A 230,686-nucleotide genomic window follows, 5' to 3' on the forward strand; every position below is an offset into this window, starting at 1 on the left:
TTAGCTTTAAAGGTATAATGCCGGGTGAAACCTTTGTTTATAAATTTAAGCTGCAACAAAGCGGCACATATTGGTATCACTCACACAGTGGCTTTCAAGAAATGACAGGTATGTACGGCGCATTAATTATTGAGCCAAGAGAAAAGGATATTATTAGTGCTGACAATGAGCATGTCATCCAATTGTCTGATTGGACTGATGATGACCCAATGGATTTGTTTCGCAAGTTAAAAGTACAGAGCGATGTATTTAACTTTAATCAACCTACTGTTCCAGAGTTTTTTGATGACATTTCAAATAGCAGCGTTTCAAATGCGCTACAACGCCGGGAAATGTGGAATAAAATGAGAATGAACCCTACAGATCTTGCAGACTTATCAGCATCTGCAATGACTTTTTTAATGAATGGTTGTGCGCCTTTGACAAACTGGCGTGGAATGTTTAAAGCTGGCGAAAAGGTTAGGCTTAGATTTATTAACGGTTCTAGCAATACGTTTTTTGATGTAAGAATACCTGAGCTGAAGTTAACAGTTGTACAAGCTGATGGACAAAATGTTGAACCTGTGACAGTAGATGAATTTAGATTTGGTCCCGGTGAAACTTATGATGTACTTGTCGAGCCAAAAAATGATGCATATACGATTTTTGCACAAAGCATGGATCGCTCAGGTTATGCTAAAGGTACTTTATCAATGGCACCTAATATTAATGCACCAGTACCTGCTCTAGATCCCGTTGAATGGTTAACGATGACAGATATGATGGGGAATATGGCCCAAGGTGGTGAGCATTCCGCGATGGCAGGTATGGCAGACATGTCGGGCATGAATTCTAATAAAATGGATCATAGTGCAATGGGTCATGGAGCGATGGCAATGGATCATAGTAAACATGGAATGACTAAAAACCCATTAGCTGTTGCTAGCACTAAAGTGCGTCATGCAAAAACAGAGTATGGAGCTTCTGTTGATATGCGTGTTGATATGCCTAGAACAAACCTTGATGATCCCGGTATAGGTTTACGTAAAAATGGACGCCGTGTTTTAACACTTGCAGATTTACATTCTCTTGAGGGAATTACAAACCAGCAAGAGCCAGAGGCTGAAATTGAATTACATTTAACTGGAAACATGGAGCGTTATAGCTGGTCATTTGATGGCTTGGAATTTGGAAAAAGCACGCCAGTTCACATGAAGCATAATCAACGTTTAAGAGTTATTTTACAAAACGATACAATGATGACACATCCCATGCACCTGCATGGTATGTGGAGCGATTTGGAGAATGAAAAAGGTGATGTACAGGTTCGTCGCCATACTACCCCTGTACAACCAGCGCAAAGAATTAGTTTTTTAACAACACCTCATGACGTAGGTCGCTGGGCATGGCATTGCCATTTATTATTCCACATGGATGCAGGTATGTTTAGAGAGGTAGTTGTATCATGAAAAAATTAATACTAACCAATACGTTAAGACTATTATTAATAGGTTTGCCCCTTATAAGTGTATCTGTATCTGCAAAAGATGAGATGACTGAGATGGGTGATTCTAAAATGCAAGCACAAGGTGGAGATGCACCTAAAGATGCTAGAGACCCCCATGCTTATGCAGCAGGTACAACTTTGACTGAAGGTCCTTATGCACTCAGTAGCGACAAACGACTGACTTTGGCAGATGAGCATTCATTTTACGCGCTACTAGGGGATCGTCTTGAATATAATGAGCAAACAAACGCAGGTGTTTTTGACTTTCAGGCATGGTATGGCACTACTTTTGATAGATTAGTCATCAAAACTGAAGGAGATTTTAGCGAAGGTAATTTAGAGGAGAACCAAACAGATTTTCTATGGGGCCACGCAATATCTGCTTATTGGGATACACAAGTCGGTATTCGACTTGATTACAATAACGAAGGTGAAAACCGCAAATGGCTAGCTTTTGGTTTACAAGGTCTAGCCCCCTACTGGTTTGAAATTGATATGACTGCGTATTTAGGAGAGCAAGGTAATAGTGCATTTTCGATCGAAGCTGAGTATGAGCTGTTACTTACTCAAAAGTTAATTGTTCAACCACGAGCAGAGTTGACGCTTTACGGTAAGGAAGACGTCCAAAATAACCTTGGTAGTGGCTTGTCTAGCAGTGCTATTGGTTTTCGGGTTCGTTATGAGTTTACCCGCCAGTTTGCTCCCTATGTTGGCGTTGAGTGGACAAATAAATTTGGTAATACAGCCGACTTTGCGAAGTTAAATGGGCAAAGTACTCGTGATACTGCTTTTGTTGCAGGTATCAAGTTCTGGCTCTGATATGAAGAAATACTATATTGACTTGATGAGAGCTACCGCAACTATATTGATGGTAGCTTTCGTTTTTTGGGATTTAAACCATTTTAGTTATGTTAGGAAAGGCCTAGCTAATAGTTTTTTTGGAAAGAACTAAGAGCAGTAATAGTAAGCTACTTCTTGTTTTCAATCGGTGCCAGTCTGGTGTATACCTATCAAGGTGGAATATCAGCTAAGAAGTAAAGTTGGCGAATGGTTAAGGTTAAAGAGTCAAGGCAAAAAACATCGCCATTGAAAGACGTACAATAGGCCATTTTATCACTTTTGATGAACGGGAATTGGATGTGCCCGGGATAGAACCGATTGTTGCAAAGTACTGCGCTTAAAGCTGAACAATTGGAAAAATGATCCATTACTCAATACCTAGTTATGAGCGTAGGGTTTTTATTTCTTTTAATGGTGCTCATGCTTGGCTTCAATCTCATGAGTATAAATTAGACACCCCTTTTATACTTGTGAAGTTAAAGCTGTTTAAAAAAGTAAAAAGTAAAAAGTAAAAAGTTTAGGTTTTAGTTCAAAGGTTGATCAAGATCATAAAATTATTTTTATAAAGTGGCTAATATTGTAGGTGCTAAAGAAGGAATGATAATGTTTGGACTTTTCAGGTGGTTTAAAATAGTAATAATAACTGTGTTGCTTACGCAGCATAGTTTTGCTACAGCTAAGCCAATGAATTGTGAAGAACATCAAAATGGATCTTCCGACACGCATATTATGCAACGAAGCAAAAATATTCACCATCAATCAATGAATGACAATAGTCACTATCACACTGTAAACTCGCAAGATTCTAAAAACCGTCATGGTGATGAAGTCTGTGAAAAATGCAAAGCTGGTGATTGTGTTTGTTGTGAAGGCGGTTTTTGTACAAGCTTTCATTTAAATGCCTATCTTGTGGAAGCGCAAGACGAAGGTATTTGCAATATTCATTCTGAGCTAATTCTACAGCGTACACCCCTACCAAAATCTGGTATCCATCTCTTACTTTATCGTCCACCAATTATTGGCTAATCACGGGAACAGTGCGTCTTTTTTTCGCCACTCCCATCAAAATAGAATGATTTTTTCATTGGTTTAAATAACCAATTGTTTTGAACGATTAGTACGATATTTGGAAAGGCATTATGGAAATGCTCAAACTATTGCTATTTACAGTACTTAATGCTGTCGATTTTGACCGAGATTTCTCTTTTACCAAAAAATTAGTTTTTAGCTTATTCACTAGAATTAGTACTTGACCTGTGTCTTAGACACAGGTCTAAGCTGAAGATGAGAGTACAAACTTAGCTAAAAAACTGAGGAGTGAATATGAAAGTTGCGGAGCTGGCAAAAAGCCTTGGAACGACTGCTGATACGGTGCGCTATTACACCAGATTAGGATTGTTAAAACCTGCTAAGTCAGTGAACGGCTACAAGTCATACTCGAATAAAGAAGTATCGAGACTTAAATTCATTTTAAGTGCCAGAAACCTTGGTTTTTCCGTTGCAGATATCAAGGAAATTATTAATGAATCTGAAGATGGTAAAAGTGCGTGCCCATTAGTCAGAAGCCTGATCAAAGAGCGGCTTGAAGAAACAGAAAAGCAGTTTCAAGCAATGTTGGCACTTCGAGGAAAAATGTCTTCTGCGCTTTCTCGATGGGAAGAAATGGAAGACAAAGCACCGACTGCAAACATGGTTTGTCATCTCATCGAAAACTTTGAGCAAATTAAAAAAGCATAGGAGGAAAAAGGGTGGCTACTAACACAAATATAAAAACTGAATCAGGCTGTTGCTGTCAGGCAAAAGCTCAATCCTCTTCGTGTAAAAGTAAGGAGAATACGTTGGAGAAAGTATCACATAACCAACAGCTTATCATTGAAGGTGCTGGGTGTGCTAGCTGTGTAGGCAAAATTGAAGGGGCGTTGAAGGCAACTCTTGGAGTCGTCAGTGCGGAAATGAATTTTGCTGATAGGACAGTAACAGTTTATGGGACAGCTAAAACAAAAGAGTTGATCAAAGCTGTTGAGTCAGTGGGGTATAACGCGAAGCCAATTGATGATAGCTCAGCAACAGATGCGCTTGATGAGAAAGAGGCTGCGGATTTTGCATATTACAAAAAGCTAATGCGCGATACGTTTATTGCCCTTTCACTCGGCGTTCCTTTGATGATCTACAGCATTGTGGTTGGAGAAATGACGGTTGAAACAAACCTTGAGCGCATGTCTTGGCTGGTTGTAGGCATTTTAACTTTTGGTGTTATGTATTTTTCAGGTAAGCATTTTTATGTTGGCGCTTGGAAAAGCTTTAAAAACCACTCCGCTAATATGGACACTCTAATTGCTTTAGGAACAGGCACGGCTTGGTTGTATTCGATGGTTGTCGTGTTTGCACCTGACGCTGTTCCATTGATGGCACGGCATGTTTATTTTGAAGCTACCGCCATGATCATTGGCTTAATTGATTTAGGTTTAGCATTAGAAATCAAAGCCAGAGGTAAAACCTCTGAGGCCATTAAACGTCTTATCGGCTTGCAAGCCAAAACAGCAACCGTGGTTCGTGACAACAAAGAAGTTCAGATAGGTATTGAGCAGGTTTTATTTAACGATATTGTGAAGGTAAAACCGGGTGAAAAAATTCCCGTCGATGGCGTGGTATTGGAAGGACACACCTCTATTGATGAGTCCATGCTGACAGGCGAACCTATGCCTGCTGAAAAAGCTGAAGAAGATGAGGTTGTCGCAGGTACTTTGAACAAATCAGGCATGATTTTATTTAGAGCCACACGCGTTGGTAAAGACACGGCGCTTGCACAGATCATCAATATGGTGAAACGAGCACAAAATTCGAAACCGCCGATTGGCCGTTTGGCCGATGTTATTTCAGCTTTTTTCGTACCTGTCGTGATGATCACCTCTGTGTTAAGTGCGCTAGCATGGCTTAACTTTGGACCTGAGCCAGCCATTGCTTTTGCCATCGTTTCAGCAACTACTGTGCTTATTATTGCCTGCCCGTGTGCTTTAGGCTTGGCAACACCCATGTCTGTCATGGTGGGAGTAGGAAAAGCAGCAGAAGCCGGAGTGCTTATTCGCAACGGTGAGGCACTGCAAACCGCCTCTAAAATCACTGCCATGATTTTAGATAAAACGGGCACTATTACTGAAGGGGCACCTAAGGTAACCGATATTATTTTAGCAAAAGCTACTGACGAAAAAGACGTACTACAGCTTGCAGCAAGTTTAGAAAGCGGCTCAGAGCATCCTTTAGCGCAAGCGATTGTTGAAAGTGCGTTAGATCAGGATATTGAGTTACTAAAAATTGAAGCCTTTAACGCCATTACGGGTTTTGGTGTAGAAGCAAGCTGCAACAACAAAGCCCTGCTTTTCGGAAACGATAAACTAATGAAGTTAAAAGGCGTAGACCTCACAGGCTTTGTTGAACAAGCACAGTCTTTAGCCAAAGAAGCCAAAACACCTATGTACTTTGCTGTAGATGGTGAACTTGCAGCAATCATTGCTGTTGCAGATCCTATCAAGTCAGACTCAATCTCTGCTATCAAACGGCTTCAGGCTAATGGTATACGCGTCATCATGTTAACGGGTGATAACAAGGAAACCGCTGCCGCCGTAGCTAAAAAAGCGGGTATTAGTGAGTTTCTTGCTGAAGTGCTGCCAGAAGATAAAGCCAACAAGGTGAAAGAGCTACAAGAAGGCGGCGAAATTGTTGGTATGACAGGAGATGGCATCAACGATGCTCCTGCGCTAGCGTTAGCCGATGTTGGCTTCGCCATAGGCACAGGGACTGATGTAGCTATCGAAAGTGCTGACATTACCCTAATGCGTGGTTCACTTCATGGCCTTGCTGATGCCATAGCGGTAAGCAAAGCTACTTTACGAAATATCAAACAAAACTTGTTTGGCGCGTTTGTCTATAACGTAGCCGGGATTCCTTTTGCTGCGGGGGTTCTATATCCCTTCTTTGGCATTCTGCTTAGCCCTGTAATTGCAGGTGCTGCAATGGCGTTTTCGTCATTGACTGTAGTGTCAAATGCAAATCGACTTCGCTTTTTTAAAGCAAAAGAGCATTAAGGAGAATCACAATGATGGTTATTAACTTATTAGGCTTAATGTTAATCGCGCTGATTGTTTGGTGGTTTTGGCTATATAAACCCAATAAAACAATCGTTCAAGGTAATGAAGTACTCATTGAAGTGAGGGGTGGTGTGTATTCCCCATCCTCAATTCAGGTGTCTGCTAGCCAACCTGTCACTCTGAAGTTTATGCGCAAAGATCAATCCCCCTGCGCTGAAACAATGCTTATTCCTTCATTGGATATAAGCGAACAGCTTAAATTAAATGAAATTACTCAAATTACCCTATTGAACTTATCACCGGGAGAGCATGAGTTTCACTGTCAGATGCAAATGTATCGCGGTGTCTTAAAAGTCGTTTAGGAGGGCAATATGAAAAATCAACACCCTAATTTTTGGTCAACACCTACAGGCTGGGCTGCACTGGCACTTATTGCCGCAGTGACCTACTTCTTAGTGCTTGAGCATGGTCAACATATGCTGCAATTTCTTCCCTACTTGATTTTATTGCTATGCCCCTTGATGCACGTATTTATGCATGGCAGTCATGGTAAACATGGTCACGATCATTCACATGCGCCTGATGAAAAAAAGGAAGAGAGCTCTTAAGAACTCACGGATAAAAATGCAGCCTATCACGATGGCTACATACAAGGGTTAGAAAAGGCACGTAAGGAATCACATAAAAAGGAGAGCAGTGATGAATGAAACATATGATTATGGCTTATGGTCAATGGTGATACTGAACTCAGCAATTTTTATCTTTTTTGCCTTTAGTTTTGTCAAACCAAAAACATCAACTGATTGGAGAAGTCTAAGCGCGTTCTCTGCCTTTATTGTTGCCCTATTTACTGAAATGTATGGCTTTCCTTTAACTATCTATTTTCTGTCGGGGTGGCTGACGGAGACCTATCCAGAAGTAAATTTCTTTGCGCATGAAAATGGGCATTTATTACATACTTTCTTTGGATTTCAAGGTGATGCCCATTGGGACCCATTTCATATAGTGAGTATGGTGTTTATTGTTGCAGGTTTCTTTATGTTGTCTTCAGCATGGAATGTATTGCATCACGCGCAAAAACATCATCAATTGGCTACAACTGGATGGTATGCAAGGTGTCGCCACCCACAGTATGTAGCTTTCATTCTAATCATGTTCGGCTTTTTATTGCAGTGGCCGACAATCCCAACACTTGCGATGTTTCCGATCTTAGTCGTTGTTTACGTCGAGCTAGCGAAACGCGAAGAAGCACAAGCGATTGCTGAGTTTGGTTCGGAGTACCACAGGTATATGGAATTGTAGTGGTCAACTAATTTTGGCCACAGTTTTAGAATCTTGATATCTAACCTCAGATTCATTCGGCGCTAAACCAGCATTATAATGATGTGGTCTAACATTATTGTAATATCCGTTGATATAATCACTCACACTATATTTAGCATCTTTAAAGTTTTCGTATCCAACCTTTGGCATCCACTCCGTTTTAAAGCTTCTAAAAAATCGCTCCATTGGCGCATTATCCCAACAATTTCCGCGCCTGCTCATACTTTGTGTAATTTTATAGCGCCATAAACGTTGACGATATTTTAAACTTGTATAATGACTACCTTGGTCTGAATGAAACATCAGTCCTGTCGGTTTTCCTCTACTTTCATACGCGAGTTCAAGTGCTTTTAGCGTTAAATTAGTATCTGGCGACAACGACATGGCCCAACCAACGACTTTACGTGCAAATAAATCAATAACAACGGCTAAATAAGCCCAGCGATTACCTACCCAAATATACGTCACATCACCGCACCACACGGTATCTGGCTCAACAACATCAAACTGCCTATCTAGCAAATTTGGGATTTCAAGATGCTCATTACTACCCCTTTTATATTGATGTTGTGGTACTTGGCAGCTCTCTAGTTTTAGTTTAATCATGAGCTTAGCGGCGCGATAACGGCTTAATTCAAAACCGTTATTCGTTGCAATTGCTGCGATTGTCCGTGCCCCAGCTGAGCCACCGCTCATTGCATGTATTGCTTTAACTTCAGCCTCTAGCCTTACTTGCTCTGGCGTCGGCGTTGTATCCCGTATGACCCAGTACTTATAGCTGCTGCGATGCACATTGAATACACTACATAGCACACTAATTGGATAACGCTCTCGTTGATTTAACTTCTCGATTAACGAGAATTGTTCAGGGAGTCGGACATCAAGAGAGCGGTAGCCTTTTTTAATATATCCTTTTCTAATTCAATGCGTTGGATTTGCTTTTTAAGTTCGCGGATTTCAATTTGTTCGGGCGTCATTGGTGAAGCAGATGGTGTCTGGCCATTCCGCTCTTGCTTTAATTGAGTAACCCACTTACTGACGGTTGATTTACCCACCCCCATCGCTTTGGCTGCTTCTTCTTGAGTATAACTTTGGTCAACTACAAGCTGAGCTGTTTCTAACTTGATTGCCGCAGAATACGTTGCGCGTTTTAATTTCGTCATTTTTTCACCCAAATTTGTATGCTTATTAGCATAACATTTCTTTCTTAATGGGTGGCCAAATTAACTATGCCACTACAAATCGACACCAAGTTGGATCCCAAATTTTAATAAAAGTGTAGAAGGTAAAAATCATGAAAACGTTAACTAAATCAATTTTATTTATTAGTTCACTACTGATAACCACTAGCTCATTTGCCCAAAACAATGAGCATAAACATGAAGGTGCGAACAAAGCTGATATGCATCAAGGCATGGCAATACCACATGAGAACATGGGAGAAATGCACAAAAAGATGATGGAAATGAAAAAGGAAGTCCATGCCATTAAAACTGAAAAAGATCCTGAAAAGCAACAGCAGATGATGGTTGAACATCACCGTTCAATGATGAAGATGATGCAATCCATGCACAAAAACATGGAAGAAATGCCAATGCATCAACAAATCAAGATGGCTGAACATCATTTAGAAATGATGGGGAACATGATGCCGCAGATGAACCGTAAAATGGAAGAAATGAAAGATAGCAATCAACAGCATTCACACAAACATTAGGAGAAAAATTATGAGCGATTTAAATCATAGAGTTGGCGTTAAAGAGCAAAATTTAGTTGTTCGAAACCTAAAGCTTAGCAATGTCACAGAAGAAAGCTGTGACGAGTTAGTAAAAGAAATAGATCAGCTTTTTGGTATAGATGAAGTTAGTTACAACATCAAAGAAGGTGAAATACACCTTGCCTATGATGCCGCAAACGTAAGCCTTGATGGGATTGAGGAGGTAATCCGTAAGTATGGCGCAGATGTTCATGATGATTGGTGGACACATACTAAAGAAAGTTACTATAAATTTGTTGATCAGAACATCAAAGATAACTCTGTTCATAAGCCTTGGAGTTGTCATCAAGCACCTTCGGGGGCTGGCCGGAAAAACAAATGAATTCATAAAAAAGTGTATAGATAATTAGTTAGTCAAATGAGGTAACAGTGATGAAAACACCCTATATAAAAGCTCTTTTATTGCTTACATTCGGTTTATATTTAGTGGGTTGTTCCAATACCACTTTTTATCATAAATACATGATGAGAGGTCAGGTAGTAGAAAGTTCTGATAATCGAACTCTAATCTGTATTGGTGCTAAGCATGGCGCAGAGGTTGGGCAAAAATACAGTGTTATTAGATTCCATGAAAGAATAGTATTGAGTGAAGGTGAAGATCCCTACACTATCGAAAAGGTAGGAACGGTACAAATTACTAAAATTGTGAATGATCATTTCGCAACTGTAAAGCTAGTGTCTGGTGACATTGCAGCGAAAGATATGGTGGAACTTGAAAACTAATAAAGTGGTGGCGAAAGCCACCACAAGAGCATAACAATAAAACTTAATGAAAAAACTTTAGTGTTATTTTGTACAACCTTTGAGATTGTTTGCTCAGTTCTGGTTATCTTGATGCCAGTACGACAGAAAAAATGTTACATATGAATTAGAAAGGTATGGGCTGGCATCCTAAATAGCTGTTCCAAATAGTAGATCACCCGAGGAAGGGAACTCAATGCGGTTTGCGCGATCAGATCAGTCGCCAAACATAACCAATCAACAACCGCATTGAGTATGAACAAAATAGCATTTTTATACGGCGCAGAAACCCGCCGCTTGAAGAAAATTGTACATAAAACCCGAGATAAAGACCTGTGCCGCCGGGCAAATGCGGTGTTATTGGTGCTAAAAGGTGAAACCAAGTCGCAAGTAGCCCGTGTTTTGCAAGCAGGCCGTTCATCAGTAAACCGGTGGGTAACCTGGTATGAAGCAGCAGGTATAGATGGCCTTAAAACCAAGGGTGCTGGGCGACCACCAAGTCAGCCCAAAGGCTTTATCTGCGGTGTGTTGGTGAACCATGTACCCAGGACACTGGGTTATCAGCGGTCGCGTTGGAGTAGTGAATTATTCGCACTGCTACTGCATAAGCTTTACCGTATCGTTATTCATAGCTCAACTCTCAGGCGGTGGTTGCCACAAGTCGGCATCGTCTGGCGTCGTGCGGCACCGACGCTGTATATCCAAGACCCAGATAAAGAAGCTAAGTTAGCAGCCATGCGGGAGGCACTTGAAAATTGCAGCGTGGACCATCCGGTGTTTTATCAGGATGAGGTGGATATCCACCTGAATCCGAAGATTGGTGCCGACTGGGGCTTTAAAGGTAAACAGCGTAAGGTAGCTACACCCGGCCAGAATAAGAAACACTATCTGGCGGGGGCACTGCACAGCCAGACAGGACAAATCAGTTATGTTGGTGGTGAGCGCAAGACCAGTGATTTGTTTATTGCGCTGTTGGAGCAACTGAAAGGGCAATACCGGCGAGCGAAAAGTATCACGCTAATTGTGGATAATTACATCATCCATAAGAGCAAAAAAACGCAGAAATGGCTGAATGAGAACCCAAAGTTCAAGCTCTTGTTTTTACCGGTATACAGCCCGTGGCACAACAAAATTGAAAAGCTATGGCATGCGTTGCATGAAACGATAACCCGTAACCATCAGTGTAAGAACATGGATGACTTACTGGAGCAGGTATACCACTTTATGGACACAGCGGCTCCGTTCCCAGGTGGCAAGCATGGCTTGAAGCAGGTGTATCACAATTAGGATCAGTTATTTAGTCAGCAGTAAATCCCTAGCATGGACTTGCATCTGGCACCAAACTCTACGCAGTTCTTTTCCATGTGCCGCGCAAAAACTTTAGCTCAAAACCGTTCAGTATTCGGTAATGCTGAAGTGAACGTTGATGTCCGCTATTCGCTCTTTGCCGAAGTTTGGCTAAGTGCCATGAGCAGTCATTCATGATTAACTCGTTTCTGCCCCATTACGAGTTGAATAGCTATCAACAATGGCTAAAAATGCACTTACTGATCCTATGGTTGATGTATTTAGACATTAAATAAGCAGACAAGGAATTGCGTAAATGGCAATAGGCTATTTAAAGAGGAACAGACCTTTTTATTTTTTTATTCCACGTTATTGAAATGGAATCAGCGGGGCTTTGCTTTTTGTTGCAAATTTAGATATGTTTCTGCAATAAAAGGAAAATCAAGTCAGGAAGCTTCATGTCGCTTATTCGTCACATCTGTATACGTAATTTCAGAGGTATTCAATCTTTGGATTGGTATCCAACTGAAGGTGTTAATTGTATCATTGGTCCGGGCGACTCAGGAAAGTCTTCCATCCTTGATGCAATAGACTTTTGTCTTGGCGCAAGGCGCAATATTAGTTTTACTGATGCTGACTTCCATAACTCCAATGTGGATAACCCAATTGAAATCTATGTCACTTTAGGGTGCTTAAGTAATGAGCTTCTCAGCATTGAGCGCTATGGCAGCTTTCTCCGTTCTTACAATATTACTACTCAGGAATTCTATGATGAGCCTCAAGTAGGCACTGAAACTGTTATTACAGTTAGGTTGGTCGTGGATAAAGGTTTAGATCCAGACTGGGGTTTATATTCAAATCGCGCTGCTTTGGAAGGATTAGAGAAGCGACTTCCTTGGAGTCACAGGGAGCTAATATCACCTACTAGATTAGGAGAAGGGTCTTCGCGCCATTTTACGTGGGGGCGTAATTCACTTCTAAACAAGCTATTAGAAGATAGATTTGATGTAAGTGAAGTACTTGCCGAAGTTTCTCGCAATGCCAGACAATCCTTTGCACAACAAGATGTGGATGGGATTAGCAATGTCCTCGCAAGTGTTCAAGGTGTAGCATCTGCGCTTGGGGTAAATGTAGGTGAGCTTCAAGCTTTACTTGATGTGTCGAGTGTTTCTGTCTCGCATGGCGCAGTGAGCTTACATGATGTTAATGCAACGCCAATTAGGCAAATGGGTACCGGCTCTACTAGATTGCTTTTAGCGGGACTTCAAAAATTGGTTTCCACCTCAAAACTGTTGATAATTGATGAGGTAGAATTTGGCTTAGAACCATTTAGAATTAGTCGCTTATTAAAAGAAATCGGTGCAAAAGAACAGCAACCAACACAGCAAGTATTTATCACAACTCATTCCCCATATGTTCTTCGAGAATTAAAATCGTCACAGATACATATTTTGAGGAAGTCATCAGTAGCGAGGCAACCTCAAATAAGTCACCTGATGTATTCAATGAATGATAGCGACGAGCATCAATCGACTTTGCGAGTATGTGCTGAAGCATTCTTGAGTAATAAAGTAATAGTTTGTGAAGGTAAAACTGAAATAGGACTTCTGAAAGGTGTCGATGCGGTAGAGCAAAGCCAAGGGCGGCACAGTATTGAATCGCTTGGTGTCATGCATGCAGATGGAGGCGGCAGTCATATGTTTAAGCGAGCCAAAGTCTTCAATGAATTGAGCTACTCTGTTTCAATATTCAAAGATTCAGATATTAATGACCAGCAGCAAGCATCTATCACAGAAGCAATGAAACTTGGCATACCTATGTTTGAATGGGGGGATAGCCAAGCTACTGAGCAGGCAATATTTAATAACTGCCACCTTAATCTCATTCCGCAATTGTTAAATATTGCAGTTGAGAGAAAAACTAATGTCGCGGTAAATGCACACATTACCAACGCAACTGAAAATCAGCTGAACCTCACAATTTGTACCCAGACTCCTCAAGATGCTCATCGATCGTATCTTGGTCTATCAGCAAAGAAAAAAGAATGGTACAAAGACATTGAGCCTATGGAAAATGTCGCAGAAACAGTTCTTTGGCCTAACAAACAATGGATTCAACCAGTTTTCACTCAAGTGTTAGATAATCTTCTTGCGTGGGCACGACAATAGGGACTAAAAGTGTCAGCAGAAATCATATTAGAAAATGAAATTGGGGCTATTGAAGCTCCAGCAGGATGCGGAAAAACTCAACTCATAGTTGAAGTTTTAGCGATTCCAACTATTAAGCCATATTTGGTTTTAACCCATACAAATGCTGGCGTTACTGCTCTTCGAAAGAGGCTGACTAGAGCAAGAGTTCCTGCAAAAAATTACGTATTATCGACCATTGATGGCTGGTCTGTGAGAATCGCGAGTAGTTTTAGCCACAATTGTCAAATAGCCTCACCCGTTGAAAACTCTCGAACGTATTACCCTGAATTAAGAAGTGTGGTGAGTCGTTACTTGGCTACTGGAAGTCTGCATGAAGTGATCAGAGCATCATACTCACGTCTGATTGTTGATGAATACCAAGACTGTAACCAAGAACAACACAATATTGTTTGCTCTATTGCACAGTGCATCCCAACTACAGTTTTAGGGGATCCAATGCAGTTGATTTTCAATTTTAGAGGTACGCAGATTCCTAATTGGCAAGGTCAGGTCTTAAATCATTTCCCGCTGCTAACCGAGTTGAATACACCTTGGCGCTGGATAAACGTACAAAACCAAGAGCTAGGTGAGTGGGTGTTGGAATGCCGTAGGAGATTGATAACCGGAAACAGTATTGATTTAAGGCATAGCCCTAACTCGGTATCGCATATTCAACTAAGCCAAAATCATCAAGAAAATATGCGATTGAAGAGTACAGCACAATACCAGCTTAGAAACGCTTATCCGCAAGATTCTCTGTTAGTTATTGGTGATTCAATAAACGCAAACTCAAGACATTTATATGCGAGTCAAAATAACGGGATTAATGTGGTTGAACCCGTTGATTTAAGAGATTTAATTACTTTTGCTGGACAGCTAGATGTTGAACTAGGCGAGCAATTAGCGACTAGCGTAGTCAATATTTTTGGAGCACTGGCTACCGGAATTGGTGCTTCAACTTGGATTCCAAGAATAAGGACAATATTAGCAGGTAGAAACAGAAGCGCACCAAGCCTGACCGAAGCAGCAATAGTCGCATTTATTCAAACGAAAGCAGCGGCTAACTTTTTGGCAATTATGAATGCTGTTGATGCTGACAATAATATTAGAGTCTATCGACGTGCGGCATTCAGGGCATTAAATAGTGCCATTAATAGCGTTGTTTGCGATCCATCCTTGAGCTTCAAGCAGGGTATGGAAAAAGCCAGAGAAATTCTACGTCAACGAGGTGACACCCGTATTCCTAATTTGGCTATAGGTAGTACTCTGTTACTCAAGGGCTTGGAAGCAGATCACAGTTTAATCATTGATGTTACTAACATGAATAGCCAAAATTTATATGTTGCCTTATCAAGAGGTGCTAAAACCATATCTATTGCAAGCTCTACTACAGCACTTCCATAATTGCTTCTTTGCAACTGTTCAGCCAACTCGTTTTTGTCCAAAAACGAGTTTACCCGACCCTCCGCTTTTCGCTCAAATAAGACCCCGAAAAATGGCTCATATAGCTATCTAGGTTAACGCTTTCAAAAAACAGAAGTATATTTCCGATAACTACCTTTGAATTCCTATAAGCGGAAGTTTGCTTCCGAAATATAGCAATATTGGGTTAGAAACCGGAAGTTTACTTCCGTTTTGTACTTTAAGTTTATAAACCGGTGTTTAATGAAAGCTGGGAAGTCTAGAGGTACAAGCAAACATTGGGTTATTAAATTTAATAATTAGCTTTTAGCTAAATTTAGAAAAACTTTAAAGCTGGTAGTTTGATTATTTGAACTGACCTCTATATTTCCACCGTTTGCTTGCGCTAGAGCTTTAACTATTGCAAGCCCTAAACCAGCTCCATCGCTGTGTCGTTGGCGCGATTTATCGGGTCGATAAAAGCGGTCAAATAAATAAGGTAAATGCTCAGAAGGTATTCTCTCCCCAGTATTAATCACTGAAATACATATTTTTTCAGCGGTAAATATTTCACTATTTACTGTGATTGATGAGCCTTTTGGGGCATACCTTATTGCATTGGATAGGAGGTTTGATAATAATTGGCGAAAGTGTAATTTGTCACAATAAAAACAAAGGTTTTGACCTTTTTTCTTAAATGTAATCAATGAGTCTTCAGCCAAAGCATCAAAGTACTCAAATAATGCTTCAATTTCATCATGGCTTTTTAGAGTATTTTGAACGGGTTTAACCAGTCCATTCTGAGTTTTTGCAAGCCAAAGCATATCACTAACCATCTTAGTTAGTCGTTCCAGCTCTTCTAGATTAGAAAACAATAATTCTTGATACTCTAACAACTGTCTTTTTTTAGATAAACCAACCTGTGTTTGAGTGATTATATTTGTTAGTGGAGTACGTAACTCATGCGCAATATCACTAGAGAAATTTGATAAACGAATAAATTCACCTTGGAGCCTGTCGAGCATCGAGTTAAACGACTGCACCATATTAACAAGCTCAATAGGCACTTTATTTTCATCAAGCCTTACATCCATCTTATTAGTTTGGATGTCATGCATTTTCTGACTCAAACCTCGTAAAGGGTTCAATCCTTGATGTATAGCAAACCAAGCCACCAATAAAATGAGTACCGCAGAGCCAAACATAATAGCCCAAAGACTTTGTTGAAATTGATTGAGAAAGTGTAAATGAAAGCTCATGTCTATCGCTGTAGTAATTTTGTATTGCTGTTGCCCAGTACTTAAATTACTCACCAGAGCTCGGTAGGTGTGGGTATCATTTTGCCATGAGGTAATGTTGTTACGGTTAAAGCCAGCTGAAGCATTAGCACTCATTACAAAATCACTAAAATCTCGTTCAGAACTTTGAAAAATGAGCTCTCCTTTTGCGGTATTTACCTGATAGTAAACACCGTGATGACCCGCTACAGCGTTAGATAATTCATTTTTAAGTTTCAGGTTTGATTTATACTGTTGTCTTAAAACTAATTCAATAGATTGATTAATAACATGCAGTTCACTACTATCTTGCTGGAAAAAATGATGTTTTATCGAACTATTTATTAAGGTGGCAACTAAAGTTAAGCACGCAATAACGGTTACAGCGACAAACAACACAACACGCATCGTAAGTGATAAAGGCCGTGACTTAATAGCCATCAGTTTCAACCTCTAATTTATAGCCCATACCACGAACCGTATGAATTAATTTAACAGTAAAGTCATCATCAACTTTTGCTCTTAGCCTACGAATGGCAACATCAATCACATTGGTGTCGCTATCAAAATTCATATCCCATACTTGAGAAGCAATTAACGAACGTGGCAGTACTTCACCTTCGCGCCGTAACAATAGTTCAAGTAAGCTAAACTCTTTATTACTCAATAAAATACGCTTGCCTGCACGTTGTATTTTTCGCTTTGGAATATCCATTTCTAAATCAGCAACTATCAGTATATCGTCAACTGTTTGTACTACACCACGGCGAATAAGAGTGCGTACTCTTGCTAAAACTTCAGCAAAAGCAAAAGGCTTTATTAAATAGTCATCAGCACCAAGTTCGAGCCCCTTTACTCTATCGTCTATACTATCGCGAGCAGATAAAAATAGTACTGGGGTTTTGTTATCTGCTTCACGTAGCGACTGTAAAATTTTCCAACCGGATACGTCAGGTAACATGACATCAAGTATTATTACATCAAATAAGTCGGTCATTGCTAGGTGATGACCGTCAAGTCCATTGCGCGCCAAAGAAACCTGAAAACCAGCTTCACTTAGCCCCTGTTTTAAATAATCTCCTGTCTTTGATTCATCTTCAACAACTAATAAGCGCATACAATTCCTTCATTAAAGTCCTAACAACTACCTCTGCAAATATTATGCAGTATCTGTCACTACAGCAACATGACACCAACATTACAACTTTGTAATGTTCGCGTCATGTTTAAGACAGGTCTATTTTCTATACTCAATACATATTCTGGTATGAAGGAGTAAGGAAATGGGGTTTAAAAAGTCATCACAACAGGTTAGCACACCACGAAGACGATTTGTTCAAGGCTTAATTGCAGGAGGTGTACTTGCTGCTTTTCCGAGTGTATTACATGCTGCATCATCTTTAGTAACAGGAACAATAACAGGCACTGTGCCCGAACTTAGCGGCAAAGTAATTGATCTGGTTATAGATGAATCGCCGGTTAACTTTACTGGCGTAGTACGTATGGCGACAACTATCAATGGCTCTATACCCGCCCCTACCTTGCGCCTCAAAGAAGGCGATGACGTTACTATTAGAGTAACAAATAAGTTATCAGTACCGAGTTCAATTCATTGGCATGGCATTATTTTACCGTATCAAATGGATGGCGTACCTGGTATCAGTTTTAAAGGCATTATGCCTGGCGAAACCTTTGTTTATAAATTTAAATTACAACAAAGCGGTACATATTGGTATCACTCACATAGTGGCTTTCAAGAAATGACTGGCATGTACGGTGCATTAATTATTGAACCGCGAGAAAAAGATATTATTAGTGCAGATAACGAGCATGTTATTCAATTATCTGATTGGACTGATGATGACCCAATGGCGCTGTTCCGCAAATTAAAAATACAGAGTGATGTATTTAACTTCAATCAGCCCACTGTTCCAGAATTTTTTGATGACGTTTCAAATAGCGGTGTTTCGAATGCTTTGCAACGCCGCAAAATGTGGAATCAAATGAGAATGAATCCTACAGATTTAGCTGACTTATCTGCATCAGCAATGACCTTTTTAATGAACGGTAGTACGCCAATGTCAAATTGGCGAGGAATGTTTAAAGTTGGAGAAAAAGTAAGACTTAGGTTTATTAATGGCTCAAGCAATACTTTTTTTGACGTTCGTATTCCAGAACTAAAACTAACAGTTGTACAAGCTGATGGGCAAAACGTTGAACCAGTGACAGTTGATGAATTTAGATTCGGCCCTGGTGAGACCTACGACGTAATTGTTGAGCCTAAAAATGATGCCTATACGATTTTTGCTCAAAGTATGGATCGCTCTGGTTACGCAAAAGGAACTTTATCAAGCTCGCCTAATATTGATGCGCCAGTACCTGCACTTGACCCTGTTGAATGGTTAACGATGACCGATATGATGGGCAATATGACCCACGGCGGTGAGCATTCTGCAATGGCAGGTATGGCTGGCATGTCAGGTATGAACTCTAAAGAAATGGATCATAGCGCTATGGAGCACGGTGCAATGGCGATGGATCATAGCAAACATGGTATGTCTGAAAACCCATTGGCAGTTGCCAGCCCTAAAGTGCGTCATGCCAAAACGGAGTATGGAGCTTCAGTTGATATGCGCGTTGATATGCCTAGAACAAATCTTGATGATCCTGGTATTGGTTTACGTAAAAATGGTCGCCGTGTTTTAACACTTGCAGATTTACACTCACTTGAAGGGGTCACTAACCAGCAAGAGCCAGAAGCTGAAATTGAGTTGCATTTAACCGGAAATATGGAACGTTATAGCTGGTCATTTGATGGCTTAGAATTTGGTAAAAGCACGCCAGTGCATATGAAGCATAACCAACGTTTAAGAGTTATTTTACAAAACGATACCATGATGACGCACCCTATGCATCTGCATGGTATGTGGAGTGATTTAGAAAACGAGCAAGGTGATGTGCAAGTGCGACGTCATACAATACCTGTTCAACCCGCACAAAGAATCAGCTTTTTAACCACCCCTCACGATGTAGGGCGCTGGGCTTGGCATTGCCATTTATTATTCCATATGGATGCCGGCATGTTTAGAGAGGTAGTCGTATCATGAAACAATTAAAACTATCTAAATCATTTAGTTTATTAATGTTAACTGGGGCTTCATTAATTAGTTTCCCTTTATTAGCGCAAAGTGAAATGGCACAAATGAATAGCGCTAAGATGCAACCACAAGGAGGAAGTGCACCTAAAGATGCAAGAGACCCCCATGCTTACTCTGCGGGAACAACTTTAACAGAAGGCCCATATGCGCTTGAGGGCAATGAGCGATTAACACTCGCTGATGAGCATCCATTTTACGCATTACTAGGCGATCGTCTTGAATATAACGAGCAAGCAAACGCAGGTGTATTTGACTTACAAGCATGGTACGGCACTACCTTTGATCGATTGGTAATTAAAACCGAGGGTGATTTCAGCGAAGGAAGTATTGAAGAAAACCAAACCGATATTTTATGGGGTCACGCCGTATCAGCATATTGGGATACTCAAGCAGGTGTTCGTCTTGATTACAATAAAGAAGGTGAAAATCGGCAATGGTTGGCTTTTGGCTTACAAGGTTTAGCCCCTTATTGGTTTGAACTTGATATGACAGCATACGTAGGTGAGCGAGGCAATACCGCATTTACGTTAGAGGCAGAGTACGAACTACTACTCACGCAAAAGCTAATTATACAACCGCGAGCCGAAATTACACTTTATGGCAAAAACGATAAACAAAACGAGCTTGGAAGTGGCCTATCAAGCAGCGCGATTGGCTTTAGGGTTCGTTATGAATTTACACGCCAGTTTGCGCCCTATATTGGCGTTGAATGGGGCAATAAATTTGGCAATACCGCCGACTATGCCACATCAAGTGGACAAAGTAGCAACAACACCGCATTTGTTGCGGGTATTAAATTTTGGTTTTAATCATTTTAAATAAGAGGTAATTATGAAGTTTTTTAACTCTGCAGTAGCCATTTTAGGTTTAGTGCTTACATTTTCCGCATCAGCGCATATATCACTCAAGCAATCAATACCTGCACAAGAAGCCATGTTAATGCAAGGACCAGAGGAACTTTCGTTAATTTTTAGTGGTGAAGTAAGGCTAGCAAAAGTCATCATCAAAGATGAAAAAAATAAAACAATAAACTTTGATTTCAAACCCAGCGCCACCCCAAGCACAGACTTTAATTGGTCATTACCGAGCCTAGCCCAAGGCACTTACACGGTTAAATGGACAGCACTGGGTGGTGATGGACATAAAATGACTGGCACGTTTAGATTTATGGTACATAAAAATGAATCGCATAAGATGATGCAAGAACAATCTAATACCCACAGCAAACATAATCATTAAGTAGCAACATCATGCAATTAAGTGAATGGTCAGTGCTCTTACTATTATTAAAACTAGCAAGCTATATAGCAATTGTAGGGCTTGCGGGCACTTTATTAATGCGCTTTATGTGTGGCAACAGCAATGTTGCAGGGCATCACTTAATTAGCTTTCATCAGTTCTTAAAACGTTGGCAAATTACGTGTGTAGTTACAGGTAGTATTGCTGCACTTTTACAAGTACCTATAGAAGCTGGAGCAATGGCTGAATCAGGCTTTATGGGAATGTTTGACCCCTTTATGCTTGAAATTGTTTGGCAATCAGTCATAGGTGACCAAGCAAGGTTTAGAATACCAGCGCTTATTATTGCTCTAATTAGCGCATGTATGTGGAATGTGGAATCAGATGATAACGTAGCAGGTTATAAAAACGATGCCGTTATACTAATCATGCTTGGGTTTATCGCTTATAGCTTCACTTTTACTGGGCACAGCGCAAACGAAAATGGGTTAGTGAAAAGTATTTTAACCTTTCACCTTATTGCCATTGCGAGCTGGTTAGGGTCATTGTGGCCGCTTTACAAAAGCTGCACTTTACTACCTACCAGTGAAGTAAAGCGGTTAATGCATTACTTTGGTCAACTCGCTATTGTTATTGTATTTGTACTACTTATTTCGGGCTTAACTCTGCTCCTGCAGTACCTAGAGTCATTTTCTGCATTGTTTACATCAGATTATGGGCAACTAATTTTATTAAAGCTGTTACTCGTCAGCGCGATGCTGCTCCTAGGTGCATGGCATAAGCTTTTTTTAGTCCCGCAAATCACTCAACAACACCATATAAGTATATTAAAACGCTCGATTACTGTTGAAATAGTAATTGCCCTGTTTGTACTTATTACAACAAGTGTATTTACCACACTTGTTGGTCCGCCTATTTAACGATTAATAAAAAGGGAAACGTATGTTAATTAAATCCTTTAATTTAAAAATTTTATTGCTACTAATTTTTAGCACTGTTAGTTCTTTTACTGTTAGTGCACATGACGATGAAAAATATTCAAAAAAAGGCAAGGCCTTTGTCAATGTTGATAGCGAGGCTGCAAAAACAGTCAGCCTATTTCATGCATCTCTAAAACAAGGTAATCGCGAAGCTGCACGTAAATTACTGGCCGACGATGTCATCATTTTTGAAGGCGGAAGTGTTGAGCGTTCTGCAGATGAATACGCGAAACATCATATGATAGCGGATATGAAATTCTTAAGTGCTGTTAATAGTGAACTACTAGAGCATCAAGTTTACACAAATGGAGACATAGCTTACTCAATTTCAAGAAGTAAAACTCAAGGAAAGTACAAAGGAAAAGATATTAAGTCTATGGGAATGGAATCAATCACATTAAAAAACACCGATACAGGTTGGAAAATCACTCATATTCATTGGTCAAATTAAGGAGTTAACAATGCGAGTAATCTACATTACCTCAGCGTTATTTTTATCATTAACTATGTCATTTTCGGCGATAAGTATCGAAAAACAACATAAAGCATTAATAACTTATGAGAATTCAGAAAAACCTAAAATTGAGCTTACCGTTTATAAAAGTAAAAATTGTGGATGTTGTAATAAGTGGATTGCTCATTTGAGCGAAAACAATATTCAAACAAAAGCAATTAACGTCAATGACATGGGGACGATTAAATCTCAGTATCAAATAAAATCAAATATGCGGTCATGCCATACAGCCGTTTCAGCCGATGGATTTGTATTTGAAGGTCATGTTCCCGCCAAACATATAAAACAGTTTTTAGCTGAACAACATCCTGAAAAGACGATAGGGCTCTCTGTTCCCGCTATGCCTGCTGGTACGCCAGGTATGGAAATGGGCGATCGCTTTTATAAATATAATATTGAAATGCTTACGCACGATTTACAGCAAAATACTTATAAGCATATTAGCAAATACGCTGAGCAGTTTTAACACTTATGGCACAACTCTTGATGTAATATTAAACATTGATTCAATGATTAAATATATAGTGGGTTTACGCCTAATAACCTGTAAGAATTACCCATTGGTATAAATGATATACAAAGTAAATGATAGAAAGGAGCCATCTAATGTCGCAGTATTTAAAGTTTTTCTTAATGATAGCCACATCAACATTAGTCATGTTTGTACTGATGTATTTGAATACTTATCAGCTAAGTCATGTTTTTTTTAGTGAAACTCGCACTTATATGGCGCTTTATATGGGAGCCATGATGGCAGTGATAATGCTACTTTTCATGCTCAATATGTATAAAGATAAAAAGAAAAATATAACAGTACTCATTGCTAGTGTTACCGTATTTGCGGGAAGTTTATTTTTAGTTCGATCACAAGCGACTGTTGATGATAGCTCATGGATGTCGGCGATGATCCCACATCATTCAATTGCAATACTCACCAGTGAAAGGGCAAAAATCAAAGATAAGCGAGTCCAAGAGCTTGCAACAAATATTATTGAGGCACAGCGTCGTGAGATTAAAGAAATGCAGTGGTTACTAAAGGATATAGAGAAAAATGGCCTAGCAGAAACTCAGGAGCAAGCACAATCTAGGACCGTACCGGATTTTAATGCTAAGTAAAATTTTATACCAATACATAAAAGGGAGCTAAACATGAGTAAATCAGCCCAACTTTTTAGAATGGCCACAGATGAGCATATTTGTCCGTTTGGTTTAAAATCAAAAGACCTACTAGAGCGAGAGGGATATACAGTTGATGATCAGCTATTAACTTCTCGAGAGCAAACAGATGAATTTAAAAAACAACACAGTGTAGAAACTACACCTCAAACATTTATTGATAATAAACGTATAGGTGGCTATGACGACTTACTCGATTACTTTGATAAGCCAAAAGCTGGGCAAGAAGGTACAACTTACACGCCCGTGATTGCGATTTTTTCGGTTAGTTTTTTGCTTAGTGTGGCATTTAGTTTTGCAGCGAATAATAGCTTATTATCAATGCAAACCGCTGAACTGTTTGTAGCCCTAACAATGGCAGTGTTAGCAATACAAAAGCTTCAAGACTTATTTAGCTTTACTAATTCATTTATAACCTATGACTTAGTCGCTATGAAAGTAGTCAGGTACGCCTATGTTTACCCATTTTTAGAAGCATTTGTTGGCATTGGAATGATAGCCGGATTACCAGCCTATATTATTGCCCCTATTTCATTGTTCATAGGTGGGGTTGGTGCTGTTTCAGTGATAAAAGCAGTCTATATAGATAAACGAGAGTTAAAATGTGCGTGTGTAGGCGGTGACAGTAACGTACCACTAGGGTTTATCTCCCTAACAGAAAACCTGTTTATGATCGCTGCCGGTATTTGGATGTTTGTTAAGTAAACAACAGCTTTAATTTAAAAACATGATGATGTACTAGTGTGATTACCAAGGGATTATGTCGCTCTAATTACCGAGCGACTTTGTCGTAAATAGCATATCAGCTGTACTAGCTCATATCAGATCTCACAGTTTAAGTGAATAAGTTTAGACTTCATCAGGCAGACTGCTATGAGCGAAAAGCAGACATTGACCGTTAATCGTTTCAACGACGGCAATTAGCCATACGTTGCATGTTTGCTCCCTTACTGGTTTTACGATATCCAAAACCGACATAACGACCATTAAGCAAATACCAAAGTAAAATAGGTATGTGCTTCAATCATATAGCCAAAGAGGATAAAGCGTTAATAGCACTGCTACAGGCCCTAGAATGCTGAAGACAGCTCTGGTATGGTTTTTATTTTTGTGCCAGTTGTATAAGTTTACCAATAGTTCCAAAGATGCAAAAATAGGTAAAAGCGTATTTACAGCTATTCCTTCGAAGTGAGAGAAGAAGCCTAGTCCTAATGCCGATGCAAGTGACCTTAATGCAGGGAAGCAGGCCGTGCCGCTAGCCAAACGCCACTAGAGCCTACTCTGTCTAATATTTTATTTATCATTTGAAAGTCTATTGGTTGATATTACCATCATTCTAAACTCCGTATATAAGTACGGAGTCAATCATTTTAATGAATCAATTATGGGGCAATGTGTTGGATCTTCGTTTTGCATACAGGTATTTGTCATATCCACAATTACTTTCTCTAAACGTTGAAGGTCATTAATTTTGTCTCGAATGATTGCTAACTTTTGTCGGCTTAATAGCTCAACTTGAGTGCAGTTGCTGTCCATAGACATTAGCGATTTTATTTCTCTTAACGTAAAGCCGAGCGCTTTGGCTTTTGTGATAAACCTAAGTTGTCCTGCTATTGTTTCGTCATATTGTCTATAACCAGATATTGGTTTTTCAGGTTGTGTAATCAGCCCTTCTCGTTCATAAAAACGAATGGTTTCTACATTTAAATTTAATGATTGTGCTAATTTGCCAATGGTTTACATTATTGCCTTTGTGAATACTACTAATCTAAAGTTATATTTAGTTTAGCTATCCAATGATTTGATGATGCCGCACGCTTCAATTGTATTGTCTGAACCACAAGCACTTGCCATCTGTTGTAATTCAGCTTTAAGCGCCCTTAATTCTTTCATACGTTTATTCACTAGTGCAAGTTGCTGATCAATTAATGCATTAACGCTAGAGCAGCTTTCTTCTGGCTTATTTTTTAATTCGATAAGACGTTTAATATCATTGAGTGATATATCTAGGCTGCGACAATGCTTTACGAATTCCAATTGTTTAAGTGCTTTACTATCATACAGCCTGAAATTACCTTCTGAACGGTTTGGATTTAACAGTAATCCTTCTCTTTCATAATATCTAATCGTTTGTATTGAACAGCCCGATTTTTTTGACAATTCGCCTATTTTCATCAATTTCCCCCAGACATTTGACTCTATAGTTACTATAGGATCTATAGTATAGGTATGCAACGAAAGGGATATATAAAAATGACTGAGAAATATTTAAATAATACGAATATCGTTAATTTTGAACACAAAGATATCCAATCCCTGATCGATCAACGAGGGTGGAAAAATTTGGATAATTTCAACAAAATTGGTGCCGCTTATCAGTTTGTAAAAGATGAAATAATGTTTGGCTATAACAAGAGTGATGATATTTCAGCAAGCGATGTGCTAGCAGATGGTTATGGACAATGTAATACTAAGGGTAATCTGTTAATGGCACTATTGCGTGGACTAGGTATCCAGTGTCGTTTCCAAGGTTTTACCATTGATCAGCAACTATAAAAAGGTGCTATCCTAAGCTTGTATTTTGGTTAGCACCTAAATACATCATTCATAGTTGGGTAGAAGTTTACTTTGAAGGGCGTTGGATAAACTTAGAGGGCTTTATATTGGATGAGCAATACTTAAGCTCACTACAGCAGAAATTTAGCCAAGCAAAAGATGAGTTTTGTGGTTATGGTGTTGCAACAAAGTGCTTATCTTCACCCGGTACGGATTGGCGTGGAGAGGATACCTATATTCAAAAAGAAGGTATTCATGACGACTTTGGGCTTTATGATTCACCAGATAAGTTCTATCTCGAGAAAGGTACTAATCTATCAGGTGTAAAACGTTGGTTGTATCAACGAGTGATCCGACATTTGATTAATATGAATGTATCAAAAATAAGAAATAAAAAAGTACTGGAGGTACAAAATGCACAACCATAGTCACAGTCATCAGCATGGTAAAGACGACCGGATTGGTTGGGCATTTTTCCTTAATGTGATATTTACCATTATCGAATTTATAGGTGGTTGGCTCACAAACAGTACGGCGATAATGGCGGATGCCGTTCACGATCTTGGTGATAGTCTTTCAATAGGTTTTGCGTGGATTTTAAGTCGTTTTTCAGATAAAGAAGCATCAGACAAATTCAGCTATGGTTATCGCCGACTTACACTTTTTGGTGCATTGGTAAATAGTATTGTTTTGATTATCGGCTCTATTTGGGTTTTATTTGAAGCAATACCTAAGCTGTCCAATCCTGAAATGCCTGTAGTTGAGGGGATGTTAGGGCTAGCCATACTCGGTGTTGCCGTAAATGGTTATGCGGTATTCAAATTAAAAGCGGGTGAAACACTAAATGAAAAAGTGCTGACATGGCACCTACTTGAAGATGTACTCGGTTGGGTTGCCGTTCTTATAGTCTCTATTGTATTGTTGTTCGTTGAACTGCCGATATTAGATCCTCTATTATCAATAGGGTTTACGCTGTTTATCTTATTTAACGTTTTCAAAAATCTTAAATCAACATTGGTGCTTTTTCTTCAAGCTGCACCCGATAAAGAGACCCAAGAGCGTATTAAGCAGTCATTAATTGAATTTCCTGAAGTAAATGGTATACACCATATGCATTTTTGGTCACTGGATGGTGAAAGTCACGTTTTAACAGCGCACCTTGAGCTGAGTGACAACTTTGACGTTAAAGAATTAATTAAGCTTAAACAAGAGGTTGCAGCTAAATTATCTTCCTATCATTTATCGCATACGACGATAGAGTTTGAGTTTTTAAATGAAAATTGTAGGGATGAAGCAGAGTAAGTTTTATCAATAAAATTTTGGAGCATACAATATAAAAAGCAGCTTAATTAGGCATAACTTAGTAATTAAGCTGCTTTTTTGCTTTTAGATTTCGTCGGATTGCTGTTTGTTACTCTCAGCGCCATGCGCCCATTGATATAAAATAGGCAATACAAACAAAGTTAAAATGGTAGAAGATACAATACCGCCGATAACAACTGTTGCTAGTGGTCGTTGTACTTCTGCACCAATTCCAGTGTTTAACGCCATTGGAATAAAACCTAAACTTGCGACCAGTGCCGTCATTAAAATAGGTCTTAAACGAATGATGGCACCTTCAATGATCGCTACGTATAGGTCGCCTTTTTCATGCCAAAGATCTCGAATAAAAGCCAACATAACCAAGCCATTTAATACTGCGACACCTGACAATGCAATGAAGCCGACACCTGCCGAAATTGATAAGGGCATGTCTCTTAAATAAAGTGAAAATACGCCCCCTGTTAATGCTAAAGGCACGCCACTGAAAATGATTAATGCATCTTTTAATGAACCAAATGCTATAATCAAAATACCTAGGATAACAACCAATGTTATCGGTACAACTAGGCTTAATCGCTTACTTGCTGATTCTAGTTGTTCAAACGTTCCACCATAATCAAGCCAGTATCCTGCTGGAATTTCTCCTTCCTGATTAATTTTAGCTTTAACTTCTTTTACAAAACCGCCTAAATCTCTACCACGAACATTGACGGTAACCACAACTCTTCTTTTTCCGTTCTCTCGGCTAATCTGCGCGGGTAAAGACTCTGATTTAAGCTCTGCAACTTCTTCAATTGGCACATAGTTACCATTCTCAAGTGGAAGCGGCAGATGCTTCAAGCTATCGATATCCGTTCTTATTTGCTCTGGTAGGCGAACAACTAACTCAAACCGTCTGTCACCTTCATAAATGATCCCCGCAGATTCACCGCCAATCGCAGTGGCAACCCAGTCTTGCAATTCGGTAACGTTCAATCCATACCTACCAAGCGCTTCTCGTTTAGGAATTACTGATAAAGATGGAACACCTGTGACCTGTTCCATTCGAGCATCAGCGGCACCATCCACGGTTTTCACAATATTTAGAATATCTTTTGCGGTAAGTAATAACCGATCCAAATCATCACCAAATATTTTGATGCCGACATCAGCTCTAACGCCAGAAATCAATTCATTGAAACGCATTTGAATAGGCTGAGTGAATTCATAGTTGTTGCCTGGAATGTTTTTCAGTACTTTTTCCATTTCTTCAACTAATTCACTTTTTGGTTTTGAAGGTTCGGCCCATTCTTTACGTGGTTTTAAAATAACAAAGATATCAGCAATACTCGGTGGCATTGGGTCGGTTGCTACTTCTGGTGTGCCAATGCGCGAGAATACTTTATCAACTTCAGGAAACGCTTTAATACGTTGCTCAAGTACTTCTTGCATTTCTACTGATTGCTCTAGGCCAGTCGATGGAATTCTTAATGCCTGTAGTGCAATATCACCTTCATTTAATTGAGGAACAAATTCTGTCCCAAGCGTAGTTGCTAACCAAAGGCTATACCCCATTAACAGCGTTGAGAATGAAACAATAATCCAACGAAATTTCATCGCCATTTTTAACAATGGTTCATAAATAGACTTGGTTGAACGAATAACTACACTTTCTTTTTCGCTGATTTTACCTTTCATAAACACAGCTACAGCAGCAGGAACCAGTGTAACTGAAAGGATCATTGCGGAAATTAACGCCATAACGACAGTTGCCGCCATAGGGTGGAACATTTTCCCTTCAACGCCAGTTAGCGTGAAAATGGGGATGTAAACAACAGTGATAATTGCCACACCAAACAAGCTTGGACGTATCACTTCTGAAGTGGCTTCAAAAACGGTATTTAGGCGTTCTCTTAAGTCTTGCCTATGACCGTTGTGTTGGGCCTGTGCTAACCTACGGACAGAGTTTTCAACGATGATTACAGCCCCGTCCACTATCAAGCCAAAGTCCAATGCGCCGAGACTCATTAAATTGGCAGATACTCCTGCTTGCACCATACCTGTGATTGTCATTAACATGGAAATAGGGATAACAGCAGCGGTAATGAGAGCTGCACGTAAATTTCCAAGTAGAATAAATAACACAACAATAACTAAAAGCGCACCTTCAACGAGGTTTTTGGTAACGGTTGCAATCGCTTTATCTACTAACGTTGTTCTGTCGTAAACAGGCTCTGCGGTAATGCCCTTTGGCAGAGATTTTTGTATTTCGCTGAGCTTATGTTCCACTTCTAAAGCAACGGTGCGAGAATTCTCACCAATCAGCATCATGGTTGTACCAAGCACTGTCTCAATGCCATTACGAGTAGCAGCCCCTGTTCTAAGTTCTTTGCCTATAGCAACATTGGCAACATCACTTATTTTTACAGGAATACCATCGTTCTTTTTGATGATGACATTGAGGATTTCATCCATTGTCGCAAGTTGCCCAATGGAGCGCACTAACACTTGTTGTCCGTTTTGCTCAATATAACCCGCGCCACGGTTATCATTATTTTTACGTAATGCATCAGAAACGTCTTCAAAGCTTACCTGATGAAAAAGTAATTTTTCGGGTTTCGGCGTTATATGATACTGCTTGTTATAGCCGCCGATGCTGTTGACCTCAATGACGCCTTTAACTTGAGCCAATTGCGGTTTAATGATCCAGTCTTGTATTTCTCTTAAGGCAATAGCGGTATAAGGCTCTCCATTAGGCATTTTAGCGTCAGGAGAAGCTTGTACGGTATACATAAATATTTCACCAAGCCCTGTGGAAATAGGACCCATCTCTGGCTCTAAGCCAGAGGGAATAACGCCTTTTATCGCAGCTAATCTTGCATTGATTAAGTTGCGTGCGAAATAAATATCGGTTCCCTCTTCAAAGATAACGGTCACCTGGGATAAACCATATCTTGAAAGAGAGCGGGTGTGAGACAGCTTTGGTAGTCCAGCTAATGCGTTTTCTACTGGAAAAGTTACCCTTTGCTCCGCTTCTAAAGGTGAATAACCGGGGGCAGAGGTATTTATTTGTACCTGTACGTTTGTTATATCTGGAACAGCATCAATGGGAAGTTTTTGATAACTCCACATACCAACGCCGATGATTACCATCAGCAAGCTTAATACTAAATAGCGCCTATTTATTGCAAGACGCAAAATTGATTCAATCATATTGCGTCTCCTAATCGTCGTCTTCTACTTCAGATTTCAAGATATCTGCTTTAATCAGATAACTGTTTTTGTTTACATATTCAGCGTCTTTACTGAGGCCATCAATGACCTCGATATAGTTTTTGTCTGAACGACCAAGGACAAGTGGTGCAAACTCGTACTCTTCATCTTCTTTTACAAAGACACCTAATTGTCCACCTAGCTCTTGTATGGCAACTTTCTCGACCGCTAAATCCACCTCAAATTGGTTTATCTTTACGTTGCCTTTTAATAATTGACCTGACGTTAGCTTTAACTCAGTGTTGTTTAATCGTACCCGTGCTAAAACATAAGGCTGATCTTTAGCTGGAATAATATTAGTGATGACTGAACTGAATGCGTGTTCACCTTGCTCAATATCAACATGCTGACCGACTTTGATTTGATTATATTGGCTGGTAAACACCTTAAATTCAGCCCACAAGGTGTCAAATTTGACGATTTCAAACAAGCTAGTGTTTTGCGTGATACCGCCAATATTTCCATTTCGCTGTAAAACAGTCCCAGAAACAGGCGATGTTATTTTATAAGTATTTAAGCTCTCATTAGATTCAATAACGGCTAATAGATCGCCTTTTTTTACCGTATCACCAACAGTGAAGTTTATTGTCTTTATAACGCCGTTATATCTAGCGCCAACTTGAAATAATTGTTCAGCGCCTATCGTCGTAGAGCCGTATACAGGGATAGTTTGGTTCAACGTTTTTGAAGCTAAATAGGCTGTTTCAACACCAACCTTTTTTGCCATGTTATTGTCGATTTTGCTTATGCCTTCTTCGCCTTCATGTTCATCTTCACTAGCGAAAACACTTTGAATGGGTGATAGATACCCAATAAAAATCAATAGTGCGAGTAAATAGTTTTTCATTTTGAATTCCTAAACGATTCAGTTAATCACTGAATCAATAAATTGTTATTAAACTTAAAGTGATGTTTATTTAGAGTGACAGCGCTTCGTTTGTTAGTTTTTCTATCTCTGCGCCATAAATTAGGGCAGCAGATGCCGCATCAATGAGGGTTCGCCGAGCATTTAACAGCTCTTGTCTAGCCGATACATAATCAAGATATCCATATCGACCTTTTTGATAGGCGTCTTGAGTATCTTCCAGTGCATCTTCAAGCATTGGGATAACCGACTGCTTTAATGAATTAGCTGTTAATATGGCTTGTTTTCTATTGGAGTATGCTCGTAGTAAGTGATTTCTAAACCTCAACTTAGTCGCCTCTTTCTCTATGGCAACTTGGTCACGCTCTGCTAGCGCACTAGCGATTGCACCAGAATTTCGCTTTTCAGCAAACAAAGGTAAGCTAAAGCCAGCGACCAGTGCCGTATCATTGGCTTCTTGAGAGCGCCTAACACCAACAGACCATTTGATATTGGCCGTTGACTCTGTTTTAGCTAACTGTATTTCAGCCTCTTTTAGTCGCTGTTCACTTGCATAGATTTGAATAGCAGGGTTCTTCTCTAACTTCGCAAAAAGGCTGTTAAAGTCACTATCATTGCCAAACTGAAACAGATCTCCAGTTACTCTAGAGAATGACACTGATGTTTCTCCCCAGTAAGCTGATAAAGAAAGCTTTAGATATTCCAAGCGCTTTTGTTCAGATTGAAGGGTGAGGTTAGCCTGAGCAATAACTGCTTTTGAACGTTTCACTTCAGCCTCAGGGGTAGCACCTGCGCGGTTACGCTGAGATACAATCTCTAACGTTTCTTGTGCTAACTTCAATGCATTATCTGCCAATATCACTCTTTGTTGGGCAGCAAGTACTTCTACGTACTTCTCAGTGACTTGAGCCATTAAGTTAAGCGCAGAGACTTCTTTCTCAGCATTGAGTAGTACTCTTGATTTTGAAACAAGTCCAATTCGCGCTGAGCGTTTATCTCCCATTTCGATAACCGAAGATAGAGCGACTGTTAATTCAGCACTGTCGAATGCATTAAATTCACCTGAGCCTGCAAAGTTCTCAGCTTCAACTTCTAGTTCATAAGCGGGATTTAAACTTGCTGTTTGTTCTTGTCCTGTTAATGCCGCTTGCTTGAAATCAAATATTTTAAGTTCGGGATTTTGTTTAAGCGTCCACTGAATTGCTTCTTGAAGGTTTAACTGATTTTCAAACGCATAAACATTAAATGTAAAAAGTGACAAAGCGAGAAACGCGATATATTTAAGCCGAGGTGTTACACACCTCAAAATTGCTATCTTGCGATGCTCACAGGTATTAAGTGCCATGTATACTTTCCTATAAATTTATATGTGATATTTAGGTCATTAACATTTGACCTTTCTTAATTTTCTATAAAATTTAGGCGTATTTAGGTGGGCGGAATGGCACCGACATATAGCCTTTTAGCTCAGGAGAAACTAAGGCGTAGGTAAGGAAATATTCTATTGTTTGTAAAATGTTACAAGAATAATCTGCATTTAAAAATAAGTGACAACAGCAACAAAAATTACAATTATCAATTGAAGTGTTGCTATTACTCACCTCAAATATATTGGAGGTTTCTGGAGATTTTAGCGGGGTAATAGACTCAGTTAGTGATGTATTAAAAGAACTTTCAATTAAGTTTACTTCAAGCTCTTCTAGCGAAAAAAACACAGATTGCACCGCGATTAAAATCATTATCACGTATGATATATTTGATTTGATATACGATGAGTGCATTGTTTTCATTTCTCTGCTTAATACTTTAGCTGTAAGATGCGGCGAGCACCGTTTAAAACGACAAGAGCAATTATCAAACCAATCACTAAATCTGGATAACGACTGCTTGTTGCTGTAACTAATAAGCCAGCTAAAATTACACCAACGTTTGCGATAACGTCATTTGCTGAAAAAATCCAACTCGCTTTCATATGAGCGCCGTCTTCTTTGTTGCCAAATATCAAAAACAGACAAGCAACGTTAGCGATTAGTGCTATTCCACCAAATATCATCATTAAAGAAGAGATCGGTTCACTACCGTAAACAAAGCGTCTTACGACTTCGCTCAAAGCACCTAGCGCTAGAATAACTTGAAGCACACCAGATATATGTGCTGCTCTAAGTTTCATGCTAATACTTTTACCTACGGCATAAATAGCTAAACCATACACAGCAGCATCAGCAAACATATCTAATGAGTCTGCAATTAGGCCAGCAGACTGTGCAATAATCCCAGCAATTACTTCTATAAAAAACATGACTCCATTAATGGCTAACAACCATTTTAGGGTTGATGCTTCTTTCATCTCATTTTTTTGGGCTAAGTCTTTTGCTTTTGCAGCTTCTGTACTGCAACTTTGTTTAGTTGACTCTAACTCTGCACCGAGTTTAAGTTGTTGTAACTTTTTTGTTATCTCATCTAAATTTTCATCATGAAAAACTTTGACTAAGCGATTAGGAATATCAAACTGCAATCCAACTGAAGGCTGAATTGAGTCAAGTGCTAATCTGATCAATCTCTCTTCTGAAGGACAGTCCATTTGAGGCACTTTATATGTACTGACAAACGCGCCACTATAGTTATCTAATTGTGTATCAATTTTTACGTCTTCGTTGGTAGGAGATGATTGACACTTACCACTACATTTTTCTGACATATTTAACATTCCGAAACAATATTAAAATAAGTATAAAATCTATAGTGGCTATAGAGTCAAATAAAAAGTTATTTAATTTGAAAAGATTGGGAAGTAACTAAATTGGCTAGTTTAAGTAAATAGTTTCTGCTAGTATTTTAAATACTATATTTAACAGGTAATAACTTTGAACCTTAATGTTGTGCTAAAAATACTATTAGTCGTTTCTATTGTTTTGCAATCGTTAACTGCTGTTGTATCCGCAACATCTGAGAATCACCAGATAGATATAGAGCACCTTCAAACTCAACATGATCATGACGATGATCGAAATGTTTTAAATGATAATACAGATGATGAACAGCACGATGTAAAGGATTGTCATCACTGTGGTCATTGCAGTGGCAGCCACTTATCTTGGATTTTAGTCAGTAATTCAAATGTCGATGGTAAGCTAAATATTATCAATAAAACTCCTTATCAATTTGACCAGACAAAAGCCTTCCTAGAAGCGATACATCGCCCACCTATTTCTTAATTAGATTAATTTTTAATGACCTATTTATTCTTTAACAATGGATAAAGGGTTCGTGTTTATTAATTTTAAAATTAAGAACTTTTATGTATATATATTTAAAAAATGCAGGTTTAGTCCTGTCTTTATGCATGGCTGTGAGTTTTTCAGTTGCCACTTATGGCAAACAGAAAAGTATTTCATGGCTAGATAGTCAAATAAATAAAGATCCCGAAGTTGTTGTGGCAAAAGAGTTACTTAATGCAAGTAATCATAGAGCCAAAAGTTTAACTCAAGCCGTATATAACCCAGAGCTTGAAGCAAACTATGAAAAAGAAGGTGATTTTGATAATTACTCTATTGGTATCAGTCAAACGATAGATTTTTGGGATAAGCAATCAACAAATAAAACCATTGGTGAAATTGATGTTTATGCAAACCAGCAACAATTGTTATCTCTACTCGATTCTAAAAAGGCTAATGCCTTAACTGCATTAGTTAATTGGCAAGCAGCAAAAAAAGCTGCTCAGTTACTTTCAGAAAGAGAAGAGCAATTGCAAACGCTCGTTGGAATTGTTGAAGACAAACGAAAAGCTGGACTTCTAGAGCCACTTGACGCTGAGCTAGTCTATTTAAACTTGTCGCAAATTTTTAGTGAAATATCTGAGTCTCAAATTGCTTTGAAAAATGCAGAGATAAAGGTTCAGGAGTTATTGCCAGATTGGACGCCTAATACCGCCAATTTACCCTCATTTACTTTTGGAGCAACAAGCTATTCATTTGACTCACAGTGGGTTGAGGATCATCCAAAAGTTAAACTCGCAAGAGCGCAATGGAAGGGGCAACAATCTAAAGCTCAACTAACCACTATGGAATCTAAACCTAATCCAACCATTGGAGTTAGCGCAGGTAAAAGTGGAGATGAAGACTTGGTTGGTGTGACTTTCTCAATTCCTTTAAACATCAGAAATAACTATTCAGATACTGTTAAAGCCGCTTATTCAGAAGCAATTGCAGCCGAGGCGAACTTTCGGTCGGTATATCGAAAGCAGTCTTTTGAAGCAAAAGCTAATTATGAATCGCTTAATGTAAGTAAAAAATACTATGAGCAATGGCAAAAACTCACACGAGGCAGATTAGATAGTAGCGCAAATTTATTAAATAGGCGCTGGGAAGCTGGTGACATAAATACTTCTGATTATTTACTCGCATTAAATCAACGTGCGGAAGGGCTTCATGCAGGAATACGTTTGGAAAATCAATTCAAGCTTGCAGAAATATCCTTCGTTTTAAGTATGGGTCAGTTATCCAAATTTGAGATTTGAGCGCTTTGTTTTTTCAGTAGCGAAAAACGAAATCTTAAATTTATTAAAAATATAGGTTACAAAAATGAATACAGTAATTAGTAAAAAATTTTTAGCCGTAGTAATTAGCAGCCTGTTAGTTGGGTTTACTACAAATCATGATGCTTTTGCACAGTCGTCAGATGGAACTGGTTCTGTCAAAAACGTTTCGAAACAAGAAGAAAAAGAACATCAAGATGAGCATGAACACGAAAAGGGACATGAAGAAGATAAAGGTGACCATGACGAGCACGGCCATGAAGGTGGTAATAGAGAGGGAGAAGAAGAACATGAAGAAGGTATCACTATTGATCCAAAGAAGATGTCGCTTGCTAACATTAAAGTGGAAAGTGTTAAGCCTGAATATCAATTTAGCTCCGTATATGCACCTGGCGAAATAAAAGCTAATGGCTATAAAAGTTATGTGGTATCACCACGTACAGAGTCAGTCATTATCAGTCGCCATGCAGCGCTTGGCGAGTATGTAGAAATAGGTCAGAAGTTAGTTACATTATTTAGTGAAGCAATGGCACAAGCACAAGCTGACTATTTAATCGCTTCAACCGAATGGCAACGTGTAAAAAAGCTGGGTAATAAGACGGTGAGTGAAAGTCGATTATTACAAGCTGAAACAACATACAATGCGAGCTATGGCAAGCTCATTGCTTTAGGGTTAACTGAAAAAGCAATAAATGGTATTTCTAACAAAGACATTAAAGCATTTGGACAATATGCATTAACGGCGCACCGTGAAGGTGTCGTGCTTCAAGACGACTTTATCCAAGGGCAACGTGTTGATGCTGGGGATTCAGTCATGTTGTTAGCTGATGAAAAACAACTATGGGTTGAAGCAAAAGTTTCTCCAAATAAAAAGCTAAATTTATCAATTGATTCTCCTGCGGTACTTAAATTAGAAGGCCAGAGTTACAATGCCAAAGTTATCCAAGAAGCCCATACAATTGATCCCGTAACTCGTACAAGAATTATTAGATTGGGGGTACAGAATGCTGATGATAACCTTCATTCAGGTATGTTTGTAAAAGTTTACTTTCAGTTTGCCACAAAGCAGAAAGTGATGGCTGTGCCAGAAGAAGCATTGATCCGCAGAGCAGATGGTGATTGGGCCGTATTTGTCGAAGACCAACCTGGAGAATTTAAAGCTGTAGAAGTAGAACTAGGCCGAGCCTTAGGTGATTTTAGGGAAATCATTGGCCTTGATAGTGGGACGCGAATTGTAACCAAAGGCGCATTTTTTGTTGCTTCTGAAATCGCTAAAGGCGGATTTGATCCGCATAACCACTAAGGAGTAAGACTATGTTTAATAAAATAATAGATTGGTCTGTTAATAATAGACTCCTGATTTTGATTGCGCTGTTTGCCACAATTGTCGGCGCAATTATGGTTATACCAAAACTAAATTTAGATGCCTTTCCTGATGTTACTAATGTTCAAGTTGCTGTAAATACTGAAGCGCCAGGACTAGCTGCTGAAGAAGTTGAACAACTCATTACGTACCCCATTGAAGCGGTCATGTATGCCTTACCTAATGTAGAACAAGTGCGCTCAATTTCTAAAACAGGCTTGTCTGGCGTCACGGTTGTTTTCAAAGAAGGCACCGACATTTACTTTGCAAGACAACTCGTATTTGAGCGTCTTCAAGCCGCAAAAGAACTGATACCAGAAGGTGTCGGCACACCCGAAATGGGGCCAAACACCTCAGGGCTAGGCCAAGTATTTCAGTACCTTCTTATTTCAGATAAAGATGCAGGCTATGATGCTATGGCACTCAGGAGTCTCAATGATTGGGTAGTAAAATTACTCGTTATGCCTGTCGATGGTGTTACTGATGTACTCTCCTTTGGAGGTATTGTTAGGCAGTACCAAGTAAATGTAGATCCATCTAAGCTTCTTTCTTATAACCTAACGCAAGAAGACGTTGTTGGTGCCCTAGATAACAACAATGCCAATGTTGGCGGATGGTATATGAACCGTGGGCAAGAGCAGCTTGTTATTAGAGGTGCAGGTTGGTTTGAAAGTGGTGACGCTGGTATTAGTAATATCAAACAAGTTCCCGTCAAAACAGTTGATGGGACAGTTGTGACGGTTTCGGATATTGCTAAAGTTGAAATGGGCAGTGAAATTCGTCAAGGTGCTGTCACAATGACGCGCAAAACCGAAGACGGTAAAGTCGAAAATTTAGGTGAAGTTGTCTCTGGCATTGTCTTAAAACGCATGGGGTCTAATACTAAAGCCACCATTGATGGTATCAATGCAAGAATCCCATTAATTAATCAAGCATTGCCTAAAGGTGTTCGCTTTGAACCATTTTATGATCAGGCTGATTTGATTGAAAAAGCCGTTGATACAGTAGTTGATGCACTATTACTAGCATTTATTTTCATCTGTATTGTATTAGCACTATTTTTAATGAATATACGTGCAACCTTCCTTGTCCTAATATCTATTCCAATTTCAATTGGTATCGCGTTAATGATCATGGCTTGGTGGGGCATTTCTGCAAACCTTATGTCATTGGGTGGCATTGCCGTAGCCATTGGTATGCTAGTTGATGGTTCAGTCGTGATGGTTGAAAACATGTTTAAGCATTTAAATAGACCAGACTCTACCCATTTAAAAACTGTAAAAGAAAGAGTGCCTAGTGCTGATACTGATCCACATGATGTAGAACAAGATGAGCATGGTATTAAGTTACGTCTTCAAAATGCGGGTAAAGAAGTGGCTCGTCCCGTATTTTTTGCAGCTTCTATTATTTTAGTCGTATTTACGCCTTTATTTAGCTTTGAAGGTGTTGAGGCAAAGTTATTTCAACCTATGGCAATAAGCATCATTTTAGCTGTTATATCTGCTATTGTGGTTGCGTTGTTTGTTGTACCCGCTTTAGCTACTTATTTATTTAAGTCAGGTGTAAAAGAGAGGGAAAGCTTTGTTCTTAGGCCATTAGACAAACTCTACAGAAAAGGGCTTACATTCGCACTAAAACGCACCAAATTAGTCATTTCAGCCGCACTTATATTAGTTTTCTCTGCCTTTGCATTAGTTCCATTAATTGGTACTGAATTTGTACCTGAGTTAGAAGAAGGGACGATAAACTTAAGAGCAACGCTTGCACCTTCTTCCAGTTTAGATACCGCGCTCACTGTGGCACCAATTCTAGAAGAAAAACTAATGGCTTTCCCTGAAGTAACCTATGCATTAAGCCGAATTGGTCGAGCAGAAATAGGTGGAGACCCAGAGCCTGTGAATAACATCGAAATTTACATAGGGTTGAAGCCTGTTTCTGAGTGGACCAGTGCATCTAATCGATATGAACTTCAAGGAAAAATGGAGAGATCTTTAGAAGAATTCCCTGGGTTGCTACTCAACTTTTCTCAACCTATTGCGACTCGTGTCGATGAGCTACTATCTGGTGTTAAGGCTCAGTTGGCGATAAAGTTGTTTGGGCCTGAACTTGAGGTACTGGCGGCTAAAGGTCAAGAAATAGAAACAGCAATTAAAAACATTGAAGGTGCAAGGGATGTTGCATTGGAGCAAATTGCTGGTGAAGCGCAATTGGTGATAAGTCCTAACAGGCAAGAACTATCGCGCTTTGGATTGTCTGTGAGTGACATAATGGAGGTTGTGCGTGATGGTATTGGTGGTGTTGAAGCCGGACAAATAATCAATGGTAATGAACGTTATGATATTTACGTTCGCATAGAGGAAGAGTACCGAAGTAACAAAGAAGCTATTGCTGATATTCGGCTTCAATCACCTACTGGTGCTTGGGTGCGACTGGGTGACGTAGCCTCAGTCTCATTTGAGTCAGGCCCACCACAAGTTAGACGCGATGATGTACAACGAAGAGTCGTTATCCAAGCAAATGTACAAAATCGAGATATGGGAAGCGTGGTTGCCGATATCAGAACGGTAATTGCTGAAAAGGTTGACTTACCTTCAGGTTATTCTGTTTCGATTGGCGGCCAGTTCGAAAGTCAAAAACGTGCTCAAAATAGGTTAGCTATAGTTGTACCTTTATCGTTAGCACTAATCGCACTACTACTTTACTTTGCCTTTGGTTCTGTTGGTCAAGCTATGCTGATATTGGTCAACGTGCCGCTTGCTGTAATTGGCGGAGTTTTCTCCTTATATTTATCTGGACAATACTTGTCTGTACCAAGCTCCGTTGGCTTTATTACCTTATTTGGTGTAGCGGTATTGAATGGGGTCGTTATGGTAGAAAGTATCAACCAACGTATTAAAGACGGTCTAGAAGCATCTAAAGCCGTTTTTGAAGGCGCTACTTCAAGATTAAGACCTGTACTTATGACTGCTATAACATCAGCTTTAGGTTTGATACCGATGTTAATGTCTAATGGTGTTGGTGCAGAAATACAGCGCCCCTTAGCGAGTGTTATTGTTGGCGGCTTGGTAACTGCAACACTGTTAACATTATTTGTTTTACCTGTTTTATATCGCTGGTTTTCAGAGAAAAAAATAAAAGAGCTATCCAGATAAAATGACTGTGAACTCTAACCCCACGCTAAAGTCACGTTTAGCGTGGGGTTATTGAGTAGATGAACGAAAAGAAAGATTAGATTTAACAATAAACTAATAGTCATGACTGCTTTGTCGGAATATTTGTCGTTAAACAGGCCAAAGCTAACTTCCGCTTTCGTATCTTTGCAGTCTTAATCTTTATGTGTCTCAAGGTCGGCTTATGGCACAGACTGTGTGAAAACTCTGATCACCTTTTGGTCTAAGTATCTGCTGCTTATGATCGATTAATCTATACATTTAGTTCACTTAATATACTGATATTTATATAATAAGACTATTGATTCAGTCGAGGGTTGAGGCAATATGTCAAAGTTTATAAGCGGTGAAGATCGTAACCAATCAACGTTATTTCCAGAATCGTTGGAAGACTACGTCAGTGAAGATAATACGGTCAGAGTAATTGATGTTTTCATTGAGGAACTAAATCTAGCTGAATTGGGGTTTAAAGGATTAACCTTAAAGTCCACAGGCCGCCCTAAGTATCATCCAGCCACACTATTAAAGCTTTATCTTTATGGTTACCTCAACCGTATTCAATCATCCCGCCGATTAGAAACCGAATGCCAACGCAATATTGAACTGATGTGGCTACTTGGTAAGTTGGCACCCGACTTTAAAACGATTGCTGATTTTAGAAAAGACAACGGAGGCGGTATAAAAAATGTATGCAAAACGTTTGTTGAAGTCTGTCGTCGCCTGAATATGTTTGAGAAACCCGTTGTTGCCATCGATGGTAGTAAGTTTAAAGCTAGCAACAACAAAGGCAATAATTTTACGCCAAGCAAAGTTAAATTTCACATCGACCGAGTCGAAAAGAACATTGAACGTTATCTTGAATTACTTGATGAAGCCGATAAAGAGCAAGCTAACGTCACAAAAATTAAAGCCACAAAAGAGAGACTAGCTGACTTTCGCAGCCAGTTAAAAAAACTATACGAGATTAAAGAACAAGTTGAAGCTCATCCTGATAAGCAAATATCCACTACTGATCCTGATTCACGTTTAATGAAAACTCAAGGTTTTACAAGAGTTGTGAGTTATAACGTACAAAGTGCGGTTGATACCAAGCATCACCTCATAGTGGCGCATGACGTGACCAACGTGCCAGATAGAGGCCAGCTTGCGTCAATGACGAAACTCGCACAAGAAGCATTGCGCAAGAAAGATATACGGGTATTAGCAGATAAAGGTTACTTCAGTCAGCCTGATATAAAAGACACTATCGATTTGGGTGCAGAGCCAATCATGCCCAAGACGGATACATCGTCCTCTGAAAAGAAAGGGATATTTAACCGCTCACTTTTCAAATACGATGCAAATAAAGATATTTACTTATGCCCCGCTGGTAATGAACTTCAAAATCGAATGCAGGTATTTGAGCAAGGTAAATACCTTGATGTTTACTTCAATCACATTGCTTGTCGAGATTGTAAAATAAGAAGTCAGTGCACTAACTCTAAAAAAGACCCTAGGCGAATAAGGCGGTGGGTGCATGAGATTCTGACAGAAGAAATGCTTCAAAAGCTAAAGAATCAACCTGAATTGATGCTTCATCGAAAGCAAACTGTTGAGCACCCCTTTGGCACAATTAAACTCTGGATGGGAGCTACCCACTTACTAACACGAGGTTTAAAAAGCGTGGGGACAGAAATAAGTCTTCATGTCCTAGCTTACAACTTCAGAAGAATGATAACAATTATGGGAGTTAACGGCCTAAGTAAAGCAATTAGAGTAGCGTTGCCATAGCAGTTTCGCTCGCGCGGAGAAAATTGCGATACTGAGAAAAAATCGATCGCAACCATCTTAAATGGTTTCAAACTAAGAACATACCCAAGACAATTTATTAAAAATTAGTTTTTACACAGTCTGGGCACAGAGCCGTCCTTCGGCTCTAACTCATTTATGTCCATCGACGATTTATCAATATAACTCACCTTTGCCCCAAAACGTGTTGAGGCGAATGCCTCAAAAGAGCGAAAACCAGTCATTGTAGTTCGAGCAATTTTACTTCGTATTGATATACTAATGTCATGATTAAAGTTGATTTTATGGTTGGACGATGAAAACAATAGGCAAGTTGGCTAAAGAACTTGATATAGGCGTAGAAACTATACGGTTTTATGAGCGGGAAGGCTTGATAAAACAGCCTCAAAAACCTCAAAATGGTTATCGTGTCTATGACGACTCAATCACCAAACAATTACAATTCATCTGTAAGGCCAAAGCACTTGGCTTTACTCTAAAAGAAGTGGCTTCATTGATGTCAATGGATGGCGATTGTGCCAAAGTAGAATCCCTAGGCTTGCTGAAATTGAACGTAATTCAAAATAAGATAGCTGACCTTCAACGCTTAGAAGTCGTCATAAAAGAAATGACTAATTCATGCCGCAACAATAACGATCAATCCCACTGCCCAATAATCGATTCGCTAAAATAGTATTGACTCCGTACCTACCTACGGAGTTCATACTCAAATCATTCAAATAATGTTAGACGTTAAAAATGATTAATAAGATTTTAGATAAAGTTAGCTCAGGTGGTGTTTGGCTTGCGGCTCTTAGTTGTACGGGGTGCTTCCCCGCACTCGGCTCGTTAGCATCAGCATTAGGATTAGGCTTTCTCTCTCACTTTGAGGGAATTGCTGTAAATACCTTGTTACCTATATTTGCAACTCTGGCATTGTTGGTAAATTTGTATAACTGGTATAAAAACCAAAATCATGCGAGAGGTATTCTTGGGGTTATTGGCCCTATAGCGGTTTTGTTAACCCTCTATCCACTATGGCAATACGAATGGAGCACTTATTTGTTTTATGTAGGTATTTGTTTGATGATTGTAATGTCCGTATTAGACATTGTTAAACCTTTGAAGGAGCAAACATGCAAAGTATAGAGTTAAATTCTACCATTACTTGCCCTGAGTGTGGCTTCAGTAAAACTGAAGAAATGCCAACCAACGCTTGCCAGTGGTATTATGAATGTGAATCTTGCAAAGTTCTCCTAAAGCCTTTGAAAGGCGATTGTTGCGTATATTGCTCTTATGGAACAGTGAAATGCCCGCCAATTCAAGAAGGTCAAAGTTGTTGCGATAGCTAAATGACAGTCTATTAATGGCAATGAGAAGGCATAAAAAGAAATAGTGAAATGTCAGCAATCGTATCATTGCAGCCTTTATCACTAAGTCACTCAAGGGCTGCTTTTGGCACAAACCAGAAATAGCTTCCAATGAATTCTGTATTTAAATTTTAGTTTTAAGCTGGGCTCTAATTAATAAATCATAATCTAATTGCAACACCTTGCTTAAATTCAAATTATTCTTAGGTTAACGCAAATTTTCAATTTAACTGGTGCTGGCCTAATAAAGGCTCATATGAGAACCAAATAGCCAACTTATTAAATGGAAACTAAAAAATGTGGCTGTTAAAAGGTTTATACTAACTAAAAAGTAACTACTCTTAGCTATGACTCAGTTTTCTCTTTATAGTCACACAAATCCTCGATTATACAGCTTCCACATTTTGGTTTTCTCGCTGTACACGTATAGCGCCCATGTAAAATAAACCAATGATGGAGGTTAAACATAAACTCTTTTTTATTTGGCGTATTTTTAATTATGGCCTGTTCTGTCTGCTCAACAGTTTTACCTTTAGCGTAACCCGAACGGTTTGCAAGACGTTGGATGTGAGTATCTACTGCTAAAAAGTATCTACCTTCATTATCCTTTAGCCAGCCGAAGGCGGTGTTGAGTACCACATTTGCTGTTTTTCGACCTACGCCGGGTAGGGCTTCTAGGGCTTCGCGGTTTTCAGGTACGATGCTGTCATGTTTATCTACCAATATTTGGCACATTTTATAAACGTTGGCAGCTTTAGAATTAAATAAGCCTATGGTTTTTATATAATCACGGAGTTTATCGTGGCCTATATCTAAAATGGCTTGTGGTGTATTAGCAACAGGGAATAGTTTTCGGGTTGCTTTATTAACACCAACATCAGTGGCTTGCGCCGACAATGTAACAGCAACAAGTAACTCGAACGGGCTTGAATATTCAAGCTCCGTTTCTGGGTTTGGGTTGTTATCGCGCAAGCGTGTAAGTATTTGGTAGCGTTTTTCTTTATTCATATAACTTAAACGTAATTACTTAAAAAGCAGTACGTTTCCCCTTAAGTTAAACTGGTAACACGTGCACGAGGGCCTTTTTCGGCTTCTGGCGGTGCAATTTGTTTTGATTTTATTTGTGCATCAATCACATTTTTAGCGGCTATGAGCAACCCAAGCCCTAAAAATGCGCCAGGTGGTAAAATAGCAAGCAAAAACTGATTGTCAAAGCTAAACACTTCAATGCGTAAATTTTGTGCCCACGGACCCAGTAATAAATCGGCGCTATCGAATAACGTACCTTGGCCAATGAGTTCTCGCATTGCACCCAGTACAACGAGTACAAGCATAAATCCAAGTCCCATCATTAATCCGTCAAAGGCAGATAAATGAATTGGATTTTTTGAGGCGTAAGCTTCGGCGCGGCCTATAATGGCGCAGTTAGTTACAATTAGTGGAATAAATATGCCCAGCGATTGATAAAGTCCAAATGTGTAGGCGTTCATCAGTAATTGAACAATGGTTACAAACCCAGCAATGATCATTACAAAAACGGGAATACGTATATCTTTTGGTACCCAGTTTCGTACAATAGATACGCTTACATTTGATCCGATTAATACCAAAAGTGTTGCAAGGCCCAAGCCCAGTGCGTTTGTAACAGTCGATGTCACAGCAAGCAACGGACAAAGCCCTAAAAGTTGAACAAGAGCAGGGTTGTTTACCCACATCCCCTCTTTGTACAGTGTTTTTAATTCACTCATTGGCTTACCTCTTCACACTGGCTATTTGGGGCTTTAAAAATAGTATCAAACTCATTTTGTGCAAATAATACGGCGTTTTTAACTGAATTTACAACTGCACGAGGCGTAATTGTTGCCCCAGTGAACTGATCAAATTGGCCGCCATCCTTTTTCACAGCCCAGCGGTTATCGTCTTCACTGTGAACCGTTAAGCCTTTAAATATGGTGATCCATGATGACTTTTTAATTTCTATCTTGTCGCCTAACCCTGGTGTTTCTTCGTGTTTAGTGGTTCGCACACCCGCTACAGTTCCATCGCGTAATATGGCGGTTAAAAGCTTTATATCGCCACTGTAACCGTTTGGTGTTACGTGCCTAACAACAAGGGCGACTGGTTGGTTATTTTTTCGTGCACGGTAGATAACTTGCGAATTATATGGTCCTAGTCGCTCATCTGTAATAACGATACAGTCTTTCGACAAGTCATTGTCGTAGGTATTAGGGTCAAGTACTTCGTGCAATTGTGATGTTAAGTATAGTTGCTCTTGCTCTGCAATTTTATCCGCCGTTAATGCATCAATAGTTGCCACTAGCCCAGTAGTTACAAGGGCAAACGCAGTTAAAATAGCGCCGTTTTTTGCCATAGATGAAACAATCATTTTACTGCTCCATGGCCATAAGTTCGTGGCTGTGTGTAGTAGTCAATAAGTGGTACTGCAATATTTAGCAATAGTACTGCAAAGGCAACCGCATCAGGAAAGCCACCAAAGGTACGAATTAAATAAACAAATAACCCAATTAGTGCGCCGTAAATCAAGCGACCTTTATTTGTGGTTGAGGCCGAGACTGGGTCGGTTGCAATAAAAAATGCGCCCATCATAGTTGCGCCACTTAGCAAGTGGAATACAGTACCCGGCTCTGTGCCCGGTGCCGCTATGTAACCAATAGCACTGCATAATGCTAAGCTACCAATAAAACTGACAGGAATATGCCAGTTAATTACTTTTTCTTTTAGTAAATACAACCCGCCAGCTAAAAAACCAAGGTTAACCCACATCCAACCTTGGCCTGCCCATTCGTTAAAAATAGGCTTTTGCATGCTTTCGCTCACTGTTAAACCATGAGCTACATCTGTTTTGATAGTGTCTAGTGGCGTTGCCATTGTAGTGCCATCAACACCAGCACGTACTTGATCTAAGCTATAACCAGTAGAGGTAAAGTCCGTAAAAATAAGCCGTAATTGTTCTGTAAAGCCAATAGGGTTACTTGCTAGATCTGTAACAGGTAACCACGCAGTCATTTGCACAGGGAACGATACCAGTAGCAAAACATAAGCTGCCATAGCGGGGTTAAATAGGTTAAAACCTAAGCCACCATAAAGCTGCTTTACAATCACTATGGAAAATAAACAACCAATAATAACAATCCACCACGGTGCAAATGGTGGGATGCTCAAGGCAAGTAACACCGCGGTTAACCATGCACTGCCATCACTTAATGCAGGCCAAACAGGGCGCTTACGTATTAGCATTACTGCTGCTTCAAAAGCTGTGACAGCCACAAAAGCAAGGGCGAGTTGAATAATTACGCCTGTACCAAAAAAGAAAACTTGAGCAATGAGCCCAGGAATACACGCAGCAATAACGGTTAGCATTAATCGTGTTAGCGATTTATGGCTATGATTATGCGGCGAACTGGCCATGGTTAATTTCATGACTGATCATTTCCTTCTTTTTGTAACTTTTTGGCTTTGGCGCGAGCAATAGCGGCGGCCACTGCAGCTTTTTTCTTTTCGGCGGCGGTTTGTTCTGGGGTAGCTTCACTTGGCGTTTCAGGCTCAGTTATCGCCACTTGATCAGTATCTTCATCGCTTTGTGTTTGCTGCGCCTCTTTTGCCGCTTTTTTAGCTTTAGCACGGGCAATAGCAGCCGTTACAGGCGCTTTTTTGTTCTCTGCTGGTGAGTCTGCTTCTGAGCTTTCAGATTTAACATTGTCTGCTTGTTCTATAGTACTGTTCGATTCGTCCAATTGTTCTATTTTATCAGCTTCTTTTGCCGCTTTTTTAGCTTTAGCACGGGCAATAGCAGCCGTTACAGCCGCTTTTTTGTTCTCTGCTGGTGAGTCTGCTTCTGAGCTTTCAGATTTAACATTGTCTGCTTGTTCTACAGTACTGTTCGATTCGTCCAATTGTTCTATTTTATCAGCTTCTTTAGCGGCTTTTTTAGCTTTAGCACGAGCAATTGCAGCGGCTACAGCCGCTTTTTTATCATCAGTAGATGCTGTTGTATCGGCATCACCTATATTAGCTTGAGCACCTTGTGCTTGCGCTGCCTTTTTAGCTTTAGCACGTGCAATTGCGGCGGCTACGGCCGCTTTTTTGTCATCATTAGGCGCTGCTGTATCGGCATCATCTGTATTTGCTTGAGCCCCTTGTGCTTGAGCTGATTTTTTAGCTTTAGCGCGTGCAATCGCGGCGGCTACAGCCGCTTTTTTATCATCAGTAGGCGCTGCTGTATCGGCATCATCTGTATTAGCTTGAGCACCTTGTGCTTGCGCTGCCTTTTTAGCTTTAGCACGAGCAATTGCAGCGGCTACTGCTGATTTTTTATCATCAGCTGGTGCAGTATTGGCATCATCTGTATTAGTTTGAGCACCTTGTGCTTGCGCTGCCTTTTTAGCTTTAGCGCGAGCAATTGCGGCAGCGACTGCGGATTTTTTGTCGTCAGGGGTTGTAGCGTCTTCAGAAAGCTCTTTTTGCTCTTTATATTTGCGAGCTTGCTCTTTGCGCAGTGCACGCTCTTTAGCGACTTCACTATTATCTGGCTCAATCTCTGTATTTTGGCCTTCAAGTTTTTTGGCTTTTGCGCGAGCTATTGCAGCAGCAACGGCTGACTTTTCATTCCCATCGTTCGATTTGTTTTTAACACGGGCAAGGGCATCCGCTACTTTTTGCTTTTCATCATCAGACTTAGTTGGTGCCTTGCGCTTATGACGATTTTTACGCTCTTCTTGTTCACGCTCTAAACGCTCCTTGCGCGCATCAAAGCGTTCTTTAGCTCTATCTGCTTTTATTTTTTCAGCTTGTTGTTCTTTTATTTCAACTTTAGCCACTCGGTAATATTGCACAAGTGGGATTTCGCTTGGGCACACATACGCACAGGCACCACATTCAATACAATCAAACAGGTTATGTTCTTGGAGTTTGTCGTACTCTTTAGATTTTGCAAACCACTGTAATTGTTGCGGTAGTAACGAAGCCGGGCACGCGTCTGCACACGCACTACAGCGTATACAGGCTTTTTCAGGTCCTGGCTCTGCAAGCTCTTTATGATCAGGGGCTAAAATACAGTTAGTTGTTTTAATTACACCAATCCGTACGGTGGGCAATGTAAAGCCCATCATTGGGCCACCCATTACAACACGTTGTTGTGGTACTGGCGAAAACCCTTGGCAGTCGAGCAGGTGTTTGATTTCTGTACCTAATAAAGCCCATACATTACCTGGTTTGTGTATAGTGTTACCCGTTACTGTAACCACTCGCTCTATAAGAGGTTTCCCTTCGTAAACAGCTTGTTGCACGGCATAAAGGGTACCTGTATTGTGCATGAGTACACCAATATCAGCAGGAATTCCCATGCTGGGTACTTCACGATTAGTCAGCAATTTTATTAGTTGTTTTTCGCCACCTGAGGGATAAACTGTTGGCACGGTTTGAACAATAATTTTGTTGTTATGTTCAGCCGCTTTAGTCATTGCAGCAATAGCTTCTGGCTTATTGTCTTCTATGCCCACAATACAAATTGTTGGGTCTAAAAGTTGCTGCATTAATTCGATGCCTTGGATAATTTCAGCAGCGTGCTCACGCATTAGTGTGTCGTCAGCGGTTATATAGGGTTCACATTCCACAGCATTGACAATAAAGAAGTCTATTTTTTGCTGTGTATCGGCCTTGATATAAGTTGGAAAACCAGCGCCACCCATGCCACTGATACCCGCTTGATGAATTATATCAACTAACTCAGTATGGCTTAGTGTTTTTGGCTCACTTATTGGGTTAAGTGTGCACCACTCGTCTTTTCCATCAGGCTCAATAACAACACTTAGCTCTGGCAGTGCAGACGGGTGAGCCGAGGGCTTTGGCGCTATTTCTGTAATAACACCCGAACTAGGAGCATGTACTGGTACAGACCAGTTAGCAACGGGTTTAGTTAGGGCTTGACCTTTAAGTACGCGTTGGCCTTTTTCTACAAGTAATTTACCATTAGCGCCAATGTGTTGTTTTAGCGCAACTACAAGTTTGTCAGGTAGTGGAAGGCGAGCAATATTTGCACCGTTAGAAAGTGATTTTTGCTGTGGAGGATGCACGCCGCCAGGAAATTGCCAAACAGTACCTTTTTGTATTTGTTCAAGTAACTTTTCCACTCAAACCTCTAATCTATTTGTGTAACAGGAATAGCATCTAACTGCCATTTCCAGTTTTGTTTTGTTTCAGCAACCGGTAGCATATCAATACAATCTACAGGGCAGGGCTCAACGCATAAATCACAACCTGTGCATTCGTCTATTAAAACAGTATGCATTTGGCGAGTAGCACCTACAATGGCATCTACAGGGCAGGCTTGAATACATTTGGTACAGCCAATACATTCGTCTTCGCGTATGTATGCAACGGTTTTAATTGGCTCGGCTTGCTCTCCACCGGCAAGGGGTTTCTCATCAACGCCCATCAGGCCAGCAAGCTTTTTCATGGTGGCTTCACCACCAGGCGGGCACTTATTAATTTCATCCCCATTGGCAATTGCTTCTGCATAGGGGCGACAGCCTGGGTAACCACATTGACCACATTGCGTTTGCGGTAAAATGGTATCGATTTGTTCAACAATGGGGTTACTTTCTACGCGAAAGCGTATTGCAGCAAAGCCTAAAATTAACCCAAAAACCAGCGCGAGTGAGCCAAGCGCAATTAAGGCATAAAACAAGGTCATATTAAAATTTCACTAATCCGGTAAAACCCATAAACGCCATAGACATAAGGCCGGCGGTTATCATAGCAATAGAGGCACCTTTAAAAGGCGTTGGAACATCAGCAGCAGCAAGGCGTTCGCGCAGCGCTGCAAATAGTACGAGCACTAATGAAAAGCCAACCGCAGCACCAAAACCATACACTGCTGATTGTAAAAACGAGTGGTCTTCTTTTATATTAAGTAAAGCAACACCTAGTACTGCACAGTTTGTAGTGATAAGTGGTAAAAATATACCCAATAAACGGTAGAGTGTAGGGCTTGTTTTACGTACCACCATTTCTGTAAATTGCACTACAACGGCAATAACTAAAATAAAGCTCATGGTGCGTAAAAATTCTATATCCAAAGGGATTAAAATATACTGATTAACCAAGTAACTAGTTACTGAAGCAAGCGTAAGTACAAAGGTGGTAGCTAAAGACATGCCGATTGCTGTATCAAGTTTTCCTGATACACCCATAAACGGACATAAGCCTAAAAATTGTACTAACACAAAGTTATTAACTAGAACGGTTCCAATCAATAACAATACATATTCAGTCATGCGAGCCTCGCGCTTTTAAAGTCCCGTGTATTATCCTTTTTTCTGCTCTGATTAACAACATGTGCAGTGATTATCATTTAAATAAACATTATTAAATTAACTAACAGTAATAATGATGTAATAGACCTATGAGTTAGACATACTTTTTTCTTTAACATGATGACTTTAATCATACTAATTTGAGGGGGGCAGTGATCACCGTAGCGCTAAATAAAGGGGAAGGGCACAAACAAAAAAAGAGCAACGAGTGCTCTTTTTTAAAATAGGGGGTTAAATATCTTTCGGCTTTTCGATGTAGTAGCCTTGAACGCCATCTAAGCACAAGGTTTCTATTATGTGTTTTTCTTCTTGGCTCTCTACACCTTCGGCAAATACACTCACGCCAATCCTGTGTGCTAGATCTACCATTAGACGCATAAAGTATTGATTATTTTTATCGTCTTCTAAACCGCGAGTGTAACTGGCATCCATTTTTATAAAATCGGGTTTTAAATCACGGAAAAACTTGAATGATGTTAAACCGACACCAAATCGCTCAACGGTAATACGTGCACCTACTCGGTGAATCATATCAATAAAGCGTTTACTGGCTTTAATATTTTGTTGTAAACCAAACTCACTTACTTCGAAAACGAGTTTAGATGCGATATGGGTATCTTTTAATAGGCGACGCTCTAGCCAAATTACAAACTGATCGTTATGTGCACTTGAGGCCGTTACATTTAAGCCAAAGAATTTCTCGGATAAGTTACGGCTTTTCACTTTTTCAAGCGATGAGTCAATAATAAGGCGGTCAATTTCTATTGCCATATCGAGTTTTTCAGCCATGGCTAAAAACGATGCAGTAGGGAGCATTTGGTTATCTTCGGTTTTAAACCTAACCTGTATCTCGGCGTATGCCTTAATGCTTTTACCCAAAGGCATAATATTTTGCATTACTAAATGCACGCGCTTTGATTCAATAACTTCGTTTATTACTTTACGCCAGTTTTGGTTACCAAAGCCTGCGCTTACATTGTTAACTAAATCGGTTTCGCGTTGTACGTGCCATGCGTTAGTTTGCTTAGACTGAGCCATACTCATCGCGTTATCAACCACCGAAAGCAGCTCGCCTAATGGTTTACCTTTTTCGTAACCCACAATGCCGGTATTAGCCACAGAGCTTAATTCTTGGTTTTGTTGATATTGAGTAAAGCGGGACTGTAAGTTTTCACCAAAACGCTCAGCTTCTTTAAGCGGTGTATGCGGTAAAATAACAGCAAAGTCAGAGCTGTTTAGTCTAAACAATTGGCTGCCAGTATAAGTGCCGCTCAAGTGTTTAATTATATCAGCAACACCCCTTACGTACTCGTCACCTTTTTGGTAGCCACGGCTTTGATTAATTGCTTGTAACTCACTACAGCGCACCATAGCTAACGAGCCAAACGTACTTTGCTCGCAGTTCTCGATATGCTTTTCATAATATTCAACAAACATATTTCGGTTACCTAAAGAAGTGATAACGTCTTTATAGGCTTCTTGTTTAATGCTCATTGCTGCATTTTGTATATCTTGACTTTTAGATTTTAAAAAGTGCGATAACCGGTTAAAGCTTGGAACTAAATCTTTCCCCAGCTTTTTGAGACTAGAACCATCGAGTGCAGTTTGTAGATCGTCATCAATTTGGTTTTGGTTAATATATATATCAATGATGTCAGATACCGTAGTGCTGATATTTTTGTTCAGCTGGTAAAAAATTGACTTAAGTAAAATGATAGGAATGATCACCAACACCGCTGATATAAGTATTACTATGAAAAGGGCCGTTTGTAGCTGCGAAGCTAGTTGTTGAATGTTTAGCGTAAATTCTACTTTTACATCTGCTGCATCGTTGACAGCAAATTGAGGACGTATAGAGTTAAATTGAGACTGAATAAACTCGGCGAATGCTGGCAACTCTTCAGACGAACTAACACTAAAAACTTCCGCGCCTTGATAATCTCTAAGCGTGAAGTTTGAAAAGGTATTGCCGTTTGCAATTGATTTTTTTAAATTTTCTGCAGAAATATCGTCTATAGACAGCTCATTTATATACTTACTAACGGTTACTTGAGCACTTTTTTGTGCTTCGCTCACCGCGTTATCAAAGCCCACTGAAATGAAGTAGCTTCCTGCTGCAACACACAATAACCAAGATATTATTTGTATTAAAATAAGTTTTTTAAATCCAGCCATTTTTTCAATCTTTTTGATATTACAGAGGAAAGGAATCAAGTCCTTGATTATTTAACTAAATGCAACATTTATTAGTTTTTTTTCAATGTTTTAGTTCTAGAGTAGAAGGGTAGTGGAAATAGTAGTAAATGTCTATGGAATTGTTGAGAATTGGCTCCCCCTCCCCGACTCGAACGGGGGACCTGCGGATTAACAGTCCGTCGCTCTAACCAACTGAGCTAAGGGGGAACTAAATTTTGACTTGTATGATATTGGCTCCCCCTCCCCGACTCGAACGGGGGACCTGCGGATTAACAGTCCGTCGCTCTAACCAACTGAGCTAAGGGGGAACTACATCATATACATAAACTTGGCTCCCCCTCCCCGACTCGAACGGGGGACCTGCGGATTAACAGTCCGTCGCTCTAACCAACTGAGCTAAGGGGGAATCGTTTATGGTTAAAAAGCTTGGCTCCCCCTCCCCGACTCGAACGGGGGACCTGCGGATTAACAGTCCGTCGCTCTAACCAACTGAGCTAAGGGGGAAGCGTCTTGCCTTTCAACGGGGCGAAATATTAATGACCGCGCTGCAAAGTGTCAACATATAAAAGTCATAAATTAAAAAAAGAGGTTTATTCGTTGTTTTTATGTGCAATCTGCGTGTTTTATAGCTTTATTTGAAACCATTTTATTGGCCTTTCAATAAAACCATCAGTGGTAAACTAGCGCTAAGTGATCGTTTGCTATAGCCAATTGAGTAAATAAAATACGACTTTGAAATGATTTGGTCTGTGTAAAACACAAAATTTAAAAGTACTGACTCTTCGTTTTAGCTATTTATACTCAAAAACCTGACGTTAGGGTATTTTTAATCCTAAGTAATAAAATCTAAAGCGTATGCTTTTTAAACGTTTGTAATTTTAGCACCTAACCATATACGCAAGTAAAAGCAAAGGTGCTCATAAATAATACAATCAATAACTTGCAATTATAAATGCTAAAAACAGGTTAGCTTAATAATCACATTGCAAATAAAATTTACTAACCTGATGAAATAGGTTTGCAAAGGTTATAAACAATATAAAAGCAAATCTCATCACTTTTTAAGTTAGTAGTAAAAATGTATCTCTCTTAAACCCTTTATAAATGCGGGGTGCAATGAGTTATCCACGGTTTCTGTGGATAACTCTGTTTATGAAACTTTAAGAACATCAGCAGCACCAGTAATTTAGAGTGCTACAACGATTTCAAGCTTTTAAATCATTATTTTTATTTCATTTAAAAACAATGACTTAAGGTTTTTGTTTTATTATGTGTGAGACGATGAGTGGAATTTTTCGTTACGATAAATCAAAAAGGAGATTTGTGCAAAAAAGCATCAGGTAACGCGTGTGTTTTGTAATAAAAGTAACAATTATGTGTCTTAATTGTTTTTTGACGCGTTAAGCCGCTGTTTTAACAAAACCGTTTAAAAAGCAATGTTTACTTCCAAGGCGCACTTTAAGCAGTTTTATTGCATTAAATCTATTGATAAATCCGTGGCTTGAATTGCCCTGATGCTTTAAAATAATCAACTCAGTAAAAGAGGCTATTTATTTCATGCGCGTAACACAAAATACCAAGACTCGCCCAGATTTACTAAACGATCCCATCTTGCCCACGTTGAAAACCATGACTGTTCCAATGATTTTTGGCATGATCATGTTAATGATGTTTAATATTGTTGATACCTTTTTTATTAGTTTGTTAGGTACTGAGCCCCTTGCGGCAGTGAGCTTTACATTCCCTGTTACATTTACAGTCATTAGTTTGGCTATAGGGTTAGGAATAGGTACTTCAGCTGTCATTGCAAAAGCATTAGGCAGTAACAAAATAGATGAAGCCCGATTTGACGCCAGCATCTCTATAATGGTGGCTGTTGTATTGGTGCTTGCGTTATCGCTTATTGGTTATCTACTTATTGACCCTGTATTTACATTATTGGGGGCAGGACAGCAGGTGCTTCCGTTAATTCATGACTACATGAATATTTGGTTTATTGGCAGTGTATTTTTGATCACACCAATGATTGGTAACTCCGTATTACGTGCCAGTGGCGATACTAAAACGCCAAGTATTGTAATGGGAGGGGCTGGGCTAATAAATGCATTACTTGACCCAATGCTGATATTTGGTTTTGGCCCTATACCTGCTATGGGTATTCAAGGAGCTGCGATTGCAAGTGTAATAGCTTGGGCTGTAGCAGTTGTGATTATTTTATATATATTAACTGTAAAAAAGCGACTACTTAGCTTAAAAGCGGGCTCACAAACGGTTGTGGGGGCAATCCGAAAAATCTTAAAAATAGGTGTACCTGCTGCAGGTGCTATTATGCTCACGCCTGTTGCAATGGCAGTTATGACTGCACTTGTTGCTAATCATGGCCCTGAGGCTGTTGCCGCGTTTGGTGTTGGTAGCAGAATAGAGTCTATTGCAAGTATTTTAGTGCTTGCCTTATCAATGACACTCCCTCCATTTGTTAGTCAAAATTTTGGGGCTGGAAAGTTATGTAGAGTGAAAGATGCATACATAGGTACCTTGAAGTTCGTCATGGTTTGGCAGTTCATAATTTATATTTTACTGATTATTTTTTCTGGCGTTATAAGTCAGTTATTTGGTAAAGAGCAAGCGGTAATAGATGTAATTAAACTTTTTATTTATATCATTCCACTTAGTTATGGCCTGCAAGGTGTGATCATATTATCGAACTCATCGTTTAATGCTTTGCATAAACCAATGAACGCGCTGTTTTTAAGTATTATTCGGTTGTTTGTTTTCTATGTTCCGTTTGCTTATTTAGGTAGTCATTTTGCAGGGTTAACGGGATTATTTATAGGTGCTGCTGTCGGTAATTTATTTACCGCATTGGTAGCGTATAAATGGTTTATAAAAGAGCTTGAGTCTTTGAGCAGTCAGTCGTTACAGGAGTGCAATAGTTGAGTGATCATTTTCAGTTAAAATCACAGTTTAAACCAGCAGGGGATCAACCCACCGCAATAAAGCAGTTGTGCGAAGGTTTAGAGGCCGGGCTTGCTCATCAAACATTGTTAGGGGCTACAGGTACGGGTAAAACCTTTACCATGGCTAATATTATTAGCGACTTAAATCGCCCAACAATTATTATGGCCCACAATAAAACGTTGGCTGCGCAGCTTTATGGTGAAATGAAAGAGTTTTTTCCTAAAAATGCCGTTGAATATTTTGTTTCTTATTACGACTATTACCAACCAGAGGCCTATGTTGTATCGAGTGATACGTTTATCGAAAAAGATGCTTCAATAAATGAGCACATAGAACAAATGCGTTTAAGTGCTACCAAAGCGCTACTTGAACGCCGGGATACCATTATTGTTGCATCGGTTTCGGCTATTTATGGTTTGGGTGACCCCCAGTCATACATGAAAATGATGTTGCTTTTAAAAGTAGGCGAAAAAGTTGACCAGCGTGACATGCTTCGCCGCTTAGCCGAAATACAATATACCCGTAACGACATAGAGTTTAGCCGAGGTACTTACCGAGTTCGCGGCGAAGTGGTCGACATATTCCCGGCAGAGTCAGAAACATACGCAGTGCGGGTAGAAATGTTTGACGACGAAATAGAGCGCTTGAGTATTTTTGATCCGCTGACAGGTGCTGTTGAAAAACATATTGTGCGTGCCACTATTTATCCTAAAACGCACTATGTAACTCCGCGAGAAAAAATTCTAGGCGCAATCGAAAATATTAAAATAGAACTAAAAGATAGAAGAGCTCAATTACTCAGTGCCAATAAATTGGTAGAAGAGCAGCGTATTGCGCAGCGCACTCAGTACGATATAGAAATGATGACCGAATTGGGTTATTGCTCGGGAATAGAAAACTACAGTCGATATTTATCGGGGCGAACTCCTGGCGATCCGCCACCAACATTACTTGATTACCTGCCTGATGACGCATTAATGATTATTGATGAATCTCATGTAACGGTATCGCAAATTGGTGCCATGTACAAAGGTGACAGAAGCCGTAAAGAAAACCTTGTAGAATATGGTTTTAGAATGCCCTCAGCCATGGATAATCGCCCACTTAGGTTTGAAGAGTTTGAAGCCATTGCTCCGCAAACCATTTATGTATCGGCAACGCCTGGCGACTTTGAAATGGAGCGCAGTGGCGGGGAAGTTGCAGAGCAAATTATTCGTCCAACAGGACTTTTAGACCCGCTTATAGAAGTAAGGCCTGTTGGCGACCAAGTTGATGATTTATTATCAGAAATATACCAATGTGTTGAAAAAGGTGAGCGCGTATTAGTGACTACGCTTACTAAACGTATGTCTGAAGATTTAACCGACTACCTAAGTGAACACGGCGTAAAAGTACGTTATTTGCATTCAGACATAGATACTGTAGAGCGCGTAGAGATAATTCGTGATTTACGCGCAGGGGTGTTTGACGTGCTAGTAGGCATTAACTTACTAAGAGAAGGTTTGGATATGCCTGAAGTGGCGCTGGTTGCGATACTGGATGCCGACAAAGAAGGCTTTTTACGTTCAACGCGCTCGCTTATTCAAACTATTGGTCGTGCCGCGCGTCACTTAGATGGCCGTGCTATTTTATATGGCGATAAAGTGACTAAATCTATGGCAAAAGCGATAGATGAAACAAGCCGCAGGCGCGAGATTCAACATCAATACAATATAGATAACGGCATAGAGCCACGTGCTTTAGCCAAGAAGATTCTTGATGTGATGGATGTAGGTGAAGAAGCTGGCCCTAAAGATAACCTACAACTTATTCGTAAAGAGTCTAAAAAGGTGCTGAGCGCGAAAGAAATTGCAACGCAAATCAAGCAGCTTGAAACTAAAATGCACGCGTATGCGAGTAATTTAGAATTTGAGAAGGCGGGCTCTGTGCGCGACGAAATACACGAACTACAACAACAGTTGATTAATTAAAAAATGACTATAAATTTTACGCCTCTTATCACGGCACTTGAGAGTGCCCCTATTTTAAGTAACGAACTGTGTCGTGTTTTTCACGGGCGAGGCCATAGTATTGAGGCATTAAGCCATTTAAATTTAGATTTTTACCCGCCCAGCTTATTTTTAGTTTCTTACGATGAAATAGACGACAACACGCTTAATCAGCTAACCGAAACACTTTGGCAGTGGGCGCAAGCGCATTACCCAGAGTTAATTACCTCGCTTGTTTATCAGCAGCGCGCAGGTGTACAAAGCCAAAATACCGTTATGTTTGGAGCGCTTCCTAACCCGCATACAGTAACCGAAAACGGAATTCGCTTTTTAGTTGATTTGCAAAGCCGCCAAAACACGGGGATTTTTCCAGATATGCGAAGCGGCCGTGAGTTTGTAATGGCGAATAGTAAGCATGGCAAAGTACTTAATTTATTTTCGTACACGTGCGGCTTTTCGTTAGCAGCAATGCAGGGCGGCGCTGATCACGTAATGAATATGGATATGAGCAAAGGAGTACTCAAAGTAGGTAAGCAAAACCATCAGTTAAATGGCTTTGACAAAGGCGTGAGTTACTTACCTCACGATATTTTAAAGTCGTTTGGTAAATTAAAAAAAGCGGCCCCGTTTGATCTGATTATTGTTGACCCCCCAAGTTTTCAAAAAGGTAGCTTTATTTTAACTAAAGATTACCAAAAAGTGCTTCGTAGGCTCCCTGAGTTACTTAATCAAACAACTAAATTGCTTTTATGCGCAAATAGCCCCGAGCTAACTGAGGATGCATTTAAAGCACTTATTGCTGAGCACACACAAGGTGCGATTGAATTTGTAGAGCGCCTTGCACCTACCGCACGCTTTATTGAAATAGACAGTGATAAAAGTTTAAAAGCGCTTGTCTATAAAATGTCACATTCGCCTGATTAAATGAAGCTCAGTAAACGACTGGCTGCGATTGATGCGCTGATCACTCGCCAGCAAAACACTATTTGGGATTGCTGCTGCGATCATGGCTATTTGGGAATGGCTTTGTTAAAGCGCTCAGCTGCGGATAAAGTCATATTTGTTGATATTTTATCCAATGTCATGGCCGACCTTGAGGCAACGCTTACACGTAACAAAAAATTAAGGACGCCTGGTGATAAAAAGCCTGAATGGCAGGTCTTGTGTCAGGACGTTGGAAGTATAAAGCTTGATGATGTAGCAAATCAGGTAGTGGTTATAGCGGGTATAGGTGGTGAGCTAGCGCTGCGTTTAGTGCAGCAAATAATAGCTAACAACTCGCCAGAGTCTGTAAAGCATGTGCGATTTATTTTATGCCCAATTCACCACACCTATTTACTGCGCAGTGGTTTACACACGCTTAATTTGGGTTTGCATAGTGAGCACATCATAAGCGATAAAAACCGTATATACGAACTCATAGAGGTTAGCTTTAAAAGCAACCAAACGGTAAGTAAAACAGGTGATGCCATGTGGGACTTAAATAATAAACAGCATACGGCTTACATTCAACGACTGTTAAATCATTATAATAAAATGCTCAATAAAGATGAGCTTTATTATCAAAAAGTTATAAGCGACTATCAAAGTCTATACGATAGTTAAAAAAGCCCAATTTTGTCGGGCGGCTGTGATCTAATTACATAACAAAACACGTAATGTAAGCACAGTTAATATCTTGCCCAGTGCGAGTTTATTTGGTTTATTTATGTCAGATAAAAATAGTCACCTAAATACGTTACTCAGTAACGACAAAAAATGGCAACATAGCTACGAGCAGCCAATTCCCTATGCGCCGCTTGTGCAATTAGCTAATAATAATTGGGTCGTTCCACAGCATTTTTTACGTTATAAGCATACACTTGAAAGTGTAAATGAAGTGCTCGAAAGCATAGAGTTTTCGGCGCACTTTAGAGTTCTTGCTGCACAAAAAGGCGATGAAATATACCTACAAGTTGCAGTACTAAGCCCTGACAACTACAAAAAAAGTGGCCATCAAAATGCCGATAAAGCAAAAAAGTTGCTATTTGGTAGACGCTGGATAGTAGAAGAAAACTTACCGACCTCAGAACTTATTCAAACTGCTTTTTTAGCTTTAAAAGTAGCGCGTGAGCACGAAGTGAGAGAGTTGTTTCAGTTAAAACAAAATGGTGCAATTAGCACACCATTTAATAATCACCACGACTTACCTGTCATGGCGCAAAACCCTGAACTAGTCATACAAGCTCGGCATAATGATGACATTAATGATTTAATCAGCCGTATTGTTTTTGCTGACTCGACTGTTGAGCTTACCAGCCATCAAGTTATAAACGAGCAGCAACACTTGTATACAGTAAAGCTTCATTGCGACAACGCTCAGCTTAATGAATTTAATAACAAAACAATAGCGTTTTTAACTACGGGTTCGTCTACTAACCACTTTTTACATGGTTTTATTACAGCCTTAGTTAATACTAGCAACGACTACGTAAATGAGCAGTTTAAGTATCAAGGTTTTGCCCGCTTTAGTAAAAGTGTGGCGGTAGAAAGTATTGGTAAGTTAAGCATTGCAATGCGCTCACCAAATACAGTTGATTTGTGCTCAATGGGTAAGCAAGAAGCTAATCAATTAAACTTCGAAATAGACAGCGGGCGGGCACCTCAGGGGTGTGGACAAGCTATAGGTGGGTTTTTAGCAGCCCATGGAATAGAGCAACCAGAAAATGCCCATTTATACCCAAACTATCTTTAATGGCCTTAGCGAATAAGTAAGCGTTTAACAACGCTTACAGTTTGTTGATTTCTTGCTTAACGTTAAAGCTTGAGTCGGTCACAATGGCTTCGAGTGTTTGTACACGTTCTTTTAGTGCAACCACTTCTGCTTTTGTTTCAGCAAGTTGTTTATGAGCATCGCTATTGTTGTTTTGCATTTTATGTTTAAACTCTAAATGCTTTTTATACATATCGTAAACCACACCCGAACCCACAGATATAAGCACGATAAGTACAATCATCGTAGTACCAGACATAACTATATTCCTTTTATATTTTTATTTTTAAAGTATACGCTTTCTTCAATTTAGATAAAGCTGACAATTGTAACTTTATTTGTAAAGGGCGATGATTTGAAATCAATCAATTAACACTGTGGCTATATACATGTAAATCAGTGCTTTTTGTCTGGTGTTCATACTTTATACAGTAACAGGGTTGTTTAATGTCAAATCAATCGCCATATAGTTACTAACACACTATTTTATAAACTAATTTTATCAGAGAGTTATTATGCTAAATAATAAAATACCTCCCGTTATAGTTGTTCTATTTTTTGCAGGCATTATGGCGCTTATAGCGCATTACAGTGTTATTGACTTTACTGTATTTGTTGCCTACTTGGCGGCAAGTTTAGTTATTATTGGGTGTGCAAGCTGTGTTGCGGGTGTTGTGAGCTTTAAGCTAGCCAAAACCACAGTAAACCCCAATAAACCAGAACAGGCATCAAAATTAGTTACCAGCGGTATTTACCGAATTTCACGTAATCCCATGTATTTAGGATTTGCATTTATTTTAGCTGGGTGGGGTGTGTGGTTAAGCTCTGTTTGGGCAATGTTAGGTGTTATTGGGTTTATTGGCTATTTAACGTTGTTTCAAATAATGCCAGAAGAACGTGCGCTTACTAAATTATTTGGTGATGAATTTACTATCTATAAAGCTCGCGTAAGGCGCTGGCTATAGAGTCTGAAATGCCGTGTAATTAATTTACTATGCAATAAAAAAGGCTATGTAACATAGCCTTTCTTTTTTATTTATGTGTTGCTTATTCGTATTCTAACGGATCTGTAATATTGTTTAGTGCAAATGCTTCTAAACGTTCTTGGCACGCACCACACTTACCACAGGCCTTTTCACGGCCGTTGTAACATGTCCATGTTTGGCTGTAATCTAAACCCATTTTTATCCCGTCAGTTAAAATATCAATCTTGGTGTTATTCAAATACGGGCTAAAAATTTCAACGGCATCATAATTAGCTATACGACACACATCATCCATTTTCTTCACAAACTCAGGGCGGCAGTCGGGGTAAATAGCATGATCCCCAGAATGAGCACCGTAATAAACTTGGCTTGCTTTTAGTGATACGGCATAACCAACAGCCAAAGAAAGTAAAATCATATTTCGATTTGGCACTATTGTGCTTTTCATGCTTTCTTCTTCGTAGTGGCCTTCTGGTACATCAATGTTATCGGTTAATGATGAGCCACCAATAAGCTGATTAATAGCTGAAATATCAACTATTTTGTGTGGCACATTGAGTTTTTCACACACATTCGCTGCAACTTTAAGCTCTTTTACATGACGCTGACCATAGTCAAACGAAAGGGCATATACATCATGGCCTTGTTGCAGGGCTTTATTTAACACGGTGAACGAGTCCATACCGCCGGAATAAATAACAACTACTTTTTGCGTCATATCTGTTTTGCTCTTAGTTTTAATAGAGGTTTATATCAGGGCGCGATATACTACACGGCCGCGGCTTAAATAACAATTTTTGCTCAGCGCTTTTTCGTCTTTAATAGTAGCAATGTTGCTGCTAGGTAGTAAGTGAGATCTCTTTTGTACAAAATTAATGAAGTGTTTGAAACCATTCAAGGTGAAGCAAGCTTTACTGGCACACCCTCAATATTTTTACGCCTGCAAGGTTGCCCTGTAGGGTGTTCGTGGTGCGACACAAAACAAACATGGGATGTAGACAACGTATACAAAGTGTCTCTTGACGAAACCGTAGAGAAAAAAGCCGACTCAGATCATTGGGCCGATGCCAGCGCCGAGCAAGTACTTGAGCTGTTTAAATCACGTGGCTATACCGCAAAGCACGTAGTAATTACTGGTGGCGAGCCATGCATGTTCGATTTAAACCCAGTATGTAACTTATTACATGCACAAGGCTTTACTACACAAATAGAAACCAGCGGCACGTTTGAAATACTTGCCCCTGAGCAAACATGGGTTACTGTATCGCCTAAAATAAACATGCGCGGCGGTTATGAAGTACTTACCAGCGCCATGAAACGCGCCAACGAGATCAAGCACCCAGTAGCGATGCAAAAGCACGTAGAAGAGCTTGAAGAATTATTTTCTAAAACAGGTGTTAACCCAAAGCTTGTTTACTTACAGCCAATTAGCCAAAAAGTATCAGCAACCAAATTAGCAATCGATACCTGTATTGCCAAAAACTGGCGCCTATCAATACAAGTACACAAGTATTTGGGAATTAGTTAATGCGCAAAGGCGGCTTTAAGTGGTTAGCTGTAAGCGATAAGCTGCTCTGCGTTAAGTTATATTCTGTAGATAAAAGGTTGGGTTGAGTGAAACGAAACCCAACACCACAACCCTAATACTAACTCCATCTTCTTTATAGCAACCCCCATAATTGATTAATTAAACACGAAGGGCGGATAAGCGAAGCGCCATCCGACAAGGCTAGTTAATTTCTTCCCCGCAGTGATAGCACTTATTTGTTGGAAGGCGATAGCCTTTAGCCGATTGCATTACTTGGTTTTTCTTACACTTTGGGCAGAAGTAATTAATAACATTAACAATTAGTACGATTGCAAAAATAAAACCGCCAATATAAAACGGGTTTGCATAAAACTGATTACTTGCCGGCGAAAACTGAAACCCAATAATACATGTAATTAAAGCCACTAAATACGCTTTAAATTTAACTGCCTTTTTCAAATTTTAATCCTTATATTTTGTTTTTTATCCAGCCAATACTGAGTATATATCGGTTACCTTTTTCTACCTTTGATACTTGGTGCTTGCTGATATCAGGGCGAAATAACTTGATCCGTTCTGTTTCAAATATGAGGCTAGAGCAAATAAACTCTCCGCCTATATCCGCTTTTTTTAACACAATATTTAGTCTGTAATGCTGACCATCCTTAACAAGATCAGTGTGCGGTGGTATTTCACTTCCTTTTGGGAACTTTAATAAATACACATCAAACTTTATGGGCCAAAATGCACCACAAAGCAGCATTTTATCATAGCCCGATTTTTGCCTGCCTCGTGACCACCGAAATAGCTTTTTTACAAAAGACATACACACTCCTTGATTTAGAGACTTTAAATCGCGCTTTTAACTGTTGCTTAAAGCATTATGCACATTGAATATGAACACTTTAGGGCTTATAAATTACTCAGCACCATCTGTTTTATTTTATGAGCTTTAACGAAGTGATCTAACTGATGAGTTTGAATCCACCAAGTAGCAGCTTCCATTAAAAGTTCAGGATTGTTGTTTTTATTAGCAAAAAAAGCATAGAAAGACAGACCTACATTATCACCTTTACTGGCAATTTTTTTATCACATACTTCAATTATTTTAGTTCTTAATTCTTGTCTCATAAATAAGTAACCTAATAGAGCGTATTGGTGAAAACAAAAAGGAACAAACTTTAACTTTAAATTCAAAACGAGCAGTTGTTTATTTATTTTTCGAAGATGCTTTATTTAACCACGTTATTTAGTAAATAACATAAAAAAGCGCTGCTCTAGGGCAACGCTTTATGTATTTTTTTGGTCGTAGTTAGCGAGCTTATTCTGCCGCCAAATAATCAAGCACCACTTGGTGATGATCTTTGGTCTTAAATTTATCAAATAAGTGTTTAATTGTACCGTCTTGGCCTACTAAAAATGTAAGGCGGTGAATACCGTCGTATTCTTTACCCATGAACTTTTTGTAGCCCCATACACCAAATGCTTCAGCAATGGCGTGATCTTCATCGGCGAGTAAATCAAAGTTAAGCTCTTTTTTAGTTTCAAAGTTTTTAAGGCGCTTAATTGGATCTGGGCTAATGCCTACAACACGGGTGTTTAACTTAGCAAGCTCAGCTTGTTGGTCGCGCAGGTTTTCTGCTTGCACGGTACAACCTGGTGTAGACGCTTTAGGGTAAAAGTACACAAGTACTTGTTGTTCTTTTAACAATTCACTTAATGTGATTGTTTCGTCGTTTTGGTTTTGTAAGCTAAAAGCGGGTGCTGTATCACCAGCTTGTAATGGGCTAATTGTGTTCATGTTATTTCCTTAACGAATGCGTTTAAAAATATAATCTACGTTTAGGGTATGAGAAAGGCTCTCAAAACTAATTTTAAATTTATCTATGTCTACATCTATGGGGATATTAAATTCTACTTCACAGCGCATTTTAGTGTCAGTTTCTTCATTAAACGTATCTGACTTTAAAGAGCAAATGCTGATGTGGTTATCGGCAAAAAAGCGTGTCACTTTGCTTAGCGTACCAGGGGTATCTATACCCGTGTATTCTAATGTGTAACCGGCGCAAAACTCGCTAGGGGTATGGCTGGTTGTGCGTTTCATCATGGTTAACAAGCCAAGTTCCATTGCTTTGGTTGGTAACACATGTTCAATTCGGCTAATGGCCGACATATCGCCCTGCAATAACATTATAAAGGTAAACTCGCAGCCTAAAATGGCAATGCGGCTGTCAATAATATTGCAGTGACAGTCGCTAACTAATTGCGTCAGTTCACTGACAATACCAGGCCTGTCTTCGCCGATAGCAGTTAACACAATTTGATGATTTGAAAATGCAGTCATGGGTTAAAATACCTAAGTTACAAGGGTTATAACAACGCAATGGATAACACTACTAAATACACTCGAGGACTTGCTCGGCGGCGAAGTTTAACACAAAACAGTGTGTAAACTACAATGCGGGCTAATTAAGCGCGTTTAAAGTACGGTGTTTCTTGTTTTTACTAGCACAGGAAAGTACCATAGTTAAAATTTGCTTATTTGCCCTTAGTTTTTTCTAAGTTGAGGTGCTGAACTTTATTGTAATTAAGCAGCCAAATAAAAATGTAAAGTTAATATTGATTTTACACTGAACCAAATCGGCATAACCCACTCATATATTTGTTAAAACAATTAAAGGGTATGCTAAGGAGAATTATCTGTGCAGTATTGGATCCCAAAAGCACTTGCAGTAAGTGTATTGGTAAGTTTATCAGGGTGTAGTGTATTTGTTAACGATGCGCATAATGAACGTAATTACCGCGCGCATGAGCCAGTAAAAGCGCCAGCGTCTTTATCTCAGCCGGCTCAAGATCCAGTTTATAAAATGGAAGTAGGTCAATATAACAATAATCCAGACGCAACCAATTATCGTCCACCAGCTCAAGTACTCACTGTAGCAAAAGGCAGCTGGGTCGAAGAGGCTGATAATTTAGCACGCGTATATTTTGATAAAAACGATGGCATTGTTGATTTAGATGACTTTATTTGGGATTCAATTAAAGCTGTTTTAGCTGAAAATAACACCGCTACAACCAAAGAAGATAAGCTACTTGGTATTATTGAAACCGATTGGTACGCAATTATTAAAACCGAAGAAAGCTGGTTGTGGGGCGATGAAAAAAACGATGACCTGCAACGTTTTAGATTTTCTATTGAAAAAAAATCGCATGAACGTACAGCCTCTTTACGTGCTGAGTTAATCGATTTTAAAGGTGATACAACACTTACAGACTTGCTTAAACAGCAATTAGAAGTGCGTGCACTTAACCAAGTTATTACTGAATTTGATTTCCGCTATCGCCAGCTTGAGGTTGATATGCGCAAGCGCCAAGGTATTATTTCTTTAGAAATGGGCTTTGACAATAAAGGCAATGCAGCGCTGGTTACTGAGCAATCTTACGATGCGGTATTTGATCGTTTTTCAGGCTTTTTAGAGCGTTTGTCGTTTACTATTGTTGAAATAAACCAAGATACAGGTTTAATTACAGCTGACTATAAAGCACCAGAAAGCAGTATGTGGGATTCGATTTGGGGCGACGATGTTGCGCAATTACCAATAGATGAAGGCCAATACCAAATTTTAGTGAGTAAAACCAAGCAAGGTGGCACAAGCTTAACCTGGATGGACGATAAAGGCGAAACGCTAGAGCCAGGTACCATGAATGGTTTACAGCAAGCACTAGAAGCAGCACTTATTAAGCGCGGCATTAAAATATAAATAATAATACGTTTTACCACAAAAAGAGCGCTTAGCTCTTTTTGTGGTTTTTATAGGTTAAAAATATGTCTCAATTATCAACTTCACCTCAGTACGATTGGCGTACTTGGTTTGCGTTCCTTGTGCCTTCGTTAATTGGTGTGTTTTTGTTTATGACGCCGGTGTCGAGCGGTGAAGCAATGACCATTCCTATTGCAATGATGGCCAAAGCCATGCAAGTATTTTTTGCAGATACAGCACAGGCCATTATTACTGCCATAATTTGTATAACGGGTGCGTTTTCACTCATTGTAAGTGTTTTTAAGCCTCAAGTGATTTGTAAAGTACCACTGTTAAACCACTTATTTAATGTTAGTTGGATTTGGTTGCTTACGCGTTTATTCGGTACTGCATTTGTATTAATGACCTTTTTAGGCGTGGGGCCGCATGCGATAACGTCTGAAAATACAGGGGCACTCGTGTTAAACGACTTACTTCCTGTGTTGTTTTCTGTATTTATACTGGCAGGACTTTTACTTCCTTTGTTACTTAACTTTGGGTTGCTTGAGTTGGTAGGTACGTTATTAACTAAAGTAATGCGCCCGTTATTTGGCGTTCCAGGGCGAAGTGCTGTTAACTGTGTGGCATCGTGGTTAGGTGATGGGAGTGTGGGGATATTAATGACTGCGCGCCAGTACGAGGATAAATACTACACACAACGCGAAGCCGCTGTTATCGGTACTACATTTTCTGCTGTTTCAATTACGTTTTGTTTAGTGGTTATTGGCCAAGTAAAGCTTGAGTATTTATTCGCTCCGTTTTATTTAACGGTGTGCTTGGCAGGTATTACTGCTGCTATTATTGTGCCGCGCTTGCCACCGCTTAGGTTTAAAAAAGATTTACTTATTGATGGCTCAGAGCCTGACGCAAACGCAGAGCTGGTGCCTGAAGGTAAATCATTAGTGGGTCATTCTTTAGATATAGCGTTGGCCAAGGCAGATAAATCGCCGGGTATAGTGGGGACATTAAAAGAAGGCGTACACAACGCACTTGATATGGTATTTGCTGTACTACCTGTTGTTATGGCAGTGGGTACATTTGCATTAATCATTGCAGAATACACGCCGCTATTTCAATATTTAGGTATGCCGTTTATTCCATTTTTAGAATTGTTGCAAGTGCCTGAAGCTGAGGCTGCAGCACAAACAATCATGGTTGGTTTTGCCGATATGTTTATCCCTTCAATCCTTGCAGCTGGGACTATTGAGAGTGATGTAACACGCTTTATCATTGCCGCAATGAGTGTGACTCAGCTTATTTATATGTCTGAAGTGGGGGCGCTGCTGTTAGGAAGCAAAATTCCAGTAAACATTGTTGAGCTGTTTGTAATATTTATTCTCAGAACACTTATAACATTGCCGATTATTTCGTTAATGGCACATTGGCTTGTTGGTTAAGCTTATCTTTTAAATTAAAAGCCCTGATTTATCAGGGCTTTTTTGTGTCTTGTTTGTTTTTTAAGTGCGAGTCTGACTTTTTAAATTCCATATTAGCACTGTGTTTTATTAAGGCAATATTTCCTATTACAACACCAAATACCATCACCACAATGAGGATTACTTGCCATGTTTGCATTTTAATTTCTCAGTTTTTGTTTGCTGATTATTTTACGTTTTTAAATAGTAATTACCAGCAAACAAATCAGAGAGTATTAAAATCGCTTGGCAACCGATAAGGTCATAAAATCAAGGCCTGGATTGGGCTTTTGAAACCCCGCATTAGAATAATGAATAATTCGCAAAGCAATGTTTGTATCGCCTAAGTCGGCAACGAGTCCAATACGATCTTCAAATTGATAATGGCTACTTAAATTTTTACCACCAAACTGTGTTTCGTCAATAAGTGAAACACCAATGCCTGCTTCAACATAAAACGGGGTGTTATTAAAACTAAACGCTGGAAACTGCAATACAGGCGATACCGCTAATACCAAGTTGGATTGTGAGTGGTGGCTATGCGCAAATTCCCACAGGTTTACACTGGTTTCGATATAAAAGCGGGTATCTCCAACTAAGTTTTGCATTTTTGGCATATGGTATTGATAAGCTAATTTTATTCCATTTATATTACCCGTGCCTTTAAGTACGTCGACTGCGTAGCCATGGTTTGATTGCGCTAATGCTGTGGTATTAATAAAAAGTGAGGCGATTAATAAAATAAGTATTCTAAAAAAGGATTTCATAGCTGCTCGCTGATAGTTGGTTTATCGAAAAAACAAATGATGAGGGTGGGCAGGTTATAAATTCAAGGCGAGAGAAAATGGGGATGTATACGGTGTGTTAATAGGTTTTATTAACTTATTGAAATTTAATTACTTAATTTATTGGTGCTTTTTGGGCATTAATAAGTTGCTTATTTGTGCCTTTTTTATTGCGTATTAATGACGTAAATTAGCCTTATCTTAATCACACAAACAAAAAATATTATGAAACTTATTAAACTATTTTTAATTGCTACCGCATTTTTAAGCACATCGCTTTATGCACAAGCTCAGCAATCACCAGATATACTTTTAGAGTCTGTAGCAGACACCCTTTTTGCTGATATAGGTAAAGTGAACAGTAAAGGTAATGCCAGTAAAAGTGAAATGTCGGGAATTGTTGAAAAACGTTTAATGCCACATATTGATATTAAGTTTGTGTCTTTTAAACTATTAGGTAAACACATTAAAGGCATTGAGCGCCAACAAGCTGTTGATTTTATTAACGCGGTTGAGCATTACTTAACTGGTACATATGCCGGTGCATTAATGAAATACACAGGCCAAAAAGTGGTTTTTGAACACAATAATGCACAAAGCGATTCAGAATATGCCACGGTTAATACGCAAATTATAGAGCCTAACGCCCCCACAATTGATTTAAGCTTTAAGTTACGCCTAGGTAAAGATAACCAATGGAAGGTGTATGATATTGTAGCCGAGGGTATTTCGCTTTTAAGTGCTAAGCAAAAAGAGATAATTCAGCGCATTTCAGATGTAGGCATTGACCAAGTAATTAGCGAGTTAAAGAATAAATAATTAATCTTTTTGTGTGGAAGAGATTAAGCCCAACTCCAACCTAAAAAGCAGCCATGTAATTACTTACTTGGCTGCTTTTATATTTTTCATTATTCATCTACTTTGTTCTAGCGTGGCGATCTGGGTGTGCTAGAATATCGCCTCTTTGATTAAGCGTGGTGTCAGCTGAAAGCTGTTATAACCTGACCACTTACCCAAGCTACACTGGAGTTGTGTTGTTTTAATGGAAAATGTACTGATTTGGCCAAAGGAATATCCGTTACTCATTAAAGGCCTTGTAGAGCAAAACGGTGCCTTTATTTTAGATGCTTTAGAAGCTTGGCCAGCTTGTCGTTCTACCAATGAAGACGATGGTGTGTGTACCACTGTTTTGCCCCCGATTTATTATTTGGCGTGGTTAACACCGCTTGAACCTTTTGAAGAATGCTATTTTCAACATATTTGTGAATACGACGAAGATGCACAGGCATACGTAGGCGCAATGAAAAGCCACTTTTACGATAACGAATATACTCCAGAGAGCTTAGTGCTATTGTTGTGTCAGCGTTTAGAGAAATACGCAAGTGTTGCCGCACAAAATGCAGTTGAAACACCGCTTTCATTATTTAATTTATTTTTTAGCAAACGCTATTTTACGCTCATTGAACATGCTTTAAATAATGGCAGTAAGCTTAGTGCTGTTGATGCGTTATCGCTATGGAAAGAAGTTGATTTTAGAGATCGCTTAAGTCACTTTATACCTGAGTCAATTGCTGACTTAGAAGTGTTAAGTGGGCTTGCAAGTGACAAAGTAGCAATGGGTAAAGACTATTTTACTTTATTGAAACAAGTATCACCTGATGTTGATTCTGTGGTTTTACTTGAGCAAGCGCTCCTAACACATTTACGTAAAAAAACGGCCAAGCAAACAATGGCTATGCGCTTTATTGAGCAAGGTGCAACAGGCACATTAGCTGATGATAACGGTAAAACGGCATTTATGTGGGCGGCAGAGCGTGGTTTTGTAAACGTTGTGCAAACCTTACTACCTAAGCAAGATAAAAAAGCCCTTGATAGCCTTGGTAATACTGCATTGCATTATGCTGTGCTCTCAAAAAATGAATCGTTAATGGTGATGCTAATAAAAGCAGGCTTTGATTTTAGAGCGCGTAATAACGAGGGCCTGAGTTGCTACCGATTGGCTGTGAGCATTAAAGCGCAAAACCTAGTTAAATGCCTAGAGCGTGATTTTGGAATTAAAGAGCTATCCCCAGAAGGGCAATTTGATCGTATTAAAAAAGTGCATGTTTTACATGCTATTGTGACTTTATTATTGCCATTACAGTTATTTTTCTTTTTTGATGAAGCGCTGACCATAAAAAGTGAACTGACGCTTGGTTTAACTATGGTTACGGTGATTTGCTTTTTCTTTGCTATGAGCTTAAAGCGCTGCGCTTTGTATCCACATATAAAACACCCTTGGGGGTTATTTGTATTGAGGGGCTTTTCGTTATTGAGCTTATTAGCTCAGCTAGGTTTAGCGGGTATAGTGACGTTGGCTGCACTAAGTGAATTGGTTTAAATAGTTAATACGTATTTAAAATGTATAAAAGCGCGTTTACCCAATAGTAAACGCGCTTTTTTATTTTACTTGTTAAGTTCGTTAGCGACTTTTTCGTCGGCTAAATCTTCTTTTAGTTTGCGAATTTTTAAGCCTAATTCTTGCCCGCGGTGTCTTGCATAATAAGTACACCCAATAAACATGAAAGATGCAAACAACAACTCAAGTAACACCCAAATCAGCTCATCAGGTGCAACCCAAAGCATAGTTAAGCCATGAATAAAATAAAGCATGACAACAAAGTTTGCCCAAGCGTAGGTATAAGTACTGTCTTTTATAATACCTCTGAGTGGAAGTAATAGAGGGATTATAGGTACAAACAGCGACGTAACATCGAGCGGGCCCTCTTGAGGCGGCACAAAGTACATCCATAATGGCATTAAAATGAGCAGGCCAATATAGCCAATTAAAGCAATGCGTTGAAATTTTACGGTTATTGGCTTTTTAGCAGGGGGTTGCGCTGTGTTCATTGAAGTTTACTCGCAATTTTTGCCAGGCGTATACCAACGCTTTGGCATATTTTAATTTCGTCTTTACTTAACTGGGCACTATTGTTGCTACCGGCAACGTGCGAAGCGCCATAGGGGGTCCCGCCAGTTTGAGTGCATAATAATTCGGGCACATCGTAAGGTACACCAAGTAGCATCATTCCGTGGTGTAGTAAGGGCAATGATAAATTAAGCAGTGTGGCCTCATTGCCGCCGTGCATACTGCTTGACGATGAAAACACACATGCGGGCTTATCAATTAGTTGGCCTTTGAGCCATAGCTCGCTGGTGGTTTCCCAAAATGCTTTGGCTTGAGAGGCCATCATACCAAATCGGGTAGGTGTACCAAAAGCCAAGCCATCACACTCTATAAGGTCATCTTTACTAATAACAATGTCGTGCGGGTTTTTAGCTACAAACGTTCTCAGTAGGGCTTTTGCGCCTTGTTGCTCTATTGACTCAGCTATTTCATGAGCCATTGCTTCAACGGAGCCATGGCTCGAGTGGTAAAGTACCACGATGGTTGTACTCATTATAAAACGCTTAAAACGTTTTCTGGTGGGCGACCAATTGCGGCTTTACCATTGTGTTCAACAATAGGGCGTTCAATTAATTTTGGATGCTGAACCATGGCGTTTATAAGCGTGGTTTCGTTTGTTTCGTCTTTTAAATTTAGCGTTTTGTACTCGGTTTCTTTTGTACGCATTAAATCACGAGCAGAGCTAAAACCAAGTTGGTCTATAAGTGTAGTAATTTGATCAGATGATAAAGGCGTTTTTAAATACTCAACAACGGTGGGCTCAATTGATTTACTTTGTAAAAGGGCAAGTGTTTCACGCGATTTAGAACAACGCGGATTATGATAAATAGTAACAGACATAAAAGTTTCCATAGTGTGAATTGCCTCTATTTTAGGGCAACAGCTTGCAGACTTAAAGCCTTGCAAGCTCTTTTTGTAAACGGCGGTACTGAGTAAGTAATGCTTTTAATCGCTGCTGTTTTATTAACTCTGTTGATTCTACGAAGTTAAGCGCTTTTTGGATTTCATCAGCGGCTTTCATATAAGCACCGTATTGAGATAGCACGTCAGCGTTTGCCTCGTGATAGGCCGCCAATTTGTCTTGTTTTTTGTACGCGTCAGCCAGTAGCTCTTTACCTAAACTATGCTCTGGTTTTTCTAATAAAAAACCTTTAAGCACGTTTTCAGCAAGTTCATATTGCTTAGCTTCTAATGCTGCATTTGCATAGTTGAGCGTAATTACTTGATTGTTAGGGCGGTAATTATGTAGTTCAGCTAAAAATGAAACGGCTTCGTCTGCTTTTTTTTGCGCTATCAGTAAATCAGTTTGCGTATCAATATAAAATAAATTCTTAGGGTCACTTTTTAATAGCTTGCTTAAAATAGTGTCTGCTTCATCAAGTTTTTCTTGATCAAGTAAACTTAACGCTAAACCGTAATTAAGTGCTGTATTGCTGTAGCTGTTTTCACGAAGAAGTTTTCTAAATAAGGCTTCAGCATTTTCTGGTTTGTTGTCGTAACGCGCAAGTACTCGGCTTTTAGCAAGGTTAAATTCGAGGCTTGCAGGTAAGCGACGCTTTGGGTACTGCTCAGCACGAAGACGTACATCAGACACTCGACTTTCTGGCAGTGGGTGAGTAAGCAAAAATGCAGGTGGTTTATACTTATAACGAATTTGTGCAGCCAGTTTAGTCAAAAAGTCGCTAGATGCACGCGCATCAAATCCTGCATTGTTAAGTGTTTGCATGCCTATTCGATCAGCTTCTTGTTCAGCAGAGCGACTGTGCGTTAATTGGCTAAAGGCAGATTGTGTTTGGCTAGCTGAAATAATGGCAATACCAGCGTCAGGGGCAACAATAGTTGCTAAAATACCGGCAATCATCCCCGCTATAGTCATTGCGCTGTTATCTTGTTGTTGCTGGATTCTGCGTGCTAAATGGCGCTGAGTGACATGAGCGATTTCGTGACCGAGTACAGATGCAAACTGACTTTCGCTATCGGCTTGCGCAATAAGACCTGTATGAACACCAACATGTCCGCCGTAAAAAGCAAAAGCGTTAATGTCAGAGTTATTGATCCAAAAAAATGAAAACGGAAAACGTACATCGTTTGCGTTTGCAACAAGCTTTCTACCAATGGTAGTTAGGTATTCATCTAATACGGGGTCGTTAATAATCGGTGAACCACCACGTATTTGCATCATCATTACTTCCCCAATCGCTTGTTCTTTTTCGAGGGGGAGTACTTGTAATGCAGAAGTTCCCAAATCAGGAAGATTAAAGTTAGTTTGCGCCTTTAATGGCTCACTTACTAGAAGGCTAAATGTAAGTACGGCACTGCATAAAGAGATAAAGGCTGATTTTAGCTGCATCTTATTCCTTGTTTATTGGCTCGCCAATGGCAATTTTGGCTATGTCTATTTCGTCACTGCTTGCACGGCTGTCTTTTTCGCACAACTGGTAGAGTTCTTTTATTGAGACTCCATCTATCTTTATTACGTTCAACTCTCGCTGCAAAAAAGTAATAATTTTATGAACCACTTTGTGTGAGTGCAAAATGAGGGCTTTATCGGCTTTATCACCGCGCTCAAAGTAAAAACCAATAAACTTATGTAATTGATTTAACCTTAATAGTACTTTCATTGAATGCGGATCCCACACTCTAAATTCCATAAAGCGGTTATCTTTTATGTATTGGTCAACAACAATATCTTTTGCATAAGGCAGTGCCCACAGTTCAAAGCCCCTGTCTGTAAATACCTGATGTAATGCAATGCGAGGTTTATGTTTGGTATGGATCTCACCTAAATCGTCCTCAAAGCCGTCGAGTATGTCTAGATTCCAGTTACGTCTATCGATAAGTTGTTTTACGGCGTTATCAAATCCATGCTCTAAAACACCTTCAGACTCGCTAACCGAAGAGGCAACTAAATGATAAAAAGGAGGAAGCTCCCCCCAATTTATTTGCTTTTTATACCAATTAATCTCTTTGAGTGTTGGATTACTTGGTAAATGCGCTTTATTATGCGTGCGAGACATTAACCTGTCCTTACTACTAACTATGTATTACAGAATAAACCATTGCAGGCATTGTTTTAAGAAAAAGTTACATTTGTTGATATTTTACTGGCTACTGATGCACAGCAATGCGACTTATTATTCATTTTAATAAATCGGTAAAGCGAGTATGTTACACCAAGATTTACGAAGTTATAGATGTCCTCAACAGTTTATTCAGTTTAAATTAGGGCTACGTGAAGCATTATCTACTCGGCAAGCCATCACTTTTAGTGTAAATAGTGATGAGAGCATGGATGATATTGAGCGATATTTAAAAAAATATGCTTACAGTTACAACTTAGATAAACAACAAGGTTTATTATTAGTGGAGCCATTACGTGTTTGAATATATAAAAACATGGTACGAAAGAAAATTTTCTGATCCTCATTCGGTCACCTTATTATTTTTACTACTCGTTTCTGTTGCCTTACTGTACTTTTTTGGCTCGTTAATTGTGCCGGTTTTAGTGGCATTAGTTATTGCCTATTTACTTGATTGGCCAGTTGTTCACTTAGAGCGTTTTGGTTTACGCCGTTTTACAGCAACCGTGATCGTAATGCTTATATTTACAGGCATTATGCTTACTTTAATTTTAGTGATTGGTCCTGTTCTTTGGAAACAAACCAGTAACTTAGTGCAAGAAACCCCTCATATGTTAGAGCAAGGTAAGTCGTATTTAGTTGCCTTACCCGAGCAATACCCAAGTTTAATAAATGCCGACCAAGTACAAGGCATTGTTGCTACTGTCGAGGCTAAAGTAATTGAGTTTGGCCAAGTGGTTTTATCGTTTTCATTAACGTCGCTAAAAGATGTTGTAGCGTGGTTAATTTATCTTGTACTTGTGCCGTTGCTGGTGTTTTTTATGCTTAAAGATAAGCTCGAGTTAACGGGTAGTGTGGCTAAATTAATTCCGCAACAGCGCCGTTTAATTTTGCAAGTATGGAATGAAATGAACCAACAAATTATGAATTACATTCGCGGGAAAGTGTTTGAAATTTTAATTGTAGGTGGCGTTTCGTTTATCGCGTTTACATTTTTAGATTTACGCTACGCAGCCTTATTAGGTGTGTTAGTTGGTTTTTCTGTGTTAATTCCGTTTGTGGGTGCTGCGCTGGTGACTATTCCGGTCGCTGCTGTGGCGTTATTTCAATTTGGATTAGAAACTCAATTTTGGACTATTTTGATTATTTACGGGATTATTCAGGCCCTTGATGGCAATGTACTTGTGCCATTGTTATTTTCAGAAGCGGTCGACTTAAATCCTGTATTTATAATTGTCGCAGTTTTGTTTTTTGGTGGTCTTTGGGGCTTTTGGGGGGTATTTTTTGCCATTCCTTTGGCTTCGCTTGTTAAGGCATTGATTACCGCTTGGTCTTCAACGCAAGAAGAACTAAATAATAAACTGACAGAGGGTTAGTTCAAAAAGGCATAGAAAACGCACCGTCAGTACTAATTGATTATTACTCAATACGTCTAAAGTTATGTAATATTGGTAATAAGATATATCTTTTAGTAATAAGGTGCGTTTTTAGATGTCTGACTGTTTATTTAGCTCTGAGCAAATTTACCTCGATGCAAATGCAACAACGCCGGTGTTGCCATGCATTGCTCAGGTGGTTTCTCATACAATGCAAATTTGCTTTGGTAACCCATCAAGCCCACACATTACAGGTATTCAAGCTAAGCATTTGTTAGAGCAAACCCGTGAAAACGCACGAACAGTGATAGGCGCAAAAGAGGGAAATATTTTGTTTACCTCTGGCGCGACTGAAGGCATTCAAACCGCTGTCGTATCCACACTCATTAATGCTAAAACTCATAAAATAGATAATCCAGTGCTATTGTATGGCGCTACTGAGCACAAAGCGGTACCTAATACCTTAAAGCATTGGAATGATGTATTGGGCATTAATGCTAAAATATTGGCAATTCCGGTAGATAGCAATGGTATTCTAGACCTTACTTTTATTGCAGAACACATTCCTAATGCGCTTATGATATGCACAATGGCGGTAAACAATGAAACCGGTGTGTATCAAGATTTAGATGCTATTGAACAAACGATTCGTTTTTTAAACCCTGACGTGTCGTGGATGGTCGATTGTGTTCAGGCATTGGGCAAAAAGCAACTCAATCTAAGCGCGACTACAATAGATTATGCTCCCTTTTCGGGCCATAAACTTTATGCACCCAAAGGCATCGGTTTTTTATATATACGAGCTGGCAGTGCCTATACACCGTTTATAGCAGGGGGCGGGCAAGAGAGCGGTATGCGTTCGGGTACCGAGAACTTACCCGGTATTGCCGGGTTAAATAAACTATTTAGCTTACTGCTAGACAGGTCAGATACAACGTTTAAACCAATCGATGTGCTCAATAGCTACCGCGCGCAAATAAAATGCGCGATTGAAGATACTTTTGGTGATGTTACGTTTAATCATAGTTTTGAGCATTCGGTACCAACAACACTCAACTTTGCGGTAAATGAACTAACAAGCAAAGAAGTGATTGATTTATTTGATGCTGCTGGTATTCGTGTCAGTGGAGGGTCTGCATGTAGCACGGGTTCTTCGACAAGCTTTGTGCTTGATGCTATGGGTGTTAACCAATGGCAGAGTGAAAATGCAATTAGGCTATCGTTTGGTCCCGCAGCTACAGCCGAAGAAATTGCAAATGCGTGTGAATCTATACGTGCATTAAAAGCCATTTTGCAGGCTAACTGTTTAATCGTATCTGATAGCGCAACACCTCACCAAGATGTGTGCGCGCTTGGTTTAACGCAGTTTAGGCACCAAGGAGCCTGTTGCTGGTTATATGTAAGTGAGAATAAACAGGCAATTATTATAGATCCTATTGTAGAGATCATACCGCGTTTAGAAAAAATAGCTAATACACAAAACCTCACTATTAAGGCAGTGCTTAATACACACGCTCACCAAGAGCGCCATTGCGGCGTTACTTTATTACGCAGTGTATTAGGGAGTCGATGCGATGACATTGAAATAGATAAACTGGGGTGGCCAATACATGCAGCGTATATTGACCTTAATAACCAACGATTAGAAAAAATAGCCACACCAGGGCACAGTGAAGATAGCGTAAGTTATGTTCTAAAAAATGAAGATAATCACATCAATTATTGCTTTTGTGGTGACCTAATATTACCCGCAGGCTTGGGGAACACGTCTTTAGCTGGTGGCAGTGCAAAGACCATGGCTCATTCTATTCTAGCGCTTGCTGAGCAGCTAGATAAAACAAGTGTGATTTGCTCAGGACATGATTATTTACAATGTTTTGCGATGAACTGGGAGGCAGAGCAACAACAAACACCTTTATTAAACGGATTAATAAACGGCCAAATGAGTATTGATGAATTTGTTACTAAAAAACAGCTTGATGATCAGGCTAAAGAAAAATCGAGGTCACAATTGTGTGGTTATGTCACCGCGTTGCCCGAATTATCTATTCAGCAATTAAATTTTGATAGTGCAAAGGCAATGCTTACTAAAAACGATGCATATTTGATTGATACTAGAGAGCCATACGAGCATGGTGCTAATAATGTATCGCAATTGTTTCGCACCAAAAAAATAAAAACACTTAATATACCGCTTAGTAGAATGACTCACGCATTGATGGAAGGTCAGCTTAGTAAAAGCGGTAAATATATATTGTTGTGTCGTAGCGGTAACCGATCAAAGCTTGCGGCTGCTAACCTAACGCAACTAGGGTATCAAACAGTATATAACTTAGAGGGTGGTTTGGCATTGAGCCTCTAATTATACGACACTAATAGGATTCAAATTAAATCGGCTCTGGTAGCCGATTTTTTATTTATTCACATAAATGTCATAACTATTAAAAAAGTACTGAACGTTTAGTAAAATTCACGAACATAGCAGCTTAATCGATTAAGCTTTATGGGTGCCTTTGAAATTGCGGGTAAAATAATTTGCAAAATATTTATGATACCGGTGTCAAAAGACAAAAATTGCGTTATCATCTGCGTATAAAATAGTAAAAGCAGCGCTTTTTTCACGTTTTTAACTATACTATCGGCGTTTTATTTTAGTGTGTTTAGCGCGTGTTAAAGACTTTTACATTATAAAAAGAAACTATAAATCAACCGGTTAAAATTTTTAGAGGATATTTAAATGTCGAACCGAACGCAATTAGCAAGTTGGCAAGCCCTTGAACAAAGTGCTGCTAAGATGAAACAAACACATCTTAAAACGTTATTTGCACAAGACGGTACCCGCTTTTCTAAGTTTTCAACTCAGATCCCAGGTGTATTATTCGACTACTCTAAACAATTAATTGATAACGATGTTTTTGCTAATTTAGTGTCGCTTGCTAAAGAGTGCGATATTGCCTCTTGGCGAGACAAAATGTTTAGCGGTGAGAAAATCAACATCACTGAAGAACGCTCTGTACTGCATACTGCATTACGTAATCGTGCACATACTCCATTAATTGTTGATGGAGAAAACGTAACGCAAGCGGTTGATAATGAGCTTGCCAAAATTAAAGTATTTGTTGGAAAAGTGCGAAGCGGCCAATGGCTTGGTTATACGGGTAAAGCGGTGAAAGACGTTGTTAGCATTGGGGTAGGCGGGTCGAATCTAGGTCCTCAAATGGCAACTGAGGCGTTAAAAGCACTCGCAGACAACACGTTAAATGTGCATTACGTGTCAAATGCTGATGGTGTACAAATTGCTTCTGTACTTAAAAATATTGATCCTGAAACAACATTATTTGTTATCTCGTCAAAAACATTTACCACATCAGAAACCATGACGAACGCTAAAACAGCGGTAGATTGGTTTTTAAAAACAACAAAAGATGAAAGCACAATTGCTAAACATTTTGTTGCAGTAAGTACAAATTTAGAAAAAACAGCTGCCTTTGGTATTGCTGATGAAAACGTATTCACTATGTGGGATTGGGTAGGAGGTCGCTTTTCATTATGGAGTGCGATAGGCTTACCAATTGCGCTGTATTTAGGTTATGACGCATTTGAAGAAATACTAACAGGTGCTTTTGAAGTTGATGAACACTTTAAAAATGCGCCGCTTGAGCAGAATATTCCTTTAATAATGGCTTTGTTAAGTGTTTGGAATACCAGCTTTTTAGGGTATACGTCGCAAGCAATTTTACCTTACGACCAATCTCTTCACATGTTACCTGCGTATTTACAACAAGGTGAAATGGAAAGTAACGGTAAGCATGTTAACTTTGCAGGCAAAGTAGTACCGTACACCACGGTACCAATCATTTGGGGTATGACTGGTATTAACGGTCAGCACGCGTTTTATCAATGCCTGCACCAAGGCAACGTGATTGTGCCAGCAGATTTTATTGCCTCTGTTAAACCACAAATTAATGTTGATAAGCATCATGACATTTTATTATCAAACTTTTTTGCTCAAACAGAAGCAATGATGAGTGGCGTTGATGCAGAACAAGTTACAGCCGACTTAACAGCTAAAGGTAAATCGCAGGCGCAGATTGATGAACTACTAAATCACAAAATTCATCAAGGAAACCGTCCAACAACATCAATGTTGCTAGACACTGTTGATGCTAAAACGGTAGGGCGTTTAATTGCGTTATACGAACACAAAATCTTTTGCCAAGGCATAATTTTAGACATTTGTTCATTTGATCAATGGGGTGTTGAGCTGGGTAAAGGCTTGGCATCTAAAATTGAAAGTGAGCTGACAGATGATAGTGTAAATCACGATCACGATAGCTCTACAAGTGGACTGATGGCGTACTATAAGCAACACCGTACGCAGTGACAATTTAACCTACTTAAAAGTAGGTAAACCGAGTACCTTTGAACGGGTAGCGCTGGAGTGCTTAGGGTCTGTATTTTTGTGAGAGGAGATACAGAATCCTAAGGCTCATTTAATAAAGCGTAGATGATAAAAAAATAATAATACATCATCAATTAAGAACAATTCAGCAGGCTTTTAACACATTATAAAAGCTACCATCATCCAAGTTATAAACAGGCATACCCGCGAACTTATTTAGGACGGGGTATCACAACGTAGAGAGTAACTATGCTTAATCCTTTTGATATCATAATTTTTGGGGGCGGTGGTGATCTTGCGTTACGCAAATTACTACCTGCAATGTACAGAGCATATCAAGAAGGGAACCTACCTGAAGGCTCACGCATCCTGCCAACAGTTCGTGAAGAAAGCAAACGTGCCGAATACATTGAAACAGCGCACAAAGCACTGCAAGAGTTTTTAAGTAAAGGTGAATTTAACGCCAAAGATTGGAAAGCATTTTCTACTTACTTAGTGCCAGTGGTGAGTAATGTTACTGAAGCTGACGATAACTGGGATGTGCTTAAAGAGATCTTAGATGAGCACGATAGCACTAAATCTCGCGTGTTTTACTTATCTTTACCACCAGCCGTTTATGGCAAGTGTTGTGAAATTCTTTCTACAAAAGATTTGATTACGCCAACATCGCGTGTAGTAGTAGAAAAACCAATCGGTTACTGTGGTGAATCTGCAGAAGCAATAAATGCTAAAATTGCTGAATTTTTTGAAGAAGACCAAATTTTCCGTATAGACCATTACTTAGGTAAAGAAACAGTACAAAACCTAATGGCACTGCGTTTTTCAAATTCATTATTTGAAAACATGTGGGATGCTAAATCGATTGATAATATTCAAATTAGTCTTTCTGAAACCGTAGGCCTTGAGAGCAGAGCTGGGTTTTACGACAAAGCCGGTGCACTTCGTGATATGGTTCAAAATCACTTATTACAGCTTTTGTGCCTTGTTGCAATGGAAGCACCTAATAAGCTTAATGCTAATAGTATTCGTAACGAAAAACTAAAAGTACTCGAAGCGCTTCGTCCACTTTTTGATTCAGATGTTGATAGCAACATTGTACGCGGTCAATATGTACCGGGCGATTTAAACGGAAAAATAGTTCCTGGCTACCTAGAAGAGCTAAACGAAGGCGCTAGTAAAACAGAAACCTTTGTGGCTATTCGTGCACACATTGATAATTGGCGTTGGGCTGGCGTACCATTTTACCTTCGTACAGGTAAACGCATGGCAAAACGTTGTGCTGAAATAGTGGTTGAGTACAAAAAAGTATCGCACAATATTTATGAAGAAAATGTTGGCAACATTGAACCAAACCGCTTAGTTATTCGCCTTCAACCTGAAGAAACGATTCAGCTAACGCTTATGTCAAAGCGTTTGGATAACCTTGAAATGCAATTAGAGCCGGTAACGATGAACATTGAGTTATCACAAGCTTACAGCAATGGTTTCCATTCTGATGCATACAAACGTTTAATGCTTGATGCGGCTGCAAATAACCCATCGTTGTTTATTCATCGTGATGAAGTTCGTCAAGCATGGAAATGGATTGACCCGATTGTTGAGCGTTGGCAAGATAAAGGTAAGCCTGCACTTTACCGCGCCGGAACGTGGGGGCCTGATGATGCCGATGAGTTATTAGCAGAAAACAACCACTTGTGGTTTAACACAGGTGATAAGGCATAATTATGGCGACTTTAGTTGAAAAATTTTTTGATGATAAAGATGCTCTCACAAAAGAGTTATCGGCAACCTTAGAACAATCATTAATAGATGGTATTAAAGATGATGGCCGCGCGGTACTAATGGTATCAGGCGGGTCATCACCCGCTGCAGCATATAAGCATTTATCAACTCTTGATTTAGATTGGCAGAACGTTGATGTAGCCATGGTTGATGAGCGCTGGGTTGAGCCAAATCACGAGAAAAGTAATGAAGCTTTCATTAAAAGTACGTTGTTGCAAAATTTTGGCAATGCAGCTAACTTTATAACAATGAAAAACGATGCTTCTACTGCACAACAAGGTGCTGAAAAATGTGAAGCCGCGTATAGTGCACTCAAAGCGCCTTATGATGTAACTATTTTAGGTATGGGGCCTGATGGGCACACTGCGTCTTTGTTTCCACACGCAGATGGGTTAGAGCATGGTTTAACCACCACTCAAACGGTTTGTGCGATTAACGCAATACAAAGCGACGTGACGGGGAGTATTACCGAGCGTATGACGCTTACCTTGCATGCAATAGCAAATTCTAAAGTGGTAAAACTACTTATTAGCGGTGAAGAAAAGCTCGCTGTTTATAAGCAAGCTAAAGCAGGGGGCGATGTTAACGATATGCCTCTGCGTGCTGTGCTAAACCATCCTGATATAAATATTGAAGTGTATTGGGCTCCATAATTTAATCAAATTTGCAGTACTCACTCAATTTTATAAAGGCAGCTAAATTAGCTGCCTTTTTGTTTGTTTAAATATTCTCCAATATGAGTAAGTTTATAGGTGAAAATCTGTTAACTATTGTAAATGGGTTGCTTAGTCTTGTATGCAAAATAGCCGCGTAACGCTTTATTTTTAAGCGTATTTTAAAATTATTACGTGTATGTTTTTTGGCAACGTGCAGATTTATTTAAATTTTATTTTTAGATGGCTTATGTCATAAAACTTTCCCTTCCTTTTTCGCCTCAAAAGCATTAGCCTTAGTGCATTAACAATGAAACTTATAAAATTAGAAACGGAGCAGTAACATGGCGGAGCAACAAGTACAGCCTTTACACAATGAAAAACATGCCAACATTAAAATTCAAAACGGCATCAATGTAGAATTTATGAAAACTCAACATTTAGTGCCTGTAGTAGCACATGAGTTTGCGCGTGTAGCAAATGAGTTTCCTATGTCGTTTGTTAAAAATAACGAAGCAGGTACTTTCCAAGCAGTTGCAATGTTTGGCTTAGAGCCAGGCGAAAACTTATTTGTTGAAGGCGACAAATGGACAGCTTCTTTTGCACCAATGGCGTCTACACGTTACCCACTAGGTTTAGTTAAACACCCAGAGCAAGACCAATTTGGTATTGTTATTGATGAAGCAAGCCCACTTGTAAGCGAAACAGACGGTAATGCGTTATTTGAAAACGGTGAAGAAACAGATTACCTAAAACGTCGCAAAGAGTCGCTAGTGTCTTTCATTGAATTTTCTCAAGTAACAGATGCGTTCACTAAATTCCTTGCTGACAAAGAGCTACTGATAGCACAAACGTTAACAGTAGACATCAAAGGCGAGAAAAAAGACATCAACGGTATTTATCTTATCGACGAGAAAAAACTAAATGAGCTAAGCGATGCAGACTTCTTAGAGCTTCGTAAGCGCGGCTATTTAGCACCAATTTACTCTTTCTTAACGTCTACTCACCAAGTAGCACGTTTAGCGCGTTTAAAAGCTAAACAAGCTTAATTTAAACACGTTTACTATAAAAGCGCCTCAAGGCGCTTTTTTTATACCTTTAAACTTACTTTAGTTGAAATTTACGTTTTAACCGTTCACATTGGTTTTAATACTTTTTTGATAAGGGCCAGTCATGAAAAAAATAATCTTATTATCTATTTTAGCCAGTGCGAGCATAGGGTTTAGTCACAGTGTACTAAGTGAAGAATCTCCGCTTGCCATTGCCATTCATGGTGGCGCAGGAACAATAGATAAAGCAAAATTTTCACCTGAGCAAGAAAAAGCCTATCGTGCTAAATTATCCGAAGCTGTTGAAGCAGGTTACAGCGTACTTGAAAAAGGCGGGGAAAGCTTAGATGCGGTGACTGCTGCAATTACAGTATTAGAACAGTCTGAGTTTTTTAATGCAGGGCGCGGTGCAGTATATACATACGACGGTGGGCATGAACTCGACGCATCAATTATGGACGGGCGTAACCGCCAAGCTGGGGCTGTTGCAGGTGTAAAACATGTAGAGAGCCCAATTAAACTTGCTCGTTTAGTTATGGATAACTCAGTGCACGTTATGCTCAGTGGACAAGGTGCTGAGGAATTTGCAAAAGAGCAAGGTATTGAACTTATCGAAAATAATATTTTTGATACTAAACATCGTTACGATGCTCTGCTTAAAGCAAAAGATAAGCTCGATAAAGCCAAAGCAACAACTAAGTCATATCAAGCCGCACACAATGCGCTCCCTAATAACTTTAAAATGGGCACTGTTGGCGCTGTTGCTCTTGATAAAAATGGTAATTTAGCTGCAGGCACATCAACCGGTGGAATGACGGCAAAGCGCTACGGCCGTGTTGGAGATGCTCCTGTTATAGGTGCTGGTACGTTTGCTGAGAATGAGTCATGTGCGGTATCAGCAACCGGCCATGGTGAATATTTTATTCGCTACAACGTGGCAAGTGATATTTGCGCTCGTGTTAAATACCAAGGCAGTACAATCGCCCAAGCCGGTGATGAAGTAATAAACAAGGTATTAAAGCCAATAGGTGGTACAGGCGGTGTTATTATTATCGACACGCAGGGCAATATTAGTTTACCGTTTAACACGTCGGGGATGTATCGCGCGAGTAAATCGAATACGCAAGCAACTTATGTAGGCATTTTTAAAGGCGAATAGGAATACAGGCTGATACATGTGTTTAAATGTCAAACAACTGAGTGTTTAATGATTTGTAGGATTAACCCGAGCCGTTAACTTTGATACAATTATGGCTCTTTTACATATTTTATAAGGTATGCGGGTGGTTAACCTAGGTCAGTTGTTTGGCGAGCTAAAAACGTGCTTAAAAAAAGATCAATTCATATTCAAAAAACGCCTTCATGGTGTTAAAAAAATAGCCGACGAAACTAAACAAGCCAATGCGCTTGAAAAAATAGCCGCAGATATAACCCGCAGCCAACAATCAAAAGAAAAACGATTAGCTAACTTGCCACAGGTAACATACCCTGAGCAGCTGCCTGTAAGTCAAAAAAAACAAGCCATTAAAGACGCAATAGCAAATAACCAAGTTGTTATTATTGCCGGTGAAACGGGCTCGGGGAAAACGACGCAAATACCTAAAATGTGTCTAGAGCTTGGCCGTGGAGTTGATGGGTTTATTGGCCATACACAACCACGTAGGTTAGCCGCACGCACCGTTGCAAACCGTATTGCTGATGAGATGAAGTGTGAACTTGGCCAACAAGTGGGATTTAAAATCCGCTTTAGTGATCAGGTTTCTAACAGCACATACATCAAACTGATGACAGACGGTATTTTACTGGCCGAAATTCAGCAAGATCGCTTTTTAAATCAATACGACACCATAATTATTGATGAAGCCCACGAGCGTAGCCTAAACATTGACTTTATTTTAGGGTACTTAAAAAACTTACTGCCTAAGCGTCCAGATTTAAAAGTTATAATTACCTCAGCAACGATTGACCCTGAGCGTTTTTCTAAGCATTTTAACGATGCGCCAATTATTGAGGTATCAGGTCGTACTTTCCCTGTTGATGTTCGTTACAACCCAATTAGCGATATTAAAAAAGAGGGTATGGAAGCAGAAGGTGACCAGTTACAAGGTATTTTTGATGCCGTTGACGAGCTGTGCGCAGAAGGCCCTGGCGACATACTTATATTTTTAAATGGTGAGCGTGAAATTCGTGACACTGCCGACGCGTTGAGTAAGCGAAATTTAAAACACACTGATGTACTCCCATTGTATTCGCGTTTATCAAATGCAGAGCAAAATCGAATATTTGCGCCGCATTCGCGCCGTCACATTATTTTATCGACTAACGTGGCTGAAACGTCATTGACCGTGCCAGGTATTCGCTATGTTATAGATCCAGGTACTGCGCGCATAAGTCGCTACAGCTACCGTACAAAAGTACAGCGTTTACCAATCGAGCCTATTTCACAAGCAAGTGCTAATCAGCGTATGGGCCGTTGTGGGCGTGTTGAAGCGGGTATTTGTATTCGCTTGTATTCTGAGGATGACTTTTTATCTCGCCCCGAGTTTACTGACCCGGAAATTCTACGTACAAACTTAGCCTCTGTTATTTTACAAATGCTAGCTTTGGGCTTGGGTGACATGGCGCAATTTCCATTTGTGCAAGCGCCAGATAGCAGAAATATCAATGATGGTTTGACTCTGCTTGAGGAGTTACAAGCAGTAAAGTCGTCTAAACGAGATAATAAAACTGCTTTAACGCAATCTGGTAGGGAGCTGAGCCGATTACCCGTTGATCCGCGTTTGGCTAAAATGGTGTTAACAGCGCATAAGTTAGGTGCACTTCGTGAAGTTATTATCATTGTGGCTGCTTTATCTATTCAAGACCCACGTGAACGACCTCAGGAAAAACGCGCAGCAGCGAATGAAAAACACGGCCGCTTTGATGATCCTGATTCAGACTTTATTGCCTTTTTAAATTTGTGGAATTACTTAGAAGAGCAACAAAGCGAACTGACAAACAGTCAGTTTAGAAAATTATGCCAAAAAGACTTCCTAGCCTATATGCGCCTGCGTGAATGGCAAGATATTGTATATCAAATAAGTACTGTGTGTAACGAAATGGGCATGAAGGCAACAAGTGATGTTGCTGATAGTGAAGCCGTACACAAAGCCTTACTAAGCGGTATGCTTAGCCATATTGGTTTTAAGGACGAAAAACAAGCTTACAAAGGTGCGCGTAATAGTCAGTTTCATATTTTTCCGGGGTCAGGTTTATTTAAAAAAGCGCCTAAATGGATTATGTCAGCAGAGCTTGTTGAAACGAGTAAATTGTATGCGCGCACTAATGCAAAAATCGATATCAGTTGGGTTGAACCTTTAGCCCAACATTTGGTAAAACGCAGCTACTCTGAGCCCCACTGGGAGAAAAAACCTGGGGCTGTTATTGCCTTTGAGCAACAAACTTTATATGGGTTGTTAGTTGTTAATAAGCGCCGCTGTGTGTATAGCAATATAGACTCTAAAGTTAGTCGTGAGCTGTTTGTACGCACCGCACTGGTTGAACAAGAGCTAGGTTTAAACGAGCGTTTTTTACAGTTTAACCGTGAGCTAATCGAAGATATACAAGTTCTTGAAAATAAGTCGCGCCGACGTGATATTTTAGTTGATGAACAAACCTTATTTGAGTTTTACGATAAAAAAATACCAAAAGAAATTAATAATCGAGCCGCTTTTTTTAAGTGGTATAAAACTCAAAAACAACAAAATAAACACTATCTACATATGACTCGCGATGAGTTAATGCGCCATGGCGCAAACAGTATTACAGAGTTTGATTACCCAGATACATGGCAGCAAGATAATTTAATATTACCGCTTACGTATCACTTTGATCCAGGTCAAGCGGTTGATGGTGTTGCGGTGCAAATACCCGTTGCCTTATTAAATCAATTGCAAGAAACCGGCTTTGATTGGCATATCCCTGCGTTTAGGCACGAACTTGTTAGTGGCTTGATTAAATCGCTACCAAAATCACTTCGACGTAACTTTGTGCCCGCTCCTAATTATGCCGATGCTGTTATTGCGGCGGTAGAGCCGATGCAAGGCACGTTGCTTGACGCACTTACCACACGTTTGTTGAGAATGACCGGTGTACGCGTTGATCCTGAAGCGTGGGATTTAACATCACTTGCTTCTCATTTACGCTTACATTTTGAAGTACGCGATGAGCACAATAAATTACTGGCTCGCGGTCTAGACCTTGCGAAGCTCAAAGCAGAGCTTCAAGGAGAGGTAACCGAAACACTTTCTAAAGTTGCGGATGACGGTATAGAAAAAGCAGACTTAACACAATGGAACTTTGGTGAACTACCTAAGTCTTACGTTAAAAAGCAAGGCCAGTACGAAATAAAAGCGTATCCAGCGCTGGTGGATAAAAAATCAAGTGCTGCGGTTGAGCTATTTGATAACGAAATAAAGGCACAGATTGCACACCAGCAAGGCCTTCGCCGATTGGTATTATTAAATGTGCCTTCACCTATTAAATATTTACAGCAAAATCTGCCTAATAAGGCTAAGTTGGGATTGTACTTTAATCCTTTTGGAAAAATAGCCGATTTAATTAATGATTGTATTGCCGCGGGTGTTGATAGCTTATTACTCAAATATGGCGATATTAGAACGAGCAGTGAGTTTGAAAGTGTAAAAGAAGAAATACGTGGCGAGCTAGGTGACGCTGTAGTCGATATAGCTATTCACGTTGAACAAGTTCTTAGCATTGCGCATGCGCTACATAAAAAAATGAAAGGGCGGGTTGATTTGACCATGATCACTGCGCATGGCGATATTAAGTCTCAGCTTGAGTCGTTAATTTTTAAAGGGTTTGTTAGTCAACATGGTGCGACTAAGCTGACTGATTTAATTCGTTATTTGAAAGCGATTCAAAAGCGATTAGAAAAGCTCCCTGTTGACCCAAACAGAGACAGAGTGTGTGTACTTGAGCTTGATAAAGTGGCAGCTGAGTATAAAAAGCTGACTAATAAAATACCCAAAGGTATGCCAATACCCAGCGAGATAGAAGCTATATTTTGGATGCAACAAGAGCTAAGAGTTTCATTATTTGCACAAACGCTAGGAACGCCTTACCCTATTTCGTCTAAACGAATTTTAAATGCTATAAAAGAAGTTGAATAATGCTTGCATTTATCAAGAAGGTTAGTACCTTAAAGGTAGGATTTATTTTTGTTTTGAGAAGGAAACGACATAAGCATGTCCTCGGTGATTGAACCTAAAACAAAACGACTATTAGTTGTAGATGATGAGTATTTTAATTACGAAATGCTTAAACCTGCACTAGAGTCTAAATTTGACGTTAGTTATGCTGACTCTGGTCAGAATTGTCTTGCGTCTGCAATTGCCAATCCTCCTGACATTATTTTACTCGATGTATGTATGCCAGGCCTTGATGGCTATGATACATGCAGAATGCTAAAACATACGCCAGAAACTAAAAACATTCCTGTGGTTATGGTGTCAGGCCTTGAGTCTGAGCTTGAGAAGAAAACAGGTTTTGACGCCGGTTGTGATGCTTATGTAGTCAAACCGTTTGCCATAAGTGCACTGTTAGAGCAAATAAACACAATAGTTTAGAGGGAATTATGTTCACAGAAGATAAACGAAACTATAGACGCATGCAGGTGAACGCTACTGCAATGCTTACAACTATCGAGCCGGTTGCCGGCTTAACTTACACTGCTGAATGCGTAGACTTAAGTGCAACGGGATTGTCGCTGCATTTAGATGATTTATTAGAACCAAATACACTTTTGTCTGTTGATATTGCATCAACTCATCCAAGTATTGCCCCTTTAAAAGCGACTGCTAAGGTAATACGTGCCAGCAAAGAAGATGATGGCACGATTACGGCAGGGCTTGAGATAATAGAGTTTAATTAATAAACTTTACAGATAAGCCCTTTTAAGTAAAAGCCTTCAGGGTAGCTGCCCGCAATTGGGTGGTCAGCTGCTTGGTTTAAACGCTCCATTATTAACAAGTCTTTACCCGCGTCTAGTGCTGCGTCTGCAACTACTTTCTGAAATAAGTTTTGTTCCATTAAGCCCGAGCAAGAGAATGTTAATAGTGTGCCGCCTGGCTTTAATATTTGCATAGCTATCATATTGATATCTTTATAGCCCCTGCATGCACCTGTTAACTGTGCCTTGTTGTCGGCAAATTTAGGTGGGTCCATAACAATGGTGTCGAACTGTTTACCTTCGTCTCTGTACTGGCGTAAAAGTTTAAAAACATCTTGCTTAACAAAATCGACTTTATTTAAATCTAATTTATTATGCTCAACATTACGTTTAGCGGTATCGAGTGCTGGTTGTGATACGTCAACGTTGGTAACATGTGTACAGCCACCACGCAGCGCATAAAGTGAGAATGTCCCTGTGTAGCTAAAGCAGTTAAGAACAGTTTTATCTTTTGAAAAACGCTCAAGTGCTGCACGGCTATCGCGTTGATCTAGGTAAAATCCGGTTTTATGACCTTCTAAAATATCTACCTCAAGCTTTAAACCATTTTCTTCAATAAGCACTGGCTGCGTTGGCTCTGAGCCCCAGAGTATCCCTTTAATTGGCTCTAACCCTTCTTTTGTTCGTACGTCCACGTCTGAACGCTCGTAAATACTGCTGCCTGGAAATATAGCCATCAGTGCGCCTACAATTTCACCTTTGTGGCGCTCTGCACCTGCGCTTAGTAGTTGGCATACAAGTACATTATCAAACTTATCGATTGTAACACCCGGTAAGTAATCAGACTCAGCGGCACATAATCGGTAACCAGTTAATCCACCTTCTTCAATTACTTGGCTACGAGCTTCAAGTGCTCGGCGTAAGCGTCTCTCAAAAAAGTGTTGATCTATAATTTCTTTTTCGTCAAAGCTCCAAACACGCGCTCGGATCTGAGAATGCGGGCTATAGGCTGCTGTTGCTAAATATTTACCTTCACTGTCGTGAATAGTTACCGTATCGCCCAGTCCCGGTTTACCTTTGATCTTTTTAATGGCTTTTGAAAATAACCATGGGTGTTTTCTTTTTAATGATTTATCGCGACCAGCTTGGAGATAAACGGCAGATGACATAAGGCTTCTCGGTTGTATTAAATAAGCGCTGTATTTTAGTCAAGGCAGGGGCAACATACAATGAATGTTTTGCATGAAGCCTATAAAGCGCGGTAAAGTATTACTAATTCAATATGTTAATAAATTTTTGGAAACTACCTTGGCAGAAACCACGTTATCTCCCGCATTACAAATACTCTCTGGGCAATGTCGTGACTTTATTAAATCGCTTAAACATGCTGATGTTGCTCATGATATTACCCATATAGAACGTGTGGTTAGAGTGGCAATACAACTTTGTGAAGCTGAAAATGCCAATATGGCGATTGTTTTGCCTGCAGCATGGTTACACGACTGTGTCGCAGTGGCTAAAAATCACCCTGACAGAGCCAAAGCATCGACTATGGCAGCCGATAAAGCGATTGGGTTTTTAAAAGGCTTAGGTTATGACGCAAACTTGTTTGAAGAAATTCATCATGCAATAGCGGCACATAGCTTTAGTGCTAACATTAAAATTAAAACGCTTGAGGCGCAAATAGTACAAGATGCAGATAGAATGGATGCTCTTGGTGCCATTGGTGTTAGCCGTTGCATGAAAGTAGGGGGTTCTATAGGGCGCTTACTTTACAGCCCTGATGATCCTTTTTGTACAACTAGAGAGCCTGACGATAAAAAATTTACTTTAGATCATTTTTTTATAAAACTTTTAAATATTGCTAAGAGTATGAACACGCCGTCAGCTAAAGCTGAAGCGCAAAGACGCACTCATTATATGCATGCATTTTTAGAGCAGTTAAAGTCAGAGATTGGTGAGTAATATGAGCAACAAAACAATGCCTTTATTATCGGGGGTTGATCACTGCCACATAAACGTAAATAATCTTTCGAATGCAGTGACTTGGTATGAAAAAGTACTTGGTTTTAAAGTAGTTGAGGAGCTTGCGTTTTGGGACGAGACAGGCAAAGGGCCTTTAACACTCCAAGACCAAAATACCACAACACGCTTAGCATTGTTTGAAGGTGAAGTTCGCAGCAAAGGAATTGCGTTTGGTGCTACTGGAGAACAATTTATAGCGTGGCTTGCGCACTTCAAATCAATGGACATAAAAACAGTATTAGCCGACCACGGTGTTACGTTCTCAATATATTTTAAAGATGAAAGCGGTAATAGCCATGAAATAACATCTCATGATTATGAACATATCAAGATGTTTTACCCATCTGTTGAGCAGGGCTCGCACAGTGCTAAAAAGAGTTAACGCTCTTGATTGCTTTGCTTGATATTGAGTATTTCGTCTAGTTTATTAACTAATAAATCAATAATAGCTGGGTCAAAGTGGCTACCTGCTTGGTCTTTCATATGAGCAACTGCTTTCTCTACACTCCACGCGTCTTTATATGGGCGTTTAGATGTGAGTGCATCAAATACATCTGCAACAGCAACAATTCTACCTTCGATTGAAATTTCATCGCCTTTTAAACCGTAAGGGTAACCTGTTCCATCCCATTTTTCGTGATGCTCTATTGCCAATGTGTGCGCGAGTTGAAGCAATGGAGAAGATGAATTAGCTAAAATTTTTGCGCCAATTAAGGCATGCTCTTTCATGTGTTCAAATTCTTGCTCTGATAACTTTCCGGGCTTTAATAAAATTGCATCGGGAATACCTATTTTTCCAACATCATGCATAGGCGCTGCCTGATGCAGAAGCTCTGCTTGATTTTCTGACATGCCAATACCTAGCGCAAGAACTTTACTGTACTGGCTCATACGAACTATGTGCTCACCCGTATCGGTATCTTTATACTCTGCGGCACGCCCCAAGCGCTGAACTAAATCTATATGTGCTTGCTTTAATTGCTCGTCTTGTACCAAAGAAAGGTGTGTTTTAACACGCGCTCTTACAATAGCAGGGCTTATTGGCTTGGTTATGTAGTCGACCGCACCTAATTCAAACCCTTTATACTCATCGCTCTCGTCACCAAGGGCTGTGACAAAAATAATGGGGATGTGTGCGGTTTTTGGATTACGTTTAACGTGTTCACATACTTCAAACCCATTCATATGTGGCATCATTATGTCGAGTAAAATGAGTTTGGGTAATTCTTTTTCAAGCAATGTTAAGGCTGCTTCTCCCGATTTTGCAAAGGACAGTCGGTACTGATTGCCCAGTATTTCTCGCATAACCTTAAGGTTCGCAGGCTCATCATCAACAATTAAAACCCGAGGTCTGTGTGTAGCAAAAATCATTTATATACTCATATATCGTTTAGTTTGTTTATCAATGTGTCTAATTTGAGAATCGCATTTTCAAAATCAAATTCATCAAATGCATCAGCTATTGCGGCAATGTCATCTGAAAAGGGTTCACCTGAAAACGTTTGCAGGTTCGTCAATGCATTATCGTTTAATTCAGCGTTTTGTGCTGAGTCATAAAGTGCTTCACACAGCTGTGTTAATTCATCAATTGACACTACATTGTTTTTACTTTCAGGTTTATCAGTTTGATCACATTCTTTTGTCGTTAACAATTGAGAAATAACAGACAGTTCAGCTTTTATTGATTGTAAAATATTATCAACGTCCTCACCTTGTTTAATAGCTTGCTCTAGATTTGTTAAAAGTCTCATTAGTGCAATAAGACCAAGGTTTCCAGCAATCCCTTTTAAAGTGTGTATTAAACTATAGCTATTTTGAGTGTTTAGCTGAGGCTCGTTTATAAGTGTGTCGAAGCGTTTGTCATTGTCTTTAATAAATTTAGTGATTTCAGTCAGCTGTTTACACTTCGATCCCCATAACGCTAATCCTTTTTTAAAATCGATGTGTTTTGCATTTGGATCTGTTTGTGCTATTTCGAGCTTCTCTTCGTACTCTTTACGCTCGGTGATATCAATAAGCACGCCATCTATCCACTGAGCTTCGTCTTTATTATTAAAGTAAAAACTACCTTGGTCTAATAACCATAAAACTTTACCATTTCTATGACGAATTCTATATTCGATAGAATATTGGCGCTTTTCTTTAACTGCTGAAGTTACTGCATCTATTACTGCCTGTTGGTCAGTTTTTAAAATAAGGTCGTTAAACTCTAAGCAATGCTCAGTAAATTCATTTGATTGATAACCTGTTAACTCTAAAATACTTGGGCTTATGAATAACATACTCCAATTATCATCTAGCCTACATCTAAATACAGCACCCGGCATATTGTTTATTAAAGAACGGTATTTTTGCTCTTTTTCAACAAGGCTGCGTTGTAATTCACGTTGTTCGGTTAAATCAGTGATATAACCAACATAAAGTGGGGTTTGTCCTGGCTGGTTAACTTCACCAATGCCTATTCTAATAGGAAAAAGATGGCCTTCTTTGTGTTTTGCAAAAATTTCACGGTTTACACCGAGCACCTTGTTTGAGTTAACATCTTTTGCATTAGAGAGGTATTCATCGTGATGCTTAGCGAGCTTTTCATCCATTAACATTTTTATATTTTTGTTTTTTACTTCATGTTCTTGCCAGCCAAAAATATGTGTGGCTGAGGCATTAAAACTTAAAATATGCCCTCTGTGATCAATCGTTACTATGGCATCGATGGCTGTTTCGAGTATGGCATTCAGGCGAGACTCATCGGCAGACTTTTCTTCTAGCAACATTTTATAACGAACCATTCCGTTAATAACCGCCACGACGCTTGTAATAGCAACCGTTGCTGTAGCAACAGCAATTGCGACAAATGTAAGACCGGCGGATGCGTTAATATCATCGAATAGCAGTGGCGAAGTTGCAACAAAACGGGTTGCTGCCATGCCCATATAGTGCATTCCTGCAACAGCAAGGCCCAAAATAATTGCGCTTATGGTGCGGCTTTGTAGAGGCGTTAATGTAGGGAAAAATTTATCTAAGTTAAATCGACTATAAAGAGCAATAAAAGAAAGTGCTATTGCGACAAATATTGATAAAACAAACATAAGTGGGTCGTAGCGTAATAAAGGAGCCAACTCCATAGCGGCCATGCCGCTATAATGCATTGTGCCAATGCCTGCGCCTAATAATACAGAACATAAACCAAGTATTTTGAAGCTCGCTTTATTGTTAATTAAAATAGAAATTGCAAATAGGCAAGCAAAAAAAGCAGGAAGAAAAGACAATATAGTTATTGTTGGGTCGTATTTAATATTTGTGCAGAGCGAGAAGGCCAGCATACCGATAAAATGCATACTCCAAATACCGGCTGAAAATATAGCAGCGGCAGTAAACTTTGCTAGGCGTTCATAATTATGAAATTTTGTTTCTTTGGCTAAATCAATCAATCGGGTTGTAAAAAAAGAAGCAAATATTGCTATTAAAACAGATATAGATACTAAAAGAGGGTCGTAAACGCCGTTAACTACTAGGCTAGGGTCGTGGTCTGTAATAAAAAATGCAGATAGCATATTGGCTCAAAAATTAGTCTTTAGGTAGCCAGTTTAATATATTCATCATATAAATAAATACTTAATTAACTAGAGCGGTATAAAAAATGAGTTTGATTCAATTTTTTAACGTATAGTTTTCAAGTTATTATTTTTTATATTTATTTTGTCAAACTGATAGAGAAGCATTTTGCTATCATATGAATGACACAGATGATAACCAAAATAGGGTTGCATCAGGTTAGCGCATAAATATTTGTATTGAATACTTAAAATTAGGTCAATGAGAGAAAACAGTGTTTGATTACCAACTAAAAAAAAGTAAACGAAGAAAAACAGTCGCTATAAAGGTTCATGATCAATCTGTCACTGTATATGCCCCCCATTATGTTGCCCAAAAACAAATCGATAGCTGGTTACTTGAAAAGCAACCCTGGATTGAAGCACAATTAAAAAAGCAGCTTAATGCAGTCGATCTTAAGCAGTATCCCCTTATCCATAATAAAATTAAGATATTTTCTGACTGGGTTAAATTAAGTTTTTTAGAAAGCTCATTATCTGATATTCAAGAACACAATAATGTTTTGTTAGTAACACACTCTACTAGAGTAAAAAATTACAATGGTAAATACGAAAGTTTGATTAAACAGTATTTAGAAGAGAAGTTGGCGGCGTATATTGAAATGCGTATCAACTATTATTGCAAAATAATGAAAGAAGAATTGCCTCAAAAATTAAGTATTGCTATATATAAACGCCGTTGGGGGAGTTGCAACAGCAGGCGAGAACTAACTTTTAATTTACACCTAATAGGGGCTCCTCATGCCATGATTGATTATGTAATTGTGCATGAACTTGCTCATTTGCAGTATTTAAACCACAGTAAGGACTTTTGGGCTAGAGTAGAGGCATTTTTTCCTGATCATAAAATTGCATCAGATTGGCTAAAAGCAAACGGAACAAGTTTACAGTGGGTGTTTTAAGCTAATTTGAATATAGGAATATAGGAATATAGGAATATAGGAATATAGGAATATAGGAATATAGGAATATAGGAATATAGGAATATAGGAATATAGGAATATAGGAATATAGGAATATAGGAATATAGGAATATAGGAATATAGGAATATAGGAATATAGGAATATAGGAAAATAGGAAAATAGGAAAATAGGAAAATAGGAATATAGGAATATAGGAATATAGGAATATAGAAGAAGTGGTGGAGGGAGCTGGATTCGAACCAGCGAAGGCTGAGCCGTCAGATTTACAGTCTGATCCCTTTGGCCGCTCGGGAACCCCTCCACACTATTTTTGTTACATTTGGCCCCACTTAACTTAGCGGTAAGAAAAGTGGTGGAGGGAGCTGGATTCGAACCAGCGAAGGCTGAGCCGTCAGATTTACAGTCTGATCCCTTTGGCCGCTCGGGAACCCCTCCAATGCAACGGCGCTGATAATAGCAAAATGTGCCTTTAAGTAAAGAAAAAAGCTAAAGAAAATTTAAATAAAGCCGATAAATATTCATTACTCATTCCAATCGGCTAAAGTCTATGCAAATCGATGATTTGTTAATCACAGAGCAGCAATTAAGTACTCGGTTAAACCAAAGTGTACATGCAGACCGCCGTGGTGAATTTTCATTGCTGTTAGCAATGCTTTCACAAGATGCTTTAGATTTTAGTCAATTTCATTTACCTAAAAGTGAAATTGAAGATAACACAACTCAAGAAGCGCAGTTAAGAGAGCAATTAGGAGCAGGACCAAAGCAGCCATTAGCACCCAGTGAATTTAATATGCTAATTGGGCAGTTTAATGCACAGCGTTTGTCTTCGGTTGGTGAGAATAAAGGCATGGCCGATATAAAGCTAAATCAGTGTTTAAACCCTGAGCCCTTTTCGATTAGAGATGATGTAAACCACATACCCCTACCCATTATAGATAATTGTGAACTTGCTGTGCGCAGGCGTTTACAAAAAGACGAAATAGAAATAGATAATCCAAAAATGGATGTCGCAGGCTTTTATGACGTTCTAACAGACGTAAATCAGCGTGAACCATTACATTTGACGATGGCATAATTTATGATTTCATCAAATAGTGTCTAGTTACACTACCCATCACTGATTAAATTTTACGACTGCACCAAATCCGAATTGACTAAAAATTGATTTAATGTAAAAAAAGCATCCAAAAATTAAATGCAATTGCTATAATGGCTACAAATGGTATGACATGAATGCCGTTATCATTAAACCAAGGTAATTAGGAACGTAATGAAGAAAACATTCACGCTAAATCACGAGAAAATCAAATACCCTCGTATGGTTGATGCTGCAAAGCATGAAGTGAAAAAATATTTGAAAAGAGAGCGCAACAAAACTCTACCAGAAGATGCAGATTATTGGGCATTTGACTGTAAGTTTGGTAAAACGGTTGAAGATGCGCAAGTGGTTCATGTAGCTGAAATCAGCAACTGTATTAGCGATATTGAAAAGCAAGAATTGATGTCTTTTTACTTAGAAATATTGGCAAAACCTGCACAGCGTCAACAGCTAGACCTTGATAACGACGAGTAATAATTAGCGTTTGTGCATATCAAATTATTTAAATGGGCCATTGGCCCATTTTTTATGCCTATAGATTACCTTCAAGCTTTTTTCTTTTGAGCTAGCTCAAAGTATTTTACATCGTTTTAGGGCTTTAACTGTTGAATTGTTATTAACACTACTTTTTCCTTAAATATTAACCACTTAATTAATAGGGGTAGTACTAAACCTAAAAGTTATAGAGGAAGTTGTGTTTAATAAATTTACGAAGCTATGCATTAAATGTGAGTATTTAATTAGCAACGGAGTGAAGTAAATAATGTACTTCACTTAAAAAGAGGGGATTACGCGCTATGGCATTTTTTGTATTTTTTTGCGCTGCCACAAGGGCAATCATCATTCCTGCCAACTTTTATATCAGCGACTGGAAATATAATACCATCGAGATATCGCCACTGGTTTTGCTCTTTTATAAATTGAGAGCGCTCATGTAACACACAATATAGGTTTTGATAAAAATAGGTAGCTTTAAACTCAACGACCCCTTTATTTTCATCGCTGTTTGTTTCAATAACAGATAAGCTTACAAATCGACAACTGGTCGCAAATTCTTTAATTTCATTTACAGGGTTTTCAGCTTGCTTTTCACTTGCATATGTTTGGTATACGTATTTAGCATTTTTTTGTACGTAAGCTGTATACCTAGAGCGCATTAACTGCTCGGGTGTTTCTGCTTGTTTATCACCTAATAGCAGTGGTTCACAGCAATCTTCGTAATTTTTTTGGTTTCCACAAAAACAAGTGTTGTTATTTAAATAATTCATAATTGTTACATAAGATTTAAAACATCATTTTAGCAAGCTTGCTGTATGTAAGGTATATCAAGTACGTCAGAATTTTTAGTAAAACAGTATAACTTTGTTTTTGTGTTACTTAAGTTAAGCGATAAGTTGCTCAATAACTGATTGTTTAACATATCAGTCCATGTAATGACCGCTGCAAAGTTACCATTATGCAGTGCGCTACGCAGTACATATTCTAAATTTACTAAATGTTTTTGCCTAATGACTAATAGTTTACTTGTGTCTATTGAACATGAATCAAGCAAAGCTTTACTAGGAACATGATCTGGTGCGATTAATAAAGTCCAAGCATTTAAACTATTATACTGGTGTAGCACCTTTAACAGCTCAAACGTTGCCGATATATCATCTTCAATTTGAATCACGTTAACACAATCAGATAGTTCGTCTTGTTGATAGCTTTTTACTGTTCTTACGGTTATTGGCTGTAACATATCATCTCGCTCACTGGGTTTATATACAGTACATGCATACAGTAGTTTATACAGTGTTATGGCGCAAGTGTTTTTTTGCTATTTTTTTATACAAATTTATTGTCTATTTTTAAGAATTTTAATTTTAAAGTTTATATCATTGATACTAATCGCTTTTATTTTGATTGGAATATTATTGGGTGAGTGTTGTTTATACAGGTTGAAAAGGTTTGCTTACGTTTTTTATAAATTTAAATTATAGCTCTGTATTGTATACAGTACTTTTACGAGCTAAGTTTCGGGCTTTTACTAAGGGGCAGGGGGGATTAAATGGGCATATTGTAATTGATGAATTTGTTCATATAAACTGGCTGCATAACATTGGGCATCCTTAAAACGCTTTGTTTCTATATATTTTCTTAAATCAGCAAGCGCAACTGTAGCTGGCTCATGACCCTGGCTACTCGATAAGCTAAGCCAAGCAACTCCATGAAATACACTTTGTGGAACACCTTGGCCTTTTACAAAAAACAAGCCTAAATAAAATTGCCCTCGGTGATCACCTGACATTGCCGATAAACGCATCCACTTTGCAGCTAAAGCAGGCTGGTTATTTTTTAAATAATATAGCGCCTTATTCAGCGTACTTTGTTGAGAGTTTTCATTTTCAGGTGACGAATTAGTATCGCCTGGTTGTGTCACAAAAGACAAAATATTGTCTAATTGTTGTTCTAAATCATAACCTGTTGGTGTGGTTTTTATCATATGCTGTCATTCGGTATAGTTAACTACTTCAATAGTTTAGTATATCGCAAGGTAAAATGTCCTGAAAAATATACTTTTTATGATAAAATCTCGCTACTTTTTATTGTTGTAAGTTCATTATGTTAGAAGCTTTATTTAAAATTAACGAAAATGGGTCCACGGTTCGTCGAGAATGCATCGCCGGAATGACTACTTTTATCACAATGGTTTACATTGTATTCGTGAACCCTGCGATGTTAGCAGAAGCGGGAATGGATCAAGGTGCTGCTTTTGTTGCTACTTGTATTGCTGCTGCAATAGGTTGTTTTATCATGGGGTTATGGGCCAATTACCCATTAGCTTTAGCACCTGGCATGGGGTTAAACGCCTTCTTTACGTATGGCGTTGTATTAGGTATGGGATACACCTGGGAAGCTGCGTTGGGCGCAGTATTTATGTCGGGTTGTATATTTTTATTATTAAGTTTATTTAAGGTTAGAGAATGGATAATAAATGCCATTCCATTAGTTTTAAAACGGGCTATTGCGACAGGCATTGGCGCATTTTTAGCCTTAATAGCACTTAAAAATGCAGGCATTATTGTGGCAAGCCCCGCTACATTTGTGCAGTTGGGTGACATAACATCTGCGGGACCGTTACTGGCTATATTTAGCTTTTTTATTATTACGGCATTGTTATATCGTGATTTTAAAAGTGGAGTGTTGATCAGTATTTTATTGGTTACTGCTATCTCACTTGGTTTAGGTTTAGTTGAATACCAGGGAATTATTGCTGCACCGCCTTCAATTTTACCTACTTTTATGCAGTTGGATTTTGCTGCTGCTTTAGAACTTTCAATGCTTAGTGTTATTTTTGCATTTTTGTTTGTCGATTTGTTTGACACGTCAGGTACTCTTGTAGCTGTAACGCAAAAGGCTGGTCTTGCAGATGAAAAAGGAAACATGCCACGCTTAGGACGTGCACTCAGTGCCGATAGCTCAGCTACCATTGCAGGTGCAATGTTAGGTACCTCAACAACCACATCTTATATAGAGTCAGTTGCGGGTGTATCTGTTGGTGGGCGTACAGGTTTAACTGCAGTGGTAGTTGGTTGCTGCTTTTTGCTAATGATGTTCTTTGCACCGTTAGCTAATATGGTACCAGCTTATGCAACAGCGGGCGCAATCTTATATGTTGCTGTACTTATGTTACAAAACCTAAAGTTTGTGGACTGGGACGATATGACAGACGCTATTCCAGTAGCCGTTGTGCTGTTAATGACGCCGCTTACGTTTTCAATTGCGCATGGTATTGCGCTTGGCTTTATTTCATATACGGCGGTTAAGTTGCTTTGTGGTAAACGCAGTGAAATAACAATTAGTGTATGGATATTAACCGTGTTATTTATTGTTAAATTCGCGTTTTTATCATAAATAACAAAGTTTTGTTTTGATATATAACTACCAGCGACGTTATGTGATTTATCCCTGTTGGGGAAGCTAAACTCTCGGTTATAAAATTTAATGCTAAAAAAGCCCATACACAGTATGGGCTTTTTTTATTATTCAGTGGAAAGCTGCTGTTACCATTTCTTTTTTGGAGCAAACAGCACATCTAAATCGTCTTGTTCTTGCTCGTTTTTCTTTTTTAGGGCGCTTGCGTTAGATGCTTTTAGCTCGACGCTAATTTCCTCTAAGTAACGTTCCACTTCTTGACGTTTAGCATTTACATATTCGTCTGAATAAGGCACTGCACTAAGCGTTGCGTAGGCTTTTTCAAAATATTGTCTAGCAGAGCCAACCATACTCGCAGAACGTGCCGAAATACCGCGTTTAATTTGGCTTTCTATATTTATTTTAAGCTGTAATTTCTCAAGCAGTTTGTCTTCGCCTGTAAATACTTGGCTATTAACACGGCCCTTAGTGTGTTCAGAACGTAGGATCACACGTAATTTTTTAATCCCCTGAATTAGCGCAACAAGCTGTTTGTCGTTACTTGGTAATGCTAATGACTCACTACTGGTTCCTTGCACCGGGTTAGAGAGATGCTGTTTCATTTCTTCTAAACGACCCTTTAGCGCTTTTGAGGTTGGCGAATGCGTAACCATTGTTTTGAGTGCTTCGGCAATTCGGCTTTGCAAAACTCGAATAACGTTTTCAGATAGCGGAATATTAGCCTGGTTCATTAAAGCTTCTTCAGTTTCTTCAATGATCGCCTTTTGTTTTGTGAGTTCTTTTCGGCGCTCATTTTCTTGTTTTTCTTTGTGTTGCTGAACAGCACTTACCCAAAGTGCAATCACAACCAAAGCAACTATAAGGACAATTATAATAGACACGATCATGGTGTAATTCTCGGATTCATAACCTAATTTTTTAATATTACATTAAATATAAGCTATCGGGGTAGTTTTGCGCGAATTAACTTCAAATTAGGTAAATTAACTGTCGTTAAATATAAGGACTATGAGATTAATTCGTCTAATCTTGGCTACCTCAAGTATATTTATTATGCTAGCCTTGAGCACCACTTCGATAAATGCACGCTATAAGCTTAGTCAACGCTACCAGTAAAACTGATCTAGCTTTATAGAATTGCCTTTATTTATAATAAATTACAACGTAAAAATGCAACCATGAAATTACAACAACTCAGATACATAGTAGAAGTACAAAATCATAAATTAAATGTTTCAGCAACGGCTGAGAGTTTATTTACCTCACAGCCTGGTATTTCTAAACAAGTACGTATGTTAGAAGATGAGTTAGGTGTTCAAATTTTTGGGCGAAGTGGCAAGCATTTAACGCATGTAACTAGTGCCGGTGAAGATATTATAAATATCTCGCGAGAGATACTTTCAAAGGTAGAAGGTATAAAAGCGGTAGCTAACGAGCACACATTACCAGACCAAGGTAAGCTCAATATAGCAACAACGCACACTCAAGCACGTTATGCTTTACCTAGTGTGATTCAGGGGTTTATGAAAAAATACCCTGCAGTATCACTACATATGCACCAAGGTACACCGCAACAAATATCTGATGCCGCAGCAAGGGGCGATGCCGATTTTGCCATTGCAACTGAAGCGCTTCATTTATACTCTGATTTAGTTATGTTGCCTTGTTATCATTGGAATCGCAGTATTGTTGTTGCAAAGGATCATCCACTGGCTAAAAAAGCCAATAGTTTAACGGTAGCAGATATTGCCGAATACCCGCTAATTACTTATGTATTTGGTTTCACGGGTCGCTCTGAATTAGACAAAGCATTTAGCGCCCATGGGTTAGAGCCGCATATTGTATTTACGGCGACTGATGCCGATGTAATTAAAACCTATGTTCGTTTAGGGCTTGGCGTAGGGGTAGTGGCTTCAATGGCGATTGATGAAATCACTGATACTGATTTAGTCTGCATTGATGCAAGTCACTTATTTGAAGCTAGCACTACAAAAATTGGCTTTAGAAAAGGCAGCTTTTTACGTACTTATATGTATGACTTTATAGAACGATTTGCGCCGCATTTAACTAAAGAGCGAGTGGAGCGCGCGAGTTTATTACGTAATCAAGATGATGTAGATAAGTTATTTGAAGATATAGAGTTACCTGTAAAGTAGCACTGGGTCTGATAACAAAAAAAACCGACTATTTATTAATAGTCGGTTTTTTTGTTTAAGGTTAGCCTAACACTCGATAATGTTAACGGCTAAACCACCGCGCGCGGTTTCTTTGTATTTTGTTTTCATATCATTACCTGTTTCAAGCATGGTTTTTATTACTTTATCAAGTGATACTTTTTGCTCGCCACTACCACGAATTGCCAATCGAGAAGCATTGATGGCTTTTATAGCCCCCATCGCATTACGCTCAATACAAGGAACTTGCACTAAGCCGCCAACAGGGTCGCACGTTAAACCTAAATTATGCTCCATGCCTATTTCAGCTGCGTTTTCAACTTGTACAACATTACCACCCACAATTTCAGTTAATGCTCCGGCGGCCATTGAACACGCTACACCCACTTCGCCTTGGCAGCCCACTTCGGCACCAGAAATAGACGCATTTTTTTTATATAAAATACCAATTGCAGCGGCTGTTAGTAAATAACGCGTGGCAATGTCGCGGTCTACTTCTTTTACAAATGTATGATAGTACATAAGCACAGCGGGTAGAATGCCTGCAGCACCATTAGTGGGGGCTGTTACCACTCGTCCACCGGCGGCATTTTCTTCATTAACGGCAAGTGCAAATAGGTCGACCCAATCCATTGCTCTGAGTGGATCGTTGCTCACTTCGATATTCAGTTTTAAGTATAGGCTGGGGGCACGTCGTTTTACTTTTAAACCGCCAGGTAAAATTCCTTCTGTACGCATTCCGCGTTCAATACAGGCTTTCATTACTTGCCAAATATGAAATAACTCATCTTTTATAGCGTCTTCGGTTCGAAGTGTGCGTTCGTTTTTCATCATCAAGCTAGATACACTGAGGCCTGAGTCTTTACACATTTCAAGTAGCTCTTTTGCGCTACTGAAAGGGTAAGGTGCTGGGTTTTCTTCTCTAATATCGAGCGCTGCTTGCTTTTCGTTTTCAAATTCTTCGTCGGTAACAATAAAGCCGCCGCCGATAGAGTAGTACACTTTGCTATAAAGCTTTTCACCATTATTTGAAGCAATAATCTCCATTGCATTAGAGTGCTTAGGGAGCGTTTTACGACGATGAAAAACAATAGCGCCTTGCTTAGGAAAGTTGGCTTTGTGTGTTTGGTTTAAATAAATAACTTGTTCTTGCTCGATAGTTAATAAAATATCATCGACTAAATCGGCATCGATTGTTTCTGGGTCATAGCCTGCTAAACCAAGTACAACAGCTTTGCCAGAACCATGACCTATACCTGTTTGACCTAACGATCCATATAACTCTACTTTTATATCGGTAACATTTTTTAATAGCTGTTTTTCATGGAGTTCATTAACAAATAAGCGTGAGGCGCGCATTGGACCAACGGTGTGTGATGACGAAGGGCCAATACCAATGCTAAACATATCAAATGCACTGATCATAGTGTGTGTCTCTTATTAATTTACTCAGCCCGAGGCTGCTCTTTGAACGGTCGAGCATAATAACGCGGAATTGTTAGCATGTAACTATTATTAACGAAGATTTAAACTGGTAAGGCTAGTTGTTTTGTAAAGTTTTTTATAATGCTAGCAGTTGCTCCCCAAAGTAACCCATGGGGGGTAACAAACCCCTGCAGGGTGATTTCTTTACCAAAACGTTGAAATGGCAAAGGTTGCCAGTTAGCTTCAGTACTTAATTCATCCAAGGAGAGTAAAAAGCTAGCCTGTACTTCATTGTGATCATTTACCCACTGCGTATTTTTATTCAAAACACATACGTAGGGACGAATACTAAACCCAGTTAAGGTGGAGTACTCTGGTAAATTGCCAAGGATATTTACATCTTTGTGCGCAATGTTTAATTCTTCTTTCAATTCACGTAGTGCCGTTGTACGAAGCGTTTTGTCGCTTGCCTCAAATTTACCACCGGGTAAGCAAATTTCACCTGGGTGATGATGCAAATAAGTAGGGCGCTTACACAGTAAAATATGTGCCTGTCCGGCTACATCTATAATGGGCAACATAACGGCACTGGCGCGTTTATTTCGAGAGTCTTTTATTTGATTTGGCGCAGCGGTTGGGCTTAATTGAAAGCGGGTTTTAATAAAGTCACTATTCAAGATCACCTACTCTTTAATAAAGGTAAAATTTTATTTACCTTATCGTAAGTCTCTTGGTATTCCAATTCGACTTTAGAATCAGCGACAATTCCGCCTCCGGCCCAACAGTAAATATGCTGCTCATAACAAACTAAAGTTCGAATAGTAATACTGGTATCCATATTACCGCAGGCACTTAAATAACCTATAGAGCCACAGTAAACACTGCGCTGATGAGGTTCTAGCTCCTCTATAATTTCCATCGCGCGTATTTTAGGTGCTCCAGTAATAGAGCCACCAGGAAAAGCGGCCTCGAGTTGATCAACGGCTGTTTTATTAATATCAAGTTCGGCGGTCACTGTACTTACTAAATGGTGTACGGCCGGAAAACTTTCAATTGCGAATAAAGAAGGCACTTTAACGCTGCCGGGTTTGGCTACTTTACCCAAGTCGTTACGAAGTAAATCTACAATCATCACGTTTTCTGCGCGATCTTTGGATGAGTTTGCAAGTTTTAACGCTTGTGCATTATCTTCGTGGGCGTCAGCTTTACGTGCAAGTGTCCCTTTTATTGGTTTAGTTTCTACAATATTGTTTTGGATCGATATAAAGCGCTCAGGCGAAATTGACAAAATAGCGCCTGCAGGATGATTAATAAAACTTGAAAAAGGCGCTTTATTAGCTTCGCGTAATTTAACATACGCTGACCAAGGGTCACCGCTATATTGGGCTTTAAAGCGCTGCGCTAGATTAATTTGATAACAATCACCGCTTTTTAAATAGTCTTCAATTACAGCAAACTTTTTGGCGTATTGGGTTTGGCTCATATTAGAAAACCACTCAGACGTTAACTCAAACTTTGCGTCAATCGGAGTTGATGCTAGATATTTCTCGTAAAGCGCGCGTCTTTCAACATGTGGCTGTGAAACATAAAACCACGCATTTTGCTGTCTATCAAAAATAAGTGCATCTAAATAAAGGCCTACAGCCATTTGCGGTAAGTGTATATCTTGCTCTGCTATGGTTGGCATTTTTTCAATTATACGACCCAAGTCATAGCCGAAATAACCTAACCAACCTCCATTAAAGGGCAAGTCAAAAGGTGCTTTTGTGTTACTGAGTTTGCGCAAATGGGTATTCATTATCTCAAAACAGGTTAGCTTACTTGGCTCGCCATTGAATAATGTTTTGTTATCGCTCACTTCAAGCAAGTGTTCAGGTTCTATGGAAATTATGTCGTAGCGACTATTTACATGGTCGCTATTAGCAGAGTCGAGCAGTATGGCATGAGGCAGATGAGAAAAATGCGAAAATACATCAATACAATTTTGTGTTATTGATAATTTTATACAATTATTTTTATTGTTTAGCATTTACTACCCCTATAAGAACTGGCTCCAAACGGGCTGGGAGGGTATCATAAGTCAAATTTTTTTGGCAGCGTTTAGTATAAATCAACGTTGTAATTAAAACAGTACAAACCACCGTCACCGGTTTGGTATAGATTACGCTTAAGCGTAAAGCTAACTTAAGGAACCATTATGAGTACAATCCGTCAGCAAGACTTTATTGATAGCATTGAAGATGCATTGCAATATATTTCGTTCTACCATCCACTTGATTTTGTTCAAGCATTAGAAAAAGCTTACAACAAAGAACAAAGTAAAGCTGCTAAAGATGCTATTGCGCAAATTTTAATTAACTCGCGTATGTCGGCTGAAGGCAAGCGTCCGCTTTGTCAAGATACAGGTATTATTACGTGTTTTGTAAAAGTGGGTATGGATGTTAAGTGGGATAAAACAGACTTAACAGTTCAACAAATGGTTGATGAAGGTACTCGCCGTGCGTATTTGAATCCAGATAACCCGCTTCGTGCTTCTATTGTTGCAGACCCTGCTGGTACTCGTAAAAACACAAAAGATAATACACCTTCGGTTGTTCACATCGATTTGGTAGCTGGTGGCGAAGTAGAAGTCATGGTTGCAGCAAAAGGTGGCGGCTCTGAAAACAAAAGTAAAATGGTTATGTTAAACCCTTCAGACGATGTTGCTGCCTGGGTAGAAAAAACACTGCCTACAATGGGTGCTGGTTGGTGTCCACCAGGCATGCTGGGTATAGGTATTGGTGGCACAGCAGAAAAAGCTGCAGTAATGGCTAAAGAGTCATTGATGGATCCGGTTGATATCCATGAGCTTATGGAGCGTGGGGCGGAAACTACAGAAGAAAAGCTTCGTCTAGAAATATTCGAACGTGCAAACAAACTAGGTATTGGTGCACAAGGCCTGGGCGGGTTAACAACGGTTGTTGATATTAAAATTAAAACCGCTCCTACCCATGCAGCTTCAAAACCAGTGGTGATGATCCCTAACTGTGCAGCAACTCGTCACGTGCACTTTACTTTGGATGGTTCAGGTCCTGCTGATTTAAAAGCGCCAAAGCTTGAGGATTGGCCTGAAGTGACTTTTGAAGTGGGTGAGGGGACACGTCGTGTAAATTTAGACACGCTGACGAAAGATGATGTTCAAGAATGGAAAATGGGTGAAACCGTTTTACTTTCAGGCACCATTTTAACTGGCCGTGATGCAGCGCATAAACGTTTGCAAGACATGATCAACTCTGGCGAAGGCTTACCTGAAGGCGTTGATTTTGATAACAAATTTATATACTACGTTGGCCCTGTAGACGCTGTTGGTGATGAAGCGGTAGGCCCAGCAGGCCCAACTACAGCAACACGTATGGATAAATTTACCGATATGATGCTAGAAAAAACCGGCATTGTAGGCATGATTGGTAAAGCAGAGCGCGGCCCTGCAACGGTTGAATCAATCAAAGAGCATAAATCTGTTTACTTGATGGCTGTAGGTGGTGCTGCGTATTTAGTATCTAAAGCGATTAAAAAAGCGCGTGTAGTTGCGTTTGAAGATTTAGGTATGGAAGCGATTTACGAGTTTGAAGTTGAAGACATGCCTGTAACGGTTGCAGTAGATAGCGAAGGTGCCAATGCACATACGCAAGGTCCTGCGATTTGGAAGGCAAAAATTGCTGAGCTTGATAGCAAATTAAAGTAATTGTTATCTTTGTTTATGAAGCGAGCCATGTGCTCGCTTTTTTATTTTAAAATCATCAATATTGAGTGAAAACTGATCTTACCAGTTGTGTGGTAATTGTTTATATAAATATAAATCATTAAATAACAATTGCTTGCGTGTTAATGGTGGATGTATTAAAAACTTTACGGAAAAATCAATGGTTACGCTAACGTAAACGTAAAGAAGTGTACCCTTGTGTTATTTTAGTTTTAATGTCTATTTTTGTGATTTATTTTAAATTTTTTATTTGTTAATAAGTTATAAGTTGATTATTTAATTTAATCACTTGGTGTTTGTTAGCTTTATCATCTTGATGTGTGGCGAACACTATCTTGAAGTGGTAAAGTCTCGACAATTTCCAGCGCGTACACCCTCTCACGGGTCAATTTTTCGGAGTATTTTAAGTGGCTGTGTTTAATCAAGTTGAATTTGATAACCATGAACAAGTAGTCTTTTGTTCTGACAAAGAGTCAGGTTTAAAAGCAATTATTGCTGTGCATAGTACCAAGTTGGGGCCTGCTGTTGGTGGGTGTAGAATGTGGGATTACGCTAAAGATGAAGACGCAGTGTATGATGTTTTGCGTTTATCAAAAGGGATGACTTACAAAAATGCGGTTGCGCGCCTTCCTTTTGGTGGTGGAAAATCTGTCATTATTGGTAACGCCAAAGAAATTAAATCGGAACAACTTTTTCATGCATTTGGTCGCCAATTAGAGCGTTTAAATGGTAGCTATTACTCAGCAGAAGACGTCAATATTACGTGTGCCGACGTTGCTTTAATGAACAAAGAAACAAATTACGTTCTTGGCCTTGAAGGCAAAAGTGGAAACCCATCTCCCTTTACTGCATACGGTACTTTTTTAGGTATTAAAGCTGCACTGCAGCATCAACGCGGCCACCAAGACTTCTCGGGCATAAAAGTAGCTGTACAAGGTTTAGGGGCTGTTGCTTACGGCTTGTGTAAGCACTTAGCTGATGCAGGTGCTAAGTTGTTTGTGACAGATATAAACCAGGTTGCAATTGATCGTGTTGTTAACGATTTTGGTGCAACAGCTGTTGGTATTGATGACATTTATGACTTAGATGTAGATGTGTATGCACCCTGTGCATTAGGCGCAACCATAAACGATGACACTATACCTCGTATTAAAGCAACCATTATTGCTGGTTGTGCTAATAATCAGTTAGCACAATCACGCCATGGTGAAATTATTCGTGAAAAAGGCATTTTGTATGCGCCAGATTACGTTATAAACGCAGGGGGTATTATTAATGTTTATTACGAAACTGCGCCAGAAGGTTATACCGTTGAGGCCTCTAATAAACACGTTGAGGGTATTTTTAATACGCTAACAGAAATTTTTGCTCGCAGCGAAAAAGAGCAAAAATCGACGCACTTAATTGCAGATGAGCTTGCTCAAGAAATAATACAAAATGGCCTTTAGATTTATATTTAGGTCTTGAAGAAAGGGGACGCATTTGCGTCCCCTTTTTTGTTATTAATGCTATTTTTATGAAACAACGTTACACTTTATTTTTAATTAAGTGTGGTATGTATAATGACGTCAACTTCGAATATGCAGCCTATCGACTTTGATAGCTGGCCTCGTAAACAACATTTTGAACTATTTAAAAATTTTACCCAGCCATACTTTAATGTGTGTGTTCAGCTAAACGCACAAACACTGTTTGATTACTGTAAGGCTCAAAATATATCGTTTTTTCAAGCCTATGTTTATTGCACACTAAAAGCTTGCTTCGCTTATGAACCAATTATGTTACGAATTATAGAATCCAAGCCCTGGTTACTTACAAGCATTCGTGCAAGTGTTGTTGAACTTGATGAAGACGAGTGCTTTGTATTTAGTTATTTTGATTATTTGGGCTCTTTCAAAGAGTTCTCAGCCAATAGCGACAAAGTAAGTAAACAATCTAAGTCAAACTCACTATTTAGCGACGCATTTGCCAATACAGAGGGGCAAGCTGATTTAATTCATATATCTGTTTTACCATGGCTTAATTTTAGCGCTTTTTCACATGCATTTAGCGAAGAGCAAAGTTTAGGGATCCCTAAATTTGTATTTGGTCAATACGACAAAGAAGCTGGCACGATGCCACTGTCTGTTGACGTACATCACTCTTTAATGGATGGCCTACACGTTGCGCGCTTTGTAAAGGTGTTACAAGCTGAGTGTGATCATTTTAAATGTAAATGACGGTAGTAAAAAAAGTATTTTAAAAATCTATAATAACCACAGCAGTTGAAAATTCATCCCGGTGAACATATTTATAAAGGCATATATATGTTTAGGGTATTGCCATGATAAATGGACTGTTAATTGGTGTTTTAGTGTTATTTGTGGCGATACTTTGGCAATGGCCTTCTATCCAAGCCTCCCTTTGGCGCAATAAGTATCAACGTATGGGTTTAAGCTCTCAGCAAAAAGATATCTTACTGCGCTGTATGCCTATTTACCGAAAGATGACAGATGCTGATAGAGCCAAACTTGAGAGACATATTGTTTGGTTTTTAAATGAAAAGCGCTTTATTGGCTGCGATGGATTAAAGCTCACACCTGCCATGAAACTTATTGTTGCTGCTGATGCCTGCGTACTCGTGCTTAACAAGCCGTGGCCTCTTTATATTAATGTAAAAGAAATACTATTGTACCCAAGTGCCTATTACGCGCCGCAAACCACGCGCGATAGTGCTGGTTTAGTCAGTTATCATAATACGGTGAGACAAGGTGAATCGTGGCCTGGGGGAACATTGGTACTCAGTTGGCATGATGTATTAGAAGGAAGCCGCTTACCCAGTGATGGGCATAACTTGGTGTTTCACGAATTTGCTCATCAGTTAGATCAGGAAACAGGTAAAACAACAGGTACGCCACTTTTAAAAAGCTCGGCGGATTATAAAGAGTGGGCAAGGGTATTTAGTCGTGCCTTTACGCAGCTTAAAAGTCATGTGGCGTATAGTATGCCTCACGTTATTCATAGTTATGGCGCAACAAACGAGGCCGAATTTTTTGCGGTGATCACCGAAACCTTTATTGAAAAACCAGCAGAGTTACGGCGCTACGATCCAGAAATATATAGAATGCTGGTTAACTACTATCAATTTGACCCCATTTCTTGGCATTAAACGTAATAAACTGCGCTTTATCAAATAACGCTGGTAACTTTTGGTTGTTTTTGTTGCAATCGGTTAAAACACACAGCAACAATAATAAGCGAGAAAGTTATGAAGAAATTGCTGCATACGGCGTTGGCTTTGTCAGTGTCATTAGCTATTGGGCAAGCACATGCCGAATCCACTGATAAAAAAGATGAACAAAAATGGCAAGTAGATTCGCCTAAAGGGCAATTTGTTGACGCTAAAATTAGCGTAGAACAAGGCACATGGATGAATATTGATATTAGCCCAGATGGCAAAACCATTGTATTTGACTTACTAGGCGACATTTACACAATGCCAATGAGTGGCGGTACAGCAACACAATTAACCTCTGATATAGCATGGCAAATGCAACCTCGTTTTAGCCCCGATGGTAAACACATTGCGTTTACTTCTGATCAAGGTGGCGGCGACAATATTTGGGTTATGGATTTAAACGGTGAGAACCAAAGTGCAGTAACCAACGAAACGTTTAGATTATTAAATAGTCCAGCGTGGAGCCCTGATGGCGATTTTTTAGTGGCGCGTAAACACTTTACGGCTAGTCGTTCACTAGGTGCTGGTGAAGTATGGCTATTCCATAAAGCTGGTGGTAAAGGGGTTCAGCTGACTAAACGCGAGAACGACCAAAAAGATTTAGGTGAGCCAATGTTTTCACCTGATGGGCGTTATGTGTATTTTTCTCATGATGCAACACCAGGCAAAACGTTTCACTATTCGAAGGATTCTGTAGCGGGTATATATAAAATTAAGCGCTACGATCGTGAAACAGGTGAAATAGAAACAATTATTGATGGTATGGGTGGCGCAATTAGACCAACTCCATCGCCAGATGGAAAAACGCTTGCTTACATTAAGCGAGACGACTTTCAAACTAGTTTGTATCTTTATGATTTAAGCACGGGTGAGCACACTCAGGTATACGATAAGTTAGAGCGTGACATGCAAGAAACATGGGCTATTCACGGTGTTTATCCTACAATTGCCTGGACACCCGATAATAAAGAATTGGTATTTTGGGCGGGTGGTAAAATTCAATCTGTTGACGTGACTGACAAATCAGTTAGTCCGATTGCATTTAAAGTAGAAACCACTAAAAAGATTCAACCAGCGCTTCGTTTTACTCAAAATTTAGACACTGGTGAATTTGACGTAAAAATGCTGCGTAATGTACAAGTAAGCCCCGACGGTGAAACCGCTATTTTTGAAGCGTTAGGCTATATTTATAAACGCGATTTAGAATCTGGAAAAATTAAGCGTTTAACAAAACAAACAGATCATTTTGAATTATTTCCGCAGTATTCTCGCGATGGTAAAAAAATAGTTTACACCACGTGGAACGATAACAAGCAAGGGCAAGTGCGCGTTGTATCTTCTCGCAGTGGTCGAGGCGACACAATTACACAAGAGCCAGGCAAGTATGTAGAACCAACGTTTAGCCCAAATGGTAAAACGGTTGTTTATCGCAAAGTCAGCGGTGGCAGTATTTTAAATCCTAAATGGTCATTGAACCCAGGTATTTATAGCGTTAGCGCAAAAGGCGGTGAAAGTGAACTGATTTCTAAAAGTGGATATCAGCCACAATTTGGGGCTGACAACGACCGTGTATTTGTAATGAGTCCATGGCCAAAACCATCGCTGAGTGTTGTAGAGCTAGAGAGCAAAAAAGTATCTAAACTTTATGAATCTGAGCATGCTACTGAATTTAGAGTATCTCCAGATGGGGAGTATCTTGCTTTTGCTGAGCGATTTAAAGTGTATGTAACGCCATTAGTTGAAAGTGGGAAGGCCATAAATATTGGACCTAAAGACAGTAAATTCCCTATAGAGCAGCTATCTGTGCGTGCTGGTGAAAGTATTAGCTGGAGTGCCGATAGCAGCAAACTTTATTGGACACTAGGGCCTGAGCTTTACCATGCAAATTTAAACGGTGTATTTGCGATTAACAGTAAAAGCGACGCTGATTTTAAAGTTAAAAATGGCGAAAACATCGGATTTAGTAAGAAGGTGAATGAGCCAAAAGGCATGATTGCTTTAACTGGCGGTAAAATTATTACGATGAATGGTGATAAAGTCATTGAAAACGGAGTAATAATTACTGATGGCAAGCATATAAAAGCTGTAGGCCCAGCTTCTGAATTAAGCATACCAAAAGATGCAGACGTTATAGACGTTACAGGTAAAACCATCATGCCAGGTATTGTTGACGCCCATGCTCATGGTTCTCAAGGGAGCAATGAAATAATTCCTCAGCAAAATTGGAAAAACTTTGCAGGTTTAGCTTTAGGTGTTACGACTATTCATGATCCCTCTAACGACACCACCGAAATATTCACTGCAAGCGAAATGCAAAAAGCAGGCATGATTGTTGGTCCGCGTATTTTCTCTACAGGAACTATTTTGTATGGGGCTAATATGCCGGGTTATACCTCGCATATTGATTCGTTAGAAGATGCTAAATTTCACTTAGAACGCTTAAAGAAAGTCGGTGCTTTTAGCGTTAAATCATACAATCAACCCCGTCGTGAGCAGCGCCAACAAGTCGTTGAAGCAGGTCGCGAACTTGAAATGATGGTTGTGCCAGAAGGCGGTTCGCTACTGCAACATAATTTGAGCATGGTGGTTGATGGGCATACAGGTATTGAGCATTCCATTCCTGTAGAAAACATATACGATGATATAAAACAATTATGGTCACAAAGTGATGTGGGTTACACACCAACGCTTGTTGTTGCCTATGGTGGTATATGGGGTGAAAACTATTGGTATGATAAAACTGACGTGTGGAATCACCCTCGTTTAAGTAAGTTTGTGCCTCAAAATCAGTTGCTGCCGCGTTCTATGCGTCGTGTTAAAGCACCCGATCATCACTATAATCATTTTAACAACGCACGTGTGTCGGCTGAGCTACAAGACTTAGGTGTTTTAGTTAACTTAGGAGCGCATGGTCAACGTGAGGGGTTAGGTGCACATTGGGAAATGTGGATGTTTGCCCAAGGTGGCATGACGCCACTAGAAGCCATACGCGCATCAACACTCGATCCAGCTAAGTACTTAGGGCTTGATAAAAACGTAGGCTCGCTTGAAGTGGGTAAACTGGCTGATTTAATGGTGATTGATGGTGATCCGTTAATTGATATTCGCAGCTCTGATAAGGTTGATTATACAATGATTAATGGTCGTTTATTTAATGCAGAAACGATGAATGAGGTTGGCAAAAAAGCACGCCAGCCGCTTTATTTTGAAAAGTAAGAATTTTAATTAACCTGAGCTTCGGATAAGAAATTACTAATTTAAAGGAACTAAATGCTCGTTCCATGATCCGATCATTCGACCAAGAGTGATTAGAACAAAAAGGAACGAGCATGAACAAGTTAGTTGAAACGTACTGTGATGTCGATGATTTTTCAAAGTTATTTTTCCCAAGCTGGCAGCGTATATTGCTCGAAAATGGTGAAATTAAACGTCGAAGAGCATGCCGCTTATCTCCGTCAGAGGTGATGACTATTATCATCCATTTTCACCAGTCACATTACAGAGATTTCAAAAACTACTATCTTCACTATGTTTGCCGTCAACTTAAAGCCTATTTTCCAGAGTTGCTGAGTTACACAAGGTTTCTCGCGCTTATGCCTAGTGTGGTGGTTCCGATGTGCAGTTACCTCACATCAAAACTTGGCAAGCCCACAGGTATACAATTTGTTGACTCCACTAAAATAGAAGTGTGTCACATCATCAGAGCTAAAAGAAATAAAGTGTTTGAAGGCGTTGCTCATCATGGAAAAGGCACTATGGGTTGGTCATATGGATTCAAACTACACTTAATAATTAATCATTTAGGTGAGATTGTGGCGCTAAAGCTCACAACGGGCAATGTGGATGATCGAGAGCCTGTTTCTGATATGGCGGACTCTATCTTCGGAAAACTCTATGGCGACAAAGGTTATATCAGCAAAGCGCTCTCTGGTGAGTTACTAGAAAAAGGTGTCGAGTTGATCACGACGGTTCGAAAGAATATGAAGAAAAAATTTATTTCATTGTGGGACAGGGCTTTATTGAAAAAACGATTTATAATCGAAACGGTGAATGATCAATTGAAAAACATTTCTTACATTGAACACTCTAGACACCGCAGTATGCATGGCTTTATGCTAAATTTACTTGGTGGATTAATTGCCTATTGCCTAAAAGAGGAAAAGCCGTCATTAGATTTAACATCGCAAGAACTTGAAATTTTAGAGAGTAATAATCTAATGTTGGCTTAACCAGATCTCAGGTTAATTAACGTCTTTAAAAAGCGGCTTTTATGCCGCTTTTTTATTTTACAAATTATAAACAGCAGGCATAAAAAAACCGCTTAACGCGGTTTCTTTTAAAATCATTAATGTTGATTAAACAACACCGCGCGGTAGGCGACAGTCATGATCTTTACGCGCTAGGATTACAATCCACAATTCTTCTGCGGTGTAACCATCTTCACTTTGTGTAACCACAGTGAATGGCGCTTTTTTCTGAGCGGTAACAGGCGCAGCTTTTTTGGTTTTAGTTTTTTTAGCTGGCGCTTTTTCAGCAGGTGCCGGTGTTGCTTTACCACTGCTTAATTCTTTAGTTAGCTCAGCTACGTCAGCTAGGCGTAAGTTTTTTCCGCCATCGATGCTGTACCAGCCTGGTTTAGTTGTAATTTCAGGTTTTTTACCATTAGCAGCTTCATACGCTGCTTCAAAGGCAGATAGTACTTCTGTTTTGTCTAGTTTGCTCATCAGAGACCCTATACGTTGTGAACACAGATAAAGAGAAGCTATTTATACCTATTTTGAATCAGTTTTTCAATTTTTTGCGATTTTCCTTCCATTTTAAAGCAATAAACGCCAAAATTTGCACAAAATTCAGTGCAAAGTAAGGTTACGCGTATGCAACGTCAAGAATTTAACCAATTATTAAATGATATTTTAAAGCCTCACAATATTAAGGATTTTTGCCCAAATGGATTACAAGTTGAGGGTAAAAATGAAATAAAAAAAATTGTTACCGGAGTAACAGCGAGCCAAGCTTTAATTGACGCTGCAATTGATGAGCAAGCAGACGCTATCTTGGTCCATCATGGTTATTTTTGGAAAGGCGAGTCTCAACCTATTACCGGGATGAAAAAGCGGAGAATAGGCGCCTTATTGGCTAACGATATTAATTTATTTGCTTATCACCTCCCTTTAGATATTCACCCAGAGATTGGTAATAACGCGCAGCTTGCAAAATTATTAGATATTGAAATTCAAGAAGGCCTTGAGCCTGTTGCTAACAGTGTAGCAGTGAAAGGGCGCCTTAAAACAGCGCTAAGTGGAGATGAATTTGCATCAAAAATAGCTAAGATGCTTAATCGAGCCCCTCTCACAAGCTTAGTTCGTTCAAGTAAAATACAAACTATTGCGCTGTGTACTGGTGGAGGTCAAGGTTATATTGATTTAGCTGCGGAGCAAGGTATTGACGCTTATTTAACAGGTGAAGCGTCTGAGCAAACTATTCATAGTTCACGAGAACAAAATATTGATTTTTTTGCAGCAGGGCATCATGCAACCGAACGCTACGGTATAAAAGCTCTGGGCGAGCTACTTGCCCTGGAGTACGGTTTTGAGGTTAGCTTTATTGATATTGATAATCCTGTTTAAGCTACTGTGATATTTAAGATTATTAATTTTAGTACTCGTTATATTTTAAAATTTAAAGCCTTGAATTTAACGCCAGTTAAATAGGGGCGACAACGGATAGTGTACAAGCTCTGCTCTAATAGACTTTATTTACTTATATTGAAGTGAGGGCGTGTTTAAATTTGTTGTCTAGTGAGTTGAGTATAAATTGAGAGTGTTCAGAGCGTGGGAAGGAGACACGCTTTCTTTATATACACTGCTTAAATGAAAGCGAATAAAATAAACCGGTTGTAAAAGTAAGGTAAGTGGTTTGGTCTCTCATAAAGATCTTTTAATTTACTTAATTCGTTATGTATTTCTAGTTTTATTAAAAATGACCTTATAAGGACCGCAATGGAAGGTGTTTTAGCTCTACTTGAGCAGTACGGCTTATTTGTTTACCTATTGCTATTTGGCTATTGTGCATTGAAAAGCGGCTGGTTACCTTTATTTGCAGGTTATGCTGCTCAAATCGGCGCGCTTGATATTAAAGTAGTTATTTTAGCTACTTTTATGGGAGGGTATATTGGCGATGAGATACGGTTTGCTCTTGCAAGAGCTTATGGCACTTCATGGCTTGAAAAACCTAATAAAATTGGTCAACTATTTCAAACAGCGAGTGCGCTTGCTAACCGTTACGGCATGGCTTACATTTTTTTATATCGATACCCCAAAGGTATGCGCACAATTGGAGCGCTCCCTGTAGGGCTAACCGATATATCTTGGCCCCTATTTAGCATCTTAAATGCCTGTTCAGCTGCTTTATGGGTCATTATTTTAGTTGGCGGAGGCTATACTTTTGGAGCTACATTTGAGTCTATAGGTGTAGAGAGCTTAACCGCACTGAGTATATTATTGTTAGGGATATTTTTAGTTATACTCTATCGGCTTTGGACAAAACACCCACCTACAAAACAACGACAGTAAAGTGACGTTATTGTTTAACAAAAAATCTAGTGAAGAGCTTTACCCACATATCTTAAAGTATTGATATTTTATTTTCTTGCTCGACAAACATTCATTGTAAACAAATCAAATTTACGAGTTAGCAGGTGGCTTTTTGCAAGTTGTTTAAAGTGCCTCAGGGTCTAGCCATCGACGGACTTTTATCCACGTTGTTCCTATAACTTCATGGCTGTATTGCGTTACGGCTAGTAGTGCTTGCGCATTTGGAACGAGCTGTTTATGAAAAGGAAGCGCTGCAAAATTGTGAAAGTCAGTTGCTGCAGGAATGCTTGTTACACCTTGGGCCGAAAACAAGTCCTGGGCTCTGGGCATATGCAGTACCGAAGTTACTAACGCTACCTTAAAATCAACTAGCTTAGGCGCTAGTAGCGCAGCTTCTTGCGCTGTATCCATTGCCTTTGGGTTTTGCAAAAGCCTATTTTTATTAATGCCTAACTCAATGGCAGTTTGATACATCAAGCTGCTGTTAGTAATATTCTCATAACCGCCGCCAGAAAAAATAAGCTGTGATTTTGGGTAGTACTTAGCGAGTTTGACTCCTTCAACTAGTCGGGTTAGCGCGCAATTACCTAATTGGTTATTAGCACTTAAGACAGAGTTAGGATTTATATCGCACCCAAGCACAACTATTTTGTCTAATTCTGGGTGTTTTGAAGGGTGAAAAGAAAGGCTTGTTGGCTCGTTGTTTTTTAAAATTTGGTTAGCAACAAATGGTGTACTGATTGCCAACAATGTTGAAAGTCCAAAAAATGCAATTACTAAAGAAAATTTGCGCCCCTTGAATGCCAAAAACAAAGCTATAAGTGTAAAAAGACCAATTAAAGGGAGCGGCATAAGCAAGCCGCCAAGTAACTTTTTCAAAGCGAACATAATGAGCAACATAAAAGCTATAATTTAAGTTATGTTACTCATTAATGAGTAGTTTATCGACCGTTATTTAACTTACACGTATTTAAAAAGTGGCGATATACAGGGTTATCTTTCATATCTTTTTTCATCGCTAAGTACATTGGTCGAGTTAAACCTAGCGCACCTAGTGGAATCGATTTGATGAGTCCTTGGCTTTCATATGGTGTAACCAACCAATCAGGTAATGCAGCTACACCCATTCCAGCACTGACTAGCTGAAAAATTAGTAGTCCTTGATCTACGTTTTTTAACGTCCCGTCAAAACGTGCATTTTGAATGAAATGTTTAAATATATCTTGGCGTTCGCGCGGAATAGGGTAAGAAATAATGGTTTCATTCTTTAAGTCCAACGCTGTAACGTATGCTTTTTTAGCAAGATCGTGATCAGGTGCAACAATTAACTTTAACTTAAAGTCGAATAAATGGGCATACTCTAGCTTATCGGGTTCACGAATGTCTGATGTGAGTACTAAGTCTAATTCATCGTTAAGTAAGTCTGGAATTGCGTCATAACTAAAACCACGTTCATAATCAATTTTTATATCTGGCCAAAAGTTATTAAAATCTTTAATTGTTGGAAGTAGCCAGTGAAAACAAGCATGGCATTCAACACTTAAGCGTAATTGTGAAATTGGCTGATTAAGGCTCTCTTTTAAACGACATTTAGTTGCTTCAATTTTCGGCAGTATTTCGTGGGCTAACTCAAGCAATAACATGCCTTGCGGGGTAAAACGCACAGGCTGCGTTTTGCGTTCAAACAACTGGCAGTCTAACTTGTTTTCCAAGTCTTTAATTTGATGTGATAAAGCCGACTGAGTTAAGAATAATTCGCGGGCAGTATTCACTAATGAACCGGTTTCTTTAAGGGTTGCAATAGTTTTTAAGTGTTTTATACCAATCATCTTTAATAATTCTCATGGAAAATTTGAGTAGTGCTCATTATTTTTCAATACTACGCTTATATAAAAAACGTTTCAACGTCTAGACGTCTAAATTAAGCTAATAAATATAGTTTTACTGATTAATGTTTTTATAGTTTAGCGTAAGTAACTAGATTAAAGCCGATTTTTTACTACTTGTATTAATTTACTTCATGTTTAAAGGTAAAGGGGCTGGTATAAAAAATTTTTACCTTGCTTAGTTAACTAACGCTAATAGATAGAAAAGTAGTGACCTTTGTAGAAAATAAAAATACTTTGGAGTATATGAAGGTTGATCTTTGGTGATTGACTTTACAGCTGTCAGTTTTTTATTCAGGCAAAGATAATTTATATATTGTGGTCATTCCTAATAAATAACCAATAACGAAGAACAAACCCAAACGCATGCTGCCCTTTGGGTTATTTATGGGGCTATTTGCTCTTTGTTGCTGGGTATTTATTTATCCCACTGGGTTATATACCTCGCGCCGCGCTCTAAGTGCCCCAAGCCTTAACTTTACAGATGTGGGGCTAAAGTGGTTGATTAATTAGTAATATAGCTTCTTTTGCTGGAACTGGTTTTGACATTAAATAACCTTGTCCGTATTCACAATGCGTAGTTTGCAAAGTCTCTAGCTGTCCGGTGGTTTCAATTCCTTCAGCAACAACTTCAAGTTTTAACGACTTAGCAAGTGACAAAATAGCCTCAACCAAGGGATTTGTTGAATCTTGTACATGATCGATGAAGCTTTTATCGATCTTCAGAATATGAATGGGGAGCTGGTGTAAGTAGCCTAGCGCAGAGTAACCTGTTCCAAAATCATCAAGACATAGTTTTACTTTTAGAGGTGAGAGCCCTTCGATAATTTGTGTGGCGAGCTCTAAGTTTTCTATTAATCCAGATTCGGTTATTTCTAAGCACAAAGAACCTAAAGGCAATTGGTATTTGTTATAGATAGCGTGGACCTGAGCTACAAAATCTAGGCTTGCAAAATGGCGCGATGATACATTTACTGTGACTTTTAAGAAACGATGACCTTGTTGGTGCCACTTTGAAATATGCTGTGCAGCTAAGTCGAGTAGATGTAAATCCAGGTTGATTATTTGGCCTGTTTTTTCAGCAATAGGAATAAAGTCATTAGGTGAAACAAACCCTTTTTTAGGGTGGTGCCAACGCACAAGTGCTTCAAAGCCAATAACGTGGTTATTTAAGATTGTAAAAATTGGCTGAAAGTAGAGTTCAAATTCGTTGTGTTCAATACCGTGCTGTAGGTCGTTTTCTATGTCGGCGTGTGTTTTAAGCTTTTTTCTCATTGTGTTGTTAAAAAACTTAACTTGTCCGCGGCCTGTTGATTTAGCCTCGTACATAGCGGCGTCTGCTTGTTGCAGTAACAGGTATGCTTTATCGTCAACATTATCAGTATAGGCAATACCTATGCTGGTAGAGGCTTGCAATAAATGGCCATCAACATTTATTGGTTTAGAAAGTGCTTCTTTTATGCGCCCTAGTGCCTCTTTAACTTGATTACGATGAGTAATGTTTTCCATTAAAATAGCAAACTCGTCGCCACCCAAGCGTGAAAAAGTGTCGGTGTTACGAACTGTACCTTTGATCAACTCACAAATTTTAATTAAAAAGTGATCGCCAACTTCGTGGCCGAGCGCATCATTGATACTTTTAAAGCGGTCAAAATCTAAATAAAGTAGGGCATGAACAGTGCCTTTTTTTACACGCGTTAAGCGCAAAATTGCATGCTTTATTCGTTCAATAAGTAATGAACGATTAGCAAGCCCAGTTAATCCATCATGTAAAGCTTTGTGTTCAAGCTCCTGCCTAGCTAACTGCCTATCTATTGCCATACTTATTTGCCTGCTTACATAGGTAAGCAAAGCACTATCGTGCTCATTATAATGATGTGCCTCATGATAACTTTGCACAACAATGACACCACTCATACGTTCATTGGCTTTAAATGGTACACCTAGCCAAGATTCGGCTTGACGACCAATTAATTTAAAATGACCTTGCTCTATATGATCAATGTAGTCTTGTTTTGTTAATAACATCGCTTGGTCAGTTTGCAATAAAAAGTAAGACGCGGTGTCTTTAAGTTGTTCTTTAGAGATTTTTTGATGTGTGTTTGTTTGAATTCCAGCTTCAACAATGTAAACAATATCTAGAATGTCGATTTGTTTATCGTAAAGGCCAATAAAGAAGTTATCAGCCCTTAATAAGCTATTAATAATAGTGTGTAAAGATTCGAAAAATGTATCTAAGTCACTGGCTTTATAGGTTAAGTTGGCTATTTGAAGAAGACTGTTTTCAAGCTTTTGCGCGTCATTTAACTGCTCTACAGTCGATTGCAGGCTATTTACCATGTTAACTTGGTTTATTTTAGCGCTTAAAAGGTGTGCCACTGTTGTTAATATTTCAAGGTGTGCATTAGTAAAGTAATTCATGGCGGGGTGTTCACAATCAATAACACCTAGAATACGGTCTTTGTATACAAGAGGCACGCAAAGCTCTGATTGAGCAGGGCGTTCGTCTGCAATATAACGGCTATCTTTTGTGACATCGCCTAAAATTATTGCTTTTTTTGTTGTTGCAACAAAACCTGATATCCCTTCGTTAAAATTAATTACTTTTCGTTGGGCTTTGTATTTATATCTTTGGCGATCGATTCCCATAGAAGCAACAAGATTGAGTTTAGAGGCTGATTCATCAGCGAGATAAATAACACAGTCAACAAACCCAAGACGATTTACAACTTGAGTCGTTACATATTCAAATAGCTCATCTAAGGTGTCTAGCTGTAATAGGCTTGATGAAAACTGATTTATGATACTTAGCTGATCTGTTTTTACTTCAAGCGCTTTAGAGGTATCGATACTGTTCGACATAGGCAAAATTTATTATTCTTTTTTTATAAACACCACATTAAGTTAACCTAATATCAACTGTTCTACAAAATAAAACGATAAACGTTTTAACCAAGCTGTAAATAAAATAGGGCAAATTAGTAACCGATTATTTTAATAAAATCTTTACTCGAAAACATCATATGCCTATGATCACATAAATTCAGCTGTGGAATGAAGTGATGACCAGTAATAATACAAACTCTGTAAAAACGTTAACAATTACCCGACCTGACGATTGGCATGTGCATTTACGCGATGGTGATCAGCTTAAAGACACTGTGCGCGATATTAGCCGCTATATGGGGCGTGCTATTATAATGCCAAATTTGGTTCCTCCAGCGACCTGCACGGACACCGCTTTAGCTTACAGAGAACGTATAATGGCTGCTAAGCCACAAGGTAACTTTGAGCCTTTGATGGTGTTATACCTCACTGATAAGACAACACCTGAAGAAATAATTAAGGCTAAGGCATCAGGCAAAGTATTTGCTGCTAAACTATACCCTGCTGGCGCGACAACCAATTCTGATTCTGGTGTAACGTCCGTCAAAAATATATATTCAGTGCTTAGCGCTATGCAAGATGTTGGTATGCTTTTGCTTGTACATGGTGAAGTGACGGATTCTTCAATTGATATTTTTGACAGAGAAAAAGTATTTTTAGATACGATTCTAGGTGATGTCGTTAATGACTTTCCAGAGCTTAAAATAGTACTTGAGCATATAACAACAAAAGATGCGGTTGATTTTGTCAATAACGCGCCAAGTAATGTTGCGGCAACGATTACTGCTCACCATTTACTGTATAATCGAAACCACATGTTAGCAGGAGGGATTCGTCCTCATTATTACTGTTTGCCTATACTCAAACGTAATATTCACCAGCAAGCACTTATGGCTGCAGCTACGAGTGGCAGTAAAAAGTTCTTTTTAGGTACTGACTCTGCGCCTCATTATAAAGATAAAAAAGAAGCTGCGTGCGGTTGTGCAGGGGCTTACACGGCTCATGCTGCTATTGAGCTTTACGCAGAAGCATTTGAAGAAGCTGGTGCATTAGATAAGCTAGAGGGCTTTGCAAGCCACTTTGGTCCAGACTTTTATGGTTTAGCGCGTAATAGCGATACAATTACACTGCAAAAGACTCCTTGGACTGTGCCTGCAAGTTATACGCTTGGCGATTCTGAAGTCGTACCGATAAAAGCTGAATCTGTAATTGATTGGGCTGTTTTAAAGTAAAATTAAGTATTTGAAATCAAAGCCGCTTACTTAAGCGGTTTTTTTGTATGTAAATATTTAGGCTCAAGGCTTGTATGAAAAGGTATAAATTGGCTTGTTACTTAATCATTATTTCTTGTTTGTTTTAGTATGAACAGAGATTAGCCTGTGAAGGGTTAACAATCGCTGTATTTTTATTAGGATTTCATAATAAATATTACAATAGTATTTTATTTTTATTTATTTTAATCAATGTCTTATCTGTTTTTAATCACAGAGTAAGTTTTTTTAGAAATTATTTTCAATTAATAGAGCGAAAAAAAATAGAATGTGTTAATCTTACTTTGCTTTGAGTTTTTATGAATTGAATTTACGGATATTGTGCTGCGTTTAAGGTTACCAGTTAGGTTATTACTTGTTCCTGTACTATACCTCTATTTTATGAGCATTGACTCAAGGAGGCTATTGCCACAATAACGTGGCAGAATTTTTAATTATTGACTTACAGGAAAATTTAGTATGTCGGTTTCTGGTAAAGTAAAGTTTTTCAACGAAGCTAAAGGCTTTGGTTTCATTGAACAAGAAAACGGTCCTGACGTGTTTGTACACTTCAGCGCAATCTCTGGTTCTGGTTTTCGCACTCTTAGCGAAGGTCAAGCAGTGACATTCAGCATCAAACAAGGTCAAAAAGGCCCTGAAGCTGAGAACGTTGAAGCAGCATAATTTTAATTATGTGAACTCATGTTCATCTTGGTGAAGCAGGTCTCTGTTTCACCATTATTCCTTAAAACTTCTCACATACTCAGAAAGTTCCTCATATACCCATAAACCATAATACCTCCAATCATTAATAGTGCTCATTTATTATATCTAAACTCCAAAAGACCATTATGTGGTTTAATTTTGCTATAAAACCTAATTTTAATTAAATATGCTAAACAGAATTCTATGTATTATTAATTTTGTGCTGCCTATAAATTTCTAATATTTTTATTACCTTCCTAGATTAACTTGCAAGTTTTAGAAGTATTAATATTTACAAAACTCAGCCTCAAACTGGATTATATGGATAAACGACAAAGCCTAGAGTTTGGATAGTGAGCTAAGAAGTAACATACAGTGAACTTAGGCAAGACTCGGTTTGAACATCATAAGAATAATTAACTAAAGTAAGCTTTTTTTGATTTTGATTGTGCCCAAGCCATTAATGAGGCCTTATTTCGTCTATCAGTGTAGAGCGTTGCTTGATTGTAATTGAGTGTCAGAAAACCTTCACAAATTTGATATTGAAACCCTTCTATTAGCTTTACAACTTTCAATATGTGTAACGTTTGATTTTTGTGCGTTAAACCGTTCCTTTTTTGAGTTAAAGTGCTTAAAAATGATAAAAAACCGTCAAATAGAGCCCCTAAAAGAGTTTTTTTTTAAATGTTTTTATTTTTTTTTTATATACATCAAGTTTGAACTAAATGTTGCATTTATGTTGTTTGTTTAGAGGTCTATCCAGTTAAACATCAACCTTATTGGGGTTTGCTAGGATTGTTGATAATACAGTTGGTTGCAATAATGTTAACATTTTATTGGTGCTACTTTAATGTAGTCCATCGGCAGGTGATTTATTTGCTAATTACACCTAACATCAAGTTGACAGCGCTTATTGCATTTAGCATTATTGAAAGGTTGATATCTATTAAAAGATATCAGGGTTGTTCTCCTCGGAGGATAATTAAATTATAAAAGTAACATTACTTAATTGGTTGGGAACTATGTCTGTTAAAATCAGAAAGAGTCTTGTAGCAACAGCGTTGGTTGGCGCTTTTGCATTTGCAAGCAGCAATGTGATTGCAGATCCTTTGAATGACGTGCAAAAAGCAGGTCAACAAATTCAAAAGGCTGCTGTTAAGTCTCAAACTAAAATTGACAATGTATATGGTCAAACTCAAGAGCTAATCGCTGAGTACCGTAGCATCGTTGATGAGACTGAACTTATGAAAGTGTATAACGATCACGTTGCACGTTTGGTCGCTGACCAAAATGCATCGATTGAGTCGTTCGATCGTCAAATTGCGACTATCGATAACACTAAACAAAACGTTGTGCCTTTGATGTATCGCATGATCGATACGCTTGAGCAATTCATCAAAGCGGACGTTCCATTTAATCTTGAAACGCGTCTAGGCCGTGTTGAAAGACTTCGTGACATCATGGCATCTGCCTCTGTTACTACGTCTGAAAAATTCCGTCAAGTTCTTGAAGCATACACAGTTGAAACAGCGTACAGCTCTGCAGTAACTGCTTCTCAAGGTACGCTTGAAATTGATGGCAAAAATATCAACGTAGATATCGGTCGTTTAGGTCGTATTACATATGTTGCTCAGTCTTTTGACTTGAAACATGCTTGGGTGTGGGATAACAACACTAAACAGTGGAAAGAATTAGGTGAAGAATACCTAAAACCTGTTAAAGAAGTGATCCGCATGGCACGTAAGCAAGCGACACTAGAACTTGTTAAACTACCAATCTTTGGCGCGGAGTAATCAATAATGAAGAAACTATTTAAAGGTTTTGCTGTTGCAGCAGTACTATCTGTTTCTGCAGGTACCGCGCTTAACGCACACGCAAACACTGACGCTTTAGACAAAATTCTTGAGCAAGTTAAGCAAGAGCGTATCTCAGAAGGTAAGATCAATAAGCAACGTGAGCAAGAGTTCTTATCAGAACGTGCTGACAAGCAATCTTTACTTAATAAAGCTAAAAGCCAGCTAGCTGCTGAAAAAGCACGTGGTGAATCTTTAGCTAAGCAATACGCACAAAACGAAAACACTTTAGCGGAAAAAGAGCAAGCTCTTCAAAATGCTCAAGGTACTCTAGGTGAGATGTTTGGTGTTGTACGTCGTGCAGCGCAAGACGCTATCGGTTCTATCGAAGCATCTTTAGTAAGTGCTGAAAAGCCAGGTCGTGCTGAAGTACTTCGTTCATTAGCAGCAGCTAAAGAACTTCCAACAGTTCGTGAGTTAGAAGAGCTTTGGATTTCACTTCAAACAGAAATGACAGAATCAGCAAAAGTATCTACTTTTGAATCTGAAGTTGCTGGCCTTGACGGAAACACTGCGGTTAAGAAAATCACTCGTATTGGTAACTTTAACTTAGTTGCTGACGAAGGTTACTTAATCTACTCGCCAGAAACAAAGTCTATCCAGCCTTTAGGTAAACAACCTGATAGCTACATTTTAGATGGCATTTCAAACCTAGAAGCAACATCTTCTGATAGCTACGCGGGCGTTTACATTGACCCTACACGCGGCGCAATCTTACGTATTAATACGCAGAAGAAAACGCTAATGGAATACTACGAGCAAGGTGCTGAAGTTGGTTATATCATCACTGTACTACTTGCTGTAGGTCTATTAATCTTCTTAGTTCGTTTCATTGACTTAGCGCTTACTACTTCTAAGATCAAATCACAACTTAAGAACTTGTCTACACCGAATACAAACAACCCACTGGGTCGTATTCTTAAAGTGTACCATGACAACAAATCTCAAGATGTTGAAAACCTTGAACTTAAACTTGATGAAGCTATTTTACGTGAAACTCCACGTGTTGAAGCTGGTATCAACATCATCAAGATTCTTGCTGCTATCGCACCATTACTAGGTCTACTAGGTACAGTAATCGGTATGATTTTAACGTTCCAAACAATCACATTGTTCGGTACGGGCGATCCGAAGATCATGGCTGGTAACATCTCTCTAGCACTTGTAACTACAGCGCTAGGTCTAATTGCAGCACTACCACTTATTCTACTTCACTCTATTGTTGCAGGTCGTAGTAAGTCGGTATTACATATCCTTGATGAGCAAAGCGCTGGTATCATCGCTACTCACGCGGAGAAGGAGAAAGCCTAATGCTAGTCCTGATGGAGATATGGGAATCTATCAGGGATTTTGTTGGCACAGGCGGCCAGGTTTTATACGTGGTCGCGATAGCACTCTTTCTGATGTGGGTTTTAATGATTGAGCGCTATTGGTTCTTACTTGCAGAGTTTCCTCGTTTAACGAAGGATATTGTTGCTAAGTGGGATGCCCGCCAAGACACTACGTCTTGGTACGCACACAGAATCCGTGAAGCATGGATTTCTGAAGCGTCTGAAAAATTAGATCAGCGTATGTTGTTGATTAAAACATTAGTAGCTGTTTGTCCTTTAATAGGCTTACTTGGAACTGTAACGGGTATGATCGCGGTTTTTGAAACCATGGCAACCCAAGGTACTGGTAATGCACGTTTAATGGCATCAGGTATTTCAATGGCAACAATCCCAACAATGGCTGGAATGGTTGCGGCACTATCTGGAGTTTTCTTTAGCTCACGCCTTGAGGCAAGAGCGAGAATGGTGAAAGCCAAACTTGTAGATAGCATGCCTCATCACTAGAGAGAGAATTAAATATGGCACGTAAACAACGTTTTCGTGAAGAAGAAGAAGCAGCGGTAGATATGACACCAATGCTTGACATCGTATTTATCATGCTTATTTTCTTTATCGTAACTACATCGTTCGTTAAAGAGGCTGGTATCGAGGTCAATAAACCTAAAGCTGCCCAAGCTACGAAGCAAAAAAATGCTAACATTTTTATTGCTATACGCAGTGATGGCGCAATCTGGATTGATAAGCAGCAAGTTGACGTTGAACGTGTTTCAGCGAAAATTGAAAGCTTACTAGCAGAACAACCTACTGACGTTGTAATTTTGCAAGCTGATAAAGAAGCAAAACACGGTACAGTGGTTAAAGTTATGGACCAGATTAAAGCAACGGGCGATAACCTAAGAATTTCAATAGCTGGAGATCAGTAATGATTCGTTTTCTGTTTTCACTGATTGCAGGTGGGGCAGTTACTTTCGGCTTGTTCTACTTCATGGCTTACCTCATCTCTGGTGGGGCTGACCGTAATACGGAACAAAAAGAGCAGATCATAGTCGAAATTATGACGAATCCGCCTGAATCTAAGGTGCAGGAGAGGAAGCGTGTACCGCCTCCACCTCCGCCACCGCCAAAGCAGCCGCCTAAACCGCAGCCGCCACAGCCGGATACTAATCCTAACCCAGGTGCAATGTCATTTAACATGCCAAGCATCGACGTAGGGAGTTCTGCTGGTGGACTAAGTGGTCCGGGTGCATTTGGACGAGATGGTGATGCGACACCTATCGTTCGTATTGAACCAAAATATCCAACGCAAGCAGCGCGTGATGGTAAAGAAGGTTGGGTACAACTTTCGTTCACAATTGATGAGTTAGGTGGGGTTATTGACGTTGATGTAATCGACGCTGAGCCTAAACGTATCTTTGACCGTGAAGCTAAACGTGCACTTCGTAAGTGGAAATACCGTCCGAAAATTATTGACGGTAAGCCACAAAAACAAGTTGGTTTACAAGTTCAACTAGACTTTAAACTTAACCAAGGCTAAGGAGGCGAGTAATGAGAAATTTATCTAAAGTAACTGCTCTTGCAATTCTTATGTCTGTGTCAGGTGCAACTTTAAGTTCATCTGTATTAGCGGCGCCAGATTACGCAAAAATTGAAGAGCGTAAGAAAGCAAAAACTAAGATCATGGGCGAGCGTACTGGTAAAAAAGTAATTAAAGCATTTGACTTGTATAACGAAGAAAAAGTTGACGAAGCAATTGTATTGCTGAGAGAGATTGACCCTTCAGATGAGTTTGATAAAGCGACTGTAAATCGTTACTTAGGTAGCATGTACGCGCAGAAAGAAAACTACGCTGATGCAATCAAATACAGCAAGCTAGCAGTAGCGCCTGATATTTTGAACTTTGCAGACCATGAACAAACACTTAAGTTATTAGGTGATTTGTACGCGGGTACTGAGAAATACAAAGAAGCAAAAAAAGCATACACAGCATGGATGGACTTCACAGGTGAGGAAGATCCAACTGTATATACTCGTATTGCGCAAGCTAACTTTCAGCTAGAGCAATTCAGTGATGTTTTTGAGCCTGCTAACAAAGCAATAGCTCTTCAAAAAGAGCCTAATAAAGGCCCTTACCAGCTTAAACTTGGCGCATACTTTGAAACTAAAGATTATGCAAACATGGTTAAAGTGGGTGAAGAAATTGTTAGAGTTTGGCCTGATGATAAAAAAGCTTGGGTTGGTTTAGGTAAATATTACCTACAAACCGAAGAATATCAGAAAGGTCTTGCAACAATGGAAGTGGCTTTCAAAAACGGTTACTTTGAAAACGAAGTTGAATACAAAGTACTTGCTAACTTTTACTCTTTAAATGAAATTCCTTACAAAGCAGCAGTAACGCTTGAAAAGGCAATTAAAGAAGAAAAAGTTAAACGTACTAAGCAAAATGTCAACGCTGTTGCAAGTAACTATCATCGCTCTAAAGATATAGAGAAAGCTGCTAAGTATTATGAAGAAGCTGCTAAATTTGATGACGACGCTGAGCTTTACCGCAAAGCAGGTTCATTACTTTTACAATCTGAGAAATTCAGTGCTGCCGTTGTTCGCTTGAACAAGGCGTTAGAGCTTGGCTCTGACAAAAAAGGTACAATTTATTCAGATTTAGCTGAGGCGTATTACTACCAAGGCAAGTATAAGCAAGCTTATGCTGCTATTGTTAAAGCTATGGACGACCCACGCACACGTAAGTTTGCAAAAGGTTGGTCTACTTACATTAAAGATAAAGCCGCTCGCAACGGTGTTAAAATTTAATATTAGCTAACATTAGCAATTTTTAAAAAGCCCCTCTGGGGCTTTTTTTATTAGGATCACTATGTATAAAACGTTTTTTGTATCATTGTTATTGTGTTTAAATCTTGTTGGTTGTACTGATAAGAGTGATAGTTTTAGTTCTTTTGATGAGGCACGCAGCGCTTTAAAGTCTTTAAATACTGTGTTGATATTAGGTCAAGAAAGAAATAATAAAAAAGTTACAGAAGAAAACATTGTTTACTCGAACGAATATCTTGATAAACGTCACGCTATTTATCAGCAATTGATGACGATGAAGTTAACACCTAATCAAATTACCCAAGTTAATTATTTGGTTATTGCAGAACGATTTACTGAGCGTTTTTTTCCTTGGCCAGCCCAAGTAGACGTTCTACATAATATGAGTTTATTTAACCGTTCAGCTAGCACCGTTGAGCAAACTATTAGTTGGCTTAAATTTACACAAGCTAAGTTAGACATTGCAAAGCAAAGTAATCTAAAACTAAACAAGTTAGAGTATTCTTTATTACAGGAATATGTAGCGCAAGCTATCGAAAACAAGGCTACACAAGGTGCAATTAAAAGCCATATCAGAGCTTTTTCTAATTATTTGGATAATTATAAGCCCAGAGGGAGTGTTGGTTTAAGAGGGCTTTCTAATGGTTCAGAGTGGTATCAGAGTAAACTCAATTATTATGGCAACGCGGTTAACTCGCCTTTAGAGTGGGTTGTTATTATTAACGAACAAATTAAAGCGCTTGAAAGTGCAGTTATTAATGTCAAATTTAAACAAAATCACACCAAATCATTTGTTGTGCAATATTTATCTAAAGAGCCATTGATTAATGGACTTGACTGGCAAACACATTACTTAGACTTGCCTGCTATGGCCAGCAATACAAAATTGTCTAATAAGGACAAGTTGCTCATGCTTACAATGATGGAAACAGATATAGGTATTCATTACCATGCATGGACGATTGAACAGGCTAAAGTTAATTTGTCAAAGCGTCTTAAAGTGTCAGAACAAACCGCGCAATATTTAGTTGAAGATATTATTCTTTATCCAGGACAATCGTTTAGTTTTTGTGGTCAGATTTGTTATTAACCCAGGGGTTGTTTATTTGCCGAGGCTTATGGGAAGGCAAAGCCTCGATGTGTAGATACATGTTTTTTAATACGTAATTACGCAGAGTTTATTCTAACATACCCTGTTATTTTTTTGAGTTCCGGCCGGGGCAGTTTATGTTTAGCTGCCTCTAGTCAATATAGGTAATGGGCATGAGTAATGAGTAATGAGTAGGGTGCAGGGGTTTTGCTCTGTTTTTACTTGTCTACTGGCTCAAAAACTTTGCACCCCGGTTAAATCAATTTCAAAACTAATATGTCTACAGGCATTAGCTACAGAAACTTATAACTAAGACTTTAAACATTAGTTAGATGTTCGTTTAATTGCGCATTTTGTACAGCGCTGTGTTGCAGGGTCTTTTTGAAGTAATGCGGTTGCAATATTTTCTTCACAATCACAACAATAGCCGTATTGACCTATATCAATTTGACTCACTGCGGCCTCTAACATAGTCATACGATTAATTAAGTTGGCATACTCAGGGCCGAGCCTTTTTGCAGCAAGATCTAACCATTCATTATTTGCTGTATGCTTTAATGTGGTGATCAAGCCTTGATGGGCGGGGTGGGGCGATTTAGAAAGCATAACAAGTATGTTTGATTTAACTTGTGTTAGTTCATCATGTAAGCGCTTTTGGTGGTTCATTATCAGTATAACCCTTTTACATTAACTGCTCGTTATACTGATATTATCTAATTGCTTTTAATTATCTGTCATGATTTGAATCAAGTTGTGGCGCTTTTGCATATTTTTTTAAAACGGCAGATACGTCTTCTTTGGTTTTTAACCTACGAATTTCATCAAACAATGTTATCGCCTGCGGATATTGACGCTTTAAATAACCTAGCCATTGTTTAGTTCTAGATGCAAAATATTTTTCATCTTTAGCTGGGTCATGATGAATAGCTGAGTGTATTAAGTGATAAAGAACATGCTCCCATTCTAAACCCTCATAGTACTCATTGTTGACATGTGCTTTTATTTTTTTAGCTAAATCAGGATGAGATAGGGCGCCTCTGCCAAGCATTAAGTCACTGCAACCGCTTCTTTTTTGGCATAGCATCGCATCTTCAACTTGCCATATTTCACCATTAGCAACTACAGCAATATTTTTACCTTTTATTATAGGAGGTATCTTTTCCCAATATGCAGGCGGGTTGTATCCATCGCGCTTTGTTCTTGCATGAATTGCTACGCTATTAGCGCCAGCACTTACAACCGCATCAATAATTTCTTGGCTGTTACTGTCGTCATCAAATCCTAAACGTATTTTTGCACTGACTTCATGTTTTGAATCTACCGCATCTCTAACCGCTTTAATTATGGTATACATATGCTCGGGATCTTTAAGCAAAACGGCACCACCGCGGCTACGGTTAACTGTTTTCGCAGGACACCCAAAATTAAGGTCAACACCATGGGAACCCAAATCAATCGCTCTCACTGCGTTTTCAGCTAATGGATTAGCTTCTTGTCCAAGCAATTGTATACGCACCGGCGTGCCTGCTCGGGTATAGCCATTATTATTTAGTTCAGGGCAGTATCGATAAAATACTTTTTCAGGTAAACGTGCTTGAACAACTCTTACAAATTCGGTCACGCATAAATCAAACCCGCCAAGGTCAGTTAGTAATTGGCGCATTTTAAAATCTACAACACCTTCCATAGGTGCTAAAACAAGTTTCATAAAGCGATTATATTATTAAAAATAAGGTCGCTAGTTTACCTTTAAATTGCATATTGATAAATCTGTAATTGTTACTCATAGTTAAAGTGAGAATGCAGGGGGCAAATTTTTCGAATAAATAAAAATAAAATGAAAGTTTTTATTTCATCACAGGTCTACTTAAACATACACGCAATTTAAAACGATATTTACATTGCAATGACTTACACATTGAGTATAGAGAGCAAAGATAATGAATACAGTAAAAAATAATACAATCGCATTAACATTAGGTGCAGTAGTAGTGGGTTCTGCGAGTTTAGTATCTGCTGATGTACAAGCAAACCCGTTTGAATTTCAGCAGCTTGTTTCAGGTTATCAATTAGACGCTGCCGAAGGCAAGTGCGGTGAAGGCAAATGTGGCGGTGACGCAAAAGGTAAAAAAGAAGGCAAGTGCGGCGAAGGTAAATGTGGCGGCGACGCAAAAGGTAAAAAAGAAGGCAAGTGCGGCGAAGGTAAATGTGGCGGCGACGCAAAAGGTAAAAAAGAAGGCAAGTGCGGCGAAGGTGAATGTGGCGGCGATGCAAAAGGTAAAAAAGAAGGCAAGTGCGGCGAAGGTAAATGTGGTGGCGACGCAAAAGGTAAAAAAGAAGGCAAGTGTGGCGAAGGTAAATGTGGTGGCCGTTAATTTCTTAATTTAATTAAGTTATGCTAAAGGGCCACGGGCCCTTTTTTGTTAATAGTAGAGGCAGTTATGACACAAATGCACAGTTCGGGATTTGGAATGGTTGGCTTAGGTTTGCGCCGTGAAATGCTAGATGAGTTATTAGAACACGTTCCAAAGCAAATTGATTTTTTAGAAGTTGCGCCTGAAAATTGGTTAAAACTGGGCGGCCGATTTAAAAAGCAGTTTAAAACATTAACCGATGCTAATAATTTTGTATGTCATGGTTTGTCTTTATCAATAGGTTCGCCAGAGCCGCTTGATATTGAATTTATTAAATCGCTAAAAGTCTTTTTTGATCAGCACAACATTAAAATGTTTAGTGAGCATTTGAGTTATTGCTCTGGTCAAGGCCATATGTATGATTTAATGCCCATCCCTTTTACCGAAGAGGCAATAGCGCACGTTGTCCCCCGAATTAAGCAAGTTCAAGATATTCTTGAACGACCTATTGCGATGGAAAATGTATCTTACTACGGTGCGCCAGGCCAAGAGTTATCTGAACTCGAATTTACTACTGAAATTTTAGAGCAAGCAGATTGTAAATTGTTGCTTGATGTAAATAATATTTATGTTAATTCGATAAACCATGGTTATGACGCAAATACTTTCTTAGCTGGCTTACCTACAAAGCGTATCGCCTATGGGCATGTTGCGGGACATTATAATGAGGCTAATGATTTAATAGTCGATACTCATGGCGCCGATGTTATTGATCCAGTCTGGGAGTTACTTGATAAAGCTTATAAGGTACATGGTGTATTTCCAACGCTTCTTGAGCGAGACTTTAATATTCCAGAGATAAATGTACTCACTAAAGAGCTTGATATTATTATTCAGTTGCAACAAAAGTATCTAAATCCTGAGCTTTCAAAACAACGAGCTTAAAGTTAACGCGAATCAGACAGTAATGAGTATCCAGCTATGAGCTTTATAGATGTTCAAAATGAATTTATGGCGCACATACGTGAACCAAAAAAAAATAAAAAGCCAACTGATATTGAAGATAGACGCATGGCTATATATCGCGACCTATTCTTTAATAACATAGAGGGATTCATTTCTTCCGGTTATCCAGTGTTAAAAACGCTTTATAGTGACAAACAATGGAACAAATTGATTAGGCAGTTTTTTAGTGAATATAATTGTCAATCACCATACTTTTTAGATATGGCAGGGGAGTTTATTAATTACTTGTCCAGTAGTTATAAAATGAAAAACTATGATCCTGCTTTTATGTTAGAGCTTGCGCATTATGAATGGGTAGAGCTTGACATCTCAATAGCTAACGAAGACCCTAATGAGAGAAAACTACAACAAACAGCGTTAACTAAAAGTCCATTATTTCTATCAAGCGTAGCGAGAAATTTGAGTTACCAATATCCAGTGCAAACTATAAGTGACCAAGTCCGGCCAAAAGAACCATCGACTGTACCTAACTATTTTGTTGTTTATAGAGATGAAGAAGATGAAGTACAGTTTTTAGCAACTAATGCCATGACGGCTTTATTACTCTCTATCATTGAAAGCGTTGAGGGCATTACATTTGATAACCTCTGCCAACAGGTGATTATGCAGGCTCCTCAGTTTAACGAAGAGCAAATAACACAAGGGGCGCTTGTGACACTCAATGCGCTGATTGAACGCGGTGTAATCGTGACAAAAAATCAAGATTAAGGCCTTTATTGATGTTTTTACATCGTCTATCATGACAGCCTTATTTATCGTGCTTAATAAAAGGTTGTACCATGTCAGATGATAAAGATTTTAAAGATCCGTTTAACGCTACTTATTTTATTGCTTTTCTAGCGGTATTTGCAGGTATTGGTTGTTTAAATGCAATTTTAGGTTGGATCACTAGCTTAACCTAAAACGTATTTATAGTTTAAGGCTGTTGTCAGCATCAGCCTTAACGCTTTGCTTTTTTATCCTCTATAACTGTTCAATATTTTCGTTAAAGTCACAGCAAACTCGCAATTAAAGTTCACTTAAGGTTATAATCACCTGCTTTGTAATATCAACCATTGAGCAGTAAAACTTATGACTCAAGTAACACCAGCAATTATTAAAAACAGCATTGCAACAATTGCTGATTATCCTAAAGCGGGCATTATGTTTCGCGATGTAACTACATTAATGGCCAACCCTGAAGCGTTCAAGGCTACTATTGATGCGTTTATAACCGAATATAAAGACCAAGGTTTTACAAAAATTATTGGCACAGAATCACGTGGCTTTATTTTTGGTGCGCCTTTATCTTATGCTTTAGGTATTCCTTTTATTCCAGTGCGTAAGCCTGGCAAATTACCGCGCGAAGTTATTCGCCAAGATTACCTACTAGAATACGGTGAAGACACGCTAGAACTTCATGTTGATGCAATTGTACCCGGTGACAAAGTACTTCTTGTTGATGACCTTCTAGCAACTGGCGGTACTATCGAAGCGACTGCTAAACTAGTTAATAAGTTAGGCGGTGAGGCTACTGATGCAGCATTTGTTGTATCACTGCCTGAATTAGGTGGCGAACAACGCATAGAAAAAATGGGTATCAAAATCTTAAAGTTGGTTGAATTCGAAGGCGAATAATCGATGAGTTATCAGGTTCTAGCGAGAAAATGGCGTCCACAAACCTTTCATGAATTGGTTGGGCAGTCTCATGTTAAACAAGCGCTTGTTAATGCGCTTACACAAAATAGACTGCATCACGCGTATTTATTCACTGGAACCCGAGGAGTTGGTAAAACAACTATTGCGCGTATTTTTGCAAAAAGCTTAAATTGCGACGAAGGTATTTCGGCATCTCCTTGTGGGCAATGTAGCAGCTGTACAGATATTGAAGCAGGCCGCTACATTGACTTGCTAGAAATTGATGCTGCCTCTCGTACTAAAGTAGAAGATACGCGTGAAATACTTGATAACGTTCAATACGCACCTACGCGCGGGCGTTACAAAGTATACCTAATAGATGAAGTTCACATGCTTTCAAAGCATAGCTTTAATGCGCTCTTAAAAACGCTAGAAGAACCGCCAGAGCATGTGAAATTTTTACTCGCAACCACCGATCCCCAAAAGTTACCCGTTACTATTTTATCGCGATGTTTACAGTTTAATTTAAACGCCTTATCGCAAAGTGAAATTAAAACACAGCTTCAACACGTTTTGACTCAAGAACAAGTGCGCTTTGATAACGATGCACTTAGCGTTATTGCAAAAGCTGCAGATGGCAGTATGCGCGATGCGCTTAGCTTAACCGATCAAGCTATAGCACAAACTAATGGTGATATTAATAATCAAGCGGTTCAAGCTATGCTTGGTTTAATGGATACACACTACAGCCAAAGTTTATTAGCAGCATTACTAAGTCAAGATGGCGCTGCGCTCATGAGCGAAATAGCAAATGTAGCGAGCAAAAACCCAAATTATATAGCGTTACTTGATGATTTAATTTCATTAACGCACTTAACCCAGCTTACCCAATTAGTGCCTCAAGCTGCTGGGCTTGATGAGACCAATGCTGATTACATAAAACACGTTGCAGAGCACACCAGTGCACAGCAAGTGCAGGTTTATTACCAGTTACTTTTAAACGGTAAAAAAGATTTACAATGGGCCCCTGAACCACGTTTAGGGTTCGAAATGATTTTGCTGAGGTTACTTGCATTTCAGCCTGCAGGAAACGAAACTCAGCAGGGCGAGATAAGTACGCCTCAATTGCCGGCACGTAACACTGAAGGCCGAGCCAATGCACTGCGCGATATTTTAAGTAAAAATAAGCCTGAAAGTACTAATAACGCTGCTAATCATAGCGACACAAACACTGTACAGCAACCAGCTGAAAAATCGATTATAAGTGCAGAACAGCATGAACAAGTAACCCCCACTGTTACTGACACGCCTGTTGATTCTGCTCACGTAGAGCATTTACAGGTTGAAAACGAAGAGGCTCAAACTGAAACGAGCCAAAATACACCTGCGAAGCAAATAAGTGATGAGCAAGCACAGCGTAACAGCGAAAATGAAGCGTACATGCAGCACAATGATGTAGAGCAAACATTAGCTGCACAATTCGATGATGTAATGAGTAGCGCGCTAGATCAAGGCTTTAATCCTCAAACTCAAAGTACAACGCAACAGGCTGAAACTCCAAGCGCTCCAGTCTCTTTGGATGCACCTTCACTGCATGATAAAGAGTCTCAGGCACAATCGGCCATTGCACGCATCTTACGTGACAGAAATATATCAGGTTCAGGCAGGTTATCAGGTAATAATACAGCTCAGCCGCCAGTGTCTGAAAAGCCTGAAGCTGATAATAATGAGCAAAGTAACAGGCTGGTTGGTTCGCCAATTGTAGAGCAAAGTGAATCCACTAATACAGATATACACACTCATTCTGAAAACACAGAACACCCACACGCGGCTTCTGTGCAATCGACTAACCCACCGCCGTGGGATGACTATAATACAGGCGAGCATGAAAAAAAGTCTGAGCTCCCTGTTAGCGGGAGCCAAGCAAAACGCCCCAGTGTAGTCGCTACAAAAGCACAAAAAGTTGATTTTAAAGCTAAACATCAAACAATCACTGAAAATTTAGCGCCTGAGTTACTAGAACAAATTAACCCTCAAAGTGTGCCTGCTCCAGCTCCAGAAGAGGAAAGTATTCCGGTTCCAGATGATTTTCAAAGCCCAATAAGTGAAATAAAGTTTGCTCATCAGCAAGACGAGTGGGCTTATTTGATAAAACGTATGGGGCTGGGTGGACGAATGCGCCAATTTGCGCTGCATTCAATTTTTACGAAGCAGGGAAGTAACTTACATATAGATGTTGATGAATCGCAAAAACACCTAGATACGCCAATGCTTCGTCAAAAACTTGATGCCGCATTATCGAGTATTTACGATCACAATGTGTCGCTGAGTATAAAATTTGCTCAAGGGGTTATCGATTCGCCTTATTTAATTCAACAAAAAATAGATGCAGGGCGCCATCAGCAAGCAATAGATGTGATCACAAGTGACGAAAACATAGTACAATTTCAACAGTTATTTAGCGCCGAAATTGACGAAAACAGTATTCAGGCATTGTAATTACATACAATCGCCCTTATCTTCATGACAATTAAAGATTAAAAGAAAGAGAGAAAATTATGTTTAAAGGTGGAATGGGTAACATGATGAAGCAAGCGCAGCAAATGCAAGAGCGCATGCAAAAAGCCCAAGACGAAATTGCAACAATGGAAGTTGTTGGTGAAGCGGGTGCAGGCTTAGTTAAAGTAACCATGCTTGGTAACCACAATGTTCGTCGCGTAGAGCTTGATGAAAGCCTTATGGAAGACGACAAAGACATGATTGAAGACTTACTTGCAGCGGCATGTAACGATGCTGTGCGCCGTGTAGCTGAAGAAACGCAAGAACGAATGAGCAAAGTAACTGGCGGTATGCAATTACCACCAGGTATGAAAATGCCGTTTTAACAAACAATGCAACTTTCAGATAGTTTAAATCAGCTTATTGAAGCATTGCGGTGTCAACCGGGTATTGGCCCAAAGTCTGCACAGCGTATTGCATTCCATTTGCTTGAACGTGATCGCAAAGGTGGTACACAACTAGGTAGCGCGCTTACTAAGGCAATGACAGCAATAGGTCATTGCCAAACGTGCCGAACTTTTTGTGAGCAACCTCAGTGTGACATTTGCTTGAGCACAAAACGCCAAGACAGCGGTACGTTATGTGTTGTTGAGTCGCCTACTGATGTACTTGCCATTGAGCAAACGGGTCAGTATTTAGGTTTATATTTTGTCCTTATGGGGCATTTATCACCCATTGATGGTATTGGTCCTAAAGAAATAGGCTTAGATGTTTTAGAGCAAAAACTTTCTCAAGGCGGCATTAACGAAGTAATACTAGCAACTAATCCTAGTGTTGAGGGTGAGACGACTGCGCATTATATTGCCCAGCTTTGCCACAAAAATAATGTGGGCGCCTCGCGAATAGCGCACGGTATTCCGGTTGGAGGCGAACTTGATTTAGTTGATGGTAGAACCCTAATGCATGCATTTAGTGGTCGCCGCGTGGTTACACAAGAATAGTTCATTAAAGCGACTGTTTGAAAAGATATGTAAAAGCCTACGTAATTAATTTATGTAGGCTTTTTTGTTTTTAAGGTAAGCTAGCTAAAAATAGTATGCAGTTAATTTGACGGCTAAGTAATCAAAGCCCTTTTTGAGATAGGTTTATTTAGAGTTAAAACGTAAGGATCACAATGAAAACGCATTCAACAAATCAAAGCGGCTTACTTAATAGTAAACGATTTTTACCTTTGTTTATTACCCAGTTTTTTTCTGCCGTTAACGATAATGTCTATAAGCAGTCGGTGCTTATTTTACTGGTTTTTCAAGCTGCAACATTGGCCGATGGTGCGCTCTATTCAAACATAGCAGCAGGCTTATTTATTTTACCGTTTTTTTTATTTTCGGGTATGGCAGGGCAGCTTGCTGAGAAAACAGAAAAATCAAAATTAATCAGGTTTGTAAAACTTTGCGAAATTCCTATTATGGTTGTAGGGGCACTATCTATTTATACCCAGTCTATTTGGCTTATGCTCAGCACTATATTTTTCATGGGGTTTCAAAGTACATTTTTTGGTCCGTTAAAATATTCTATTTTACCGCAGCACGTTGCCCCGAACGAATTAACAAAAGCGAATGGGTTAGTTGAATCGGGTACCTTTGTTGCCATTTTACTAGGGACTATTTTTGGGACTTATTACATTACGCAAAACGTAGGCCCCGAAATTATTAGCATTGCAGTACTCGTGCTCGCAGTATTAGGTTATGTGAGTAGCCGCTTTATACCAATAAGTGCAGCGAATGAACCTAACTTAGCGTTTACCTACAATATTTATACCTCTACAAAAAATGTGTTTTCAGCACTTAATTCGCAAACAGAGTCTGTTGGAAAATCAGTCTTAGGTATAAGCTGGTTTTGGTTAATTGGCGCCATTGTGCTAACTACATTACCAAACTATGTTAAGCACGTAATGGGCGGTAACGAATTAGTAGTAACCAGTGCGCTGGTGGTATTTTCGTTAAGTATTGCTATTGGTTCTTTATTATGTGAAAAGCTTTCGCGTTCGCGTATTGAGTTAGGCATTGTGCCCTTTGGTGCCATCTTAATTACCCTATTTTTATACTTGCTCAGTACAGAGCCCGCTATTTTAAGTTATGGTGTGCAAATCGATGAATTATTAACCTTAAAGCAGGTATTAAATACTGGCGATATGCGCTGGCACTTTGTGTGGATGGCCGGTATTGGTATAGCATCAGGTTTTTATACTGTTCCTTTGTATGCTTTGATACAACAAAGAACAGAAGAGGCGTGTCGGTCTCGTGTTATTGCCGCTAACAACGTACTTAATGCACTGTTTATGGTGTGCAGTGCCATTTTAAGTATTGTGACATTGTCTATTTTAGAGTGGAGTATCTCAGAATTATTGCTCTTACTTGCAGGGTTAAACTTACTGATTTCAGTGTATATTTATACCAAAGTACCTGAGTTTTTCTTACGTTTTATTATCTATATTTTAGCTATTTGCATGTATCGCGTGAAAACCAGAGGCGAAATAAATATACCAGAGGAAGGTGCAGCGGTTATTGTTGCCAATCATGTCAGCTTTGTTGATTGGATGTTTATTTTAGCAGCGTCACCAAGACCAATTCGTTTCATGGTTTTTGCGCCAATTTATTATTCTCCTACTCTGCACTGGTTATTTAAAATGGCTAAAGCAATACCGATTGATAGCGAAAAAGCAAACCCTGAAGCTTTTAAAAAGGCGTTTGACGATGTTGCAGAGGCACTTGAACGCGGCGAGCTTGTGGGTATTTTCCCTGAGGGTAAATTAACAGGTGATGGCTGTGTTGATATGTTTAGAAGAGGTGTAGAGAGAATAATTGAGCGAACGCCTGTTGCTGTTGTGCCTGTGCATTTAGGTGGGCTTTGGGGCAGTATGTTTAGCCGAAAAACAAAGTGGCAATTACCTCGTTTAAAGTGGTCGTTAGTCTCTGTATCTGTTGGTGAGCCTGTTACGGCAAATAAAGTAAAAGCGGATAATCTGCGTGAACGAGTGTTAGATTTAAAACTACTTTACTCTAAAGATAATGATTAATAGGCATGAAAAGCAGCGAAACAAACCCTATTGTCGATAATTTTATAGCGCCAAAATGCATAGATACGTTTAGTATTTTGTATCAAGATAACGATATTTTAGTTATTAATAAACCCAGTGGCTTGCTGAGCTTATCAGGGAAAAATCCAGAAAACTGGGACTCAGTACATTATCGTCTAGTAAATGGGCAAAAAGGGTTAACGTCGCCCTTTTTAAGCGCTAAATTAGTTCATCGATTAGATTTAGGCACATCGGGAATAATGCTTGTAAGCCTAAACGATTTGAGCTCAAAACGTTTAAATAAGCAGTTTCAATTACGTAGTGTAAAAAAGCATTATGTAGCAGTGCTGCAGGGGTGTGTTAGCGAAAATAGAGGGCAAATTGATGCGCCCATAGCTAAAGACACACAGTTATTTCCGCGTGTAAAAATCTGCAAACTAGAGGGGAAGCCTGCTGTTACCGAGTTTAACGTTATAAAGCGCCTTGCTAACCCTGTTAGAACTTATGTACATTTTTCTCCTTTGACTGGGCGTACTCATCAGCTACGCATACATAGTCATTTTATAGGCCACCCTATTTTAGGATGCGACCTGTATAAGAGTGCACACAGTGAAAAGCTATCAAAACGCTTACTGTTGCATGCAAGCGATCTGTTTTTTGAACATCCCACTACAAATCAAGCAATTCACATCCATTGCCCAAGCCCATTTTAGTGTGAATTAACATTACATTTTTTAATTTTTTCCCTTGAAGTTCTATTAGCTCCCCCCATATTAAGTGCATAACGCAGACACTTTGCTAATTGGAGATATATAAATGACTGCAGCACAAAAAGAAACATTAGGCTTTCAAACAGAAGTAAAACAACTATTAAACTTAATGATTCATTCTCTTTATTCAAACAAAGAGATTTTTTTACGTGAGCTTGTATCAAACGCATCAGATGCAGCCGACAAGCTACGTTTTTTAGCGCTTTCAAATGGTGAACTTTACCAAGGTGATGCAGACCTTCGCGTTCGTATCAGCGCAGATAAAGAGGCCAATACCGTTACTATTTCAGATAACGGCATCGGTATGACGCGTGAAGAAGTGATTAACTCTTTAGGCACTATTGCAAAATCGGGCACTGCTGAGTTTTTCAAAAACTTAACGGGCGATCAGAGCAAAGATTCACAACTTATTGGTCAGTTTGGTGTTGGTTTTTACTCTGCATTTATTGTTGCTGATTTAGTGACTGTTCGCACACGTAAAGCGGGTGAAACAACTGCTTATGAGTGGGAGTCTAAAGGTGAAGGCGAGTACACGCTGCAAGAAATTGAAAAAGAAGGCCGTGGTACCGAAATTACTTTACACCTTCGCGAAGACGAAAAAGAATTTGCAGACGAATTCCGTTTACGTAGCATTGTGACTAAATACTCAGATCATATTTCTACGCCTGTACAAATGTACAAAGCAGAAGTACCAGAATCTGAAGGCGAAGATGGCGAAAAAATTCCAGCAGTACCGGGTGAGTGGGAAAGCATTAACCGCGCCACGGCATTGTGGACGCGTGATAAATCAGAGCTTTCTGATGAAGAATACAAAGAGTTTTACAAGCATGTGAGCCATGACTGGGAAGATCCGCTAAGCTGGGCACATAATAAAGTTGAAGGTAAAACTGAGTACACTAGCCTTTTATATATCCCTAAAAAGGCACCTTTCGATTTATGGAACCGTGAGCGTCAAAGTGGTTTAAAACTATACGTTCAACGTGTGTTTGTAATGGATGATGCTGAGCAGTTTATGCCAAGCTACTTACGTTTTGTGAAGGGTTTATTAGATTCAAACGATTTACCATTAAATGTATCGCGTGAAATTTTACAAGATAACAAAGTAACCCAAGCGATTCGTAAAGGGTGTACCTCGCGTATCATTAAAATGCTTGAGCGTATGGCTAAAAACAAAGCTGACGATTACCAAGTATTTTGGAATGAGTTTGGTCAGGTGATGAAAGAAGGCCCAGCGGAAGACGCTGCAAATAAAGAAGCGATTTGCAAGTTACTTCGTTTTTCTTCTACTCTTACAGATTCACAGACGCAAGATGTGTCGCTTGAGCAATATGTTGAGCGCATGAACGAAGGGCAAGATAAAATATATTACGTGGTAGCCGATACCTTTACCGCTGCTAAAAACTCGCCGCATTTAGAGATTTTCCGCAAAAAAGGCATTGAGGTATTATTACTAAGCGACCGTGTTGACGAGTGGATGATGAGCCACCTAACTGAGTTTGCAGATAAGCCACTTCAGTCAATCACACGTGGTGACTTAGACCTAGGCAAGCTTGATGATGAAGAGACAAAGAAAGCGCAAGAAGAGTCTGAAAAAGAGATGGCCGGCTTAGTAGAACGCATTAAAACAGCCTTAGGAGATGATGTTAAAGAAGTGCGTTTCACACACCGTTTAACTGACTCTCCAGCATGTGTTGTAAGTGATGACAACGACATGAGTTCGCAAATGCAAAAGCTAATGGAGTCTGTTGGTCAAGCGGCGCCAGAGGCTAAGCCTGTGTTTGAGCTAAACCCAGAGCATCAACTTGTGAAACATTTAAATGACGAACAAGATGAAGATAAATTTTCACAATGGTCACATGTACTATTAGACCAAGCATTACTTGCAGAGCGCGGAACATTAAAAGACCCAACAGGGTTTGTTACTCGCCTAAATAAATTAATGTTAGAGCTAAGCAAATAAATTTATATTAAGTTATTAAAAGTATAAATATTGTACATATTAAAAAAGGAAGCCGAGGCTTCCTTTTTTTATGCGCTATAAACTAGGCAATTAGTATAAGTTGCTTGAGTATCAGCGGCGCTTATGGAAGAATTCAGGCTTTAAAAATAAACTCTCATACTAGGGGACAATGATATGCGCATTATTCTTTTGGGCGCGCCGGGTGCAGGTAAAGGTACTCAAGCTCAGTTTTTAATGGACAAGTACGGTATTCCACAAATTTCGACTGGCGATATGCTACGTGCTGCAATTAAAGAAGGCACTCCACTTGGCTTAGAAGCAAAAAAAGTAATGGACGCAGGTCAGCTAATTTCTGACGATATCATTATTGGTTTAGTTAAAGAGCGTATTGCTAAAGCTGATTGCGAAAAAGGTTTTTTACTAGATGGCTTTCCACGTACCATTCCACAAGCAGATGCAATGAAAGAAAATGGCGTAGTAGTTGATCACGTTATTGAATTTGATGTTGCTGATGAAGTAATTGTAGAGCGTATGGGCGGACGTCGTGTTCATCCTGGCTCGGGTCGTGTTTACCATGTTGTTTACAATCCGCCAAAAGTGGAAGGTAAAGACGATGAAACAGGTGAACAATTAATTGTGCGCGCTGACGACACAGAAGAGACAGTGCGTAAACGTCTAGGTATTTACCATGAGCAAACTATGCCGTTGGTTGATTACTACCAAGCTGAAGCAGCTGCAGGCAACACGCAGTACCATAAACTTGACGGTACACAAGCCGTAGAAGTTGTAAGTGCACAGTTAGGTGAGCTTTTAGGTTAATTTAAAGCGCACAAAAAAACCGCCAGTAGGCGGTTTTTTTGTTTTAAAGAAAGGCCTATAAGGTTTTAAGCTTTTCTATTACGCTGTCATATTCTGGCTCGGTAGATAGGTTACTTACTAATTGCTTATAAATCACTTTATGGCTCTTATCGAGTATAAAAATAGAGCGTGTTAGAAGCCCCATATCTTTTATAATCACACCATATTTTTGGCCAAAATCACGCCATACCGAATCAGATAATGTGATGACTTTATCTATACCTTCTGCTTTACAAAATCGTTTCTGGGCAAACGGTAAATCAGCGCTTACAGTCAATATTTCAATACTTGGAAATTCTAGCGCCACTTTTTCGTTAAAGTGCTTAGTTTGTAAACTACACACACCGGTATCTAAACTTGGTACTACGCTAATTAGTAATGCTTGCCCTTTGTAGTTTTTGAGCGTTACAGGCGTAAAGTTACCATCAACTACTTTAAAGTCAGGTGCACTTTCACCTACTGAGACACCTTCACCCATTAAAGTAATTGGTTTGCCCTGTACTGACACTTTTCCTGCATCTAGTGTATTTTCTGGGTAATCGGCTGCCATAGCAACGGAGCAAAATGCACTCAGCACAAACGCGAACGTACGATACATAAGGTATTCCTTTTAAATTAACGCAATAAGCGACAGTGTATTATACTGCGTATGAGTAACCAAGCGATTATGCGTTCTTGCTTGCTAAGAATTAGTTATGAGATTTATAAATTGTAAACCGCTGAAACTTTGATTAACATATAGTTACAAAAAATATCTTAAATAATAAAAATAAAAGCCACTATCATTTTGTGATGTTAATACTTGGTTTAAAAATAGAGAGATAGTATGCCAACATCAGTATTAGTATGTGATGATTCCAAATTAGCGAGGCGCCAGTTAGCTCGCTCATTGCCGGAAGACTGGGACATAAAGGTTGAGTTTGCAATTAACGGTGTTGATTGCATAAAGCAAATAAAAGCGGTTGACCCAGAAATTCTATTCCTTGATTTAAACATGCCTGAAATGGACGGGTATGAAGTGTTGATGGCAATAAAAGAGTTAGGCTTAAATGTGCTTACTGTTGTGGTATCTGGTGACATACAACCTAATGCCCACCAACGAGTGCTTGATTTAGGCGCTATCGATTTTATTCAAAAACCCTGCTCACCAGAAAAGCTTGCCGAAATAATAGAGCATCATGGAATTAAAGACAAAGCTATGCGTGAACGCTTGTCCCATGCATTAGGTGAGCAAGTTGACCCTGACGTTCGAGACATCTACCAAGAACTGACGAATGTCGCAATGGGGCAGGCTGGTGACTTACTAGCAAGGTTACTCAATGTATTTGTCGAATTACCAATCCCTAATGTAAATATTCTCGAGGTGAGTGAGCTAGATATGGCACTTCGCTCCATAGATAATAATGCGTCTACTTCTGGTGTGTGCCAGGGCTTTATAGGTGGTGGTGTATCTGGCGAAGCATTATTATTACTCAACGATTCTAGTTTTAAAGAAATTGCGTCTTTAATGAATTATGACGGTGTACTCACCGATAACGTTGAGCTTGAGCTACTAATGGATATTAGTAATATCCTTATTGGTGCAATTCTTACGGGTCTTTCTAAGCAGCTCGACATGTCATTCAGCCAAGGACACCCAATTGTGTTAGGTCAGCATAGGGATGTTTCTGAACTGGTAAAAGCAAACAAGTCTCGTTGGCAACGCACTCTTGCAATTGAAATTAGCTATGGCATTGAAAATCACAACATAAACTGTGATTTAATGTTGTTATTTACCGAAGACTCACTAAAAACTTTGAAATACAAAGTTGCTTACCTATTAGAAGATTAAGTTATGGCTGCTGATTTAGATATGAATGAGATCCATTGGTTAATGGATATGTTTAATACCGTTGATGTGGGTCTTGTTGTACTTGATAGAGATTACCGAGTGTGTGTTTGGAATGGGTTCATGGAAAACCATTCCGGCTTATTACCAAGTGCGGTAAAGCATAAAGATTTATTTGATTTGTTTCCTGCAATAGACGAAAAATGGTTTAGAAGTAAATCTGAATCAGTATTTGTTTTAAAAAATCGCTCATTCACAATATGGGAACAGCAACCTTATATATTTAGGTTTAAAAATTACCGTCCTATCACTGGTAAAGCCGAGTATATGTATCAAAATGCAACTTTTATACCTTTAACTAATATTCGTGCAGAAGTCAGTCATATATGTATTATCTTATATGATGTAACTGATATTGCGGTAAATAAAAAAGAATTAGAGGATTTAAATGCCCGCCTAGAGCAAGTAAGCCAAACAGATAGCCTCACTCAGTTGTATAACCGTGGTCATTGGGAGAGTACGCTCAAGCAAGAGTTTTTGCGTACTAAGCGCAATGGCGGTTCTAGTGCATTGCTGATGTTTGATATCGATCGATTTAAAGTCGTAAATGATGAATATGGCCACACGTGTGGTGATGAAGCACTACGCCACTTGTCAAAACTTTTAAAAACGACACTACGCGAAACGGACATCGCAGGAAGGTACGGTGGTGAGGAGTTTGTAGTTACTTTATTAGATACCGATGAAAAGGGGGCTGAAATTTTTGCTGAACGCTTAAGGGTATTAATTGAGCAAAGTCCTGTTATGTATAAACAACTTGAAGTGAAAGTAACAGTGAGTATTGGTTTTGCCTGTTTTAGTAATGAGTTTAAAGACCATGAGCGCTGGATAGAAGCTGCAGATAAAGCTATGTATCAATCTAAAAAGAATGGACGAAATAAAGTAACTGCCTATGCCGATATAAAAAATGACGCTTAAGCGTCATTTTTTATTAATTATTTTTAGTCTGCCGCTCTGAGTTTAATCACTCGGTTGTATGTCGAGAGTCATCTTTAGGGCATTGTCCGATAGTCGTTATTTTTTCATTATTATCTACTTGTTCAAGTTTTACTTTAAACCCCCATAATCTATAAAGGTGCTTAAGTACTTCCTCATGTGTATTTGCTAAAGGTATATTATTGTGCGGCACATACCTAAGCGTAAGCGCTCTATCCCCTCTGATATCAACATCGTACACTTGAATGTTAGGTTCATGATTACTTAAGTTATATTGAGCCGAAAGCGCTTCCCTTACCGCTTTATATCCATTGTCGTTATGAATTGCGCCTATTTCTAAATGCGGAGCGCTCGCGTTATCAATAAGTGTAAAAAGCTTAAAGTCGCGAATTAATTTAGGGGATAAAAACTGGCTTATAAAGCTTTCATCTTTAAAGTTTTGCATAGCAAAATGAAGGGTATCAAGCCAATTACTTCCGGCATATTCAGGGAACCATTTTTTATCTTCTTCCGTTGGGTGTTCGCATAGTCGCCTAATATCAACCATCATATTGAAGCCTAAAGCATATGGGTTGATACCTGAATAATACTGACTATTGTAAGGTGGTTGATAAACAACATTTGTATGGCTTTGTAAAAATTCCAGCATAAATGAGTCGGTAAGTTTACCTTCATCATAAAGGTGATTTAAAATGGTGTAATGCCAAAAGGTGGCCCAGCCTTCATTCATTACTTGTGTTTGTTTTTGTGGGTAAAAATATTGTGATATTTTACGCACTATACGAATAACTTCACGTTGCCAAGGTTCTAAAAGTGGTGCGTTTTTTTCTATAAAATACAAGATATTTTCTTGTGGATCTTGAGGAAAGTGGCATTCTTTCTTTTTTGCTTCTTGGTGATGTTCGGGGATTGTTCGCCATAATTCGTTCACTTGAGATTGCAAATAAGCCTCGCGTTCTTCTTGGCGCTTTTGCTCTTCGAATAACGAAATTTGTTGCGGGCGTTTATAACGATCAACGCCATAGTTCATGAGTGCGTGGCATGAGTCTAGTAAGGTTTCTACTGATGTTACACCGTATTTTTCTTCGCAGCGACGTATATAATTTTTAGAAAATACCAGGTAATCAATGATAGAGCTGGCATCAGTCCATGTTTTAAATAAATAATTACCTTTAAAAAAAGAGTTGTGGCCATAACATGCGTGCGCCATAACTAGTGCTTGCATCGGTAACGTATTTTCTTCCATTAAATATGCAATACAGGGGTCTGAATTAATCACTATTTCATACGCGAGGCCCATTTGTCCGCGTTTATAGTTTTGCTCAGTTTGAATGAATTTTTTCCCGTAAGACCAATGGTTGTAACCAATAGGCATCCCAACACTTGAGTACGCATCCATCATTTGTTCGGCGGTGATCACCTCTATCTGATTAGGGTAAATGTCTAACCGGTAAAAGTCTGCAACGCGGGCTATTTCTGTTTGATACTCAGTTAACAAATCAAAAGTCCAGTCAGGGCCGTCACTCATTCGTTTAGTATTCATATTAATACCTCGCTTGGTTATGCAGCTCCTTGTTGTTGCCGACCTTTTTTAAAAAGCTCCCTAAATATAGGGTAAATGTCTTCAACACTTTGAATGTGCTGTATGGCAAAGTTGGAATGTGTTTGCGTAATATTTAAATATTCTCGCCATAGGCTTTGATGAGCACGTGTTGTGATTTCAATGTAGGCAAAATAGCGAACAGCATCTAAAATGCTATTACGTAATATTTGTCCGCAATGAGGAGTATCGTCAGCCCAGTTATCACCGTCAGATGCTTGTGCTGCATATACATTCCATTCGTCTGCGTTGTAACGCTCTTTAATTATTTTATCCATCAGTTTAAGTGCGCTCGATACGATAGTTCCCCCAGTTTCTTGAGAGTAAAAAAATGTTTGTTCGTCTACTTCAGTAGCTTGCGTATGATGACGGATATAGACCACTTCAATGTTTTTATAACTGCGCGTTAAAAATTGATATAGTAAAATATAAAACCGTTTTGCCATATCTTTTGTGGCTTGGTCCATAGAGCCTGACACATCCATAATACAAAACATAACCGCTTTGCTGGTGGGGTGGGGGCGCTTCTCGTAATTTCTAAAACGCAAGTCATAGTTATCAATAAATGGCACAGCTTTAATTTGCTGTTTGAGTAGGTTTATTTCTTTTTGTAAAAGTGCAACAGCGGCTTTATCGCTATGAGGTTCGTGTATTAAAATTTTTAGCTGAGCTTCTAAATCGGCTAAGCGGCGCTTTTTTCCAGCGCTCATCGCAACACGTCGGGCAAGTGATCCTTGTAACGAACGAACAATATCAATATTACTTGGCATACCTTCACTGCAAAAACCGGCTCGGTGGGTTTTCATTTGTACAAGTTTATCAAGTTGATTTTCTTGAAGATTAGGAAGTTCTAAATCTTCAAAAAGTAAATCGAGGTACTCATCTTTTGAGATAGAGAACACAAATTCATCTTGCCCTTCGCCAGAGTCGCTTGCCTCACCTTGTCCAGAACCATCACCTTGACCACCTTTTGGTCGCTCTATTTTATCACCTGTTGCAAACTGATCGTTACCTGGGTGTATTTGTTTCTTATTCCCACCTTTACCTTGATGAAAGGTAGGCTCGCTGATATCACGTTGCGGAATAGATATACTTTCCCCCGATGTAGAGTCGGTTACACTGCGTTTATTTATTGCATCTGACACCGCTTCTTTTATCTGTTTTTTATAACGCCTAATGAAGCGTTGACGATTTACGGTGCTTTTATTTTTACCGTTTAAACGTCTGTCTATGAAATGCGCCATAATGACCTCCTAAAACCACAACCATGAAGGTTATTGTGATTTCCTAACACGTAGGTACCACTCAGATAACAATCTGACTTGCTTTTGTGTATAGCCTTTCTCGACCATGCGATTAACAAAGTCTTCGTGTTTTTGCTGATCTTCAGCTGAGGTTTTAGTATTAAACGAAATAACAGGCAACAGATCTTCTGTGTTTGAAAACATTTTTTTCTCAATGACAGTGCGTAATTTTTCATAACTCGTCCACAGCGGGTTTTTGCCATTGTTATGAGCCCGTGCGCGTAGTACAAAATTGACTATTTCGTTACGAAAATCTTTAGGGTTAGAAATGCCCGCTGGTTTTTCAATTTTCTCAAGCTCTGCATTGAGTGCAGCTCGGTCAAATAATTGGCCTGTATCAGGGTCACGATATTCTTGATCTTGAATCCAAAAATCGGCATAAATAACATAGCGATCAAATATGTTTTGCCCATATTCTGAGTATGATTCCAAATACGCAGTTTGAAGTTCCTTACCAATAAATTCAACATACTGAGGGATTAAATAGCCTTTTAAAAAGCTCAAGTAGCGTTCTTCAACATCGCTGCTGAATTGTTCACGTTCTATTTGTTGTTCAAGTACATAAAATAAGTGAACAGGGTTTGCGGCCACTTCTGTGTTGTCAAAATTAAATACCCGAGATAAAATTTTAAATGCAAAGCGAGTAGAAAGACCCGTCATGCCTTCATCCACTCCTGCGTAATCGCGATACTCTTGATACGACTTTGCTTTTGGATCAGTGTCTTTGAGTGTTTCACCATCGTACACTCGCATTTTAGAATACAGGCTTGAGTTTTCAGGCTCTTTTAATCGTGAAAGAGTTGTAAATTGTGCCAAAGCTTTTAAGGTGCCAGGCGCGCAAGGAGCGCTATGAAGTTCACTATGCTGAAGAAGTTTGTCGTAAATTTTAATTTCTTCAGTGACACGCAAACAATAAGGTACCTTGACTATGTATACACGGTCTAAAAAGGCTTCATTATTTTTGTTATTTTTAAAGGTTTGCCATTCAGATTCGTTTGAATGAGCGAGGATCATGCCATTAAAGGGAAGAGCGCTAATACCTTCAGTTCCATTGTAATTACCTTCTTGCGTGGCCGTTAGTAGTGGATGGAGTACTTTGATAGGGGCTTTAAACATCTCTACAAATTCCATCAAGCCTTGATTTGCCATACAAAGTGAACCCGAGTAAGCATAAGCATCGGGGTCATTTTGCGCAAAGTGTTCAAGCTGACGTATATCTACTTTACCTACTAATGCAGATATATCTTGGTTGTTTTCATCGCCAGGCTCTGTTTTAGCGATGCCTATTTGATTCAGAATAGATGGATAACGTTTTACCACTCTAAACTTACTTATATCGCCATTAAACTCTTTCAGCCGTTTGCCTGCCCACGGTGACATAATTGTTTTTAAATAACGTGGCTTAATACCGTACTCTTGCTCTAGCACATTAGCGTCTTCAATGGGATCAAACAGAGATAATGGGTGATCGTTTACCGGTGACCCTTTAATTGAATAGATGGGTACTTGTTGCATGAGGTACTTTAGCTTTTCAGCAATAGATGATTTGCCACCGCCGACTGGGCCTAATAGGTAGAGAACCTGTTTACACTCTTCAAGCCCTTGAGCGGCGTGTTTTAAATAAGAAACAATTTGTTCAATGGCATCCTCCATACCATAAAAATCGGTAAAGGCAGGGTAGCGTGCAACTACTCTATTTGAAAATAACCGACTGAGGCGTGCATCCGTTGCGGTATCTACCATTGTGGGTTCACCTATGGCCATTAAAAGGCGTTCTGGTGCACTCGCGTAGGCAGATTTGTCGGTTTTACATATCTCAAGAAACTCGGCGATACTGTACTCTTCTTCTTGTGCCGCTTCGTAACGTGCTTGGTAATGCTCAAAAATCGTCATAATAACCTCCGAAACCCGCTGTAAAAGGTGCTTACATTTTAAAGTTTAGTCGCGAAAGTCTATGTTTGTGGAATAAAATTAAAAATTTAAGTGAAAAAAGATCATGTTGAAGAAGGCTATTTTGTCAAATGACAGAGTTTAAAAGTATAAATAATAGGCATAAAAAAAGACGCTTTAGCGTCTTTTTTAAATTAGCGATAAGTGCTAATTAAGCGAAGTTTGCGTTTGCAAATTCCCAGTTAACAAGTGACCAAAAACCTTTAAGGTAATCTGGACGCACGTTACGGTAATCAATGTAGTATGCGTGTTCCCATAAATCTACAGTAAGAACAGGTGTAACGCCTTCGTCAGTAAGTGGTGTAGCAGCGTTAGATGTGTTAACGATGTCTAAAGAGCCATCGGCAAGTTTTACTAACCAAGTCCAGCTTGAACCGAAGTTATTTACTGCTTTGTCGTTTAATGCATCTTTAAACGCATCAAAAGAACCCCATTTAGCGTTAATTGCATCTGCAATTGCGCCAGTAGGCTCGCCGCCGCCATTTGGAGATAGGCTGTTCCAGTAAAACGTGTGGTTCCAGATTTGCGCTGCGTTGTTAAATACACCGCCTTCTGATGAACATACGATTTCTTCTAGAGATTTGTTTTCAAACTCTGTACCAGGGATCAAACCGTTAAGCTTAACAACATACGTGTTGTGGTGCTTACCGTGGTGAAACTCTAATGTTTCTTTTGAAATATGTGGCTCAAGTGCGTCGATTGCATATGGTAGTGACGGTAGTTCAAATGCCATTTTTTATCTCCATCTTTTTTAGTTGATAGTCCATTTGGTGATACGTAATGCCTGTTGAAACAGACCACTTACCTATACCAAGTGGGAATATAGTGTTACTATAATTGTTGAGTATTTTACTCAAGTTTAAGCAAACAGCAATGCTATTGCGAAAGACTATTTCAATTGTGGCTTTATTTGCCCATTTTAAGTTATATATTTATGGTCACGATGAGTTATTTTCAAGACCTAAGTATATTTAGCTATCGTTACTTTGAGGTTGTAGATGGAAACCATTGATAAAATTAAACAGCAAATTTCAGAAAACCCAATTATCCTTTTCATGAAAGGGTCACCTAAGTTACCAAACTGTGGTTTTTCTTCACAAGCTTCACAAGCACTTATGTCGTGTGGCGAACCGTTTGCATACGTTGATATTTTACTAAACCCAGACATTCGTGCTGAGCTTCCTGCGTACGCAAATTGGCCTACATTCCCACAACTTTGGGTTGAGGGTGAGCTAATTGGTGGTTGTGATATCATCATCGAAATGTTCCAACGTGGTGAATTACAACCGTTAATCACAGAAACAGCGGCTAAGTACAAAGAAGCTGACGCTGAGTAATCTTATTTTGTGAGCGCTATTTCTATAGTGCTGTGATAATAAAAGCCACGTTAAGTGGCTTTATTGTTTTTAGTTTTTTTAACAACATCACTTATCTGCACGGCAGGGTAACTTGCACGTTTAGACCACCACTTAATTTATTATGTAAGCTTATTTGTCCTTTATGTGCTTCAGCAATCTCTCTGCACAAGGCTAACCCCAAACCACTTCCTGTACTTTTTGTAGAATAAAAAGGTACGAGGGCATTAGCCATAACCTGCTCACTCATTCCTTTTCCGCCATCGCTTACATCTACTATGCAAGTATTACTAAAGAACGTTACATCTATGTTTATTTTAGACGGATTTGAGCCTGACTCGTGTGCATTTTTGAGTAAGTTGATAAGCAACTGCTCAAGTTGTGCCTGATCTGCATGTAATATGCTTTGGGTGCTGCTTACTGTGTAGCTAAACTGCCATTGTCTATTCAGATCATTTAATGTGTTTTGCCAATTTATCGCTGACTTTTGTGGTGTAGGGAGCTTCGCAAATTTGCCATAGCCTTGAACAAACTCAGCCAAGTGGCTTATTCTTTCATCGATTGTTGAAAACACTCGTGCAAGACGAGGCTCATCTACGCGGCTAGCTAAAAGCTGAGCGCTGTGCAGCATTGATGACATAGGGCCAAGAGAGTTATTGAGCTCGTGGCTTATTATTCGAATAACTTTTTTCCATACTGCTACTTCTTGGCGGCTGAGTTCACGGGTAAGTTGTTTAAATATGTACAAGTGATGTTTTTGATTATTAAGCAAAAATTCGCCAGTCGATAAATGCCAAGTTTGAGAATCGTGACTATCTATTTCAATATTAAACAAGCCATCCACGCCTTGCTCAATAGCATTAGTAAGTTGAATAGGTGCATCAGACAATAATTCGTGAAGTTGCGTGCCTTCTAGTTGTGTTTTGCTATTAAATAAAGTGCGGCTGACTAAGTTACTAAATACAACAATTTTATTATCGTTAACAAGTAAAAGTGCTTGGGGAGAGCTTTGTAATACTTTATCTAACATTAACTCTCGTTGATAAATCCACTGTTTTTCTTGACGAAGTTGTTTTGCCGTTTGATTATAAAGCAGACATAGCTTTCCTAACTCATCGTTGTTTTTATAGGCTAATAAACTAGAAAGCTCACCATCTTTAAAATTAAGTAAGCCAGTTTCTAGCGATTGCAACCCTAGCTTAATAGGCTTTGTTAAGGCTCTAGCTAGCAAGATGCTTATTAGCATAGCTGCTATGACCAACAACACAGAGTAATACAGCGGATGTTGTGCAATTATTGTAATGCTAACAACAGGCAAAACGCTGCATAAAACACATATAGCCATTATTTTTTGAGTTAACGATAAGCCACTAATAAAATTAAACATTAGTAATCAATACCCATTTTTTGTAAGCGCCTATAGAGTGCTTGACGGCTTAAACCAAATTCTCGTGCTACTTTGGCTATAACCCCCTGATTAGCGCGTATTGATTGTTCAATTTCGAATTTTGTTGGTTCTTTTTTTACGTCGTTATTTTTTATTGGCGACTACGGGGTTAGGTCAAAATCTTCAGCACTAAGCAAACCATTAGGCTTGATTACACCAACACGTTTACAGGCGTTTTCAAGTTCTCTTACATTACCTGGCCATTGGTATCGATTAAGGGCTTGCTCTGCATCAATACTTAGCTCTCTATGTGGTAAAAAGTGATTAATGAGTGGCGCAATATCATCAACGCGTTCACAAAGCGCAGGTACGTTTAACTCAATAACGTTAAGGCGATAGTACAAATCTTCTCTAAAACGCCCTTCGGTTATTGCTTGTAATAAATTTTCGTTTGTGGCTGATATAACACGTACAGTTACTTTGCGCGTTTGTGTGGACCCTAACCGTTCAAATTCACCTGTTTGCAACACTCTTAGCAACTTCATTTGCCCAGAAAGTGGCAAGTTGCCAATTTCATCTAAAAATAATGTTCCACCATCAGCTGCCTCAAAACGACCTATACGTTGCTTGCTTATACCAGTATAAGCACCTGCTTCAGCACCAAACAATTCAGCTTCCAAAAGCTCTTGGGGAAGGGCGCCTGCATTGACCTTTATGAAAGGCTGATTTATTAGTGAAGAGTTTTTTTGAATAATAGTGGCAATACACTCTTTACCACTGCCATTAGGGCCTGTTATGAGTGCAGAGATATCAGATTTAGCCACTTGCAATGCCATCGTGACCAATCGCTCCATTGCGGTACTTTTAAAAATAAGGCCTGCTAAGTTAGCAGTGTTATATTTATCCTCTCGCTCTTTTTGTTGGCGGTTGTGCGTGGCCACAAGTTGCTTAGTGCGCCCTAGCTCTATTAAGTTAGTAATACACGTAAGAAGCTTATGGTCGTCCCATGGTTTTGGAAGGTAATCGGCTGCACCTGCTTTAACGAGTTCAATAGCCGTTGACAATTCAGTCCAAGCGGTTATTAGTATAATAGGGAGGTGTGGGTTCTCTTCACGCAGCGCATAAAACAAAGTTTTACCTTCTTCACCTGAGGTGGTATCGCTGGTAAAATTCATATCTTGAATAACGAGAGAGATGCGTTGGTACTGCACAATTTGAATCGCTTCAAAGGGCGTTGTTGCGGTAACTACATTAAAGTTATGTATTTCCAGTAGTAATGATAATGCCTCTAAAACAGCCGGGTTATCATCAACGATAAGTATTTTTTCCATGTGAATTTAATCGCTGTTTATTATTATTTAGAAAATGCTACACCGTATTTTGCCAGTGTAGCATAGGTTGGGAGCAGCGCTATATGGTTCGGGTTGCGATACTCGGCGAAATATTTGCTGCACGCTTAGCAGGGCCAAATACAGCTAGAAGGCTCATTATAAAAACCATAACGGCAGTTGCTGCGACATAGCCTAAGGGTAATACAGCTATTGAAAAGTGTTGCATTAGCAATTGCCCAAGTATGAGGGCCGCAATGACGCCTAAAACTAACCCAGCAGTGCAAATCAATGCATTTTCAACTAAAAAGTACTTGATGATTGAAGATTTACGAGCGCCCAAAGCGCGACGGGTTCCAATTTGTTTGGTGCGCTTACTTATATTGAATAAGGTTAAGCCAAAGATCCCTAAAGCGGTGACAAGTAAAAGTATAGTAATAAGCACAACTAACATACGCATCATCAATGTGTCTTCAGCCATATACTGCGCTTTGTCTTGATCTAAACCACGAATTCGAATAATCACACGCTTGTTATAATTTTTAAGCATAGCGTCTTCAATCTGTTTAGCTATGTCTGCACGCTCGTTGGACGCAGTGCGAACTAAAAAGTTGCCAGATATATTGGGATTAATGTAAGGAATTAATGCGATATTATTTGGGCGGCTGTCTTTTAACCAAGGCCCTTTTGCATGCTTAATTACACCAACAACTTTCAGTGGAATATCACCAAGAAAAATCGTTTTTCCTAAGCCCTCTTCATCAGGAAAAAGCTCATTGAGTAATGCTTGAGTGACAATTGTCACATTGGCTCGTTGATCATTATCGTTAGTGACAACGATTTCATCTTGAGTAAAATTTCGTCCTGCAACAAGCTCAACGCCAAGTGTATTAATTGCATGGTCATCCGTAAAAAAGTAAGCCGTTCTTGCTGAAAGCCCTGGCTCTGGTGCAGAGTTAATACTGAAGTCAGATGAGCTGCCACTACCTGATAACGGTATGTTGTTAATATATATGGCGTCTTTAACGCCGGGTAAAGCTCGAAGCATGGCTTCATCAAGTTCAAATTGCTGATGGCTTTGAACATCTTTACCAAAATGCATAACATGAAAAGCAAGTATTTCATCTTCCGGGTAGCCTGTTTCTTGGTTAAGGTAGGTTACTCTGTCTTGAATTATAAATGCTGCGTTACTAACAATTGCAGTGGTAATTGCTATTTGTATAAGTAGCAAAATTGCACCCACCTTAGATCGACACAGCGCATGAAAAATAGGTTTAATTTCTAATATCATTGTGTTCGTCCCTATTGGCTTTTTAGATAAATGGCAGGGTTGGTTTTACACACCAGCCAAGCAGGATAAAGCCCGGCAATTACACAAGTACTGATTGCAATAAGTGGGGCGCTTAGTAACATACTTAAATCCATAGTCGCTAAGCTTTCGTAATAACTGTAGCTCTGACGAACACCTAATAGACCAAACTGCGCAAATACAATCCCAAGTAGCCCGCCCAAAAGCCCTAACATAGCGACTTCAATGATATGTTGCATAAAAATCTGCCGTTTATTAGCACCAAGAGCACGACGTACTCCAACCTCTGGCGCTCGACGTAAAAATTTGGCAAGTAATAAGCCAAGTATATTAGCCAAACACACAGCCAAAAACATAAAACTTAGAGCCACTAAAATTTTGTTATCTTCACTAACCACATTATTGTAAGCCATCCATTGATTAACATCTCGAAGCCCAAAAGCGAGCTCTTTACGATTAAATCGACCGAGCTTTTGCTGCTCTTGCATATAAGCTAGTAAGTAATTCTCGTAATCATTTTTTTGTTGCTCGGTCGTTAATTCAACCCAGAATTGAATCCAAACCATTTCTGACTGTAATTTGGCAGTAAAACTTCGAACATCTTCATGCTTCCAACCATTAGTATTTCCCCAATTACCAAGTTGCTTTGCTTCAAGAAGGCTAAATGGCATAAAAAGTTGTTCGGGTTGGTTAAATGCACCATTGTTTAAGTCGTAATATTTGATGGTTAGTGGCCAATTTTTTGTAACGCCAATCACTTCGTAACTAGCATCGTCAAGGTAAATAACCTGACCCACTGAATTTTTGCCAGCAAATAACTTATTGTTTAACTCCTCGCTAATGACAACAACGGGCGCTGCATTGTCTTCTTGTTGCTGTGACCACTTGCTACCATGTAAAAATTCGAGGTCAAACATATTAAAAAATTCAGGAGTGGTAAGTCTTGCACTTTGACTAAACGGTTTTACTTTGTCAGAGTCTATGTAAACAGAAAAGCCACTTCGTACCATTTTTAAACGTTGAGCACCTACTTGGGATTGATAAAGATTTGCAGCATCTTGATAAGTTAGTTGAAGAGGCTGGTTATCTGACGTCCACCATGTGCTTCCATCATCCATTATCTGTAATTGCACACTAAAAAGCTGACTGCTCTTGTCCGGGATTGGATCGGCCGACATCATGTGATACACACTCAGACTAGTCATGGTGATGCCTATACCAATTGCTATGGCAAGTACCATTAAAAAGCTTACGAGTGGTGTGCGCTTAAAGCTACGCCAACTCAGATCAATATAATGAACCAGCATGAATTATACTCCTTGTGCGACTTTTATTGGCTGTGTACCTTGGTACAAAGTAAAGTCAGCAAGTTGTCCATCAACTACTTGAATGTTGCGCGGTGCACGGCGGGCTAATTCGCTGTCATGTGTCACCATTATAATTGTGGCGCCATCGCGATTTATTTGCTCAAGTAATTCCATCACTTGGCGAGCCATTAGGCTGTCTAAGTTACCGGTGGGCTCATCGGCAAGTAAAAAACGTGGTTCGCCGGCAAGTGCGCGGGCTATAGCGACGCGTTGTTGCTGGCCGCCAGAAAGTTGTAGAGGTAAATGCTTAGCGCGGGAGGCTAAGCCTACTTGTTCTAAACATTGCTCTATTCTACGTTTACGTTCTTTTGCTTTAATACCTCTATAACGAAGAGGTACTTCAATATTTTCATAGAGGTTTAAATCTGGTATTAAATTAAAACCTTGAAAGATAAAACCAATTTTTTGATTTCGGCAATCGGCACGTTGGTTGTCGTTTAGGCTACCCACGTTTACACCATCTAAAATATAATCACCTTCACTAAAGGGTTCTAACATTCCGGCAATATTTAAAAAAGTAGTTTTCCCAGAGCCGCTAGGGCCTGTGACAGCTATAAATTCGCCTTCATTTACATTTAAATTAAAGTCTCTTAATGCGTGAGTTTGAACCATTTCAGTTTGGTATACTTTACTTATGTTTTTCATTTGTAACATGGTTTTTCCTTAAATTGGCGCTGGTTGAGAGCGCTTCTAATTTAATAAAAGCGTGTCTGCTTGGTTAAATTGGTTGTAGCTAGAAATTATTATTTCGTCGTTTTCATTTAAGCCGCTTAAAATTTCTACCGCGTTAATGCTGGTGGCACCTACGGATATAGGTATACGTCTTGCAAAATTACCGTCTATTTTATATGCAACAATGCCGCCTTGTTGCATAAAAGCGCCTCGCTTTACCTGCAGCACATTTTGGCGATTGTCGAGTAAAATACGCGCGGTTAAACGTTGATTTTGGCGAATGTTATTGCTGTTGCTTGTAAAGCGAACACGTGTGGTTACTTCGCGATTATTAACTTCGGGTGATATAGCCGATAGCACCCCCATTATTGTTTCGTTCCCTAATTTAAGCTCTACGTCCATACCTAACCCGAGTTCGTTTGCGTAACTTTCTGGCACCTGCAACTGTGCTTCAAAATGACTTAAATCAACGAGTGTCATCAGAGGCTGACTTTGCGTGACGGCTGCTTTTTGTTGCACAAGCAGATTACCAACAATGCCTGTCACTGTGGCCCGAATTGACAGCTCATTTACTTTTCTATGTAATTCATCAACGATCAGCTGCTGACGCTCTACATCACTTTTAGCAGCTTGCAATTCAAATGCGAGTGTATCTTTAGCAAGTGCCACCTCTTGCTGTGCGTGTTTATAGGTAAGCTGAGCACGTGATAAGTCGTCTATTGCTTTTTCAAGGTCTATTTGGCTTATTAAATGCTTTTTAATTGATAGTTTTGCGCGACGATCTTCTCTTTGTGCTGCGTTTAATTCTACACTTGCCATATCGAGTGTTTTTGTAAGGGTTAAAGTGTCTCTTCTTGATTGTAGGTGTTGCCTTTTAAGTTCACCCTCTAAGCGTTGTAATACGGATTGTTGTTGTTTTAATTCATTGGTAAGTTCAGGGCTATGAAGAACAGCAAGCTCGTCGCCTTTGGTAACTGTATCGCCAGCTTTAACGTGCAAGCTTACAAAGCCTCTCTCTGGGCTGTAGATATGTGGCGCATTGGCGGCAACAATTTTTCCACTTGCGGCTACATCGCGAACAAGCGTTTTAATTTCTACTTTTGCTATTTGCACCTTTTCTTGGCTAAATGATTTAGTTGCATCCGAGCCTGACATAACTCCATAAGTAGCAGCAATAATAAGTAACAACACAGCGATAATTAAAAGAAAACGTTTTTTATGGTTTGCGAGTGTTTTAACTTGTATGTCTTGAGCACTGGTATCTTTAATCATTATTCAACCCTAACTAAATGAATTTATATTTTTTTCAAACATGACATAAAGTAGTGCTGCAAAAATGGCGGCTAGTGGCGAGAGTAAAAATAAGCTTAAAGTGAACATAATTCTTCCAAATAATAATTACTAAATTACACTATACGATTAGCATGCCAAAATTTAACCTATTGATATTAATATACTTAATAATTTATTTATTAAAGTAATATGTCCGCGGACACTTTATGTGTCCGCTTCGGACACATAAAAAGCAATATATAAAGAGTAAATACTGCGTTGCGGGTACAAGAAAACCAATAACGTCGCAACTACAGTGAACTCAAAGTGTAAGTGTATTTTAAAGCTAAGCTACTCAGGCGATTAAATAGCGGGGTGACATTTAAGCTTTGACTGGTTTTATTTTTCTATTTACGAATAATTAATCAAAGTAATGAGTGGTTAAATTACAGTTTTTAAGCTGAATGAAGAATAAGGAACATAATTCTACCTGTATTTATCCCTTTTATAATTCGTTAATGAAAAGGGGTAATATTATTTGCATAATCCCCACATTTTATAAATTCCTATAATTGAATATTTATTCACTAATATTTAGGTTTACGTTTACGTAAACTGTGTTTTGATTTAGAGCTATTTTTACAAAATGTTAAACTTGACACCAGTGTCATGAAAAAATAACGATGAAAACACCGCTAAATGTTAATAAAAATGATAAAAAAGAAATCTTGCTATGAAGTGAGAAATATTCAAGAATGTGAATATGTATTCAAATTACTGTTGACTCTATTTGATATAGAGGCTAGTTTTGACCGGCTGTTAGCAAATCGTCGAGCAGTTCATTAACGCTAACAGTGAAGCAAGGGGAGGGGTCTATGTTATACGACTCGAAATTAGAGAAAGAAAATTGTGGCTTTGGCTTAATTGCCCAAGTTAATGGTCAGGCTAGTCACCGGCTTATTCGTACTGCTATTACTGGGTTGGATCGTATGCAACACCGTGGCGGTATTTCTGCTGATGGTAAAACAGGCGATGGCTGTGGTTTGCTTTTGCAAAAACCAGATAGTTTTTTCCGTGCTATTGCAAGTGAGCATAACTGGCACCTTGGTAAAAACTATGCAGTAGGCATGATCTTTTTAAATTCAGATCCTGTTTTAGCACAAGCTGCAAAGGAAATTCTTAGCGAAGAATTAGAAAAAGAAACGCTAAATATTTTAGGCTGGCGCGAAGTGCCTACCGACCCATCAATGCTAGGTCCAATTGCTGTGCAGCAATTACCGGGCTTTGAGCAAATTTTTGTAAGCGCACCTGAAGGTTGGCGTTCAAAAGATTTAGAACGTCGCTTATACGTAGCGCGCCGTCGTGCTGAAAAACGTTTAGCAGACGATGAATCATTTTACATTGCAAGTTTATCTGGATTAGTGACTATCTATAAAGGCCTTATGATGCCTGCAGATTTGCCTAATTTTTATTTAGACTTAGCTGACATTCGTATGACCAGCGCAATTTGTGTTTTCCATCAGCGCTTTTCAACAAACACACAGCCTCGTTGGCCACTTGCTCAGCCTTTCCGTTATTTAGCGCATAATGGTGAAATTAACACCATTGAGGGTAACCGTCAGTGGGCTCGTGCTCGCTCGTATAAATTTTCGTCTCCACTTATTCCAGATTTACAAAGCGCAGCGCCGTTTGTTAATGAAACAGGCTCAGATTCGTCAAGCCTCGATAACATGCTAGAGCTATTTTTAGCCGGTGGCATGGATTTATTCCGTGCAATGCGCATGCTTGTGCCGCCTGCATGGCAAAAAAACCGTGCTATGGATGACGATTTACGTGCATTTTATGACTTTAACTCTATGCACATGGAGCCATGGGACGGTCCTGCGGGGATTGTTATGTCAGATGGCCGCTTTGCAGCCTGTAACTTAGACCGAAATGGTCTTCGTCCTGCGCGTTATGTAATTACACAAGATGGTTTTATTACTCTTGCTTCTGAAGTGGGCATTTGGGATTACACCGCCGATGAAGTAGTTGAAAAAGGCCGAGTGGGTCCGGGTGAGCTTTTAGTAATTGATACCAAATTGGGGAAAATTTGGCACTCAGACGAAATCGACCAAGATTTAAAATCTCGCCATCCTTATAAGTCGTGGCTTGAAGAAAATGTTAAGCGCTTGACTCCCTTTGAAGAATTAAAAGAGCAAGATGCAGGCAATCGTTCATTTGACGATGAAACGTTAGCTAAATATCAAAAAATGTTTGGTTATACCAATGAAGAGTTGGATAGCGTTATTCGTGTAATGGGTGAAAACGGGCAAGAAGCGACTGGCTCAATGGGTGATGACACTCCGTTTGCTGTGTTAAGCGAAGGGCATCGTTCACTATACGATTATTTCCGTCAAAAGTTTGCACAAGTCACTAACCCGCCAATTGATCCTCTTCGCGAAAACCATGTTATGTCTTTGGCTACGTGTATTGGTAGCGAACAAAATGTGTTTAATGAAACAACAGGGCACGCTAAGCGCTTACAGTTCGATACACCTATTTTAATGTATGCAGACATGCAGCAGCTACTAAATGCAGATGAAGCGCATTACAGCTATTGTAAAATTGATATTACTTACACTGTTGAAGAAGGCTTAGAAAACGCAGTTAAACGCATTTGCGATAAAGCAAAAGAGAAAGCAGCTGCTGGCTCTATCATGCTTATTTTAACTGATCGTAATTTTGACGATGTAAACCTACCTATCCCTGCGGCTATGGCTGTAGGTGCAGTGCAAAAGTGTTTGGTTGATAACAATTTACGCTGTGAATCAAACATCATTATTGAAACGGGTAGCGTAAGAGACCCTCATCAATTTGCAGTGTTACTTGGTTTTGGCGCAACAGCTATTTACCCATACCTAGCGTATGAGTCGTTAGTTGCGATGAGTGACAGTAAAATCATCGATAAATCTTACTGCGAGGTAACCCTTGCTTATCGTAAAGCAGTAAACAAAGGCTTATACAAAATAATGTCTAAAATGGGCATTAGTACAGTCGCTTCTTACCGCTGCTCAATGTTATTTGAGGCGGTGGGTTTATCAGATGCTGTTGTTGATATGTGTTTTAAAGGTGTGGCTAGCCGCATTAAAGGCGCATGTTTTACAGACTTTGATGACGATCAACAAAGCTTACACAAGCTTGCTTTAAGTAAGCGTAAGTTACTTAGCCATGGTGGTTTATTTAAATACGTACATGGTGGTGAATACCATGCATACAACCCAGATGTGATCCAAACACTGCAGGTAGCAGTTCGCTCTGGTGAATACAGAGATTACAACGAGTATGCAAAGCTTGTTAACAATCGCCCTATTTCAACATTACGCGATATGCTGGCTCTTAAATTACCAGAAAATGGAATTAGTATTGATGATGTAGAGCCTGCAGAAGCGCTTTACAAACGCTTTGACTCAGCTGCGATGAGTATTGGTGCTTTATCGCCAGAGGCACATGAAGCACTCGCAATTGCAATGAATCGCCTAGGTGGTTGTTCAAATTCAGGTGAAGGTGGTGAAGATAAACTTCGTTACGGCACAGAGAAAAACTCACGTATTAAGCAAGTTGCCTCAGGTCGATTTGGTGTTACACCGCATTATTTACGTAGCGCAGATGTAATTCAAATTAAAGTAGCGCAGGGTGCAAAACCAGGTGAAGGCGGGCAACTTCCGGGTGAAAAAGTAACACCTTACATTGCTAAGCTTCGCTATTCGGTACCTGGCGTGACGTTAATTTCACCGCCACCACATCATGATATTTATTCTATTGAGGATCTTGCTCAGCTAATTTTCGATTTAAAGCAAGTAAATCCAAAAGCACTTGTATCAGTAAAACTAGTGTCGGAACCGGGTGTTGGCACGATAGCAACGGGTGTAGCTAAAGCATATGCTGATTTAATTACTATATCTGGCTACGACGGCGGCACAGGCGCAAGTCCGCTTACATCTGTAAAGTATGCAGGCAGCCCATGGGAATTAGGCTTAGCTGAAACACAACAAGCCCTTGTAGAAAATGGTCTTCGCCACCGCATTCGTTTGCAAACAGATGGTGGTTTAAAAACAGGTTTAGATATTATTAAAGCCGCTATTTTAGGTGCTGAAAGCTTTGGTTTTGGTACGGGCCCTATGGTGGCATTAGGGTGTAAATACTTACGTATTTGTCATTTAAATAACTGTGCAACCGGTGTTGCAACCCAAGACGAAACACTTCGTCAAAAGCATTACCATGGCTTACCTGAAATGGCGATGAACTACTTTAAGTTTATTGCACAAGAAGCGCGTGAAATCATGGCAAGCTTAGGTGTTGCAAACTTAACAGACCTAATTGGTCGTCTTGATTTACTTGAAGCAATTGAGGGCAAAACAGCCAAACAGAAAAAGATAGATTTATCTTCTGTTATTGCGCAGCCAAACAATCCAACAGGCGAAACGTTATTTTGTAGCGCGCCAAATAGCTCACATTATTTAGGCGAGCTTAACGAAAGCCTATTAGGAAAAGCGCAAGAAGCGATTGATACTTCAAGTGGTATTTCACTTGTTAGCCGAATTTGTAATACAGACCGTTCAGTTGGTGCAATGCTATCAGGCTACATTGCTGATAAACACGGAAATCAGGGTATGGCGGCTGACCCGGTAGCAATCGAGCTCCATGGCACGGCTGGTCAATCGTTTGGTGTTTGGAACGCAGGTGGGCTTGAAATGACCCTCGTTGGTGACGCTAATGACTACGTTGGTAAAGGCATGGCTGGTGGTAAGCTAGTTATTCGTCCGCCAGTGGGTTCATCATTTGAAAGTCATAAAGCAACGATTATTGGTAATACCTGTTTATACGGTGCAACGGGCGGTAAATTGTTTGCTGCAGGGTGCGCAGGTGAGCGCTTCGCAGTTCGAAATTCAGGCGTGCAAGCAGTTGTTGAAGGCGTTGGCGATAATGGCTGTGAATACATGACCGGTGGTGTTGTGTGTGTGCTTGGTAATGTAGGTGTTAACTTTGGGGCGGGTATGACCGGTGGTTTTGCCTATGTTTTAGATGAGCGAAACGACTTTGAGAAACGCATAAACCCAGAGCTTGTCGAAGTTGTGACATTAGAAGCGTTAACGTCACACCAAGAGCACCTACGTGGATTAATTGCTGAGCATTTAGAGCTAACAGGCTCATGCAGAGCAGAAAGTATTTTAGCTAATTTTGAGCTCTACTTACCTATGTTTAAATTAGTAAAACCTAAATCAAGTGACGTAAAAAGTTTACTCGGGCACCGCGCCCGTAGTAGTGCCGAACTACGTGTTCAGGCGCAATAAGGGGGCAGTATGAGCGAAAATGTATATCAATTTATAGACGTGCAGCGTGTAGATCCACGCAAAAAGCCAATTTCGTCACGTAAAAAATCATTTGTAGAAATTTACGAACCCTTTTCAGAAAATCAGGTTAACTCTCAAGCTGATCGTTGCTTGGATTGTGGTAACCCATACTGTGAATGGAAATGTCCGGTACATAATTACATTCCACAGTGGCTTAAACTAATTCGCACAGGGCGTATATTAGAAGCTGCGGAGCTTTCTCATCGAACAAACAGTTTGCCTGAAGTATGTGGCCGTGTTTGTCCTCAAGACCGGTTGTGTGAAGGCTCATGTACGCTCGATGAAGAGTTTGGCGCAGTAACGATAGGTAACATTGAAAAATATATTACCGATACCGCGTTTAAAATGGGCTGGAAGCCAGACATGTCTTACGTAACATGGACTGACAAAAAAGTAGCTATCATTGGTGCAGGGCCCGCGGGCTTAGGTTGTGCGGACATTTTAGTTCGAAATGGTGTTAAGCCTGTTGTGTTTGACCGTCACCCAGAAATTGGTGGATTACTCACATTTGGTATTCCTTCTTTCAAACTAGAGAAAGAAGTGATGCAAAAGCGCCGTGAGATTTTCACTGAAATGGGCGTAGAATTTAAGCTGAATGTTGAAGTAGGTGTAGATATCACTATGGATGATATTTTAGCCGACTATGATGCTGTATTTTTAGGCGTGGGTACGTATCAGAGCATGCGTGCAGGGCTTGAAAATGAAGATGCGCCGGGTGTTCACGATGCGCTGCCGTTTTTAATCGGTAACACTAACCGAGTTATGGGTTATGATGAAGCGAATCAAGCTTATATTGACATGGCGAATCAGAAGGTCGTTGTATTAGGAGGTGGTGATACTGCGATGGACTGTGTAAGAACGTCTATACGACAGGGTGCTGCAAAAGTAACGTGTGCGTACCGCCGTGATGAAGAAAATATGCCAGGCTCTAAGCGTGAAGTAAAAAATGCCAAAGAAGAAGGGGTTATATTTACATATAACGTTCAACCTAAAGGCATTGTGCTAGACGCTAACGGCCATGTTGCAGGCGTAAAAATGGTTAGAACTAAGCTGGGTGAGCCAGATGCGAATGGTCGTAGCCGCGCAGAAGAGGTCGCCGGTTCAGAGCATGTTATTGAAGCAACACAAGTAATTATGGCGTTTGGTTTCAAGCCACACAAAATGGACTGGTTAGAAAAGTATGACGTAGAAATAAACCACTGGGGCGGTATTAACGCACCAGAGCAAGGTGAATTTACACATCAAACAACTAACCCTAAAATATTTGCTGGTGGCGATATAGTGCGTGGTTCGGATTTAGTAGTAACCGCTATTTTTGAAGGCCGTAACGCAGCTGAAGGTATTATGGATTATTTAAAAGTTTAATTTAATATTTTCAGAAATCGACAATTTAAAAGCAAGCCAAGTGGCTTGCTTTTTTGTGCTTGAAACGAATTAGGTACCATTTATTTTTAACCATTTTATTTTAGATGATAATTTGGTCGTATTACCAAGCTACACTCATGAATAGTTTTAAGATTCATAAACTTATAATTTGTTAAAAAAGGTACTAGTATTAATTTTACATCAGTAATACTTTAATCTTGATTTAACTGCTGAAAAAGGGGAGTATTGAGTGTTACTCAGAAAAATTGGTGATAACTTTGCTGAAAATTAACTCAATAATATAAGAAAAATAGCGCTTATTATGCATGAACATTCAAATAATCCAGAAAGAAAACTAATAGTTAGATTTTTCTCATCAATAGGCTTTATAGCAACCTTGGTGATGGGCTGCATTGCATTGACCAACAGCGATTATTTTTTATTTTTTACCTTAATATGTTCTTCGCTAGTTTACGCATGGGCGCTTAGTGTTTATAAAAACCTTGAAAAGTCAGCTAGTGCTATCCTTTATAACCTTTATGCATTGATGATTTACCTTGTTTTAACTGGAGGCGCGCAGGGAACTGGTCCGATTTGGATATTCATAGTTTCGCCAGTCACATTTTCAATTAGAGGCTTAAAGCGCGGTATCGTTGATATTGTTTTGTTTTTATTAGCGGTTATATTAGCTTTTTATTGCGCGCATACCTTTAGTATTTATAACTACCAACCTGATCAATTTCCCTATCGAGTTATATTTTCATTTATTATTGTCGCAATGTTGAGTGGCTTTTATGAAAACTCAAGGGAAAAATACAATCAAAAAATATTAGCACTGAGTAAAAAAAATGAACTGTTGGCGACTATTGACCCTTTAACGGGGTTACCAAACAGACGCTTTACAATGAATAAGCTTAGTGAATTTAAATTAGCGCTCACGAAGGAGCAAACACCGTTTGTACTTATTTTGTGCGATGTAGACAATTTTAAAAAAGTTAACGACGAGTACGGGCATAGTTTTGGTGATGAAGCGCTCATACACTTAGCTAATATTTTAAAGCAACATATTCCTAATAATGCCGTTGCATCACGCTGGGGCGGGGAGGAGTTTTTGATTGCAATTCCTAATGTATTTAACGCAAAGGGCGTAGAAATCTCAAATAAAATACATGCCGCGCTAAAACAATTTCCTGTTAATACATCTTTTGCGAGCTTAAGCTTAACGATTAGTATGGGGGTTGTTCAATCCCATGAAAGCGATTCTATAGACATTGATATCAAGCGCGCAGATGAATTGCTTTATAAAGCTAAAGAGCAAGGTAAAAATAAGACTTGCTCAGAGTAGTTTTATTATTCCATTGAGAACGAATCAAGTGTTGACTTAACTTTAGCAATACGTCTTTTTAAACTCATGCAACAAAATACATTACACAGTATTTGGGTGAGCAAAACACATGTATAACTAAAAATTAAATTATTCGAATTACCATCCTGGTAACTCATTAAATTGTAAACACTAAGAATCAGCTGAACGAATAACGTTACATTTAAAAAGCTCATTAAGTGTTTCTTGAATTGTGTGTGTTTGTATCGGCTAAATAAAGTTAACAATATACTAATTAAAACCAGTAGCCAGCTTACAATAATAAGAATTAAAGCAGTATTAGTAATCATATAAAGGCCTTGCTGAAAATTGAAACCCTAGTTGGTTATTAATTAAACCTAAATTACACATGCGCTTTTTATTAACTCTTTTGCGTTTGCTTTTGCTGTTTTACTAACATTGTCGCCGCCAAGCAACCTTGCTATTTCGTCTACTCTACCATCTTTTGTTAGTGCCAGCATATTGGTAAAGGTTTCACCTTTAGCAATTTCTTTTGCTACAAAAAATTGCTGATGCGCACTACTTGCAACCTGCGGCAAATGGGTAACACAGATCACCTGAGTCGATTTACCAAGTTGCCTTAATAACTTTCCAACAGCAGAGGCTGTAGGTCCAGAAATACCTACGTCTACTTCATCAAATATCAATGTTGGTGTTGTTACTTTTTGGGCAATAATAACCTGAATGGCTAAGCTAATACGCGAAAGCTCACCACCAGACGCCACCTTAGCCAAAGGCTGAAGGGGCTGCCCTGGGTTGGTCGATACTAAAAACGAAACGCTATCATGCCCTAAAAGATTGGGGGCGCGCTCAGGATCTTCAGTAAGCGATATTTCAAATACACCATTTTCCATGGATAAATTTGCCATACTTTCGCTTATTAAGGTGTTTAAGGTATTAGCATAACTTCTGCGGCTAATACTTAGCGCTTCACTTGCTTGCTTGTAGTCAAGCAATGCATCGTTTATTTCAGAGTCAAGTTGCTCCAAACGCGAACTATTATTACTAATTGACTCGAGTTCTTTTGAAATTGACTGATGAAATTCAACTAATCCTTGCGGTTTTATATGGTGCTTACGAGCTAAGTCCATTGCGCCACTTAACCTATTTTCTATCTCTGTTAAACGGGCTGGGTCTAAATCAACTTGTTCCGTATAATTGCGAATTTCTCGGCTAGCTTCTTCTACTTGAACAGCAGCTTCTTCTAACATTGCAGCCACACTTGCTAAGCTTTCATCATATTGTGCTAAATCTGCAAATTGTTGTGCGCTGTGCTGTAAAACAGAACACGCGCTTTGTTCTTCACCTTCATATAGGTATTGCAGCTCTTTTTGACATGACTCTAAAATGGTTTGGCTATTACTTAGCTTGTAATGTTCGACTTCAATTTGTTCAAACTCACCGTCTTGTAACGCAAACTCGTCAAGTTCTGCCACTTGGTATTCTAGTAGCTGTTTTTGAGCGGCTTGTTGTAATTGCTGTTGCTCAAGCTGTTTAAATTCTTTTTGAAGGTTGGCGAATTGTTTATAACTTTCAGTTACTTTTACAACCAAGTCTTGATGGCCAGCATATGCATCAAGTAGTTGTAATTGATGTTCAGCTTTTAAAAGGTGTTGATGAGCGTGTTGTCCATGTATAGAAATTAAATACTGGCCAAGTTCTTTGAGCTGAGATGCAGTTACTGAGCTGCCATTAATATAGCTTTTACTGCGACCATTTTTGCAAACAACGCGTCTAAGTAAGCAATCATTATCAGTACTGGTCAGAAAATGTTGCTCTAAAAAAGCCTGAGCGAGCGGGAGTGCACTTATATCAAATTGGGCACATACTTCAGCTTTGTCTGCAGAAGGTCTTACAGCAGAGGCTTCAGCGCGCTCGCCTAAACACAATGAAAGTGCATCAATGGCAATCGATTTACCCGCGCCGGTTTCACCCGTGATCGCCGTCATGCCGTTATGCCATTCAGTGCTTAAGTTACTTACAATTGCAAAGTTTTTAATTTCTAAACCAACTAACATACTGTTTATCCATCCAGTTAATTAACTGGTAATTTATACAGTGTTTAGCTTTTTTGCAAATTAATTTTTTATTATTTAGGCAATATTAACATGTTGATTGAGTTGGTTGTTCGGGTCTTGATTTTCTGGGATGTATTCATTTTCTTGATTATCAAGGGGTTGTAGCAAGTCGTTGGTTTTAATTAATTCGATAAGGTTTGGTAACGCCTCTGAGTAAAACGTTTTGTTATACGAGATACCTTGTTGTGGAAGCTCAGACACAAAATACTGGATATTTTCTTCCAAGCTTTGGCCACTGCCTATTTGGTTCGCTTTAGTCAGTTCGTTAGATAAAGTATTGATTAATAGATCAGATACATCTTCAAGGGTTTGCAAATTCTCGTCAGTATGCTTTTGAACTACAAAAAAGTTAGAAACGATTGCTTGAATTCGAGGTGCGTATTTAGGGCGAAGAATTTTCGCCTCTACTAGTTCATTTAATTTTGACTTTAGACGGCTGCCAACTTGTGATACTCGTTCGTTAAATTGTTTTTTTTGAGCTTCAATTGCTTTGCGACGATTGCTTTCTATTTTTAAGTAGGTTGCTAGAAGTGTAATTAACAGTAGCAAGGCAAAAAATACGACATATGTCATTGCTATTTGTTCCTAAAAATTGATGTATTATTGTTATAAACTGCATTTTGCGCTAAAGACAACGCTTTAGCAATAAAATTAGTATAAACGACTGCCCCAATTTAATTTTGTACGTAAAACGTTGTAGTAAGAGTAGTTTTTTGGATGAATTAACCGCAATTTTTTATCTGCTTTTTTAATGACTACTTCATCACCGGGTAAAACGGCAAGCACAACGTGGCTGTCGCAGCTGACTTGCAAGCTGTCAGTATTGTCTAAACTAAGTTTTAGCCTCACTTCGTTATCGGCATCTACCACTAATGGCCTGCTTGATAACGTGTGCGGAAACATAGGCACCAAAGATATTGCATTTAGTTCAGGCGTTAATATTGGACCGCCACCAGAAAGTGAGTAAGCAGTTGACCCTGTTGGCGTAGATACAATTAGCCCATCGGAGCGCTGAGAGAATACAAAGTCGCTATTTATAAATGCCTCAAACTCAATCATATGAGCCACTTTATCTGCATGCAATACGGCTTCGTTTACCGCTAAATTGGCACTTTTTAGTTCATTGTGACGATAAACTTCTACTTCCAATAAAAAGCGATTTTCTTCAATATACTCACCACTTAAAACATGCTCTAGGCTAGCTTCAAAACCTTCAGGGTTTAAGTCGGTTAAAAAACCAAGATTACCTCGGTTAACGCCAATTACAGCAATGTTAAAACGAGCAAGCACGCGCGCAGCTCCTAACATATTTCCGTCACCGCCAACCACAATTGCAAGGTCGGCTTGCTCTCCTAAGTCAACCAGTTTAACAAGGTTTTCTTTGGGTACATCGACTAACTGTCCACCAGTGCGTTTTTCAACAATCACTTCAAAACCAAGTGCCAGTAGAAATGTATGCAAACGCTGCAAAGTGGCGGCCGCTTTTGGGTGGTTTGGTTTGCCAATAAGGCCAATAGTATTGAAAGGTGAGTTCATAATCTGCACACTAAAAGTTTTGATATTGGTAGAGTAACTCAAAAGCAAAGTGTTTGAAAATACAGATCTTACCTAAATGAGTATGATTCAATTTAGTTTAAAATAAATTTGTTTTATATTGTTCAACAAGGGGGAAATGACTTGAAATAGCAGCAAATGCCCCGATATACCTTTCATGCAACAAGATGTAGATATCATGAAATTAAATCCACGCGATCAGCAAATATTTTCAGCTGTAATGAACATGTACTGTAACGGTGAGGGATTGCCCGTTCCATCAACAAAAATTGCCAAGCTAAAAAGCATGGCTGTGTGTTCAGCAACCGTTCGTAATGCAATGGCCCGTCTTGAAAAAGTAGGTTTATTGTATTCCCCCCACACTTCCGCTGGACGAGTACCTACAGATGAAGGGTTTAATTATTGGTTTGATGAGTTTTTTCCATTACCAGATATTGCTAGTTACTGGGAGCCAGAACAGGCACAGCTAGTTGAATTGGCACATGGCTTGAGTCAAAAGTATCAGGTATGCTGTTGTGTTGGTTTACCGCAAGTGAGCTCACAGCATGTATTTAGGGTTGAAGTACTTGATTTTGATTCTACCGATTGGCTTATTTTATTGATAGATCGAGCAGGCCAAAGCCATAATATTTGCATTGATAAACCACATGATGCTTCAGATACGGTTCGTTACCAGTTTGCAACGTGGTTAAATACAGTATTTAGTCAACAAACATTGATGGAAGGCTTGTATAGAATGCAAGCAATGGCAAACACAGCGCCTAAAAACTGTCATGATTCACTTACTCAATGGACACGGCAGCTAAGTCAAAAGTTAGGTTCAGATAATAGTATTGTTGTGGGTGAAAACTACCTCTATAAAAAAATAAATTGTGAGCAAAGCCTAAATATAGGCGTGTCATTTCTAAATTTTGTTGAAGATGCACTGGCATTTAAAAATGGTGTTTCGGTGATCAGCGGTAAAAAACTTCCGTTTAGTGAATGTAACGATCTAATAACCATCAGCGTTCCTTACTTTCAAAACCAAGAATACCAAAGCCGCTTTTGTATAATCTGCCCAAAATCAGCGCAAATAGAACAAATAATCCAAGAATTTAAATTAATTGAGTCATCGAACTCTTGAATCTTTTTATTCAATCCCCATAATTACCGCAATTGAAAAGAATTGGAGCATGTATTTTATGTCTGAGCAGACACAAAACCCAGAGCAAGAAGTAGAACTAAACGAAGAAATTGAACAAATGCAAGCAGATGTAGAAGCAGCCGTTGATGCCGCTGAACAACATGCAGAAGAACAAAGCCCTGAAGCTGAAATTGCGATGCTTTACGCAGAGCTAGAAGCTGCTAAGCAAACTATTGCAGATCAAAAAGACGGTGTGATCCGTGCCGCTGCCGACGTTGACAACATTCGCCGTCGTGCTGCACAAGATGTAGAAAAAGCACACAAATTTGCACTTGAAAAGTTTGCTAACGAATTACTTCCTGTGATTGATAATCTTGAGCGCGCTATTGAGTTTTCTGATAAAGAAAACGAAACGTTAAAGCCGTTGCTTGAAGGTATTGATATGACGGTTAAAAGCTTTAACGATGCTGTTGCTAAATTCGGTGTTGAAATTGTTAACCCACAAGGCGAGCAATTTAACCCAGAGTTCCATCAAGCTATGTCAATTCAGCCAAGCAACGATGTAACACCAAACACTGTGCTTGCTGTTATGCAAAAAGGCTACACATTAAATGGACGTTTATTACGCCCGGCAATGGTTATGGTTTCAAAAGCGGCTGACGCTTAATTTAGCCGTTTAACACTTTAAAAATGCCTCAAATTGAGGCATTTTTTTTGTCTTTTTTATAATGAATTATTTGCACTAATATAGTCAGCAGTACCGCGCTAAACATGAGGCTCGAAAACGGCACAGAGCTTTGAGCATGCATAACAGCAAGAATGGGGCCTACCAAGGCACCGCTGCCAAACCTAAGCGTACCAATAACGGCAGTAGCCGTGCCGGTGTTTTTTTCAAACTTCATGAGTATTAACGAATCTGCATTACTGGCAGTGACCCCTAAACTCATCATTAATGGTGCAATTGCTGCCACTATATAATAAAGCGATAAATGTAAAATACTAAAAGTTAAAAGGCACAATCCTGAAATAAAACCACATACCAATCCAATATATAACATTTTGCGTGAACCAATACGCGGCACAATTCGTGTATTTAAAAAGTTACCAAACATTAATGCCATCACATTAAAGGCAAATAATATCCCAAACAGTTGCTCCGACACTTTGTATAAGTCTAAATAGATAAAAGGCACTGAGGTTAAAAAGCAAAAAAAGCCAAACGATACAAACATTGAGCTTAAAATATCGGCGCGTGCTTCGGTATTACTCAAAACAGTTTTATAACTGTCAAAAAATAAGGCTAACCCTTTTTTTTCACTGGTATGAATAGGTATATCAATTAAATATATTTGCACAAACACAAGTATTATAAAGCTGTAAGCTGCTAATACTAAAAATATGGTAGACCAAACAGAAAACCCTAAAATAAAAGAGCCTACAGACGGTGCTATTAATGGTGCAACCATCATGATCATCGATACATACGACATACCTTTTGCCGTATTTTGCTGATAAATATGCCTTATAATTCCTGGCACGACCACCGTAGCAGCAGCACCAGTGAACGCTTGTATTGCCCTTAGTGCCCAAAAAGTATGAATTTCTGTTGTGAATGCTAACGCAGTAGAGGTTAAACCAAATAATGTTAAACCAATTTTAGCCAGTTTTCGGCGGCCAATTTGATCCGCTATAGGGCCAAAAAATAACATGCCCAATGAGTAACCTGCTAAATAAATACTTAGCGATATTTGTACATTTGGCATACTTGTTTGTAAATTGTTCGCAATAACCAACATTGCGGGCAAATACATATCAATTGCAAGGGGTGTAATAGCGACAATACTTGCTAATAAAGGTAATAAAATACGGGTATTAAAAGACGTAGACGAGGCGCCCATACATAAACTCAAGGTAACTAAAACAAGGGCTATAGTGTAGCAGGGCATTGTATATGTATAAACGTACTTTAGCCGGAACGTTACTTACTTCACCGCAAAGTACTTACCTTAAACCAATGATTTTAAACTGGCACTGTGTTTGCTATCCTACTTGCAGTATAAATGACTTAAGGTAATACAATGAAAAAATTGGTATTGGCACTAGTAGCAACGGCTGTTTTAGCAGGGTGTAAAACATCGCCAACAGGGCGTACTCAAATAGCGCTTTATTCGGATCAGCAAATGAGCGAAATGGGTACAGCTAGCTTTGCTGACATGAAAAAAAATCAGCCAATTAATAAAAATCCAAAAACCAATACATATGTAAATTGTATTGCTGAAAAAGTAATTGCCGTTTTACCTAATGAGTATGCATCTCAAAACTGGGAAGTGGTGGTATTTGAAGATGATTCAGCAAATGCATTTGCTTTGCCTGGCGGTTATATTGGTGTTCATACCGGATTACTAAAAATAGCGACTAACCAAGATCAAGTTGCCACCGTTTTAGGGCATGAAGTAGGACACGTAATTGCAGAACACTCTAATGAACGTGTATCACAAAGCTCGTTGTTAAGTACAGGAATGCAATTGGGTAGTGTTGCGCTTGAAATGGGTAACGTGCAGTACCGTAATGAAATTATGCAAGGGCTCGGATTAGGCGCTCAATATGGTGTGGTTTTACCGTTTAGCCGTTCTCATGAATCTGAGGCCGACACCATTGGTCTTGATTTAATGGCAAAAGCGGGTTTTAACCCAAAAGAGTCGGTTACGCTTTGGGAAAACATGAGTAAAGCGGGAAGCGGTGCAACGCCTGAATTTTTGTCTACTCACCCAGCACCGACGAGTCGTATTAATAATTTGCAGTCGCAAATGACAAAAGCACTAAGTGAGCAAAGTACTGCAAACTCACAAGGAAAAAGGCCACAGTGCTCACTTTAGTTGAGCTCTTAACAGTATAAAGCAGTGGCGTATAGTGTTGATGCGCTAATAAAATAAAACCCCTGAGTGTAAATACTTTCAGGGGTTTTATTTTATCGGTTATGTGTGTTACTTGTCAGCGAGTGCTTCTTTAAATACAGTTTTAAAGCGCTCAAAGTCTTCTATATGTGGTAAGTGGCCTAAATTATCGAGTTCATATAATTTAGCATTGGGGATAAGCGATGCGGCATTTTTGCCTAACTTATCATATCTACCAAGCTCATAATCTATCCCGGTTTTTTTCCAGTTGCGGCCTGGTCCTGTTCTATCACGGGTACCAATAATTAACTCAACTGGCACGGCAAAGTCTTTAAATTCAGTAATAACCGGTTGAGTGAAAATCATATCGTATGTTTTAGCATTAACCCACGCCATGTGAGCTTTATCCGGCCCTTGTATTTGCCCTGTAATAAAGTTCGTTAATGCTGAATATGTAGCGTTCCACTTACCATCGTAATAGTTTTTTTGCTGATATTTTTTTACGCCCTTGGGCGTTTTAGCAAGCTCATTTTTATAAAAGAAGTTGGTGTCTTTGTATTCAACATAATGTAAGTAGTTTTCAAGCCCTATAGGGTTAAGCAAAACCAATTTAGTTGTTGTATTGGGATACATTAAAGCAAAGCGACTTGCCAACATGCCGCCCATAGAATGGCCAACTACAATTGTTTTTTTTAAGTTAAGGTAGGCAATTAACGCATGTGTATGGTGGGCAAGCGATGCAAACGAATATTGATAGTTAGTGGGTTTAGATGATTTACCAAAGCCAATTTGATCAGGGATTAATACACCAAAGCCAAGCGATTGTAAGTACTGCGCTGTAGTCGTCCAATAATCAGCATTAAAATTTTTGCCGTGCACGAGTGTCACGGTAGGCATCTTTTCTTTGGTAGGCTTTAGGTAAATATACGCCATCTTTAAAGACTGCTTTTGTGATTCAACGCTAAAGTAATTTACTTTAAAGTCATATTGATAACTGCTTAAAAGGGCATCGTAAGATAGGGACTCTGTATTTACTTCACTACTTGCTAAAGCATTATTAGTGAAAGCTAACAGGGCAGCAAAACACATCACTTTAATTGACATCATTTCATTATTCCTTCAAAGGTAAAGCATGAGGCTTAAAAGAAATACGACAATAACTAAGTATTTACAGCCATTCAATTAAATACTTTTATGGCATAAAAAAAGGAGCGCTTAATAGGGCTCCAATTTATGTGATTTTAACGCAGTGTAATTGCTTAAAAGGTCCACTCTACATGTATTTGCGGAACTGACTCTGTCACTTCAGTTCCTAGCTTGTTATGCCAGTATTGAAGTTCCATGCCGAGTAGCAACGTGTTTTCTTTCATTTCAAAGGCATGACCCATGTCCCATACTAAAATAGGTTGTGCGAGTATCCATGCCTCTACATCGTTACCAAATTCGTCTTCACGTTCTGCAATGTATTCTGCGTGCCCTTTAAAGCTGAACTTTTGTGAGCCAATAGTAAAAGGGTATTCAAAAGCTACATCAAACATCCAACTATTTGTTTCTATGGGGGCGCCGCCTTTAGCAACACCTTCGCTGTCGTCAATATAGGCTGTTACTATTGTTTGAAAGAAGTTAAAGCCTGGTACATCCCAGCTTAATTTAACACCCGGCAGGTATTTCACCATTTTAGCATCGCCAGCAATATTTATACCGCCAGTAAGGCCAACATCTAATAACGCACCGGTGCCAATTTTTTCACCGCTGAGCGCCGATAAGCTAACAGTTGAATACCATTCGCCGTAAAAATCGCTATCTTGATAGCCGTCAGCTTTATCGTCTTTACTGTAATCAATGAAAAAGAAGTTGTCGCCGTAATCGTAACCCGATGCATGTTGAACTGAGTAAACCGTGGTATCTGACTCCTGCTCAGTAAAAGGGTTTTTTTGGTCGCCATTGTTAATGTGTAATGCTGTGCTGCTCCAATTAGCGGCAAAAGCAGTAGACGATAAAGCAATGGATGTAAGGGTAAAAAAGGAGAGTATTTTATTTAATTTCATAATTTGTATTTAACTATAACTTGAGTGACACGCGAAAGCGCGCATTATAGCAAAAGTGATTAATATGTAGAGTAATATGTTGCAGCTTGTTTTTAAGCTGCAACAATGGGGCAAAGGTTTTAAGCTTTATTACGACGCAAACAAATTATTGCTATAGCGGTAAATGCTAAAATGAAACAATAATAAGACGATGTTGAGACTTCCCAAGGGCTAATTTTAAACGTAGCGCCAAGTAAAAGTGCTTGTGCTCCATAAGGTAAAGAGCCCTGAGTTACACAAGCAAAAATATCAAGTAGGCTTGCAGAGCGTTTGCCACTAATTTCACCATCGTCAGCGAGTTTTTTAGCAATAGGACCCGCCACAATAATTGAAACGGTATTATTAGCAATACAAATGTTACTTGTCATGACTAGGGCTGCAATGCCAAGTTGGTCAGCTACTTTACGGTGCCATTTAGCAATTACTTTAGTAATGGCTTGAATTTTTTGGGCAATGTAATCAAGGCCACCGTTAATGCGAATAAATTCAGAAAGACCACCAATAAACATAGAAAGTAAAAATATTTCCTGCATATCGGTAAAGCCTTGATAAATATCTTTAACAAAGCTAGACCCTTCGTAGCTACCGGTAAAGCCCATTAATGCAGCAAATATAATACCGCTAAATAACACAACAAATACATTTAGGCCTGCTACGGCGAGAACCAAAATAAAGGCATAAGGTAGCACTAACCAAATATCGTAATCTTGGGTTTCGACCACTTGCGCTGCAGGCGTAAGGTAAAACAATAAAGCGATTGTTAAAATTGCGGCTGGTACTGCAATTTTAAGGTTTTCTTTAAATTTATCTTTCATTTCACAACCTTGCGTTCGTGTAGCCGCAATAGTGGTATCTGAAATAATTGATAAGTTATCGCCAAACATAGCGCCAGACACAATAGTACCTGCCATAAGAGCGGGGTCTATGCCTGTTTTGATCGACACCGCATAAGCAATTGGGCCAATCGCCCCAATAGTGCCCATTGATGTGCCCATGGCTGTAGATACAACCGCGGCAATTAAAAATAAACCAGGAAGTAATAGAGCGGGCGGTATCAGTGATAAACCCGCATTAACTACTGCGTCAACACCCCCTGTTGCACTGGCCACTGCAGAAAAAGCACCAGCAAGCAGGTAAATTAAACACATCGTAATAATGTTGTTATGCCCAGCGCCTTTTATAAAGGTTTCAACACATTGATTAACAGTGCCTTTATTAAGTATAAAGGCAAGCATAATGGCGGGTAATATTGCCACCGGTGCTGGGAGTTGATAAAAAGCGTAATCAACCCCTTGCGATTGCAGGTATAAACCAGAACCTAAAAATAGGGCTACAAATGTTAGTAGGGGTAGTAAAGAAAGTATTGCTTTGTTTTTATTAAATGATGGCTGCATCATAATCCTCGGAACCAATTAATTACCACAGCCAAAAATTCCTCTTTTAGCTGAATTTAGCAAGTCTATCTACGTTGTTAAAAGCTAACAAATAGTAGAACAATGCAGCGCCCGCAAGCCAAAGACCAAATCGACGCGAAAGGGAAGTTTAAATGTATAGATGGCTAAAGTAAACTGGTATTGTTATTATTCTTTTATTAAAGGGTTGACTGACTATTACATGACTTTTAGATAAAATCTACTAAGTACGTTACTTTCAGTGATTGATGTTAACTGAGCGGTATATACACTCAATATATACAAAACGATCGGTTTACGGTTTAAACAAAAATAAATTAAGGCATAGTGATGATTCGAATAGGTGTTTTTGGTGCTAATGGCAGAATGGGTTTAGCTTTATTGGAAGCCGCAACAATAAAAGAGCAAACACAACTAACAGGCGCCTATGTTCGCAGTGGGTCATCGTTAATTGGAGTTAATGTAAACCAAATAAATAGCGCTGCCGATAAGAGCGTATGTTTTAGCGACGAAAACACGCTCGAAAGTGTTGATGTTTTAATTGATTTCACCCTGCCAGACGGTATGCGTAGCCACTTAAAGCGTGCTGTTGAACAATCTCTCCCTTTAGTTATTGGCACAACAGGTTTAACGGCCGATGACATGGCATTATTAGAAAATGCTGCTAAACATATACCTATTGTATTTGCTCGTAACTACAGTGTTGGTGTAAATGTGTTACTAAATTTAGTTCAAACGGCTGCCACTAAGTTCGGTGACGATTTAGATATTGAGATATTTGAAGCGCATCACCGTCATAAAATCGATGCGCCATCGGGCACGGCTCTGGCAATTGGTGAGTCAATTGCAGATGCAAAAGGATGGAACCACGAAGAGGTTGCTGTATACGATCGAAGCCAAATTGAAACTGAAAAATCTCAAAACGAAATTGGTTATTCAGTCCTAAGAGGAGGTGACATAGTAGGTGAACATACCGCATATTTTGCCACAATGGGGGAAAGGCTTGAATTAACGCACAAAGCAAGTTCGAGAATGACCTTTGCACTAGGCGCTATAAGAGCTGCAAGCTGGTTGCAAAATAAACCGGTAGGACTTTATGACATGCAAGATGTGCTCGATTTAAAGTAGTTTAGTATCTATTTTGGGTGTTTGGGTCTAATTTTAGCTAAAAGCACTTATTTGTTATGATTTACCAAATAATGTTAGACCTAAAACTCAACATCATGTAGTATACAGCCAATTTGCCAAAAATTACTAAATGCGTGTTTCCAATTATACCCAAGTGGCTAGTAAAATCAGGGGTTCAGTGGGAATGATAAGAGTTTTAGGCAAGAAAAAATGTTGAAGATTTAGCGGTTATATCGGCCTCATTTAAGACTGCGTAAAACAATTTAATCTCATACAAAATCTGGTTTTGACGATCCCTCTGGGTATTGGCGGGGTGATAAGCAATTTGCTTACTCCCGTTTTTTACTGTTAGGAGGTTTAACTTGACTAAATCCGCTCTGTTAGTCCTAGAAGACGGCACAGTGTTTCGCGGTACTGCAATCGGCGCTGACGGCATGTCAGTCGGTGAAGTGGTATTCAATACGTCTATGACTGGTTATCAAGAAATTTTGACTGACCCTTCGTACGCGGAACAAATCGTAACTTTGACGTACCCACATATCGGTAATACGGGTACCAACAGCGAAGACGAAGAAGCGAATCAAATATGGGCTAAAGGCCTAGTGATCCGTGATTTGCCACTGCTAGCAAGTAACTTTCGTAACGAGCAATCGTTAGATGATTACTTGAAAGAACGTAATATTTTAGGTATTGCGGACATCGACACCAGAAAGCTAACACGTATTTTGCGCGACAAAGGCGCTCAAAATGGTTGTATTATTGCTGGTGACGAACTAGACGAACAAAAAGCGCTACAAGCCGCGCAAGCCTTCCCAGGCTTAAAAGGTATGGATTTAGCAAAAGTTGTCTCAACCAAGGAAAATTTTGAGTGGCGCGAATCAAGCTGGACATTAGGCGAGGGGTTTAAAACCTTAGATACCGCCGATGAAAAGTTTCATGTTGTAGCCTATGACTTCGGTGTTAAGCGTAATATATTACGTATGCTTGTTGACCGTGGTTGTAAACTTACCGTAGTACCTGCACAAACTAGTGCTGCTGACGTACTCGCATTAAACCCCGATGGTATTTTCTTATCTAATGGCCCTGGCGATCCTGAGCCATGTACATACGCAATTGACGCGATAAAATCATTTTTAGAAACCGACACACCCATTTTTGGTATTTGTTTAGGTCACCAGTTATTAGCGCTTGCTTCAGGTGCTAAAACAGAAAAAATGAAATTTGGCCATCATGGTGGTAACCACCCAGTTAAAGATCTAGACCGCGATGTAGTGATGATCACAGCGCAAAACCATGGTTTTGCAGCCCAAGAATCAAGCCTACCAAGCACGCTTCGTGCAACACACAAATCACTGTTTGACGGTACGCTTCAGGGTATTCATCGTACAGATAAGCCAGCATTTAGTTTTCAGGGTCACCCTGAGGCAAGTCCAGGCCCGCATGATGCAGCCCCATTATTTGACCACTTCATCGATTTGATGCAAGCGCGTAAACACTAATTTAACTGGAGTAATAATGCCAAAACGTACCGACATAAAAAGCATTCTTATCTTAGGCGCAGGCCCAATTGTTATTGGTCAAGCTTGTGAATTTGACTACTCTGGTGCACAAGCGTGTAAAGCACTTAGAGAAGAAGGCTATAGAGTTATCCTTGTTAACTCAAACCCAGCAACGATTATGACCGACCCAGAAATGGCTGATGCAACATACATCGAACCAATTCACTGGGAAGTAGTAGAAAAAATTATTGAAAAAGAAAAGCCAGATGCAGTCCTGCCTACAATGGGCGGCCAAACAGCATTAAACTGTGCACTTGATTTAGACAAGCACGGTGTATTGGCTAAGCATGGCGTAGAGTTAATTGGCGCAACAGCTGATGCAATAGACAAAGCCGAAAACCGTGAACGCTTTGACACTGCAATGAAAAATATTGGTCTTGAGTGTCCTCGTGCAGAGATAGCACACTCAATGGAAGAAGCTAAAGATACAATGAGCCGCATAGGCTTACCGTGTATCATTCGCCCTTCTTTCACCATGGGTGGCACCGGTGGCGGTGTTGCTTACAACATGGAAGAGTTTGAAGAAATTTGTGAGCGTGGTTTAGACCTGTCACCTACTAACGAATTACTAATTGATGAATCACTGATTGGTTGGAAAGAATACGAAACAGAAGTTGTTCGTGACAAAAAAGACAACTGTATTATTGTTTGTACTATTGAAAACTTTGACCCAATGGGCGTGCACACAGGTGATTCAATCACTGTTGCACCAGCGCAAACGTTAACCGACAAAGAATACCAAATTATGCGTAATGCCTCTATGGCAGTACTGCGTGAAATTGGTGTTGAAACCGGTGGCTCTAACGTACAATTTGGTATTAACCCTAAAGATGGCCGTATGGTTATCATTGAGATGAACCCACGTGTATCGCGCTCATCGGCACTAGCCTCTAAAGCAACGGGTTTCCCAATTGCTAAAATTGCAGCAAAGCTTGCAGTAGGCTACACGCTTGACGAACTTCAAAACGATATCACTGGCGGTAAAACACCAGCCTCTTTTGAGCCTTCAATTGATTACGTTGTAACTAAAATACCTCGCTTTAACTTTGAGAAATTTGCCGGTGCTAACGACCGTTTAACCACGCAAATGAAATCAGTGGGCGAAGTAATGGCAATTGGTCGTAACCAACAAGAGTCATTACACAAAGCATTACGTGGTCTCGAAGTTGGCGCAACGGGTTTTAACCCAATTGTTGCACTTGATGACCCTAAGGCAAAAGAAAAAATCATCCGTGAATTACGTGAGCCAGGCGCTGAGCGTATTTGGTATATTGCAGATGCAATGCGACACGGTATGAGCGTTGAAGACGTTTACGAGCTGACTAAAGTTAACCGCTGGTTCTTGGTTCAAATTGAAGACATTTTAAAAGATGAGGCAAGAATCGCTGAAGGCGGAATGGCTGGCCTTAATGCAGATTTTTTACGCAAGCTTAAGCGTAAAGGCTTTGCCGACCCGCGTATTGCTGAAATTGCCGGCGTGTCAGAAGCTGAAATTCGTAAAAAACGTCATCAGCTAAATATTGTGCCAGTGTACAAGCGTGTAGATACGTGTGCTGCAGAATTTAGTTCAGACACCGCTTACATGTACTCATCGTATGATGAAGAGTGTGAAGCAAATCCAACAGACAAAGATAAAATCATGGTTATTGGTGGCGGTCCTAACCGTATCGGCCAAGGTATTGAATTTGATTACTGTTGTGTACATGCTGCGCTTGCACTTCGTGACGACGGTTACGAAACCATCATGGTTAACTGTAACCCTGAAACTGTATCTACCGATTACGACACATCTGATCGTTTATACTTTGAGCCAATTACGCTTGAAGACGTACTAGAAATTGTACGTGTTGAAAAGCCAAAAGGTGTTATCGTGCAGTACGGTGGTCAAACACCACTTAAACTAGCACGTGAGCTAGAAGCCAATGGAGTGCCAGTAATTGGTACTTCACCAGACGCAATTGACCGTGCAGAAGACCGTGAGCGTTTCCAACAGTTAGTAGAGCGTTTAGACCTACTGCAGCCAGAAAACGCAACGGTTACATCAACTGAAGAAGCTATTTTAAAATCAGCTGAAATTGGTTTCCCGCTGGTTGTTCGCCCATCATATGTATTAGGTGGCCGTGCAATGGAAATTGTATACGACGAAGACGATTTACGCCGTTACATGACCGAAGCAGTTCAAGCCTCAAATGAAGCACCTGTTTTATTAGACCACTTCCTAGATAACGCAATTGAAGTTGACGTTGACGCAATATGTGACGGCGAGCAAGTAATCATTGGCGGTATTATGGAACACATTGAGCAAGCTGGTGTTCACTCTGGTGACTCTGCCTGTTCATTACCAGCACATTCTTTATCGCAAGAAGTGCAAGATGTAATGCGCAAGCAAGTAACCGATATGGCTCTTGAACTGGGTGTTGTAGGCTTAATGAATACACAGTTTGCAGTAAAAGATGGCAAAGTGTATTTAATTGAAGTTAACCCACGAGCTGCGCGTACGGTTCCATTTGTATCTAAAGCCACCGGCGTTGCACTTGCAAAAGTAGCTGCACGTTGTATGGCGGGCCAATCTTTAGCGAGCCAAGGCATTACTAAAGAAATTATCCCTCCTTACTACAGCGTTAAAGAAGTAGTTTTACCGTTTGCTAAGTTCCAAGGTGTAGACCCTATCCGTGGCCCTGAAATGCGCTCAACAGGTGAAGTAATGGGTGTTGGTGATACTTTCGCCGAAGCATTCGCAAAAGCACAATTAGGTGCAAGCAATACTTTACCACGCGGTGGTCGCGCGTTATTATCTGTTCGTAATAGCGATAAGTCACGTATTGTTGAATTAGCTAAAATCATGACCGAGTTAGGTTTTGAATTAGATGCAACAGGTGGCACAGCCAAAGCGCTTGAAGAAGCGGGTATTAACGTTCGTCGCGTAAACAAAGTTTACGAAGGTCGTCCACATATTCTTGATTACATTAAGAATAAAGAATACAGCTATATCGTTAATACCACCGAAGGTCGCCAAGCGATCGAAGATTCGAAGGTGTTACGTCGTGGTGCATTGCAAAATAAAACCAACTATACGACTACCTTGAACGCGGCATTCGCTAACTGTACTGCTAACAAAGCAGATGACCGCAGTAAAGTGGCGTCAGTTCAAGAGCTACACCTGCGATTGAACTAAGGAAATGTACCAAGGCCTAATTAGGCCTTGGTGTTAAGTGAGAAAATATGCAAACAATTCCGATGACAGTTCGTGGCGCAGATTTACTGCGTAAAGAGCTTAACGAATTAAAAACAGTTACCCGTCCTAAAATCATCGCTGATATTGCTGATGCGCGTGAACACGGTGACTTAAAAGAAAACGCTGAGTACCACGCTGCGCGTGAGCAACAGGGTTTTTGTGAAGGTCGTATTCAAGAAATTGAAGCTAAACTTTCAAATGTTCAAATAATTGACGTAACTAAAATGCCTAACACAGGTAAGGTTATTTTTGGTACCACAGTAACTATTGTTAATGTAGAAACTGATGCCGAAGTTAAATACCAAATAGTTGGCGATGATGAGGCAGATATTAAAAATAACTTAATTTCTGTTAACTCACCTATAGCTCGTGGTTTGATTGGTAAGCAAATGGATGATGCAGTCACCATTAAAACACCAAAGGGCGACGTTGAATACGAAATCATTAAAGTTGAGTACCTTTAATATATCCTCACTTTAGCGTTTACATAAAAGCCGATGTAATTACATCGGTTTTTTTATGCCTTTAATAATCTCGACTTTGTTTACTTTATTGGGTACGTTAGGTTGACTATACCCTAATGATTGAGAGTACTGATGTCCTTAATTAATTTTCCTGAGCCACTTAAACCTAATGATAATATTGCAATTTGTGCGTTTTCTTCAGGTGTTGATAATCACTTTCAAACACGATTAGACACTGTGCTAAATGGTTTAAAGTCGCAAGGGTTTAAAGTAATTGAAGGTGACAGTGTAAGGCAAAATATCAGCGCTAAAGAGCGAGCTTTAGAGCTAATGCACTTTCTTACCGACGAAAATATAGCGGCAATTATGCCGCCATGGGGTGGAGAGCTTGCACTAGACGTTTTGCAATATATTGACTTTAACATAGTGAAAACGGCTAAACCTAAGTGGTTAGTGGGGTTCTCTGATGTTAGTACATTAGCGTGTGTGCTCACTTCTCGTTGTGGTTGGGCAACCCTTCATACTGCTAATTTAATGCAGCTACATCCAAATGAAACTGATCCTAATTGTGTAAATGTTTTTCACGTTTTAGCGCTCACCAAAGGCGAGCAATTTGAACAAGTACCTTCAGCATCATACCAAACTAAATTAATTAATTATGAGAGCAACCCTGATGCGTTGTTTGAACTTACTGAGCCAACGCAATGGCAATGTTTAAATTACAACGATGCGCGTAAATTAGAAATTACAGGCCGGCTTTTTGGCGGTTGTTTAGACACGCTTAACTTGTTGCTTGGCTCGCCTTACCTCGATTTACATCGCTTTAAACAAGAGTATGCACCAGAGGGGCTTGTGCTCTTTCTAGAAAACGCAGAGTTAAGCCCAACAGCCGTAGCACGTAGTCTCATAGCATTAAAACTAAATGGCGTACTTACTGATGTAAACGGTATTATACTTGGTCGCAGTGCCGTTATTGATAGCCCCCATAAGCAGATTGATTATTACCAAGCAATAGAATTAGCACTTGGTAAATGTATTTTCCCCGTACTGTTTGATGCTGATATTGGGCATGTTGCACCTAATTTAAACTTAATTAATGGTGCAAGCTGTACGATTAACGCAGACATAAATGAAGGCAAAGTGATTAAGGCATCGCTAAGCACTAAGCTGTGTTAATTATTAAGTTTTATATCTAATGTATAGTTGAAAAGGAATCTTTAAATTGAACATTACGGACGCTCATTACTCATACTTTTTAGGCAAGAGACTCTGTCACTAATCTATTTATTTCACTTTTCACATCGCTAGTTAGGTTAAACTGATGCGATCACCACAATTTAATAAACCCTACTATGGCTAAATGTGCCTCTAAGATAAACCTTGATCTTAGAGGAACGATTTCCTATTTACTGCCCGCGTTATTCGTGGAATTATTAAGCAACTAAAATGCAATTTATGCAGAACGTGTAAACAATTTTAGCTCAGGAGTAATTATGTGGGATGAAAGGTATAACACTCAGCAATAAGCTTATGGCAAAGAGCCAAACGATTTTTTAGCCCAGCAATACAAACAATTACCTAAAGGCAGGGTTATAAGCTTGGCCGAAGGCGAGGGGAGAAATGCGGTATTTTTAGCAAAAATGGGTTATGAGGTTACTGCGGTTGATGGCTCGAAAGTAGGCCTTGAAAAAGCAGAAAAACTTGCAAAAGAGCATTGCGTAAACATTGAACTAATACATGCTGATTTAGCAGAATTTGATTTTGGAAAAGAAACATGGGATGCAGTCGTCTCAATTTATTGCCCTTTACCGAGCGCAGTTCGCTCTGCTGTATATAAACGTGCTGTAAAAGGTTTAAAGCCAGCTGGAGTATTTTTACTCGAGGCCTATACACCAGAGCAAGTAAACTATAATACCGGCGGCGGCCCAGATGCAGATACTAAAACCTCAAAAAGCGATTTAGAGGATGACTTAATAGGGCTTAGTTTTGTACATTTAAAAGAATTAAAACGAGAAGTGTTTGAGGGCTCGTATCACACCGGTTTAGCATCGGTCTTGCAGGCTATAGCTAAAAAATAAATGTTATATAAGTTTAGGGCGCTTGTTATAGCGCCCTTTATTTTTATGGTTTAAACAAAGGCTAATTTTTCTTATTTGATAATTTCTCAACCAATTCAACTCGGCGATTAAGCTCACGCCCTAATTCGTTATTGTTTGTGGCAACCGGTGAATATGGGCCTGCGCCATGAGCAAGCAGTCTTGATTTTGACACGCCATAATTAGTTATTAGCGCCTTAACAACAGCATCAGCCCGGCGCTTAGAAAGGTTTAAATTATATTCAGCTGACCCTTTATCGTCTGTGTGCCCAACTACATATAAGCTCAGCTGTTTATTTTTATCTAATACTTGTGCAATGGTATCTAAAGCCTGCTTAGACTCTGGTTTAATACTGGCTTTATCATAATCAAATTGCACACCGTATATTGATGCTTTTCCTTTTTGCGCTAACTGCTCTAGTACTTTGTCGCTATTAGTTTCGATTAAACCAGTTTGCAATGGAGTGGTTTGCATAACCACGAGTTGAATACGTGAATGGCCTTGATAATTCCCTATAAAAAATGCAGCGTAAGTCGTTTGTTCATTAAGCGTTTTTTTCATAACCTGATAGCGAGGTTGCCCTGAGTAGTTATAAATTAATTTAACCGCTAAAACATCACCTAACTGATTTATATCTTCTCTGATTTTTCTTTTATTAGTATTTTTACTACATGAGCTCTTTTGGCACGAAAATACAGTTTCAAACCCCTCTTTAACTAATGCGCCAACATAATTGTGGTAAATTTTAAGAGAGGATACGTTATTTACCACATAAGTAATCTGAGTTATGTCGCCAATCACATCAAGTGTTGGGATCTGTTTTGTTTTTTTATCTACAACACCCACAGGAATGTTAAATTCTTCGTAGTCTACTTGCTTAAAATCCTCAATATAACTACCTGGATAACGACTCAGCAAAGGGTGATCTTGAGTTCCTTTTTTATCTTTTATTGGGGCTTTATTACTATTTTTATGTGTTGTTGTTTTAAGTGCACTGAGATCGGCGGTTATTAAGCCGGTTTCAATCTCTTTTATATCTATAGTGGTTAACTGCACACCCGTTTCATTTTTATATTGCCCTACATAAAGAGCAATAGCAGCCTCAAGTTTGTCAGTGCCTTTGGTTGCGAATATATAATAGGGGTTTCTAAATGCACTACCAAGGTTAAAATAGCTAGATTTTTCGCCTAACCGCTTTTTATCTTCGTACTTATCACCTGAGTAACATTCATCTAGCGAACACATATAGTTAATAGTAAAGCCGGCTTTATTAAGTGCTTCTTGATAGTTTTTGGTGACCTTTAAAGAAGCCACATTTTTTATATCGTAAGAGTAATGGCTCGCAAAGCCAATAAATGAGTCAAAAGTAAATTGTTTGGCCTTTGTTTCATTGCGATTAAACTGTGTAACAAGGCGAGTTTGTTCACCTTCTAGTACCACTTTATTTTGTAATTTTGCACCAGGATAAGGTGAAAGAAATGGCTTAGCGTGAATATAAAATGCACTTAAGCAACAAGTGAAAATGATGACTAATTTATTTATATTTTTCATTAAAATGTCCTTTTTATATTGAAAGTATTCCGCGACTATAAAACAGCTGATTTTTAAAGTCATCCTACTTAACTTATAGTTTTGCTTCATTTATTTTTTTATCAACACAAAATACAGAGAACGGTCGGTTTGAAAACTAAAGCATTAATAAGCTGTTTTGGTTTACGTTTATTTGATGACGATTGCTCAGAAAAATGAGAACCTAATTAAAGTCACTTACATAAATAAGTTATTAAGCCTTCCGCACCTAAATAATAAAAGGAAAACAATGAAAATAGATGACATCAGAGTGTTTGTGCCATGTAAAAACTATCAACAATCGTGTGCATTTTATCAGGCGCTGGGCTTTAATGTTGAGCAGGCATCAGCTGATTTAAGTATTGCAACATCAGGTGAATGCAGCCTCTTTTTACAGCGTTACTACAACCAAGAATTTTCTGAAAATTTAATGCTGCAAGTGTGCGTATTAAACATAAACGAAGCTTTTAACACTATTAGTAAGTTAACTCACTTTGATATTCGCTTTGAAGGGATAAAACAAGAGCCGTGGGGTAAAGTGATTTATTTATGGGGACCATCAGGCGAGCTTTTACACATAACTGAATTTAATTAAAAAGGAATAATAATGAAAAAAAATACGTTTTTTGTCATGTTGATGGTTTTTGTACTGACCTCATGTAGTGCGCTTGTGAGTAATAATGCAGGTAAAAATACGCGTTCTAGCAGTTTGGTTGACTTTCTTTATCCAAACGAAGATAGCCGTGCTACGTATAAACCAGAAATTCCAGTGTTAAAATTACCTGTTACAGTGGGCATTTCATTTGTGCCTTCTAAAGATTGGCGAGCAAACGCAATTGAAAGTCAAAATGAGGTAGAGTTGCTCGAAAGAGTTAAAAAATCTTTTTTGCAGTACGATTACATTGACCGCATAGAAGTAATTCCAAGTACGTACCTTAAAGGTGGGGAAGGGTTTTCAGCGATTGAACAAGTAGGGCGACTATACGATGTAGACGTAATGGCATTGGTTTCTTACGATCAAGTAACGCAAACCTATGAAAATAACGCCGCATTATTGTATTGGACCATTGTAGGTATGTACGTTATTCCCGGTAACGAAAATACTATTCAAACCTTTGTCGACACTGCTGTTTTTGATATAAAAAGTAAAAAAATGCTTTTTAGAGCACCAGGCATCAGCAAGCTTGAAAAAAGAACCACCGCTATTGGTATTGACGAAACGCTCAATGAAAAGTCACTTGAGGGGTTTAATTTAGCGGTTACCGATATGAGCCTAAATTTAGATGCGGAATTGGCACGCTTTAAAACGCGGGTTAAAGAAGAAAAAATAGCAAAAATAGAGAATAAAGATGGCTCAAGCAGTGCTGGGGCGTTTAGTGTGTTTATTCTGGTTTTTATATCGCTACTTGTTTTAAAGCGCAGATATGTAAATAACTAAACATCTACATAGTTAAGTCGCTAAATACTTAAATTTAAAACGCCACATTATTCATCTTATGCGGCGTTTTTTTTATGGTGTTTAGCTTAATTTTTCATTAAAAAACGCTAAGGTACGCTGCCAAGCAAGCTCTGCTTTTTGCTCATCATAACGCCCAGTAGAGTCGTTATGAAAACCATGATTAGCACCTTCGTACATGTGCATAGTGTACTCAACATTGTTAGCTTTTAAGCTTTTTTCATACTCAGGCCATGTGGCGTTAACGCGTTTATCAAGTTCACCTAATTGAATCATTAAAGGGGCTTTAATATTTTTGTGTAAGCTTTCACTTGCAGGTGTGCCATAAAAGGGCACGCCCGCGCTGAGTAAGTCACTATCAACTGCGGCTAAGTAGTTAACAATATAACCCCCAAAACAAAAGCCTACGGCGCCTAATTTGCCGTTGCTGCTAGGGTGGGCTTTTAAAAAGTGAGCGGCGGCTACAAAGTCGTTTTGAATTTTAGCTCTGTCCATCGTGCGTTGCATTGCACGGCCCTCATCGTCATTGCCCGGATAGCCACCAAGCGGGAAAAGTGCGTCGGGGGCAAAAGCAATAAAGCCTTTTTTGGCTAAGCGTCTTGCTACGTCTTTTATGTAAGGGTTTAAACCACGGTTTTCGTGAATAACTAACACAACCGGCAGTTTACCTTCAATTTTGCTAGGCACCGCTAAATAACCTTTACCCTTACCATGCCCGTTTGGCGAATCAAATTCTTCGTAGGTGGCTTTAATATCGTCATCGTTAAACGAAACTTGCTCTGCAAGTGCGTAGTTAGGTAAAAGCGCGCTGGTGAGCACACTCATTGAAATTCCCAGTGCTGCAAGGCCACCTAGTTTTTTCATAAAAGTGCGACGGTCCATTAAACCATGGGCATATTCGTCATACCAATCAAACGCTTCTTGAGGAATGTGATCTATTTGAGATGAATTCATGGTTTTCCTTAATTGTTATGCTTTTTAATATTAAGTACCTAAACGTATCGGGTATAAAAAACGAGCACTAATTTTACTATTTAGTGTATTTTTGCCGTTAACTATTAATAAGCAGACAGGCTATGATCAACCCCCATCATAAAATCTAATCCTATAAAGGCAAACGCTACAACAATGGCACCCAATAACATTAAATTACGGTTATTTTTTCTGTATCCAACAATGGTTAGTACTGCAAATATGATAAATAAAATAAGTTGAAATGTACCCATGGTTAATCCTTTAAGAAAGTAAACTGAGAGTTAAAATACCAGTGAAAAGGGGAAGTTAGCAAATAATTGAAGGTTATTTTTAACGATAAATAAAAAGCTCGGCATGTTGCCGAGCTTTTTCTTGGTTGGGGGTTTTACTTAATTAGCTATTGGTCGTTGTTGGTTGGCCATCGACAATAGGGTTTTTACCACGCCACTTACGAATCATTCGTTTTGTATCTTCAAGTGCGACATACTGACACGGTATAAGAATAAGCGTAATTACGGTGGCAAATAGCACACCAAAGGCGAGTGATACTGCCATAGGTATTACAATTTGTGCCTGTAAACTCGTTTCCATAATAATAGGTAACACGCCAATAAAGGTGGTCACTGAGGTTAGCAATATAGCTCTAAAACGACGAGCTCCCGCTTGCATAACCGCTTCTTTTATAGGTACACCTTCAGCACGCGCTTTATTTACAAAGTCAACCATAACTAACGAATCGTTAACTACAATACCGGCTACTGCAATGATGCCAAACATTGAAAGGCCGCTCATGGTCATACCTAATACCATATGGCCAAACATTGCACCGACCACACCAAATGGAATAACCGACATAATGATCAATGGTTGTGAGTATGAGCGAAGCGGAATAGCTAATAATGCAAATATAATCATTAGTGAAATTGCAAAGTCACGTAATTGCTCATCAGCACTTTCCATTTCCTCTTGCACTCGACCAGCGACATTACTGGTAACACCTGGGTAATTTTGTAAAAGGGTTGGTAAATACTCGTCAGTGATTTCTTTTACAATGGCAAAAGGTTCAACTTTATCAGTATTAATGGCTGCCCATACATTAACTGTTCTGTTTGCGTTTTCACGGCGGATTCTGTTTACACCATCTACAATGTTGATTTGTGCAACTTCACTTAACGGCACTTCAACACCTGTTGGCGTGATAATACGTGTGCTGTGTATGTTACTAATAGAGTTACGTTCGTTTTCAGGGTAGCGGATCATCACTCTGATCTCTTCGCCTTCACGTAAAATACGTTGTGCCTCTAATCCGTAATAACTAAAGCTAACTTGCGATGCAACGTCTGCAAGGGTCAATCCCATGCTGTATGCAAGTGGTTTTAAATCAAGTTGTACTTCATCGGTAGCGCTTTGTAGTGAGTCGTTAACATCGCCTACGCCTTCCATGCTTTGTAATTTAGTTTTTAATAACGAAGCAACTTCTTTTAGTTTGTCGGTATCTTTACCTTGCAGTCTAAAACTTACGTCGCCGTCATCTCGTCCGCCGCCAAATAAGTTATCTTCAATAGTCAACGTTTTAACGCCCGGCAATGGTGGCATTTTTTCACGCCATAATGAGCTAAGGGTGAAGGTATCAATAGGGCGTTTATCAGGTTCAATGAGCACAGCCATTAATTGTGCAGTGGTACGGCCACGAAGGCTTACCGAGAGGTCACGAATCATTTTTTGACCGTATTGCGCTTCAAGCTCTTCATCTACACTAAGAAGTACCGCTTCAATTTTTTTAGCTGTTTCAAGTGTTGCTTGCTCTGATGATTCAAGATTCATTTCTACAACCACACGCGGAAAGTCATGTTGTATTTTAGGGTTTGGTACAAATTTAACTAAACCGCCTGCAAACATGCCTGCGCTCATAATTAAAATACATATAAACCCAATAATTACGGTATAGCGATAATGAATACAGTGCCCTATGAAAGGCGTGTAGTAATTTTGAACAAACGATTTAAGGCCTTTATCAACAACCATACGCACCTTGTGCAATGGGTTTTTAGGATTAGGTTTACGTGGGTTCATTGCGGCAATATGAGCCGGTAAAATAAGTTTTGATTCAATTAACGAAAAAATCAAACACAGGATAATAACGACACCAATCGCTTTAGAAAATGCTGCGCCGGGCCCTGATGCCATAGCTTGCGGTAAAAAAGCAGCAATGGTGGTGAGTACGCCAAATGTAGCGGGCATTGCAACACGTTTAACACCACGGATTACGTTATCGAGTGAGTGGCCGTGTTTTTCTATTTCGGCACTTGCCGATTCGCCCACAACAATTGCATCGTCCACCACAATACCGAGTACAATAATAAAGGCAAACAGCGACACCATATTAATGGTGATATCTAAAAAGCCTATTGGCATGAACAAAAAGGCACCCAAAAAAGAAACCGGTAAACCCATCATTACCCAAAATGCTAATCTAAGCGGTAAAAACAATGCCAATACCAGCATAACTAAAACACCACCCCATACCATGTTATCGATCATCATATCGAGACGACCTTGCAGGTAGTAGGTTAAATCAACCATAGGGGTTAGTTTTACGCCTTGTGGTAATTTAGATTCTTTTTCGGCCATGTAATTTTTAAGTACTTTGGCAACGTCGGTAATGTCTTGATCTTTAGATGCTGCAATATCAAACATTAACGAATTTTTACCATTGTACTTTGAATATAATAAGCCTTCTTCAAAACCATCGTTAATGGTGGCTACATCGCCTAAATATATTTGTGCGCCATCAGCAAGGGTAATTAAAGGCAACTGCTCAAACTCATTGCCTTTATATGCTTGTTTTTCAACACGCATAGAAATATACCCGTTATCTGAACGGATTTGGCCAGCCGACATATTAGTTGAAAAGTTTCTTACAGCGTTTGATACATCTCTAAAAGTAAGCCCGTATTCACGCAGTTTGTCGGGGCTAATCTCAATGCCTATTTCATAATTTAAGCCGCTAAAAAAACTGACTAAATTAACACCAGGTAAAGCGAGTAATTCATCTTCTAAATCGGTACCTAGTTCTTTTAGTTGGGCATAGGTCATATCCCCATATAGCGCGATAAACATCACTTCTTGTTGAAACTTATCGCGCTGAATAATTGGCCTTTCCATACCTGCTGGAAACGAGTTTATAGAATCTACTTGGGCTTTTATCTCGTCTAAAGCTTCTTGAAGGTCGTATTTTTCTTCAATTTCAATCCATGCTTGTGCGTAGCCGCGATTAGAGTAAGTTATAAAGCGTTTAATGCCCTCTAATCCCTCTAGGTTTTCTTCAATTTTTATTGTAATGCCTTCTTCAACCTCTTGCGGTGCGGCGCCAGGGTAAACGGCTTGAACACTCACCCAGTTACTTTCAAATTGCGGAAATGCTTGCTTACGAATCGTTAAGGCTGTTAATAAACCGCCAACAAGAATAAAAATCATGATTAAATTTGCTGCAACAGGGTTACGAGCAAACCAGGCAATTAGGCCCTTTTCAGAGGTACTCATAGGGTATCCTCTTTAAGAGCAAGCTGTGTTACTTCACCTTGTTTGTCATCTTCATCCGTTTTAACAGCCATTCCTTCGCTTGGGTATTCTAGTGCTGAGGTAATTAACTGTTCGCCAAGTTGTAATCCTTGATCGGCTATTACCATGCCATCTTGTTCACGTACAATATTCAGTGTTTTAAAGCTTAGAGTATTGTTCGCGTTTAAAATGGCAATTTGTTTATCTTTAACAAGGTGATGCGGGACAATAATTGCGTTATCAAGGGCTCTGCCCTCAATGGTTGCATTAATATATGAACCAAAACGTAGTGGCTTAGTGTTATCGACGTATGGCGTTGGCAGTTGCGCAACTAAATAGCTCATGCGGCTTACTTGATCTATTACGCCTTCGCTGCGCACAACTTCGGCCTGCCAAGACGTTTGCTTGCCGGCAAATTCAGCATTAAGGGTAACGGTTGCACCAATGCCTCCATTGGCTAGGTATTGCATTTCGCTATCTGCTACAGGTAATCGTACTTCTGCCACCGATATGGCACTTAATGCGCCAAAGCTACTGCCCGGGTTTACTACAGAGCCTAAGCTTATTGTGCGTGCGTTAATAATAGCGTCGTATGGGGCTTTTATATATGTGCGTTCAAGGTTACGTTTTGCACGTTTAACACTGGCTTGGGCAGAGCGGTAACGCGCTAGCTTTTCGGCTAATTGCGGTTTACGTAAATAAAGCTCTGATGCAGTTGAGTCACTTGAGTCTGATTTAATACGTTCCCATTCAGCTTTTGCTACATGCGCTTGGGCGCGTTCTATTTCAAGGGCTGAACTTGCTTGTGCAAGACCGGCTTGTGCTTCAATAAAATCGGCTTCGTAATCATTTGGATCAATTCGTGCTAAAATGTCGCCTTGTTTTACAAATGCACCTTCAACAAATTCATCTGCTACGGAAATAACTTGGCCACTAACTTGTGCAATTAGCTCGGTACGGTCTTTAGGTTTTACAACTCCGTACGATTTTACGTCGAGTGTTATTGCATCAATGTTGACTGTTTGCGCAGCAACCAGTGGACGAGTATCTTGCGCTGGTTTTTCTTCAGGCGGGGTTTTCATATTTGAAAAGCCAATTGCCAGTGCAATTCCGGCAGCTAAAACTGCGATTGGAAGAACAATTTGTTTTTTAGTAGCCACAAGGCATTCCTTCATAAAAGTGGTGATAGGGCAATAATACGCAATAAAGTGTTTACAAGGCGTTTGAAGATGTAACAAAGCATTACATATGTGTATTACAAATAAATATTTGGCTCTAAAAAGGAGTCTGTATTGTTAAATATATGGTTAATTTAAACTGAGGGTGTTATGAAAACAGAGCCAATGGCGTGTCGATTAGGCTGCGGTGCATGTTGTATTGCGCCAAGTATTAGCTCGGCAATACCGGGTATGCCAAATGGCAAAAAGGCCGGAGAACGTTGTATTCAGCTAGATGAGCGCAATTTATGTAAGTTATTTGGTGATGAGTCTCGACCAAAAGTATGCAGTGACTTTAGTGCCACAGTTGATGTGTGTGGGTCAACTAATGCAGAGGCTCTAGCGCTTATCACCGAGCTTGAGCAATTAACTTAGTTGGTGTGTTCAATACACACATAGTTACATTTAACTACTACCGAGTAACTTTTTTTAAATTATTAAAAGCTGCGCTTTTCACGCGAGCGAGCTCTGCGTCTACTACAAATGTGCAGTTATACGGCTATTTTATAGACGTAAAGCATGCTTTTGTTACTGGCAAAGACTGTACAAGTAATTTATTCACAAAGAGGGTAGTGACGCTGCGCTTTTAGAGAAAGTGACAAACATAAAAGTTGATCATGAGTTTAGGTTTACTCATTTACTCCTCATTCATTTCTCTTTGTGCAGTGATTTTTTCTTTGCCATAATAAAAAACGAATACTTTCAACTTGATGGGTGAGGCCAATTATAGTGAACGATTCACAAAGAGGGTAAGAGGCGCTGCGCTTTTAGAGCAAAGATTAATTGAATAAATCTTAACTATTCTTTCAGGTTTGATTTTTAGATTTTGCTCAAATCGGATATTCGCATATGTGGTATGAGCAGACATCGAAGGTTTTTAATGTCTGAAGTCAAGATTTGCCCCCCCTTCATTTCGCATTCACTTCATTTGATGAACACAAGGCTTCTTCTTAACGACCATAAAACGAATTAGGTTAACGTGTTGAGTTAAAGACGGGGTTGGTAAAACCATCAGATTTGATTGAGCCTGCACGTTAACCGCTCTTATTTAAATGTTGGGTAACCCGTCTATATTCGTCTACCTATTAGCGGTAATATATTTTGCTAAGTGTTCCACTGCCTCATTCGAATTTATTACTTCGTTCGACACATAAACATCTGGTTCGATAGGTTGCTGACAATGCTCTTTTCCTGATGGGCGAGTAAAGATAAGTGTCGGCATGGTTAGTTCTAAATTAGAACCAGACAATACATGAGTTTCTATACGCCCAGTAGTGCAAGACCTTACATTTGAATGACCCGCGATGACAGCCTGACGAGAGTCCTGTAGTGAGGTTAAAAACAAAATAGTGGATGAATAACTGAGCGGCCCCATTAGTAAATATGCCCGTCCAGGTATCTTTAAACCCTTATGCGCGTCGACAGGCACTAATTGATTAAATGTGCCTTCAATAACCTCACCTTGATTACCTTTAATAGGTCCTAGTTTGATATTTCGTTCCGTCATACGAATTTTAAAGTTTGACAGAAATGGAAATGGCTTGCTCGTAATGTAAGGTGCAATACCTTGCTGCCAATAGTGATCGGTCCCCCCAGGATTATGGCGAACGTCGATAATCACATCTTTGACGTTCGCATCTTTAAACGCCTGCCACGTTTCATCTAGAAATGTGAAAAAAGGTTGTTCTTGTTCTTGAGAATAAAAAAAGCGTTCGACACGCAAATACCCTATGTCATTGTCTAGTATTCGACTTTGGACAAATTCCCTCACATCAGCATTGTGATTTTCCGGCTCATCAGTGACACCCATTATAGAAAATTGCTTGCGCTTATTTTTATGCATAAACTCAATTTGATAATCTTTGATACTACCAAACAGTAACCAGTACATTTTGTTAAATCGACTGGCAGTAAAAGCAGCCCTAAACTCTGAAGAGTCGCCATACATTCTTGCCAACATAGTTTCAATTATTTTTGATGCCCTAACTCCGTTGACTGAGATAATCTCATCACCGATTTTAATATCTGAATGGCCCTCAATAGTTTCCGCCACAAGCAAACGTTGGGATGCATCTATCATTACGTCAAATGGAAATAGCCGACCACCGTTCTGAATGTGGTTCTTAAATTGATCATCAAGCTGTGGCGAAGCAATTAGCATGTGTCCATCTTTAAAGTAAGGATTCAGCTGAGAGAAGTATTTCCATGCTTCATAATGTGTCATGGGTGAAGTTATACCTTCTGACAAGGACTCTATCTGCGATTTAACTTCAGATACATCCATAGTAAAGCCCGGGTCTGGGTGGATCGTATCAAGGCGTTGACTTAGCTCAGTCAGGTTGCTTTTTAATGCCTTAATGCTCACTACCTTGCCAGATGAAGGCAGGTTAGTATGAGTATTCCATTCTTGCGTTTTTGTGTTTTTTGTAATTGACTTTGGTTCATTCAGGCTAGTGCAGCCAATTACAAACGCAATAAAAAAAGTTAAAATTATAGTCTTCAATTTTTGTCCTTAATTCTATTTTCCACTAATTAAATCGTCTGATGAATATTGTTATCCACGGCGATTAGAAGCTGCATTAAAGAGGAGTCAAAGAGAAAAATCGTCCGATTTGGACGAGTTGGACGTGCGATTCGGTCGATTCGCACTCATTCGCTATCGAGTTTCAGCTGTTTCCTATACTGGCTTGGGGTCATTCTTTTGAATTGCTTGAAAACGGCATTAAAGGTACTTTTTGAGGAAAACCCAGCAGATAGAGCTAGATCAAAAAGTCTCTCGTTGGGATTAGAAGAAATTTGAGAACAGACTGTTTTTATTCTGTATTCGTTGACAAATTGATAGAAGTTCTTATTTGCTTGTTGATTGAGGATTTCAGATAAGTGATGACTACTTAGGTTGGTATACTTTGCTAGCACGTCTAAGGTAAGTTCACTTTCTAAATAAGGTTGCTCATCTTCCATATACTGAACGATGTTTTCTAATAATTTGGTTTTAGTTTGAGAGTCAAAGTATTGTGGTTTGGTTGTCGAGTTGAGAACTTTCGTTGAAGTTTCACTCAAGTTATCAATCGCAAATAAGTTTGGCTTACGCCATTGAGCCATCGAAACGCTATATATCAATGTAAAGGCTATGAGATCACTTACAATACCCAAAGAATAATTTGCGCCGATTATTATGCTGACAGTTTCTGTCAAGAACATCCCTGCGTACAAACTTAATACTATCCATAACCAAGTAAATATTTTGGGATTAAAGTTGGAAAGCGTGTCACGTGCATGGCGTCCACTTTTGGTTATCAGTTTGACACTCAATGCTAAATAAAAAAATGCCTGTACGAACATAATAATCTGAGTCAGCAGTAGAATGTTTTCTTTATGTAAGGCGTTATTGGCGATGTTGATTTTTTCGGCAGGGGTAGAAAATAAAAAATCTATATTTAAGAGAATACAAAGTAATAACGGCGTAGCATGAATACAATCCTTTATATGGAATGACTTTTTAATTATCGATGACCGAAAATATAAATATAAAAATGCACCAAAACTGGCGGGAACAAAGTAGCCCCATCCAATTAAATTGGCAAAAAAAGTATCATTAGCATGCACTACAATCAAAGGGCTGCAGAAATAAAATGCTTGAAAAAGACACCAAACGCCCATTATGCGCCCAGCATTGTTAACACCAGCACTAAACAAGAGCATTGCTGCTAATAAAGCCCCTTGGAATGTTCCGATGGCATGAAGATATTGCATTGGCAAGGAAATAAACAGCATTGGGATAGTTGTAAATAGAAATCAGATATATATTTAATGTTCCTAGATTAGCAGATTGCTAAACTTATTGTTAGCTGTGTCTGACATATTATTCAGTTTGAGCTGTAGAGGTAATTCCAGCGAACAGAGCAAACGAGGCTCACCCATTAGAAAGTTCCTGTCAAGCAGACATTTGTGTTTACTTGGTCTTTCATTTAAAAAACCAAATGTTCTTACTTTTTGAACTCACTTTAAATATGGATATATCTAGTAATGGCGTCGATTTGTGTGAATATGCACCAGTCACTCATATGAATTAAGGCCAATGGCTTTCGCCTCAGTCATCGTTGAGTACCAATGTCAGTGCACTTTTGGGCTGAAAAGCCGAGGATCAAACCTTGACTTCAGCATCAAAGCTTTTGATTGACTGCTTCTCGCTCATGGCTGTCTGTCAAATGAAGTCTAAACTTATTCTCTTAAATTGTAAGATCAGATATGAGCTAGTAAAGGTTAATTTAAAGCAATAGTTGGTTTACGTTTATTTCATTTACTCTTAATTCATTTCTCTTTGTGCAATATGTTTTGTCTTTGCCAGAATAAAACGAATACTTTCAACTTGATGGGTGAGGCCAATTATAGTGAACGATTCACAAAGAGGGTATGATGCGCTGCGCTTTTAGAGCAAAGGCTAATTGAATAAGTCTTAACTAACCTGTCAGATTTATTTTTTTTATTATGATCAAATCTGACAGTCGCATACGTGCCACTTGTGGACACTCATAACTTTAGTCACTTGTTATAAGCCATCTTTAGCACCATGCGTAAACAGTAAAAATTTGGGGGCATAACCTGTAAATACAATATGCCCAGATATATATGACATGCCAAACGTCACAACACCTAAAAGCCAAATAATATGATCATATGGTTCTGCGAACGCAAAAGTTACAGTAGCTAAAATAGCAAACAATGAAAGTACAAAGATGAAACCCGATAGAACCCTAAACGGAGTTCTAACTTTTGCTAATTGTTCCCTTGGTAAACTCATATCTTCCCTCGTCTTATAACGCTTACAATAACGCGAAAAACCGAGTGCTTTGGCACGAGGTGCCAGCGAGGATTTTTTCCAATGAGCGAAGCGAATTCTGTTAATTGTTTTGTTAGTTTCCATTTTCAACAAACTTATTCAACAACTTTTCAGTTAGCATTTGCGCCTGTTCAATATCTTGAAATTCCATATTTTGATGAATACGCTGCTTGATAAAATCTAATTTCAAATAAATATCGTTATCCTCTACTATTTTTAACCCAAAGTCTGCATATGCTATGACTTTTAAATAGTTTGGGTTTCCAGTGTCAGGATCGTAATTTTGATACTCTTTTACCAGCCTTAATATTGACTGCTCTCCACCAGTCAAAGCAACACTTTCGGAAAGGCGGTATTTCAATTTATTAAATTTAACTCTTTGCTTTATTGTGTCTTCTCTGCTTAATTCATCTAAGCCTTTACTTTGAAAATATTCTCTATCCGAAACAGCCCATAACTCTGCTACGGCATTATCGGAACCTAATTCAATTGCTTTAAAAAGTAATTCAACAAAATCATCAGATATAAAATTAAATTGTGAACAGCGCTCAAAACGAGACAAAACCTCTTCGATATACTCGTAGGGCTCACCCACCTCATTTACTTTGCTCATCCATTTATCAAGTTCATCTTGAGTTTTGGGTATTGCGCTGCAACGACGTATTTCTTTTGCTTCAAGTAAGTATTCTTCTGCCGATGCAAGTTCACTAACACCTATATCAGTTTCAATCGTTGATTTTTCTTTGCGCTTTAAGTCTTTAGAAACAGCGTTTTCACTATCATTTTTATCGCTAAACTTTTCAATTTCACTATGTTCTTTTGTAATAAAATAGAAAACAACTAAGGCCAAAATTGATATAGCAAGAGCAAATTTTTTCACGAAACCTCGACAGGAAACTAACGCCCTAATAATGGGCAAAAAATTGTTGGCTAAAATGTTGAGGAACGAAAACAGCCAACTGTTTTTTTCCTTATTAATTAGCTTGTTATCAAGCTATTTAACCACAAGTTTAACGGATTTACCTACATTAAGTCTGTGTGATACCAGAAATATATCTAATGTTAAATTTAATGGCTCTATCTTTGATTTTTGAGGCTCTAGCCAAGGGAATACCAATTTCATTACTCCATTATCTATACGTCCAGTCATGGGCGTATCCGGAAATATTAAATCAGGTTGTTTTCCTTCGGTGAGTCTAACGTAAACACCAAAATCTGAAATTTTATATGAACTGCTTTCTGGAAGAGATACGCTTAACTCTATAATTCCGAAATCAGAACAAGCTGAACTTCGTTTGCTTGATCCCCGAGACAAACTACCTAATTCCACTACTGGCTCTGGCACTAGCTCCCAAAAGTAACCGTTTTCGGGTTGTTCAAGGGTAACCGCATTCCAACTATCGGGAATTGGGGTAAACATTCTCCAACCAGCAATTGAACAGGCAAGACTGTTGAATGAGACCAGATTACAAAGTAGTAAAAATAATAGTGAGTATTTCACCGAGCTTTCCTTGCTTGCTAACGCCGCAATAAACGGCGCATAGGTTGGCGCTGTTTTTGCTAGCTTTTTGTTTTTAGCAAAAACCGCGACAGCCGTATTGCGTCCGATTTAATTGCCTTATAGTTCGACCAAGCCACTTAATTTAAAAGTAACTGACTATTATATTAAGTGGAATATGCTTCTGTTGGTTACGAATATTGAATGACGAACATCCAATGTTTTTAACAAGACGTTCGAGCCAACAGAGCACCTCGATTTCAAAACGCATACTCAGGGATTGCCGACCAAGACTATCTATAAGACCTGCGAGAAACGAGATTTAAGCACATTCCGTCCTTAACTTTAACCGTAGGCGCTATAAAATGAAAGCATATAACGTTGATAATTTTGCTGCACTCATTGGCATTGATTGGGCCGATAAAAAACATGATATTTGTGAGCATCCAACAAGCACTAATAAATATCATTACACCGTTGTTAAACACAGACCTGAAGCGTTGCATGAATGGGCTATGGATATTAAACAGCGTTATCCAGACCAGAAAATAGCGATTGTTTGCGAACTTAAAAAAGGCCCGCTTATTTATGCATTAGCTAAATACGACCACCTTACTTTATTCACCGTTAATCCTTGTGCTGTTGCTAAATATCGCCAGGCTTTTACGCCCAGTGGCGCAAAAGATGACCCATCAGATGCCTTTCTGCAAGTTGAAATTCTTAAGTTACACATGGATAAGCTCTCTGTCATTGAGCCCGAGTCAGCAGCTATGCGAACGCTGTCTCAGCTTGTTGAATATCGCCGAAGTTTAGTGCAAGACAGTGTCGATTTATCCAATAAAATAACGGCGACATTAAAGAATTATTACCCGCAGGCACTTGAATGGTTTAAAGAAAAGGACACGTATATATTCTGCGACTTCATTCAGAAATGGCCATCACTCACTGCGGTTAAAAAAGCAAGAAAACAGACCTTACTCGACTTTTTTGAGAGTCATAATTCACACTATTGCACGGTTAATAATGCACGACTAGACAGTATTAAAAATGCGATGCCATTAACTCTGGACGAAGGAGTAATTGTACCTAATCAAATGCTCGTTGAAGTGCTTATCACGCAATTTAAAGTGTTATTAAAGGGCATTGAAAAGCTCGATAAAGCAATAAAATCGGCTTATAAAGCCCAGCAGGATAAAAAGATATTTGATAGCTTACCCGGCGCAGGTCCACAACTCGCCCCACGTTTACTTGTTGCTTTTGGGAGTAATCGTGCGCGTTACAATGATGCTGCAGAACTTCAAAAGTACGCTGGTATAGCGCCTGTTATTGAGCGCAGTGGTCAAAAAATGTGGACGCATTGGCGTTATAGTTGCCCCACTTTTTTAAGGCAAACATTTGTAGAATGGGCAGGCTTTTCTATTCGTTATTCATTTTGGGCTAAAGCGTATTATGAGCAACAAAAAGCCAAGGGTAAGCCGCATAACAGCATTATTAGATCACTGGCATTTAAATGGATAAGGATTGTATTTAGGTGTTGGAAAACGAATACACCCTACGATGAATCGACGTATTTAGCAGCATTGAAACGCAGAGGCTCACCACTTTTAAAATTTGCAATTAATAGCTAAATTTTACTAGTCGTCCACCTCAGGGCGTGTTGTTACATTTCTTTACGCTGAATAAATGTAGGGCAATTATAATGCTCACCTATGCAAAAGCCTTGCAATTGCCTCAACACTTTTTTCATGTCTGGATTTTCTTCTACTTCGTTTTGCTCACAATCAGCTTCGCAAATAAAAATAAAATTATTAGCTGTATTTATTAGGCTGTTTAACGCGTTGCTAAACTCTTCATATTTAGGAAAAAGTAAATACTCATTTTTAGTTACAACGGGAGTAAGCTTTATTACTACATGCCCAACATAAGAAATATTTAACCCTTCATAATATATTTTAGACTGTCCAGCATCTCCTGAAATCTCTCCGATAAGAATATTGTTGAAGTAACAATATTCTTCCTTACCTTCCCCAAACGGGTACTCAATTCGCCTGATAGAAAGCTTATCTAGAAAGCCCTTACTAACGACTAGTTCAAGTACATCTGGTTTATTAGTATACGTTTGCATGCTCTCTCTAGGAAATGTAACATGTTTATAGCGAGCGAATCGCGCGTTCTTCTACCACAGCGTCGCTCGTTTGTCTGAATTACTCATTTGTAACAAACTTCTTAACTATTTGCCAGCACTAGCAAAATATAGTAGTTCTGGTTTGTACTTAAGGACAAAAACGAGCGATTAGGTCGTTTTCCTGACTATGGAAGCAATATACTTTGACGAAATTAAAAAGTAACTGTTAACGACCGCTTATCGCTGTCTGTCAGATGAAGTCTAAATCTATTCCATTAAACTTTAAGATAAGATATGAGCTAGTGCAGATTAATTAAAAGCATTGGCTGATTACGTTTATCTCATTTACTCCTCATTCGCTTCTCTTTGTGCGTTTTTTAGCTTTGCGTTATATAAAACGCGCTACTTTTATTGGTTGAAGCTCATAAAGTGAATAATTCACAAAAAGGGTAAGAGGCGCTGCGCCTTTAGAGGAAAGATTAATTTACAGCATTGGCTGATTTACGTTTATCTAATTTACTCCTCACTCATTTCTATTTGTGCAATAGTTTGCCTAAAAGACGTTTTTATATAAACAAACACAGCGTTTACAAACCAAAATATACATTGAGTTTGTAAACGCCGGCTTTATTTATTACCAACTATACGTTGCACTTAACGTATATTGCTCACCGCGCCCGGGTGTGCCGGGTATTTCTTCAAACGATTCATCCCACACATTGTCTGCAGCTAACGTAATAAATAAATTATTAATAACGGTTGGCGTAATTTTTAGCGACAATTGCGTAAATAATGCGGTGTCTTTACCATTGCGTAGTGCGTTTTCGTGCTGTTTTCGCCACTCGTTATCAACCCTCATTTCTATTAGGTCGTTTGGTGTCCAAATTGCACCTAAGGTAACACGGTGATCAGGAAAATTTAACGCGTAAAAACTGGCGTCGATGTCTGCATCACCATAGTTTTCTGACTTATTTAAGTAGGTGTAGCTTGCAATGAGCTCGGTTGTATCAAAATACTTATTCGCAAAAAATTCAACGCCGGTGGCGTCTATGTCTACCGGATTAGCAAAGCGGGCAGAGCTAGAGTCAAAACTAAAAGTCCAATCGGTTAGGTTGTTATCCTCTCGGTAAAAAACTGCTGAATTAAGCTGCCAGGTTTGCTCTTGTATTAAATAGCCAAGCTCTAGATTTTTAGTTGTTTCGCGCTCAAGGTTGTAATTACTTCTAAATAACCCGCCTTGATCACTGCCACCAATAGCGGTGTAGCCTGCAACTTGGCTCGCTTGCGCATACGATAAGTAAACGGTTTGCTCAGAGCCATCACTGTTTTGAGTGTTTAGTGAAATATCGCCAATGAGCGATAACTCAGAGTCATCTCGGTTTGTGTCGTCAAAAGCTGCACCTAGGCGAAGTGTTAATAGCTGGTTTTGTTTAAGGTCGATTTTATACTCAGGTAATACGCTCAGTTTGTAATAAGTGCGTGAGGTAAAATTATTCTCAAGTGTGGTCGACTCTATTTCATCTTCAATATATTGCGCTGAATAATTTACTGCAAACGAGGTGTTTTGTGCATGGCTTCCTGATACCGCAATCGATTTTACTTTAGTTTCATGAAATGCTTCAAAGGCGCTTGGGTTCTCACGAGAAAATACATAATGGTCGTTGTGTTTTCTGTAATATGCCGACACCTCAAAATGGCTATTGTCAGCGTAATTTTGCTGGTGGTTAAGCATGAGTAAGCGGGTTTCTAGTTCTTCTGTTTCGTTTACGCCAAATGGTGTGTACATATTTGGCCAACCAAAAAACTTTTCTTGTGAGCCATACAGCACATCGGTTTGCGAATCCGTACCTATTAACTGTATACGCGCAGAGGCGCGGTTAAAATCGTGATCGCCGTTTTCTATTGAACCGTCACTTTGTGAATGAGAATATTCGCCCTCAAAGCCCAGCTGCCAATTTTTAGCATCGTCGACATCGGTGCTTATTCCTGCGTAAATACTTTGTAAGTTAAAGTCGTTTGTACCGGTACCTACAGAGACATTGCCGCCAGTTTTGATGGGTTTAAAACCAAACGAAATCGATCCCACAGAGCTGTTCATACCGTTTAAGGCATTGTCGGCCCCAGTTAAAACGTAAGGTCCAGTTAGCATTTGCGGTGCAATTGGGAGCTCAGCAACGTAATGACCTGTTTGAGGGTCGAGTAGGGTAGCACTGCCGACTCTAAACCCTGTGTTTTCGAAAATACCGCCACGAATTGTTACATCAGCCTGGGCTTCTGCCATATTACGTGATTGTAAATCAACACGAGGGTCGTATTCTAAATTAGAGACGGGGGAGTCAAAGGTACCAACGGGTAATTTATTTGCCGTGGCCGATGCCTCAACAGTAATTTGTTCTATTGCTGTTTCGGTGTTGCTTGTAGCTTGCGCATAAGAAAAAGGTGTAACGCTGCACAGCAGTGCAGAAAATATAAAATGCTCAGTGCGATTCATGGTGTATCTCATAATGTGTTTAGGCACTAATAAAAACTATATAAAGCGGGTGGGCTAGCTTAACTTAGTCAGTGCAATTTTGTGCGCTATTGTACAGTAATTATAAAAATCTGCATTTGATAATCATTTGTATAATTAACGCGTTACAATACACATGTATTTTTAATTAACTTTATTGAGTTAGATAAACGATGACAGTTCAGCAACACAATACACTCTATTTTGCCGGCGGCTGCTTATGGGGCGTGCAAGAGTTTATGAAACATTTACCCGGCGTTATAACAACCCAAGCTGGGCGTGCTAACGGCGCAAGTAATACCACGCAAGGAGAATATGATGGTTATGCCGAGTGTGTGAAGGTAACGTTTGACTCAAGTGTTGTTTCACTCAATCAACTGTTTGACTATTTTTTTGAAATTATTGACCCTTACAGTGTTAATAAGCAAGGGGTAGATGAAGGCCCTAAATACCGTACAGGCATTTACAGCAAAAACCAAAACCATTTAAATATTGCACGCAATTATATAAATAAGCGCAGCGATGCCGATAAGATTGCAGTAAAGGTAGAGCAGTTAACCAATTACGTACCAAGCGATCCAGAGCATCAAGACCGATTAACGAACCACCCAGATGATTACTGCCATATACCACTAGATTTATTGTATAAATATAAATTGTAAACTTGATGCTCAATGCTATGTAAGTAATTAGAAGCTATTACTTCTCGCGCAAGCAAGCTTAGCGCATACAAAATAAACTCAACGTGGTGTTGTAGATAGTCAGTTTGCTGACATGACGAGCGTGGCTGGTCGTTATTTAAAACCGTAATCCAAAAATAAACACCCACAAAAAAGCTCACATTCTGTGAGCTTTTTAAAAACTAACTTTAAACTTACTGCTGCTTTTGCGGCGGGAAGTTACTTAAAATATTTGCGACTGTTTTCTTAATTGACGCTTCGCGTTGCTCTGGCGATTGTTTTTTCTTTAAACGGCCTTCTTTAGCACCGCGCCATATTAGTTGATTGGATGCACTGTCTACAATATCGATAACCAATGTACCCACTTCGTATTCACGCGCTGTTGTGTCTCGTTGAAAACCAGTACCCCAGTAACCCCAACGGTTACTGTAACCAGTATTAAATGTATCTACTTCTAATTCTTTATCTACCGACGCATGATAGTTAACAAGTACGTCAGCTTGGGCTGGATCTACTAATGTCATACCAAGGGTGTTTGTAAGCTCATTATTTACCGCAGTACGCACACGTTTTTCCATTAAACCGTTAATTTGGTAGTTGTTGGTGTCTTTAGTTAAACTCGCGTTTTCTACCCAAGCAAATGTTTTAAAATTACTAAAGTTAGCTGATTTATCGTAATCCCAATCTGGGGTTTGAGTACAAGCGCTAAGTAGTGCTAGTGCTGCAACAATAAGTATATTTTTCATTACGTTAGCTCCAATAAAATGCATTACCTTAAAATAACACACCTTATATAAATGTGTATTATTAAAAGGTTCTAAAAATTAGTTTAGTGTGATGAATATGAATGACTAATTAATGCTAATTAGCCACTCAAAAATTTAATGCTCTACTTCTATCCAATCTTTTTCATCTACCCAGTTTTGTGCGCCATCTTTTACCGAACGAATCGGCACAATGTAGTCACAACTTATTTGCGGCTTAACTGAGGCAAATATAGGCACAAAGCCAAAGCTCAATGCGGTTTCTATAATTGCTTTTTGGTTTTGCGGGTCAATGTCGGCCGCTTCATCAATATAAATAGGTATACGGTACAGGTTTTGTTCCTGATCGCTTAATAAGTAACGAATAAACAACATGCCACACAATAACTTAATAGTAATACGTGTGCCATTTGAGCCGGCTGAGTCTATTTTTTCAAAGTGTTCGGTTTCGCCAGCGCGGTTTACCACTTCAAAACGAATATCGAACAAGTCAGTTAATGTAAGGCCTGCTTTGTCTGAGGCGAGTTTTATTAAGTGATCTTTTGCTTCGTTTACTGCGCTTTCGCTGTAAGGTTCTTGGCTCAATAAATCAAGGGTGTCGCCTTGTTCAAACTGATGCGACGTGCTGATAATGGTATCAATACTATCAACCAGCATTTTGCGTGGTATTACGTTAATTTTAAACGCTTGAAGGTTAGAAATACGGTGCTGGCTTATGCCTTTATTAAAGCTATTCATTTCGCGGCGAAGGCGGTCTAAATCTTCACGCAAGCCCTTAATCGTGGCGGCTACTTCGGTTAGTGCTACACGGCCTTGGCGCTCAACGGCATCGCGCTCGTTATCAAGGTTATGAAATGCGCTAATCAACTTTTGGTATTTAGTAAATTCGTCGTTTTCGTTATCGAACTTAGTAATGCCTGCGTTATATACGTGCAAATAGGTATTACGCACGTTTATGTCAAAGTTGCGAAGCTCTTGGCAGTCTTTATTGAAGTGATGTACTAAATCACTTAAGTTATCAAAGTCGACTGTTATATCAATCATGTACGGGGTCACTTTGCCGCTGTATAAATCAAGCGTGTGATCAATTCGCTCACTTTTAACTTGGCGAAGGCGTTCGGTTTGGCGATTAATTTGTTCTTGCTTAGATTTAATTAACGAGCGTCTGTCTGCAATTGAGCCACTATTTTTTTGAATGTCTTGCAGGTAATCGTCAACTTGTTCGCGCTCTGCTAATAATTGCTCTTTTAGCATGGCTTGCGCGTCTACCGACTGCTGCATTACTTCAAATTGCTCTAAACGTTTTAGTGCTCCCTCAAGACTCATTAGTTCATCGTAGAGTGCGTCTTTTTCTTTTTGTTTATCGGCAACATTGGCTGCCACTTCGCGCTGTTGTTTAAACTCTTTTAACGAGTGTTCAAGCGCACTTAACTGCGCGGTTAATTGCTCTTTGTTTTCGCCGCTTTGCATTTGTACTGGCGAAAGCTTTTTAAGTTTAATACTTGCGCCTGGCAAAGTAAGCACACCGCCTTTAACGTTATGGCTTAATAAGGATAAAAATTCCCCAAAGGCATCTTCGTCATCAATGGTTATATCGCCATTAGTGGTGGTGGCAAACGAAAGTAAGTCGGGGTTTAAGAGTCGCGATATTTCTTCCACTTCTTTAAGCGATAGGTCTTCGCGCATACGGGTGAACAAATTAAACTCCAGGTTTTTAAGCTGCAGTTTTAAGCTTTTAATTTGTTTTTGCGTTTCGCTAATGCGGTAATCAAGCGTGTGCAAGCTTTGCCCTTGTGCGCTGGTAATAGAGTGCGAAAGCGACTCGTAGTCTTGCTTAAGTTGGCCAAGGTTGGTTTTAATTGTGGCTTTATTTACCAGTTCAAACTCGCTTTTAAGGGCGCTGTAATCTAAAAACCATTGCTCAATTTGAGTTTGTTTGCGCTCTATATCGCGCGATTGCTGTACGTATAGGCTTTGTTTTTGCTCAAATTCGTGCTTTTCGTGTTCAATGTCTTCAAGTGCTATACCCAGTTCATTAAGCTGCTCTTCTTGGTAGGTGTCAAAGTCAATGAGTGCTTGGTCAATTTTAGGCGCGTACGCTGCTAATTTACCTTTAAGCACGGTTTGATTTTCAAGCATTGATTCAAGTGCGCTTATTGGCTCTTGCATTGATTCAAGGGCTTTTAATTCGCGCTTAGCCCGGTTCACTTTGTCAAACGAGCGACGCCATACTTCGTAAAAATCAACCTTTGAGTTTGACATATGGCGCTCAAACACTCGCAGCATAAAGCGTTTAACATCGCTTGCGCCCAATTTGTGTAAGTTAAGAATACGCCTAAAAATTTCTTTATAAATAGCGGAGTCTTGCACGTTATTAAGCGGGATCATTTTTAAATTAATGTCGCCGTCAAAGGGCGTTGCGCCGCCGGTAAGCAGGGCGTTTAGCTCTTGTGCTTTTAGCTCAATAGGATTGTAATTAAGCGACTTTAAATGATTAAACAGCTTGGTAAATTTAATTATGGTATTACCTTGCGTGTACTGTTCTAAATCGAGCTTGCCCTGATAACAAAAGTACTGGTGCGCGTAACCGGCTATTTTACCCAGACCCGCTACACCAATAACCACCGAGCCATGGGGGAGGTTAGCTTCAAGTAAAATGTACGACTGATCCGATGAAAAATAAAACTTACGGGTTTCATCTAAATCGTGCCCGTCCCATTCGGTAAGGCGTAAATCGTTTATTAGCGGAAATTGTAGGGCGTTAATAACCGAGCTTTTACCGGTATTATTTGGCGCACAAATAGAGCTGCTTTTATCAAGCGGGATCACACACTTTGCATAACCTGCGGTATTAAGTAGGGCGAGTTTACTCAGTCCGTATAAGTTGTTCATTCCTCGTCCTCCGTCATGTAGGTTTCTTCGTTTACTTCCATTAATGCATCAATGTAGCGGTGAATAGGTGCTTGTAGCATAAAGCCGCCTTCTACTTCACGGGCAAGACCTAAACGAACCATACGTAGGTAAACATCTTTTCGTAAATCTGAGCCCGAAAATATCTCAAGCTGATCAAACAAGTGCTTGTTTATTTGCACTAAGGTTTGCATCAGTTCTAAATCGTTTACTTCATCAAACAGGGCGCGCATTGGGTCTTTACCGGTATTGGCAAAGTGCTCAATTAAAATGTAAATAGTGAGTGCGATAGCGCGAGATATTTTACCCATATTTGGCGTACTTTCGTCGCTGGCAAAATAGTAAAAGCCACGGCTATCGTGTTTTATGTCGTGGCCTAATGCGGTAAATAGTGCGCTGTAAGATTCAATGTGTTGGTCGAGTTCTTGCCACATTACGTTGTCTTGTTCGCAAATGTGGTAACCCGCAGTTAATTTTTTATTGATTGCTTGCAGGTGAGTGAGTTCTTCTAGGTTTATATGTGTCATGGTAATTACTTATCTGCCTCAGTATTAGGCTGAGTTGCTGAATCTGATGCCTGAGAATTAAATGGGTAAAGTGAAAAGTGTTGGCCGGCAATTTTAACTCGGGCTTTTTCATCGCTTTGACTAATTTCAATGTCGCTATCACTGACTAATTTTTGATATAAAAAGAGCATTTCGTCGGCGTCTAATTCGGGGTAGCTTTCATCTAAAAACTGCAGCAGCGGCTGTGGTTTTTTACGTTTTTTGTTAAAGCGTTTAGCAAAGCTTGTTTTTACATCGTTGTAGTCAGGAATGTTAGGCGTTACAAATGCCGGTACATCTTGTTGTTCGGGAAGTTGATATTCTTCATGTTCAAATTCTACCAAGCTTGCCATGTACGCGACAATATGGCGTTGTTGCCCAAGCGAATAACGCTGAGAGTCGGTTACAAAATTAGGTTGTACAGCGCTTAGCATGTTATCTACGCCATTTTTACGTACAAGGCCGAGCACTTTGGCCGCTTGGCGTGTAACTAAGTTATTTCGGCGTAGCTCTTCGCGCAGGGGCATGAGCATATCGGCACTTTTACGTAAACTCTCTCGGCCCATAAGGTTCATTTCGAGTATGCGAGTTCGTAGCTGTTCTAGCATGCGTTTGTCGGTGTATGCTTTACCAGAGCGTTCAATAAATTCGATTTGTTTACTGATTTGCTGCTCTATTATTGTAAAGCAGGCATGAAAATCGCCCCTAATATCGACCATTTCAAGCATGGGCTCTATATATTCGTCAAAGGCTTCAATTACTGCTTTGTAGCGTTTTTGTAGTGATTGCACCGCATTGTTTGATTTAGCTTGTTCAACAATATTTAAAATGGCGTTTTCGTTGTGCGCGTAAAGTTTCATTATTTTACGTACCCGATCATCCATAATACGGCTAAATCGGCGTAAATCGTCAAAGTCTTCCATGCTACCAGCGTTATCTAAACGATTACCTAAACGGGCAAGATCGTCTACTAACACGCTAATTTCTTGTGCTAAGCCCAAATGCTCTTCTTGCAGTAAAAAAGTAGCAAAGTCAGCAATTGCACGGTTAATTTCAAGCTGTGATGATTTAGCCAGTGGAATTAAAATATCTTGATTGAGCAAACGGTTTGTTTCTTTGTAAATGCGCTCGTTGTTCCACGTGGGTTGTTTTTGCTTTATCGCATTTTGCACGTCTTTTAGGCTAAAGTCGGCCATTTTAAAACGTTTAAATAGTAGCTCTAAAACTCCCCAATGTTCGCTAAGGGTATTTAGTCGCTTTTTAGCTGGGATCATAAGGTGTTACAACATCCTAGTAATTTATTATTGAGAATTTAGAAGCGTCTCATTATTACGTATTCTAATTAATCTAGCCTGTATATGGTATTCGTTTTTAAGACTATTTAATAATAGTTTTTGTATAGCCGCAGTGCTAACATTCGCGCCGAAAATAGGCACGTCGAGAGGGACTTTGCGTGTGTTCTTTAAAACAATATCAAAGGTTATTTAATACCCATGGTTTCCACGATTATTCTAACCCTGATAGCGATCGGATTTTTATTGATTGTTATAGAAGATATCATCCATGTAAATAAAGCTAAAACCACGCTTTTTTTTGGCACGCTTTGCTGGATCCTCCTGTTTATTTTCCCTTTGCATGGGCAAAGCCCAGAGCAAGTACAAGAACTCCTTAACGAAAATATTTTAGAGATAGCATCGCTGTGGTTGTTTTTAATGGCCGCCATGACCTTTGTTGCTTATTTAAATTCAAAAGGGTTTATCGAAAATATTGTGCACAGAGTAATGCCAACAAGTATTAGCGAACGCAAGTTGATGTTTTTGGTTGGGGTCTTTGCGTTTTTGTTTTCGTCGGTTTCAGACAACGTAACGGCTACGTTAATATCGCTTGCTGTAGTTATGTCGTTAAAACTACCGCCTAAAAAGCTTATAAAATATGCCACACTTATTGTGTTTGGTGTTAACTCCGGTGGTGTGTCGTTAATTACCGGTGACGTAACAACCTTAATGATATTTTTAGATGGCAAGGTAACCATTGCTAACTTATTACTGCTTATTGCGCCTGCATTTATTAGCGTTATGCTGTTAGCAGCAATGCTAAGTGTTGGCATGAAAGGGGATGTAATCTTTTCAAAGTCTGGAAAAAAACGCATAGAAAAAACCGATATCACCATTGCAGTTATTTTTGTATCTACAGTTATAAGCATACTTGCGCTAAGTGTAATTTACAGTGTACCGCCTTTATTAACTTTTTTATGTGGCCTATCAATCATGTTTTTAGTGGCGCAATTTTTAATGCGCAAAAAAGACATAAACAAAAATATTATCGACTACGTACGCGACATAGAATACGACACCTTACTGTTTTTCGTCGGGGTTTTATTATTGGTAGGTGCATTAAAAGAGATTGGAATGCTAAGTAAGTTTACCGACCTTTACACCGTTATGGCGCCACAGTACGCTAACTACTTAATGGGTATTTTGTCGGCCGGGGTTGATAACGTACCGCTCACTGCTGCTTTACTAAAAGCTAATATAGTGATGAGCCAGCAAGATTGGTTATCGTTTACTTATGCAACCGGTGTTGGCGGATCTATGTTAATTATTGGATCGGCTGCGGGTATTATTGCTATGAGTAAAGTAAAAGAGCTAACTTTTATGAGTTACTTACGTTTGTCGCTCTATTTGTTAGTAAGTTATACCGTGGGTTATGCGGGCGCGTATTACATGGGCGGGTTTGTTTAAGTTTTGCTTAACAAACCGCATTAAAACGCTTGACAGCTAGACGTCTAAACGTTAACTTTCAAACCCCACTTTATAGTGGGGTTTTGTTTTATTAGCCATTGGTTAATACAACATTCAGAAGAGGTGCGATACTTAGGTATTTAATGGTAGGTGACGAACGCCCATAACCATTAAAGAGGGAAGTACTCGCCGAGAAAACCAACGTTACGTCGATGTTGTTTTTCGGTTTATGGGGCTGAATCCTCAAAACTGTCACCAATCTAGGTGGAGAGCTTCTGGCAGTGGATTTACCTTCAAGCATTCACTTGCCAAGTTCTTCTTGTTTTATCGCGGTTTGGATACCGCAAAAGGAGACTAAATGACTACCCAATCAGTGCCGCAAACAGTATCGGACGTTAAATCAGATTACATCGTTGCCAAATTTGGCGGAACCAGTGTGGCTAACTTTGATGCGATGAGTCGTTGTAGCGAAATTATTGTTGCCGATAAAAGCGTGCGTATTGTTGCTGTGAGCGCCAGTGCCGGCGTAACTAATCATTTGGTTGCACTGTGTAAATCAAGCATTACCCCAAAGCAGCGCCAAGAACACATTGACGGCGTGCTAGCCATTCAACACGCTATTTTAGATGAGTTATCGCTTGATGCCGATTTAGCCGTAGGTTTTAACGAAACGTTAAAAGCATTCCAAACGCTAGCGCTTGAAATACTGACAACTGATCAGCAGCACGATGAGTTACTTAGCTTTGGTGAACGTTTATCGTCGTATTTATTTGCGCAAGTGCTGCGTTTAAAAGGCTTAAATGCCGATCGCTTTGATGTACGCCAAGTACTTAAAACAGATAGTCAGTTTGGAAAAGCAACGCCAAATGTAAGCGCAACAGCACAAGCTGCTAAAGAATATTTGATCCCACTGTTAGATGACCAAGTTATTGTAACCCAAGGTTTTGTTGGTAGTGACGAATTTGGACAAACAACAACGCTTGGCCGTGGTGGATCTGACTACAGTGCCGCTTTACTTGCTGAGGCAATAAACGCCAAAAGCGTACATATTTGGACTGATGTTGTGGGTATTTTTAGTACCGATCCGCGATTATGTGTAAAGGCATCGCCCATTGCTCGCTTAAGCTTTGATGAAGCCGCTGAAATGGCTACCTTTGGTGCAAAGGTATTGCATCCTGCTACTATTTTACCCGCTAGCCGTAGTCATATTAATGTGTTTGTTGGTTCAAGCCGCGAGCCTGAACGTGGTGGTACGTGGATAGAGCGTGAAAAATCGCAGCAGCCAGGAATTCGCGCGGTTACCCAGCGTAAAAATCAAATTTTGCTCACCCTTAAAAGCCCTGAAATGTTATTGGCTAGCGGCTTTTTAGCCCGTGTATTTACTATTTTAAGCGAGTTTAATATATCGGTTGATTTGGTAACTACGTCTGAAATTAGTGTAGCAATAACGCTTGATAATGCGCCTAACGCGTCGCGCCCAGAGCTCGACCAAGCGTGTTTAGATAAGCTTGCTGAATTTTGCCATGTATCGGTTGAAAACAACTTAACACTGGTGGCACTTATTGGCTCTGAGATTCAACTTCGCCAACACGAAATGAACTTAATGCAGGTATTAAGTGACTTTAATATTCGCTTGATTTGTCATGGAGCAAGTAAGCACAATCTATGCTTTTTAGTCGAACAAAGTGAATCTGATAATGTGGTTCAGGCTATTCATAGTCGTTTGTTAGAAGCTTAACTAGCAATACCAATTCGCAATAATACTTAATCATTTTTAGGGGCTAAAAGTGTCGCTATCTGCATTAAAAAATTCTCATTTAGAACAACTAAATAACGAATTTTTTGCCTAGCTATCAACACGTTTATCTATCCTCAAAATAGATCACTTAATTTAGCGGGTTGGTATAAGCGAGACATCGGGTAACAAAAAGCACCGCCAGCCGGTGCTTTTTTTATGCACTAAGGTTAAATCAAACGTCTCTGTTAGCGTGTTTACTACTTGGCTGCTTGTGGTCAAGTTTACTAAGGTTAATTCGTTAAATACGTTGGGGCTAAGTAATTTGGCAATAGGGCGACTAGTTGCTTTAGCTAATGACTCTTTTAATGTCCAAATTCTAAAAAAGGTATTGGCTTGGCTTTGCGTATTAGGTTGAGACGTAATTAATGTAACTTCGTCTGTGTGGTAAAAATGCTTGGCTAGTTTTTCAAACGGGCGCGTTAAGCTAATTTTTTCAAGGTCGAAGCCAAACGTCTCGCTTTCTAAATTTAAAGCAACCCCAACAAAACCATGAGAGTGCGATATACACGTATTAATAACGCATTCGTTAATATGCAGCTCTAATTTAGCTGTGGATTGGTTAAAACTTGTGTTAATGGCATTTAATGGCACATTTGAAAATTCAGGGAAGGTGGATTTTACAAGCAATTTTAAAAGTAAGCGGCTTGCTACATATTCTTTTTTAGCTATTTGGTTTTTACGGCGGTTAATAACGGTTAATTCAAATTCGCTGAGTAAGCTCGCCAAGTTGTAATTAGCCAAACTAAGTGTATTAGCGTCGAACAACAAAACGGTACTTTTGCCTTTAGGTAAATTGGCAAAATCTGTTGGTGTTATGGTTAAGGCGTTATTAAAAAAATGTGCGGTCATATCAGCTCAAAAAGTAAAAAGTCGTTGTTATTGTGAGCAGTTAACGCGACAAACAAAGGCTGAATACAATTTTATTACTCAGCTGGCATTAAATATGGTTTAATTCACAACAATCAAAATAATAACAGATTTGTAGATGTATGGCACAAATGCGTGATGGGTTTCAAAGCCGACTTGGTTTTGTTTTAGCCGCTGCTGGCGCGGCAGTGGGTTTGGGTAATATTTGGGGATTTCCTACACAAGCTGCTAATCATGGCGGTGGAGCCTTTTTACTCGTCTATTTTCTGGTTATCTTTTTATTGGCTTTACCGGCGCTATATACCGAGCTTTATTTAGGCCATAACGCACAAGCAAACCCGGTAAAAGCGCTGGGTGACGCATGGCAAGATAGCAACCGTAAAATAGGTGCAGCTGCGGGCTATATTGGCCTTGCGGGCGCTGTAGTTATGTTGAGTTTTTATTCAATTGTGGCAGGCTGGATGCTGTCGTACGCAATTGAGCCTGTTACAACGTTTGTTGGTTTGCACAGTGTGAGCGAGTTTTTACACAGTGACTCGCAAGCCCGTAATTTTGTATTTACACCATTAATGCTTATTTTAACGGCCTGCATTATTTTAAAGGGGGTTAAATCGGGTATTGAAACTTGGTCGCGCCGACTGATGCCTATGCTATTGGTGTTACTTGTTGCGCTAATTGCTTATATAGCCACTTTGGATGGCGCAAGCGAAGGCTTTGCAGCGTATTTAATGCCTAACTTTAGCCAAATACTCGATCCAAATTTAATTATTGCCGCTATGGGACAAGCGTTCTTTTCGTTGTCGTTAGGGGTGGGGTGTATGATGATTTACGGCTCGTATTTACAGCCTGATGCCAATTTGCCAAAACTAACGGCAAGTGTTGCATTACTTGATACGAGCGTTGCATTTTTAGCTGGTTTACTTATTATTCCGGCTATTTATGTTGCACAGCATAATGGCGTTGAGGTATTTAGTGGCGGTAAATTAATAGGTGAAGGGCAGCTTATATTTGCTATTTTACCTGAGTTATTTAATACCATGGGAGAAATAGGGTTACTGGTTGGTTTATTGTTTTTTGTTTTGATGTCTATAGCGTCTGTGACCTCGACTATTTCGTCTACTGAAATTCCGGTTGCGTTTTTAGTTGAAAACCACAATGTAAACCGAACTAAAGCCACGTGGTTGGTAAGCTTAGTGGTTTTAATATGTGCGAGTGCAATTATAGTAAACTTTGATTGGTTATTTGGTTTAGTTATTATGGTATTTACTCAGTACCAACTTCCGTTAATGGGGTTATTTTACTTTATAACGGTTGGCTGGATGTTCAAACGAGGTAATAAGTTACACCAAGCTAGCACCGGCGCGCATTTTTGGTTTGCCCAGTATATTCGTTTTGTATGCCCAATATTAATGACCTTGGTGTTTGCAAACGTCGCGTTTGGTTAATGACTTAATGCAACGAGACTAAAAAGCCTCCGTCGGGGGCTTTTTGCATTTTAAAATGCTGATCGTGATATTTAAAATATTGATATAGCTTACTTACGCCTAGCTGCTTTTTTGTAATGTTGAATATTCGATGAAGGTAGGTACCAACATCCACTGTTTCAGAGAGTCCAGTTTTTGCATGTTGTGTGTTTTCAACGGCTTCTTTCACCAGTGCTAAATGGTAGGTATCAACAGAGGCAATACTTTTATTTTTTACTTTGGGTATGGTGTTTTGTTTACCTAAAATATAAAAATCATCAAAGTAGTGTTTAGCGCTCGCTGTATTATTACCAAACCCTATTACTTTTTTACCATTTCGTCTTAAAAAGTGCACTAGCGCAGCAAAGTCAGAATCAGATGAAGCGATTGCAAAAGTGTCAATCGGCGAGACATACAATGACTCCATAACCCCGACAGTTAACGCAATATCGGCAGCATTACTTTTCGATTTTACAAGTTTTTCTTGGTACACCATTTCTATAGCAAAGCGCGAACATATATTAACCCAAGGTTTCAGCTGTACAGCCCCAAAGTTGCCATATGCTTTTTTAACCTCAATATGTTCAAACTTAGCCATTATTTGCTCTATATATTTATGGCTTATATTTTCTGCATCTATGAATAACGCTGTTTTTTCCATTTAAACACCTGCTAAAAAAGCCATTAAATATAACTAATTGATACCACTGCAATGCATATTTTGGCAAGTGTAAATGGCTATAAATGTTAATTTTTAAAAACGGAGTTAGTAAGCGGTTTACTCTGTTCAACCTCAAGAGCATTTGTAATGGTGGTGTTTGCTATTTCGTTGAGCGCTTCTTGAGTAAAAAAGCCTTGATGCCCGGTGATCAGAACATTTTTAAAACCAACTAAACGAGAAAATATATCGTCTTGGTTTATTTCGTCGCTGTGGTTTTTAAAAAACAGTTCGGATTCTTGCTCGTATACATCTAGTCCTAAGTAACCTAGTTTTTGTGTTTTAAGTGATTGTATGCAGGCTTTGCTGTCGAGTAATGCACCACGTGAGGTGTTGATAAGCATAACGCCGGGCTTCATTTTAGCGAAAGCATGTTCATCGATTAAATGATGGGTTTGATCGTTTAGTGGGCAATGCAGCGAAATAATATCGCTTTGGGTAAGTAACGTGTTTAGGTCGGTAATGGAGTAGTTACCCGGTATTGCATTTGGGTCGCACACTAAAACGTTTGCGCCAAATCCATTGAGTATATTACACAGTGCTAAGCCAATTTTTCCGCACCCAATAATGCCCACTGTTTTGTTATGCAAATTAAATCCAAGTAACCCGTTTAGATCAAAGTTGTCTTCGCGCACGCGGTTGTAGGCTTTATGTGTTTTTCGGCTCAGTGTAAGCATAAGCGCAATACAATGCTCAGCTACGGCTTCTGGGCTATATGCTGGTACACGCAAAACATGAATGTTATGTGCTTTTGCCGCATCTAAATCAACATTATTAAAACCGGCACAGCGCAGTAATATAGTATTTACACCTTGGGCTGCTAATAGCTTTATAACTTGAGCATTAACTGTATCGTTTACAAATACACACACTGCATTGTAATTGCTTGCTAACACCGCAGTTTGCTCGTTAAGCGATTGCTCAAAATAGGTTATTGCTAAGCTATTATGAGGTGTAATGCTTTGTTCAAAAAAAGGTTTTTCGTACTTTTGCGCGCTAAAAAAAGCAATGTTCATGGTGTGGCTCCAACAATTTGGTGCGTTTAAAATAGTAAACCTGTTTAAATTAAACTACGTTACTGCCATGCGCTCAAGTAGCGATTACTTTTTATTTACAGCGCTGTGCGCCTATTTAAAGCAGACATAATGGGTGTTGCTTTTATGTCACTTGATTCAACGGCTTTTTGTAGGTGTGTTTCGATAACCTGTTTAAGTGTTTCAGGTTTAGTACGCGGTGCATAGCGTGCGACTAATTGACCCTGTGAGTTAATTAAAAACTTTGTGAAATTCCATTTCACTGCACGGTTTTGTGAAATACCGCGGGTATGGCATTTTAAATAGCTAAATAAAGGGTGAGCGTCTGGGCCATTTACCATGACTTTACCAAATACTTTAAACGAAACACCAAACTGCATTTGGTAAAAGTCTCTGATAGCTAAATTATCAAGTGGCTCGTTTTGCCCAAACTGGTTACATGGGAATGCAAGTACCGTAAAGCCACGATCCTTGTACTCTTGATATAGCTTTTCGAGAGCATTTAATTGCATTGAAAAACTACATTTACTGGCTGTATTGACAATGAGTACGGTTTTGCCTTTTAACTCGCTTAAAGAAAAATTCTCACTGTTATAAAGTGGTGCATTAAACTGATAAATACTATCCATTGGTTACCTACTTAATTTCCAATTGGTGGAAATTTTACAAAGACTTTCATTCGCTTTTTTGTTGGCCGGTTGACATAATCGGGACCTAGTTTCTAAGTTAGCAGTTAAATAGGTCATTTTTATGTCAATGAAAGTCGCATTTATAGGTTTAGGCGTAATGGGTTACCCAATGGCGGGGCATTTAGCCAATAAAGGGCATAGCGTATGTGTATTTAATCGTACGCAATCAAAGGCGCAAAGTTGGGCTGAACAATACAAAGGAAGCGTTGCAGATACCCCACGCGAAGCTGCTCAAGGCGCTGATATTGTGTTTATGTGTGTGGGTAACGACGACGATTTACGTTCTGTAGTTTATGGTGACAATGGCGTTTTGGCGGGTATGTTACCGCACACCATATTAGTTGATCACACAACAACCTCTGCAGAAGTTGCCCGCGAAGTAGCTGCAAAAGCGGCGCTGCAAAATATTGACTTTATCGATGCGCCAGTGTCCGGCGGACAAGCCGGTGCAGAAAATGGCGTTTTAACAGTAATGGCTGGTGGCATTGAAGCCGTATTTGCAAAAGTACAGCCTGTAATGGCGGCGTTTAGCCGTTTTAGCCAATTGTTAGGTGGCGTAGGCTCGGGCCAGCTTTGTAAAATGGTTAATCAAATTTGTATTGCCGGTGTTGTACAGGGTTTAGCCGAGGGCTTACATTTTGCTAAGCAAGCAGGGCTTGATGGCGAAAAAGTAATTGAAACCATTTCTAAAGGTGCTGCAGGATCGTGGCAAATGGAAAACCGCTACAAAACAATGTGGGCAGGTGAGTACGAGTTTGGTTTTGCCGTAGATTGGATGCGCAAAGATTTAGGCATTGCGCTTGATGAAGCTAAAAACAATGGTGCTACGTTGCCAATGACTGCAACGGTAGACCAATATTACGCTGATGTACAAGCACTTGGCGGCGGCCGATACGATACTTCAAGCCTACTTGCACGAATAGAGGCGCTGCATAAAAAATAACTATTTGTGTTTTAAATTAAACAGGTTCCGCGTTTAACTTGTAGACGCGAAGCTTGCCTGTTTAGCGGGTAATGCCCATAAGTGATTTATTCACAAAAAGGGTAAGGGTCGCTGCGCTTTTAGAGGCAGTGATAGTGTTAAAAAGGTTGTTGTTGGTTCATGTTTTCTCATTTACTTCTCATTCGTTTCTCTTTGTGCAAAAGTTTTTTATTTTAAAGCTTCGCTTTTCACATCAGCAAGCTCTTCATCTTCCGCTAAGGTGTATATATGGGTTTTACTTTTAGATGCGCAGCTTGCTGGCGTGATGGGCAAAACCCGTAAAGTGATTTATTCACAAAGAGGATAAGAGGCGCTGCGCCTTTAGAGGCAGTGATAGTGCAAAAAAGGTTGTTGTTGGTCTCCCCCTGTGTCAGGATAGTTGTCGCCTCTAACATTTAGCAGAGGCAAATAAAATGAAACGTCAATTTACACAAGAGTTTAAAGTTCAAGCTGTTGAAAAAGCATTATCTCAATGTGATGATGTTCGCTTAGAAGATATTGCAGATGACTTAGGTGTCGGTTATTCAACGTTACAACGTTGGATAGCACTGGCAAAAAAGCATCAACTTGAAATACACCAGACGGGTAGCCAAATGACAGCAGAAAAACGACCACAAGACTGGAGTTTAGAAGAAAGACTCAACGCAGTAATTGAGTGTGGAAGTTTAGATGAAGCCGCCATAAATGAATACTGCCGTAATATAGGGCTTTATCCGCATCATATTCAGCAATGGAAGAAAGACTTAGTAACACCACCTTCAAATAAAACAGTAAAGTCAGACAGTAAACAGCTTAAGCAAGAAATAAAGCAACTGCAAAAAGAACTGAATCGCAAAGATAAGGCCTTAGCTGAAACTGCCGCTCTACTTGTACTCAAAAAAAAAGCGGATGCACTTTGGGGTTTCAACGAGGACGATTAACAACAGCGACTGAGCGACATGAATTAATAACGCTTATCACAAACGCACAGGCTTCAGGGGCAAGGAAAGAAAAGGCATGTGAGTTACTTGGACTGACACTAAGAACCGTTCAGCGGTGGATTGAAGCAGACGATATGACTGACAAACGGACGAGTACGAAAAAACAGCCGCCTAACCGTCTCACAGAGTTAGAGCGGCAGCGCATTATTAATACGGCTAATTCAGCCGAATATGGGCATTTACCGGCCAGTAAAATAGTCCCTAAGCTGCTTGATAAGGGCATATGGATAGCGTCTGAAAGTTCGTTTTATCGTGTCATGAAGGCACATAACTTATTAACGCATAGAGAAAAAGTAAAGCCAGCTAAGCCGATAAAAAAGCCAAGAGTATTGAAAGCAGTGCGTGCAAATGAAGTCTACACTTGGGATATCACCTATTTACCAACGAGCGTAAAAGGGCAATTTTTATACTTATATTTAGTGATGGACATTTTTAGTCGAAAGGTTGTTGGCTGGCAAGTTTACGACTCACAGTTAAGTGAATTAGCCGCAGATTTAATGAAGGATATTTGCAGTCGGGAGCAAATAAAGCGCGAGCAAGTTACGTTACACTCAGATAATGGCAGCCCAATGAAAGGCGCGACATTACTGGCAACATTACAGGAGTTAGGGATTGTGCCATCATTTAGTCGACCGTCAGTAAGTAATGACAATCCATACTCTGAGTCGTTATTTAAAACGTTAAAGTATCGCCCAGAATACCCAGAAAAGCCATTTGAAGATATAAGCGCAGCAAGAGAATGGGTAAGTGGGTTCGTTGATTGGTACAATAATGAGCACCTACACAGTGGTATAAAATTTGTGACGCCAAACCAACGTCATTCAGGTTTAGATAAAGAAATATTAGCTAAGCGTCAGCAGGTAAACGACGCAGCTAAATTGAATAACCCAAGCCGTTGGTCAGGGAAGTCACGAGACTGGTCAATGATAAATGAAGTAAATTTAAACCCTGAGAAAAAAGAAGAAATGCGGGCGGCATAAAATTTAACTTGAGGCGACAACTAACTTGAAAAACTCCGGTCTGTATGTTTTCTCACTTACTTCTCATTTGTTTCTCTTTGTGCAAAAGTTTTTTATTTTAAAAGCTACGCTTTTCACATCAGCAAGCTCTGCATCTTCCGTTAAGGTGGCGTATATATGGGTTTTGCTTTTAGATGCGCTGCCTGCTGGCGTGATGGGCAAAGCCCTTAAGTGATTTATTCACAAAGAGGATAAGAGGCGCTGCGCTTTAGAGGAAGAGATAGTTCTAAAAAGGTTTATGTTTTTATGCCCTCTCGTTTACTCCTCACTCGCTTCTCTTTGTAGATTATTTTTTATTTAAAAAGCTACGCTTTTCACGTGAGCAAGCTCTACGTCTACCGCGATGGTGTAGATATGGGTTTTACTTGTAGACGCGAAGCTTGCTTGCGTGATGGGCGAAGCCCATAATAATTTAAACAAAAACGCGACGCTTAAATTACTAAAGCGCCGCGTTTTTAATGCGTTATAAAAACAAACTTAAAGCAATTTACATGCTCTGCGCGTAGTTATATAAAGCCTTTAAAATGGTCAGGTTTTTTTCGCTGTCGTCGTGTTCATGGGCTAGGTTTTCAAGGGTGATCATAAAATCTTGAGCGCTGATTGAGGGTTGATCTTCTCCGTGCATTAACTTGTTTTGGCAATACTGGCGCCATTGGTCAAGCTCTTGCTGGTTGAGCGTTTCTGGCCAATTGCGTGCACGGTATCTAAACAGTAATGTATTAAACTTTTTATCTTCAAAATCTAAGTTTAAGCCCGCTAGTTCATCTGGCTTAGCATCGCGAATAATCGCAAATTTAGCTTTGTCGGCGTGGCTTGTAAAGCCATCGTAAAGTAAGTAATCAACATTAGTGGTTGCGCTGTAATCGCCTTGCTCGTTAAACACTTCAGTTACTTTATCGCGAAGCTCGGTATTGGCTTTTAAAATAGCTAAATTAGCGAGGCACTGCTCGCGGTCAATGCCTAAACGGGCTGCGTTTTCAGGCAATAATGTTTTTGCAGGCGCTAAAATAGGGCACTTGTTTAAATGCACCAGTTTTAAGCCAACAGGTAAATCGCCCTCGGCTAAATCTACGCGTTTGGTGTATAAACGTTTACGTAATTCTTCTACATTTAAATCAAGTAACACTTGCGGGCTTTGGGTTAAATCAAAACATATAACGGCGTTTTTATTTACCGGATGAAAGCTCATTGGCGCCACCCACGTTGTACAACCTTGCGTTGCAGGAATACGCGATGAAGTATGTACCAGCGGCGTCATGTTAAATACATCAACCAACTCGCCAATCGCTTTTTTATTACGCAACCCAAAAAAGAAGTTATAAAGCTTTGGCTGTTTTTCTTTTATTAGCTTAGCCAGTGCGATAGTGGCGGTCACATCGCTTAGCGCATCGTGCGCAGCAGCGTGTTCAATACCGTTGGCTACTGTTAAATGCTCAAGTTTAAAGCTTGGGCTACCGTCTTCTTTTAACGGCCATTCAATACCTTCAGGGCGAAGCGCATAGCAAGCGCGTACTAAATCAATAATATCCCAGCGGCTATTATTGTTTTTATATTCACGCTCGTACGGGTCGTAAAAGTTACGATAAAAACTATAACGGCTTACTTCGTCATCAAAGCGAATACTGTTATAACCTGCCACACAGGTGTTTGGTATACTAAATTCAGCATGAATTTTTGCTATAAACTCAGCCTCAACCAAGCCTTTTTTCATCGCCACTTGTGGCGTAATACCGGTAATTAAACATGCTTCAGGGTGGGGCAAGTAATCCGCTTGCGGCTTACAATATTCAATAAGCGGCTCGCCAATAATGTTTAAATCAAGATCGGTACGAATACCTGCAAACTGGCTCGGCTTATCTTTTTGAGGGCTCGCCCCCCAAGTTTCATAATCGTGCCAATAGATTGTTGCTTGATTTTGCTCTTGATATGCCATAGTAAACCCTGAGTAGTTAACTTAAAAACGCCTAAATATGCGCCAAGTTACTAAAATAATGAATTATTTAGATTATGGCATATGGGCGAGGGAGTTTATAGGTACCTTAATTTAAACTTTAGAAATTTTAACTATTACCGCTGGAAGTCATATTTAATATCGCATATGGTATTTTTTAAATTAACTTAAGTAAAAAATATGATGAGAATACTTTTTACCGCAATCATTTTTTATTCGCTTTTCATTCCACACGGTGTAATAGCCAGTACGGCTAAGGTTCAAGTAAATGGTTTTGACGTTGAATAC

At 39.4% G+C, this 230,686-nt stretch carries 200 protein-coding genes, 6 tRNA genes, 4 pseudogenes and 1 riboswitch (2 of these 211 running past the window's edge); of the genes and pseudogenes, 116 read left to right on the top strand and 94 right to left on the bottom strand.

What is annotated here, in order from left to right:
* The 8 genes and pseudogenes from MTP24_RS05750 to MTP24_RS05785 form a co-directional block, all read left to right on the top strand.
* Positions 1–1,448, top strand: the 3' portion of a protein-coding gene (locus MTP24_RS05750) for a copper resistance system multicopper oxidase (protein WP_138529298.1). Its footprint begins 376 nt before the window's first position; only the last 1,448 of its 1,824 coding nucleotides appear in the window; its start codon lies beyond the left edge, outside the window; its stop codon occupies positions 1,446–1,448.
* Positions 1,445–2,305, top strand: a complete 861-nt coding sequence (locus MTP24_RS05755) for a copper resistance protein B (protein WP_138529296.1) — start codon at positions 1,445–1,447, stop codon at positions 2,303–2,305. Before MTP24_RS05750 ends, MTP24_RS05755 begins: the two co-directional genes overlap by 4 nt.
* A 624-nt stretch (positions 2,306–2,929) precedes the next feature.
* The gene (locus MTP24_RS05760; protein WP_243533188.1) at positions 2,930–3,352 is read left to right on the top strand and encodes a hypothetical protein; all 423 of its coding nucleotides are present in this window, start codon (positions 2,930–2,932) and stop codon (positions 3,350–3,352) included.
* Between the two features lie 297 nt (positions 3,353–3,649).
* Entirely contained in the window at positions 3,650–4,063 is a 414-nt protein-coding gene (locus tag MTP24_RS05765; RefSeq protein WP_008467855.1) for a MerR family transcriptional regulator, read from the top strand.
* A 101-nt stretch (positions 4,064–4,164) separates the two neighbouring features.
* Entirely contained in the window at positions 4,165–6,408 is a 2,244-nt protein-coding gene (locus MTP24_RS05770) for a heavy metal translocating P-type ATPase (protein WP_243533190.1), read from the top strand.
* An 11-nt stretch (positions 6,409–6,419) separates the two neighbouring features.
* The gene (locus tag MTP24_RS05775; RefSeq protein ID WP_028834966.1) at positions 6,420–6,773 is read left to right on the top strand and encodes a cupredoxin domain-containing protein; all 354 of its coding nucleotides are present in this window, start codon (positions 6,420–6,422) and stop codon (positions 6,771–6,773) included.
* 9 nt (positions 6,774–6,782) lie between these two features.
* A pseudogene (locus MTP24_RS05780) lies at positions 6,783–7,118 on the top strand (DUF2933 domain-containing protein).
* Complete coding sequence (locus MTP24_RS05785; protein WP_243533675.1) at positions 7,111–7,713, top strand: isoprenylcysteine carboxylmethyltransferase family protein; 603 nt, start codon at positions 7,111–7,113, stop codon at positions 7,711–7,713. Before MTP24_RS05780 ends, MTP24_RS05785 begins: the two are co-directional and overlap by 8 nt.
* Before the next feature lie 3 nt (positions 7,714–7,716).
* On the opposite strand, the gene MTP24_RS05790 is transcribed toward MTP24_RS05785, so the two are convergent.
* Positions 7,717–8,897 (bottom strand): IS3 family transposase gene (locus tag MTP24_RS05790; protein ID WP_203985558.1). Its coding sequence is split into 2 segments (ribosomal slippage): positions 7,717–8,639 and positions 8,639–8,897, totalling 1,182 coding nucleotides; the frame shifts between segments, so codons are not numbered across the junction.
* 131 nt (positions 8,898–9,028) lie between these two features.
* Here MTP24_RS05790 and MTP24_RS05795 point away from each other — a divergent pair.
* The 6 genes from MTP24_RS05795 to MTP24_RS05820 all read left to right on the top strand — a co-directional run bounded on the left by MTP24_RS05795 (position 9,029) and on the right by MTP24_RS05820 (position 15,132).
* The gene (locus MTP24_RS05795; RefSeq protein ID WP_008467863.1) at positions 9,029–9,451 is read left to right on the top strand and encodes a hypothetical protein; all 423 of its coding nucleotides are present in this window, start codon (positions 9,029–9,031) and stop codon (positions 9,449–9,451) included.
* Positions 9,452–9,461: 10 nt separating this feature from the next.
* Positions 9,462–9,833 carry a hypothetical protein gene (locus MTP24_RS05800; RefSeq protein ID WP_008467865.1) on the top strand — a complete coding sequence of 124 codons (372 nt, stop codon included), beginning with the start codon at positions 9,462–9,464 and terminating at the stop codon, positions 9,831–9,833.
* Between the two features lie 50 nt (positions 9,834–9,883).
* On the top strand, positions 9,884–10,234 hold the full coding sequence (locus MTP24_RS05805; RefSeq protein ID WP_004589646.1) for a hypothetical protein: 351 nt from the start codon (positions 9,884–9,886) through the stop codon (positions 10,232–10,234).
* Between the two features lie 273 nt (positions 10,235–10,507).
* Positions 10,508–11,539 carry an IS630 family transposase gene (locus MTP24_RS05810; protein WP_243533192.1) on the top strand — a complete coding sequence of 344 codons (1,032 nt, stop codon included), beginning with the start codon at positions 10,508–10,510 and terminating at the stop codon, positions 11,537–11,539.
* A 458-nt stretch (positions 11,540–11,997) separates the two neighbouring features.
* Positions 11,998–13,707 (top strand): ATP-binding protein, encoded by a 1,710-nt coding sequence (locus tag MTP24_RS05815; protein WP_138569924.1) that lies wholly within the window; start codon positions 11,998–12,000, stop codon positions 13,705–13,707.
* A 9-nt stretch (positions 13,708–13,716) separates the two neighbouring features.
* On the top strand, positions 13,717–15,132 hold the full coding sequence (locus MTP24_RS05820) for a UvrD-helicase domain-containing protein (protein ID WP_138569925.1): 1,416 nt from the start codon (positions 13,717–13,719) through the stop codon (positions 15,130–15,132).
* A 317-nt stretch (positions 15,133–15,449) separates the two neighbouring features.
* On the opposite strand, the gene MTP24_RS05825 is transcribed toward MTP24_RS05820, so the two are convergent.
* Complete coding sequence (locus MTP24_RS05825) at positions 15,450–16,847, bottom strand: heavy metal sensor histidine kinase (RefSeq protein ID WP_055018910.1); 1,398 nt, start codon at positions 16,845–16,847, stop codon at positions 15,450–15,452.
* Positions 16,837–17,523 carry a heavy metal response regulator transcription factor gene (locus tag MTP24_RS05830; protein ID WP_004588805.1) on the bottom strand — a complete coding sequence of 229 codons (687 nt, stop codon included), beginning with the start codon at positions 17,521–17,523 and terminating at the stop codon, positions 16,837–16,839. Before MTP24_RS05830 ends, MTP24_RS05825 begins: the two co-directional genes overlap by 11 nt.
* A 166-nt stretch (positions 17,524–17,689) precedes the next feature.
* Here MTP24_RS05830 and MTP24_RS05835 point away from each other — a divergent pair, with 166 nt between their 5' ends.
* The 8 genes from MTP24_RS05835 to MTP24_RS05870 all read left to right on the top strand — a co-directional run bounded on the left by MTP24_RS05835 (position 17,690) and on the right by MTP24_RS05870 (position 24,178).
* Positions 17,690–19,513: a copper resistance system multicopper oxidase gene (locus tag MTP24_RS05835; RefSeq protein WP_036972186.1), complete on the top strand. Its 1,824-nt coding sequence runs from the start codon at positions 17,690–17,692 to the stop codon at positions 19,511–19,513.
* Entirely contained in the window at positions 19,510–20,373 is an 864-nt protein-coding gene (locus MTP24_RS05840) for a copper resistance protein B (RefSeq protein ID WP_036972184.1), read from the top strand. Before MTP24_RS05835 ends, MTP24_RS05840 begins: the two co-directional genes overlap by 4 nt.
* A gap of 22 nt (positions 20,374–20,395) precedes the next feature.
* Complete coding sequence (locus tag MTP24_RS05845) at positions 20,396–20,803, top strand: copper resistance CopC family protein (RefSeq protein ID WP_004588802.1); 408 nt, start codon at positions 20,396–20,398, stop codon at positions 20,801–20,803.
* Positions 20,804–20,814: 11 nt separating this feature from the next.
* Entirely contained in the window at positions 20,815–21,723 is a 909-nt protein-coding gene (locus MTP24_RS05850; protein WP_138569926.1) for a CopD family protein, read from the top strand.
* Positions 21,724–21,745: 22 nt separating this feature from the next.
* Positions 21,746–22,234 carry a nuclear transport factor 2 family protein gene (locus MTP24_RS05855; protein ID WP_008109928.1) on the top strand — a complete coding sequence of 163 codons (489 nt, stop codon included), beginning with the start codon at positions 21,746–21,748 and terminating at the stop codon, positions 22,232–22,234.
* 10 nt (positions 22,235–22,244) lie between these two features.
* Entirely contained in the window at positions 22,245–22,763 is a 519-nt protein-coding gene (locus MTP24_RS05860; protein WP_024032684.1) for a DUF411 domain-containing protein, read from the top strand.
* 140 nt (positions 22,764–22,903) lie between these two features.
* Positions 22,904–23,413, top strand: a complete 510-nt coding sequence (locus MTP24_RS05865; protein ID WP_024032683.1) for a DUF305 domain-containing protein — start codon at positions 22,904–22,906, stop codon at positions 23,411–23,413.
* Between the two features lie 33 nt (positions 23,414–23,446).
* Entirely contained in the window at positions 23,447–24,178 is a 732-nt protein-coding gene (locus MTP24_RS05870) for a glutaredoxin (protein WP_024032682.1), read from the top strand.
* Between the two features lie 315 nt (positions 24,179–24,493).
* Here the strand turns inward: MTP24_RS05870 and MTP24_RS18985 are convergent, their stop codons facing one another.
* The 3 genes from MTP24_RS18985 to cadR all read right to left on the bottom strand — a co-directional run bounded on the left by MTP24_RS18985 (position 24,494) and on the right by cadR (position 25,648).
* On the bottom strand, positions 24,494–24,736 hold the full coding sequence (locus tag MTP24_RS18985; RefSeq protein ID WP_327077832.1) for a MerC family mercury resistance protein: 243 nt from the start codon (positions 24,734–24,736) through the stop codon (positions 24,494–24,496).
* 102 nt (positions 24,737–24,838) lie between these two features.
* Entirely contained in the window at positions 24,839–25,207 is a 369-nt protein-coding gene (locus tag MTP24_RS05875; RefSeq protein WP_028834999.1) for a MerR family transcriptional regulator, read from the bottom strand.
* A gap of 51 nt (positions 25,208–25,258) precedes the next feature.
* Positions 25,259–25,648, bottom strand: a complete 390-nt coding sequence (gene cadR, locus MTP24_RS05880) for a Cd(II)/Pb(II)-responsive transcriptional regulator (protein ID WP_002962247.1) — start codon at positions 25,646–25,648, stop codon at positions 25,259–25,261.
* Between the two features lie 78 nt (positions 25,649–25,726).
* On the opposite strand from cadR, the pseudogene MTP24_RS05885 reads away from it, so the two are divergent.
* Positions 25,727–26,457, top strand: a pseudogene (locus MTP24_RS05885) (transglutaminase family protein).
* Positions 26,444–27,331 carry a cation diffusion facilitator family transporter gene (locus MTP24_RS05890; RefSeq protein WP_002962252.1) on the top strand — a complete coding sequence of 296 codons (888 nt, stop codon included), beginning with the start codon at positions 26,444–26,446 and terminating at the stop codon, positions 27,329–27,331. Before MTP24_RS05885 ends, MTP24_RS05890 begins: the two are co-directional and overlap by 14 nt.
* 84 nt (positions 27,332–27,415) lie before the next feature.
* Here the strand turns inward: MTP24_RS05890 and MTP24_RS05895 are convergent, their stop codons facing one another.
* The 5 genes from MTP24_RS05895 to MTP24_RS05915 all read right to left on the bottom strand — a co-directional run bounded on the left by MTP24_RS05895 (position 27,416) and on the right by MTP24_RS05915 (position 34,167).
* Positions 27,416–30,544: a CusA/CzcA family heavy metal efflux RND transporter gene (locus MTP24_RS05895; protein WP_010557527.1), complete on the bottom strand. Its 3,129-nt coding sequence runs from the start codon at positions 30,542–30,544 to the stop codon at positions 27,416–27,418.
* A 10-nt stretch (positions 30,545–30,554) separates the two neighbouring features.
* Complete coding sequence (locus MTP24_RS05900) at positions 30,555–31,451, bottom strand: efflux RND transporter periplasmic adaptor subunit (protein ID WP_036972173.1); 897 nt, start codon at positions 31,449–31,451, stop codon at positions 30,555–30,557.
* Between the two features lie 70 nt (positions 31,452–31,521).
* A complete protein-coding gene (locus MTP24_RS05905; protein ID WP_243533194.1) occupies positions 31,522–32,730 on the bottom strand; it encodes a TolC family protein in 1,209 nt (402 codons plus the stop codon).
* Between the two features lie 157 nt (positions 32,731–32,887).
* Positions 32,888–33,259 (bottom strand): hypothetical protein, encoded by a 372-nt coding sequence (locus MTP24_RS05910; protein ID WP_243533197.1) that lies wholly within the window; start codon positions 33,257–33,259, stop codon positions 32,888–32,890.
* 8 nt (positions 33,260–33,267) lie between these two features.
* Positions 33,268–34,167 carry a cation diffusion facilitator family transporter gene (locus MTP24_RS05915; protein WP_058405780.1) on the bottom strand — a complete coding sequence of 300 codons (900 nt, stop codon included), beginning with the start codon at positions 34,165–34,167 and terminating at the stop codon, positions 33,268–33,270.
* A gap of 166 nt (positions 34,168–34,333) precedes the next feature.
* Here MTP24_RS05915 and MTP24_RS05920 point away from each other — a divergent pair, with 166 nt between their 5' ends.
* From MTP24_RS05920 to MTP24_RS05955, 8 genes are all read left to right on the top strand, one after another.
* Complete coding sequence (locus tag MTP24_RS05920) at positions 34,334–34,684, top strand: hypothetical protein (RefSeq protein WP_008128668.1); 351 nt, start codon at positions 34,334–34,336, stop codon at positions 34,682–34,684.
* An 83-nt stretch (positions 34,685–34,767) separates the two neighbouring features.
* Positions 34,768–35,985, top strand: a complete 1,218-nt coding sequence (locus MTP24_RS05925; protein WP_243533199.1) for a TolC family protein — start codon at positions 34,768–34,770, stop codon at positions 35,983–35,985.
* Positions 35,986–36,049: 64 nt separating this feature from the next.
* Positions 36,050–37,306, top strand: a complete 1,257-nt coding sequence (locus tag MTP24_RS05930) for an efflux RND transporter periplasmic adaptor subunit (protein ID WP_243533201.1) — start codon at positions 36,050–36,052, stop codon at positions 37,304–37,306.
* Positions 37,307–37,317: 11 nt separating this feature from the next.
* On the top strand, positions 37,318–40,518 hold the full coding sequence (locus tag MTP24_RS05935) for a CusA/CzcA family heavy metal efflux RND transporter (protein ID WP_243533203.1): 3,201 nt from the start codon (positions 37,318–37,320) through the stop codon (positions 40,516–40,518).
* A 345-nt stretch (positions 40,519–40,863) separates the two neighbouring features.
* Positions 40,864–42,306, top strand: coding sequence for an IS1182 family transposase (locus MTP24_RS05940; protein WP_202819450.1), 1,443 nt, complete (start codon positions 40,864–40,866; stop codon positions 42,304–42,306).
* A 313-nt stretch (positions 42,307–42,619) separates the two neighbouring features.
* Entirely contained in the window at positions 42,620–42,997 is a 378-nt protein-coding gene (locus MTP24_RS05945; RefSeq protein ID WP_010557530.1) for a MerR family transcriptional regulator, read from the top strand.
* A 65-nt stretch (positions 42,998–43,062) separates the two neighbouring features.
* A complete protein-coding gene (gene merC, locus MTP24_RS05950) occupies positions 43,063–43,452 on the top strand; it encodes an organomercurial transporter MerC (RefSeq protein ID WP_024601094.1) in 390 nt (129 codons plus the stop codon).
* A complete protein-coding gene (locus MTP24_RS05955; RefSeq protein WP_076916053.1) occupies positions 43,440–43,655 on the top strand; it encodes a GDCCVxC domain-containing (seleno)protein in 216 nt (71 codons plus the stop codon). The genes merC and MTP24_RS05955 overlap by 13 nt, the downstream gene beginning before the upstream one ends.
* Before the next feature lie 363 nt (positions 43,656–44,018).
* Here the strand turns inward: MTP24_RS05955 and nth are convergent, their stop codons facing one another.
* The 12 genes from nth to MTP24_RS06015 all read right to left on the bottom strand — a co-directional run bounded on the left by nth (position 44,019) and on the right by MTP24_RS06015 (position 53,707).
* The gene (gene nth / locus MTP24_RS05960; RefSeq protein WP_010557532.1) at positions 44,019–44,681 is read right to left on the bottom strand and encodes an endonuclease III; all 663 of its coding nucleotides are present in this window, start codon (positions 44,679–44,681) and stop codon (positions 44,019–44,021) included.
* A gap of 41 nt (positions 44,682–44,722) precedes the next feature.
* Positions 44,723–45,421, bottom strand: a complete 699-nt coding sequence (locus MTP24_RS05965) for an electron transport complex subunit E (RefSeq protein WP_243533206.1) — start codon at positions 45,419–45,421, stop codon at positions 44,723–44,725.
* Positions 45,418–46,059 (bottom strand): electron transport complex subunit RsxG, encoded by a 642-nt coding sequence (rsxG, locus tag MTP24_RS05970; protein WP_243533208.1) that lies wholly within the window; start codon positions 46,057–46,059, stop codon positions 45,418–45,420. The genes MTP24_RS05965 and rsxG overlap by 4 nt, the downstream gene beginning before the upstream one ends.
* Positions 46,056–47,114, bottom strand: a complete 1,059-nt coding sequence (gene rsxD, locus MTP24_RS05975) for an electron transport complex subunit RsxD (protein ID WP_243533210.1) — start codon at positions 47,112–47,114, stop codon at positions 46,056–46,058. Before rsxD ends, rsxG begins: the two co-directional genes overlap by 4 nt.
* Positions 47,111–49,822, bottom strand: coding sequence for an electron transport complex subunit RsxC (gene rsxC, locus MTP24_RS05980; protein WP_243533213.1), 2,712 nt, complete (start codon positions 49,820–49,822; stop codon positions 47,111–47,113). The genes rsxD and rsxC overlap by 4 nt, the downstream gene beginning before the upstream one ends.
* A gap of 8 nt (positions 49,823–49,830) precedes the next feature.
* Positions 49,831–50,385 carry an electron transport complex subunit RsxB gene (rsxB, locus tag MTP24_RS05985; protein WP_006794774.1) on the bottom strand — a complete coding sequence of 185 codons (555 nt, stop codon included), beginning with the start codon at positions 50,383–50,385 and terminating at the stop codon, positions 49,831–49,833.
* A 1-nt stretch (position 50,386) separates the two neighbouring features.
* The gene (gene rsxA / locus MTP24_RS05990) at positions 50,387–50,968 is read right to left on the bottom strand and encodes an electron transport complex subunit RsxA (protein ID WP_008134172.1); all 582 of its coding nucleotides are present in this window, start codon (positions 50,966–50,968) and stop codon (positions 50,387–50,389) included.
* Positions 50,969–51,238: 270 nt separating this feature from the next.
* Positions 51,239–53,182: a GGDEF domain-containing protein gene (locus tag MTP24_RS05995; protein WP_243533216.1), complete on the bottom strand. Its 1,944-nt coding sequence runs from the start codon at positions 53,180–53,182 to the stop codon at positions 51,239–51,241.
* Positions 53,183–53,333: 151 nt separating this feature from the next.
* Positions 53,334–53,410, bottom strand: a tRNA-Asn gene (locus MTP24_RS06000).
* Positions 53,411–53,434: 24 nt separating this feature from the next.
* Positions 53,435–53,511: transfer RNA gene (locus MTP24_RS06005), tRNA-Asn, on the bottom strand.
* Between the two features lie 21 nt (positions 53,512–53,532).
* Positions 53,533–53,609 (bottom strand) — tRNA-Asn (locus MTP24_RS06010).
* A gap of 21 nt (positions 53,610–53,630) precedes the next feature.
* Positions 53,631–53,707 (bottom strand) — tRNA-Asn (locus tag MTP24_RS06015).
* A 1,053-nt stretch (positions 53,708–54,760) separates the two neighbouring features.
* Between MTP24_RS06015 and MTP24_RS06020 the strand changes: the two genes are divergently transcribed.
* The 5 genes from MTP24_RS06020 to MTP24_RS06040 all read left to right on the top strand — a co-directional run bounded on the left by MTP24_RS06020 (position 54,761) and on the right by MTP24_RS06040 (position 60,883).
* Positions 54,761–56,140: an MATE family efflux transporter gene (locus tag MTP24_RS06020; protein WP_243533218.1), complete on the top strand. Its 1,380-nt coding sequence runs from the start codon at positions 54,761–54,763 to the stop codon at positions 56,138–56,140.
* Positions 56,137–58,131: an excinuclease ABC subunit UvrB gene (gene uvrB / locus MTP24_RS06025; protein WP_138740311.1), complete on the top strand. Its 1,995-nt coding sequence runs from the start codon at positions 56,137–56,139 to the stop codon at positions 58,129–58,131. The genes MTP24_RS06020 and uvrB overlap by 4 nt, the downstream gene beginning before the upstream one ends.
* A 3-nt stretch (positions 58,132–58,134) precedes the next feature.
* Positions 58,135–59,073: a class I SAM-dependent methyltransferase gene (locus tag MTP24_RS06030; protein WP_243533220.1), complete on the top strand. Its 939-nt coding sequence runs from the start codon at positions 58,135–58,137 to the stop codon at positions 59,071–59,073.
* The gene (locus MTP24_RS06035; protein WP_243533222.1) at positions 59,074–59,754 is read left to right on the top strand and encodes a tRNA (adenine(22)-N(1))-methyltransferase TrmK; all 681 of its coding nucleotides are present in this window, start codon (positions 59,074–59,076) and stop codon (positions 59,752–59,754) included.
* Between the two features lie 103 nt (positions 59,755–59,857).
* Complete coding sequence (locus MTP24_RS06040) at positions 59,858–60,883, top strand: hypothetical protein (protein ID WP_243533224.1); 1,026 nt, start codon at positions 59,858–59,860, stop codon at positions 60,881–60,883.
* A gap of 34 nt (positions 60,884–60,917) precedes the next feature.
* Here MTP24_RS06040 and MTP24_RS06045 read toward each other — a convergent pair whose 3' ends face one another.
* Positions 60,918–61,160, bottom strand: coding sequence for a hypothetical protein (locus MTP24_RS06045; protein ID WP_008129811.1), 243 nt, complete (start codon positions 61,158–61,160; stop codon positions 60,918–60,920).
* A 256-nt stretch (positions 61,161–61,416) separates the two neighbouring features.
* Here MTP24_RS06045 and MTP24_RS06050 point away from each other — a divergent pair, with 256 nt between their 5' ends.
* Entirely contained in the window at positions 61,417–61,866 is a 450-nt protein-coding gene (locus MTP24_RS06050; RefSeq protein WP_006792319.1) for an isoprenylcysteine carboxylmethyltransferase family protein, read from the top strand.
* An 82-nt stretch (positions 61,867–61,948) separates the two neighbouring features.
* Here MTP24_RS06050 and queC read toward each other — a convergent pair whose 3' ends face one another.
* Positions 61,949–62,629, bottom strand: a complete 681-nt coding sequence (gene queC, locus MTP24_RS06055) for a 7-cyano-7-deazaguanine synthase QueC (protein ID WP_336624191.1) — start codon at positions 62,627–62,629, stop codon at positions 61,949–61,951.
* Between the two features lie 120 nt (positions 62,630–62,749).
* On the opposite strand from queC, the gene queE reads away from it, so the two are divergent.
* Positions 62,750–63,415, top strand: coding sequence for a 7-carboxy-7-deazaguanine synthase QueE (gene queE, locus MTP24_RS06060; RefSeq protein ID WP_243533678.1), 666 nt, complete (start codon positions 62,750–62,752; stop codon positions 63,413–63,415).
* Positions 63,416–63,616: 201 nt separating this feature from the next.
* On the opposite strand, the gene MTP24_RS06065 is transcribed toward queE, so the two are convergent.
* The 5 genes from MTP24_RS06065 to MTP24_RS06085 all read right to left on the bottom strand — a co-directional run bounded on the left by MTP24_RS06065 (position 63,617) and on the right by MTP24_RS06085 (position 65,759).
* Positions 63,617–63,874, bottom strand: a complete 258-nt coding sequence (locus MTP24_RS06065) for a hypothetical protein (protein WP_243533230.1) — start codon at positions 63,872–63,874, stop codon at positions 63,617–63,619.
* Between the two features lie 10 nt (positions 63,875–63,884).
* Entirely contained in the window at positions 63,885–64,241 is a 357-nt protein-coding gene (locus MTP24_RS06070; RefSeq protein WP_243533232.1) for a 2OG-Fe(II) oxygenase, read from the bottom strand.
* Between the two features lie 86 nt (positions 64,242–64,327).
* Complete coding sequence (locus MTP24_RS06075) at positions 64,328–64,546, bottom strand: DUF6500 family protein (RefSeq protein WP_006792323.1); 219 nt, start codon at positions 64,544–64,546, stop codon at positions 64,328–64,330.
* A gap of 190 nt (positions 64,547–64,736) precedes the next feature.
* Positions 64,737–65,216: a thioredoxin-dependent thiol peroxidase gene (gene bcp, locus MTP24_RS06080; protein ID WP_243533234.1), complete on the bottom strand. Its 480-nt coding sequence runs from the start codon at positions 65,214–65,216 to the stop codon at positions 64,737–64,739.
* Between the two features lie 9 nt (positions 65,217–65,225).
* On the bottom strand, positions 65,226–65,759 hold the full coding sequence (locus tag MTP24_RS06085; RefSeq protein ID WP_008129801.1) for an ACT domain-containing protein: 534 nt from the start codon (positions 65,757–65,759) through the stop codon (positions 65,226–65,228).
* Positions 65,760–66,117: 358 nt separating this feature from the next.
* Between MTP24_RS06085 and bamC the strand changes: the two genes are divergently transcribed.
* Both bamC and MTP24_RS06095 read left to right on the top strand, forming a co-directional pair.
* Entirely contained in the window at positions 66,118–67,176 is a 1,059-nt protein-coding gene (gene bamC / locus MTP24_RS06090) for an outer membrane protein assembly factor BamC (protein WP_006792326.1), read from the top strand.
* Positions 67,177–67,241: 65 nt separating this feature from the next.
* Positions 67,242–68,612 carry a YjiH family protein gene (locus MTP24_RS06095; protein WP_243533236.1) on the top strand — a complete coding sequence of 457 codons (1,371 nt, stop codon included), beginning with the start codon at positions 67,242–67,244 and terminating at the stop codon, positions 68,610–68,612.
* A gap of 31 nt (positions 68,613–68,643) precedes the next feature.
* On the opposite strand, the gene MTP24_RS06100 is transcribed toward MTP24_RS06095, so the two are convergent.
* Together MTP24_RS06100 and MTP24_RS06105 are read right to left on the bottom strand one after the other, a co-directional pair.
* On the bottom strand, positions 68,644–68,790 hold the full coding sequence (locus MTP24_RS06100; protein ID WP_006792328.1) for a DUF2897 family protein: 147 nt from the start codon (positions 68,788–68,790) through the stop codon (positions 68,644–68,646).
* Positions 68,791–68,866: 76 nt separating this feature from the next.
* On the bottom strand, positions 68,867–69,397 hold the full coding sequence (locus tag MTP24_RS06105; RefSeq protein WP_010557548.1) for an acyloxyacyl hydrolase: 531 nt from the start codon (positions 69,395–69,397) through the stop codon (positions 68,867–68,869).
* Positions 69,398–69,640: 243 nt separating this feature from the next.
* On the opposite strand from MTP24_RS06105, the gene MTP24_RS06110 reads away from it, so the two are divergent.
* Both MTP24_RS06110 and MTP24_RS06115 read left to right on the top strand, forming a co-directional pair.
* A complete protein-coding gene (locus MTP24_RS06110; protein WP_006792330.1) occupies positions 69,641–70,234 on the top strand; it encodes an ABC transporter substrate-binding protein in 594 nt (197 codons plus the stop codon).
* A 223-nt stretch (positions 70,235–70,457) separates the two neighbouring features.
* Positions 70,458–71,795: an ankyrin repeat domain-containing protein gene (locus tag MTP24_RS06115; RefSeq protein ID WP_243533238.1), complete on the top strand. Its 1,338-nt coding sequence runs from the start codon at positions 70,458–70,460 to the stop codon at positions 71,793–71,795.
* A 65-nt stretch (positions 71,796–71,860) separates the two neighbouring features.
* Here the strand turns inward: MTP24_RS06115 and MTP24_RS06120 are convergent, their stop codons facing one another.
* Genes MTP24_RS06120 through MTP24_RS06140 form a run of 5 tightly spaced genes read right to left on the bottom strand, consistent with a single transcriptional unit; the run spans position 71,861 to position 75,379 of the window.
* Positions 71,861–72,304: a DUF2069 domain-containing protein gene (locus MTP24_RS06120; RefSeq protein ID WP_243533240.1), complete on the bottom strand. Its 444-nt coding sequence runs from the start codon at positions 72,302–72,304 to the stop codon at positions 71,861–71,863.
* Positions 72,301–72,855, bottom strand: a complete 555-nt coding sequence (gene wrbA, locus MTP24_RS06125) for an NAD(P)H:quinone oxidoreductase (protein ID WP_243533242.1) — start codon at positions 72,853–72,855, stop codon at positions 72,301–72,303. The genes MTP24_RS06120 and wrbA overlap by 4 nt, the downstream gene beginning before the upstream one ends.
* Positions 72,855–73,202 (bottom strand): arsenate reductase (glutaredoxin), encoded by a 348-nt coding sequence (gene arsC, locus MTP24_RS06130; protein ID WP_243533244.1) that lies wholly within the window; start codon positions 73,200–73,202, stop codon positions 72,855–72,857. The genes wrbA and arsC overlap by 1 nt, the downstream gene beginning before the upstream one ends.
* Before the next feature lie 52 nt (positions 73,203–73,254).
* Entirely contained in the window at positions 73,255–74,712 is a 1,458-nt protein-coding gene (locus MTP24_RS06135; RefSeq protein WP_006792335.1) for a M48 family metalloprotease, read from the bottom strand.
* Position 74,713: 1 nt separating this feature from the next.
* Positions 74,714–75,379 (bottom strand): hypothetical protein, encoded by a 666-nt coding sequence (locus tag MTP24_RS06140; protein WP_006792336.1) that lies wholly within the window; start codon positions 75,377–75,379, stop codon positions 74,714–74,716.
* A gap of 148 nt (positions 75,380–75,527) precedes the next feature.
* Between MTP24_RS06140 and MTP24_RS06145 the strand changes: the two genes are divergently transcribed.
* The 11 genes from MTP24_RS06145 to MTP24_RS06195 all read left to right on the top strand — a co-directional run bounded on the left by MTP24_RS06145 (position 75,528) and on the right by MTP24_RS06195 (position 90,636).
* Complete coding sequence (locus tag MTP24_RS06145) at positions 75,528–75,746, top strand: hypothetical protein (protein WP_008129787.1); 219 nt, start codon at positions 75,528–75,530, stop codon at positions 75,744–75,746.
* A complete protein-coding gene (locus MTP24_RS06150; protein ID WP_243533247.1) occupies positions 75,739–76,818 on the top strand; it encodes an AI-2E family transporter in 1,080 nt (359 codons plus the stop codon). Before MTP24_RS06145 ends, MTP24_RS06150 begins: the two co-directional genes overlap by 8 nt.
* A gap of 115 nt (positions 76,819–76,933) precedes the next feature.
* The gene (locus tag MTP24_RS06155) at positions 76,934–79,180 is read left to right on the top strand and encodes an aminotransferase class V-fold PLP-dependent enzyme (protein ID WP_243533249.1); all 2,247 of its coding nucleotides are present in this window, start codon (positions 76,934–76,936) and stop codon (positions 79,178–79,180) included.
* A 375-nt stretch (positions 79,181–79,555) separates the two neighbouring features.
* Complete coding sequence (pgi, locus tag MTP24_RS06160; RefSeq protein WP_243533251.1) at positions 79,556–81,202, top strand: glucose-6-phosphate isomerase; 1,647 nt, start codon at positions 79,556–79,558, stop codon at positions 81,200–81,202.
* Between the two features lie 267 nt (positions 81,203–81,469).
* Positions 81,470–82,942 (top strand): glucose-6-phosphate dehydrogenase, encoded by a 1,473-nt coding sequence (gene zwf / locus MTP24_RS06165; protein WP_008129781.1) that lies wholly within the window; start codon positions 81,470–81,472, stop codon positions 82,940–82,942.
* A gap of 2 nt (positions 82,943–82,944) precedes the next feature.
* Entirely contained in the window at positions 82,945–83,655 is a 711-nt protein-coding gene (pgl, locus tag MTP24_RS06170; RefSeq protein WP_006792342.1) for a 6-phosphogluconolactonase, read from the top strand.
* A gap of 344 nt (positions 83,656–83,999) precedes the next feature.
* The gene (locus tag MTP24_RS06175) at positions 84,000–84,704 is read left to right on the top strand and encodes a SapC family protein (RefSeq protein ID WP_006792343.1); all 705 of its coding nucleotides are present in this window, start codon (positions 84,000–84,002) and stop codon (positions 84,702–84,704) included.
* 124 nt (positions 84,705–84,828) lie between these two features.
* A complete protein-coding gene (locus MTP24_RS06180; RefSeq protein ID WP_243533253.1) occupies positions 84,829–85,863 on the top strand; it encodes an isoaspartyl peptidase/L-asparaginase in 1,035 nt (344 codons plus the stop codon).
* 124 nt (positions 85,864–85,987) lie between these two features.
* The gene (gene hrpA, locus MTP24_RS06185) at positions 85,988–89,875 is read left to right on the top strand and encodes an ATP-dependent RNA helicase HrpA (RefSeq protein ID WP_203983971.1); all 3,888 of its coding nucleotides are present in this window, start codon (positions 85,988–85,990) and stop codon (positions 89,873–89,875) included.
* Between the two features lie 75 nt (positions 89,876–89,950).
* On the top strand, positions 89,951–90,331 hold the full coding sequence (locus tag MTP24_RS06190; protein WP_008129771.1) for a response regulator: 381 nt from the start codon (positions 89,951–89,953) through the stop codon (positions 90,329–90,331).
* An 8-nt stretch (positions 90,332–90,339) separates the two neighbouring features.
* Positions 90,340–90,636, top strand: a complete 297-nt coding sequence (locus MTP24_RS06195; RefSeq protein ID WP_006792347.1) for a PilZ domain-containing protein — start codon at positions 90,340–90,342, stop codon at positions 90,634–90,636.
* On the opposite strand, the gene MTP24_RS06200 is transcribed toward MTP24_RS06195, so the two are convergent.
* Positions 90,633–91,823 carry a class I SAM-dependent methyltransferase gene (locus MTP24_RS06200; RefSeq protein WP_243533255.1) on the bottom strand — a complete coding sequence of 397 codons (1,191 nt, stop codon included), beginning with the start codon at positions 91,821–91,823 and terminating at the stop codon, positions 90,633–90,635. The two genes, MTP24_RS06195 and MTP24_RS06200, sit on opposite strands and share 4 nt — an antisense overlap.
* Positions 91,824–91,962: 139 nt before the next feature.
* Between MTP24_RS06200 and MTP24_RS06205 the strand changes: the two genes are divergently transcribed.
* A complete protein-coding gene (locus tag MTP24_RS06205) occupies positions 91,963–92,619 on the top strand; it encodes an HD domain-containing protein (RefSeq protein WP_243533679.1) in 657 nt (218 codons plus the stop codon).
* A gap of 1 nt (position 92,620) precedes the next feature.
* Positions 92,621–93,061: a VOC family protein gene (locus MTP24_RS06210; RefSeq protein WP_203983967.1), complete on the top strand. Its 441-nt coding sequence runs from the start codon at positions 92,621–92,623 to the stop codon at positions 93,059–93,061.
* On the opposite strand, the gene MTP24_RS06215 is transcribed toward MTP24_RS06210, so the two are convergent.
* Positions 93,058–94,050, bottom strand: a complete 993-nt coding sequence (locus MTP24_RS06215; protein ID WP_243533257.1) for a two-component system response regulator — start codon at positions 94,048–94,050, stop codon at positions 93,058–93,060. The two genes, MTP24_RS06210 and MTP24_RS06215, sit on opposite strands and share 4 nt — an antisense overlap.
* An 8-nt stretch (positions 94,051–94,058) precedes the next feature.
* On the bottom strand, positions 94,059–96,230 hold the full coding sequence (locus MTP24_RS06220) for an MHYT domain-containing protein (RefSeq protein ID WP_243533259.1): 2,172 nt from the start codon (positions 96,228–96,230) through the stop codon (positions 94,059–94,061).
* 275 nt (positions 96,231–96,505) lie between these two features.
* On the opposite strand from MTP24_RS06220, the gene MTP24_RS06225 reads away from it, so the two are divergent.
* Entirely contained in the window at positions 96,506–97,192 is a 687-nt protein-coding gene (locus MTP24_RS06225; RefSeq protein WP_243533261.1) for a SprT family zinc-dependent metalloprotease, read from the top strand.
* Positions 97,193–97,430: 238 nt separating this feature from the next.
* On the opposite strand, the gene MTP24_RS06230 is transcribed toward MTP24_RS06225, so the two are convergent.
* Positions 97,431–97,515: transfer RNA gene (locus MTP24_RS06230), tRNA-Tyr, on the bottom strand.
* 49 nt (positions 97,516–97,564) lie between these two features.
* A tRNA-Tyr gene (locus tag MTP24_RS06235) sits at positions 97,565–97,649 on the bottom strand.
* A 112-nt stretch (positions 97,650–97,761) separates the two neighbouring features.
* Here MTP24_RS06235 and MTP24_RS06240 point away from each other — a divergent pair.
* Both MTP24_RS06240 and MTP24_RS06245 read left to right on the top strand, forming a co-directional pair.
* On the top strand, positions 97,762–98,289 hold the full coding sequence (locus MTP24_RS06240) for a VC2046/SO_2500 family protein (protein ID WP_039036723.1): 528 nt from the start codon (positions 97,762–97,764) through the stop codon (positions 98,287–98,289).
* A 195-nt stretch (positions 98,290–98,484) separates the two neighbouring features.
* Complete coding sequence (locus MTP24_RS06245; RefSeq protein ID WP_006792356.1) at positions 98,485–98,787, top strand: DUF6172 family protein; 303 nt, start codon at positions 98,485–98,487, stop codon at positions 98,785–98,787.
* Between the two features lie 314 nt (positions 98,788–99,101).
* Here the strand turns inward: MTP24_RS06245 and MTP24_RS06250 are convergent, their stop codons facing one another.
* From MTP24_RS06250 to MTP24_RS06260, 3 genes are all read right to left on the bottom strand, one after another.
* On the bottom strand, positions 99,102–99,581 hold the full coding sequence (locus MTP24_RS06250) for a YchJ family metal-binding protein (RefSeq protein ID WP_243533263.1): 480 nt from the start codon (positions 99,579–99,581) through the stop codon (positions 99,102–99,104).
* A gap of 29 nt (positions 99,582–99,610) precedes the next feature.
* Positions 99,611–100,054, bottom strand: a complete 444-nt coding sequence (locus tag MTP24_RS06255) for a SulA-like leucine-rich domain-containing protein (protein ID WP_006792358.1) — start codon at positions 100,052–100,054, stop codon at positions 99,611–99,613.
* Between the two features lie 288 nt (positions 100,055–100,342).
* On the bottom strand, positions 100,343–100,798 hold the full coding sequence (locus MTP24_RS06260; protein WP_243533265.1) for a sel1 repeat family protein: 456 nt from the start codon (positions 100,796–100,798) through the stop codon (positions 100,343–100,345).
* 119 nt (positions 100,799–100,917) lie between these two features.
* Between MTP24_RS06260 and MTP24_RS06265 the strand changes: the two genes are divergently transcribed.
* Positions 100,918–102,210 carry an NCS2 family permease gene (locus MTP24_RS06265; RefSeq protein WP_243533267.1) on the top strand — a complete coding sequence of 431 codons (1,293 nt, stop codon included), beginning with the start codon at positions 100,918–100,920 and terminating at the stop codon, positions 102,208–102,210.
* A gap of 149 nt (positions 102,211–102,359) precedes the next feature.
* Here the strand turns inward: MTP24_RS06265 and MTP24_RS06270 are convergent, their stop codons facing one another.
* Complete coding sequence (locus tag MTP24_RS06270; RefSeq protein WP_243533269.1) at positions 102,360–103,118, bottom strand: hypothetical protein; 759 nt, start codon at positions 103,116–103,118, stop codon at positions 102,360–102,362.
* 291 nt (positions 103,119–103,409) lie between these two features.
* On the opposite strand from MTP24_RS06270, the gene cysB reads away from it, so the two are divergent.
* Positions 103,410–104,387: an HTH-type transcriptional regulator CysB gene (cysB, locus tag MTP24_RS06275; protein WP_006792362.1), complete on the top strand. Its 978-nt coding sequence runs from the start codon at positions 103,410–103,412 to the stop codon at positions 104,385–104,387.
* A 66-nt stretch (positions 104,388–104,453) separates the two neighbouring features.
* Here the strand turns inward: cysB and MTP24_RS06280 are convergent, their stop codons facing one another.
* The 3 genes from MTP24_RS06280 to pabB form a co-directional block, all read right to left on the bottom strand.
* The gene (locus MTP24_RS06280; RefSeq protein WP_243533271.1) at positions 104,454–105,830 is read right to left on the bottom strand and encodes an L-serine ammonia-lyase; all 1,377 of its coding nucleotides are present in this window, start codon (positions 105,828–105,830) and stop codon (positions 104,454–104,456) included.
* Between the two features lie 101 nt (positions 105,831–105,931).
* Positions 105,932–106,507, bottom strand: a complete 576-nt coding sequence (locus MTP24_RS06285; protein ID WP_243533273.1) for a CoA pyrophosphatase — start codon at positions 106,505–106,507, stop codon at positions 105,932–105,934.
* Between the two features lie 2 nt (positions 106,508–106,509).
* Positions 106,510–107,859 (bottom strand): aminodeoxychorismate synthase component I, encoded by a 1,350-nt coding sequence (gene pabB / locus MTP24_RS06290; protein ID WP_243533275.1) that lies wholly within the window; start codon positions 107,857–107,859, stop codon positions 106,510–106,512.
* A 168-nt stretch (positions 107,860–108,027) separates the two neighbouring features.
* Here pabB and MTP24_RS06295 point away from each other — a divergent pair, with 168 nt between their 5' ends.
* The 6 genes from MTP24_RS06295 to MTP24_RS06320 all read left to right on the top strand — a co-directional run bounded on the left by MTP24_RS06295 (position 108,028) and on the right by MTP24_RS06320 (position 117,018).
* Positions 108,028–109,554, top strand: a complete 1,527-nt coding sequence (locus MTP24_RS06295; RefSeq protein ID WP_006792366.1) for a fumarate hydratase — start codon at positions 108,028–108,030, stop codon at positions 109,552–109,554.
* Between the two features lie 425 nt (positions 109,555–109,979).
* A complete protein-coding gene (locus tag MTP24_RS06300) occupies positions 109,980–111,020 on the top strand; it encodes a Glu/Leu/Phe/Val dehydrogenase (RefSeq protein WP_243533277.1) in 1,041 nt (346 codons plus the stop codon).
* Positions 111,021–111,152: 132 nt separating this feature from the next.
* A complete protein-coding gene (locus tag MTP24_RS06305) occupies positions 111,153–111,791 on the top strand; it encodes a CatA-like O-acetyltransferase (protein WP_243533681.1) in 639 nt (212 codons plus the stop codon).
* Between the two features lie 104 nt (positions 111,792–111,895).
* Positions 111,896–112,720 (top strand): M90 family metallopeptidase, encoded by an 825-nt coding sequence (locus MTP24_RS06310; RefSeq protein WP_243533278.1) that lies wholly within the window; start codon positions 111,896–111,898, stop codon positions 112,718–112,720.
* Between the two features lie 99 nt (positions 112,721–112,819).
* Positions 112,820–116,005, top strand: coding sequence for an amidohydrolase family protein (locus tag MTP24_RS06315; RefSeq protein ID WP_243533280.1), 3,186 nt, complete (start codon positions 112,820–112,822; stop codon positions 116,003–116,005).
* 113 nt (positions 116,006–116,118) lie between these two features.
* On the top strand, positions 116,119–117,018 hold the full coding sequence (locus MTP24_RS06320) for an IS982 family transposase (RefSeq protein ID WP_033103763.1): 900 nt from the start codon (positions 116,119–116,121) through the stop codon (positions 117,016–117,018).
* Between the two features lie 126 nt (positions 117,019–117,144).
* Here the strand turns inward: MTP24_RS06320 and MTP24_RS06325 are convergent, their stop codons facing one another.
* Positions 117,145–117,513 (bottom strand): hypothetical protein, encoded by a 369-nt coding sequence (locus MTP24_RS06325; protein ID WP_008127699.1) that lies wholly within the window; start codon positions 117,511–117,513, stop codon positions 117,145–117,147.
* A gap of 150 nt (positions 117,514–117,663) precedes the next feature.
* On the opposite strand from MTP24_RS06325, the gene MTP24_RS06330 reads away from it, so the two are divergent.
* Both MTP24_RS06330 and MTP24_RS06335 read left to right on the top strand, forming a co-directional pair.
* Positions 117,664–118,416: a Nif3-like dinuclear metal center hexameric protein gene (locus MTP24_RS06330; RefSeq protein ID WP_008127700.1), complete on the top strand. Its 753-nt coding sequence runs from the start codon at positions 117,664–117,666 to the stop codon at positions 118,414–118,416.
* 372 nt (positions 118,417–118,788) lie between these two features.
* The gene (locus MTP24_RS06335; protein WP_243533282.1) at positions 118,789–119,361 is read left to right on the top strand and encodes a VTT domain-containing protein; all 573 of its coding nucleotides are present in this window, start codon (positions 118,789–118,791) and stop codon (positions 119,359–119,361) included.
* Positions 119,362–119,505: 144 nt separating this feature from the next.
* Here the strand turns inward: MTP24_RS06335 and MTP24_RS06340 are convergent, their stop codons facing one another.
* The 3 genes from MTP24_RS06340 to MTP24_RS06350 all read right to left on the bottom strand — a co-directional run bounded on the left by MTP24_RS06340 (position 119,506) and on the right by MTP24_RS06350 (position 124,130).
* Entirely contained in the window at positions 119,506–120,282 is a 777-nt protein-coding gene (locus MTP24_RS06340; RefSeq protein WP_243533284.1) for a YdcF family protein, read from the bottom strand.
* Between the two features lie 41 nt (positions 120,283–120,323).
* Complete coding sequence (locus MTP24_RS06345) at positions 120,324–121,211, bottom strand: LysR family transcriptional regulator (protein ID WP_006792376.1); 888 nt, start codon at positions 121,209–121,211, stop codon at positions 120,324–120,326.
* Between the two features lie 549 nt (positions 121,212–121,760).
* On the bottom strand, positions 121,761–124,130 hold the full coding sequence (locus tag MTP24_RS06350) for an EAL domain-containing protein (RefSeq protein WP_243533286.1): 2,370 nt from the start codon (positions 124,128–124,130) through the stop codon (positions 121,761–121,763).
* A gap of 200 nt (positions 124,131–124,330) precedes the next feature.
* On the opposite strand from MTP24_RS06350, the gene pyrC reads away from it, so the two are divergent.
* The 9 genes from pyrC (at position 124,331) to MTP24_RS06395 (ending at position 133,206) form a co-directional block, all read left to right on the top strand.
* Positions 124,331–125,386, top strand: coding sequence for a dihydroorotase (gene pyrC / locus MTP24_RS06355; protein WP_008127987.1), 1,056 nt, complete (start codon positions 124,331–124,333; stop codon positions 125,384–125,386).
* A gap of 498 nt (positions 125,387–125,884) precedes the next feature.
* Positions 125,885–126,088 (top strand): cold-shock protein, encoded by a 204-nt coding sequence (locus tag MTP24_RS06360; protein ID WP_006792379.1) that lies wholly within the window; start codon positions 125,885–125,887, stop codon positions 126,086–126,088.
* Positions 126,089–127,131: 1,043 nt separating this feature from the next.
* Positions 127,132–127,902: a DUF3450 domain-containing protein gene (locus MTP24_RS06365; protein ID WP_010557582.1), complete on the top strand. Its 771-nt coding sequence runs from the start codon at positions 127,132–127,134 to the stop codon at positions 127,900–127,902.
* A 6-nt stretch (positions 127,903–127,908) separates the two neighbouring features.
* The gene (locus tag MTP24_RS06370; protein ID WP_008131371.1) at positions 127,909–129,273 is read left to right on the top strand and encodes a MotA/TolQ/ExbB proton channel family protein; all 1,365 of its coding nucleotides are present in this window, start codon (positions 127,909–127,911) and stop codon (positions 129,271–129,273) included.
* Positions 129,273–129,797: a MotA/TolQ/ExbB proton channel family protein gene (locus MTP24_RS06375; RefSeq protein WP_004588135.1), complete on the top strand. Its 525-nt coding sequence runs from the start codon at positions 129,273–129,275 to the stop codon at positions 129,795–129,797. Before MTP24_RS06370 ends, MTP24_RS06375 begins: the two co-directional genes overlap by 1 nt.
* A gap of 14 nt (positions 129,798–129,811) precedes the next feature.
* Positions 129,812–130,216, top strand: coding sequence for a biopolymer transporter ExbD (locus MTP24_RS06380; RefSeq protein WP_006792384.1), 405 nt, complete (start codon positions 129,812–129,814; stop codon positions 130,214–130,216).
* On the top strand, positions 130,216–130,827 hold the full coding sequence (locus MTP24_RS06385; protein WP_010557583.1) for an energy transducer TonB: 612 nt from the start codon (positions 130,216–130,218) through the stop codon (positions 130,825–130,827). Before MTP24_RS06380 ends, MTP24_RS06385 begins: the two co-directional genes overlap by 1 nt.
* A gap of 11 nt (positions 130,828–130,838) precedes the next feature.
* Positions 130,839–132,098, top strand: a complete 1,260-nt coding sequence (locus tag MTP24_RS06390; RefSeq protein ID WP_138740345.1) for a tetratricopeptide repeat protein — start codon at positions 130,839–130,841, stop codon at positions 132,096–132,098.
* 61 nt (positions 132,099–132,159) lie between these two features.
* Positions 132,160–133,206 (top strand): hypothetical protein, encoded by a 1,047-nt coding sequence (locus MTP24_RS06395; protein ID WP_243533288.1) that lies wholly within the window; start codon positions 132,160–132,162, stop codon positions 133,204–133,206.
* Positions 133,207–133,530: 324 nt separating this feature from the next.
* Here the strand turns inward: MTP24_RS06395 and MTP24_RS06400 are convergent, their stop codons facing one another.
* Complete coding sequence (locus tag MTP24_RS06400) at positions 133,531–133,872, bottom strand: TraR/DksA C4-type zinc finger protein (protein ID WP_243533290.1); 342 nt, start codon at positions 133,870–133,872, stop codon at positions 133,531–133,533.
* Positions 133,873–133,933: 61 nt separating this feature from the next.
* Positions 133,934–134,914 carry a tRNA-dihydrouridine synthase gene (locus tag MTP24_RS06405; RefSeq protein ID WP_138740347.1) on the bottom strand — a complete coding sequence of 327 codons (981 nt, stop codon included), beginning with the start codon at positions 134,912–134,914 and terminating at the stop codon, positions 133,934–133,936.
* Between the two features lie 232 nt (positions 134,915–135,146).
* On the opposite strand from MTP24_RS06405, the gene MTP24_RS06410 reads away from it, so the two are divergent.
* The 12 genes from MTP24_RS06410 (at position 135,147) to adk (ending at position 147,327) form a co-directional block, all read left to right on the top strand.
* Positions 135,147–135,581 carry a hypothetical protein gene (locus MTP24_RS06410; RefSeq protein WP_243533292.1) on the top strand — a complete coding sequence of 145 codons (435 nt, stop codon included), beginning with the start codon at positions 135,147–135,149 and terminating at the stop codon, positions 135,579–135,581.
* 96 nt (positions 135,582–135,677) lie between these two features.
* Positions 135,678–136,505 carry a DUF692 domain-containing protein gene (locus MTP24_RS06415; RefSeq protein WP_243533683.1) on the top strand — a complete coding sequence of 276 codons (828 nt, stop codon included), beginning with the start codon at positions 135,678–135,680 and terminating at the stop codon, positions 136,503–136,505.
* Between the two features lie 36 nt (positions 136,506–136,541).
* Positions 136,542–137,294 (top strand): putative DNA-binding domain-containing protein, encoded by a 753-nt coding sequence (locus MTP24_RS06420; protein WP_243533294.1) that lies wholly within the window; start codon positions 136,542–136,544, stop codon positions 137,292–137,294.
* Positions 137,295–137,365: 71 nt separating this feature from the next.
* Complete coding sequence (locus MTP24_RS18955) at positions 137,366–137,488, top strand: hypothetical protein (protein WP_008132255.1); 123 nt, start codon at positions 137,366–137,368, stop codon at positions 137,486–137,488.
* Between the two features lie 169 nt (positions 137,489–137,657).
* Positions 137,658–138,203, top strand: a complete 546-nt coding sequence (apt, locus tag MTP24_RS06425; protein ID WP_006792394.1) for an adenine phosphoribosyltransferase — start codon at positions 137,658–137,660, stop codon at positions 138,201–138,203.
* A gap of 3 nt (positions 138,204–138,206) precedes the next feature.
* The gene (gene dnaX / locus MTP24_RS06430) at positions 138,207–140,702 is read left to right on the top strand and encodes a DNA polymerase III subunit gamma/tau (protein ID WP_243533296.1); all 2,496 of its coding nucleotides are present in this window, start codon (positions 138,207–138,209) and stop codon (positions 140,700–140,702) included.
* Positions 140,703–140,761: 59 nt separating this feature from the next.
* Complete coding sequence (locus MTP24_RS06435) at positions 140,762–141,088, top strand: YbaB/EbfC family nucleoid-associated protein (RefSeq protein ID WP_006792396.1); 327 nt, start codon at positions 140,762–140,764, stop codon at positions 141,086–141,088.
* Between the two features lie 6 nt (positions 141,089–141,094).
* Complete coding sequence (recR, locus tag MTP24_RS06440) at positions 141,095–141,703, top strand: recombination mediator RecR (protein ID WP_008132248.1); 609 nt, start codon at positions 141,095–141,097, stop codon at positions 141,701–141,703.
* 173 nt (positions 141,704–141,876) lie between these two features.
* Positions 141,877–143,778 (top strand): MFS transporter, encoded by a 1,902-nt coding sequence (locus tag MTP24_RS06445; RefSeq protein WP_243533298.1) that lies wholly within the window; start codon positions 141,877–141,879, stop codon positions 143,776–143,778.
* A gap of 5 nt (positions 143,779–143,783) precedes the next feature.
* Positions 143,784–144,491: an RluA family pseudouridine synthase gene (locus MTP24_RS06450; protein WP_243533300.1), complete on the top strand. Its 708-nt coding sequence runs from the start codon at positions 143,784–143,786 to the stop codon at positions 144,489–144,491.
* 103 nt (positions 144,492–144,594) lie between these two features.
* A complete protein-coding gene (gene htpG, locus MTP24_RS06455; RefSeq protein WP_243533303.1) occupies positions 144,595–146,508 on the top strand; it encodes a molecular chaperone HtpG in 1,914 nt (637 codons plus the stop codon).
* 174 nt (positions 146,509–146,682) lie between these two features.
* A complete protein-coding gene (gene adk / locus MTP24_RS06460) occupies positions 146,683–147,327 on the top strand; it encodes an adenylate kinase (protein ID WP_243533305.1) in 645 nt (214 codons plus the stop codon).
* A 55-nt stretch (positions 147,328–147,382) separates the two neighbouring features.
* On the opposite strand, the gene tpx is transcribed toward adk, so the two are convergent.
* Positions 147,383–147,964 (bottom strand): thiol peroxidase, encoded by a 582-nt coding sequence (tpx, locus tag MTP24_RS06465; protein WP_006792402.1) that lies wholly within the window; start codon positions 147,962–147,964, stop codon positions 147,383–147,385.
* A 228-nt stretch (positions 147,965–148,192) separates the two neighbouring features.
* Between tpx and MTP24_RS06470 the strand changes: the two genes are divergently transcribed.
* On the top strand, positions 148,193–149,197 hold the full coding sequence (locus MTP24_RS06470) for a response regulator (RefSeq protein WP_010557595.1): 1,005 nt from the start codon (positions 148,193–148,195) through the stop codon (positions 149,195–149,197).
* A 3-nt stretch (positions 149,198–149,200) separates the two neighbouring features.
* Positions 149,201–150,172, top strand: a complete 972-nt coding sequence (locus tag MTP24_RS06475; RefSeq protein WP_006792404.1) for a diguanylate cyclase — start codon at positions 149,201–149,203, stop codon at positions 150,170–150,172.
* A 46-nt stretch (positions 150,173–150,218) separates the two neighbouring features.
* Here MTP24_RS06475 and MTP24_RS06480 read toward each other — a convergent pair whose 3' ends face one another.
* The 4 genes from MTP24_RS06480 to MTP24_RS06495 all read right to left on the bottom strand — a co-directional run bounded on the left by MTP24_RS06480 (position 150,219) and on the right by MTP24_RS06495 (position 155,777).
* Positions 150,219–151,733 carry a SpoVR family protein gene (locus MTP24_RS06480; protein WP_243533307.1) on the bottom strand — a complete coding sequence of 505 codons (1,515 nt, stop codon included), beginning with the start codon at positions 151,731–151,733 and terminating at the stop codon, positions 150,219–150,221.
* A 17-nt stretch (positions 151,734–151,750) separates the two neighbouring features.
* Positions 151,751–153,034, bottom strand: coding sequence for a YeaH/YhbH family protein (locus tag MTP24_RS06485; protein WP_243533309.1), 1,284 nt, complete (start codon positions 153,032–153,034; stop codon positions 151,751–151,753).
* A gap of 30 nt (positions 153,035–153,064) precedes the next feature.
* Positions 153,065–154,987 carry a PrkA family serine protein kinase gene (locus MTP24_RS06490; protein ID WP_006792407.1) on the bottom strand — a complete coding sequence of 641 codons (1,923 nt, stop codon included), beginning with the start codon at positions 154,985–154,987 and terminating at the stop codon, positions 153,065–153,067.
* Between the two features lie 208 nt (positions 154,988–155,195).
* On the bottom strand, positions 155,196–155,777 hold the full coding sequence (locus MTP24_RS06495) for a Fe-Mn family superoxide dismutase (RefSeq protein ID WP_006792408.1): 582 nt from the start codon (positions 155,775–155,777) through the stop codon (positions 155,196–155,198).
* Between the two features lie 265 nt (positions 155,778–156,042).
* On the opposite strand from MTP24_RS06495, the gene MTP24_RS06500 reads away from it, so the two are divergent.
* Positions 156,043–156,381: a Grx4 family monothiol glutaredoxin gene (locus tag MTP24_RS06500; protein WP_006792409.1), complete on the top strand. Its 339-nt coding sequence runs from the start codon at positions 156,043–156,045 to the stop codon at positions 156,379–156,381.
* Between the two features lie 91 nt (positions 156,382–156,472).
* On the opposite strand, the gene MTP24_RS06505 is transcribed toward MTP24_RS06500, so the two are convergent.
* The 6 genes and pseudogenes from MTP24_RS06505 to MTP24_RS06530 form a co-directional block, all read right to left on the bottom strand.
* Positions 156,473–157,786 (bottom strand): ATP-binding protein, encoded by a 1,314-nt coding sequence (locus MTP24_RS06505; RefSeq protein ID WP_008132052.1) that lies wholly within the window; start codon positions 157,784–157,786, stop codon positions 156,473–156,475.
* Positions 157,786–159,117 (bottom strand): annotated as a pseudogene (locus MTP24_RS06510) (sigma-54 dependent transcriptional regulator). Before MTP24_RS06510 ends, MTP24_RS06505 begins: the two are co-directional and overlap by 1 nt.
* 79 nt (positions 159,118–159,196) lie before the next feature.
* Positions 159,197–160,405, bottom strand: a complete 1,209-nt coding sequence (locus MTP24_RS06515) for an FtsX-like permease family protein (protein ID WP_008132056.1) — start codon at positions 160,403–160,405, stop codon at positions 159,197–159,199.
* 11 nt (positions 160,406–160,416) lie between these two features.
* Positions 160,417–161,730, bottom strand: coding sequence for an ABC transporter permease (locus tag MTP24_RS06520; protein WP_008132058.1), 1,314 nt, complete (start codon positions 161,728–161,730; stop codon positions 160,417–160,419).
* Positions 161,731–161,733: 3 nt separating this feature from the next.
* Positions 161,734–162,444 (bottom strand): ABC transporter ATP-binding protein, encoded by a 711-nt coding sequence (locus MTP24_RS06525; RefSeq protein ID WP_008132059.1) that lies wholly within the window; start codon positions 162,442–162,444, stop codon positions 161,734–161,736.
* Positions 162,445–162,480: 36 nt separating this feature from the next.
* Positions 162,481–163,734, bottom strand: coding sequence for an HlyD family efflux transporter periplasmic adaptor subunit (locus tag MTP24_RS06530; protein ID WP_008132061.1), 1,254 nt, complete (start codon positions 163,732–163,734; stop codon positions 162,481–162,483).
* Between the two features lie 875 nt (positions 163,735–164,609).
* Here MTP24_RS06530 and gltB point away from each other — a divergent pair.
* From gltB to MTP24_RS06545, 3 genes are all read left to right on the top strand, one after another.
* Positions 164,610–169,067, top strand: a complete 4,458-nt coding sequence (gltB, locus tag MTP24_RS06535) for a glutamate synthase large subunit (protein ID WP_008132062.1) — start codon at positions 164,610–164,612, stop codon at positions 169,065–169,067.
* A gap of 9 nt (positions 169,068–169,076) precedes the next feature.
* Positions 169,077–170,492 carry an FAD-dependent oxidoreductase gene (locus tag MTP24_RS06540; protein WP_008132064.1) on the top strand — a complete coding sequence of 472 codons (1,416 nt, stop codon included), beginning with the start codon at positions 169,077–169,079 and terminating at the stop codon, positions 170,490–170,492.
* Between the two features lie 322 nt (positions 170,493–170,814).
* Positions 170,815–171,837, top strand: a complete 1,023-nt coding sequence (locus MTP24_RS06545) for a GGDEF domain-containing protein (RefSeq protein WP_238530319.1) — start codon at positions 170,815–170,817, stop codon at positions 171,835–171,837.
* Between the two features lie 377 nt (positions 171,838–172,214).
* Here the strand turns inward: MTP24_RS06545 and recN are convergent, their stop codons facing one another.
* The 3 genes from recN to nadK all read right to left on the bottom strand — a co-directional run bounded on the left by recN (position 172,215) and on the right by nadK (position 175,490).
* Positions 172,215–173,894, bottom strand: a complete 1,680-nt coding sequence (recN, locus tag MTP24_RS06550) for a DNA repair protein RecN (protein ID WP_010557609.1) — start codon at positions 173,892–173,894, stop codon at positions 172,215–172,217.
* A 75-nt stretch (positions 173,895–173,969) separates the two neighbouring features.
* The gene (locus tag MTP24_RS06555) at positions 173,970–174,527 is read right to left on the bottom strand and encodes a hypothetical protein (protein WP_243533311.1); all 558 of its coding nucleotides are present in this window, start codon (positions 174,525–174,527) and stop codon (positions 173,970–173,972) included.
* Positions 174,528–174,605: 78 nt separating this feature from the next.
* Entirely contained in the window at positions 174,606–175,490 is an 885-nt protein-coding gene (gene nadK, locus MTP24_RS06560; protein WP_010557611.1) for an NAD(+) kinase, read from the bottom strand.
* Positions 175,491–175,665: 175 nt separating this feature from the next.
* Between nadK and MTP24_RS06565 the strand changes: the two genes are divergently transcribed.
* The gene (locus MTP24_RS06565; protein WP_243533313.1) at positions 175,666–176,631 is read left to right on the top strand and encodes an HrcA family transcriptional regulator; all 966 of its coding nucleotides are present in this window, start codon (positions 175,666–175,668) and stop codon (positions 176,629–176,631) included.
* A 58-nt stretch (positions 176,632–176,689) separates the two neighbouring features.
* Positions 176,690–177,298 carry a nucleotide exchange factor GrpE gene (grpE, locus tag MTP24_RS06570; RefSeq protein WP_008132071.1) on the top strand — a complete coding sequence of 203 codons (609 nt, stop codon included), beginning with the start codon at positions 176,690–176,692 and terminating at the stop codon, positions 177,296–177,298.
* Positions 177,299–177,326: 28 nt separating this feature from the next.
* On the opposite strand, the gene MTP24_RS06575 is transcribed toward grpE, so the two are convergent.
* A complete protein-coding gene (locus tag MTP24_RS06575; RefSeq protein ID WP_243533316.1) occupies positions 177,327–178,529 on the bottom strand; it encodes a Bcr/CflA family efflux MFS transporter in 1,203 nt (400 codons plus the stop codon).
* Positions 178,530–178,709: 180 nt separating this feature from the next.
* Between MTP24_RS06575 and MTP24_RS06580 the strand changes: the two genes are divergently transcribed.
* Positions 178,710–179,507 carry a M48 family metalloprotease gene (locus tag MTP24_RS06580; protein ID WP_006792426.1) on the top strand — a complete coding sequence of 266 codons (798 nt, stop codon included), beginning with the start codon at positions 178,710–178,712 and terminating at the stop codon, positions 179,505–179,507.
* Positions 179,508–179,615: 108 nt separating this feature from the next.
* On the opposite strand, the gene MTP24_RS06585 is transcribed toward MTP24_RS06580, so the two are convergent.
* The 3 genes from MTP24_RS06585 to MTP24_RS06595 all read right to left on the bottom strand — a co-directional run bounded on the left by MTP24_RS06585 (position 179,616) and on the right by MTP24_RS06595 (position 183,006).
* Positions 179,616–180,632 carry an alpha/beta hydrolase gene (locus MTP24_RS06585; protein ID WP_243533318.1) on the bottom strand — a complete coding sequence of 339 codons (1,017 nt, stop codon included), beginning with the start codon at positions 180,630–180,632 and terminating at the stop codon, positions 179,616–179,618.
* A gap of 152 nt (positions 180,633–180,784) precedes the next feature.
* Positions 180,785–181,573 (bottom strand): nucleoside-binding protein, encoded by a 789-nt coding sequence (locus tag MTP24_RS06590; protein ID WP_243533320.1) that lies wholly within the window; start codon positions 181,571–181,573, stop codon positions 180,785–180,787.
* Between the two features lie 119 nt (positions 181,574–181,692).
* Entirely contained in the window at positions 181,693–183,006 is a 1,314-nt protein-coding gene (locus tag MTP24_RS06595) for a Na+/H+ antiporter NhaC family protein (RefSeq protein ID WP_008132075.1), read from the bottom strand.
* A 348-nt stretch (positions 183,007–183,354) separates the two neighbouring features.
* Between MTP24_RS06595 and dapB the strand changes: the two genes are divergently transcribed.
* From dapB to MTP24_RS06625, 6 genes and pseudogenes are all read left to right on the top strand, one after another.
* Positions 183,355–184,152, top strand: a complete 798-nt coding sequence (dapB, locus tag MTP24_RS06600) for a 4-hydroxy-tetrahydrodipicolinate reductase (RefSeq protein ID WP_008132076.1) — start codon at positions 183,355–183,357, stop codon at positions 184,150–184,152.
* 362 nt (positions 184,153–184,514) lie between these two features.
* Positions 184,515–185,651, top strand: coding sequence for a glutamine-hydrolyzing carbamoyl-phosphate synthase small subunit (carA, locus tag MTP24_RS06605; protein WP_006792431.1), 1,137 nt, complete (start codon positions 184,515–184,517; stop codon positions 185,649–185,651).
* Positions 185,652–185,667: 16 nt separating this feature from the next.
* On the top strand, positions 185,668–188,886 hold the full coding sequence (gene carB, locus MTP24_RS06610; RefSeq protein WP_006792432.1) for a carbamoyl-phosphate synthase large subunit: 3,219 nt from the start codon (positions 185,668–185,670) through the stop codon (positions 188,884–188,886).
* A 47-nt stretch (positions 188,887–188,933) separates the two neighbouring features.
* Positions 188,934–189,410: a transcription elongation factor GreA gene (greA, locus tag MTP24_RS06615; RefSeq protein WP_243533322.1), complete on the top strand. Its 477-nt coding sequence runs from the start codon at positions 188,934–188,936 to the stop codon at positions 189,408–189,410.
* Positions 189,411–189,542: 132 nt separating this feature from the next.
* Positions 189,543–190,586 (top strand): S66 peptidase family protein, encoded by a 1,044-nt coding sequence (locus tag MTP24_RS06620; protein WP_138740065.1) that lies wholly within the window; start codon positions 189,543–189,545, stop codon positions 190,584–190,586.
* Positions 190,587–190,993: 407 nt separating this feature from the next.
* Positions 190,994–191,488, top strand: a pseudogene (locus MTP24_RS06625) (class I SAM-dependent methyltransferase); the annotation flags it as partial.
* A 61-nt stretch (positions 191,489–191,549) separates the two neighbouring features.
* On the opposite strand, the gene MTP24_RS06630 reads toward MTP24_RS06625, so the two are convergent.
* On the bottom strand, positions 191,550–193,058 hold the full coding sequence (locus tag MTP24_RS06630; protein WP_243533327.1) for an OmpA family protein: 1,509 nt from the start codon (positions 193,056–193,058) through the stop codon (positions 191,550–191,552).
* A gap of 268 nt (positions 193,059–193,326) precedes the next feature.
* On the opposite strand from MTP24_RS06630, the gene MTP24_RS06635 reads away from it, so the two are divergent.
* Positions 193,327–193,671, top strand: a complete 345-nt coding sequence (locus MTP24_RS06635) for a hypothetical protein (RefSeq protein WP_008132086.1) — start codon at positions 193,327–193,329, stop codon at positions 193,669–193,671.
* Positions 193,672–193,683: 12 nt separating this feature from the next.
* Positions 193,684–194,514: a rhombotarget lipoprotein gene (rhlP, locus tag MTP24_RS06640; RefSeq protein WP_138740063.1), complete on the top strand. Its 831-nt coding sequence runs from the start codon at positions 193,684–193,686 to the stop codon at positions 194,512–194,514.
* 81 nt (positions 194,515–194,595) lie between these two features.
* On the opposite strand, the gene MTP24_RS06645 is transcribed toward rhlP, so the two are convergent.
* The 4 genes from MTP24_RS06645 to MTP24_RS06660 all read right to left on the bottom strand — a co-directional run bounded on the left by MTP24_RS06645 (position 194,596) and on the right by MTP24_RS06660 (position 200,228).
* Positions 194,596–195,486: a dienelactone hydrolase family protein gene (locus MTP24_RS06645; protein ID WP_008132090.1), complete on the bottom strand. Its 891-nt coding sequence runs from the start codon at positions 195,484–195,486 to the stop codon at positions 194,596–194,598.
* A gap of 104 nt (positions 195,487–195,590) precedes the next feature.
* Positions 195,591–195,758: a hypothetical protein gene (locus MTP24_RS06650; protein WP_008132091.1), complete on the bottom strand. Its 168-nt coding sequence runs from the start codon at positions 195,756–195,758 to the stop codon at positions 195,591–195,593.
* Between the two features lie 142 nt (positions 195,759–195,900).
* The gene (locus MTP24_RS06655; protein ID WP_008132094.1) at positions 195,901–199,050 is read right to left on the bottom strand and encodes an efflux RND transporter permease subunit; all 3,150 of its coding nucleotides are present in this window, start codon (positions 199,048–199,050) and stop codon (positions 195,901–195,903) included.
* A complete protein-coding gene (locus MTP24_RS06660; RefSeq protein WP_138740062.1) occupies positions 199,047–200,228 on the bottom strand; it encodes an efflux RND transporter periplasmic adaptor subunit in 1,182 nt (393 codons plus the stop codon). The genes MTP24_RS06655 and MTP24_RS06660 overlap by 4 nt, the downstream gene beginning before the upstream one ends.
* A 168-nt stretch (positions 200,229–200,396) precedes the next feature.
* Here MTP24_RS06660 and MTP24_RS06665 point away from each other — a divergent pair, with 168 nt between their 5' ends.
* Positions 200,397–200,660: a YkgJ family cysteine cluster protein gene (locus tag MTP24_RS06665; RefSeq protein WP_138740061.1), complete on the top strand. Its 264-nt coding sequence runs from the start codon at positions 200,397–200,399 to the stop codon at positions 200,658–200,660.
* A gap of 703 nt (positions 200,661–201,363) precedes the next feature.
* On the opposite strand, the gene MTP24_RS06670 is transcribed toward MTP24_RS06665, so the two are convergent.
* The 5 genes from MTP24_RS06670 to MTP24_RS06690 all read right to left on the bottom strand — a co-directional run bounded on the left by MTP24_RS06670 (position 201,364) and on the right by MTP24_RS06690 (position 206,626).
* Positions 201,364–202,788 (bottom strand): S41 family peptidase, encoded by a 1,425-nt coding sequence (locus MTP24_RS06670; RefSeq protein WP_203983758.1) that lies wholly within the window; start codon positions 202,786–202,788, stop codon positions 201,364–201,366.
* Between the two features lie 146 nt (positions 202,789–202,934).
* Positions 202,935–204,059 carry a helix-turn-helix domain-containing protein gene (locus MTP24_RS06675; RefSeq protein ID WP_138740059.1) on the bottom strand — a complete coding sequence of 375 codons (1,125 nt, stop codon included), beginning with the start codon at positions 204,057–204,059 and terminating at the stop codon, positions 202,935–202,937.
* A 775-nt stretch (positions 204,060–204,834) separates the two neighbouring features.
* Positions 204,835–205,209 carry a hypothetical protein gene (locus MTP24_RS06680; protein WP_138740058.1) on the bottom strand — a complete coding sequence of 125 codons (375 nt, stop codon included), beginning with the start codon at positions 205,207–205,209 and terminating at the stop codon, positions 204,835–204,837.
* Entirely contained in the window at positions 205,199–206,005 is an 807-nt protein-coding gene (locus tag MTP24_RS06685) for a hypothetical protein (protein ID WP_138740057.1), read from the bottom strand. Before MTP24_RS06685 ends, MTP24_RS06680 begins: the two co-directional genes overlap by 11 nt.
* Positions 206,006–206,119: 114 nt before the next feature.
* Complete coding sequence (locus tag MTP24_RS06690) at positions 206,120–206,626, bottom strand: hypothetical protein (protein WP_203983754.1); 507 nt, start codon at positions 206,624–206,626, stop codon at positions 206,120–206,122.
* A 362-nt stretch (positions 206,627–206,988) separates the two neighbouring features.
* Here MTP24_RS06690 and MTP24_RS06695 point away from each other — a divergent pair, with 362 nt between their 5' ends.
* A complete protein-coding gene (locus MTP24_RS06695) occupies positions 206,989–208,251 on the top strand; it encodes an IS110 family transposase (RefSeq protein ID WP_243531257.1) in 1,263 nt (420 codons plus the stop codon).
* A gap of 32 nt (positions 208,252–208,283) precedes the next feature.
* Here the strand turns inward: MTP24_RS06695 and MTP24_RS06700 are convergent, their stop codons facing one another.
* On the bottom strand, positions 208,284–208,748 hold the full coding sequence (locus tag MTP24_RS06700) for a hypothetical protein (protein ID WP_138739814.1): 465 nt from the start codon (positions 208,746–208,748) through the stop codon (positions 208,284–208,286).
* 634 nt (positions 208,749–209,382) lie between these two features.
* The gene (locus tag MTP24_RS06705) at positions 209,383–211,239 is read right to left on the bottom strand and encodes a TonB-dependent receptor (RefSeq protein WP_138739813.1); all 1,857 of its coding nucleotides are present in this window, start codon (positions 211,237–211,239) and stop codon (positions 209,383–209,385) included.
* A 191-nt stretch (positions 211,240–211,430) separates the two neighbouring features.
* On the opposite strand from MTP24_RS06705, the gene MTP24_RS06710 reads away from it, so the two are divergent.
* Positions 211,431–211,919, top strand: coding sequence for a peptide-methionine (S)-S-oxide reductase (locus MTP24_RS06710; RefSeq protein ID WP_138739812.1), 489 nt, complete (start codon positions 211,431–211,433; stop codon positions 211,917–211,919).
* 212 nt (positions 211,920–212,131) lie between these two features.
* Here the strand turns inward: MTP24_RS06710 and MTP24_RS06715 are convergent, their stop codons facing one another.
* The 4 genes from MTP24_RS06715 to MTP24_RS06730 form a co-directional block, all read right to left on the bottom strand.
* Positions 212,132–212,683: a DUF4136 domain-containing protein gene (locus MTP24_RS06715; RefSeq protein WP_008132113.1), complete on the bottom strand. Its 552-nt coding sequence runs from the start codon at positions 212,681–212,683 to the stop codon at positions 212,132–212,134.
* Between the two features lie 135 nt (positions 212,684–212,818).
* Entirely contained in the window at positions 212,819–215,593 is a 2,775-nt protein-coding gene (locus MTP24_RS06720) for a hypothetical protein (protein ID WP_008132115.1), read from the bottom strand.
* Positions 215,590–216,138, bottom strand: coding sequence for a hypothetical protein (locus MTP24_RS06725; protein ID WP_008132116.1), 549 nt, complete (start codon positions 216,136–216,138; stop codon positions 215,590–215,592). Before MTP24_RS06725 ends, MTP24_RS06720 begins: the two co-directional genes overlap by 4 nt.
* A 5-nt stretch (positions 216,139–216,143) precedes the next feature.
* Positions 216,144–217,430, bottom strand: a complete 1,287-nt coding sequence (locus MTP24_RS06730) for a hypothetical protein (RefSeq protein WP_243533329.1) — start codon at positions 217,428–217,430, stop codon at positions 216,144–216,146.
* Between the two features lie 219 nt (positions 217,431–217,649).
* On the opposite strand from MTP24_RS06730, the gene nhaD reads away from it, so the two are divergent.
* The gene (gene nhaD / locus MTP24_RS06735; RefSeq protein ID WP_243533332.1) at positions 217,650–218,897 is read left to right on the top strand and encodes a sodium:proton antiporter NhaD; all 1,248 of its coding nucleotides are present in this window, start codon (positions 217,650–217,652) and stop codon (positions 218,895–218,897) included.
* 110 nt (positions 218,898–219,007) lie between these two features.
* A riboswitch (Lysine riboswitch) is annotated at positions 219,008–219,180 on the top strand.
* A gap of 75 nt (positions 219,181–219,255) precedes the next feature.
* Positions 219,256–220,635 (top strand): lysine-sensitive aspartokinase 3, encoded by a 1,380-nt coding sequence (gene lysC / locus MTP24_RS06740; RefSeq protein ID WP_243533334.1) that lies wholly within the window; start codon positions 219,256–219,258, stop codon positions 220,633–220,635.
* Between the two features lie 153 nt (positions 220,636–220,788).
* Here lysC and MTP24_RS06745 read toward each other — a convergent pair whose 3' ends face one another.
* A complete protein-coding gene (locus MTP24_RS06745; protein WP_243533336.1) occupies positions 220,789–221,544 on the bottom strand; it encodes a 4'-phosphopantetheinyl transferase superfamily protein in 756 nt (251 codons plus the stop codon).
* A gap of 140 nt (positions 221,545–221,684) precedes the next feature.
* On the opposite strand from MTP24_RS06745, the gene MTP24_RS06750 reads away from it, so the two are divergent.
* On the top strand, positions 221,685–223,007 hold the full coding sequence (locus MTP24_RS06750; protein WP_243533339.1) for a sodium-dependent transporter: 1,323 nt from the start codon (positions 221,685–221,687) through the stop codon (positions 223,005–223,007).
* Between the two features lie 4 nt (positions 223,008–223,011).
* On the opposite strand, the gene MTP24_RS06755 is transcribed toward MTP24_RS06750, so the two are convergent.
* The 3 genes from MTP24_RS06755 to MTP24_RS06765 form a co-directional block, all read right to left on the bottom strand.
* The gene (locus MTP24_RS06755) at positions 223,012–223,686 is read right to left on the bottom strand and encodes an NYN domain-containing protein (protein WP_039037867.1); all 675 of its coding nucleotides are present in this window, start codon (positions 223,684–223,686) and stop codon (positions 223,012–223,014) included.
* Between the two features lie 86 nt (positions 223,687–223,772).
* Positions 223,773–224,759, bottom strand: coding sequence for a 2-hydroxyacid dehydrogenase (locus MTP24_RS06760; protein ID WP_243533341.1), 987 nt, complete (start codon positions 224,757–224,759; stop codon positions 223,773–223,775).
* Positions 224,760–224,854: 95 nt separating this feature from the next.
* On the bottom strand, positions 224,855–225,406 hold the full coding sequence (locus MTP24_RS06765) for a glutathione peroxidase (protein WP_243533343.1): 552 nt from the start codon (positions 225,404–225,406) through the stop codon (positions 224,855–224,857).
* Between the two features lie 121 nt (positions 225,407–225,527).
* On the opposite strand from MTP24_RS06765, the gene MTP24_RS06770 reads away from it, so the two are divergent.
* On the top strand, positions 225,528–226,409 hold the full coding sequence (locus MTP24_RS06770) for an NAD(P)-dependent oxidoreductase (RefSeq protein ID WP_008130852.1): 882 nt from the start codon (positions 225,528–225,530) through the stop codon (positions 226,407–226,409).
* 452 nt (positions 226,410–226,861) lie between these two features.
* A protein-coding gene (locus tag MTP24_RS06775; protein WP_086007399.1) for an IS3 family transposase occupies positions 226,862–228,408 on the top strand; the annotation gives its coding sequence in 2 pieces (ribosomal slippage) (positions 226,862–227,342 and positions 227,342–228,408; 1,548 coding nt in all).
* A 526-nt stretch (positions 228,409–228,934) separates the two neighbouring features.
* On the opposite strand, the gene sbcB is transcribed toward MTP24_RS06775, so the two are convergent.
* Complete coding sequence (gene sbcB, locus MTP24_RS06780) at positions 228,935–230,380, bottom strand: exodeoxyribonuclease I (protein WP_243533344.1); 1,446 nt, start codon at positions 230,378–230,380, stop codon at positions 228,935–228,937.
* Between the two features lie 201 nt (positions 230,381–230,581).
* On the opposite strand from sbcB, the gene MTP24_RS06785 reads away from it, so the two are divergent.
* A protein-coding gene (locus tag MTP24_RS06785) for an alpha/beta hydrolase (RefSeq protein ID WP_243533685.1) crosses the window boundary here: on the top strand, positions 230,582–230,686 show its beginning. It continues 708 nt past the right edge of the window; 105 of the gene's 813 nt are visible here — the first part of the coding sequence; the start codon lies at positions 230,582–230,584; the stop codon falls past the right edge of the window.

The sequence above is a fragment of the Pseudoalteromonas sp. APM04 genome, from assembly GCF_022809815.1.
Taxonomy (GTDB): Bacteria; Pseudomonadota; Gammaproteobacteria; order Enterobacterales; family Alteromonadaceae; genus Pseudoalteromonas; species Pseudoalteromonas marina.

Coding starts and splice junctions, on each gene's coding strand:
- MTP24_RS06415 (WP_243533683.1), top strand. CDS start 135,678: ATGGTTGGCTTAGGTTTGCGCCGTGAAATGCTAGATGAGTTATTAGAA.
- MTP24_RS05840 (WP_036972184.1), top strand. CDS start 19,510: ATGAAACAATTAAAACTATCTAAATCATTTAGTTTATTAATGTTAACT.
- nth (WP_010557532.1), bottom strand. CDS start 44,681: ATGAATAAAGAAAAACGCTACCAAATACTTACACGCTTGCGCGATAAC.
- MTP24_RS05940 (WP_202819450.1), top strand. CDS start 40,864: ATGTCAAAGTTTATAAGCGGTGAAGATCGTAACCAATCAACGTTATTT.
- MTP24_RS06410 (WP_243533292.1), top strand. CDS start 135,147: ATGAATACAGTAAAAAATAATACAATCGCATTAACATTAGGTGCAGTA.
- MTP24_RS05835 (WP_036972186.1), top strand. CDS start 17,690: ATGGGGTTTAAAAAGTCATCACAACAGGTTAGCACACCACGAAGACGA.
- MTP24_RS05825 (WP_055018910.1), bottom strand. CDS start 16,847: ATGGCTATTAAGTCACGGCCTTTATCACTTACGATGCGTGTTGTGTTG.
- MTP24_RS06520 (WP_008132058.1), bottom strand. CDS start 161,730: ATGCTGGTTCATTATATTGATCTGAGTTGGCGTAGCTTTAAGCGCACA.
- MTP24_RS06340 (WP_243533284.1), bottom strand. CDS start 120,282: ATGTTGCTCATTATGTTCGCTTTGAAAAAGTTACTTGGCGGCTTGCTT.
- grpE (WP_008132071.1), top strand. CDS start 176,690: ATGTCTGAGCAGACACAAAACCCAGAGCAAGAAGTAGAACTAAACGAA.
- pgl (WP_006792342.1), top strand. CDS start 82,945: ATGGCGACTTTAGTTGAAAAATTTTTTGATGATAAAGATGCTCTCACA.
- MTP24_RS06040 (WP_243533224.1), top strand. CDS start 59,858: ATGTCAGATAAAAATAGTCACCTAAATACGTTACTCAGTAACGACAAA.
- nhaD (WP_243533332.1), top strand. CDS start 217,650: ATGGTTTCCACGATTATTCTAACCCTGATAGCGATCGGATTTTTATTG.
- MTP24_RS06695 (WP_243531257.1), top strand. CDS start 206,989: ATGAAAGCATATAACGTTGATAATTTTGCTGCACTCATTGGCATTGAT.
- MTP24_RS06020 (WP_243533218.1), top strand. CDS start 54,761: ATGCGCGTAACACAAAATACCAAGACTCGCCCAGATTTACTAAACGAT.
- MTP24_RS06280 (WP_243533271.1), bottom strand. CDS start 105,830: ATGATCAGTGCATTTGATATGTTTAGCATTGGTATTGGCCCTTCGTCA.
- MTP24_RS06250 (WP_243533263.1), bottom strand. CDS start 99,581: ATGAATTATTTAAATAACAACACTTGTTTTTGTGGAAACCAAAAAAAT.
- MTP24_RS06590 (WP_243533320.1), bottom strand. CDS start 181,573: ATGAAATTAAATAAAATACTCTCCTTTTTTACCCTTACATCCATTGCT.
- MTP24_RS06765 (WP_243533343.1), bottom strand. CDS start 225,406: ATGGATAGTATTTATCAGTTTAATGCACCACTTTATAACAGTGAGAAT.
- MTP24_RS06135 (WP_006792335.1), bottom strand. CDS start 74,712: ATGCAGCTAAAATCAGCCTTTATCTCTTTATGCAGTGCCGTACTTACA.
- MTP24_RS06745 (WP_243533336.1), bottom strand. CDS start 221,544: ATGACCGCACATTTTTTTAATAACGCCTTAACCATAACACCAACAGAT.
- htpG (WP_243533303.1), top strand. CDS start 144,595: ATGACTGCAGCACAAAAAGAAACATTAGGCTTTCAAACAGAAGTAAAA.
- MTP24_RS06260 (WP_243533265.1), bottom strand. CDS start 100,798: ATGATAAAAACCACACCAACAGGTTATGATTTAGAACAACAATTAGAC.
- MTP24_RS05785 (WP_243533675.1), top strand. CDS start 7,111: ATGAATGAAACATATGATTATGGCTTATGGTCAATGGTGATACTGAAC.
- MTP24_RS06515 (WP_008132056.1), bottom strand. CDS start 160,405: ATGATATTAGAAATTAAACCTATTTTTCATGCGCTGTGTCGATCTAAG.
- MTP24_RS06115 (WP_243533238.1), top strand. CDS start 70,458: ATGGAAAATGTACTGATTTGGCCAAAGGAATATCCGTTACTCATTAAA.
- arsC (WP_243533244.1), bottom strand. CDS start 73,202: ATGTCTGTTACTATTTATCATAATCCGCGTTGTTCTAAATCGCGTGAA.
- MTP24_RS06345 (WP_006792376.1), bottom strand. CDS start 121,211: ATGATTGGTATAAAACACTTAAAAACTATTGCAACCCTTAAAGAAACC.
- MTP24_RS06350 (WP_243533286.1), bottom strand. CDS start 124,130: ATGTCGAACAGTATCGATACCTCTAAAGCGCTTGAAGTAAAAACAGAT.
- MTP24_RS06445 (WP_243533298.1), top strand. CDS start 141,877: ATGAAAACGCATTCAACAAATCAAAGCGGCTTACTTAATAGTAAACGA.
- MTP24_RS06395 (WP_243533288.1), top strand. CDS start 132,160: ATGTATAAAACGTTTTTTGTATCATTGTTATTGTGTTTAAATCTTGTT.
- MTP24_RS05755 (WP_138529296.1), top strand. CDS start 1,445: ATGAAAAAATTAATACTAACCAATACGTTAAGACTATTATTAATAGGT.
- MTP24_RS06485 (WP_243533309.1), bottom strand. CDS start 153,034: ATGGCGCATTTCATAGACAGACGTTTAAACGGTAAAAATAAAAGCACC.
- MTP24_RS06405 (WP_138740347.1), bottom strand. CDS start 134,914: ATGAAACTTGTTTTAGCACCTATGGAAGGTGTTGTAGATTTTAAAATG.
- MTP24_RS06325 (WP_008127699.1), bottom strand. CDS start 117,513: ATGAGCAAACTAGACAAAACAGAAGTACTATCTGCCTTTGAAGCAGCG.
- MTP24_RS06220 (WP_243533259.1), bottom strand. CDS start 96,230: ATGCTATCTGCATTTTTTATTACAGACCACGACCCTAGCCTAGTAGTT.
- lysC (WP_243533334.1), top strand. CDS start 219,256: ATGACTACCCAATCAGTGCCGCAAACAGTATCGGACGTTAAATCAGAT.
- MTP24_RS06645 (WP_008132090.1), bottom strand. CDS start 195,486: ATGAATTCATCTCAAATAGATCACATTCCTCAAGAAGCGTTTGATTGG.
- MTP24_RS06730 (WP_243533329.1), bottom strand. CDS start 217,430: ATGATCCCAGCTAAAAAGCGACTAAATACCCTTAGCGAACATTGGGGA.
- MTP24_RS05815 (WP_138569924.1), top strand. CDS start 11,998: ATGTCGCTTATTCGTCACATCTGTATACGTAATTTCAGAGGTATTCAA.
- MTP24_RS06720 (WP_008132115.1), bottom strand. CDS start 215,593: ATGAACAACTTATACGGACTGAGTAAACTCGCCCTACTTAATACCGCA.
- MTP24_RS05930 (WP_243533201.1), top strand. CDS start 36,050: ATGAATACAGTAATTAGTAAAAAATTTTTAGCCGTAGTAATTAGCAGC.
- MTP24_RS05955 (WP_076916053.1), top strand. CDS start 43,440: ATGCAAAGTATAGAGTTAAATTCTACCATTACTTGCCCTGAGTGTGGC.
- MTP24_RS06770 (WP_008130852.1), top strand. CDS start 225,528: ATGTCAATGAAAGTCGCATTTATAGGTTTAGGCGTAATGGGTTACCCA.
- MTP24_RS05810 (WP_243533192.1), top strand. CDS start 10,508: ATGAACAAAATAGCATTTTTATACGGCGCAGAAACCCGCCGCTTGAAG.
- MTP24_RS06315 (WP_243533280.1), top strand. CDS start 112,820: ATGAAGAAATTGCTGCATACGGCGTTGGCTTTGTCAGTGTCATTAGCT.
- MTP24_RS05860 (WP_024032684.1), top strand. CDS start 22,245: ATGCGAGTAATCTACATTACCTCAGCGTTATTTTTATCATTAACTATG.
- MTP24_RS06330 (WP_008127700.1), top strand. CDS start 117,664: ATGCAACGTCAAGAATTTAACCAATTATTAAATGATATTTTAAAGCCT.
- MTP24_RS06245 (WP_006792356.1), top strand. CDS start 98,485: ATGAAGAAAACATTCACGCTAAATCACGAGAAAATCAAATACCCTCGT.
- rhlP (WP_138740063.1), top strand. CDS start 193,684: ATGAAAAAAAATACGTTTTTTGTCATGTTGATGGTTTTTGTACTGACC.
- MTP24_RS06400 (WP_243533290.1), bottom strand. CDS start 133,872: ATGAACCACCAAAAGCGCTTACATGATGAACTAACACAAGTTAAATCA.
- MTP24_RS06030 (WP_243533220.1), top strand. CDS start 58,135: ATGACTATAAATTTTACGCCTCTTATCACGGCACTTGAGAGTGCCCCT.
- MTP24_RS18955 (WP_008132255.1), top strand. CDS start 137,366: ATGTCAGATGATAAAGATTTTAAAGATCCGTTTAACGCTACTTATTTT.
- MTP24_RS06755 (WP_039037867.1), bottom strand. CDS start 223,686: ATGGAAAAAACAGCGTTATTCATAGATGCAGAAAATATAAGCCATAAA.
- MTP24_RS06045 (WP_008129811.1), bottom strand. CDS start 61,160: ATGTCTGGTACTACGATGATTGTACTTATCGTGCTTATATCTGTGGGT.
- MTP24_RS05910 (WP_243533197.1), bottom strand. CDS start 33,259: ATGAAAACAATGCACTCATCGTATATCAAATCAAATATATCATACGTG.
- MTP24_RS05870 (WP_024032682.1), top strand. CDS start 23,447: ATGAGTAAATCAGCCCAACTTTTTAGAATGGCCACAGATGAGCATATT.
- MTP24_RS06120 (WP_243533240.1), bottom strand. CDS start 72,304: ATGAACACAGCGCAACCCCCTGCTAAAAAGCCAATAACCGTAAAATTT.
- adk (WP_243533305.1), top strand. CDS start 146,683: ATGCGCATTATTCTTTTGGGCGCGCCGGGTGCAGGTAAAGGTACTCAA.
- MTP24_RS05890 (WP_002962252.1), top strand. CDS start 26,444: ATGCACAACCATAGTCACAGTCATCAGCATGGTAAAGACGACCGGATT.
- MTP24_RS06500 (WP_006792409.1), top strand. CDS start 156,043: ATGGAAACCATTGATAAAATTAAACAGCAAATTTCAGAAAACCCAATT.
- MTP24_RS05945 (WP_010557530.1), top strand. CDS start 42,620: ATGAAAACAATAGGCAAGTTGGCTAAAGAACTTGATATAGGCGTAGAA.
- MTP24_RS05845 (WP_004588802.1), top strand. CDS start 20,396: ATGAAGTTTTTTAACTCTGCAGTAGCCATTTTAGGTTTAGTGCTTACA.
- MTP24_RS05805 (WP_004589646.1), top strand. CDS start 9,884: ATGAAAACACCCTATATAAAAGCTCTTTTATTGCTTACATTCGGTTTA.
- dapB (WP_008132076.1), top strand. CDS start 183,355: ATGATTCGAATAGGTGTTTTTGGTGCTAATGGCAGAATGGGTTTAGCT.
- MTP24_RS06710 (WP_138739812.1), top strand. CDS start 211,431: ATGACAGTTCAGCAACACAATACACTCTATTTTGCCGGCGGCTGCTTA.
- MTP24_RS06525 (WP_008132059.1), bottom strand. CDS start 162,444: ATGTTACAAATGAAAAACATAAGTAAAGTATACCAAACTGAAATGGTT.
- MTP24_RS05850 (WP_138569926.1), top strand. CDS start 20,815: ATGCAATTAAGTGAATGGTCAGTGCTCTTACTATTATTAAAACTAGCA.
- MTP24_RS05765 (WP_008467855.1), top strand. CDS start 3,650: ATGAAAGTTGCGGAGCTGGCAAAAAGCCTTGGAACGACTGCTGATACG.
- MTP24_RS06255 (WP_006792358.1), bottom strand. CDS start 100,054: ATGTTACAGCCAATAACCGTAAGAACAGTAAAAAGCTATCAACAAGAC.
- MTP24_RS06585 (WP_243533318.1), bottom strand. CDS start 180,632: ATGATGTCAATTAAAGTGATGTGTTTTGCTGCCCTGTTAGCTTTCACT.
- MTP24_RS05800 (WP_008467865.1), top strand. CDS start 9,462: ATGAGCGATTTAAATCATAGAGTTGGCGTTAAAGAGCAAAATTTAGTT.
- MTP24_RS06630 (WP_243533327.1), bottom strand. CDS start 193,058: ATGAAAAATATAAATAAATTAGTCATCATTTTCACTTGTTGCTTAAGT.
- zwf (WP_008129781.1), top strand. CDS start 81,470: ATGCTTAATCCTTTTGATATCATAATTTTTGGGGGCGGTGGTGATCTT.
- gltB (WP_008132062.1), top strand. CDS start 164,610: ATGTTATACGACTCGAAATTAGAGAAAGAAAATTGTGGCTTTGGCTTA.
- MTP24_RS06110 (WP_006792330.1), top strand. CDS start 69,641: ATGAAACTTATTAAACTATTTTTAATTGCTACCGCATTTTTAAGCACA.
- sbcB (WP_243533344.1), bottom strand. CDS start 230,380: ATGGCATATCAAGAGCAAAATCAAGCAACAATCTATTGGCACGATTAT.
- MTP24_RS06680 (WP_138740058.1), bottom strand. CDS start 205,209: ATGGAAACTAACAAAACAATTAACAGAATTCGCTTCGCTCATTGGAAA.
- MTP24_RS06370 (WP_008131371.1), top strand. CDS start 127,909: ATGAAGAAACTATTTAAAGGTTTTGCTGTTGCAGCAGTACTATCTGTT.
- MTP24_RS06075 (WP_006792323.1), bottom strand. CDS start 64,546: ATGAGACAAGAATTAAGAACTAAAATAATTGAAGTATGTGATAAAAAA.
- MTP24_RS06530 (WP_008132061.1), bottom strand. CDS start 163,734: ATGATTAAAGATACCAGTGCTCAAGACATACAAGTTAAAACACTCGCA.
- MTP24_RS06435 (WP_006792396.1), top strand. CDS start 140,762: ATGTTTAAAGGTGGAATGGGTAACATGATGAAGCAAGCGCAGCAAATG.
- rsxB (WP_006794774.1), bottom strand. CDS start 50,385: ATGACCTTGTTTTATGCCTTAATTGCGCTTGGCTCACTCGCGCTGGTT.
- rsxG (WP_243533208.1), bottom strand. CDS start 46,059: ATGATTGTTTCATCTATGGCAAAAAACGGCGCTATTTTAACTGCGTTT.
- MTP24_RS06555 (WP_243533311.1), bottom strand. CDS start 174,527: ATGACATATGTCGTATTTTTTGCCTTGCTACTGTTAATTACACTTCTA.
- MTP24_RS06595 (WP_008132075.1), bottom strand. CDS start 183,006: ATGCAGCCATCATTTAATAAAAACAAAGCAATACTTTCTTTACTACCC.
- MTP24_RS06365 (WP_010557582.1), top strand. CDS start 127,132: ATGTCTGTTAAAATCAGAAAGAGTCTTGTAGCAACAGCGTTGGTTGGC.
- MTP24_RS06760 (WP_243533341.1), bottom strand. CDS start 224,759: ATGAACATTGCTTTTTTTAGCGCGCAAAAGTACGAAAAACCTTTTTTT.
- cadR (WP_002962247.1), bottom strand. CDS start 25,648: ATGAAAATAGGCGAATTGTCAAAAAAATCGGGCTGTTCAATACAAACG.
- MTP24_RS06385 (WP_010557583.1), top strand. CDS start 130,216: ATGATTCGTTTTCTGTTTTCACTGATTGCAGGTGGGGCAGTTACTTTC.
- MTP24_RS06490 (WP_006792407.1), bottom strand. CDS start 154,987: ATGACGATTTTTGAGCATTACCAAGCACGTTACGAAGCGGCACAAGAA.
- MTP24_RS05900 (WP_036972173.1), bottom strand. CDS start 31,451: ATGAAAAACTATTTACTCGCACTATTGATTTTTATTGGGTATCTATCA.
- recN (WP_010557609.1), bottom strand. CDS start 173,894: ATGTTAGTTGGTTTAGAAATTAAAAACTTTGCAATTGTAAGTAACTTA.
- MTP24_RS05830 (WP_004588805.1), bottom strand. CDS start 17,523: ATGCGCTTATTAGTTGTTGAAGATGAATCAAAGACAGGAGATTATTTA.
- MTP24_RS06475 (WP_006792404.1), top strand. CDS start 149,201: ATGGCTGCTGATTTAGATATGAATGAGATCCATTGGTTAATGGATATG.
- MTP24_RS06195 (WP_006792347.1), top strand. CDS start 90,340: ATGTTCACAGAAGATAAACGAAACTATAGACGCATGCAGGTGAACGCT.
- MTP24_RS06545 (WP_238530319.1), top strand. CDS start 170,815: ATGCATGAACATTCAAATAATCCAGAAAGAAAACTAATAGTTAGATTT.
- MTP24_RS06650 (WP_008132091.1), bottom strand. CDS start 195,758: ATGGGTACATTTCAACTTATTTTATTTATCATATTTGCAGTACTAACC.
- MTP24_RS05935 (WP_243533203.1), top strand. CDS start 37,318: ATGTTTAATAAAATAATAGATTGGTCTGTTAATAATAGACTCCTGATT.
- MTP24_RS05925 (WP_243533199.1), top strand. CDS start 34,768: ATGTATATATATTTAAAAAATGCAGGTTTAGTCCTGTCTTTATGCATG.
- MTP24_RS06310 (WP_243533278.1), top strand. CDS start 111,896: ATGATAAATGGACTGTTAATTGGTGTTTTAGTGTTATTTGTGGCGATA.
- MTP24_RS06050 (WP_006792319.1), top strand. CDS start 61,417: ATGCTAAATAATAAAATACCTCCCGTTATAGTTGTTCTATTTTTTGCA.
- bcp (WP_243533234.1), bottom strand. CDS start 65,216: ATGAACACAATTAGCCCATTACAAGCTGGTGATACAGCACCCGCTTTT.
- pgi (WP_243533251.1), top strand. CDS start 79,556: ATGTCGAACCGAACGCAATTAGCAAGTTGGCAAGCCCTTGAACAAAGT.
- recR (WP_008132248.1), top strand. CDS start 141,095: ATGCAACTTTCAGATAGTTTAAATCAGCTTATTGAAGCATTGCGGTGT.
- MTP24_RS06180 (WP_243533253.1), top strand. CDS start 84,829: ATGAAAAAAATAATCTTATTATCTATTTTAGCCAGTGCGAGCATAGGG.
- MTP24_RS06095 (WP_243533236.1), top strand. CDS start 67,242: ATGTCTCAATTATCAACTTCACCTCAGTACGATTGGCGTACTTGGTTT.
- MTP24_RS06580 (WP_006792426.1), top strand. CDS start 178,710: ATGAAAAAATTGGTATTGGCACTAGTAGCAACGGCTGTTTTAGCAGGG.
- MTP24_RS06320 (WP_033103763.1), top strand. CDS start 116,119: ATGAACAAGTTAGTTGAAACGTACTGTGATGTCGATGATTTTTCAAAG.
- MTP24_RS06655 (WP_008132094.1), bottom strand. CDS start 199,050: ATGAGTACCTCTGAAAAGGGCCTAATTGCCTGGTTTGCTCGTAACCCT.
- MTP24_RS06675 (WP_138740059.1), bottom strand. CDS start 204,059: ATGCTGTTTATTTCCTTGCCAATGCAATATCTTCATGCCATCGGAACA.
- MTP24_RS06495 (WP_006792408.1), bottom strand. CDS start 155,777: ATGGCATTTGAACTACCGTCACTACCATATGCAATCGACGCACTTGAG.
- MTP24_RS06215 (WP_243533257.1), bottom strand. CDS start 94,050: ATGATTTTTGCTACACACAGACCTCGGGTTTTAATTGTTGATGATGAG.
- MTP24_RS06085 (WP_008129801.1), bottom strand. CDS start 65,759: ATGACTGCATTTTCAAATCATCAAATTGTGTTAACTGCTATCGGCGAA.
- MTP24_RS06035 (WP_243533222.1), top strand. CDS start 59,074: ATGAAGCTCAGTAAACGACTGGCTGCGATTGATGCGCTGATCACTCGC.
- MTP24_RS06565 (WP_243533313.1), top strand. CDS start 175,666: ATGCAACAAGATGTAGATATCATGAAATTAAATCCACGCGATCAGCAA.
- MTP24_RS06190 (WP_008129771.1), top strand. CDS start 89,951: ATGTCCTCGGTGATTGAACCTAAAACAAAACGACTATTAGTTGTAGAT.
- MTP24_RS06335 (WP_243533282.1), top strand. CDS start 118,789: ATGGAAGGTGTTTTAGCTCTACTTGAGCAGTACGGCTTATTTGTTTAC.
- MTP24_RS06070 (WP_243533232.1), bottom strand. CDS start 64,241: ATGTCTTTTGTAAAAAAGCTATTTCGGTGGTCACGAGGCAGGCAAAAA.
- MTP24_RS06175 (WP_006792343.1), top strand. CDS start 84,000: ATGGCGGAGCAACAAGTACAGCCTTTACACAATGAAAAACATGCCAAC.
- MTP24_RS05915 (WP_058405780.1), bottom strand. CDS start 34,167: ATGTCAGAAAAATGTAGTGGTAAGTGTCAATCATCTCCTACCAACGAA.
- MTP24_RS06375 (WP_004588135.1), top strand. CDS start 129,273: ATGCTAGTCCTGATGGAGATATGGGAATCTATCAGGGATTTTGTTGGC.
- MTP24_RS05855 (WP_008109928.1), top strand. CDS start 21,746: ATGTTAATTAAATCCTTTAATTTAAAAATTTTATTGCTACTAATTTTT.
- MTP24_RS06100 (WP_006792328.1), bottom strand. CDS start 68,790: ATGCAAACATGGCAAGTAATCCTCATTGTGGTGATGGTATTTGGTGTT.
- MTP24_RS06240 (WP_039036723.1), top strand. CDS start 97,762: ATGCAAATCGATGATTTGTTAATCACAGAGCAGCAATTAAGTACTCGG.
- MTP24_RS06540 (WP_008132064.1), top strand. CDS start 169,077: ATGAGCGAAAATGTATATCAATTTATAGACGTGCAGCGTGTAGATCCA.
- merC (WP_024601094.1), top strand. CDS start 43,063: ATGATTAATAAGATTTTAGATAAAGTTAGCTCAGGTGGTGTTTGGCTT.
- MTP24_RS05865 (WP_024032683.1), top strand. CDS start 22,904: ATGTCGCAGTATTTAAAGTTTTTCTTAATGATAGCCACATCAACATTA.
- MTP24_RS06420 (WP_243533294.1), top strand. CDS start 136,542: ATGAGCTTTATAGATGTTCAAAATGAATTTATGGCGCACATACGTGAA.
- MTP24_RS06715 (WP_008132113.1), bottom strand. CDS start 212,683: ATGAAAAATATACTTATTGTTGCAGCACTAGCACTACTTAGCGCTTGT.
- MTP24_RS06295 (WP_006792366.1), top strand. CDS start 108,028: ATGAGTACAATCCGTCAGCAAGACTTTATTGATAGCATTGAAGATGCA.
- MTP24_RS06200 (WP_243533255.1), bottom strand. CDS start 91,823: ATGTCATCTGCCGTTTATCTCCAAGCTGGTCGCGATAAATCATTAAAA.
- MTP24_RS06140 (WP_006792336.1), bottom strand. CDS start 75,379: ATGTCTCGCACGCATAATAAAGCGCATTTACCAAGTAATCCAACACTC.
- pabB (WP_243533275.1), bottom strand. CDS start 107,859: ATGCTAAACAATAAAAATAATTGTATAAAATTATCAATAACACAAAAT.
- greA (WP_243533322.1), top strand. CDS start 188,934: ATGCAAACAATTCCGATGACAGTTCGTGGCGCAGATTTACTGCGTAAA.
- MTP24_RS06155 (WP_243533249.1), top strand. CDS start 76,934: ATGTCTGACTGTTTATTTAGCTCTGAGCAAATTTACCTCGATGCAAAT.
- MTP24_RS05995 (WP_243533216.1), bottom strand. CDS start 53,182: ATGGCTGGATTTAAAAAACTTATTTTAATACAAATAATATCTTGGTTA.
- MTP24_RS06105 (WP_010557548.1), bottom strand. CDS start 69,397: ATGAAATCCTTTTTTAGAATACTTATTTTATTAATCGCCTCACTTTTT.
- wrbA (WP_243533242.1), bottom strand. CDS start 72,855: ATGAGTACAACCATCGTGGTACTTTACCACTCGAGCCATGGCTCCGTT.
- pyrC (WP_008127987.1), top strand. CDS start 124,331: ATGACCAGTAATAATACAAACTCTGTAAAAACGTTAACAATTACCCGA.
- MTP24_RS06145 (WP_008129787.1), top strand. CDS start 75,528: ATGTTACACCAAGATTTACGAAGTTATAGATGTCCTCAACAGTTTATT.
- MTP24_RS05895 (WP_010557527.1), bottom strand. CDS start 30,544: ATGATTGAATCAATTTTGCGTCTTGCAATAAATAGGCGCTATTTAGTA.
- MTP24_RS06360 (WP_006792379.1), top strand. CDS start 125,885: ATGTCGGTTTCTGGTAAAGTAAAGTTTTTCAACGAAGCTAAAGGCTTT.
- MTP24_RS06750 (WP_243533339.1), top strand. CDS start 221,685: ATGGCACAAATGCGTGATGGGTTTCAAAGCCGACTTGGTTTTGTTTTA.
- MTP24_RS05760 (WP_243533188.1), top strand. CDS start 2,930: ATGTTTGGACTTTTCAGGTGGTTTAAAATAGTAATAATAACTGTGTTG.
- MTP24_RS06505 (WP_008132052.1), bottom strand. CDS start 157,786: ATGTTTAATTTTATTAGTGGCTTATCGTTAACTCAAAAAATAATGGCT.
- MTP24_RS06665 (WP_138740061.1), top strand. CDS start 200,397: ATGAAAACAGAGCCAATGGCGTGTCGATTAGGCTGCGGTGCATGTTGT.
- dnaX (WP_243533296.1), top strand. CDS start 138,207: ATGAGTTATCAGGTTCTAGCGAGAAAATGGCGTCCACAAACCTTTCAT.
- MTP24_RS06390 (WP_138740345.1), top strand. CDS start 130,839: ATGAGAAATTTATCTAAAGTAACTGCTCTTGCAATTCTTATGTCTGTG.
- cysB (WP_006792362.1), top strand. CDS start 103,410: ATGAAATTACAACAACTCAGATACATAGTAGAAGTACAAAATCATAAA.
- MTP24_RS06635 (WP_008132086.1), top strand. CDS start 193,327: ATGAAAATAGATGACATCAGAGTGTTTGTGCCATGTAAAAACTATCAA.
- MTP24_RS06265 (WP_243533267.1), top strand. CDS start 100,918: ATGTTAGAAGCTTTATTTAAAATTAACGAAAATGGGTCCACGGTTCGT.
- MTP24_RS06450 (WP_243533300.1), top strand. CDS start 143,784: ATGAAAAGCAGCGAAACAAACCCTATTGTCGATAATTTTATAGCGCCA.
- nadK (WP_010557611.1), bottom strand. CDS start 175,490: ATGAACTCACCTTTCAATACTATTGGCCTTATTGGCAAACCAAACCAC.
- MTP24_RS05775 (WP_028834966.1), top strand. CDS start 6,420: ATGATGGTTATTAACTTATTAGGCTTAATGTTAATCGCGCTGATTGTT.
- MTP24_RS06725 (WP_008132116.1), bottom strand. CDS start 216,138: ATGACACATATAAACCTAGAAGAACTCACTCACCTGCAAGCAATCAAT.
- apt (WP_006792394.1), top strand. CDS start 137,658: ATGACTCAAGTAACACCAGCAATTATTAAAAACAGCATTGCAACAATT.
- MTP24_RS05795 (WP_008467863.1), top strand. CDS start 9,029: ATGAAAACGTTAACTAAATCAATTTTATTTATTAGTTCACTACTGATA.
- MTP24_RS06620 (WP_138740065.1), top strand. CDS start 189,543: ATGTCCTTAATTAATTTTCCTGAGCCACTTAAACCTAATGATAATATT.
- rsxA (WP_008134172.1), bottom strand. CDS start 50,968: ATGACTGAATATGTATTGTTATTGATTGGAACCGTTCTAGTTAATAAC.
- MTP24_RS06380 (WP_006792384.1), top strand. CDS start 129,812: ATGGCACGTAAACAACGTTTTCGTGAAGAAGAAGAAGCAGCGGTAGAT.
- MTP24_RS06480 (WP_243533307.1), bottom strand. CDS start 151,733: ATGAATACTAAACGAATGAGTGACGGCCCTGACTGGACTTTTGATTTG.
- MTP24_RS06575 (WP_243533316.1), bottom strand. CDS start 178,529: ATGGGCGCCTCGTCTACGTCTTTTAATACCCGTATTTTATTACCTTTA.
- tpx (WP_006792402.1), bottom strand. CDS start 147,964: ATGTATCGTACGTTCGCGTTTGTGCTGAGTGCATTTTGCTCCGTTGCT.
- MTP24_RS05965 (WP_243533206.1), bottom strand. CDS start 45,421: ATGAGTGAATTAAAAACACTGTACAAAGAGGGGATGTGGGTAAACAAC.
- MTP24_RS06210 (WP_203983967.1), top strand. CDS start 92,621: ATGAGCAACAAAACAATGCCTTTATTATCGGGGGTTGATCACTGCCAC.
- rsxD (WP_243533210.1), bottom strand. CDS start 47,114: ATGAAATTAACCATGGCCAGTTCGCCGCATAATCATAGCCATAAATCG.
- MTP24_RS06270 (WP_243533269.1), bottom strand. CDS start 103,118: ATGATCGTGTCTATTATAATTGTCCTTATAGTTGCTTTGGTTGTGATT.
- MTP24_RS06470 (WP_010557595.1), top strand. CDS start 148,193: ATGCCAACATCAGTATTAGTATGTGATGATTCCAAATTAGCGAGGCGC.
- carB (WP_006792432.1), top strand. CDS start 185,668: ATGCCAAAACGTACCGACATAAAAAGCATTCTTATCTTAGGCGCAGGC.
- MTP24_RS06705 (WP_138739813.1), bottom strand. CDS start 211,239: ATGAATCGCACTGAGCATTTTATATTTTCTGCACTGCTGTGCAGCGTT.
- MTP24_RS06305 (WP_243533681.1), top strand. CDS start 111,153: ATGCAGCCTATCGACTTTGATAGCTGGCCTCGTAAACAACATTTTGAA.
- MTP24_RS06700 (WP_138739814.1), bottom strand. CDS start 208,748: ATGCAAACGTATACTAATAAACCAGATGTACTTGAACTAGTCGTTAGT.